The 230686-nt window shown below is 30.1% G+C and carries 239 protein-coding genes, 5 pseudogenes, 3 riboswitches and 1 other annotated feature (2 of these 248 only partly in view); of the genes and pseudogenes, 193 read left to right on the top strand and 51 right to left on the bottom strand.

Annotation, left to right across the window (positions count from 1 at the left end):
- The 11 genes from CDLVIII_RS22035 to CDLVIII_RS21995 all read left to right on the top strand — a co-directional run.
- Nucleotides 1-599, top strand: the 3' end of a protein-coding gene (locus CDLVIII_RS22035) for an NADH-quinone oxidoreductase subunit N (protein WP_009171687.1). It extends 820 nt beyond the left edge of the window; 599 of the gene's 1419 nt are visible here — the last part of the coding sequence; its start codon lies beyond the left edge, outside the window; it ends in the stop codon at nt 597-599.
- Between the two features lie 259 nt (nt 600-858).
- Nucleotides 859-1545 (top strand): response regulator transcription factor, encoded by a 687-nt coding sequence (locus CDLVIII_RS22030; RefSeq protein ID WP_009171686.1) that lies wholly within the window; start codon nt 859-861, stop codon nt 1543-1545.
- Nucleotides 1542-2915, top strand: coding sequence for a HAMP domain-containing sensor histidine kinase (locus CDLVIII_RS22025; protein ID WP_009171685.1), 1374 nt, complete (start codon nt 1542-1544; stop codon nt 2913-2915). Before CDLVIII_RS22030 ends, CDLVIII_RS22025 begins: the two co-directional genes overlap by 4 nt.
- A gap of 308 nt (nt 2916-3223) precedes the next feature.
- Complete coding sequence (locus tag CDLVIII_RS22020) at nt 3224-5053, top strand: sulfite exporter TauE/SafE family protein (protein ID WP_009171684.1); 1830 nt, start codon at nt 3224-3226, stop codon at nt 5051-5053.
- A gap of 156 nt (nt 5054-5209) precedes the next feature.
- Complete coding sequence (locus CDLVIII_RS22015) at nt 5210-5449, top strand: heavy-metal-associated domain-containing protein (protein WP_009171683.1); 240 nt, start codon at nt 5210-5212, stop codon at nt 5447-5449.
- Nucleotides 5450-5468: 19 nt separating this feature from the next.
- On the top strand, nt 5469-5735 hold the full coding sequence (locus CDLVIII_RS22010; RefSeq protein ID WP_009171682.1) for a hypothetical protein: 267 nt from the start codon (nt 5469-5471) through the stop codon (nt 5733-5735).
- A gap of 206 nt (nt 5736-5941) precedes the next feature.
- Nucleotides 5942-6088, top strand: a complete 147-nt coding sequence (locus tag CDLVIII_RS31580; protein ID WP_009171681.1) for a hypothetical protein — start codon at nt 5942-5944, stop codon at nt 6086-6088.
- A 157-nt stretch (nt 6089-6245) separates the two neighbouring features.
- Nucleotides 6246-7958, top strand: coding sequence for a methyl-accepting chemotaxis protein (locus CDLVIII_RS22005; protein ID WP_009171680.1), 1713 nt, complete (start codon nt 6246-6248; stop codon nt 7956-7958).
- A gap of 93 nt (nt 7959-8051) precedes the next feature.
- Complete coding sequence (locus tag CDLVIII_RS22000) at nt 8052-8495, top strand: MarR family transcriptional regulator (protein WP_035302506.1); 444 nt, start codon at nt 8052-8054, stop codon at nt 8493-8495.
- 96 nt (nt 8496-8591) lie between these two features.
- Nucleotides 8592-8732 (top strand): hypothetical protein, encoded by a 141-nt coding sequence (locus tag CDLVIII_RS31575; RefSeq protein ID WP_009171678.1) that lies wholly within the window; start codon nt 8592-8594, stop codon nt 8730-8732.
- A gap of 95 nt (nt 8733-8827) precedes the next feature.
- Nucleotides 8828-9241: a (2Fe-2S)-binding protein gene (locus tag CDLVIII_RS21995; RefSeq protein WP_009171677.1), complete on the top strand. Its 414-nt coding sequence runs from the start codon at nt 8828-8830 to the stop codon at nt 9239-9241.
- Between the two features lie 235 nt (nt 9242-9476).
- On the opposite strand, the gene CDLVIII_RS21990 is transcribed toward CDLVIII_RS21995, so the two are convergent.
- Nucleotides 9477-9797, bottom strand: a complete 321-nt coding sequence (locus tag CDLVIII_RS21990) for a hypothetical protein (RefSeq protein ID WP_009171676.1) — start codon at nt 9795-9797, stop codon at nt 9477-9479.
- A gap of 101 nt (nt 9798-9898) precedes the next feature.
- Complete coding sequence (locus tag CDLVIII_RS21985) at nt 9899-10216, bottom strand: hypothetical protein (protein WP_009171675.1); 318 nt, start codon at nt 10214-10216, stop codon at nt 9899-9901.
- 254 nt (nt 10217-10470) lie between these two features.
- Here CDLVIII_RS21985 and CDLVIII_RS21980 point away from each other — a divergent pair, with 254 nt between their 5' ends.
- Nucleotides 10471-10761 carry a DUF5316 domain-containing protein gene (locus CDLVIII_RS21980; protein ID WP_009171674.1) on the top strand — a complete coding sequence of 97 codons (291 nt, stop codon included), beginning with the start codon at nt 10471-10473 and terminating at the stop codon, nt 10759-10761.
- A gap of 199 nt (nt 10762-10960) precedes the next feature.
- Here CDLVIII_RS21980 and CDLVIII_RS21975 read toward each other — a convergent pair whose 3' ends face one another.
- Nucleotides 10961-11560 (bottom strand): 3D domain-containing protein, encoded by a 600-nt coding sequence (locus CDLVIII_RS21975; RefSeq protein ID WP_009171673.1) that lies wholly within the window; start codon nt 11558-11560, stop codon nt 10961-10963.
- A gap of 277 nt (nt 11561-11837) precedes the next feature.
- Between CDLVIII_RS21975 and CDLVIII_RS21970 the strand changes: the two genes are divergently transcribed.
- The 3 genes from CDLVIII_RS21970 to CDLVIII_RS21960 all read left to right on the top strand — a co-directional run bounded on the left by CDLVIII_RS21970 (nt 11838) and on the right by CDLVIII_RS21960 (nt 13235).
- Entirely contained in the window at nt 11838-12479 is a 642-nt protein-coding gene (locus CDLVIII_RS21970; RefSeq protein WP_009171672.1) for a DUF975 family protein, read from the top strand.
- Between the two features lie 231 nt (nt 12480-12710).
- Complete coding sequence (locus CDLVIII_RS21965; protein WP_009171671.1) at nt 12711-12959, top strand: hypothetical protein; 249 nt, start codon at nt 12711-12713, stop codon at nt 12957-12959.
- A 105-nt stretch (nt 12960-13064) separates the two neighbouring features.
- A complete protein-coding gene (locus CDLVIII_RS21960; protein ID WP_009171670.1) occupies nt 13065-13235 on the top strand; it encodes a diaminopimelate epimerase in 171 nt (56 codons plus the stop codon).
- 108 nt (nt 13236-13343) lie between these two features.
- Here the strand turns inward: CDLVIII_RS21960 and CDLVIII_RS21955 are convergent, their stop codons facing one another.
- The gene (locus CDLVIII_RS21955; protein ID WP_009171669.1) at nt 13344-14270 is read right to left on the bottom strand and encodes an AraC family transcriptional regulator; all 927 of its coding nucleotides are present in this window, start codon (nt 14268-14270) and stop codon (nt 13344-13346) included.
- 154 nt (nt 14271-14424) lie between these two features.
- On the opposite strand from CDLVIII_RS21955, the gene CDLVIII_RS21950 reads away from it, so the two are divergent.
- Nucleotides 14425-15165, top strand: a complete 741-nt coding sequence (locus tag CDLVIII_RS21950) for an SDR family oxidoreductase (protein ID WP_009171668.1) — start codon at nt 14425-14427, stop codon at nt 15163-15165.
- An 86-nt stretch (nt 15166-15251) separates the two neighbouring features.
- Here CDLVIII_RS21950 and CDLVIII_RS21945 read toward each other — a convergent pair whose 3' ends face one another.
- Entirely contained in the window at nt 15252-15824 is a 573-nt protein-coding gene (locus CDLVIII_RS21945) for a class I SAM-dependent methyltransferase (protein WP_009171667.1), read from the bottom strand.
- 262 nt (nt 15825-16086) lie between these two features.
- Between CDLVIII_RS21945 and CDLVIII_RS21940 the strand changes: the two genes are divergently transcribed.
- From CDLVIII_RS21940 to CDLVIII_RS21915, 7 genes and pseudogenes are all read left to right on the top strand, one after another.
- Nucleotides 16087-17220 carry an ROK family protein gene (locus tag CDLVIII_RS21940; RefSeq protein WP_009171666.1) on the top strand — a complete coding sequence of 378 codons (1134 nt, stop codon included), beginning with the start codon at nt 16087-16089 and terminating at the stop codon, nt 17218-17220.
- Nucleotides 17221-17240: 20 nt separating this feature from the next.
- Nucleotides 17241-18011: a prolipoprotein diacylglyceryl transferase gene (gene lgt, locus CDLVIII_RS21935; protein ID WP_009171665.1), complete on the top strand. Its 771-nt coding sequence runs from the start codon at nt 17241-17243 to the stop codon at nt 18009-18011.
- Nucleotides 18012-18131: 120 nt separating this feature from the next.
- Nucleotides 18132-18824, top strand: coding sequence for a YjgB family protein (locus CDLVIII_RS21930; RefSeq protein WP_035302504.1), 693 nt, complete (start codon nt 18132-18134; stop codon nt 18822-18824).
- Nucleotides 18825-19159: 335 nt separating this feature from the next.
- On the top strand, nt 19160-19978 hold the full coding sequence (locus CDLVIII_RS21925) for a sulfite exporter TauE/SafE family protein (RefSeq protein ID WP_035301887.1): 819 nt from the start codon (nt 19160-19162) through the stop codon (nt 19976-19978).
- Nucleotides 19979-19999: 21 nt separating this feature from the next.
- A pseudogene (locus CDLVIII_RS30215) lies at nt 20000-20266 on the top strand (rhodanese-like domain-containing protein); the annotation flags it as partial.
- Between the two features lie 67 nt (nt 20267-20333).
- A complete protein-coding gene (locus tag CDLVIII_RS21920) occupies nt 20334-20747 on the top strand; it encodes a bacteriohemerythrin (RefSeq protein WP_009171662.1) in 414 nt (137 codons plus the stop codon).
- A 233-nt stretch (nt 20748-20980) separates the two neighbouring features.
- Entirely contained in the window at nt 20981-21574 is a 594-nt protein-coding gene (locus CDLVIII_RS21915; protein WP_009171661.1) for a hypothetical protein, read from the top strand.
- Between the two features lie 66 nt (nt 21575-21640).
- Here CDLVIII_RS21915 and CDLVIII_RS21910 read toward each other — a convergent pair whose 3' ends face one another.
- The gene (locus CDLVIII_RS21910) at nt 21641-21997 is read right to left on the bottom strand and encodes a NifB/NifX family molybdenum-iron cluster-binding protein (protein WP_009171660.1); all 357 of its coding nucleotides are present in this window, start codon (nt 21995-21997) and stop codon (nt 21641-21643) included.
- A 354-nt stretch (nt 21998-22351) separates the two neighbouring features.
- Here CDLVIII_RS21910 and CDLVIII_RS21905 point away from each other — a divergent pair, with 354 nt between their 5' ends.
- Nucleotides 22352-23212 (top strand): 4Fe-4S binding protein, encoded by an 861-nt coding sequence (locus CDLVIII_RS21905; RefSeq protein WP_242836030.1) that lies wholly within the window; start codon nt 22352-22354, stop codon nt 23210-23212.
- A 25-nt stretch (nt 23213-23237) separates the two neighbouring features.
- Here CDLVIII_RS21905 and CDLVIII_RS21900 read toward each other — a convergent pair whose 3' ends face one another.
- Nucleotides 23238-24131: a LysR substrate-binding domain-containing protein gene (locus tag CDLVIII_RS21900; protein WP_009171658.1), complete on the bottom strand. Its 894-nt coding sequence runs from the start codon at nt 24129-24131 to the stop codon at nt 23238-23240.
- Between the two features lie 276 nt (nt 24132-24407).
- Here CDLVIII_RS21900 and CDLVIII_RS21895 point away from each other — a divergent pair, with 276 nt between their 5' ends.
- The gene (locus CDLVIII_RS21895; protein ID WP_009171657.1) at nt 24408-25175 is read left to right on the top strand and encodes a hypothetical protein; all 768 of its coding nucleotides are present in this window, start codon (nt 24408-24410) and stop codon (nt 25173-25175) included.
- A 122-nt stretch (nt 25176-25297) separates the two neighbouring features.
- Here CDLVIII_RS21895 and clcA read toward each other — a convergent pair whose 3' ends face one another.
- From clcA to CDLVIII_RS21875, 4 genes are all read right to left on the bottom strand, one after another.
- A complete protein-coding gene (gene clcA / locus CDLVIII_RS21890) occupies nt 25298-26884 on the bottom strand; it encodes a H(+)/Cl(-) exchange transporter ClcA (RefSeq protein WP_009171656.1) in 1587 nt (528 codons plus the stop codon).
- A gap of 216 nt (nt 26885-27100) precedes the next feature.
- The gene (locus tag CDLVIII_RS21885; RefSeq protein ID WP_009171655.1) at nt 27101-27895 is read right to left on the bottom strand and encodes an SDR family NAD(P)-dependent oxidoreductase; all 795 of its coding nucleotides are present in this window, start codon (nt 27893-27895) and stop codon (nt 27101-27103) included.
- Between the two features lie 118 nt (nt 27896-28013).
- Complete coding sequence (ablB, locus tag CDLVIII_RS21880) at nt 28014-28895, bottom strand: putative beta-lysine N-acetyltransferase (protein ID WP_009171654.1); 882 nt, start codon at nt 28893-28895, stop codon at nt 28014-28016.
- An 88-nt stretch (nt 28896-28983) separates the two neighbouring features.
- Nucleotides 28984-29208: a dihydrodipicolinate reductase gene (locus CDLVIII_RS21875; RefSeq protein WP_009171653.1), complete on the bottom strand. Its 225-nt coding sequence runs from the start codon at nt 29206-29208 to the stop codon at nt 28984-28986.
- A gap of 150 nt (nt 29209-29358) precedes the next feature.
- Nucleotides 29359-29492, bottom strand: a riboswitch (cyclic di-AMP (ydaO/yuaA leader).
- Between the two features lie 209 nt (nt 29493-29701).
- Between CDLVIII_RS21875 and CDLVIII_RS21870 the strand changes: the two genes are divergently transcribed.
- Nucleotides 29702-30313 carry a GGDEF domain-containing protein gene (locus CDLVIII_RS21870; protein ID WP_009171652.1) on the top strand — a complete coding sequence of 204 codons (612 nt, stop codon included), beginning with the start codon at nt 29702-29704 and terminating at the stop codon, nt 30311-30313.
- 163 nt (nt 30314-30476) lie between these two features.
- Here the strand turns inward: CDLVIII_RS21870 and CDLVIII_RS21865 are convergent, their stop codons facing one another.
- Nucleotides 30477-30872, bottom strand: a complete 396-nt coding sequence (locus tag CDLVIII_RS21865) for a pyridoxamine 5'-phosphate oxidase family protein (RefSeq protein WP_009171651.1) — start codon at nt 30870-30872, stop codon at nt 30477-30479.
- A 129-nt stretch (nt 30873-31001) separates the two neighbouring features.
- Between CDLVIII_RS21865 and CDLVIII_RS21860 the strand changes: the two genes are divergently transcribed.
- From CDLVIII_RS21860 to CDLVIII_RS21850, 3 genes are all read left to right on the top strand, one after another.
- Nucleotides 31002-31337 (top strand): helix-turn-helix domain-containing protein, encoded by a 336-nt coding sequence (locus CDLVIII_RS21860; RefSeq protein ID WP_009171650.1) that lies wholly within the window; start codon nt 31002-31004, stop codon nt 31335-31337.
- Between the two features lie 231 nt (nt 31338-31568).
- A complete protein-coding gene (locus tag CDLVIII_RS29450; protein ID WP_009171649.1) occupies nt 31569-32669 on the top strand; it encodes an Ig-like domain-containing protein in 1101 nt (366 codons plus the stop codon).
- 589 nt (nt 32670-33258) lie between these two features.
- Nucleotides 33259-34227, top strand: coding sequence for a beta-ketoacyl-ACP synthase III (locus CDLVIII_RS21850; RefSeq protein WP_009171648.1), 969 nt, complete (start codon nt 33259-33261; stop codon nt 34225-34227).
- Between the two features lie 77 nt (nt 34228-34304).
- Here CDLVIII_RS21850 and CDLVIII_RS31570 read toward each other — a convergent pair whose 3' ends face one another.
- Together CDLVIII_RS31570 and CDLVIII_RS21845 are read right to left on the bottom strand one after the other, a co-directional pair.
- The gene (locus CDLVIII_RS31570; RefSeq protein WP_186005520.1) at nt 34305-34475 is read right to left on the bottom strand and encodes a hypothetical protein; all 171 of its coding nucleotides are present in this window, start codon (nt 34473-34475) and stop codon (nt 34305-34307) included.
- Between the two features lie 93 nt (nt 34476-34568).
- Complete coding sequence (locus CDLVIII_RS21845; protein ID WP_050816286.1) at nt 34569-34877, bottom strand: NUDIX domain-containing protein; 309 nt, start codon at nt 34875-34877, stop codon at nt 34569-34571.
- Between the two features lie 665 nt (nt 34878-35542).
- Here CDLVIII_RS21845 and CDLVIII_RS32305 point away from each other — a divergent pair.
- The 8 genes from CDLVIII_RS32305 (at nt 35543) to CDLVIII_RS21815 (ending at nt 40910) form a co-directional block, all read left to right on the top strand.
- Nucleotides 35543-35770, top strand: coding sequence for a hypothetical protein (locus CDLVIII_RS32305; protein WP_050816285.1), 228 nt, complete (start codon nt 35543-35545; stop codon nt 35768-35770).
- 108 nt (nt 35771-35878) lie between these two features.
- Entirely contained in the window at nt 35879-36250 is a 372-nt protein-coding gene (locus tag CDLVIII_RS32300; RefSeq protein ID WP_050816284.1) for a HAMP domain-containing protein, read from the top strand.
- 93 nt (nt 36251-36343) lie between these two features.
- A complete protein-coding gene (locus CDLVIII_RS32795; RefSeq protein WP_347462531.1) occupies nt 36344-36499 on the top strand; it encodes an ATP-binding protein in 156 nt (51 codons plus the stop codon).
- 168 nt (nt 36500-36667) lie between these two features.
- Nucleotides 36668-37393: a polysaccharide deacetylase family protein gene (locus tag CDLVIII_RS21835; RefSeq protein WP_009171647.1), complete on the top strand. Its 726-nt coding sequence runs from the start codon at nt 36668-36670 to the stop codon at nt 37391-37393.
- Nucleotides 37394-37836: 443 nt separating this feature from the next.
- The gene (gene hisS, locus CDLVIII_RS21830; protein WP_009171646.1) at nt 37837-39132 is read left to right on the top strand and encodes a histidine--tRNA ligase; all 1296 of its coding nucleotides are present in this window, start codon (nt 37837-37839) and stop codon (nt 39130-39132) included.
- Between the two features lie 135 nt (nt 39133-39267).
- Entirely contained in the window at nt 39268-39525 is a 258-nt protein-coding gene (locus tag CDLVIII_RS21825; protein WP_009171645.1) for a zinc ribbon domain-containing protein, read from the top strand.
- Nucleotides 39526-39700: 175 nt separating this feature from the next.
- Nucleotides 39701-40288, top strand: coding sequence for a hydrolase (locus CDLVIII_RS21820; protein WP_035301885.1), 588 nt, complete (start codon nt 39701-39703; stop codon nt 40286-40288).
- 28 nt (nt 40289-40316) lie between these two features.
- A complete protein-coding gene (locus CDLVIII_RS21815; protein WP_009171643.1) occupies nt 40317-40910 on the top strand; it encodes a DNA-3-methyladenine glycosylase I in 594 nt (197 codons plus the stop codon).
- A gap of 190 nt (nt 40911-41100) precedes the next feature.
- Here the strand turns inward: CDLVIII_RS21815 and CDLVIII_RS21810 are convergent, their stop codons facing one another.
- Nucleotides 41101-42579, bottom strand: coding sequence for an Lsa family ABC-F type ribosomal protection protein (locus CDLVIII_RS21810; protein WP_009171642.1), 1479 nt, complete (start codon nt 42577-42579; stop codon nt 41101-41103).
- A gap of 658 nt (nt 42580-43237) precedes the next feature.
- On the opposite strand from CDLVIII_RS21810, the gene CDLVIII_RS21805 reads away from it, so the two are divergent.
- Nucleotides 43238-44233, top strand: a complete 996-nt coding sequence (locus CDLVIII_RS21805) for a sugar kinase (protein WP_009171641.1) — start codon at nt 43238-43240, stop codon at nt 44231-44233.
- 62 nt (nt 44234-44295) lie between these two features.
- On the opposite strand, the gene CDLVIII_RS21800 is transcribed toward CDLVIII_RS21805, so the two are convergent.
- On the bottom strand, nt 44296-45093 hold the full coding sequence (locus tag CDLVIII_RS21800; RefSeq protein ID WP_009171640.1) for an SDR family oxidoreductase: 798 nt from the start codon (nt 45091-45093) through the stop codon (nt 44296-44298).
- A gap of 334 nt (nt 45094-45427) precedes the next feature.
- Here CDLVIII_RS21800 and CDLVIII_RS21795 point away from each other — a divergent pair, with 334 nt between their 5' ends.
- The 7 genes from CDLVIII_RS21795 to CDLVIII_RS29435 all read left to right on the top strand — a co-directional run bounded on the left by CDLVIII_RS21795 (nt 45428) and on the right by CDLVIII_RS29435 (nt 51074).
- Nucleotides 45428-45781, top strand: coding sequence for a hypothetical protein (locus CDLVIII_RS21795; RefSeq protein ID WP_009171639.1), 354 nt, complete (start codon nt 45428-45430; stop codon nt 45779-45781).
- A gap of 34 nt (nt 45782-45815) precedes the next feature.
- Nucleotides 45816-46640: a nitroreductase family protein gene (locus CDLVIII_RS21790; RefSeq protein WP_009171638.1), complete on the top strand. Its 825-nt coding sequence runs from the start codon at nt 45816-45818 to the stop codon at nt 46638-46640.
- 376 nt (nt 46641-47016) lie between these two features.
- Nucleotides 47017-47223, top strand: coding sequence for a helix-turn-helix transcriptional regulator (locus tag CDLVIII_RS21785; protein ID WP_009171637.1), 207 nt, complete (start codon nt 47017-47019; stop codon nt 47221-47223).
- 273 nt (nt 47224-47496) lie between these two features.
- Nucleotides 47497-48072: a DJ-1/PfpI family protein gene (locus CDLVIII_RS21780; RefSeq protein ID WP_009171636.1), complete on the top strand. Its 576-nt coding sequence runs from the start codon at nt 47497-47499 to the stop codon at nt 48070-48072.
- A gap of 99 nt (nt 48073-48171) precedes the next feature.
- Entirely contained in the window at nt 48172-48585 is a 414-nt protein-coding gene (locus CDLVIII_RS21775; RefSeq protein ID WP_009171635.1) for a hypothetical protein, read from the top strand.
- A 435-nt stretch (nt 48586-49020) separates the two neighbouring features.
- Complete coding sequence (locus CDLVIII_RS21770; protein WP_009171634.1) at nt 49021-50367, top strand: glycosyl hydrolase family 28 protein; 1347 nt, start codon at nt 49021-49023, stop codon at nt 50365-50367.
- Between the two features lie 2 nt (nt 50368-50369).
- The gene (locus CDLVIII_RS29435; protein WP_009171633.1) at nt 50370-51074 is read left to right on the top strand and encodes a hypothetical protein; all 705 of its coding nucleotides are present in this window, start codon (nt 50370-50372) and stop codon (nt 51072-51074) included.
- A gap of 191 nt (nt 51075-51265) precedes the next feature.
- On the opposite strand, the gene CDLVIII_RS21760 is transcribed toward CDLVIII_RS29435, so the two are convergent.
- Entirely contained in the window at nt 51266-52063 is a 798-nt protein-coding gene (locus CDLVIII_RS21760) for an EFR1 family ferrodoxin (protein ID WP_009171632.1), read from the bottom strand.
- Nucleotides 52064-52228: 165 nt separating this feature from the next.
- Nucleotides 52229-53899: an MFS transporter gene (locus CDLVIII_RS21755; RefSeq protein ID WP_009171631.1), complete on the bottom strand. Its 1671-nt coding sequence runs from the start codon at nt 53897-53899 to the stop codon at nt 52229-52231.
- 151 nt (nt 53900-54050) lie between these two features.
- Here CDLVIII_RS21755 and CDLVIII_RS21750 point away from each other — a divergent pair, with 151 nt between their 5' ends.
- The 4 genes from CDLVIII_RS21750 to CDLVIII_RS21735 all read left to right on the top strand — a co-directional run bounded on the left by CDLVIII_RS21750 (nt 54051) and on the right by CDLVIII_RS21735 (nt 57861).
- The gene (locus CDLVIII_RS21750; RefSeq protein WP_009171630.1) at nt 54051-54695 is read left to right on the top strand and encodes a TetR/AcrR family transcriptional regulator; all 645 of its coding nucleotides are present in this window, start codon (nt 54051-54053) and stop codon (nt 54693-54695) included.
- Between the two features lie 279 nt (nt 54696-54974).
- Nucleotides 54975-55760 (top strand): ABC transporter ATP-binding protein, encoded by a 786-nt coding sequence (locus tag CDLVIII_RS21745; protein ID WP_009171629.1) that lies wholly within the window; start codon nt 54975-54977, stop codon nt 55758-55760.
- A gap of 2 nt (nt 55761-55762) precedes the next feature.
- The gene (locus CDLVIII_RS21740) at nt 55763-57421 is read left to right on the top strand and encodes a hypothetical protein (protein WP_009171628.1); all 1659 of its coding nucleotides are present in this window, start codon (nt 55763-55765) and stop codon (nt 57419-57421) included.
- A gap of 173 nt (nt 57422-57594) precedes the next feature.
- Nucleotides 57595-57861 carry a hypothetical protein gene (locus tag CDLVIII_RS21735; protein WP_009171626.1) on the top strand — a complete coding sequence of 89 codons (267 nt, stop codon included), beginning with the start codon at nt 57595-57597 and terminating at the stop codon, nt 57859-57861.
- Nucleotides 57862-58002: 141 nt separating this feature from the next.
- Here the strand turns inward: CDLVIII_RS21735 and CDLVIII_RS21730 are convergent, their stop codons facing one another.
- Nucleotides 58003-59241 carry an MFS transporter gene (locus CDLVIII_RS21730; protein WP_009171625.1) on the bottom strand — a complete coding sequence of 413 codons (1239 nt, stop codon included), beginning with the start codon at nt 59239-59241 and terminating at the stop codon, nt 58003-58005.
- A 177-nt stretch (nt 59242-59418) separates the two neighbouring features.
- A complete protein-coding gene (locus CDLVIII_RS21725; RefSeq protein WP_009171624.1) occupies nt 59419-60327 on the bottom strand; it encodes an AraC family transcriptional regulator in 909 nt (302 codons plus the stop codon).
- 115 nt (nt 60328-60442) lie between these two features.
- On the opposite strand from CDLVIII_RS21725, the gene CDLVIII_RS21720 reads away from it, so the two are divergent.
- The 4 genes and pseudogenes from CDLVIII_RS21720 to CDLVIII_RS30205 all read left to right on the top strand — a co-directional run.
- Nucleotides 60443-60847: a maltose acetyltransferase domain-containing protein gene (locus CDLVIII_RS21720; RefSeq protein ID WP_009171623.1), complete on the top strand. Its 405-nt coding sequence runs from the start codon at nt 60443-60445 to the stop codon at nt 60845-60847.
- 76 nt (nt 60848-60923) lie between these two features.
- Nucleotides 60924-62153: an IS91 family transposase gene (locus tag CDLVIII_RS21715; RefSeq protein ID WP_009170364.1), complete on the top strand. Its 1230-nt coding sequence runs from the start codon at nt 60924-60926 to the stop codon at nt 62151-62153.
- A 15-nt stretch (nt 62154-62168) separates the two neighbouring features.
- Nucleotides 62169-62363, top strand: coding sequence for a hypothetical protein (locus CDLVIII_RS21710; RefSeq protein WP_009168857.1), 195 nt, complete (start codon nt 62169-62171; stop codon nt 62361-62363).
- A gap of 91 nt (nt 62364-62454) precedes the next feature.
- Nucleotides 62455-62649, top strand: a pseudogene (locus tag CDLVIII_RS30205) (DapH/DapD/GlmU-related protein); the annotation flags it as partial.
- Nucleotides 62650-62920: 271 nt separating this feature from the next.
- Here the strand turns inward: CDLVIII_RS30205 and CDLVIII_RS21705 are convergent.
- Entirely contained in the window at nt 62921-63220 is a 300-nt protein-coding gene (locus CDLVIII_RS21705) for a hypothetical protein (RefSeq protein WP_009171621.1), read from the bottom strand.
- A gap of 170 nt (nt 63221-63390) precedes the next feature.
- Between CDLVIII_RS21705 and CDLVIII_RS21700 the strand changes: the two genes are divergently transcribed.
- The 14 genes from CDLVIII_RS21700 to CDLVIII_RS21640 all read left to right on the top strand — a co-directional run bounded on the left by CDLVIII_RS21700 (nt 63391) and on the right by CDLVIII_RS21640 (nt 79404).
- On the top strand, nt 63391-64434 hold the full coding sequence (locus tag CDLVIII_RS21700; protein ID WP_009171620.1) for an SH3 domain-containing protein: 1044 nt from the start codon (nt 63391-63393) through the stop codon (nt 64432-64434).
- A gap of 378 nt (nt 64435-64812) precedes the next feature.
- Nucleotides 64813-66126: an extracellular solute-binding protein gene (locus tag CDLVIII_RS21695; RefSeq protein ID WP_009171619.1), complete on the top strand. Its 1314-nt coding sequence runs from the start codon at nt 64813-64815 to the stop codon at nt 66124-66126.
- Between the two features lie 139 nt (nt 66127-66265).
- Nucleotides 66266-67168 carry a sugar ABC transporter permease gene (locus CDLVIII_RS21690; protein ID WP_009171618.1) on the top strand — a complete coding sequence of 301 codons (903 nt, stop codon included), beginning with the start codon at nt 66266-66268 and terminating at the stop codon, nt 67166-67168.
- A 5-nt stretch (nt 67169-67173) separates the two neighbouring features.
- The gene (locus CDLVIII_RS21685; RefSeq protein WP_009171617.1) at nt 67174-68016 is read left to right on the top strand and encodes a carbohydrate ABC transporter permease; all 843 of its coding nucleotides are present in this window, start codon (nt 67174-67176) and stop codon (nt 68014-68016) included.
- A gap of 68 nt (nt 68017-68084) precedes the next feature.
- Nucleotides 68085-69860 carry a sensor histidine kinase gene (locus tag CDLVIII_RS21680; protein WP_009171616.1) on the top strand — a complete coding sequence of 592 codons (1776 nt, stop codon included), beginning with the start codon at nt 68085-68087 and terminating at the stop codon, nt 69858-69860.
- The gene (locus tag CDLVIII_RS21675; protein WP_009171615.1) at nt 69860-71419 is read left to right on the top strand and encodes a response regulator; all 1560 of its coding nucleotides are present in this window, start codon (nt 69860-69862) and stop codon (nt 71417-71419) included. The genes CDLVIII_RS21680 and CDLVIII_RS21675 overlap by 1 nt, the downstream gene beginning before the upstream one ends.
- A gap of 1 nt (nt 71420) precedes the next feature.
- On the top strand, nt 71421-72752 hold the full coding sequence (locus tag CDLVIII_RS21670) for a glycoside hydrolase family 30 protein (RefSeq protein WP_009171614.1): 1332 nt from the start codon (nt 71421-71423) through the stop codon (nt 72750-72752).
- Between the two features lie 266 nt (nt 72753-73018).
- Complete coding sequence (locus CDLVIII_RS21665) at nt 73019-73747, top strand: glycosyltransferase family 2 protein (RefSeq protein WP_009171613.1); 729 nt, start codon at nt 73019-73021, stop codon at nt 73745-73747.
- Nucleotides 73744-73893 carry a hypothetical protein gene (locus CDLVIII_RS31565; protein WP_009171612.1) on the top strand — a complete coding sequence of 50 codons (150 nt, stop codon included), beginning with the start codon at nt 73744-73746 and terminating at the stop codon, nt 73891-73893. The genes CDLVIII_RS21665 and CDLVIII_RS31565 overlap by 4 nt, the downstream gene beginning before the upstream one ends.
- Complete coding sequence (locus tag CDLVIII_RS21660) at nt 73890-74237, top strand: EamA family transporter (protein WP_009171611.1); 348 nt, start codon at nt 73890-73892, stop codon at nt 74235-74237. The genes CDLVIII_RS31565 and CDLVIII_RS21660 overlap by 4 nt, the downstream gene beginning before the upstream one ends.
- Nucleotides 74238-74284: 47 nt before the next feature.
- Entirely contained in the window at nt 74285-75571 is a 1287-nt protein-coding gene (locus tag CDLVIII_RS21655) for a glycosyltransferase family 39 protein (RefSeq protein WP_242835791.1), read from the top strand.
- On the top strand, nt 75547-76248 hold the full coding sequence (locus CDLVIII_RS21650) for a response regulator transcription factor (protein WP_009171609.1): 702 nt from the start codon (nt 75547-75549) through the stop codon (nt 76246-76248). The genes CDLVIII_RS21655 and CDLVIII_RS21650 overlap by 25 nt, the downstream gene beginning before the upstream one ends.
- 55 nt (nt 76249-76303) lie before the next feature.
- The gene (locus CDLVIII_RS21645; protein ID WP_242835790.1) at nt 76304-77686 is read left to right on the top strand and encodes a HAMP domain-containing sensor histidine kinase; all 1383 of its coding nucleotides are present in this window, start codon (nt 76304-76306) and stop codon (nt 77684-77686) included.
- 452 nt (nt 77687-78138) lie between these two features.
- Nucleotides 78139-79404, top strand: a complete 1266-nt coding sequence (locus CDLVIII_RS21640) for a cation:dicarboxylase symporter family transporter (RefSeq protein WP_009171607.1) — start codon at nt 78139-78141, stop codon at nt 79402-79404.
- Nucleotides 79405-79590: 186 nt separating this feature from the next.
- Here CDLVIII_RS21640 and CDLVIII_RS21635 read toward each other — a convergent pair whose 3' ends face one another.
- The gene (locus tag CDLVIII_RS21635; protein WP_009171606.1) at nt 79591-80118 is read right to left on the bottom strand and encodes a hypothetical protein; all 528 of its coding nucleotides are present in this window, start codon (nt 80116-80118) and stop codon (nt 79591-79593) included.
- Between the two features lie 471 nt (nt 80119-80589).
- On the opposite strand from CDLVIII_RS21635, the gene CDLVIII_RS21630 reads away from it, so the two are divergent.
- The 15 genes from CDLVIII_RS21630 (at nt 80590) to CDLVIII_RS21560 (ending at nt 98050) form a co-directional block, all read left to right on the top strand.
- A complete protein-coding gene (locus CDLVIII_RS21630) occupies nt 80590-81537 on the top strand; it encodes a histidine kinase (protein ID WP_242835789.1) in 948 nt (315 codons plus the stop codon).
- A gap of 3 nt (nt 81538-81540) precedes the next feature.
- Entirely contained in the window at nt 81541-82194 is a 654-nt protein-coding gene (locus CDLVIII_RS21625; RefSeq protein WP_009171604.1) for a response regulator transcription factor, read from the top strand.
- A gap of 270 nt (nt 82195-82464) precedes the next feature.
- On the top strand, nt 82465-83676 hold the full coding sequence (locus CDLVIII_RS21620) for an MFS transporter (protein ID WP_009171603.1): 1212 nt from the start codon (nt 82465-82467) through the stop codon (nt 83674-83676).
- Between the two features lie 470 nt (nt 83677-84146).
- Entirely contained in the window at nt 84147-86054 is a 1908-nt protein-coding gene (locus CDLVIII_RS30200) for an acyl-CoA dehydrogenase family protein (RefSeq protein WP_009171602.1), read from the top strand.
- Nucleotides 86055-86109: 55 nt separating this feature from the next.
- Nucleotides 86110-87309 carry an FprA family A-type flavoprotein gene (locus CDLVIII_RS21610; RefSeq protein WP_009171601.1) on the top strand — a complete coding sequence of 400 codons (1200 nt, stop codon included), beginning with the start codon at nt 86110-86112 and terminating at the stop codon, nt 87307-87309.
- A gap of 350 nt (nt 87310-87659) precedes the next feature.
- Entirely contained in the window at nt 87660-88025 is a 366-nt protein-coding gene (locus tag CDLVIII_RS21605; RefSeq protein WP_009171600.1) for a metalloregulator ArsR/SmtB family transcription factor, read from the top strand.
- Between the two features lie 28 nt (nt 88026-88053).
- Entirely contained in the window at nt 88054-90486 is a 2433-nt protein-coding gene (locus CDLVIII_RS21600; RefSeq protein ID WP_009171599.1) for a heavy metal translocating P-type ATPase, read from the top strand.
- Nucleotides 90487-90803: 317 nt separating this feature from the next.
- Complete coding sequence (locus CDLVIII_RS21595) at nt 90804-91418, top strand: class I SAM-dependent methyltransferase (protein ID WP_009171598.1); 615 nt, start codon at nt 90804-90806, stop codon at nt 91416-91418.
- A gap of 181 nt (nt 91419-91599) precedes the next feature.
- Nucleotides 91600-92550, top strand: coding sequence for a transglutaminase domain-containing protein (locus CDLVIII_RS21590; protein WP_009171597.1), 951 nt, complete (start codon nt 91600-91602; stop codon nt 92548-92550).
- A 179-nt stretch (nt 92551-92729) separates the two neighbouring features.
- Nucleotides 92730-93197, top strand: a complete 468-nt coding sequence (locus CDLVIII_RS21585) for a hypothetical protein (RefSeq protein ID WP_009171596.1) — start codon at nt 92730-92732, stop codon at nt 93195-93197.
- A 306-nt stretch (nt 93198-93503) separates the two neighbouring features.
- Nucleotides 93504-94400: a zinc ABC transporter substrate-binding protein gene (locus CDLVIII_RS21580; protein ID WP_009171595.1), complete on the top strand. Its 897-nt coding sequence runs from the start codon at nt 93504-93506 to the stop codon at nt 94398-94400.
- 79 nt (nt 94401-94479) lie between these two features.
- Nucleotides 94480-94671, top strand: a riboswitch (cobalamin riboswitch).
- A 480-nt stretch (nt 94672-95151) separates the two neighbouring features.
- Complete coding sequence (gene cbiQ / locus CDLVIII_RS21575) at nt 95152-95967, top strand: cobalt ECF transporter T component CbiQ (RefSeq protein ID WP_009171594.1); 816 nt, start codon at nt 95152-95154, stop codon at nt 95965-95967.
- Between the two features lie 67 nt (nt 95968-96034).
- Nucleotides 96035-96856, top strand: a complete 822-nt coding sequence (locus CDLVIII_RS21570) for an energy-coupling factor ABC transporter ATP-binding protein (RefSeq protein ID WP_009171593.1) — start codon at nt 96035-96037, stop codon at nt 96854-96856.
- A gap of 119 nt (nt 96857-96975) precedes the next feature.
- Nucleotides 96976-97740: an energy-coupling factor ABC transporter permease gene (locus CDLVIII_RS21565; protein ID WP_009171592.1), complete on the top strand. Its 765-nt coding sequence runs from the start codon at nt 96976-96978 to the stop codon at nt 97738-97740.
- Complete coding sequence (locus CDLVIII_RS21560; RefSeq protein WP_009171591.1) at nt 97727-98050, top strand: cobalt transport protein CbiN; 324 nt, start codon at nt 97727-97729, stop codon at nt 98048-98050. Before CDLVIII_RS21565 ends, CDLVIII_RS21560 begins: the two co-directional genes overlap by 14 nt.
- Nucleotides 98051-98182: 132 nt before the next feature.
- On the opposite strand, the gene CDLVIII_RS21555 is transcribed toward CDLVIII_RS21560, so the two are convergent.
- Complete coding sequence (locus CDLVIII_RS21555) at nt 98183-98614, bottom strand: DUF3842 family protein (RefSeq protein WP_009171590.1); 432 nt, start codon at nt 98612-98614, stop codon at nt 98183-98185.
- A gap of 361 nt (nt 98615-98975) precedes the next feature.
- Between CDLVIII_RS21555 and hypB the strand changes: the two genes are divergently transcribed.
- From hypB to CDLVIII_RS21475, 17 genes are all read left to right on the top strand, one after another.
- Nucleotides 98976-99629 carry a hydrogenase nickel incorporation protein HypB gene (hypB, locus tag CDLVIII_RS21550; protein ID WP_009171589.1) on the top strand — a complete coding sequence of 218 codons (654 nt, stop codon included), beginning with the start codon at nt 98976-98978 and terminating at the stop codon, nt 99627-99629.
- Nucleotides 99630-99835: 206 nt separating this feature from the next.
- The gene (gene cbiM, locus CDLVIII_RS21545; RefSeq protein ID WP_009171588.1) at nt 99836-100831 is read left to right on the top strand and encodes a cobalt transporter CbiM; all 996 of its coding nucleotides are present in this window, start codon (nt 99836-99838) and stop codon (nt 100829-100831) included.
- A gap of 25 nt (nt 100832-100856) precedes the next feature.
- On the top strand, nt 100857-101651 hold the full coding sequence (locus CDLVIII_RS21540) for an energy-coupling factor transporter transmembrane component T (RefSeq protein WP_009171587.1): 795 nt from the start codon (nt 100857-100859) through the stop codon (nt 101649-101651).
- A 4-nt stretch (nt 101652-101655) separates the two neighbouring features.
- Nucleotides 101656-102384: an ABC transporter ATP-binding protein gene (locus CDLVIII_RS21535; protein WP_009171586.1), complete on the top strand. Its 729-nt coding sequence runs from the start codon at nt 101656-101658 to the stop codon at nt 102382-102384.
- Between the two features lie 80 nt (nt 102385-102464).
- A complete protein-coding gene (locus CDLVIII_RS21530) occupies nt 102465-102977 on the top strand; it encodes a GNAT family N-acetyltransferase (protein ID WP_009171585.1) in 513 nt (170 codons plus the stop codon).
- 365 nt (nt 102978-103342) lie between these two features.
- On the top strand, nt 103343-108535 hold the full coding sequence (locus CDLVIII_RS29430; protein ID WP_009171584.1) for a discoidin domain-containing protein: 5193 nt from the start codon (nt 103343-103345) through the stop codon (nt 108533-108535).
- 85 nt (nt 108536-108620) lie between these two features.
- Nucleotides 108621-108779, top strand: a complete 159-nt coding sequence (locus CDLVIII_RS31560) for a hypothetical protein (RefSeq protein WP_186005517.1) — start codon at nt 108621-108623, stop codon at nt 108777-108779.
- 166 nt (nt 108780-108945) lie between these two features.
- A complete protein-coding gene (locus CDLVIII_RS21520; protein ID WP_009171583.1) occupies nt 108946-109596 on the top strand; it encodes an ABC transporter permease in 651 nt (216 codons plus the stop codon).
- 117 nt (nt 109597-109713) lie between these two features.
- Nucleotides 109714-110616, top strand: a complete 903-nt coding sequence (locus tag CDLVIII_RS21515; protein WP_009171582.1) for a glycine betaine ABC transporter substrate-binding protein — start codon at nt 109714-109716, stop codon at nt 110614-110616.
- Nucleotides 110617-110637: 21 nt separating this feature from the next.
- Entirely contained in the window at nt 110638-111399 is a 762-nt protein-coding gene (locus CDLVIII_RS21510; protein ID WP_009171581.1) for an ABC transporter ATP-binding protein, read from the top strand.
- 6 nt (nt 111400-111405) lie between these two features.
- The gene (locus tag CDLVIII_RS21505) at nt 111406-112017 is read left to right on the top strand and encodes an ABC transporter permease (RefSeq protein ID WP_009171580.1); all 612 of its coding nucleotides are present in this window, start codon (nt 111406-111408) and stop codon (nt 112015-112017) included.
- A 228-nt stretch (nt 112018-112245) separates the two neighbouring features.
- Nucleotides 112246-112524, top strand: a complete 279-nt coding sequence (locus CDLVIII_RS21500; protein WP_009171579.1) for an autorepressor SdpR family transcription factor — start codon at nt 112246-112248, stop codon at nt 112522-112524.
- The gene (locus CDLVIII_RS21495; RefSeq protein WP_009171578.1) at nt 112511-113143 is read left to right on the top strand and encodes an SdpI family protein; all 633 of its coding nucleotides are present in this window, start codon (nt 112511-112513) and stop codon (nt 113141-113143) included. Before CDLVIII_RS21500 ends, CDLVIII_RS21495 begins: the two co-directional genes overlap by 14 nt.
- A 340-nt stretch (nt 113144-113483) precedes the next feature.
- Nucleotides 113484-113975, top strand: a complete 492-nt coding sequence (locus CDLVIII_RS29425; protein ID WP_009171577.1) for a MarR family transcriptional regulator — start codon at nt 113484-113486, stop codon at nt 113973-113975.
- Nucleotides 113976-114001: 26 nt separating this feature from the next.
- On the top strand, nt 114002-114988 hold the full coding sequence (locus tag CDLVIII_RS21485; protein ID WP_009171576.1) for an efflux RND transporter periplasmic adaptor subunit: 987 nt from the start codon (nt 114002-114004) through the stop codon (nt 114986-114988).
- A 15-nt stretch (nt 114989-115003) separates the two neighbouring features.
- A complete protein-coding gene (locus CDLVIII_RS21480; RefSeq protein WP_009171575.1) occupies nt 115004-115657 on the top strand; it encodes an HlyD family efflux transporter periplasmic adaptor subunit in 654 nt (217 codons plus the stop codon).
- 9 nt (nt 115658-115666) lie between these two features.
- A complete protein-coding gene (locus CDLVIII_RS21475; RefSeq protein ID WP_009171574.1) occupies nt 115667-117205 on the top strand; it encodes a DHA2 family efflux MFS transporter permease subunit in 1539 nt (512 codons plus the stop codon).
- Between the two features lie 191 nt (nt 117206-117396).
- Here the strand turns inward: CDLVIII_RS21475 and CDLVIII_RS21470 are convergent, their stop codons facing one another.
- The 3 genes from CDLVIII_RS21470 to CDLVIII_RS21460 form a co-directional block, all read right to left on the bottom strand.
- Complete coding sequence (locus CDLVIII_RS21470; protein ID WP_009171573.1) at nt 117397-118056, bottom strand: elongation factor G-binding protein; 660 nt, start codon at nt 118054-118056, stop codon at nt 117397-117399.
- Nucleotides 118057-118350: 294 nt separating this feature from the next.
- A complete protein-coding gene (locus tag CDLVIII_RS21465; RefSeq protein WP_009171572.1) occupies nt 118351-118629 on the bottom strand; it encodes a CD3324 family protein in 279 nt (92 codons plus the stop codon).
- A 603-nt stretch (nt 118630-119232) separates the two neighbouring features.
- Nucleotides 119233-119691, bottom strand: a complete 459-nt coding sequence (locus tag CDLVIII_RS21460; RefSeq protein ID WP_009171571.1) for a MarR family transcriptional regulator — start codon at nt 119689-119691, stop codon at nt 119233-119235.
- A 354-nt stretch (nt 119692-120045) separates the two neighbouring features.
- On the opposite strand from CDLVIII_RS21460, the gene CDLVIII_RS21455 reads away from it, so the two are divergent.
- From CDLVIII_RS21455 to CDLVIII_RS21435, 6 genes are all read left to right on the top strand, one after another.
- Nucleotides 120046-120921 carry an SDR family NAD(P)-dependent oxidoreductase gene (locus CDLVIII_RS21455; RefSeq protein ID WP_009171570.1) on the top strand — a complete coding sequence of 292 codons (876 nt, stop codon included), beginning with the start codon at nt 120046-120048 and terminating at the stop codon, nt 120919-120921.
- 597 nt (nt 120922-121518) lie between these two features.
- The gene (locus CDLVIII_RS32290) at nt 121519-121986 is read left to right on the top strand and encodes an SLC13 family permease (RefSeq protein WP_242835788.1); all 468 of its coding nucleotides are present in this window, start codon (nt 121519-121521) and stop codon (nt 121984-121986) included.
- The gene (locus tag CDLVIII_RS32285; protein WP_242835787.1) at nt 121940-122764 is read left to right on the top strand and encodes a hypothetical protein; all 825 of its coding nucleotides are present in this window, start codon (nt 121940-121942) and stop codon (nt 122762-122764) included. The genes CDLVIII_RS32290 and CDLVIII_RS32285 overlap by 47 nt, the downstream gene beginning before the upstream one ends.
- 97 nt (nt 122765-122861) lie before the next feature.
- The gene (locus tag CDLVIII_RS21445) at nt 122862-124994 is read left to right on the top strand and encodes a hydantoinase/oxoprolinase family protein (RefSeq protein ID WP_009171568.1); all 2133 of its coding nucleotides are present in this window, start codon (nt 122862-122864) and stop codon (nt 124992-124994) included.
- A 56-nt stretch (nt 124995-125050) separates the two neighbouring features.
- On the top strand, nt 125051-125722 hold the full coding sequence (locus CDLVIII_RS21440) for a hypothetical protein (RefSeq protein ID WP_009171567.1): 672 nt from the start codon (nt 125051-125053) through the stop codon (nt 125720-125722).
- Between the two features lie 85 nt (nt 125723-125807).
- On the top strand, nt 125808-126428 hold the full coding sequence (locus CDLVIII_RS21435) for a GntR family transcriptional regulator (protein WP_242835786.1): 621 nt from the start codon (nt 125808-125810) through the stop codon (nt 126426-126428).
- Nucleotides 126429-126595: 167 nt separating this feature from the next.
- On the opposite strand, the gene CDLVIII_RS21430 is transcribed toward CDLVIII_RS21435, so the two are convergent.
- A complete protein-coding gene (locus CDLVIII_RS21430; RefSeq protein WP_347461898.1) occupies nt 126596-127660 on the bottom strand; it encodes an NADH:flavin oxidoreductase in 1065 nt (354 codons plus the stop codon).
- A 293-nt stretch (nt 127661-127953) separates the two neighbouring features.
- Here CDLVIII_RS21430 and CDLVIII_RS32280 point away from each other — a divergent pair, with 293 nt between their 5' ends.
- Together CDLVIII_RS32280 and CDLVIII_RS21425 are read left to right on the top strand one after the other, a co-directional pair.
- Nucleotides 127954-128094: a hypothetical protein gene (locus CDLVIII_RS32280; RefSeq protein ID WP_242835785.1), complete on the top strand. Its 141-nt coding sequence runs from the start codon at nt 127954-127956 to the stop codon at nt 128092-128094.
- A 26-nt stretch (nt 128095-128120) separates the two neighbouring features.
- Nucleotides 128121-129158: an IS701 family transposase gene (locus tag CDLVIII_RS21425; RefSeq protein WP_242835784.1), complete on the top strand. Its 1038-nt coding sequence runs from the start codon at nt 128121-128123 to the stop codon at nt 129156-129158.
- A gap of 109 nt (nt 129159-129267) precedes the next feature.
- Here the strand turns inward: CDLVIII_RS21425 and CDLVIII_RS21420 are convergent, their stop codons facing one another.
- The 3 genes from CDLVIII_RS21420 to CDLVIII_RS21410 form a co-directional block, all read right to left on the bottom strand.
- Nucleotides 129268-129837, bottom strand: a complete 570-nt coding sequence (locus CDLVIII_RS21420) for a hypothetical protein (protein ID WP_009171563.1) — start codon at nt 129835-129837, stop codon at nt 129268-129270.
- A 231-nt stretch (nt 129838-130068) separates the two neighbouring features.
- A complete protein-coding gene (locus tag CDLVIII_RS21415; RefSeq protein ID WP_009171562.1) occupies nt 130069-131118 on the bottom strand; it encodes a galactose ABC transporter substrate-binding protein in 1050 nt (349 codons plus the stop codon).
- 178 nt (nt 131119-131296) lie between these two features.
- Entirely contained in the window at nt 131297-131860 is a 564-nt protein-coding gene (locus CDLVIII_RS21410) for a TetR/AcrR family transcriptional regulator (RefSeq protein ID WP_009171561.1), read from the bottom strand.
- A 329-nt stretch (nt 131861-132189) separates the two neighbouring features.
- Here CDLVIII_RS21410 and CDLVIII_RS21405 point away from each other — a divergent pair, with 329 nt between their 5' ends.
- From CDLVIII_RS21405 to CDLVIII_RS21395, 3 genes are all read left to right on the top strand, one after another.
- A complete protein-coding gene (locus tag CDLVIII_RS21405; protein ID WP_009171560.1) occupies nt 132190-133380 on the top strand; it encodes a multidrug efflux MFS transporter in 1191 nt (396 codons plus the stop codon).
- Between the two features lie 41 nt (nt 133381-133421).
- Entirely contained in the window at nt 133422-134006 is a 585-nt protein-coding gene (locus CDLVIII_RS21400; RefSeq protein WP_009171559.1) for an isochorismatase family protein, read from the top strand.
- 290 nt (nt 134007-134296) lie between these two features.
- A complete protein-coding gene (locus CDLVIII_RS21395; RefSeq protein ID WP_009171558.1) occupies nt 134297-134494 on the top strand; it encodes a hypothetical protein in 198 nt (65 codons plus the stop codon).
- A gap of 40 nt (nt 134495-134534) precedes the next feature.
- On the opposite strand, the gene CDLVIII_RS21390 is transcribed toward CDLVIII_RS21395, so the two are convergent.
- A complete protein-coding gene (locus CDLVIII_RS21390; RefSeq protein WP_009171557.1) occupies nt 134535-135581 on the bottom strand; it encodes a substrate-binding domain-containing protein in 1047 nt (348 codons plus the stop codon).
- A 498-nt stretch (nt 135582-136079) separates the two neighbouring features.
- Complete coding sequence (locus CDLVIII_RS21385) at nt 136080-136778, bottom strand: DUF975 family protein (RefSeq protein WP_009171556.1); 699 nt, start codon at nt 136776-136778, stop codon at nt 136080-136082.
- Between the two features lie 121 nt (nt 136779-136899).
- On the opposite strand from CDLVIII_RS21385, the gene CDLVIII_RS21380 reads away from it, so the two are divergent.
- Both CDLVIII_RS21380 and blaOXA read left to right on the top strand, forming a co-directional pair.
- On the top strand, nt 136900-137628 hold the full coding sequence (locus CDLVIII_RS21380) for a tetratricopeptide repeat protein (protein ID WP_009171555.1): 729 nt from the start codon (nt 136900-136902) through the stop codon (nt 137626-137628).
- Nucleotides 137629-137690: 62 nt separating this feature from the next.
- Nucleotides 137691-138542: a class D beta-lactamase gene (blaOXA, locus tag CDLVIII_RS21375; RefSeq protein ID WP_009171554.1), complete on the top strand. Its 852-nt coding sequence runs from the start codon at nt 137691-137693 to the stop codon at nt 138540-138542.
- 71 nt (nt 138543-138613) lie between these two features.
- Here blaOXA and CDLVIII_RS21370 read toward each other — a convergent pair whose 3' ends face one another.
- A complete protein-coding gene (locus CDLVIII_RS21370; protein ID WP_009171553.1) occupies nt 138614-139513 on the bottom strand; it encodes a glycyl-radical enzyme activating protein in 900 nt (299 codons plus the stop codon).
- A 248-nt stretch (nt 139514-139761) separates the two neighbouring features.
- Here CDLVIII_RS21370 and CDLVIII_RS21365 point away from each other — a divergent pair, with 248 nt between their 5' ends.
- Both CDLVIII_RS21365 and CDLVIII_RS21360 read left to right on the top strand, forming a co-directional pair.
- A complete protein-coding gene (locus CDLVIII_RS21365; RefSeq protein ID WP_009171552.1) occupies nt 139762-140514 on the top strand; it encodes a DeoR/GlpR family DNA-binding transcription regulator in 753 nt (250 codons plus the stop codon).
- A gap of 454 nt (nt 140515-140968) precedes the next feature.
- Entirely contained in the window at nt 140969-143374 is a 2406-nt protein-coding gene (locus CDLVIII_RS21360) for a glycyl radical protein (RefSeq protein ID WP_035301882.1), read from the top strand.
- 130 nt (nt 143375-143504) lie between these two features.
- On the opposite strand, the gene CDLVIII_RS21355 is transcribed toward CDLVIII_RS21360, so the two are convergent.
- Complete coding sequence (locus tag CDLVIII_RS21355; RefSeq protein WP_009171550.1) at nt 143505-144209, bottom strand: DedA family protein; 705 nt, start codon at nt 144207-144209, stop codon at nt 143505-143507.
- A gap of 218 nt (nt 144210-144427) precedes the next feature.
- Here CDLVIII_RS21355 and CDLVIII_RS21350 point away from each other — a divergent pair, with 218 nt between their 5' ends.
- Together CDLVIII_RS21350 and CDLVIII_RS21345 are read left to right on the top strand one after the other, a co-directional pair.
- Nucleotides 144428-145198 carry a polysaccharide deacetylase family protein gene (locus tag CDLVIII_RS21350; protein WP_009171549.1) on the top strand — a complete coding sequence of 257 codons (771 nt, stop codon included), beginning with the start codon at nt 144428-144430 and terminating at the stop codon, nt 145196-145198.
- 173 nt (nt 145199-145371) lie between these two features.
- Entirely contained in the window at nt 145372-145728 is a 357-nt protein-coding gene (locus CDLVIII_RS21345) for an SdpI family protein (protein ID WP_009171548.1), read from the top strand.
- Between the two features lie 68 nt (nt 145729-145796).
- Here the strand turns inward: CDLVIII_RS21345 and CDLVIII_RS21340 are convergent, their stop codons facing one another.
- Nucleotides 145797-147524 (bottom strand): methyl-accepting chemotaxis protein, encoded by a 1728-nt coding sequence (locus tag CDLVIII_RS21340; RefSeq protein WP_009171547.1) that lies wholly within the window; start codon nt 147522-147524, stop codon nt 145797-145799.
- 449 nt (nt 147525-147973) lie between these two features.
- Here CDLVIII_RS21340 and CDLVIII_RS21335 point away from each other — a divergent pair, with 449 nt between their 5' ends.
- Nucleotides 147974-149035, top strand: a complete 1062-nt coding sequence (locus CDLVIII_RS21335) for a cell wall-binding protein (RefSeq protein ID WP_009171546.1) — start codon at nt 147974-147976, stop codon at nt 149033-149035.
- A gap of 184 nt (nt 149036-149219) precedes the next feature.
- Here CDLVIII_RS21335 and CDLVIII_RS29420 read toward each other — a convergent pair whose 3' ends face one another.
- Nucleotides 149220-149984 (bottom strand): N-acetylmuramoyl-L-alanine amidase family protein, encoded by a 765-nt coding sequence (locus CDLVIII_RS29420; RefSeq protein WP_009171545.1) that lies wholly within the window; start codon nt 149982-149984, stop codon nt 149220-149222.
- A gap of 203 nt (nt 149985-150187) precedes the next feature.
- Between CDLVIII_RS29420 and CDLVIII_RS21325 the strand changes: the two genes are divergently transcribed.
- The 4 genes from CDLVIII_RS21325 to CDLVIII_RS21310 all read left to right on the top strand — a co-directional run bounded on the left by CDLVIII_RS21325 (nt 150188) and on the right by CDLVIII_RS21310 (nt 155593).
- Nucleotides 150188-150619 carry a MarR family transcriptional regulator gene (locus tag CDLVIII_RS21325; protein WP_009171544.1) on the top strand — a complete coding sequence of 144 codons (432 nt, stop codon included), beginning with the start codon at nt 150188-150190 and terminating at the stop codon, nt 150617-150619.
- A gap of 56 nt (nt 150620-150675) precedes the next feature.
- Nucleotides 150676-152409: an ABC transporter ATP-binding protein gene (locus tag CDLVIII_RS21320; protein ID WP_009171543.1), complete on the top strand. Its 1734-nt coding sequence runs from the start codon at nt 150676-150678 to the stop codon at nt 152407-152409.
- Entirely contained in the window at nt 152402-154336 is a 1935-nt protein-coding gene (locus tag CDLVIII_RS21315) for an ABC transporter ATP-binding protein (RefSeq protein WP_009171542.1), read from the top strand. The genes CDLVIII_RS21320 and CDLVIII_RS21315 overlap by 8 nt, the downstream gene beginning before the upstream one ends.
- Nucleotides 154337-154600: 264 nt before the next feature.
- Entirely contained in the window at nt 154601-155593 is a 993-nt protein-coding gene (locus CDLVIII_RS21310; protein ID WP_009171541.1) for a Gfo/Idh/MocA family oxidoreductase, read from the top strand.
- Nucleotides 155594-155767: 174 nt separating this feature from the next.
- Here CDLVIII_RS21310 and CDLVIII_RS21305 read toward each other — a convergent pair whose 3' ends face one another.
- The 3 genes from CDLVIII_RS21305 to CDLVIII_RS21295 form a co-directional block, all read right to left on the bottom strand.
- On the bottom strand, nt 155768-157480 hold the full coding sequence (locus tag CDLVIII_RS21305; RefSeq protein ID WP_009171540.1) for a methyl-accepting chemotaxis protein: 1713 nt from the start codon (nt 157478-157480) through the stop codon (nt 155768-155770).
- Between the two features lie 803 nt (nt 157481-158283).
- Nucleotides 158284-159474, bottom strand: coding sequence for a PLP-dependent aminotransferase family protein (locus CDLVIII_RS21300; RefSeq protein WP_009171539.1), 1191 nt, complete (start codon nt 159472-159474; stop codon nt 158284-158286).
- A 56-nt stretch (nt 159475-159530) separates the two neighbouring features.
- Nucleotides 159531-159799 (bottom strand) — a binding site (T-box leader).
- A gap of 121 nt (nt 159800-159920) precedes the next feature.
- Nucleotides 159921-160622 (bottom strand): lysoplasmalogenase family protein, encoded by a 702-nt coding sequence (locus tag CDLVIII_RS21295; protein ID WP_009171538.1) that lies wholly within the window; start codon nt 160620-160622, stop codon nt 159921-159923.
- A gap of 235 nt (nt 160623-160857) precedes the next feature.
- Here CDLVIII_RS21295 and CDLVIII_RS21290 point away from each other — a divergent pair, with 235 nt between their 5' ends.
- The 34 genes and pseudogenes from CDLVIII_RS21290 to CDLVIII_RS21135 all read left to right on the top strand — a co-directional run bounded on the left by CDLVIII_RS21290 (nt 160858) and on the right by CDLVIII_RS21135 (nt 184452).
- Nucleotides 160858-161415, top strand: coding sequence for a hypothetical protein (locus CDLVIII_RS21290; RefSeq protein WP_009171537.1), 558 nt, complete (start codon nt 160858-160860; stop codon nt 161413-161415).
- Nucleotides 161402-161788: a GntR family transcriptional regulator gene (locus CDLVIII_RS21285; protein WP_009171536.1), complete on the top strand. Its 387-nt coding sequence runs from the start codon at nt 161402-161404 to the stop codon at nt 161786-161788. Before CDLVIII_RS21290 ends, CDLVIII_RS21285 begins: the two co-directional genes overlap by 14 nt.
- On the top strand, nt 161785-162681 hold the full coding sequence (locus CDLVIII_RS21280; protein WP_009171535.1) for an ABC transporter ATP-binding protein: 897 nt from the start codon (nt 161785-161787) through the stop codon (nt 162679-162681). The genes CDLVIII_RS21285 and CDLVIII_RS21280 overlap by 4 nt, the downstream gene beginning before the upstream one ends.
- Complete coding sequence (locus CDLVIII_RS21275) at nt 162662-163732, top strand: hypothetical protein (RefSeq protein WP_009171534.1); 1071 nt, start codon at nt 162662-162664, stop codon at nt 163730-163732. The genes CDLVIII_RS21280 and CDLVIII_RS21275 overlap by 20 nt, the downstream gene beginning before the upstream one ends.
- Nucleotides 163733-163852: 120 nt before the next feature.
- The gene (locus tag CDLVIII_RS21270) at nt 163853-164269 is read left to right on the top strand and encodes an HD domain-containing protein (RefSeq protein ID WP_009171533.1); all 417 of its coding nucleotides are present in this window, start codon (nt 163853-163855) and stop codon (nt 164267-164269) included.
- A gap of 666 nt (nt 164270-164935) precedes the next feature.
- On the top strand, nt 164936-165382 hold the full coding sequence (locus CDLVIII_RS29415) for an HTH domain-containing protein (RefSeq protein WP_009171532.1): 447 nt from the start codon (nt 164936-164938) through the stop codon (nt 165380-165382).
- A gap of 400 nt (nt 165383-165782) precedes the next feature.
- The gene (locus CDLVIII_RS32790) at nt 165783-165902 is read left to right on the top strand and encodes a DUF6838 family protein (protein WP_009171531.1); all 120 of its coding nucleotides are present in this window, start codon (nt 165783-165785) and stop codon (nt 165900-165902) included.
- Between the two features lie 76 nt (nt 165903-165978).
- Nucleotides 165979-166410, top strand: coding sequence for a transposase zinc-binding domain-containing protein (locus CDLVIII_RS32275; RefSeq protein WP_050816266.1), 432 nt, complete (start codon nt 165979-165981; stop codon nt 166408-166410).
- Between the two features lie 50 nt (nt 166411-166460).
- The gene (locus CDLVIII_RS32665; protein ID WP_278245866.1) at nt 166461-166562 is read left to right on the top strand and encodes a hypothetical protein; all 102 of its coding nucleotides are present in this window, start codon (nt 166461-166463) and stop codon (nt 166560-166562) included.
- A 31-nt stretch (nt 166563-166593) separates the two neighbouring features.
- A pseudogene (locus CDLVIII_RS32270) lies at nt 166594-167205 on the top strand (transposase); the annotation flags it as partial.
- A 15-nt stretch (nt 167206-167220) separates the two neighbouring features.
- On the top strand, nt 167221-167415 hold the full coding sequence (locus CDLVIII_RS21250) for a hypothetical protein (RefSeq protein WP_009168857.1): 195 nt from the start codon (nt 167221-167223) through the stop codon (nt 167413-167415).
- A gap of 49 nt (nt 167416-167464) precedes the next feature.
- Nucleotides 167465-167830, top strand: coding sequence for a DUF6838 family protein (locus CDLVIII_RS21245; protein WP_347462530.1), 366 nt, complete (start codon nt 167465-167467; stop codon nt 167828-167830).
- A 13-nt stretch (nt 167831-167843) separates the two neighbouring features.
- Entirely contained in the window at nt 167844-168965 is a 1122-nt protein-coding gene (locus CDLVIII_RS21240; RefSeq protein ID WP_009171529.1) for a phage tail sheath subtilisin-like domain-containing protein, read from the top strand.
- 12 nt (nt 168966-168977) lie between these two features.
- On the top strand, nt 168978-169415 hold the full coding sequence (locus tag CDLVIII_RS21235; protein WP_009171528.1) for a phage tail tube protein: 438 nt from the start codon (nt 168978-168980) through the stop codon (nt 169413-169415).
- A gap of 168 nt (nt 169416-169583) precedes the next feature.
- Nucleotides 169584-169988, top strand: coding sequence for a hypothetical protein (locus CDLVIII_RS21230; protein WP_009171527.1), 405 nt, complete (start codon nt 169584-169586; stop codon nt 169986-169988).
- A gap of 175 nt (nt 169989-170163) precedes the next feature.
- Nucleotides 170164-172419, top strand: a complete 2256-nt coding sequence (locus tag CDLVIII_RS21225) for a hypothetical protein (RefSeq protein ID WP_009171526.1) — start codon at nt 170164-170166, stop codon at nt 172417-172419.
- Between the two features lie 13 nt (nt 172420-172432).
- Nucleotides 172433-172909, top strand: coding sequence for a phage baseplate protein (locus CDLVIII_RS21220; RefSeq protein ID WP_009171525.1), 477 nt, complete (start codon nt 172433-172435; stop codon nt 172907-172909).
- 62 nt (nt 172910-172971) lie between these two features.
- On the top strand, nt 172972-173976 hold the full coding sequence (locus tag CDLVIII_RS21215) for a hypothetical protein (RefSeq protein ID WP_009171524.1): 1005 nt from the start codon (nt 172972-172974) through the stop codon (nt 173974-173976).
- On the top strand, nt 173976-174299 hold the full coding sequence (locus CDLVIII_RS21210) for a DUF2577 domain-containing protein (protein ID WP_009171523.1): 324 nt from the start codon (nt 173976-173978) through the stop codon (nt 174297-174299). Before CDLVIII_RS21215 ends, CDLVIII_RS21210 begins: the two co-directional genes overlap by 1 nt.
- Complete coding sequence (locus tag CDLVIII_RS21205) at nt 174292-174732, top strand: DUF2634 domain-containing protein (protein WP_009171522.1); 441 nt, start codon at nt 174292-174294, stop codon at nt 174730-174732. Before CDLVIII_RS21210 ends, CDLVIII_RS21205 begins: the two co-directional genes overlap by 8 nt.
- Nucleotides 174725-175813, top strand: a complete 1089-nt coding sequence (locus CDLVIII_RS21200) for a baseplate J/gp47 family protein (protein ID WP_009171521.1) — start codon at nt 174725-174727, stop codon at nt 175811-175813. The genes CDLVIII_RS21205 and CDLVIII_RS21200 overlap by 8 nt, the downstream gene beginning before the upstream one ends.
- Nucleotides 175806-176495: a putative phage tail protein gene (locus tag CDLVIII_RS21195; protein ID WP_009171520.1), complete on the top strand. Its 690-nt coding sequence runs from the start codon at nt 175806-175808 to the stop codon at nt 176493-176495. The genes CDLVIII_RS21200 and CDLVIII_RS21195 overlap by 8 nt, the downstream gene beginning before the upstream one ends.
- A gap of 1 nt (nt 176496) precedes the next feature.
- Nucleotides 176497-177147 carry a phage tail protein gene (locus CDLVIII_RS21190; protein ID WP_035301877.1) on the top strand — a complete coding sequence of 217 codons (651 nt, stop codon included), beginning with the start codon at nt 176497-176499 and terminating at the stop codon, nt 177145-177147.
- 17 nt (nt 177148-177164) lie between these two features.
- Nucleotides 177165-177710 (top strand): hypothetical protein, encoded by a 546-nt coding sequence (locus CDLVIII_RS21185; RefSeq protein ID WP_009171519.1) that lies wholly within the window; start codon nt 177165-177167, stop codon nt 177708-177710.
- A gap of 13 nt (nt 177711-177723) precedes the next feature.
- Nucleotides 177724-178854 (top strand): hypothetical protein, encoded by a 1131-nt coding sequence (locus CDLVIII_RS21180; RefSeq protein WP_009171518.1) that lies wholly within the window; start codon nt 177724-177726, stop codon nt 178852-178854.
- Nucleotides 178855-178867: 13 nt separating this feature from the next.
- Nucleotides 178868-179242, top strand: a complete 375-nt coding sequence (locus CDLVIII_RS21175; RefSeq protein WP_009171517.1) for a hypothetical protein — start codon at nt 178868-178870, stop codon at nt 179240-179242.
- Between the two features lie 12 nt (nt 179243-179254).
- Nucleotides 179255-179401 (top strand): XkdX family protein, encoded by a 147-nt coding sequence (locus CDLVIII_RS30190; RefSeq protein ID WP_009171516.1) that lies wholly within the window; start codon nt 179255-179257, stop codon nt 179399-179401.
- 101 nt (nt 179402-179502) lie between these two features.
- On the top strand, nt 179503-179736 hold the full coding sequence (locus tag CDLVIII_RS21170) for a hemolysin XhlA family protein (protein ID WP_009171515.1): 234 nt from the start codon (nt 179503-179505) through the stop codon (nt 179734-179736).
- 16 nt (nt 179737-179752) lie between these two features.
- Entirely contained in the window at nt 179753-180262 is a 510-nt protein-coding gene (locus CDLVIII_RS30185; RefSeq protein ID WP_009171514.1) for a phage holin, read from the top strand.
- Between the two features lie 11 nt (nt 180263-180273).
- Complete coding sequence (locus tag CDLVIII_RS21160; RefSeq protein WP_009171513.1) at nt 180274-181062, top strand: lysozyme; 789 nt, start codon at nt 180274-180276, stop codon at nt 181060-181062.
- A gap of 212 nt (nt 181063-181274) precedes the next feature.
- Nucleotides 181275-182009: an HAD-IA family hydrolase gene (locus tag CDLVIII_RS21155; protein ID WP_009171512.1), complete on the top strand. Its 735-nt coding sequence runs from the start codon at nt 181275-181277 to the stop codon at nt 182007-182009.
- Nucleotides 182010-182040: 31 nt separating this feature from the next.
- A complete protein-coding gene (locus tag CDLVIII_RS30180; RefSeq protein WP_009171511.1) occupies nt 182041-183222 on the top strand; it encodes a GNAT family N-acetyltransferase in 1182 nt (393 codons plus the stop codon).
- 284 nt (nt 183223-183506) lie between these two features.
- Nucleotides 183507-183755 carry an AbrB/MazE/SpoVT family DNA-binding domain-containing protein gene (locus CDLVIII_RS21140; protein ID WP_009171510.1) on the top strand — a complete coding sequence of 83 codons (249 nt, stop codon included), beginning with the start codon at nt 183507-183509 and terminating at the stop codon, nt 183753-183755.
- Nucleotides 183756-183957: 202 nt separating this feature from the next.
- Nucleotides 183958-184452 carry a prolyl-tRNA synthetase associated domain-containing protein gene (locus tag CDLVIII_RS21135; protein WP_186005602.1) on the top strand — a complete coding sequence of 165 codons (495 nt, stop codon included), beginning with the start codon at nt 183958-183960 and terminating at the stop codon, nt 184450-184452.
- 275 nt (nt 184453-184727) lie between these two features.
- Here the strand turns inward: CDLVIII_RS21135 and CDLVIII_RS21130 are convergent, their stop codons facing one another.
- A complete protein-coding gene (locus CDLVIII_RS21130) occupies nt 184728-185429 on the bottom strand; it encodes an MBL fold metallo-hydrolase (RefSeq protein WP_009171508.1) in 702 nt (233 codons plus the stop codon).
- A 120-nt stretch (nt 185430-185549) separates the two neighbouring features.
- Between CDLVIII_RS21130 and CDLVIII_RS21125 the strand changes: the two genes are divergently transcribed.
- The 13 genes from CDLVIII_RS21125 (at nt 185550) to CDLVIII_RS21065 (ending at nt 199588) form a co-directional block, all read left to right on the top strand.
- Nucleotides 185550-186116, top strand: coding sequence for a GNAT family protein (locus CDLVIII_RS21125; RefSeq protein WP_009171507.1), 567 nt, complete (start codon nt 185550-185552; stop codon nt 186114-186116).
- A 62-nt stretch (nt 186117-186178) separates the two neighbouring features.
- Complete coding sequence (locus tag CDLVIII_RS21120; protein WP_009171506.1) at nt 186179-186556, top strand: hypothetical protein; 378 nt, start codon at nt 186179-186181, stop codon at nt 186554-186556.
- Between the two features lie 339 nt (nt 186557-186895).
- Nucleotides 186896-187222: a PTS lactose/cellobiose transporter subunit IIA gene (locus CDLVIII_RS21115; protein WP_009171505.1), complete on the top strand. Its 327-nt coding sequence runs from the start codon at nt 186896-186898 to the stop codon at nt 187220-187222.
- Between the two features lie 46 nt (nt 187223-187268).
- Nucleotides 187269-187577, top strand: coding sequence for a PTS sugar transporter subunit IIB (locus CDLVIII_RS21110; RefSeq protein WP_009171504.1), 309 nt, complete (start codon nt 187269-187271; stop codon nt 187575-187577).
- Between the two features lie 45 nt (nt 187578-187622).
- Nucleotides 187623-189029 (top strand): GH1 family beta-glucosidase, encoded by a 1407-nt coding sequence (locus CDLVIII_RS21105; protein WP_009171503.1) that lies wholly within the window; start codon nt 187623-187625, stop codon nt 189027-189029.
- Nucleotides 189030-189155: 126 nt separating this feature from the next.
- Nucleotides 189156-190487, top strand: a complete 1332-nt coding sequence (locus CDLVIII_RS21100) for a PTS sugar transporter subunit IIC (protein WP_009171502.1) — start codon at nt 189156-189158, stop codon at nt 190485-190487.
- 311 nt (nt 190488-190798) lie between these two features.
- On the top strand, nt 190799-191506 hold the full coding sequence (locus CDLVIII_RS21095) for a GntR family transcriptional regulator (protein WP_009171501.1): 708 nt from the start codon (nt 190799-190801) through the stop codon (nt 191504-191506).
- 471 nt (nt 191507-191977) lie between these two features.
- A complete protein-coding gene (locus CDLVIII_RS21090) occupies nt 191978-192286 on the top strand; it encodes a PTS sugar transporter subunit IIB (RefSeq protein ID WP_009171500.1) in 309 nt (102 codons plus the stop codon).
- A 369-nt stretch (nt 192287-192655) separates the two neighbouring features.
- Nucleotides 192656-193990: a PTS sugar transporter subunit IIC gene (locus CDLVIII_RS21085; RefSeq protein WP_009171499.1), complete on the top strand. Its 1335-nt coding sequence runs from the start codon at nt 192656-192658 to the stop codon at nt 193988-193990.
- Between the two features lie 280 nt (nt 193991-194270).
- Nucleotides 194271-194810, top strand: coding sequence for a GNAT family protein (locus tag CDLVIII_RS21080; protein WP_009171498.1), 540 nt, complete (start codon nt 194271-194273; stop codon nt 194808-194810).
- A 268-nt stretch (nt 194811-195078) separates the two neighbouring features.
- Nucleotides 195079-195705, top strand: a complete 627-nt coding sequence (locus tag CDLVIII_RS21075) for a CAP domain-containing protein (protein ID WP_009171497.1) — start codon at nt 195079-195081, stop codon at nt 195703-195705.
- Nucleotides 195706-196006: 301 nt separating this feature from the next.
- Complete coding sequence (locus CDLVIII_RS21070) at nt 196007-197728, top strand: ABC transporter ATP-binding protein (protein ID WP_035302490.1); 1722 nt, start codon at nt 196007-196009, stop codon at nt 197726-197728.
- A 6-nt stretch (nt 197729-197734) separates the two neighbouring features.
- Entirely contained in the window at nt 197735-199588 is a 1854-nt protein-coding gene (locus CDLVIII_RS21065; RefSeq protein WP_009171495.1) for an ABC transporter ATP-binding protein, read from the top strand.
- A 44-nt stretch (nt 199589-199632) separates the two neighbouring features.
- Here the strand turns inward: CDLVIII_RS21065 and CDLVIII_RS21060 are convergent.
- Nucleotides 199633-200370, bottom strand: a pseudogene (locus tag CDLVIII_RS21060) (MATE family efflux transporter); the annotation flags it as partial.
- Between the two features lie 96 nt (nt 200371-200466).
- Nucleotides 200467-201231, bottom strand: coding sequence for a DeoR/GlpR family DNA-binding transcription regulator (locus CDLVIII_RS21055; protein ID WP_009171493.1), 765 nt, complete (start codon nt 201229-201231; stop codon nt 200467-200469).
- Between the two features lie 159 nt (nt 201232-201390).
- On the opposite strand from CDLVIII_RS21055, the gene CDLVIII_RS21050 reads away from it, so the two are divergent.
- Nucleotides 201391-202176, top strand: a complete 786-nt coding sequence (locus CDLVIII_RS21050) for a Cof-type HAD-IIB family hydrolase (RefSeq protein WP_035301875.1) — start codon at nt 201391-201393, stop codon at nt 202174-202176.
- A gap of 17 nt (nt 202177-202193) precedes the next feature.
- Here CDLVIII_RS21050 and CDLVIII_RS30495 read toward each other — a convergent pair whose 3' ends face one another.
- Entirely contained in the window at nt 202194-202367 is a 174-nt protein-coding gene (locus tag CDLVIII_RS30495) for a helix-turn-helix domain-containing protein (protein ID WP_144005391.1), read from the bottom strand.
- A gap of 287 nt (nt 202368-202654) precedes the next feature.
- On the opposite strand from CDLVIII_RS30495, the gene CDLVIII_RS21045 reads away from it, so the two are divergent.
- The 4 genes from CDLVIII_RS21045 (at nt 202655) to CDLVIII_RS21030 (ending at nt 206672) form a co-directional block, all read left to right on the top strand.
- Complete coding sequence (locus CDLVIII_RS21045) at nt 202655-203077, top strand: 3D domain-containing protein (protein WP_009171491.1); 423 nt, start codon at nt 202655-202657, stop codon at nt 203075-203077.
- Between the two features lie 607 nt (nt 203078-203684).
- The gene (locus tag CDLVIII_RS21040; protein WP_009171490.1) at nt 203685-204047 is read left to right on the top strand and encodes a VOC family protein; all 363 of its coding nucleotides are present in this window, start codon (nt 203685-203687) and stop codon (nt 204045-204047) included.
- Nucleotides 204048-204311: 264 nt separating this feature from the next.
- Nucleotides 204312-206312 carry a 2-isopropylmalate synthase gene (locus tag CDLVIII_RS21035; protein WP_009171489.1) on the top strand — a complete coding sequence of 667 codons (2001 nt, stop codon included), beginning with the start codon at nt 204312-204314 and terminating at the stop codon, nt 206310-206312.
- 135 nt (nt 206313-206447) lie between these two features.
- Nucleotides 206448-206672: a hypothetical protein gene (locus tag CDLVIII_RS21030; RefSeq protein WP_009171488.1), complete on the top strand. Its 225-nt coding sequence runs from the start codon at nt 206448-206450 to the stop codon at nt 206670-206672.
- A gap of 141 nt (nt 206673-206813) precedes the next feature.
- Here the strand turns inward: CDLVIII_RS21030 and CDLVIII_RS21025 are convergent, their stop codons facing one another.
- The 6 genes from CDLVIII_RS21025 to CDLVIII_RS21000 all read right to left on the bottom strand — a co-directional run bounded on the left by CDLVIII_RS21025 (nt 206814) and on the right by CDLVIII_RS21000 (nt 211459).
- Nucleotides 206814-208190, bottom strand: a complete 1377-nt coding sequence (locus tag CDLVIII_RS21025) for a DUF2334 domain-containing protein (RefSeq protein WP_009171487.1) — start codon at nt 208188-208190, stop codon at nt 206814-206816.
- A gap of 319 nt (nt 208191-208509) precedes the next feature.
- Nucleotides 208510-208863 (bottom strand): stage V sporulation protein AE, encoded by a 354-nt coding sequence (gene spoVAE, locus CDLVIII_RS21020; RefSeq protein WP_009171486.1) that lies wholly within the window; start codon nt 208861-208863, stop codon nt 208510-208512.
- Between the two features lie 22 nt (nt 208864-208885).
- The gene (gene spoVAD / locus CDLVIII_RS21015) at nt 208886-209887 is read right to left on the bottom strand and encodes a stage V sporulation protein AD (RefSeq protein WP_009171485.1); all 1002 of its coding nucleotides are present in this window, start codon (nt 209885-209887) and stop codon (nt 208886-208888) included.
- On the bottom strand, nt 209888-210367 hold the full coding sequence (gene spoVAC, locus CDLVIII_RS21010) for a stage V sporulation protein AC (protein WP_009171484.1): 480 nt from the start codon (nt 210365-210367) through the stop codon (nt 209888-209890).
- Nucleotides 210368-210379: 12 nt separating this feature from the next.
- Nucleotides 210380-211240: a DUF421 domain-containing protein gene (locus tag CDLVIII_RS21005; protein WP_009171483.1), complete on the bottom strand. Its 861-nt coding sequence runs from the start codon at nt 211238-211240 to the stop codon at nt 210380-210382.
- 12 nt (nt 211241-211252) lie between these two features.
- On the bottom strand, nt 211253-211459 hold the full coding sequence (locus tag CDLVIII_RS21000) for a DUF1657 domain-containing protein (RefSeq protein WP_009171482.1): 207 nt from the start codon (nt 211457-211459) through the stop codon (nt 211253-211255).
- Nucleotides 211460-211635: 176 nt separating this feature from the next.
- Between CDLVIII_RS21000 and CDLVIII_RS20995 the strand changes: the two genes are divergently transcribed.
- The 9 genes from CDLVIII_RS20995 (at nt 211636) to CDLVIII_RS20960 (ending at nt 217213) form a co-directional block, all read left to right on the top strand.
- The gene (locus CDLVIII_RS20995) at nt 211636-211839 is read left to right on the top strand and encodes a DUF1657 domain-containing protein (protein WP_009171481.1); all 204 of its coding nucleotides are present in this window, start codon (nt 211636-211638) and stop codon (nt 211837-211839) included.
- Nucleotides 211840-212128: 289 nt separating this feature from the next.
- On the top strand, nt 212129-212464 hold the full coding sequence (locus CDLVIII_RS20990; RefSeq protein WP_009171480.1) for a YnfA family protein: 336 nt from the start codon (nt 212129-212131) through the stop codon (nt 212462-212464).
- A gap of 176 nt (nt 212465-212640) precedes the next feature.
- The gene (locus CDLVIII_RS20985; RefSeq protein ID WP_009171479.1) at nt 212641-212916 is read left to right on the top strand and encodes a hypothetical protein; all 276 of its coding nucleotides are present in this window, start codon (nt 212641-212643) and stop codon (nt 212914-212916) included.
- Nucleotides 212917-213023: 107 nt separating this feature from the next.
- Nucleotides 213024-213617, top strand: coding sequence for a glycerol-3-phosphate 1-O-acyltransferase PlsY (plsY, locus tag CDLVIII_RS20980; RefSeq protein WP_009171478.1), 594 nt, complete (start codon nt 213024-213026; stop codon nt 213615-213617).
- 143 nt (nt 213618-213760) lie between these two features.
- A complete protein-coding gene (locus tag CDLVIII_RS20975) occupies nt 213761-214573 on the top strand; it encodes an alpha/beta hydrolase (RefSeq protein WP_009171477.1) in 813 nt (270 codons plus the stop codon).
- Between the two features lie 324 nt (nt 214574-214897).
- Nucleotides 214898-214980: riboswitch (cyclic di-GMP riboswitch) on the top strand.
- Between the two features lie 119 nt (nt 214981-215099).
- Nucleotides 215100-215408, top strand: a complete 309-nt coding sequence (locus CDLVIII_RS20970) for a hypothetical protein (RefSeq protein ID WP_009171476.1) — start codon at nt 215100-215102, stop codon at nt 215406-215408.
- 199 nt (nt 215409-215607) lie between these two features.
- Nucleotides 215608-216261: an HAD family hydrolase gene (locus CDLVIII_RS20965; RefSeq protein WP_009171475.1), complete on the top strand. Its 654-nt coding sequence runs from the start codon at nt 215608-215610 to the stop codon at nt 216259-216261.
- Nucleotides 216262-216289: 28 nt separating this feature from the next.
- Nucleotides 216290-216415 carry a hypothetical protein gene (locus tag CDLVIII_RS32660; RefSeq protein WP_278245865.1) on the top strand — a complete coding sequence of 42 codons (126 nt, stop codon included), beginning with the start codon at nt 216290-216292 and terminating at the stop codon, nt 216413-216415.
- Nucleotides 216416-216472: 57 nt separating this feature from the next.
- Nucleotides 216473-217213 carry an EFR1 family ferrodoxin gene (locus CDLVIII_RS20960; RefSeq protein WP_009171474.1) on the top strand — a complete coding sequence of 247 codons (741 nt, stop codon included), beginning with the start codon at nt 216473-216475 and terminating at the stop codon, nt 217211-217213.
- Here the strand turns inward: CDLVIII_RS20960 and CDLVIII_RS20955 are convergent.
- A complete protein-coding gene (locus CDLVIII_RS20955) occupies nt 217210-218418 on the bottom strand; it encodes an aminotransferase class III-fold pyridoxal phosphate-dependent enzyme (RefSeq protein ID WP_009171473.1) in 1209 nt (402 codons plus the stop codon). The two genes, CDLVIII_RS20960 and CDLVIII_RS20955, sit on opposite strands and share 4 nt — an antisense overlap.
- Nucleotides 218419-218535: 117 nt before the next feature.
- On the opposite strand from CDLVIII_RS20955, the gene CDLVIII_RS20950 reads away from it, so the two are divergent.
- From CDLVIII_RS20950 to CDLVIII_RS20930, 6 genes and pseudogenes are all read left to right on the top strand, one after another.
- On the top strand, nt 218536-219876 hold the full coding sequence (locus tag CDLVIII_RS20950; RefSeq protein WP_009171472.1) for a PLP-dependent aminotransferase family protein: 1341 nt from the start codon (nt 218536-218538) through the stop codon (nt 219874-219876).
- A gap of 49 nt (nt 219877-219925) precedes the next feature.
- Entirely contained in the window at nt 219926-220480 is a 555-nt protein-coding gene (locus tag CDLVIII_RS20945; RefSeq protein WP_009171471.1) for a sugar O-acetyltransferase, read from the top strand.
- A pseudogene (locus CDLVIII_RS30175) lies at nt 220480-220647 on the top strand (flavin reductase family protein); the annotation flags it as partial. The gene CDLVIII_RS20945 and the pseudogene CDLVIII_RS30175, both read left to right, overlap by 1 nt.
- A gap of 339 nt (nt 220648-220986) precedes the next feature.
- Nucleotides 220987-222072 (top strand): NADH:flavin oxidoreductase, encoded by a 1086-nt coding sequence (locus CDLVIII_RS20940; RefSeq protein ID WP_009171470.1) that lies wholly within the window; start codon nt 220987-220989, stop codon nt 222070-222072.
- A gap of 243 nt (nt 222073-222315) precedes the next feature.
- Nucleotides 222316-222771, top strand: a complete 456-nt coding sequence (locus CDLVIII_RS20935; protein WP_009171469.1) for a MarR family winged helix-turn-helix transcriptional regulator — start codon at nt 222316-222318, stop codon at nt 222769-222771.
- A 562-nt stretch (nt 222772-223333) separates the two neighbouring features.
- Nucleotides 223334-224776 (top strand): MFS transporter, encoded by a 1443-nt coding sequence (locus tag CDLVIII_RS20930; protein WP_009171468.1) that lies wholly within the window; start codon nt 223334-223336, stop codon nt 224774-224776.
- Nucleotides 224777-224863: 87 nt separating this feature from the next.
- Here CDLVIII_RS20930 and CDLVIII_RS20925 read toward each other — a convergent pair whose 3' ends face one another.
- Complete coding sequence (locus tag CDLVIII_RS20925; protein ID WP_009171467.1) at nt 224864-225253, bottom strand: thioesterase family protein; 390 nt, start codon at nt 225251-225253, stop codon at nt 224864-224866.
- A gap of 386 nt (nt 225254-225639) precedes the next feature.
- Here CDLVIII_RS20925 and CDLVIII_RS20920 point away from each other — a divergent pair, with 386 nt between their 5' ends.
- The 5 genes from CDLVIII_RS20920 to CDLVIII_RS20905 form a co-directional block, all read left to right on the top strand.
- On the top strand, nt 225640-226752 hold the full coding sequence (locus CDLVIII_RS20920) for a DUF5050 domain-containing protein (RefSeq protein ID WP_009171466.1): 1113 nt from the start codon (nt 225640-225642) through the stop codon (nt 226750-226752).
- A 152-nt stretch (nt 226753-226904) separates the two neighbouring features.
- Nucleotides 226905-227489, top strand: a complete 585-nt coding sequence (locus tag CDLVIII_RS32655; protein WP_278245864.1) for a transposase zinc-binding domain-containing protein — start codon at nt 226905-226907, stop codon at nt 227487-227489.
- A complete protein-coding gene (locus tag CDLVIII_RS32650) occupies nt 227471-228133 on the top strand; it encodes a transposase (RefSeq protein ID WP_278245863.1) in 663 nt (220 codons plus the stop codon). The genes CDLVIII_RS32655 and CDLVIII_RS32650 overlap by 19 nt, the downstream gene beginning before the upstream one ends.
- Nucleotides 228134-228148: 15 nt before the next feature.
- Entirely contained in the window at nt 228149-228343 is a 195-nt protein-coding gene (locus tag CDLVIII_RS20910) for a hypothetical protein (RefSeq protein WP_009168857.1), read from the top strand.
- Nucleotides 228344-228721: 378 nt separating this feature from the next.
- On the top strand, nt 228722-230686 hold the 5' portion of the coding sequence (locus tag CDLVIII_RS20905; protein ID WP_242835782.1) for an ATP-binding protein. It continues 981 nt past the right edge of the window; only the first 1965 of its 2946 coding nucleotides appear in the window; it begins with the start codon at nt 228722-228724; its stop codon lies beyond the right edge, outside the window.

Here is a 230686-nt window from a genome sequence, read left to right as displayed (position 1 = left end):
TAGTCCTTGGAAATTTAGTTGCTATACCTCAAACCAATATAAAAAGGCTGCTTGCTTACTCAAGCATTTCTCAAGCAGGTTATTTTTTACTTGGGATTATTGCAAATTCAAGTCTTGGTGTAGCATCAATTCTGCTTTATAGTTTGTTTTATTTGTTTGCAAACATGGGCGCCTTTGGGGTTGTAATTGCTGTATCAAAGGCAACAGGCAGCGATGAAATTAAAGATTATGCTTATTTATCAAAAAGATCACCTTTTCTTTCAGCTGTTATGCTTATTTCATTGTTATCTTTAGCAGGAATTCCACCATTAGCCGGATTTATAGGGAAATTCTATCTTTTCCTTTCTATAATAGAAAAAGGAGAGTTATGGTTAGCATTTTTAAGTATTGGAATGAGTGTAGTATCAGTATACTATTATCTTAAAGTTGTTAAAGTAATGTACTTTGGAGAAAGTTCTGATAAACTTGAGCCTATTTCGGTTTCTATAAGTACGAAATTAGCATTAACCATATCAATGATAGCTCTTGTTATATTCGGAATTTATCCAAATCAAATGATAAACATAGTTTTATCAGTATCGAATGCATTCTTATATTAATCTCAGAGTATCTAATATTAAATTTATTTTACATGAATAAACCATGCATATAAGAGATTTACATCTCAATTTATGCATGGTTTTTGGATATAGTTATGAAGTTTTAATTTCTACATATAAAATTCATAACTTTATGCTAAAATACTAAATATATTAATGAGAAATATTTTTTAGATAATTAATGCTATAGGCTTTATATAACTACACGATGTATAGAATTACTTAATTTGTAGTCTTTAAGACAGTATGGGGGTATGTTATGAATAATAATATTTTAATAGTAGAAGACGAAAAGGGTGTATCTGAAATTTTAAAAGCATATTTAGAAAAAGAAGGCTATGGAGTTTACTTAACTGAAAATGGTCTAGATGGAATTGAGGTTTTCAGAAAAGAAAAAATTGATCTTGTAATATTAGATTTAATGCTTCCGGACATTGAAGGAGAGGAAGTTTGCAAAATTTTAAGAAGAATATCTGATGTATATATTTTTATGCTAACTGCCAAAAGCACTTTAAGTGATAAGATAGAAGGCTTAAATATTGGAGCAGATGAGTACTTAACAAAACCATTAAGCCCAAGAGAGCTTACTGCACGGGTAAATGCTTTATTTAGAAGAGTTGGAGAGAAGCATGATAACATTCTTTCTTTTAATAATGATAAGCTAATTATTGATAATGATAAGAGATTAATTAAGGTAAATGGAGAAGAAATCAGTTTAACACCTAACGAATTTGATATATTATGTGTGTTAGCATCAAATAAAGGAAAAGTATTTTCAAGGGAAGCAATAATAGAAAGAGCTTTTGGAATTGATTTTGATGGTTCAGATAGAATTATAGATGTTCATATTAAAAATTTACGTAAAAAAATTGAAGAGGATAGCAAGTCGCCGAGATACATACTTACTGTAACCAAAATTGGTTATAAGTTTGGTGATGACGTATGAAGCAGAGCATTAGAAAACGCCTTAGTTTAATTATAATAGCGTGTTCTGTAGTTGCTGTAATTCTATCAGCTTTATTAGTAAATATGACGATTACTAGTACATTTAATAGTTATATGGAAAATATACAAACTCAAAGAAATACAAGATTAGTAGAGTATTTTCAACAGGTTTATAAAAGTGATGGTAAATGGACTGCAAATTCAGGAGAAGAAATGATGCATGAAGCATATATGAGTAATTACTGCTTAACTCTTTTAGATGAAAATCAAAAAGTAGTTTGGGAAATGAATCATGAGGATATTAAATATAAAAATTATATGACCCTAAATGGTAAGGAAGAAACTGGGGTTTATAATACGAATACTTTTAATATAGATGTAAACGGAAAAACTGTAGGCTATATTATAGTAGGCCAATATTCACCTGTTTTATTTTCTCAAGAAGATATAAGCTTTAAAACACAGATTAATAAGAGCATCGTGTTTAGTGGAATATTAACTTTAGCAATTGTGGCTGTAATAAGCCTCATATTATCAAAACAATTTTCCAAACCTATAAAAGCAGTTTCAAAGACTTCTGTAAGTTTGTCGAAAGGAAATTATGATTCGAGATCAAATGTAAAAAGTGATATTGAAGAAATAAGAAACTTGACAGAGAGTATAAATTCTTTAGGAGACAAACTAAATAGTCAGGATTTACTTAGAAAAAGGCTTATTTCAGATATATCTCATGAAATAAGAACTCCTCTTAATGTATTGCAGAATAATTTAGAAGCAATGATAGATGGAGTAATACCTGTAACAAATGAAAAACTAAATAATTTAAATGATGAAGTAATAAGATTTGGTAAGCTTTTAAATAATTTAAATGCACTAAAGCAAATCGAATCAGATGAAATTGTACTTAAATTAGGATTAGTTGATATAGGAGAGCTTCTTAATAATGTAATTAGCGATTTTTCTATAGCAGCAGATGAAAAAAATGTAAAGTTAATCATAAATAAAGAAGCTGGGATTAATTATACAGTTTTAGGCGATTGTGATAAATTAAAACAGGTATTTATAAATCTGATTTCGAATGGAATTAAATTTACCAATAGTTCTGGAACTGTATGGATTAATATTAGTAGTAATGCTGACTCTGTCATAATTGAAATTAAGGATAATGGTATTGGTATAAAGAAAGAAGATCTGCCTTATGTTTTTGAAAGAATGTACCGCGGAGATAAAAGCAGACATAAAATCGAAGGTAGTGGAATTGGACTTACCCTTGTAAAGAAAATATTAACATTACATTCTGCAACAATAGATGTAGAAAGTAGAGAAAATAAAGGAACAACATTCACAGTATGCATAAACAAAAATAATTAATGAATTTACATAAAAAATTTAGAAAAGGTATAGTTCTAACTAATAAAAAAATTTTAGTATATATGTTGCAATAATAAAATTACATTTGGAATGGCTATAGGCTAAGTAGATATCTAGATGTAAAATGCATAAAATCAATTGCAACATATATATTTAGGAAAAGTATTATTTAAATTTCATAATGAAATATTTGTTTTTTATAAAATCCTCATAAAATCTTCATAACTTTTTACTATAATTGATATGTATAAATTCTGGAAATTATAATTTATTACTGAAGTAACTACAGTAATTTAGTGGAGGGTAATATGAGCATTAAGAGAGAGATTATTAATGTCTATGATATGACATGTACTTCCTGCGAAAACAGGGTAGAAAAAGCTTTGAAAAAAGTTAATGGAGTTAAAAATGCTATGGCAAGCTATAGCGCTCAGCAGGTAGTTGTTGAATATGATAGTGAGCTTTGTAGTCAGAATAAATTAAAGGAAGCCATCAATCAGGCTGGTTATAGCACGAAAAATTCAAGCACTATGAAATTTGCAGGCTTTTTGGTTATTGGAGCAGCGATTTTGCTTCTTGGCAGTTCAACATCAGGTTTTGACATGAGTGATAAGTTAAATAATGCATCTTATGTGGTGCTATTTATTGTTGGTATGCTTACATCTATTCATTGTGTAGGTATGTGCGGCGGAATAATGCTTACGCAAAGTCTATCTAAAAACAGTATTGTAGATGAAAAGCAGAATAAATTAAAGAATTTAATGCCTTCAATTTTATACAATGCAGGTAGAGTGACTTCTTATACTATTATTGGTGGTATTGTAGGTGCTTTAGGTTCTGTATTATCCTTATCCCTTAATGTAAAGGCTGGACTTCAAATTTTTGCAGGAATATTCATGGTGATAATGGGCTTAAATATGACTGGATTTTCTTTATTTAGAAGATTTAATATTAAATTGCCGTGGTCTTCATGTAAAATAAAAAATAAACCTAAAGCGCCTTTTTTGGTCGGAATGTTAAATGGTCTTATGCCTTGTGGACCTCTTCAAACAATGCAGCTTTATGCTTTAGGTACTGGTAGTGCCATAAATGGTGCGATTTCAATGTTCCTATTTTCTTTAGGAACAGTTCCGTTGATGTTACTATTTGGAGCAGTGTCAGGATTATTAAGTAAAGGTTATACAAAGCAGCTCTTAAAGTTTAGTGGAGTTTTAGTAATAATACTTGGAGTTATTATGGGAAACAGAGGTCTTGCGCTTGCAGGTGTTAGTGTGCCTAATGCTAGTAGTTTAGCACAAAGCTTTTCAGGGAGTGAAGCAAGTGCAGCTCAAGCTAATATTGGTAAGGCAACAATTGAAGATGGAGTCCAGGTAATAAGAATGACTGCAGATAATAATGGATATACTCCAAATGCTTTTTATGTACAAAAAGATATACCTGTTAAATGGATTATAACAGGTAGTCAGATAAATTCATGTAATAATGCAGTAGTTATACCGTCATTAAATATACAAAAAACTTTAAAGTCAGGAGAAAACATAATAGAATTCACACCTAAAGATGGAGATATTAATTTTAGCTGCTGGATGGGAATGATAAGAGGTGTAATTAAGGTAACGGATAATCTTGATTCTGTAGACACATCTAAAGCAGATTCATCAATTCCAGTACCAAGCAGTGGAATGAGCTGCTGCACAGGGGGAGCTCCAGGAGCTACTGGTACTGCACCACAAACTCAAAGTATATATGGAAATGATTTAAGCAAGGTATCTACTGATAGATTGATTAAAAAAGCAAATATTTCGGGTGATACTCAAAGCTTAAATATAAAGGGAACTGGATATGAGTTTGAGCCTCTTGTAGTAGTAGTGCAAAAAGGAATAAAAGCTAACCTCTCAATTGATCTTACTTCTTTTAATAATGCAGAGGGTAAATTCTCCATATTAAATGGTGAAAATAATGATGTAGTAACTAATTTTACAGGCAAAAAAGGAGTGGTAAATGTTGAATTTACTATACCTAATAGTGGAACATATCTTATTGTGAAAGATAATTCAATTGCAGCTGCAATTAAAGTTACAGATTCATTACAGACTGCTAATTTAGAAGATATTCGTAAAAAATTAATTAATGACTAAAATATATTAGGAAAATATGAGTTGATATCTCGCTTAGTTAAAAGATATCAACTTTTTTTAATATTAAACTAATTTGAAATTTTGAGATCTTAAATAATAATCTTCATCTTATCTTCACATTGTTTATTTAAAATAGATACATGAGGAGGGGATAACTTGAAAAGACACAATTTAAGTTTCAAGCAGGAAAATATGCTTTGTCACAGATGCTTAATGAATGTAGTAAGAACTCTCAGTTTAGTCAAAGGGCTAGAAGAAATTCATGTTAATCTGGAATCAAAAAAAATAAGAATAACCTATATAGATGAAGAAATATCAAAGGATGATATAAAGAATATTGTAAATAAGTCAATTTTGAGTGGAAAGGTAATTAAACTTACCTCAAAAGCATGTTAATAACAAGGAGGATTTTTATATGAATTGTCATGGAAATAATAAAAATGGAGAAAATAAAAAACATAGTCCAATAAAGCATATGTTAATGATGGTGCTTTGTTGCGGATTGCCTTTTATAATTGTAGCAATACTTCCGTTTATAAATATAGGAACAGGCTTTAAGGTTGTAATAAGTGGAATAGCACCTTTTTTATGTCCACTGTTTATGATTGGCATGATGGGTATGATGTTTAAAGGAATGAAAAAAGAAAATTATGTAAATAAGAAAGAGATAGATAAGGAATAAGCTAATAAAAACAGCGATTTAAGATACTGCAGGTTATGTAATAAAAATTTAAGAAGCTTAGAACGACAGCTTGAATATTCAAAAGGCTTAAGTATTAGAAAGCTTAGGCCTTTTAGATTGCCAATTTATTCTATATAGATGGCTTCTACATAAAATCTTTATAAGTATTTTATATAATACATGATATAAAAGGAGCGATGTATAATATGGAAACTGTAATAACAATATTAATATTTATAGGAGCAATGTTTGTAATGTCTAAATTAGGTTTAGGATGTTGTGGTGGACATTCTAAGAATAACCGCACGAAAAGTTGCTGCAGTTCAAAGAAAGATGAGGTTTCTGAAAAATAGTTTATGTAAATTGATAAAGTAGAAGTAGAGAATAGAATTATAAAATTACGTAAGAAGGAAGCTGTTCTTAGCTTCCTTGTTTTGTAAAACACATGCTTTATCATATTACAATGATTTTGTTGACATTAGAATGAGTATTATAATTTAGGAGGGGCACATGAGAGCATTTAAAGGTTTAAAGCTTTCGCAAAAGCTTATATTATGCTTTTTATTGATTTCACTTATTGTAGGTGGAGTTGGTTTTATAGGAATATCAGAGATGAGGAAGCTTAATGCAAATTCAACTTCTATGTATGAAAATAACTTAATAGATTTGAAGACTGTCGAAGAACTTAAAGGAAACTTTTTGCAGATACATTCTGATTTATTATCTCTTTTGAATACAAGAGATGAAAGTAAAAAACAGAAAATTGAAGGCGAAATTGAAAAATTAACAGATGAAGATATGAAATTTTCTGAGGAATTCATGAAAGCATCTAAAACAAATGATGGAAAGGAGTTAATGTCAGAATTCATGGGGCTTCATGAAGAATATATGATGGAACGTAAAAATTTTTCAGAGTTAATAGATAAAGATAAATATGATGAGGCACAGATGGCTTTTCAAATGGTAACGGAGTCAAGAGATAAAACTATTGACAGTATTAATAAAATTATACAATCAAATTTACAGGAAGCTAAAAATACAAATGACATTAATAATTTAATATTTAAGAAATCTTTTTATTTAATGATTGGAATAGTAGTATTTGGTTTTATTTTTGCTATGTTACTTGGAACCTGGATATCAACAGTAGTATCAAAGCAAATTAAGAAGATTTTATTATTTGCTGATACTTTAGGTAATGGAGATTTGACTCAAAGGATAGATATTTCCTCAAGAGATGAAATGGGGAAAATATCTAATGCTTTAAATAGAGCGGCAGAAAATACTAGAAAACTTATAGCTAAAATAATATCGAATTCTCAAAATATTAGTGATTCAAGTGAAGAAATTTATAAAACAATAGATGGAATTTCAATTAAAATGAATAATATTAATGAAGCAACAAAGGAAATATCTTCTGGTACAGAGGAATTAAGTGCCACAGCGCAGGAAGTGAATGCATCAATTGAAGAAATAACTTCAAATACAACAGAATTATCAAAGAAAGCAAAGGAGGGAGATAGGGCTTCCAATGAAATTCAAATTCGTGCAGCAGAAATTAAAGATAAAGGCTTAAAATCAATAGAGATTACAAAGAAAATATATAAAGAAAAGCAAGTAAATATTTTGAAAGCAATAGAAGAGGGAAAAATCGTTGAAGAAATTAAGATTATGGCTGATTCTATTGCTAATATTGCATCTCAGACAAATCTTTTAGCATTGAATGCAGCTATTGAATCAGCAAGAGCTGGCGAAATGGGAAAAGGATTTGCTGTAGTAGCAGATGAAATACGAAAGCTTGCAGAACAATCATCAGAAAATGTTTCAAACATACAAAATGTTATACTTCAAGTTAATAATGCATTTAATAATCTCTCAGGTAATACTCAAGAAATACTTTCGTTTATTGATAACAACGTGAATCCAGATTATGAGCTATTCGTGCAGACCGCCTTAAAATATGAGGAAGATGCAGAATTTATTAAAGATATGTCAAAAGAGATTTCAAATGGAGCAATTCAAATACTTAATTCAATAGAGCAGACTAATGTTGCAATTGAAACTGTATCTGGTACGGCACAGAAATCAGCAGAAAGTTCAGAGGGAATATTAAATAGTGTTGATGAAACGACTATTGCGACTCAAGAAGTTTCAAGTTTTGCACAAAAACAAGCTGAATTATCAGAAGAGCTTAATAATTTAATACAAAAGTTTAAAATATAATTTAAATCATAATTAAAGAAAAAAATACAACTAAGTGAAGTTTTAAGAAATATGTGCTTGACATTATTACTAATTAGTAATAATATTATCCTTATGAATAAGAAGATTACTTATGGAGAATTAAATGATTTAAATTTAAAAGCAGTTATAGCCTTAAGTCGATGTATTCAAAGTGTTAATAAGAGAGAATACAAAATTATCAAAGAGGGAGGATTAACTTTTTCGCAATTTGGAGTACTTGAAGCACTATATCATAAAGGAGATTTAAGGGTTAGTGAAATATTAGAAAAGACTCTTTCTACTGGTGGAAATATGACTGTTGTTATAGATAATTTAGCTAAAGATGGTTTAGTTAAAAGATGTGTAGATCCAGAGGATAGACGTGCGAGTTTAATAAGCATTACTGAAAAAGGAAGAAAGCTTATCGATGAGATTTTTCCAAAGCATGTGGATAATTTGGGTGAAATTTTTGGTGCTTTAAATATAGAGGAAAAGAAGAGCTTAATAAATTTATTGAAGAAATTATCAGGTGTATAGAGGTACACCTTAATTTTTAACCATATACTACTAATTAGTTATAAACTAATTAGTAGTATATGGTTTTGAATTTGTATATTTGGAGGAAGTTCTAATATGAATTATATAAATAACTTAGAAAACAATATTAGAGAGGTATGCAGTGATTGTGGTCACAAAGGAAAGACCAGAATTTGCGGAATTAATAAAGCAAGAGTATATGTCTATGGAATAACAGTTAAGATAAGGTTAAGTTAATAGATTGAAAAACAGACAAAAAAGGTGAATTAATTATAAGCCTTTTATATAGATTAAAATTAAACAATACAGAAACTGAGGAGGAAACAGAAAATATGATAAAATCAATAATTTCAAAATTAATTGGTTATAAAGGAGAAAACAAAATGGAAGATAATAAAATCGTATGCGGATGTTACAAGGTTACAGAAGAAGATTTGAAAAATGCAGTGAAAAATGGAGCAAAGTCTTTTGAAGAAGTACAATCAGTAACTAAAGTAGGTACTGGCTGTGGAAGATGCGTAGAAAGCACTAAAACATTAGTAAATAAATTAATAATAACTAATAAAATAGAGGAAAATCCTATTGTATGTGGATGTTTTAAAGTTAGGGTACAGGATTTAAATGATGCAATAAAAAACGGTGCTAAATCATTTGAAGAGGTGCAAGCAATAACTAAAGTAGGCACTGGCTGTGGACATTGTGTAGAGAGTAACAGAGAATTAGTTAATCAATTATTGGCCAAATAATATTGAAAGAATAAAGGCTATCAATTATATATAAATAGTATAAAACCACTTATTTGGAGATATAAATGTATTTCTATATGAGTGGTTTTTATTTTTAGGTGCAGTTTTTTCGTACTCCATAAGTGAGGAGTGCATTGTTGCTATATTTATTATTTAGTTAAATTGTTGAAGATTGCATATAGAGATACTAGAAAAGCTTTTAAAAAGCACATAAAAAATAGACACTAAAAAGTGCCTATGATGAAAGAAATACTTCTCCCTTTCCAACTATGGCTATTCTAAAATCAGGTTCAATATCTAATAATGAATATTTTGATGAGTTAGGTTCCATTCTTATAGATTGATACAGTGCATGATTTTTATCAAAAACAAGTACATAAACATTGTCAGTAGTAGAAACATTTTGAACAGTATAATTTTTTGCTGTCATATTGAGATCTGATGGCTTGTAGAAGCCTTCTTTAAAAACGTTGCCTATAACAGCTAAAGATACTGAGGTGATTATGCTAACTGATAGAAACAATAAAATTAACAATGAAACAATAAATTTTTTCATTAAGATTTTCTACCTCCCATTTAAATGTATGTTAGATGTATTTTGCAAATTTTTTAAAAAATAGTAGATTAAAATAAAAATATACTATTTTAAAAATTTATTTAGGAGATATTTACGTCTCCATTACCAACTATTACTATTCTGTAATCTGGTTTGGTGGGAAATAAACTATATGATTGCGATTTGGGTTCTAATTTTAAATATTGCTGTACAACGTTATCTTCATTAAAAACAATCAAATAAACGCTATCATCAGAGGAGGCATTTTGTATTGTATAAGTTTTATCTGGTTCAAGTTTAAGATCAGATGCTTTATATAAACCTTCTTTAATACCGCTTACTTGAGCTAGAGGAGAAATCATAGTTAAATTCAATAATAAGAGTAATATTAACAAAAGTGAGATACTAAATTTTTTCATAGAGATATCCATCCTTTCAGATTTATTTTCTGTAATAAAACTGAAATTATACATATGCAATTTTGATATGTTAATTTATTAAGAAAAGAATATATTAGTTCGTTTTTAGTGATGAAACATCATATAGATATGTTATAATTAATAAAAAAAATATATATATGTATTGTTATGTAAGAATAATAAGAAAGAATAAGTATGAAAATACAGTTGGAGATATGATATAAGTAATATATGTATTTAAGGAGCGTGAATTTTTGAAGTTATCATTTTTTATTGGAGTGTTTGTTGCAATTGTAGCACATACTATTGGAGTTGTTTTAAATGATTATAATATAACACTAAAGATATTCGGAGTTATCTGCATAGGTTCGTTTATTTTAAGCGGTATATTAAACGGAACCTTTATTAGTGGAGATAGATATAGAGCTAATTCTCTTAGTGAAACCAAAGAAGATAAGAATAGAAGAATGAAAATAGTTAATAAGCTAATACTATTATCAATACCTAGTTTAATTGATGCAGTAGCTATAGTGATATTAAAATAATTTAATTATTATTAAAGAGAAGTTTGGTTTCATAAAGAGAGGACAAGTATTTTTTGTCAATGAATTTACTTCCTAATTAGTATTATAAACAAATGTGAATTTTGTAATAATATTCACATTGATTTGAATGTTAAGGATTGCATATTCAGAAATGAATCTGCAATTTTTTTGTTGCGCAACAATAAAATATAAAAAATAATTATTTGATTATATAACCTTTAACTTTTTGAATACCGTAATCATTTACTCTACGGAAATATTGCTTATCATTTTCACCAGGTTCTCTCGGAATGTAGACATCTAATTTATTATCTACATTGAAATACTTATTAGAACCTCTATCATTGACGACAACTTGTCCATAGCCCTCTAGATATATTTTAGTATTTAGAGGGAGTATGTTATTAGCTACACCGCCTGGCGTCAGGGGCTTATTTTCACAAGTGACTGCACCTGCACTACTATTCTCTGATTTTAGTGAGGTGTAAAAAGTCAGGGTGAATTCTTTTGATTCCTGTTCATTTATTTTATCTTTCTGTTCTTTTTTTAATTCTGAACTTTGATTTAATTCACTCATTAACTGATCAATGATCTTTTGGGAAGAGGATTCTTCATCATGTATATCAGTAAGATTTTCATTAGATTCAACTTTATTCTTCTCCTTAAGTTCCATTTTTGTATTATTATCTTTTACAACAGCAGTTGCTAAAGCGTGAAATGGTGTTATTGTGCTTATATTGCAAATGTTAAGCATAAAAATAAAATTTAATAAGCACACTATCCTCTTTACTCTTAGCATTTGTTCACTCTCCTTTGTTAATGAATTTAATTGGATGTACTACCTTTATTTATAAATTATAGCACAAATGTAAAAAAGTTACAGAAAAAAATAAAAAGAATAGTAAATGTTAAATTTTTTTCTAAATAAAATGTTCTTAAATAGTTCAATACACCCTTTTACATAACAACTTAAAAAATATAAAACTAAGCTTAGGAATTAAATGGCAATGCATATGCAATATATGTTATAATTTACATGTAGTAAAAAATTATTTGAAGGGGTTTAATGATTATTTATGGAAGTTAATTGTAAAAGAATAAAAAATGATGCAATAAGCAGCCTAAGAGGAAATTGGACTGTGGCAATAGTAAGTGCTATAGTGTACAATTTTATAAGGGTTATAGGTGATGTGGTTTCTTTACCTGGAGGAAAGCTGCCTATTACAATATTAACAATTATTTCAGATGGAATTTTTATATTTGGATTTACCGCAATTATATTACACATAATAAGGGGAGAGCAAACCGAAGTTTCAGAGATTTTTATTGAAAGTAAAAGATTTTTAAAAGGATTAGGAATGACACTAGCAACTGGTATTTTAACATTTTTATGGTCACTTTTGTTGATAGTTCCAGGTATAATAGCAGCAATCAAATATTCAATGACATTTTATATATGGGTAGATAATCCTAATATTGGTATTAGTGAAGCTATTGATAAAAGTATTGAAATGACAAATGGGCATAGATGGGATGTATTTAAATTATACTTGAGTTTTATTGGTTGGTTTATATTAATATTAATACTAACTTTTATAGTAGAGAAGTTGAATTTTAAGTATTACATGATGATTTCATCTATTGGAATGATTCCTTTAGGTTTATATGTTCAGGTGTCTATGGCAGTGTTCTATGATAAGCTGCTTAAAGATATATAATGAAGCGGATTTAGGTAGATTTTAGACCAATTAAAAATGTTTTTAATTTTTATAGGAAGTTATAGTATTATTTAAGCTTTGGCTGTATAAGTAGTACTGATTAGTGCATTGAAGTTAATTCGATGCACTTAATTTTTTTGTAATCATATCTTAAGAAAGTGGTAATGTTATTGACAAGCAACTGACAAAAACGGATAGTAAGATTTAATACTATATAGAGGTGATAGTATTATGAAAGAATTAGAAGTAGAAAGTACAATTACAGAAAAAGAAAAGCAGATGTTGAAAATAGCATTGGATGGAATAAATGGATTGAGTTTTAAACCAATAACAGTAGTTAAAAAGGGGGAAGAAGATTATTACTTTATATGCGAAGTAAAGACTTTAATAAGAAATCTACAAATGAAGATGGCTAAAGTATATGTAAGAGTTCAAGAAGAAGATAATCCTAAATTGTTATCAATAGAGAAATTATCATAGTTGCTATCTTAAAAAGCCACTACTAAAAGCTTGTCTTATGTTATAATTATAAAATATTATAAAGTATAGATAAATACAGTTTTGATAGCAATAAAGGAGAAAGCAATGAATAATAATTTTTTTGTAAAGACTCATGGCTTGGGGAATGAGTATATTGTTTTAAATGAAGAAAAAATAAATTTTGAAATTACTGAAAATGCAATTAAGAGAATATGTAATGTAAACTTTGGTATAGGTTCTGATGGAATACTTTTAAAGGTTAGATTATTAGTATAACCTTCTACATGATACAGTTCATCTTGTATCATGTAGAAGGTTAATTTGTTATATGGTAATGGTAATATATAAGTTAATAAGCAGATTGATGACTTAAGAAACTATATATTATATGAAATCAATATTTCTATTTTTAAGGCGTTTCATATCATTTATAGGTGGCATACCAAACATTCTGGTATACTCACGACTGAACTGGGAAGGACTTTCATAGCCAACTTGAAATCCAGCTTCAGCAGCTTCAGTTACACCAGAAAGAAGAATGCGACGTGCTTCTTGTAAGCGTATTTGCTTTTGATATTGTAGTGGACTCATGGCTGTAACCTCCTTGAATTGATGATGTAAAGAAGAAGGACTCATATTCAAATTTTTAGCTAAGTCGCTAATACGTAATGGTTTAGAAAAATTATTATTAATTAAATGAATAGCTTTTGCTATTGAATGTGTATTGTTACTACTGCCTATAAATTGATTAACTAGATAACCTTGATTATCCTGAAGAATGTAATAAAGTATTTCATGAATAAATAATGGTGCTAAAACAGGTATATCTTTAGGCCTATTTAAAAGATTTACAAGCCTTATTGCAGCGTCAAGAAGTATAGAATTGGTTTTATTTACTACAACACCTTTTCCTAAATTATCATTTTCACTAAAAACATCCTGAGATTCTTTAAGTATTTGTAAGATTTGATCAGAAGTAAAAGTGAGATTAATGCAAAGATAAGGATGCTTTGGGGTAGCTTCTAATATTTTACAAGTGACAGGCAATTTTACAGAGGCAACCAAATAAGAAGTAGGATCATATTTGTAAGTTTCCGTACCGAGCAATACAACTTTTGAACCTTGGGCAATTATGCATAAGGAAGGCTCGTAAATACTAAACAGCTGTTCATGCTCGTTTGAAGCACGGATTAAATCTAAAGCCGGAATGGCAGTTGAATTAAAGCCGTCTTTAGTAGCAAACTGTTCTATTAAATGAGCTAGTTCTTTCTGTTTAGCTGATATCGTGTTATCTTCATTTATATTATTCATGTTATGTTCCACTTCCTTTACAGATTATACTATATTAATAATTTTAATATTATTTGCAGGATTGGGCAAGGATATTATATTAATGTTCTACTGGTTATATAGTTTTATAACTTATAATTTATATATAAGATCAATTAAAGGAAGGATGATATAAATGAAAAATTTAGAAGGAAAAGTAGCAATAGTAACAGGAGCATCAAGGGGAATAGGAAGTGCAATAGCTAGGCAGTTAGCTGATTCAGGAGCTAAGGTAGTAGTGAATTTTTCAAACAGTGAAGAAAAGGCAGCAGAAGTTGTTAACAGCATAATAAGAAAAGGTGGAGAGGCTGTCGCTATTAAAGCAGATATAAGCAAGGTAGCAGAAGTAGAAAAGTTATTCAAGGAAACAGTTGATAAATTTGGTAAGATAAATATTCTTATAAATAATGCTGGTGTAATGAAAACTGTACCGCTTTTAGATGTAACTGAAGAGGAATTTGACAGGCATTATGAAATAAATGTAAAAGGAACTTTTTTTGCATGTAAAGAAGCTATGAAGCTTATGGAGAATAACGGGAGAATACTCAATTTTTCAACTTCAGTTGCTGGAGCTATGATGCCTGGATATAGTCTTTATGCATCTACAAAAGGAGCTGTTGAGCAAATAACAAGACAACTAGCAAAAGAATTTGGACCAAAACAAATTACAATTAATGCAATTGCTCCAGGTCCAGTTAATACTGAGCTTTTTACAAATGGAAAAACTGAAGAATTAATTGAAGGTATGAAAAACTTAAATGCGTTTAAACGTCTTGGAGAAGTTGAAGATATTGCTAATGTAGTTGAATTTTTGATTAGTGATAAAGCGCAATGGGTAACAGGACAGACTTTGCGTGTTAATGGTGGATTTATGTAGTTAAGACTTGGTTTAAATCATATAGAATATATAATTAAAAATTAATTTTGGTATACGCGTAACTTAATGTTACGCGTTATTACTCGTTATTTTTGGGCTGTTATGCCATAAAAGTTATCACCGATATCTAGAGTTGTTATATTTGAAAATTCATATATATTTAATAATTTTACTAATTCCATTTTGTCCAATCTATGATCAATTGGAGGGCCAAATTCACTATTGACTTTTGCCCATTCAACAATAGCTATCTTTCCGCCAGGAGATATAATTCTTCTTATTTCATTTAAGAAGCCTTCCTTTTCACTAGCTTCGTGAAGTACGTTACTGATAAAAGCAAAAGTTACGCTATTATCTTTTAGCTTTAAATTATTCTCATCTGTTAGAACAGTCTCTATATTTAAAATACTATTTTCTTTAATTTTTTTCTCAACATCTTGAAGCATTTCAGATAATATATCCATGGCAAAAACTTTACCGTCTGGACCTACAATTTTAGAAGCAGGAATAGTAAAATACCCGATTCCACAGCCTATATCAGCGACTATATCTCCTTTTTGTAAATTAAGATTAATAAGAGTTTCCTCTGGTGGTAGGAGTTTTCTTCTTTGTTCGTTATCGAGTTTATGTTTGTTCTTTGCATCAAATTTATGTGTCATTATTTAAAATACACCTCCTAGAATTATAGTTAATTATGGTGAATATAAATTTAAAATATAATATTAAATTTATTATATTACAAAAAAAGAAGATAGCAATGTGATATTGTCACAGAATATTAAATTTTATTCTGATAAATTAAAATGCTTTCATCAAGCATCTTTTAGTAAAATAAAGTTACAATTTTGTTAAATATATTAAAACTTATTTCCGGAATGGTTAAAAGATGATATCATTATATCAAGAAAGGAAGCGAGTTTCTTGAGAGCATATAATGGTTTTGAATCATTAAATGATAGATGTAAATATATATTTAGTATTATACAGAAAAATGGACCTATAACTAAAAATGAATTAATTGATATAACAGACATTAAATTAACTACACTAAACAGAGATCTTAAAATATTACTTAATGAAAAAATCATTGTTGAAAGTGATCTTGGACAATCACTAGGGGGAAGAAAACCAACTTTATATGATGTAAATCAAGGAAAATTTTATATTATTGGAATTGACATTTCGCGAACTTATACTAAAATAGTTATAACAAATTTAAAATTAAAGATAATAAAAGAAAGATTATTAAGTCATGAATATAATATGGAAACTATATCAGAAACCATACCTGATGCTATAAAAGAATTGTGCATGAGATTAGAAATACACAATCCAGATATCGTTGGAATTGGTATAGGAATAGTTGGGGGATTTAATGTTAAGTCATTATGTGATACACTAAAAGAAGAATTAAATACATTAATATGTGTAGATAACGGTGCTAATGCCGCAGTTGTAGGGGAATATAATTTTGGAATTGGAAAAGGCAAAAAAAATATAGCATATATAAACTGTGGAGTAGGAATAAGAACTGGGGTTATATCATCTGGTGTTTTAATTCGTACAATTAACAATTCAGAAGATGCATTTGGACACATGATTGTAGATGTGAATGGGCTGAAATGCGCCTGTGGCAATTATGGATGCATAGAAAATTATGTATCCATATCAAACATAACTCAAAAATTTATTGATGAAATTAGAGGAATGAAGTCACTAAGATTAAATAAAAATTTAAGCAGTATTAATTATAGAGATGTCTGCAGTTTAGCTGAAAGGGAAAATGAAGTTGCTATTAATATTATTAAAAATTCAGCTTTATATTTTGGAATAGGACTTTCGAATTATATAAAACTGTTTAATCCAGAATTAATAATTTTAAGTGGACCATTAGTTCAAAATTCAAAGTTGTTTTATGATTTATCAAAAGAGATAGCTTTGAAAAAATCTCATATAGAAAATAATAATATTGAGTTTAGTAATGGAGGGCATTTTGAAGATACATCTATATCTGTGGGAGCATGTGCTATAGTTATTCAAAAGATATTAAACTAAAAGATGAGGAAGTGAAATTTATGAATCCAGTGGCGTTTTCAATTGGAGGATTTGGTATTAGGTGGTATGGTATATTAATTGCAACAGGAATGATACTTGGGATTTTAATATCAAATTACAACTGTAAATGGAGAGACGTTGATTATGATAATTTATTAAACATTGTATTATTAGCTATTCCAATTGGAATAATAGGTGCTAGGTTGTATTATGTAGTATTTGAGTTTGACAATTATAAGGATAATATTATGGATGCTTTTAATATAAGAAATGGAGGACTTGCGATACATGGAGGACTTATTTTTGCTATAGTAACAGCTTTGATTTATACAACAAGAAAAAAATTAAGCTTTATTAGATTTGCAGATGTAGCAGCTCCTTCTATAATTTTAGCTCAAGCTTTAGGGCGATGGGGAAATTTCTTTAATCAAGAAGCTCATGGAGATGCAGTAAGCTATGAATTTATTAAGCATTTCCCAATGTTTATTCAAAATGGTATGAATATAAATGGAGTATATTATAATCCAACTTTTTTATATGAATCTGTTTGGAATATACTTATTTTTATAATATTAATGATTATGTTAAGAAAAAGCAAAACAAATGGTATAGTATTTTTCTCATACATAGGTCTATATTCTATAGGTCGTTTCGTAATTGAAGGAATGAGAACAGATAGCTTAATGCTTGGAAATATTAGAATGGCTCAATTAGTTAGTTTAGCCGGAGTAGTTATATGGATAATATTTTTGCTTTTCAGTTACCATAGAAAAAGTAAAAGAAGAATATAATTATTATATGAGAATATCCATTTTTTAATTAATAGCCATGTATATTAACTTTGACACAATAAGAAAGGATGGGATGAGTTGGTGAAACAAAATATTATTTTTAAATTCTCTAAAAAACTTATGAAGTTGTTATTTAATAAAAGGCTAACTTTGGCCGCTACAATAGTTCTTTCTTTAACTATAGTGGCTGGCTGCTCGAGTGTAAATAAATCATCAGATGATAAAACAAATAACATTCAAAGCAATGATAAAGTCTCAGACTCATCTAATGCTCAATCTGAATCAGGAGATAATAGCGACACTAATAAAAATAATGAAACAAAAAAATCTGAAGATAATTCAGAGAAAACTATTCTTAATGATATTAAGACAAAAGCACAAGAAGGAAAGATCATTAATTCGGATTATCAAGCAGGAACGTCAAACATACAGGAAGTAGAGGAGAAACTCGGAAAAGAAGATAAGTCAGAATGGGTAGCAGATGCTAAAGGAAATTACTCTACTTATTCCAAAAACAATGTTGTTTTTGGCTCTAACAAAGGTGGCAGAATCTTTGAAATTAGATCCTTTGATCAGCGTTTAAATCAGATTTCTCTTTCAATGGTTGAAGACTTTTTTGGAACACCTCCTCATGATGTAACATCAAGTGGAGAAAAAATTATAGGCTATGTATCAGGAGAAGACTTTAAAATTTTATTTGTGTTTAAGGCACCTAGTGATAGTGATAATGATCCTAAGTTAGACCATTATTCGGTCTTATACCCTAAAGGTACGGTTAACTCTATGGCAAGCGATAATGGTAGAGAGTGGTAATATAATAAAAAAGAAAGTAGCAGGCTTTATATTTCTAAGTATATAAGCCTGCTATTTTTTTACTTAATTAGATTACTATTTGTTTTTAATTGAACTTTAAATTAAAAATGATAAATAAAACTATTAGAAATGATCATAGTCCTCTCAAATGGGTGATAAGGTTACAGATAAGAACAGCGATATTTATAAAATAAAAAACTTATTTCCGAAATGGTTAAAAGATGTTGTATAATATATATTGAAAGCTATTAGATTTAGGAGTTATTTATAAAGCTTAAGGGGCTGTAAAGTTATTTTAATATGTGAATAAATCATTATGAAAGAAGGTTTTTTAATTGATGCAATTTTTGTGGTTAACCCCTTTAGGATTTCTAGTTGGAGCATTTGGAACTTTAATTGGTGCGGGTGGAGGATTTATATTGGTACCTATTTTGTTATTGTTATATCCTGATAAGAGCCCGGATACAATAACTAGTATTTCTTTAGCAGTCGTATTTTTTAATGCATTATCTGGTTCTTTTGCTTATTCTAAAATGAAGCGTATTGATTATAAATCTGGAATTATTTTTGCAATAGCAACACTTCCAGGATCAGTCTTAGGATCAATAATAACAGCGTATGTGCCAAGGCAGCTTTTTAATGGAATATTTGGGGTGATATTAGTTATAGTATCAATAATCTTAATATTAAAAACAAAGAAGGAAGTAATAAATAATAATATAGTAATTAAAAAAGGTTATGTTACACGAACAGTAATAGATATTGAAGGTATAGAACACACCTTCTCATATAATCCTATTGTTGGAATTATTGTAAGTGTTTTTGTAGGTTTTATGTCTAGCTTCTTAGGGATAGGTGGAGGGATAATACATGTTCCGGTACTTGTTAATGCGTTAAATTATCCAGTACATATTGCAACAGCTACATCACATTTTGTTTTAGCAGTAATGTCATTGTCTGGGACTGCAGTTCATATAGTAAATGGAGTGCTTCAGTCTAGCGTGGTTCAAACTGTTGCATTATCTATAGGTGTACTATTTGGAGCACAATTAGGTGCTAGGCTTTCAAAAAAAATTCATGGGGCAGCAATAATTAAAAGCCTTGCAGTTGCATTGGCTATTGTAGGAGTAAGAATATTTTTTATGGCATTTTAAAGTACAAGACAACATATTGCAATTGATACTTATGCACCGCCTTTTTCTACTGCAAAAGATGTTGTCAATTATGCAGGATATGTTGGTTCTAATCTTTTAAATGGTGATTTTAAACAAGTTAATATAGACTTAGTCAGAGGGCTTGTAGAACATGGCACATATATAATAGATGTTAGGGAAAGAGGAGAGTTTTCTAATGGGCATATTAAAAATGCAGTTAATATTCCATTAAGTGAATTAAGACAGAGAATAAATGAAATACCAAAAGATAGGCCTATATATTTGCATTTGCTAAAAAATTATGATAAAATTTATTTATTGATAATGATTATTAACAAATAAGGGGGAAGAAAGAATGTCAGCATTTAAATGGAAAGAAGAATATAATTTAAATATTGAAGAAATTGATAAACAGCATAAAAAATTATTGGAAATAGGAAGAAGGGCTTATGATATTGCGGTCATTGATGACGGGTATGATAGGTATGATGAGATAATGACAATAATTGATGAGCTTCTAGAATATACAAAGTATCATTTTGAATATGAAGAAAACATGCTAAAGAAATATAATTATGAGCATATTCATGATCAGGAGGAGGAACATGGATTTTATGTTTATAAGATAAATGAAGTGGCATCTAGAGAAGATATTGATGATAATCAAAGAAAGGTGACATTAGAAATTATAGATTTTTTATCTGAGTGGATTAGCCAGCATATTAATGTAGCAGATAGAAAATATGCATTATTTTTAAAGACACTCTAATAAAAGATGAGAGTATAGCTATTTTGCTTTTCTCTCATCTTTTTATATTAAATAAAATTCTTTATAATTTACAATAATTTAAAATTAATTATTTGTACTTTAAGGTAAAAATGCAGTAAAATAAAATTAAAGCAGTATATATGTCAAAATTTAGCTAAGAGTTTCTAAAAAATCATGAATTTAATTTACATAAAATAACAATTGAAATAAAAGTGTGAATAGGAGAGGTAATTATGGAAAAAAATGATTTGAATTATATGAATTATCAAGGGAACTTAAATGAAAAATTAGTAGCTGATAAGAGCATTGATTTAACTGCTATTGCATATGCTGCGGCAGAAGCGAAAAAAGTATTAGGGGAAATGCCTGAAAAAGCAATTGTAGAAGTTAGCGGTGATATTATTAAAAATGCTAAAAAAGCTATGGATTCTGGAAAAGATGATTTAAAAAGTATAGAATATGCTATAGCAGCGGGAATTGTAGCAGGGAGGCCTGAAAAGAAGCTGGAGGCAATTTCGGAAGTAACTCAAGAAGAAAAGAAAAAGATTGAAGAATACATAAATGCTCATACAATAGAAGTTAAACAGGCAGAAACGGCTTTTATATTTGACATACAAGTAAATCTAATTTATGAAAAATCATTTACAAAAGTTAGAATAGTGAATAATTACACAAATGTTATTTTAATTGAAAAGAATGATGATATAATTTACATAAAAGAGGCAAGCTTCTCTGATGACAATTTATTAAAAACAGGTGAAAACATAGATTCCTCACATTTTATAGATATTAAAGATATTAAGGACATCATTGGAAAGAAAAAATAATAATATATTTTATAAAAAAGATTAACTAGAAGTAAATGCTGTACTTCTAGTTAATCTTTTTAATTATTAATTATCACATTCATGAACGTGACAAAGCTCACCTGAATCTGCAATAGAACCTTCAAGCCATCTTGAAGCTACTGTTTTTACATCTCCAGAGCATCCTCTTAATACTTGGATTCCAGCGTTATTTAAAACTCTTATAGCACCTTCGCCCATATTGCCTGCAAGCATAACTTTAACGCCTTTATCAGAAAGTGTTGAGGCAATATTAGATTTACAACCACAACCATCGGGTGATTTAAGAATTTCAGTATCTGTTATTTTTTTAGATTGTGTATCAACAGTAAAAAGTGTGTAATATTCACAGTGCCCGAAATGATCGTCGATATTATTATTATGTGATGGTAATGCAATTTTCATAAAATTAACCTCCATAAGATATATTATTGAACATGGAATATGAAAATATTATTAATGTCATATGCCATTAATAATATGATAAACTTATGATGTAAAGATGTCAAGAATAAGTGAAAATAGTTTTTATATTTTTTAATCTATGGGAATTTACAGGATCCGTACTAGAATACAATTTTAGAAAGATAATGAGTGTAGTGGATTTTATCCACATTATAAGATATATTTAATCATTAAATATACTAATGGTTATCATTACATATTTGTATTTTACTTATAGATGTGCCTATATTATACTTAGGTTTATTAAAATTTTATTTTAACTTATGAAGGATGTTTTAAAGGAGATGTATAGTTATTATGGTTAACGCAAAAAGACAAAAGGAAATGAAAGGACTAGGATTTTTATTACAGAATGACAAAGAACATTATGCCGTTAGATTTTTAAGTAAAGCTGGTAATTTTACAGTAGAAGAGTTAAATAATATTAATAAAATTGCAGAAAAATATGGACAGGGCTATTCTGGGATTACAACAAGACTTCAAATTGAAGTTCCTTGGATTAAAGATGGAGATGCTGAAAAAGTAATTCAAGAAGCAAAAGAATTAGGACTACGTCATGGTGGTACAGGTCAGAAGGTAAGGCCTTTAGTTGCTTGTAAAGGAACTGTATGTCTTCATGGAAATATTGATACTCAAGAAATTTGCAGACAATTGGAAAATAAGTATTTTGGTACGGACACGCCACATAAATGTAAAATGGGAGTAGTTGGTTGCGCAAATAATTGTGCTAAAGCTAATATAAATGATATTGGAGTTATGGGTAGAACAATACCAGAATTTAATTTAGATAACTGCGTGGGTTGTGGGTTATGTGTACAAGGCTGTAGACAAAAAGCATTGCAAGTTGAAGATAAGAAAATAGTTTATAATGAAGAGTTATGTGTAAGCTGTGGTGAATGTGTCCGAGTATGTAAAACAAATGCTGCTATTGTAAAAGAAAAAGGAGCAGAAATATTTGTTGGTGGAAGATTTGGACGAGGAATAAGAATTGGAGATTCGCTAGGAAAAATATTTTCTGAAGATGAGATAGTGCCAGTTGTAGATAAGATAATGGAGTACTATAGAGAGGTTGGCACTAAAGGAGAAAGAATCTCTACTGTTATGGATAGAGTGGGAAAAGAAAAGTTCATAGCGGATGTATTAAATAGGATTTAATGCAATAAATAATGAGGAATTATATTTAGTTCCTCATTGTTTTTACGTAATTTTTTAACATATCTATGAAAACCAAAGCTCCCTTTGATGGAGTTATGCCTTTAGGAAGTACATACGAAAACTCTCGGGTATAACCGTTAGGTGTTTCTAAAATAGAAAGTTCCTTATTTTTCAATGAGTTTTCAATAACAAGAGATGAAATAAAAGTAATACCTAAGTTATTTTTAACTGCTTCTTTTATAGAATAATTACTTCCAAAAACAATTATATTTTTGGGATTTATATTATTACTAGTTAAGAAATGATTTAAGTACTCTCTTGTTCCAGAACCTATCTCTCTGCTGATCCATGTTTGATTTTGCAATTCTTGCGCTGAAAATTTTTTATTAATTAAAGGATAATTATAAGGAACAGCAACCTCCATTACATCAGTATAAAAATGATTAACTACAAAGATTGAAGAAGGCACCGTGCCTTCAACGAGAGCTAAATCAACTTGAAAGGTTTTAACTTTGTCACAAATATGCTGGGTATTTTCTATTGTGACTTCAAGTTCCAAATCAGGATAAGCTTTTGCAAATTTTCCCAAGAAAGCAGGTAGTAGATATTCCCCTATTGTAAGGCTTGCACCAATATGTAATTGCCCTTTTAATATGTTATTGCTGTCCAATAAATCATTTCTAGTATCATCTAATAGTTTTATAATTTGTTTTGAACGTTCATAAAGAAGATAGCCTGATTGAGTTATGTTTATATTTTTTTGCTTAACTGAGCGTTGTATCAAAACTGTATCAAAATAATCTTCAAGATGTTTTATATGTAAACTGACACTAGGCTGCGATAAGTTAATAGCTTCTGCAGCCTTAGTGAAATTTTTGTATTCTACAACAGCTATAAACGTCTTAAGTTCATCTATCATGAAATTCATCCTTTCAAATAATAAGAAAAGTTAATGGTTATTATAAAATCTATATATTTCATTTATAATTATACTACATTTTTATTTGCAATATAAAGAATTGAAGGGAAAGATTAGCTATAAATATTGTGGTATAAAGAAAACTTAAATGTCGTTGCAGTGGCACAAGTGAAATGATAATGAAAGAGGTATAGTAGTTGTAATATCAGATTTTATTAACCTAATATTATAATAATTCATATTATAATATTATAGAAATATTGAACTGTGGAAATTATGAAGAAGTATAATTGCAAAAAACATAGGAAAAGCAAAAAATCAAATGACGAGAAGGGAAAATCATGCAATCCAAATCCCTATTCTAAGGCAGTCATACCACCATGTGCAGAATATTTGAAAAATGATAATGTATTGCTAATAAATGATGATCTGCTTTATATAAATAATAACAAGATATATGCATTTATTTCTTCGAATGCTTCCAATCAAGATTCTAAAGGCAATTCAAGTGAATCATTAAATACTAACATTGAAATTAGTATAACAACATTTATAATTGGATTATTTATTAATCAAATCCAAAAGGGAATTATAGAATACGATGAAGATAAGCCAATTCATCAAGATAAAAAGATTGATTCATTAATACATCAATGTCTCAAAGAATCATTAAATAAATCTGGAACAGAGGAAGGAACAGGAGAATCAGAAGAATCTCAATTATCTAAGGAATCACAAAACTCTGACAAACAATCCAATGAATCTAGTATAAACAAGGAATCAAAAGAATCAGGAATATCAGAAGGTATTCAAATAGAATATTCATTGAATTTTATCATATCTAACGGCAATGCAATTGTTAATTTTGTGACATATACTTTAGATATAACTGAACTTAATTATATAATTTTATTTACTATAAATAGATTAGAAGGTGATCCAGGATTATACTTTGCGAATAATGGTTATGCAACGCCTATTCCTGCCAATATATATTTAGCTGGATTGAATATAAGATTTGTAAAAGGTAACGGATTTGTATAAGAAATCCGCTAGTAGATACATCTGTATGAAAAATAAAATGTTGATTTTATTAGTTTAAGTAAAGGGAGACATGTACAATTTTTTATAAAATGTGTATATGTCTCCTCATTAAAAATAAATATTTATTTAAGCATTTCAGAACCTTCGCTCATTAATGTAAGTGTATCATTTATTTTACCAGCCTTATCTTCGTTAGTAAGTACAATTAAATAATCACCAGGAAAAATAATTGTGTCGCCTTTAGGAATTATCTCTTCCTCACCGCGTTTAACAGCTACTAACAAGCAACGAGAGGGCCATTTAATTTCTTTGATTTGTTTTCCGTCTAGTTTTGAACCCATACATACTGGAAATTCTAAAATAGCTTTATTTTTTTTATTTCCAATAGATATTTTATCACCGCTATTTTTAAGTATTCTTTCAAGCAGTGCTTCATAAATTGGTTTGGAACCTAATAGATCTGCTACTATATAAGAAATTATAGCAACAATGGCCAAAGAAAGTAAATGATTAAAGGATCCAGTCATTTCTGTAATTAATATAGTTCCAGTTATAGGGGATTTTACTACAGCAGCAAAGTAACCAGCCATACCAAGTATAATAAAATTACTTGTATACATACTATCAAAATGAGCAAAATGTATAAGTATTACTCCATAGGTATTTCCGATTAGAGCGCCAATTGTAAGTAATGGAAGAAAGATTCCACCTGGAGCTCCAGAACCAAAGCTTGCCATGGTAAACAGAAATTTCATAACAAGAATAATTGCTAAAAGTTTTAAAGAAAAATTTCCTACAGTTAATGAGCTTATAAGATCATGTCCACCTCCTAGAACTTGTGGTAATAAAAGTCCAAAGATAATTGATAGTAGCAAAGGGATAACAATTCGTAATTCTTTTTTTAACCAGGTTTGCTTAACATATAAATCTTGAGTTTTTAGGAGAGTTACATTAAATAACACGCCTAGAACACCTATGATGATACCTAATAAAATTATGTAAAAATAAAATTTAAGTGGAAGTAAAGCAAGATTTCCGAAATTAAATACTGGTTTTAATCCTAAAAAGCCACTAGCTATGAAATCTGCTGATAGGGCAGATGATATAGCGGATAATAAAATTAAAGGTGAAAAATTTTTATGAACTTCTTCTAATGCAAACATTGTCCCAGCTAAAGGTGCATTAAATGCAGCAGCAAGTCCGGCACTAGCTCCACTCGTAATGAGATATTTTTCTTCAATCTTTATTCTTTTAAAGATTTTACTAAAACCTTGTCCAATTGCAGCACCTAATTGGACAGATGGACCTTCTCTTCCTAAGGAAAGTCCAGCACCTATTGAAAGGACTCCTCCAAAGAATTTTCCAATTATTACTCTCCACCATGACATGTCAAGCTTCCTAAGTAAAACTCCTTCAATCTGTGGAATTCCACTGCCACTAATCATAGGCTCATTTTTAACCATTAAGCCTACAATGTATCCTATGATTATTAAAGTTATAATCCATGGCAGGATGAGTATAGGTTTATTGGATATGATTTTGTAAATATCATCTAAAATAATTCCTGCCTTTTCAAGTGCAAGGCGGTATAGCACAATTAATAAACCTGAAGTGATACCGATACCTATTCCTTCAAAAACAAGCTTTAATTTAAAATTATGCCAATGAAACAATGTATTATAAGTATTTTGTTTGTTTTTTGATTCCAATTTTTTGCCTCCATTATTACTGTATCTAAATATAATTAATTTATATCTTTATAGTCTAAAGATACAACATATATATTAGCATATATATATCCATATGTTAATATGTGATAGAAAGTAAACTGTAGCAAGAAAGCAAATAATATCTGCTATTCTGTAATTTAAAAAATAGTAGATTAAAAATAATCATTAATTCAGGATTAATTAATAAAGCAAAGGTTAATTTCTTGCAAAAATGTTCTTTAGTTTAATAAAAACTCCTTGACTATCTGGAGCAATATATTTTTTCTTTGGATGCTTATCTTCTACAGCCTTAATAAATTCATTAATTATTGAATCTATATTAGAGGATTCACTTAATTTGAAATATTTGTATTGTTTTTTCTCCAGTTGTTTGATATAAGGCTTAAAATAAGAATTTATTTTCATCCAATTAAACTGTTTAGATATATTCTTCTGATTAAATCCTGTAGAATAACTACCGGGCTCAATTAATATTACAGGAATATTAACATTTCTTAGTTCCTTCAGTTCCTCGTTCAAAGATGGGGCTATAGCTTCTAATGCAAATTTGGTTGCACAGTAAGGAGAGAGAAAAGGAATTGGATAACGGCCTGCTAAAGATGATAGGAAAATTATTCGTCCTTTTCTTCTGGAAATCATCTGCTTTAAAGCAAGCTGAGTTAATTCAATTGGACAAAATACGTTAGTCTCAAATGTATCTATATATTTATTAATATCTACTTCAGCTACTGAACCAGAATCTCCAATGGCAGCATTATTTATTAAAACATCAATTTTAATATCTGTTATTTTCATCCTATCTTCTTTACATAAAACATCTAGTTTAAAGCTCTCTAGGGGGAGGGCATATTTTTTATTTAATGAATTTAACCTATGGGCCTGATCTTCAGTATGTGTTGTTGCATATACATAGTGCCCTCTTCTGGCTAAAGCAATTGATGCTTCAAGTCCAAGCCCGGAACCACAGCCAGTAATTAATATTCTTTTCATTTCATTACCTCAATCCGTTTAAAATTAAAGAAAAATATATCACACATTTTATGTATATTGTTTCGCGTTTTAATATAAGTATGTATTAAAAAATATAAAAAAATAAGACTCAATTATATTAAAGAGTCTCATTTTTATAATATTGGCTTTTTATATTTTTAACCCAAATATTCATATCTTCAAAGGTACCACATATGTTACAATCATTAACAATTCGGCCTGTAAATGTGTAATTTTGCTTGCTTAATAGATAATTGATACTTGGATTTATGGCTCTGGATAAACTGTATAAGGTTATAAAACCTTTAAATTTAAGATCACATTCTAGAGTGTGAACAATATTTGATAATATTCCATTGCCTTCATAAGCGGGATAAGTAGCACAATCAGTTATTTCTGCATTTAAATTTTCTCTATCCATGTTTGCAGAGGCTATGCTGATGATTTTTCCATCATAAATAGCAACCTTATATAAAACTTTTTTATTCATATTTTCTCTTAAAAATTCTTCATCATAAATAGGATAAGGATATGTGGAAAAAACTGTAGCAAATAATTTTATCATGTCTTTAATATCATTTTTGGTTGCATTTCGTATAATATAATCTAAATTATTATGATTAGGAATAAATGTGTTTTTTACATTTGAACATTTATTAATTAAAGAATTTTTCTCCATAAAATTACTACAGATTTCTCTATCGCTGCTGATAAAGTAGGACATACACAGTGCGTCTTTGCCTTTAAAGTATCCATTAATTTTACCCTCCAATTTAAATCCTGCATTAGTAAAGAAAGTAGAAGTCTCCATATTGCAATAACAAATGACTTTGCCTAGGTGCTGCTTTGAAGCATAGTGTATTATCCTTTTTAGATTTTGAACGGATATATTAGTAGTATCAATTATTTTTATACGTTTACTAGCCAAATCTACATATATTTTAGTACGGTCTATATTAGTGTAATAATTGTTAATAGATTTATAGTTATCTAATTTCATTAAATTTTATCCCTCTTTTCTATTTTTAGCACTTACATTGTTTAATAAGGAGAGATTTTTATAATTTTCTCATAAATTAATCATTTTTTCATAACTTTAGAAGTTGAAAATCAACGACAACATCAGGTCTATATTTTATAAGGAATTCATCTAGTTGGTTAGTACCTTCAATCGTTATATCAATTTCTTGAATGCATAGTACTTGTCCTAAATCCGTGTGTTTTTTTATAGTTCCAGGACCACACCTAGCTAATACAATTTTCATGTATCTTTGTTCAAATATCATTTTGGTTATTTTTTTCGATTTTTCCAATACCAATTAAACATACTTCTAACATAATAAACCTCCTTGTAAATTTTGGTATTAATTAAGCAAAATAATAAGCTGTAGAGAAGTCTCCACAGCTTGTTAAGCAATAAATATTTACAGGCATACTAAAAGAACTATATCATATAGTATACGAACACTTCTCTTCAACGCTTGCGAGATTAGCTGACGGATTCGGATTGAAGATAATTAACCCTACTTATCAGAAATGATAAGATTAACCCCAATAGTTGGTTCTCCCGCTCAAAATGATTCAGCGATATTAATATTATTTTTTATTAACACTTTCATATAAACATAGCATGTTAACATATATATGTCAATATGATATGTTTATATGAAATTTTAGTTAAAATATAGAATAGATTATTAAATATTGACGTATATTTATGTAAATGTTAGTATAATTAAGTTATAGTATATTTATTCAGAAAACATAGTGATTTTACGGATTACTCAACATAGATGGAGGTTGTTTATGGATACCACGCTTAGATCAAAGGAAGAATTAATATCAAAGATGGAAGAGCTAATATCAAAAAATGAAGGTCCTTTTAGTATAGTGGCAGCTGATATTGATGACTTCAAAAATTTAAATAATATACATGGAAAGTCTATTGGGGATGAGGTGATAAAGAAGCTTATTTCAATCTTTAAGAATAATTTGTCGTCCACAGATATGGTTTGCAGATTTGGTGATGAATTTAATATATTGCTCGTAAAAAAAGGAGCTGAAAGAAGCTTTATGGAGCTAGAGGAAATAAGAAGGTATTTATCAGATAACACATTTAACTTGAATGACGATGAAAATATTTATTTTACATTAAGCTTTGGAGTAGCGAGTTATCCAAGAGATGCTAAAAATGTTGTAGAACTTTTTAGAGTAGCTGACAGTGCACTATTTAGAGCAAAGGGACTGGGAAAAAATAGAATATGTCTTTCAGAAGCAGAAAGCATGGTTTTAAAATCAAATTATTTTACGAAAACTCAGCTTGATAGACTATCAAGGCTTTCAAAAGCAACTGATAGAACAGAAGCTTTTCTACTTAGAGAAGCGCTCGATGATTTGTTTAAAAAATACAGTAAATAAATATGAAACTTATTTATGTTACGGCGTGCAAATAGACAATAATAATACATTAAAAGTAATTTAGAAATGACAACTACATATAATTTTTGCAAAAAAGATAATATAATTGAATAATTATATTATCTTTTTTATATATCTGATAATTGAATTTTCTAATTATACATTATAGTGAAAATGTTTCAGTTTCACCGTTGAAAGAATAAATAGAAGCTGTTCCTTTAGTGAAGTATAAAACAGCAAAAATTCCGTCATCAAGACTGTACATGCGTTTTAAGGATGGATATGCTTCTAGTGCAAATTCCTTTACTTCGCGTCTATCATCATTTGCAACTTCTCCAGCAACACGAATCCATTGACCTTTTTTGTTCATAGTAGAGATTTCAACCTTTGGGTTTTGTAACATTTGCTTAAAACAATCTTTTTTGTTGTTAGTAACAATATATAATTTTTCTTCATATTCAAAAACAGCGCCAAATGGTCTTACTCTTGGTTGATCACCATCAGTAGTAGCTAAGTAAAAAGTACCACTCTCTTTTAAAAATTCCAATGCTTTTTTCATAATGATTGCTCCTCCTACATTTGCATGCTAAAATTAATTATACAATAATGATAACATGTATAGTATAAATAACAAGTACGATTTTTATATTGTGTAAGTATCTATTAGGATACTATGGAAGGAGATATGATGGAAGATACTAATGATCTTTTTGGAAAATGTCCATATTTTACAGTTCAAAAAGTGTTCTCGGGGAAATGGTCAATATTAATTATGCATCATTTGAATGATGAAACATTGCGTTATGGAGAATTACAAAGAAGAATAGGGGACATTACACAGGCTACCCTAACAAAGCAATTGAGAATGCTTGAGGATTTCGGACTGATTAATCGATATGTTTATTCGGAGGTCCCTCCAAAGGTAGAATATTCATTAACAGATTTAGGAAAAGCTTTTAGGCCAGTACTGGAACAATTTGAAATTTGGGGAGATAAGTATATTGAATATCTTAAAAATAAATAGAGTATAGTAAATTTACAAAAATAGAATAAATGATAGAAGTGCCACATTATTCAAAAAGTGAATTTGTGGTACTTTTTATTGACGATACCGCATAATACCTATAATAATTTTTTATCTTCATAGTGATGTATGCTAAATTTTACTAAGTGGTATAAATTTTTAAAGTTATATATTAAAAATGTGACAGTGTGATATAATTGAATAAATAACATATAAAGGAAAGTGGGAAGCGTGAATAGAACAAAAATAACAAAGTTAGTATCAGGTTTATTAATAGTAGTGTCAACATTAACACTAAGCCCAATTGAAATATACGCTGCAGAAAGTGTACCAAATGTAGTTAGAGCTAGGGCTACTTATGGAAATAATACTCAATCAGATTGTATAGTTGAGTCAACAACTGGATCCTCAGTAGACTCGATAAGTGTAACAGGCATAAGTTTAAGTGAAAATTTCTTAGAAATTGAAAAAGGAGAGACATCAACTTTAACAGGAAACGTATTACCAAGTACTGCAACTAATCAAAGAGTAACATGGGAATCTAGTGACGCGAATGTAGCTACAGTAAATTCTTGTGGAACAATAACAGGCGTGGCAGAAGGAAGTGCAATAATTACATGTACAGCAAATGATGGAAGTGGAAAATTTAATACATGCAGAGTATCAGTAATTGATTTAGTGACTAATATAACATTAGATAAATTAAGATTAAATGTAGTAAAAGGAAATACATCACGACTAACAGAGACAGTATTTCCAAATACAGCAAAAAATAAATCTGTAATATGGAAATCAAACAATAAAAAGGTGGCTGCAGTAGACTCAAGAGGAATAGTAACAGGTGTGGCTGATGGCAGTGCAATAATTACATGTAAAGCGAGAGATGGAAGCGAAAAAAGTGCAGATTGCTGGGTAACAGTAACTGATTCGCCAATATTATTAGATAAGTTGGAATTAATAAACAATAATAATTATAGAGTGATAGATATTTATAGTGATAATGAAAATGGAAAGATAGTCGCTGAAGATAAAGTAAGGGATGGAGAAACTTATTATGCTGAAACTCTATCGGATAAAATAAGAATTTATATGGAAGGACCAGATAAAGATTATATTAAAGTATTTAAATTCACTTCAGATTCAATTTTAGATAAAGATGCTATTGATAATAGTTTATCATTAGGAAAGGCAGCTATGGTAGATCCTGATAATATTAATTTATCATCAGGAATAACAACTTTTATTATAAGAGTTTACAGTAAAAAACCAGATTTAAGTATGAAGTATGATGATAATGTAGTGAGTGAATACAAAATAAAAGTAAAAAAATGATTATAGAAGATCAGGAGGTGTAAAAAGCCTCTTTTTTTAATGCGAATAAGGAACATCTTGAAATGAAAGATAAAAAAGAAACTAGCGGGTATTCTAGTTTCTTTTATAAATGGGTATATATAAGGGTTAAGAGATATTGAAATTTATAAGGGGTAATTTCAATATGTATAAATAACTCTATAGCATTAATATTGTACGACATATTGTGATAAAATGCAACAGAAAAAAATAATATTTTAAATAAAAAATAATGTAAACGATACATAAAGATTGCTTAACATATAAAAAAAGAAATTTATAATATTTTATAATAGTAAAGTTTAAAAAAATTAAATAATTAGGAAAAATAAACGATCTAATATATGGTGCATATAGTGCTTTGCTATCATTAGTTAATTGAATTTAATCTCTACAGAAATATTATAGGTATTATATATATTAATATTAGGAATAAGAGCGCTAAAAATTTATATTTAAATGTTACCTACAGATATATTTGACAAGTGTGTTATAATTAATGCATTCCAAAAAAATATTAAATAATATATTCGGATATTAAAAGATATACATAAAGTAAGGATGTGAAAGAATGGGAATACAAATAATATCAGCAGGCAGCGCCTTACCTGGATTAGCAGTAACAAATGATGACTTATCTAAATTTCTAGATACTAGTGATGAATGGATTAGTACTCGTACAGGAATTAAACAAAGATATATTGCAACAAATGAAACTACTACAGATTTAGGCGCAAAAGCAGCCAGAGTTGCTCTTGAAAATAGTGGGATATCAAAAGCAGATATAGAATTAGTTGTATGCGCAACAGGAACACCAGATGTATGTGCACCAACAGTAGCAGCAAATATAAAAAAAGAATTGGGAATAGAAAGTGCTCCAGCTTTTGATATGAATACAAATTGTTCAAGCTTTATATATGCAATTACTGTTGCTGAAAGTTTAATGAAGAATTGTAATTATAAAAATGCAATTGTCATTGGTGTTGATGTAAATAGTCAGATTGTAGATTGGCAAGATAGAGGGACTGCGGTGCTTTTTGGAGATGGAGCAGGGGCTGTAGTACTATCAAATACTGAAAATACAGGGATTATATCAACACACTTGGATTGTATTATAGATAAGGATAATTCTCTTGCATGTAATAATAAAATAGAGGCAACTCCGTTTTCTGAAGCAGATTATAATAGGAATGCGAAAGTGACAATGAATGGGAAAAGTATAATGAGGTTTGCAACAAAAGCATTTACGGAAGCAGTGAATGAAGTTGTAGATAAAGCAGATATTTCAGTAAGTGACATCAAACTTATTATCCCTCATCAAGCAAATTTGAGAATTTTAAAGGCAGCTGCTGGCAAGATGAATATAGATGAAGATAAAATTTATGTAAATATAGATAAAGTAGCTAATACACAGGCAGGAACTATTCCGATTGCATTGCATGAAGCTTTAGAGAAAAAACTCATAAATAGAGGCGATATTATTCTGTTCGTAGCTTTTGGAGCAGGACTATCTTCAGGAGCAGTGTTACTTAAATGGTAATAGAGTAATTAAAATGGACATTATTAAAAGTATTTATTAATTTAGAAGAAATTAATTTGGTATTATATTAAACGAAATTATAATAATTTTAGTATATTAAAAACCGCATTTCCAAATTTTTGTTTTTCATATGTCTGCCTAAAAGGGAGCATATTAGGAAGATGCGGTTTTTTTATGTGTATTTTTGCATTTATATCTTCAAAAGTATAAATTAAACATTCTCCAAATTCCTTTTTTAGATTAGGCATAAAGTGTCACATCATTTAGATAATTTTATGGTTAATTATTTTAATTATATCATATTTAATGGTTCTTATATAGTTTGAATTGTGATAAATCTATTATTTATCTGAATTTAAATTATTTAAAAATCTATTAACTTCCATTAAAGCCTTTCTTCTATTTTGATAGGTCAATAAATTAAGCATATTATCGTAGGTGAGCCATTTAAATTCATGAATTTCTTCTTTTGGCGAATTTAGAATTCTATCTGATATTTTCCCTATGAAAAAAATTACTTCTTTTATTCTTCCTTCAGGAAGTTTATATTCTATTCTTGTTTTAAATCCGTCAAGGAAGGTTATATTTAGCCAGGTTTCTTCAAGGACTTCACGCTTGGCAGTTTCTTTTTCATTTTCACCTTTTTCCATCTAGGCTTTAGGAAAACCCCAATATCCATTTGATTTACTTTTGATTGCTATGAATTTAACATCTGAACCATATTTTCTATATATGATAGCGCCATAAGATCTTTTTCTAATCATTTAATTCCTCTTCGTATAATCATCATTTTAAAAGAAATTATTAAAATAGTTTAATTTTATATAAATATTTTAACATAATTACATTTGTTGGAAAAACAAAAAATGAAGATTTATTAAGACTTATAAAATATAGTATTTTATTTAAAAAAATTAGATTATAGCAATATTTATAATGTTATTCTAATGGTATTTTAATCTGATTTTAATGTTACAATGCAATAATGATGGTGCAAAAAGATTTATTATAATAACGAGAGGAAAAATATTTTTTCATCATCAAAATATTTTTCGGGTATTCTTTAATTTCTGGAAGTCGTCACCGGAAATTTATATAAAATCTTTTTGAAATTTTATTCATATTTCTCAAAAGAGTTGTTTTTAAAGCAGCTCTTTTTGAATTTATATTAGGTTATTGCAAAATTATTTGTTTGATAATAAACAACTGATTTGATATTTATAAAAATAATATATGTATATAAATAAAAGAGAAATTGATATATAATATTTTATTATTGAAGACAATGAGATGAGTATAAAATGTAGAAAGTGGCTTGTATAAGGAAGCAGATAGTGATATAGAAGATACTCAGATAATAATACTAAACATGGTTACAGCACAAAATCAGCAATTAGATTTATCAGATAATGAAATCTTTTCAGATATATCTTCAAAAGAGGATATATCAATAAGGATAGCAAAGGAAAGTGGAGAATTAATAAGTACCTCGGAAGATTTTCCGATAAGTGTAAAAGGCCTTGAAAGCAATATTGAATATTGAGATGATAAAGTAGGACACTTAGAAGATGAAGAAAAACATTTTGGATATAAAAGTGTCGAATATAAAAGTCAGAAATATGGGACAATATATTTTCAGATAGTAAAAGATATGCAGAATGAATATGATTTTATGAAAATGGTATTTGTACTTATGACTATCGCTGATTTAATAGGAATTATTGCTTCAATTATAGTAGAATATATAGTAAGTAAGAGGATGATAAAGCCAATTGATTATATAACTAAAACTGCTGAAAATATAAGTATAAACAATTTAAAAGAAAGAATAAACATTATAGGTGCGGATGATGAGTTGAAAAGACTTGCAAATACTTTTAACAATATGATAGATAGGCTTCAGAATTCTTTTTATATGCAAGTACAATTTGTATCAGATGCCTCTCATGAGCTAAGAACCCCAATTGCAGTTGTTCAGGGATATGCTAATCTATTAGATAGATGGGGGGAAAATAAAAATTAATTCAGAAATATGTAAGGAATTTGTAATGATAACTGTTAGCGATAATGGAATAGGAATACCAAAGGATGAGATTAGTACTTTGATAGAGTTTATATTATAGATAAATCACGTTTTAAAGAAAAAGGAGGAGGCACTGGATTAGGATTATCTATAGCGAAATGGATTGTAGATATGCATAAAGGGAGTATAAATGTGGAGAGCGAAGAGGGTAAGGGTACAAAAGTGATTGTTATACTACATTTTAAATAAGTAATTCCTATCAAATTTAATAATTATAATTGGATAAATTATAGAAGAGACATTTTCTATAATCATCAAGTACTTAAAATTACCATAAATATAAACTTTGGAATAAGAAAATAATAAGAAATAAAGACTTTTTTAATTATATAGTAGGTGATACTAGGAGGAAGATAAGTGAAGAATAAATTAAAGCATATTTTATTTATTGTTATAAGTATATTTCTTATTATTTTTATATTCAATCAAAATATAGGTAGTGTTTCTGCAAAATCTAAAGAAGTAGGCGGGAAAAAAGTTTATTTAACCTTTGATGATGGACCTAGTCCTATAGTAACAAATGAAATTCTCGATGTATTAAAAAAGTATAAGGTTAATGCAACATTTTTTCTAATAGGCAATCAGATTAAATGCAATGAAGAGATGGTAAAAAGAATTTATAATGAAGGAAATAATATAGGGCTTCATAGTTATACTCATGATTATAAAGAGATTTATGGCAATGAAGATACATTTATAAAAGAAATGATTCAATGCCGTAACGAGATAAACAGAGTTATTGGTATTTCACCCAATATACTTAGGTTTCCTGGCGGCAGTGCAAAGCATCTTAATAAAAGTTTTTTAAAAAGATTACATGATAATAATTTTAAGGTATATGATTGGAATTTAGATGCGACAGATGGGGTAAACCCAAAACTATCACCTAATAAGATATATAGAAAAGTTAAAAAGGGAAGCGAAAAATTACAAACTATAATACTTCTTATGCATTGCACGGATGCAAATGAGAATACATATAAGGCTCTTCCTAAAATAATAAAGTATTATAAATCGCGAGGATTTGAATTTTCTACTATTAATGAGAATATGCCAGAATTATATTTTCATATAAAAGAGTGAATATAAAACATTTATGTTATATATGTTTCAATAATAAAATTACAGTTAGGATGTCTATCTGCTAAATAAATATCCAGATGGAAAATGTAGAAAAACAATTGCAACATATAAAAAATCCAAAAATAATTTATATTAGAATCTTAAAATAATAATTGAAAAAGGATTTTTTATAATATATAATAATAACAATTAAATCTCAGGAGGAAAAGTTATGAAAGCATTTAATATGAAATTAATAAATTTTATACATCATCATCGGTAAGACTTGGTCTGTTTAAAAGCAGATTCAAGTCTATAAATTATAGGCTTGTATCTGCTGATGGTGATGAATTAAATGTTAGTAGTAATTTATTGAACCATGCAGGAGGATACGCCTGCATGGTTTTTTGTATATTAAAGTAAAAATAAGTTTGTGAAATAAATGTTAGGAGGAGAATAGAATTATGAAAATTAATAAAATACAGCCAAGTATATTACCGGGGTTTATGGAGCTATTGCCTAAGGAACAAAAAATATTTAAGGATATATTAAGAAAAATAACAAAAGTATATGAGGAGAATGGATTTTTAGAAATGGACACACCTATTATTGAAAAATCAGAGGTGTTGCTTGCTAAGAGTGCAGGGGAAACAGAAAAGCAGGTTTACAGATTTACTAAAGGAAATAATGATTTATCTTTGAGATTTGATTTAACAGTGCCTTTTGCTAGATTTGCTGCTCAACATTTTAATGAACTTATATTTCCGTTTAAAAGATATCAGGTTGGAAAAGTCTTTAGAGGAGAAAGAAATCAAAAGGGAAGATATAGAGAGTTTTATCAGTGTGATATTGATATTATAGGAAAAAATGAACTTAGCATTAATAACGATGCCTTAGTAATAAGCTTGGTATCAAAGGGATTTAAAGCTATTGGTCTAAAGAACTATAAATTCCAAATAAATAATAGGAAAATATTAACGGAGATTTTGAAGAGTTTAGAAATAATAAATACAACTGAGGTTATGAGATTAATTGATAAGTACGATAAAATAGGGGCTGAAGAATTTAAGCAATCTTTAGATGAACTGGTTGGAAAAGAAAAAGCCGATGCTGTTAATAAGATCATCAACATTAATGGAAGTAATGAAGAAATAATTGAAAAACTAAAAAAATTAAATATAAATTCAGAGGAATTTGAAAAAGGTATTGAGGAGCTTGTTTCAGTTGAAAAAATGCTAAAGCTTTTTGGAGTAAAAGATAAGGAGCATGTAATAAATTTAAAGATAATAAGAGGACTTGATTATTATACGGGAACAGTATTTGAGACATTCTTAATAGGAAATGAAAACTATGGCTCTATATGTTCAGGGGGGAGATATGATAACTTGGCTCAAAATTACACAGATAGTATCCTGCCTGGAGTTGGAATATCAATTGGTCTCACAAGGTTATTTTTTGTGTTAAAGGAAATAGGGTTTATTGACAATTATAAAGTGGAAAAATCAATAGAGTATTTGATTATTCCAATTGGAAATACCTTAGAATATTGTGGTGAGGTATATAAGAGATTATTGGAAAAACAAAAATATGCAGAGATATATCTTGAAGACGATAAGCTTAAGAAAAAACTTAACTATGCCAATAAATTAGAAATAGCAAATGTAGTGCTTGTTGGAGAAGAGGAGGTTTTAAATAGACAAGTGAAACTTAAAGATATGTCTAGTGGAGAAGAAAAGATAATCAATATTGATGAAATTTAAAAAACTATGAGCATTATGGAAGAAAATTTTAAAGCTATTAATAAATGTGACATGCAGTTGTCAGTTTTGGCTAATTATAATAAGAATGTAAGAATCAAAATTAAGTATTTATTCTAAAATAAGGAGGATATTTTTATGGAAAATTTAATTTGTCAAAGCTGCGGCATGCCTATGGAATCTAAAGAAGTTCTTGGTACAAATAATGATGGAAGTAACAATGAAGAGTATTGTATTTATTGTTATCAGAAAGGAAATTTCACTTCTCCTAATGTAACTATGGAGAAAGAAATTGAAATTTGTGTTCCTTTTATGAAGGAGGCTGGGATGACTGAAGTTGAAGCGAAAAGGCTTTTACAAGAAACACTTCCTAATCTTAAAAGATGGAAGAAATAAGTGGATTGCTTAAAGGATAAGAAGTATCTTTTGGTATTTCTTATTTTTCGATACAAGAAATTACCATATAAATAAGAAAAGGTATTATATAAAGAAATTTTTTGGTAAAATGGATATAATGAGAATAAGTTATTTTAGCGTAAGCATAGAGAAAAATAAAAAGGGAGGAACTATAATGAATAATACAATTACAAGGGAAGAAGCATTTGATTTGCTTAAAAAATATAATAAGGAGCCATTTCATATACTTCATGGTCTTACAGTTGAAGGCGTTATGAAGTGGTACGCAGAGCAGCTTGGTTATGTAGAAGAAGCTGAATATTGGGGGATCGTGGGACTTTTACATGATATTGATTTTGAAATGTGGCCAGAAGAACATTGTATAAAAGCACAAGAATTATTGAAAGAAGCCAATGTAAGTGAAGAGATAATTCATTCAGTATGTAGTCATGGATATGGAATTTGTGTTGAAATTAAACCTGAGCACACTATGGAGAAAGTATTATTTGCAGCGGATGAATTAACAGGCTTAATAGGTGCAGCAGCAAGAATGCGCCCTTCAAAGAGCGTAATGGATATGGAATTATCTAGCTTAAAGAAGAAGTTTAAAGATAAAAAATTTGCTGCAGGATGCTCTAGAGATGTTATTAAGTATGGAGCAGAAATGCTTGGATGGAGTTTAGATGAACTTTTAGAAAAAACAATTTTTGCAATGAGGTCTTGCGAAGAATCTGTGAATGAATCAATGAAAGCCTTTGAATAATTAATTTTAAGGTATGAAAGGATAGAACATGTTAGAGAAAAAAAGATGCAGTTGGTGTTTAGATGAAGGAATAATGCAGGATTATCATGATCGTGAATGGGGAATACCTGTTCATGATGATAGAAAGCAGTTTGAATTTATCACACTAGAGATAATGCAGGCAGGATTAAACTGGAAGTTGATGCTTAAAAAGAGAGAAGTTTTCAGGCAGTGTTTTGATAATTTTGATTTTGATAAAATAGTTGAATATGGAGAAGAGAAAATAGAAAAAATCTTACTGATTGATGGAATGATAAAATCAAGAAGAAAAGTAGAAGCAGTCATCAATAATGCAAAAAAATTTCAAGAAATAATAGAGCAATATGGTTCTTTTGATAAATACATATGGGGCTTTACAGATGGAAAAACAGTGATTTACAAAGAACATCAATCTGGAAATATACCATCTAAAAATGAATTATCTGATGAGATAAGTAAGGAATTAAAGAAACGAGGTTTTAAATTTCTCGGATCTATCACTGTATATTCTCATTTACAGGCCAGTGGTATTATAAATGATCATGTTTGCGACTGTTTTATGTATGAGGACTTAATAAAAAAATATCCTGTTACATATAAATAATGAAAATGGTTAAAGCACTATTCTATAAACTGCTCCTTGTCAAGTAGACAGAGAGCAGTTCAGAATGAGTGCTTTTCTATATAAATTTTATTATCATACTGCTAATTTAAATTATGAGTCTTTACTTAATATATTTAAATGTAATAGCAATTTATAATTGAAATTTATATAGTGTAATTTATATAAATCACTAGAATTCAAAAATTTTTGTTGCAATATTCTTTGAAAATTCACTATCATGTTCCACAAATAAAATGGTTGGTAAGTATGACAGTAATAATTCTTCTATTTGCATACGAGAGATAACATCTATAAAATTAAGAGGTTCATCCCAGATATATAAATGAGCTTTTTCACAAAGGCTTTTGGCAATTAATACTTTTTTCTTCTGTCCACCGCTAAAAGCTGACATATCCTTTTCAAATTGAGTTCTTGAAAAATCAAGTTTTCTTAAAATAGATTTAAAAAGACTTTCATCAATATCATTATCTCTAGCATAATCGGTTAAATTACCATTAAGATTAGATGTATCTTGTGAGACATAGGATATTTTAAGCTGACTTCCTTTTCTAAAAGTGCCTGTATAATCTATATCATTACCATAAATAAGTTTCATAACACTTGATTTTCCACAACCATTTCTACCTATAAGGGCTAATCTATCACCTTGTTCGATAGTAAAGCTTACATCCTTGCAGATAGTAGCATCACCATAAAGTATTGATACATTTTCAAGTTCTACAAGTTTGCCTTTATGATACGGAAGCTGAGAAATTTTTAGGCTTTCAGAGTTTTCAATATTTTTAAGAAGCTTAGATTTTTCATCAATAGCAGCCTGTTGTCTGGTTTCAATTGATTTAGAGCGCTTCATCATTTTAGCAGCTTTATGTCCAATGTAGCCTTTATCCACTTTTGAACCAGAGTTTCGCATTCCGTTTTTTGTTTTCTCTACTTTGTTAGACCAGCTGCCTGTTTGTTTAGCAGCTTCAGATAATCGATTAATATCTTTCTTAAGTTTTTCATTTTCTGCAAGCTCAAAACCATCTTGTCTTTTTTTATTTTCCCACCATGAGGAAAAGTTACCCTTTTGAATTTCGATATTGGTTTTATTGATTGAAAGAATATGATCAACACAGTTATCGAGAAAAGCCCTGTCATGTGATATTAAAATAAAACCTTTTTTAGTATTAAGATAGTTACTAACAAGTTCTCTTGCATTCATATCAAGATGATTTGTTGGCTCATCAATCAATAAAAAGCTATTTTCCTTAAGAAACAAAGCTGCAAGGAGTACTTTTGTCTGCTCTCCATAAGATAATGAATTAAAAGGGCGGTATAAAACATCATCAGAAACTTCAAGTAAAGAAAGCTCACGCATTAATTTCCACTCAAGAAAGTCTGGATAAATCTCTTCAACTACATCAATAGTAAGATAATCTGTATTTTTTACCTTAAAAGGAAAGTATTCAAAGGTTACATTAGAAGAAATACTACCACTATATTCATATTTGCCAAGGAGTAAATTAAGAAATGTCGTTTTGCCTCTTCCATTTCTTCCTGTAAAACCTAGTTTCCAATCAGTATCTATTTGAAAGTTTACTTTTTCAAATATATTATCATAGCTGCCATCATAGGCAAAAGTTAAATTTGTTACGTTTATTAAAGACATGAATTTATCCTCCTGTATAAAAAATTGAGCTGCAAGAAAGTTAATTCTTGCAGCTCAATAAATACAGCAAAATCAAACCATTTTTAGGTGTGATTAAAATATACCGTACGAGTGAAAAGATTAATAACTTTCTTGCATAAGCACAATAAAACAAGCGATGTTTTCGCCTTTATAAGTTTATTATGCTTTAAAATATTAGCAAGAAAAGTTAATCATCTTTCCACCTCCAATCGGTTTGTTAATAAGTACTATAACATAATGCTAAAATAATTTCAACAAGTAAAATATTGTTTATTTAGATAAGTTATATGCTTGTAATAATTGTTGAGCACTATTTTAGATTAAAGTTATGGATATATTATAAAATTTTAAATTAAGAAGAATAAGTATTTAAATTGAAGAATATTATCACAAGATAATTCATGCAAAGTGCTATTGTGGAAAATTATTAAATTTAAGGAATATGCCTATATACGAATGAATGAGCAGTAGTTTTATGTTATTTGACAAAAACAGACTCAACGATACTTTGAAACTTATAACGATTTGGAATATAATTTTATAGAACATATTATTTTTGGAAAACGTGTTCCAAAAGATAAAAATATTCTTTATAAATAGAATAATATTAACTAAAATTATCATAAGAGGTGGAAAAATGGGAAAGATAGTAACAATAGGAGAAATGATGCTTAGACTTTCGCCAGTAGGGTATGACAGATTTTCTCAATCTAAGCAGTTTAATGCATTTTATGGTGGAAGTGAAGCAAATGTATCAGTTTCACTTGCTGTATTTGGAAAGGAAACAAGTTACGTAACTAAACTTCCAGATAACGACATAGCACAATGCGCAATAAATGAATTAAGAAAATATGGAGTTGACACTAAAGACATAGTTAGAGGCGGAGAAAGAATAGGTATTTATTTCAGTGAATACGGAGAATCTCAAAGACCAACTAAGTTTACATTTGACAGAAAAGGCTCTTCAATGGCAACAGCTAAGAGAGAAGACTTTAATTGGGACAAAATTTTTGAAGGAGCAGAATGGTTCCATTTTTCAGGAATAACTCCAGCGCTTTCAGAAGAATGTGCAAAGATTACTTTAGATGCAGTAAAAGCAGCTAAGGAAAAAGGATTAACAATAAGTGTGGATTTAAACTTTAGAGAAACTCTATGGAATAAAGAAGCATTCAGCAAAGCAATAAGAGAACTTCTACCATATTGTGATGTATCTCTTGGAAGTCTTGATGAAGCACAAATGGCATTAGGTGAGCCAATAGATGAAAAAGCAGATTGTAACGAGATACTTAAAAAGTTTGTAGAAAAATTCAATATGAAGTATGCTACAATAATTTTAAGAAATAGATTTACAGCAGAAGATGTAGACTGGACAGCAGTATTATATGATGGAAAAGAATTCTATAATGCTAAGAAGTACGATATACATGTTATAGATAATATAGGTGGAGGAGATGCTTTTGCTGCATCACTTATATATGCAATAACATCAGGATATTCAACTCAAGATATCATTGAGTTTGCAACAGCTGGTTCATGCCTAAAATATAGTATGATGGGTGATGCTAACCTTTCAACAGTAGCTGAAGTTGAAAATCTTATGTATGGTGATGCTACAGGTAAAGAAAAAAGATAATATAAATACGTATATAGCAAAAAAACCTGCATTTAGCAGGTTTTTTTGTGTTTACTCTTGCACTATATAGTTCGAATTATTCCACCATCAATAATATGCTCACTGCCAGTAATGTAAGAAGCCCTGTCTGATACAAGAAAAGCAGCAAGCTCAGCAATTTCTTCAGGTTTTGCAGGACGGCCAAGTGGTATGCCGCCGAGGTTATCCATTAGTTCTTGACGTGCTCCATTATAATCAGTTCCGGAATTTTGTGCCATTCTTTCAATGAGGCGTTCAGCGGCTTTTGTTTCTGTAAAACCAGGAGCAATCGTATTTATTCTTATGCCATCTCCACCAAACTGTGTAGCTAGATTTTTGCTGTAATTGGTTAAAGCTGCCTTAGCAGCAGAGTATGACATAGTCATTATTCCAGGAAGTTTTCGCTGGATAGATGAGATATGAATTATTACACCTTTTTGCTGTTTAATCATAGATGGTAGAAATCCACGATCAAGTCGTACAGCTGAAAAAAGATTTTGATTGAACGTTTGCAGCCAGTCGTCGTCATTTAAGGTTAATGCTCCGGCAGTGGATGATGAGGAACCCCCCACGTTGTTTATTAAAATATCCAAACCACCAAGCCTATCAATGGTTTCACTAATAATTTTTTCAGTGCCCTCTGGTGTGCTTACATTTGCTTGAATGAAGCCAACAGAATTAGGTAAGTCATTAGGTATACTTCGGGCAGTTGTTATTATTGTTGCACCAGCGTTAAGTAAACGATCAACAATTGCTCTCCCAATACCTTTAGTTCCACCTGTTACAAGTACGCGTTTACCATCAAGTTCTTTGTTAATATCAAACGATAAAATATTTTTCATAAATAAAAATACCTCCTAAATAAATTAATTAATTTTAGGCATATTAAAGAAAGTGGATTAGTTATTATTCTGAATGTGCCTTATTTAATTAGTATAACCAGGTAAACTTGACGACATCATGTCAAGTTTACCTGGTTATACTTATTTATTTCATAATACCAGGATATTATACTCTGAATTTGCGTGTAACTATGGTTAATATTTTAGACTAGATTTATTTTTAATTTTGCTATATAACTTGACGTGATGTCGTCAGGTTATATTTGATATATTTAGAAGGGATCAATCATATAAAATAAACATTAAAAAATAGAGTTATAAAGGAGATACACTAATGAATATAAAATTACAAGAACCTATTAAAACTTATTTCAACTCATCAAATAATTCAGATTCTAATAAGTTTATTTCAATTTTTGATAAGAATGCTATTGTAATTGATGAAGGGCAAGAGTACATTGGTTTAGATAAAATCCAAGAGTGGAGTTTAAAGCATCACTTTGCTGTTAAGCTCAAATTAGAAGTTATAAATACTGCTAAAAAGAATTCAATAGATGTAATTACAGCTAAAGTGGATGGTGATTTTGATAAAGCAGGGCTTCCAGATCCTCTTCTATTAGATTTTCATTTCTCTGTAGTAAAAGGAATGGTAACTAAGTTAGAAATTTTGCTTGCTGGAAACAGGTGAATTAAAATGAAACGATGTGAAAGGAAGAGAATGTATGGATGATTTTATTATAGTAAATTCTGAAAAATGTATTAAATGTGGCTTGTGTGTAAAAATCTGTAGAGGAACCTTAGTAATGAGTGATTCAGGACCCAAAGTAGCTAAGGATCTTTGTATTGAATGTGGTCATTGTGTAGCTGTTTGTCCAAATGGTGCCTTAGATAACACAAAAAGCCCACTACAGAAACAAGTTGAAATACGAGAAGATAAATTGATCAATTCCGATACTGCTGCCATTTTTCTTAGATCTAGAAGATCCATTAGATCATTTCAGAAAAAAGAAGTATCTCGTGATACAGTTTATAAACTTCTAGATATAGGTAGATTTGCACCAACAGCCTGCAATTCCCAAGGAATTTCATATCATGTTATTGATAATCGCATTATTCTACAAGAGATTGCTTCAGTTATAGCTGACTGGGCGGAAGAATCTATAAAAAATGGTGCATTGAAGAATTCACCATGGGTGCAAAATACTGCTTCAACTATAAATCAATATCGTGAGGAGAACAAAGATACTATTTTAAGAGAAGCCCCATGTTTAGTGGTTGCAACAGCAAAAAGAGATCAACAAGCACTCGGTCGTGACAATACACATTTCTCATTAACATATGTGCAGTTATATGCTCAAACATTGGGGCTTGGAAGTTGCTGGTCAGGATTATTTGAATATTGTGCTATGACAGAATATGAACCCCTTTTAAGGTTAATGAATATTTCTAAGGAGAGAGTGGTAACAGGCGGATTACTGATAGGATATCCGCTATATAGTTTTAAAAGATTGGTAGATAGAAAGCCTTTAGAGATTACATGGCAGTAAAAAGTTATAATAGAAAGAAAAATATTTTAAATTAATAACAAAAATAAGGGAAATAATAAGGAGTAGATAATCTTATTATTTTCCTTATTTTTATTTTTTTAATAATAGCTTTATTCCAAAGAAAATCTAGATAATAAATACGAAAGTATTAATATATTTATGGAAGAAATTAAAAATACAATCGGTTATACTGATAAAATAATTAGGAAATTTAAGGAAGCGAAAGAAAATGAAAGAAAGAGTAATATAGTTAATAAAATTATAGGTTTTTGCCACAAAGCGAATGTTTGTTCGTATCGGCGCTTATGATAAAATATAACTATGTTGAGACAAGATAGTTATTAAGAGAGATTTTTAAGTGGGAGGAAGAGAAAAAATGAAGCTAACACCAATAAGATTAAGAAGATTAAAATTAGGTATTCAAAGTGAAACGGTAATAGATGCACTTAACATAAGCAAAAGTACATTTTACAAATTGGAACAAGGTTGGGCAAGCCCATCACCAAAAGTAATAAAAAAACTTGCAGAAATTTATGAGTGCACAATTGATGAAATATTTAAGGATTTAAAAATAGCAGAATAATTGGCAATAATTTGAGAGGTGGAAGCTCGAAAGGTTAGTATGTTAAATGTAGTAAAAAAATCTTAGCCTAATAACAATACTGCCAGTTAGGTTTACAGTATAAAAATTATTTTTGTATAAATTAGTAATATAGAAAAATTAAATGAAAGAAAACTTATATATTAATATTAATAAAATTATGATCTTTGAAAATTTAATAATGTGGTATTTAGAAATTATGATATAATATCAATACATTAATTCTATAATATGCCTAAAAAGGAGGAATATGAGATGGATAAGATATTGGTATTTATTTTTGATAATATGACTGACTATGAAATCGCATTTATTCTTCATCTGCTGGCGGCGGATGCCGGTAAAGAAATAGTTACCATTGCATATGATGATAAAATAATAAGAAGCAGGTCAGGAATATTGTACAAGCCAAGCAAACTAGTTTCTGAAGTATTAAATGAGGAAGCAGAAGGCTTAATAATATGTGGAGGTTGGTATGGTGAGGCTAGACCTGAACTAATGCAATTGATTAATAAGCTTAATTTAAAAAAGAAATTACTTGGAGCCATATGTGGAGCTGGAACTTTCTTTTTAGCAAAAGCAGGTGTATTAAAAGAAGTTAAATATACTACACCTATTAATAAGTGGACATCAAAGCATATTGAAGTATTTGGAGAAGAGGATCCTTTCCCAAGAGAAAATTTTGTTTCTGGAAGAGTTGTAAGAGATAAAAATATAATAACAGCTCAAGGAATAGCATTTATCGATTTTGCTATAGAAATATGTGATTGGTTGAGCTTATTTGAAAATCAAGAAGATAAGGACAGTTTTGTGAAAAGTATTAAAGGATAACATTTTTACTAAATTGAGAAATAAAAAATATAATTTTAAATGCCGTATATTCGAAATGAATTTACGGTATTTTTTATGGAGAATAAGGAGAGTGATTATATGAATAGAATTATTGATAAGGTAAGTAGATATAAGGAAATTTTAGCTGATATACAGGATATAGATATAAGAGTTCAGGAACTTGAAGAAGAGATACTTGGAATAAGTGGACAAAAACTCGAAGAAAGAACAGGTAAAACATATAAAATCACCTCAAGTGTAGAGATACAGGCAGAAAAGCTGATGGAAAGGAAAGACAAATTATATAGAGAGCAGGCGGCTAGAAGAAGAGAACTAAAAAAAATAGAAAATGCAATGACAATATTAACAGAAGAAGAAAGGGATATTATACAAATAATTCATATAGAACATAGAAGATATTATGTGGTTCAAGATAAACTTAATTTGTCATATCAAAGAATTAAACAGTTAGAAAAACAAGCCGCACAGAAAATGGAAAGATATATATGTTAATGTGAATTTAATCTATGAATTGAAAGCAATCTAAATGAGAACGTTAGTGAGGCGTTTAAATAAAACAATTAATTTAAAGCTTAGTAATGGTACTACTAGGCTTTTTCTTTATGTGAATAAATTTTACGGAATACAAAAAAATTAGAATTAAAGAAGTGTGTTAATAAATTAGGAAAAATATAAAGTAAAAGTTACGTATTAAAATATAATATTTAAGTTTGCTTATGAATTTTAATTTCCAATTTACAACAAAATAAAAGCAAAACAAAGCATTTTAAGTGTTTATTTATTTTGAATTATGTGAGATAATAAATTATATAATACAAGAAGCCACAACAACACATAAGAAACAAAAAATAAAAAGTTGTGGAATTTTAATGAAAAAATAAATGCCATATCATTAAAAGGAATATTTAATAAAGGGGAAGATAAACGGTGAAAGATTATAATATTTTGAATTATGGAGCTAAACCAGATGGAATAACAAATAACCGTGAGGCTATTCAAAAGACAATTGATGAGTGTACTGCAGGTGGTGGAGGTCGTGTCATTATTCCAAAAGGAAATTTTTTAAGTGGAACATTAATTTTAAAGAGTAACATTGATCTTCATTTAGAAAGCGGAGCCTATTTAAGTTGCAGTATCCACCAAGAAGATTTAATAGATTTTGCTAAAAACTTTGAAGATGATAATAAAGATATTGGTTGGGAAGGGGGCTGTTTTCTATGTGCTTTCCATGAAGAAAATATAAGTATTACAGGTCAAGGCACAATTTATGGCCAAGGTGATAAAATATTCTATGATGATAATGCAGATGGAGGCTTCCATGAATGTCCTCTAAACATAAGGACAGAATTACGTCCTAGAACAACTTTTTTTGAAAATATTAAGAATTTAGTTGTAAAGGATATCACCTTTAAGGATGCTGCATTTTGGACATTACATATGGCAGGTTGTGAACACGTTATCGTAAATGGTATAAAAATTTTAAATGATCAGCGTGGAGCTAATAATGATGGTATAGATCCTGATACCTGCAAAGATGTTGTTATCAGTAACTGCATTATTAAAGCTGGAGATGACGCTATTGTTATAAAGAATTCCGAACCTATGGCAGCTAAATATGGAAGCTGCGAAAATATAGTTATCAACAATTGTATTTTATATTCTCATGATAGTGCGTTAAAAATTGGTACAGAAACCTTTAACGCTATTCGTAATGTCATATTAAGCGATTGTGTATTCCGTGACTGCTCACGGGGAGTAGGAATATGGGTAAGGGATGGTGCAACTATTGAGGATATTCATATCCATCATATATCAGGCAACACTAAACGATATGCAGATTGCCCAGAGCGAAGTTTTGCGCCAAGATGGTGGGGAAAAGGAGAGCCGATATTCATTAGTGCTACATATAGAAATTCACAGCATAAATTTCCAGGGAAAATTCAAAATATTACTTTTGACAATATTTATATGAAATGTGAATCAAGCATATTTATTGCAGGCGAAGAGGATTCACGTATTCGAAATATATCAATTCGAAATATTGATTTGACGATGGAGAAGCAAGGAACACAACCTGCTGATGTTTTTGATGAGCAGCCTTCTGAACGTAATGTTTATTCTCATACAATTCCGGTAGTATATTCTAGATATACAGACAATCTTGAGATAAATGGAAGCGTAAAATATGTGGAACCTTATAATGTAGTAGATAATAGGGTATATGAAATTGAAGAGTGCAGCAAAGTGAATATTTCTATAAAGGAACGTGAATAATTATGAAGACAGTTTTAAGATGTCATTATAGAGCAAATTTAAAGGACGATTCTTATAATGAACTTTTTAAAGAGGCTCTAGAAGAATGTAAGCAAAAAGCTTCAGTGGAAATTAGTAATAATAAAATTTTAACCTGTGCTCTTTTTCACTATAAAAATATGGTATTTCTATATATAGAATATATCATAGAAAAAGAAGAACTTGAAGATGTGAATAATAATGAAATCTACCATCAAATAGCAGAAAAAGTGTTCGAGCCTCTTGAAGCTTTTTTAATGGTTTGGCCGGGTATCGACAGTAATCGAGTATGGGTTCCAATGTTCCATATTTATTGCTTTGCCTATCCTGAAAGTTTAGAAGAATGGAAAAGACCTGTTCATCCAGACAAAATATGTGGACGCATTGCAATATTATATCCTAATAAACTATATTCTTATATTTATCATCATTACGCTATAGTAAAAGAAGGATGCTTTAAAGGAGATAAATATCAATCAATTGCAATACATGAAAATATTGCTTTTTCATATTTTGAGACACCACGAGATCGATACATAACTAGTGTGAAACGGGATGCGATACAAGAATCTATTGAACTTAAGAATTGGAGCGATGTAAATCCAGAAAGTCATTTTATTAATTTACCAGGTTCAAATGGGCAAAACTTTTTAGAAATCCCATGTTACTTTGCAATTTCTAATAGTTAGATTTTTTATATTATAAGTAATAGAAATGCTAAATTTGAAGAAAAACAAGTATTTATTTTTTATTACTTTATGAATAATATCAGGTAGTCTAAATTAAAGTTAAAATTAGACTACCTGTCTTTATGTGTACATATTGGAAATTAAGGTTATAGAAGAGTCTTGCTGTATAAAAATGTATTCTATAAAAATTCTTAATCTATTATTTCATTTAAACTTACAAAGTTATTTTTATATCTTTTTTTGCCTTCAGTATTTTTCATAAATTGTATAGCACTTTTAGGGCAGTAATTTAAACATCTAAAGCACATTTCGCATTTATGAAGCCAAACAGGCTTATCCTCTCTTAGTACAATATTCTTCATAGGGCATATCTTTTCACATAATCCACATGAAGTACAATCAGTGGTTGTCCAAAATCCTTTATCCATTTTATGAATTGCAGTAGAGGCAAATCTATAAATTAATCCTGTTTGTATAAGACAATCTTTTAATGATCCTTTTTCTATTTTCGCGGATTTGTTATTTTTTATTAATGATACTATTTCATCTAATCTTTTTTCCGCAACTGTAAATAGCTTTTGTTGATTGTCAGTAGTATCATCACCGTCTTTAGGAACATAAGGAATATAATTTGAAGGAAGAACCAGTGAAAAGCCTAAGGAAAGCTTAAAACCTTTTGAAGATAGTTCTTTAGACAAGCGCAATAAAGAACCAGCGACTTTACCGCCACAAGTTGCTATAGCAAAAAAATATTTGCCTTTATTATCAGTTTGGATTTTCTTTATAAATTTAGATACTATTTTTGGAATACCCCAAATATATACAGGATAAATAATGCCAATTTTATCAGCGGTGATAGGAACACTATCATTTTTTTTCATTATACTTGTAATAGATACAACATCAGCATTTTCTAATTTGACAGTTAAGTCCTTAGCAATTTTTAATGAATTCCCAGTCCCAGAGAAATAATAAATTGTAGTTTTCATAAAATCAACTCCATTTTTAAGATAGTTTTTACTATAAGTAAGATAATTATCATAGTGAAAAGATAATATTAGTATTTAGTAATAATGATTTTAAACATAAAGATATGCAATCAAAGAGGCATATATGTTTGCAATTATTGATTATACATATATGCCGGAATTTTCTTATGCTAATTCTGGTTTAGCTTTGCTTAATTCAGTTTTATTTTTTGTTTTTTTATTAAAAGGTACTGCTATTAATCCAAAGATTGAAATAATTGCTGTAAATAAAAAGCACTTATTATAAACCTTATTACTTTCATCATTTTTTATGATAGTTATTTCATCTAGAATTTTATAAATCTCTTTTGTTTGAACGTTAAAATTTTCTTTAATTGTTGGTTTCATATTATCAGGAACAGAAGCTAATATTGTATTCTCTTTGTCGTCAATTAATTTATCAACCATGTCCTTTGAGAACGAATTATTTTGACTAGTATCTATATTTTTAATTCTATCGCATATTGTAGATTTTACTTGTTCTTCAAGAATTACATTATTATTAACTAAATCCATTATTCTATTTTTTGAATTATCTATAGCTTGAGTCGTATAATAGCTGCTCAAGGTTGAAACCAAAGCTATAGCTAGACATGCGGTCAATTGTCTAAAGCTATTTAATATTCCTGAGGCAATACCATTTTTATCTTTAGAGATTTCATCAAAAGCAGTTTTATACAAGGGTGAAGTTGCACCAACTCCAAGTCCTACTATTATGAAAGCAATATGAATTAATTTTATATTGTTAGAACTATTCATAAATACAAACATGAAATCACCAATACATACAAAAATTATAGAAAGTAGAGAAATGATTCTAGCTCCAAATTTTGTGGATATAATTCCGAAAATTGGAGATGCACAAAAGGAAACACAACTAACTATACCTAATGTCATTCCTGCATTTAATACTGTATAACCAAGTTGATTTTCTAAATAGAAATTCATCAAATAAGAAATAGGCATATAGGCAAAGAATATTACTCCAACTATTGTTACGGAAGAAGTAAAACTTTTAGTTTTAAAAAGTTTAAATTCTATCATTGGATTCTTAGAGTTAAATTCGTAGATGAGAAAAGAAATAACTGAAATTCCTGAAGTTGCGATTAAAGTAATAATTCTTAAACTTCCCCAGCCATAGGCACTACCTTTAACAAGTAAAAAGGTTAGTGCTCCAATTCCATAAGCTAATAATATAGAACCAATAAAATCTACTTTTTTTTCAATTGTTCTATCATAACACTCTCGAAGATGTTTAGCTCCGAAGATCAGAGAGAGAATGATAAACGGCACATTCACATAGAATATAGCTTTAAAACCGAAGGCTTCATTTAAAATTCCACCTACTACAGGACCAGAAGCTGCAGATATGGAGATTGTCATGCCGACTATAACAGCGAGCTTTGACATGGCATCTTTGCCAAATAACTCAATGCCTAGGGGGATGGCAAGTGGTGCAAGAATCGCGGCACCTATACCTTGTAGAATTCTAAAAATAATGATCATAGAAAGTGAAGTAGAAAGTCCACAAAATATTGAGGAAGAACCAAAAATTATAAGACCAATTAAAAATAACTTCTTTCGTCCATAAATATCTGCAAGTTTTGAAAAGTTTATTAAAAGAGCAGAAAAAGGAATTAAGTAAGCTGTACTTACCCAAGATATTCCTGTTATGTCTGTACTGAAATAATTAGCCATAGATGGTAGTGATACATTTACTATTGTTGAATCTAGTACTGTTAGAAAACAAGCTATTGCTAATGAAATAAACGCTAATACTTTTTGCTTTTTATGCATGATAACCTCCATAAATTATAATTTTAAATATGAAATTAATTTCATATTCATATGATATACTGGTAAAATTTAAAAGTCAATACATGAAATGAATTTCATATTTTGTTGACTTTTATTTTTTTATCTTTTATCATTAAAGCAGGTGATGATAATGGAGAGAAAAACAAGGATACCAACTCAAAAAAGGGCTTTAGAAAAATATGAGAGAATATTAGATGCAGCTTATAAACTATTTAATGAAAAAGGTTATTATAATACTACGACTGCGGATATATCTAAAGAAGCAGATGTTGCAACTGGTTCTGTATATGCCTATTTTGAGGATAAGAAAGAAATTTATATTAAAGTGATTGAAAGATTTAACAAAAAGTTTGATTACCCAACTCATGATTTTTGGGTAGAAAATAAAAATAAGCAACTTAATAATGCTGAAGAAGCAAAAGAGTTGTTTAAAATATTTATAAAAATGATGGTAGATTTTCATGACTTTACAAAAACCTTTCATAATGAAATGGAAGCATTAACACTTTTAGATAAGGATATAGCTGCAGTTAGAACGAAAGAGAATCAAGAAAGAGAAGATAAGATAAGAGAGATTTTTAAAGTGTTGTCTTTACCTTTTAATAGTAAAAAGGAAGAAGAAATATTTTTACATTACTCGCTTTTTCTTATAGATGATGTATGCCATAAAATTGTTTTTGATAATAAAATTGAAGATGTAGACTTATATATTGAAAAATGTGTTAATATGCTGTATTGCTTATTTGAAGATTGTATAAATTATAAGAAGAAATAAAAATTAATACAAAATATCACCATGTACAGAAGATATACTCTATCGGAATAATTAACTCACAAAATTTAAAATTGATTTTGGATTCTTGTGGGTTATTTGAAATTCAAGTAAGAATATTTATATAATTAAAATAATAATTAATCTAACTGTGAGTTGCCTTAATAAGATTTTTTACGTTAATTTACATTTAAATATATATTTGGTATGCTATTAGTATATTTTATGTTAAAAATAGAATATTAAATATACACATTTGGTGCTTTTAGAAGGAGCAAAGTTATGGAAAATTTAGAGAGTATAATATCGATTAAAGATCTGAGAATGAGTTATGGAAATAAGTATGTACTTGATGGTATAAATTTAGAGATCCCAAGAGGGCAGGTAATAGGGTATATAGGAACTAATGGTGCTGGTAAAAGTACAACTATAAAAATAATGCTTGGTATAATAGAAGGCTATGAAGGGAAAGTAGAAATATTAGGGCAGGATATAAGTAATGGAAATGTAGAGTATAAGAAGAAAATAGGATATGTTCCAGAGCTTGCAGATATATATGAAAATTTAACTGCATTTGAGTATATAAGTTTTTTAGGTGGGATATATGAATTAGAACAGGAAAAACTTATTGAAAGAGCAGAGAAGCTTATGAGGTTGTTTTCAGTTCAAGGGGTTATGCATTCTAGAATATCATCTTATTCAAAGGGAATGAAGCAAAAATTACTTATAATATGTAGTTTGATTCATAATCCAGATATACTATTTTTTGATGAACCTTTAAGTGGGCTTGATGCTAATAGCGTTATGATATTTAAAGAAATTATGAGCAATCTTGCTAAAGAAGGAAAAACTATATTTTATTCTTCTCACATAATGGATGTTGTTGAGAAAGTGAGTAATAGGATTGTACTTATTAATAATGGAAAAATAGCAGCAGATGGGAGTTTTGAAGAACTTAAAAATAGTAAAAAGGAAAGTTCTTTAGAGGAAATATTCAATCAATTAACAGGTTTTAATGAACATGGACACATTGCTAAAGAATTTGTTTCTTTAGTTGAAGAGGTATAGCTATGAAAGAATTTAGAATATTAAAGCTATTAGATAAATTTCAAGTTTTATATAAAAAATCTGGCGTTAACTATGATATTATGAGGATGATTTTACAAATAAAATTAACTATGGACGGACGAAGAGTAAGTACTGTTTTAAATAACAATAGGAAATCTGTTGAAAATGAAGATAAAAATAATTATATACGATTACTTTTGTTTAATGGGTTTTTAAGTATTTTTATTGGGCTAATGTTGACAAGTAAGATATCAGCGTTAAGAAATATAAACATTGTTATAGGCGTAAATTTATTTATGATGGTATCTCTTATGATATCAGATTTTTCAGCAGTTTTATTGGACGTACAAGAAAAAAATATACTATTACCAAAGCCAATAGACAGTAAAACTTTTAATGCTGCAAAGCTAACCCATATATGCGTATATCTTATGGGCATATCCTTGTCTTTAAATTTTATTCCTTTAATCTTTGGAACAATAAAATATGGATTTATATTTCCACCAATTTTTATTATAGAAAATATATTATTAACTCTAATAGTTATAGTAATAACGGCATTTTTATATACCATAGTTTTGAAGCTTTTTGATGGAGAAAAACTAAAGGATATTATAAACTATTTTCAGATTTTTGTAGCATTTGTATTTACTTTTGGATATCAGTTATTTAGTAGAATTTTTGCTATTACAGGTATTAAGACTGCTTATGTGCCAAAGCTTTGGCATGCTCTACTTCCGTCCATGTGGTTTGCAGCCCCTTTTGGAATATTAATTGATAGAGATAGAAATAAATTTTTGATGGTCTTATCTGCACTGGCTGTAGTTGGACCAGTTATATTGATTATGTTTTATATTAAAAAAGTAGTACCTTATTTTGAAAAGAATCTTCAAAAGTTAAATGATAATGGAGGAAACATAATTCGTGGAAATAAAAAAGGAAAAGAATTTATAGCGAATTTAGTTTGCAAAGATAAAATTGAAAAAAGTATGTTTATATTTACTAAAAATATGATAGCAACAGAAAGAAATTTTAAGCTTAAGGTATATCCATCTCTTGCAATGGCGGTATTTATACCGGTCGTATTTATGTTTACTGATAGAAGAAAATCGTTTATCGAAAGCATTCAGACAAGCTGTGATGGGAAAGCACAATTGTTAATATATATAAGTGTATTAATGTTATGCTTTTGCACTGCTTATATAAATAATAGTGATAACTATAAAGGCGCATTTATATATAAAACATTGCCAATAAAAGATCCTGGAGTGATATTAAAAGGAGCAGTAAAGGGAACTTTATTCAAATTAATTATACCGATTTATGTATTATTAGCTATAATATTTTTAGTTTTAAAGGGGCCATCGATAATTATGGACTTAATCACAATGTTTTTAGTTTTGTTAATATCAGCCTTGATATATTTTAAAATGTCAAATAAAACGATGCCTTTCAGTGTGAAATTTGCTATAGTTGATAGCGGCAAACTTATAGGCCCAGGAGTGATAACATTAATTTTTATTGGAATATTTGCAGCAATACACATAGCAATTATAAATAATATTATATATGTTGGAATATTTGCATTCATACTTCTTATTATTAATATAATTCTTTGGAGAATAAGCTTTAATATAAGTTGGAAAGACATAGAAAGGTAAAAGATTGCACTATTTTAAATTTATTATTGGAATAATATTGAGTTAAGAGTGGAGTATAATATGGCAAGTTTTTTTGAAAATGTAATTAAAAGTATGGAAATTGAAAGGTATATCAGCAAGGCAAGCGGGAAAAAGATAATAATCTGGGGTGCTGGTGAAGAAGGAGGAGCAATATGATTTTGGTAAATTGTGTATGGAGACAGGAAGATATTATAAAAGCAGTAGAAAGTGTAAAAGTAGATGATAAAAATGTTTTTAGATCTGTAAAGGTTGAAGGTTTTAGAATGTTTTTTGAAACAATAGTTGATGATATGCAAGGTATAAAAATGATTAAAGCAGCTATAAAAGAGATTCCTGGATATGAAGCATTATTTATAGATATTGTGCCAGTTGTTAATGATAATGTATTTGAAGGATATAATAAATTATTGTATAAATAAAAAGTAGAATTACATTGAATAAGCTATATATAATTGAAAAATATTACATATTTATAATGATTATTTAAAATAAATTAAGATACCTAAAATGTTACATAAGTGACATTTTAGGTATCTTAATAAAAGCTGATATTTTATCAATTACTGTTCTGCGGAATCTGTTTCATTTTGAACTGAAACATTAAAAATTAACGATGTCAACAGAGTTCCTATAAGGAAAAGCAATCCTGCTGCAATGTAAAGAACAGTTAATGAAAATTGACTTTTAAGCCAGCCAGTAAGTGACATAGTAATTACCATAAATCCCATAAACATAGGATTTAAGACTCCATTTACTCTTCCTACAAATTCAGCTTTTGTAAGCTGCAAAATCAGTGTGTTAATTCCAATCTGAATGCAAGGCATGAAAAATCCATTAAAGAATTGAAACATGAGTATGACAATCCAGCTTGAGGACAACCCCATACCAACCATTGAAATAGCATTTACTAAAAGTCCTACTGCAAGAAGTTTTTGAGGCATTACCTTTTTGGATATGGTCATAACTAAACCGCCGCCAATAAACATGGCTGCTCCATTTACCATAAGCAGTAGCTGAAGATTCTCTTTAGGAAGGCCTAATCTTTCTACTATTAGAAAAACTCCAAGCGGCTGTATAATTCCAACAGCAAGACCTGCAGTTGCAAATACAGAGCCTAGAATAGTTAAGGCTCTTTCCTGCCAAACATAGTTGAAGCCTTCTTTTAATTCTTCCAAGAAATTATTTGAATTCTCTTTTTTCTCAACTATCTTATCAGGTGGCAATAGCGTTAATACTGAAGCTGATAGAAAGAAAGCTACTCCCATTATTGATATAGAAACATCTATTCCAAACTTTTGAAAAACAATTGTACCGAGCATTGGTCCTATGATCATAAATATAGACAAAAGAGTTTGAAAAATAGCCATTCCTGTCTGCATAAATTCTTCTGGAACATGAATTTTGAATAGCTTCATTGCAGAAGGCTGAGAAAACTGAGATAAAATCGATGAAATAAAGGTTACAAAAAACACAGCCTGCCAGCTTCCAAATATTATTGTAAGGAGAACTGCAAAAACTGAAACAGAACTTAATAAGTCACACCAGACCATTGTACGTTTTGGACGCCATCTATCTGCAAAAGTTCCTCCTATGAATGAAAATATAAATATTGGTGCAAATTCAGCAACTGAAATTAGGGAAACTGCAATTGGATTATTATCTGTCTTATCCATTACAAATAATAATATGGCAAAGTTACGAACCCATATTCCTATTTGTAAGAAAATGGAAGAAATCATAATGACCTGAACAAATCTGTTCCGGAAAAACGAAGACATTGACATTGAAGGTTGTGTCATATAATTGCTCCTTTTAAATTATTCTAACTTGTAGTGAATATATATAATACTATAGCATAGGTTAAAACTCAAGTTAAAGTTTTATAAAGATAAAGAATAATATTTTATAAGAGATTTAAGGAATAAAAATTGATGCTATTTGTAAGTTTAGTAAGGGTTAAATTGAAAAAATAGAACTTATTCATCTGATAAATACTTCTTTTTATATTCTGAAGGTGTAATTCCTAATAATCTATGAAATATCTCTGTAAAATAGCTACTATTAGAAAATCCTATTAAAGCTGCAGTTTCAGTAATATTCAATCCATCATTTAGTAAATAAGGAATGCTCTTCTGAATACGATATTTTAAAAGGTAATTAAAAGGTGTCTCGTGTACGATTTTCTTGAATAATCGGCAGCAGGAACTTTTACTGAGATTTGATGCGTAAGCTATATCATCTAAAGCTATATTTTCTTTATAGTGAGCATGAATGTAGTCTAAGGCAATTTTTATTTGTATAACATTTTTATGATTTTTAAGTGGTTCTTTTGGAAGTTTACAATAAACATCTTTATAAAGATGGAATATTAACTCAAACAACTTACTTTGAATCAATAATTCATAACCATCAAGTTTTTCATTATATACTTTTTCTATTTCTAATAAAGTTGAAATTATATGTTTATTTTCATCGTCCATACAATTAAAATATGCAAAAGGTACTCGTTCACTAGTAATTAATTCAGCTAAATATTTACTTTCAAAAATACTGTTTTTATGTCCTGATAATAAAACTGGAAGAAAGGTCATTCCAAAATATTCACAATTTAAACTTCGGTAAGATGTTCCGGAATGTAGACAGTTTTGATTTACAAACATAGCATCTCCGGCTTTAACAAGGTATTGAGTGTTATTTACTTGATATAACATTGATCCACTTTTTATATATGCAAATTCTAGTTCTGGATGCCAGTGGCATTGAAAAGTAGATCCAACATAATTAGTGATTTCTTCATAGCCAATTCGGAAAGGAAAACTATCATTTCTAGCATATTCCCTGTCTTCTAACTGATTTTCATAGATATTTAATTTTTTAATTCCCATAAATCCTCCATATGATAATATTGTTATAAAATATAACGATATAAATATATAACATCTTAATATATAACATTATACTTATGATTATAATCATAAACAATATATAGGAGGTATACTCATGAGTGAACTAGATAAATGTATGAAAGGTGATGTTTTTAACTGTATTGATAAGGAACTTACTAATATAATCAGTAAGGCTAGATTGCTTACACATCAATATAATTTCATAGCTACTGTAAAAGAGAAGGAAAATATTCTTAATGAATTATTAGAGAAAGTTGGCTCTAACGTGAAGATAGATACACCATTTTATTGTGATTATGGAAGGAATATATCTATAGGAGATAATGTCATTATTAATATTAATTGTACCTTTATAGATTGCAATAAAATAGAGATTGGCAATAATGTTTTAATTGCATCTAATGTTCAAATATATACAGCCACTCATCCGGTAAAGGTAGAAGAACGTTTGTTGAAAGATTGGAAAGAAAGTAGTGGACAAGCATTTTTTATTGTATAGGAAAGTATAAAAATCGCGCTTGCTGAAAGCGCGGTGTAGACTTGCATTAGGAAAATATATGTGGTAAATTGATGAAATGATTAAGAGTAAATTAAGAAGAATATTAGAGGAAAATTGGAATGAATTTTATAAAAGATATAAAAACAGAATTAGACCTAGTGTTATTGCAGAAGTAAAAAAAGTTATGAAATGCAAGGATATAAGTAATGGTTATATTGAATTAAAATGTAAGGAATGTGGCGAAATAAAGAAAGTTGGGTTCACTTGTAAAAGTAGATTTTGTACATCATGTGGAAAGGTTTATGTTGATAATTGGGTTAATGGAATGCTGGGAAAATTAATAAATGTAAAGCATAGACATATGGTATTTACAATACCAGAGGAACTTAGAAATTACTTCGGAAGAGAAAGAGATAGGCTGAAGTTACTTCCGCAATGTGCAGCTAAAGCTGTTACGAGTTGGATGTATAAGCAAAATAAAAAAGAAGAATTTATACCTGGAATTATAGCAGTTATACATACTTTTGGACGAGATTTAAAGTGGAATCCCCACGTCCACATGATGGTTACAGAAGGTGGAAAGGGCAAGCTAACTACCTGGAGAAATTTTAAATATTTTTCGTATGAAGCATTAAGAAAGAGATGGCAAAAAATATTATTAGATGAAATAATAAAAAGAGAAGGAAATAAAGATAGTTTTAAACGATTAAAGAACAAAATATATAAAAATAATAAAGATGGATTTTATGTTCATGCTAAAAATGAAATAAAATCAGCAAAGATAGCTGCAAAATATATTGGAAGATATGTTGGACGACCTGCGATAGCAGAATCAAGAATAATTGCGTATGATGGTGAAAGTGTAACATTTAAATATAAAAGACATGAAGACAATAAAGAAATAATAGAGAAAGTGTCAGTCTTTGAGTTTATAAAAAAAGTTATAATACATATACCAGACAAGAATTTTAAAATGGTGAGATATTTTGGACTGTATTCGAGGAGATGTAAGGATAAAGATCAATTTATCAAGATGATAGATAAGAAAATAATACAAATTAAGAAATCAATAGAAAAGTGGGAATATCGAATTCTTGCGTCTTTTGGGGTAGATCCATGCAAATGTTCTAAATGTGGTGGTAAGATGAGATTTAATGATATAGTGTATCCACGATACGGCTCGATGCGAGAATATTTTAAAGATAAATTTATAAGTGAAGGGAAAGAAAAATTAGAAAACATCCTGGAAATATATGCAATTGCAAAAGGAGTACTATATGGTAAAATAAAGCCGACAACAACATAGTTGGAGGGATGTTAAGTGAAAGATATAATACCATATAAATGTTTAAATTGTGGAATAACAGAAAATATACCTAGGGAGGTTGTAGAATACTTTGATGAGATGGATCAAAGTAATATAGATGAACCGCCTTGTTTTTCATGCGAAAAATGTGGCGGAGTTATGAGACCTAAAGAATACAATGGGGTATATGGCAAAAGTTATAAACTATAAGAAGAAAACCATAGAGGAACAGCAATCTCTATGGTTTTTAATTTAACTAATAATAATTTCTCCGAAGGAGCGTGTCGCAGACACTTTTGTTCGGACTTATGCTCTGTCAGTTAAGATTGAAGATAATGTTTGGGTTGGTGGAGGAGTTATTATTTTACCAGGAGTTACTATTGGAAAAAATAGTGTAATTGGAGCTGGAAGCGTAGTAACAAAGGATATACCTGAGAATTGTGTTGCAGTTGGGAATCCTTGCAGAGTAATTAAAAAACTTAGTGTGGAGGAGTAATAAATGATAAAGGCAATGATATTTGATTTAGATCAACTAAAAAGATTAAAACAAGATAAAATATTTAGAACAATTAAGGAATTTAAAGAGTTCATTTTTATGTGGTTTTAGGTAAATTTTTAAAGAGAGTCTTTTTACTTTTGATGCAACACCCGCGAAAATTCATATTGGACTTTTGCGGGCATTTTTGATTTTTAAGTTATAATATCCATGTTTACGTTTATACATTATAGAATAGAGTTAAGCAAGAAGATTTTATAGTCTTCGTATATTACATGAAATTGCTATCTTCTTCAACGAGTTGTTTACCGTGAGTGGTAAGTATATATTTTTTTTCACTACTTGGTGATTTTGATGTGTTGGTATCCTTAATCAAATTGCATTCTTCAAGATCCTTTATAGAAGCTTTTACTATTTTTAAATGTTTATTAGCAAACTTTGAGAGGATATCCGGTTGATTAAGAGTTTTATCTGGATAGAGTTCATATAAAATTTTCTTTGCATAATGTTTATGACTATCTTTAATTTTTTCATATAGCAATTGATAGAAAGTTAATTGTTTAGCACTCATTTAATACCTCAAATATAATAATTTTATTAAAGTATATGATTGGCTCTATTTATTATATTCATAATAAATAGTAAAGTTAAGTGATTTTTATTTAAAATAGAGAGAAGATGACTTTTCTATAATTGTGTGGTAAAATATAAAATATATGTATATTGGGAGGGGCTGAATAAATGGTAAGAAAGAGAATACTTTTAAGTTTACTAAGTCTACTAATAGCAGCTGGCAGTATTTCATTTGACGGAGTTAATGCAAGTGCAGCGACGGTAGATCAAAGTAAAACTGAAGGTTATATAGTTAATAATAAAGCGTATGTATATAATCCAGAACTTCAAATTGATTTAAAAGTAAGATCAACTCCAGATTTAAATGGAAGTATAGAAGGAAATTTATATAATTATGACAACGTTCAAATTTTAGGTACAGCACAGGGAAGCGGTATTGTATGGGATAAGATTATGTATAATAACAGCATTGGATATGTGAGTGATGCGTACATAAAACATTATACTTCTCCAACAGATAGTGTAATTAATGTTGCAAAAAATGTTAGCAAGCAGTTTGAGATTGGAAATTTAAATCAAGTTGCAAGAAATTTTGATGGACAAGGGTTATCTTTAGGATACCTTCAATGGTGTATAGGTCAAGGGACTTTGCAGCCGCTTCTTAATAGGATGGATAGGGAGTATAATGCTGAAATGAAGAGCATTTTTGGGACAAACTATGATGCTATTCATAACATGATACTTGATACTACAGAAAATCAACTTGCATGGGCAAAGTCTATTAATAATTCAGCAAATGCAATTTCACAGCCTTGGTATTCACAGTTAGTTAATTTATCTAATAATCAGCATTTTATAAACATTGAATTTGATGCTGAAGCATATAAAACTGAGCAGGCAATGATTATATGTGATAAGTATAATTTAAAAACAGTAAGGGGATTTGCTCTTGCTTTTGATATAGCAGTCCAGAATGGAGGTATAAGCCCAGAAGCCGCACAAATTATTGATGCAGCTCGTTCAAAAAATCCTAATATGGCTGAAAAAGATTTACTAAAGGTTATTGCAAATGCAGTGGCAGACACTTCGGTTACTAATAATGAAGATATCCGTTTAAGAAAGATGGCTATAGTTAATGGGTCAGGAACTGTTCATGGATTTATACTTGATTTAGATAAAAATTATGGATTAAGTGATAGTTATTGGAGATAAAAAAGAAGCGGTTATAAATTCAGTGAAAATTGAGGATCTTATTTTTATAAAATTTTACATGATATAAATAAGAAATGCAGAGAACGAAAGTAGCAGTTATCAATTTGTTTTGGAACTGCTACTTTTTTATAATAAAATAGCAAATTTTATTATAATGATGCATAAATATGGAATTGCTTTATGGATATCATTAACTTGGATGCACTATTTTGTATTATGATGTTTTATAAAAAATCAGCTAATAATTGATTTATTTAAATGTTTACACAAACATATAAAATTATAGATAAAAGATGAATTATTCAATTTTTATTTATTGTTATAGATGGTAATATTTAGATGTGCTAATTATATTAATAATTATGGGGGGAAAATTGTATGAATAAGAATTTTAAGAAGATAGCATCAATCATAATGACTGCAGCTATTGCTTCTACACTTATGATTGGCTGTGGAAATACTTCTACTCAGACAAGTGGAAGTGCATCATCAGGAAAGACAAAATTGACCTTATGGCATATTCAAACATCAACAGCAGCAGATGCAATAAAGGCTTCTGTAAAGAGGTTTATGGAAGCAAATCCTCAATATGATGTGGAAGTTGTTGATCAGGTTAATGACTCTTACAAACAAAAACTATCTATGGCAATGAGTTCCAATCAAACTCCAGATGTATTTATTCAATGGGGAGGATCAGGATTAATCGATTATGTTAATTCAGGAAAAATCGCAGATCTGACAGATTTTATGAACAAGGATAACTATAAAGATAAATTTATAGATGCAGGTATTCAGCAATCTTCATATAATGGCAAAATTTATGCTGTTCCTGTTGAAAACGTATCCGTTGCAGGATTTTTCTATAATAAAGATATTTTTGCAAAGTATGGTTTACAAGAACCAAAAACTATTGGAGACTTAGAAGCTGTCTGTGATAAGTTAAAAGCAAACGGAGTAACACCATTTGCATTAGCTAATGCTACAAAATGGACAGGATCAATGTACTTCATGTATTTGGCAACTCGATTTGGTGGTCTTGACCCATTAACAAACGCAGCATCAGGAAAGGGTTCTTTTGAAAATCCCGCATTTGAATATGCAGGAAATAAGATTCAAGACTGGGTTAAAAAAGGATACTTTATAGATGGATTTAATGGTATGGATGATGATAGTGGCCAAGCTAGACAAGCATTATATAAAGGTGATGCAGCTATGGATTTAATGGGATCATGGTTCACAGGTACAGTACTTGGTGAAAATCCAGACTTTATGAGTAAATTAGGATTCTTCCCATTCCCAGCATTAGAAGGTTCAACAGCTGACCAATCACTTTGCGCAGGAACTGTTGGAGATAATTTATATTCAATTTCAGAACAATGCAAAGATAAAGAGGGAGCTTTTAAATTAATTCAATCATTATTAGATGATCAAGCATTACAAGACCGTAAGAAATTAGGTAAAATTATTCCACTTAAATCTTTCAAGCCTGATGATGCTTTGACACAAAAAATCTTAGATACAGTTAATAGTGCCAAGGGAGTTCAATTATGGTATGACCAATACTTGCCAGCAGAAGTTGCAGAAGTACACAAGTCAACTTGCCAAGAGATATTTGGTTTAACTAAGACTCCTCAAGATTCAGATAAAGAATTACAGGCGGCTATGGATGCCTATAAAGCAAAAAATAAATAATTATAGCAACATAAATTAAGATTAAAGCTGTTGTAAAATAATATTTTCATAATATTGATTTTAAATCACAAAGATTAAAAAATATATGATGAATAAATTTTACAGCAGCTAAATTAATTATGAAAAGGAGAGAGACAGTATGCGGACACAAAATAGTAGTTTAGCTAAAAGGCGTGCTGCGTCAACAAGAAATGCAGCAATTATATTTCTTGTACCAGCATTTTTATTCCTAATAGTATATATAGCATATCCAATTGTATATTCTTTCAATTTAAGTTGCTATAACTGGAATGGATTTGCATCGAATAAGGCATTTGTAGGTTTAAATAACTGGAAAGAACTTTTAGGGGATGCAGTATTTAAAAAAGCTTTTTTAAATAATATAATCATTATGGTTTTATCTATAATTGTTCAATTGCCAATAGGTATGGCGCTTGCAACTTTTTTAGATTTTGGTGGAAAGAAGTTAAATGTGTTTAAAGTAATCTGGTTTATACCAATGCTAATGTCATCTGTTGCCATTGGTTATTTATTTAAATATGCCTTAGACGCAAGTTCTGGTATAGTAACTGGAATTTCTAAATTATTTGGAGGACACTCAATAGATTTATTAGGGAACCCTAAGACAGCATTATTAACTATTACTGTAGCAATATGCTGGCAGTTTATACCTTTTTATATGGTGTATTTCTTAGCTGGATATAGCAATATACCTGCAGATTTATATGAAGCAGCAATTATCGATGGTGCTAAAAAGAGTCAGTATTTTTGGAAGATAGCACTTCCACTTATGAAGCCTGCTATTAAGAGTGCAATAGTATTATCAATGGTTGGATCATTAAAGTATTTTGATCTTATATATGTTATGACAGGTGGAGGACCAGGTAATGCATCAGAACTTATGGCAACATATATGTATAAAAATGCCTTTTTATCTCAAAGAATGGGATATGGGTCTACAATTGCCTCAGGAATGTTTATTCTTATAACAATAATATCCTTAGTTACAATTAAGGCATTAAATAGAAAGGAAGAGATGTGATTATTATGAAGCAGGATTTATCAATAAAAAAAATATCTATAAAAGTTATCATTGGAATACTTGCAGTAGTCTGGCTTTTAATTACAATAGTTCCTTTTATATTTATGTTGCTCGCAGGATTTAAGCAGCAATTTGAAATGCTCATGGGAAGTGTATTTGATTTACCAAAAGGTTTGTATTTAAAGAATTTCATTGAAGTATTTAAGGGAAACATATTTATTTATTTAAAAAACAGTATATTAGTACTTATAGTTTCATTGGTAATTTTACTATTCTTAAGTGCATGTGCATCATATCCATTATCTAGGTTCAAATTTAAACTAAATAAACCAATTTATGGTATAATAGTAGCGTGTATGTCAGTACCAGTTCACGTAACACTTCTACCTATATTCCTAATGACTAATAAGATGGGTTTATATGATAGTCCTTGGGCGCTAATAGGTCCGTACGTAGCTTTTAATCTACCGATTTCAGTCTTTATATTAGTTACATTTATGCAGGCTATACCTAAGGAGTTAGAAGAAGCAGCTGAAATAGATGGATGTAGTAAATATAAGATATTCTATAATGTTATGTTGCCACTAGTAAAGCCAGGGCTTGCAACTTTGGCTATTTATAATGGTGTCGCTATATGGAATGAATTTAGTTTTGCTTTGGTTTTAACTCAGACATTGCCTAACAGAACATTACCTCTTGCTATTTGGGAATATCAAGGACAATATACAATGAATGTTCCAATGATCATGTCAGTGCTTACTATTTCTATGTTACCAATGATCATAGCATTTATTTTTGGACAAGATAAATTGATAAAAGGTATGATGGCAGGGGCAGTTAAAGGGTAAAAATATCATAATAAACATAGGAAGTATTATTTCTGATATACAAAATATTTATAAAAAGGAATAACAATATGTATAAAGGGTTAAGAGAAATAATAAATAAACTTTCTAGAATGAAATTTAACCAAAAGATAACTATATTCTTTATTTCAGCAGTTTTAATTACCAATAGCTTTGTAATTTTTGCAGTTTATCAGTTAGCGGGAAAAGAAATTACGGGAAAATCCAGTAGATTAGTGCAGGGACAGTTTGAAACTGTAACAGATATTTTAAATATAACCTTAAAGAACATTATTGGAACATCAAATATAATTACAGGAGATGATCGTGTAAAAGAATTTTTAATGAATAATAGGCTGACTTCAAAAAATTATAATAAGGATACAAGTGATGCTTATTCTTCAATACGATATTCTCTAGATTCAAACCGCTATATAGATTATATTGCATTAGTAAAATTTGATGGGCCAGAATTAATATATGTAGGAGAGACGTGGACAAGTAATGATTTTAGAACTCAGACCTTAAAAGATTATCAGGATGCAGTGGACACTAATTTTGGTAATTTAAAAATAAGCATGAAGAGAAAAGTGTTTTATCCAGATCAGTATGTTCTAAATGTCTATCAACCTATTAATGATAAATACAATTTTAATAAATACACTGGATTTTTAGTTATAGGAATTGGAGAAAAAAATATTAAAGAGTTCTATTCTAATTTAGATAAGGGGTTAAAAATACAAACGTATTTAACAGATAAGGATGGAATTATAATATCAAATGAAGATAAATCCCTAATTGGAACTGAAAGCCTTTATAAGGATGTACTGCATGGAAAGAGTGGACAGCAAAAAATAGGAAATAAGATGATTATCTATGAAAAACTCGATAATTGGGATTGGTATATGGTAGGAGAGATACCGAGGGAATCAATGCTGAAAGATACTAATACGGTGATATTTATAATAATAATATTGGTATTAGGAGCTGGGGTATTAATAAGTATAGCTTGTTATAAACTCAGTAATAATTTATATAAACCTATGGATACTATTGTAAAGAAAATGAGAGAGGTGTCTATGGGAAATCTTGAAGTTAGAATGGAACAAAAATATGAAGGTAAAGATTTTAAACAATTGGCAAACGGCTTTAATATTATGATTGAAGAAATTAATATACTTATGTATAGGATAAAAAAAGAGCAGTCAGAGATTAAGCAGATAGAATTAAACAGATTACAATCTCAGATTAAACCTCATTTTTTATATAATACTTTAGAGTGTATACATTGGCAGGCTTTATTAGATGGAAATAAGAATGTATCAAGAATGGTAAAAGCTTTGGCTAATTTTTATCGATTGTGTTTAAGCAAGGGAAAAGATATTATATCTCTTTCTCAGGAATTAGCTAATGTAGAGAATTATCTGATTATTCAGAATATGAGATATGGCGATATTGCTGAGTGTGAAATAAGTATAGATGATACATTTAAAAACGTATTAATACCTAAACTTACCCTGCAGCCATTAATAGAAAATTCTATTTATCATGGAATACGAGTTAAGGATGGATATAAAGGAAAGATATTTGTGAGTGCAAAGGAAGAAGGAGATAAGATAATAATATCAGTTGCTGATAATGGAGTGGGAATGGAGCAGGAACAAATTGATGAAGTAAATAATTCTATATCAATATTTGATGAGAAGACAGGCTATGGATTGAGAAATGTCCATAAGAGAATAGAAATATTGTTTGGCAGCGGGTATGGTTTATATTATAGAAAAAATGAATATGGTGGAATTACAGTAGATGTTCTATTACCTAAAGGTAAAGGAGAGAATAATTAATGTATAAGGCTATAGTTGTGGATGATGAAGAGATGATTCGAAAAGGGATATGTAACGTTATTCCCTGGGAAAAGCTCAAAATTAATAATGTGAAAATGGCATCCTCTGGATTTGAAGCTTTAAATATTATGGAAAAAGAAACCTTTGATATTATGATTACAGACATATGTATGACTGAGATGAGCGGATTATCTTTAGTTGAAAAAATTAATTTGTTAAATCCAAAACTTAAAGTAATAGTACTAACAGGATATGATAATTTTGAATATGCTCAAAAATGCTGCAGGATGAAGGTTGAGGATTATCTTTTAAAACCAGTAGATGAGATAGAACTTGAAAATGCTATTGAGAGATTAATTGAAAATTTAGAGAATGAAAAAAGAGTAATTCATAAGCAGAAGATAAACAGGAGGATACAAGGAGTAACTGAACAATTAAAGCTTGAGCAGATAATGCAGAATTTACTTTATGATCTAACTAAAACTAATCAGATTAGTACAGTATTAGAAGAGTATTCCTATGATAAAGATGAAATGCTGCAAATTGCATTGTTATGTCCAGTTATAGATGATAATTTAGCATGGAAACAGCACTTTGAATTATTAAATTTATCTATTAAAAACACCTGTATTGAATTGTTTGACTCCCCAAAAGAAGGAATTACGTTTGAGGATAAAAATAAAAATGTAATAATTGCTATATTTGTACGAGAAGAGTTAGAAGAGGTAACTCGGAGAATACAACATTTAATCACGTATTTAAAAAATGAATATGATATCAATCAAAAAGTAATTTTAGGCAGTGTTGTATGTGGATTCAATAAGATAAATATTTCATATAATGATGCGTATGTGTTACTTAATAATAGGAGCTCTTATGATGGAATTATTACAGAAGAGCACATGGAATTACATTTAAGCTTGTTTAACGAGAGGGTACAGGGGCTTCGCAAAAATATGATAGATAATATAGATAATTTAGAAAAGGTGATGGAAATCTATGAGACTTATACAGAAATAATAGAATTTTATAATCTGTCTACTTCATTAGTGAAGAAAACATGTTTTGACATTGGTGGAGGAGTATATTTTGCCTATATGATGGAAAAAGGAGAAGTATCAGCAGATAATAAGTTAAATTCTTTATTAATCTCCCTTCAAAGTTGTAATAGAGATGATGCAGTTAAAATAACTAGAGATTTTATAGTGCAGATGCTCCAAACTGACATTGGAGAAAGCCATGAAATTATAAGAAAAGCAAAGCTGTATATTAAAGAGCATTTAAATGAAGATATTTCAGTTTATAGTATTGCAGAAATGCTTTATTTGACTCCAACTTACTTCTCAAAACTATTTAAGCAAAGCACAGGGGAAGGCTGCAATAACTATATTATTCGTAAGCGAATACAAAAAGCAAAATCATTATTAGAGACCACTAGTATGAAGACTGGGAAAATAGCTACTTTAGTAGGATATAGGGATACAAATTATTTCTCTTTAGCCTTTAAAAAGCAAACAGGAATGTCTCCAACTGAATTTAGGGAAAATGGAGGTAATTAATATGCAGAGTGGAATTTTAATTTCAACGACTCAGCAAGAAAATTTAGTAAGCAGTAAAGTATGTGCAGGAGCTGAAAAATTATATCATGTCTTAAAACTAGATGGACAATCATATCAGACTATGGAAGGGTTTGGTGGATGTTTTAATGAGCTTGGATATATAGCTTTAAATAAAATCTCTACACAAAAGAAGGAAGAAGTGCTAAGAAATTTATTTGGAGTAGAAGAGTGTAATTTTACTTATTGCAGACTACCCATTGGCGCAAATGATTATTCAGCAAACTGGTATAGTCTAAATGAGGCCCAAGGCGATTATGAAATGAGAAATTTTAGTATAGAAAGGGATAAGGAATATTTAATTCCTTATATTAAAGATGCAGAAAAATATAGCGGAAAGCTTAATTTATTTGCATCTCCATGGAGTCCACCAACGTGGATGAAATCTCCTCCTGTATATAACTTTGGAACTTTAATATGGGAAGAAAAAAATTTAAAGGCATATGCTCTTTATTTTAAGAGATTCATTGAGGAATATGAAAAGGAAGGTATTAAAATTAATCAAGTTCATATACAAAATGAACCAATAGCAGATCAAAAATTTCCTTCTTGTGTTTGGTCAGGGAAAGAATTACGTGATTTTGTGAAAAATTACATTGGACCATTATTTGAAAAAAGTAAAATGGATACAGAAATATGGCTTGGAACATTGAATTCACCTTATGATGATTATGGAGACAGTAACTGGCAGTTTGGCCAATATAATAATTTTGCGAATACTGTACTAAGTGATAAGGAAGCTAAAAAATATATAAGTGGTGTTGGATATCAATGGGGGGGAAAGCATGCCTTGCTGCAAACCAAAGTGGCATATCCAGAAATGAAGTTGATACAAACAGAAAGTGAATGTGGAGATGGGAAAAACAGCTTTGAATATGCTGAATATGTATTTAATTTGATATGGACATACTTAATAAATGGAGCGTGTGCGTATACTTATTGGAATATGGTACTTGAAGAAGGAGGAGGCAGTACCTGGGGATGGAATCAGAATTCTTTAATTACAGTGAAGGATAATAAGGAAATTAAATATAATCCAGAATATTACTTAATGAGGCACTTTTCAAAATATATAAAGCAAGGAGCAATTATGAAGGGATTAAAAGGAGACTATGCTGGAAATGCTCTAGCTTTTGAAAATCCAGATGGGAGCATCATATTAGAAATATTAAATCCTTTTGATGATATTCAGGAAGTAACTTTTAATATTAAAGGTATAAATTATAACTTTAATATGAAAGCACATTCGTTCAATACCTTAATAATAGATGGTTGATTTATTTTTGAAGATATAAAGAACAGCAAATTATAAAAATATATTGTTTAGAAATACCTAGAGAAAGTTTAGGTATTTCTTTTTTGTTTTTCAAAAAAGAAAGTAAATACATGTACTGTAAAAAATTCTTGGAGTAATACAATTCATCTATAGTTTTTATATTACAAAAGATAACTTAATAAATTCTTCATAAATTTAGTAAATAGTTCTTAAATTTTTATTATTAAAATTTAATCATACCAACAATGGGAATGAGGAGGGATTTAATGAAGTGTTTGATTATAGTACCAGCTTATAATGAAGAAAAAAATATATATAATGTAGTAGCTTCTATAAAAAACAATAACATGCATGCAGATATTATAGTTATAAATGATGGTTCTAAAGATAATACGTATTTGGAAGCTAAAAAAGCAGGGGCAAAAGTCATAAATTTAAATGAAAATTTAGGAATAGGAGGAGCAGTTCAAACTGGTTATATTTACGCATTAAAAAAAGATTATGATGTGGCTGTGCAAATAGATGGAGATGGACAGCATGATCCTAGAGAATTGAAAAAACTAATTGAACAAATGGAGGAAAATGATTTTGACATGGTTATAGGTTCAAGGTTTGTTGAAAAAACAAATTATATACCAAGTATATTTAGAGCAGTAGGTATAAAGTATTTTTCTAAATTAGTTTCTATATTATGTAAGAATAATTATTATGATACTACTTCAGGTTACAGAATAATAAATCAAAAGGGAATAAGACTTTTTGCGAAATATTATCCAAAGGATTATCCAGAAGTAGAAACTATAGTATATGCATACAAAAATGGGCTCACGATTAAAGAGATTGGTGTAAATATGAGGCAGAGAAATAAAGGAAAATCATCTATAACATTTAATAAGTCAATCTATTACATGATTAAAGTTACAATAGCAACATTAATGGTGGCTCAGAAACAAGTTTATTTGAATAATAATTTTGAAAAGGAGATGAGATCATGAGTTTAGTGGAAATTTTGTTTATAATATTATCCTTTATAACAGCATATTCAATTATGCAAATAGTTGAGATTAAGAAAAAGCTAGTTAGATTAGTTCAAGAAAATGCTGTTATATGGCAATTTATAAAGGAGCATGAATACAAATGATATATATTTTATTGTTCATAAACATTATAATGCTGGTTTGTGGTCAAATATTATGGAAGTTTGGAGTAAATAAAAGCAATTTTGATTTTTCTATACATGAAATTATTAATATAATTTTTAATCTATACATATTGGGTGGAGGAATTGTTTATGTGTTTGCCACAGGAATTTGGATTTATATATTATCAAAAGAAGAACTCAGCAGAATATATCCTTTCCAAAGTTTATGTTATGTAATTGGAATATTAGCTGGAGTTTTAATATTTAAGGAAAGCTTTACACCTAGTAAAGGTTTAGGGGCATTATTTATTATTATGGGAGCATTTATTATTGCTGGTAAATAGTATCAAGCTTAGATAACATCTAATGATTACAGGGTAAAACAATATTAATGAGAAAGGAAGAAATGATGATTCATGTGTTTAAGGAAGACAAAAAGATTAAATTAGGACTTATATTAGTAGAAATATTGTTTATAGTAATAGCATCAATTTCAAGTTTTAAATATGGAAATTCAACACTTCTCGGAAGTTTAGAACAATTTGATAATGATGATGTTAAATATATAAGAAGTGCTTGGAATTTAGTACAAAGTGGGATATTTTCATATGAAAATGTAAGCAAGTCCACAGTATACATAATGCCAGGGCTCACACTTATATTATCACCTTTTGTAATATTATTCGGTAAATTCCAAGCAATTATGGCATTTAGGATATTTCAAATTGTTTTGCAGGCTGGCAGTTTAAATTTAATATTTTTGATAGGAAGAAAGGTTTTTAATAAAAAGGCAGCTTTGGCAGCTTGTATTATCGATTCAATTTATATAGTTGAGATATATGCAGCAAATCTTATACTTATGGAGACTGTATTTAAGTTTATATTTTTACTTCTTGTATATTTGAGCATTGTAGCACTAGAAACTAAGAAAACAAAACATTATGTACAAGCAGGCATAGTTTGGAGTTTTGGGTGTTTGTTTAAACCTACAATAGCAGCTTATCTAATAGTTATATTTATTGTTTGGATTAAAAATAGGTATAAGGTGAAAGAAATGGTTAAGTATGCTAGTATAGTAATATGTATATTTTGTATAATAATGTCATCCTGGTGGATAAGGAACTATAAAGATTTTAATATGTTTATACCATTTACTAAGTCTAGTGGAAACCCTTTTTTGCAAGGAACTTTCATTAATTATGATCAAAGTAACGGATGGGGTGTAGAGTATAGGCACAGTGAAAATTTTATACAAAGCAACGAATACGAAATAGAAGCAGGAATGGAAAGATTAGAGAAATATGGAGTACAAGAACCTCTAAAATTTATTTATTGGTACACCATTGGAAAGACTTTATATTTTTGGTATGAACCATTTTACTGGTACGAAATTTTAGGGATTACCTATAAGTGGGCATTCTTAGAACATTATCTTATATTAATAACAGCTGTTATTAGCATTATTAATACTGTTAGATCACAAAAGTGGAATTTAGGAAAGCAGGTAATTGCATTAAGTATAATAGTGATGAATTTAGTATACTTACCATACTATACATGCAGCAGATATGCATATCCGCTTATGCCTTTAGTGATTATTTTTTCGAGTGATTATGTGTTGAAGTTTGTAAGTTTAAAGGCAGGGAGTAAAAAATGGAAAAGAAGCAATCAATATTAGTGGTAGATGATGAAAAAGATATTAGAGAAGTTATTGAAATTTATTTAGTTAATGAAGGCTTTGAGGTTATTACAGCATGTGATGGATTAGAAGCTTTAGAAAAATTAGAGAATACTAATCTAGATTTGATAATTTTAGATATAATGATGCCTAAATTAGATGGCATTAGGACATGCTTAAAAATAAGAGAAGAAAAGAAGATGCCTATAATAATGCTATCAGCTAAAGGTGAAGATAGTGATAAGATTTTAGGCTTAAATATAGGTGCGGATGATTATGTTGTAAAGCCATTTAATCCTTTAGAGCTCGTGGCTAGGGTGAAATCTCAGATAAGAAGAAACACAAGTTTTAATGAGCCAAGGGAAGAAAACAGCGATGAGATATGTGTAGATGGACTTGTTATAAATAGAGCTACAAGGGAAGTCTTTGTAGATGACAAGTTTGTCAGGTTAACTCCAAGGGAATTTGATATATTAACAGTTTTAGCATTAAATCTTGGGAGGGTTTTAAGTACGGAGCAGATATATGAAAAAGTGTGGGATGAACCTTTTTTTAATTCTGATAATACTGTAGCTGTTCATATAAGAAATATAAGAGAAAAGATAGAGATTAATCCTAAAGAACCTAGATATATAAAATTAGTATGGGGTGTAGGGTATAAGATTGATAAACAATAAAATAAATAGACTAGACATATGTAGGATTTCTTTTAAATATGTTTAAGCAGTAGGAGTGGATCAGTTGAAAAAAAAGATGATAAGAAGTTTACATAGTTTGAATATAAAATTTACATTAATGAATATACTTAGTTTTTTTATAATAGCAGGTGGAATTGGTGGAATTATATATTCGATTTATATAAATAGTCCAGCTGGAGATATTAATGATTTTAACAGTGCTTTTGTTGATACAGAGAAATTTGTAAATCGAAATGATGATTCCAGCGAGGAATATTTGAACAATGTTGCAAGGTTATATAATGTAAATGCTGCTGTTATAGATATTGAAGGAAAAATATTATTAAAATCTAATAATGTCACTGAAGATAGATTTGATATGGATAAATTATACGGGTGGTTTCAAAGAAAATATGAAGATGAAAATTTTTATCAGATTTATGATATTACAATAGATAATAAACCTGAAAAATTGCTTATATATAGAAAGTATAAGCAATGGTATAAAGGATTAGATGATACTGAAATGTTCTGGATTTTATTGGCACCTATTATTGCAGCAATGATTTTAATGTTCTTTTTAATAAATAGAAAAGTAAAGTACATTAAAACAATGGCAAAAGGAGCTGAGGAATTTTCAAGTGGAAACTTAGATTATAGAATAAAGAGAAAAGGCAATGATGAACTAGGATTTCTAGCTCAAAGCATGAATGATATGGCTGAAAAACTTAAGGAAAATATGGAAAAGGAAAGGGCTCAGGAAAAGTTTAAAAGTGAACTGATAACTAATGTTTCTCATGATTTAAGAACTCCATTAACGTCGCTTATAGCCTACTTACAGCTTACGGGAGATGAAAAAACTTCACAGGGAAATAAAGAAAAGTACACTGATATATCCATAGAAAAAGCTTATAAGTTAAAGCAGCTTATTGAGGATTTATTTGAATATTCAAAGTTGGAATCCGGTGGGATATCCTTAAATAAAAGCGAAGTGAATGTAGTTGAGATATTAGAACAAAGCATTGGAGAATTATTTATAGAAGCCCAAAAGAAAAATATGAATTTTAAGAAAGAATTTAAAATGTCTAAAGTGATTTTGAATGTTGATTCTAGTAAATTAGGAAGGGTTTTCGAAAATTTATTATCAAATGCAGTTAAGTATGGAATTGAAGGTACAGATATATATGTAAATTCAATTGATTGTAATGAATACGCAACTATTGCATTTAAAAATGAAATGGCGAGCGAAATTTCTGGAGATATATTAATGATTTTTGATAGATTTTATAGAGGTGATAAATCTAGAAATTCTAAAGTAAGTGGTTCAGGGTTAGGTTTGGCTATTTCAAAGAATATAGTAGAAATGCACAATGGTGAAATTTGGGCAGAGTGTAATAGTAATACGTTTGAGATTTATGTGAAGATTTATAAAAGCTAAAAAGTCGTAAGAAAAAGCACTAAAAACCTTATTTATCATTAATTATTAAACCAGCGAAAATCTAAAGTTTAGGTTTTTGATGGTTATTTTTTATTAATGGCCTATTTGCATTAAAACAACTTAAGTAATAAGAAAAATAAGAAAAAAAATTTAGAATTTTCAAACAAAAGAATAAAATAGCAATATTTTATGCTATAATGTTTGCTGTAAATTTAATTTTTTATATAAAATTTTAAAATAATTATATTGGATTAATAGCTGATTATGAAAAATTACAAAATGTTTGTAAGGTGATATTATTTCTGTACAAGTAAACATTTTAATGAATTTTATATAATTAGAAATTTCAAATTTCTTAATCTAATATAGAAAATTTCATTGATATTCATTCTATTTTTAGGAATGAAAGAGGGAAAATTTTAAATTATAAATTATTGAAAGGGGCTATTATAATGAAAAAAATCGGATTAGCAATTCAAATTCTTATTGGGCTTATACTTGGTATTATAGTAGGAGCTATGTTCTACGGTAATCCAGCTGTAGCATCATATTTACAACCATTTGGGGATATTTTTATCCGCTTAATTAAAATGATTGTAGTTCCAATAGTATTTTCATCGCTTGTTGTTGGTGTAGCAGGCGTTGGGGACATCAAGCAGGTAGGTAAAATAGGAGGAAAAACAATACTCTATTTTGAGTTAGTAACAACTGTTGCTATTATAATAGGTTTAGTGATAGCTAATTTAGCACATCCAGGAACTGGTATAAATATTGAGCAGCTTTCAACAGTAAGTATTGATTCGTATATGAATACGGCAAATGATGCATCTAAGCATAGTTTTATTAGCACTTTTGTAAATATTGTTCCAACTAACATTTTTGATTCACTTGCGAAGGGAGATTTACTTCCAGTTATATTCTTCTCAGTTATGTTTGGTTTGGGTGTTGCTTCAATTGGAGAAAAAGGAAAACCAGTTCTTTCTTTTTTTCAAGGTGTAGCTGATGCGATGTTTTGGGTAACAAATCAGATAATGAAACTTGCTCCACTTGGAGTATTTGGATTAATAGGGGTAACTGTTTCTAAGTTTGGAGTAGCATCTTTGATTCCATTAGGAAAATTAATCATTACTGTTTATGTAGCAATGATTCTTTTTGTATTTATTGTTCTTGGTTCTGTTGCAAAAATATCTGGGACAAGCATTGTAAAACTTATAAGAATTTTAAAGGATGAACTTATTCTTGCCTATACTACAGCAAGTTCTGAAGCAGTTTTACCAAAACTTATGGAGAAGATGGAGAAGTTTGGATGTCCAAAGGCGATTGCATCATTTGTTGTGCCGACAGGATACTCGTTTAACTTGGATGGATCTACATTATATCAGGCTATTGCAGCACTTTTTATAGCACAAATATATGGAATACATTTACCGATAGCTACTCAAATAAACCTAGTACTTGTATTAATGCTTACTTCAAAAGGTATGGCAGGAGTTCCTGGTGCATCCTTTGTAGTATTATTAGCTACTGTTGGTTCGGTAGGAATACCAGTAGAAGGTGTAGCTTTCATTGCAGGAATAGATCGTATTCTTGATATGGCAAGAACTGCCGTTAATGTAATTGGAAACTCATTAGCTGTTGTTGTTATATCTAAATGGGAAAGAAAATATAATAAGAAAGAGGCAGAAGAATATTTTGTATCTATTCAAAAGACAGCATAAATGAAATAGGAAATATTCAGAGTAACCATAATTTAAATAGGTTAAAATAAATTTAATTAACAAGAATTGGGAAATGCATATATAACTTAGCTTGTTGAGTTTATTTTTTAATATTAATGAAAAAGTGAAAACAGGGTATCTATAAATTAAAGTAGATATCCTGTTTGTTTTATATAAAGAATTTTATTATGAAATTTTTTTTCTTCTGTTTTTTCGCTGATCTAGAAAAAGAGACCAAATCATAGGACACCTTATAAATATAGTTAAGCTTCTGCTTATAAGCTGAGAAGAGAACATTATAAGGTAAGAAACACCGGCATTATTAAGTACCACAAATTCAGAAGTAGATATTAGCGAGTGCCTTAGTATATAGCGTATAGGGATTGTGAAGAATAATACTATTGCGGCAGCTATTCCCCCTTGCTGATATAAAATTCCATCTTCTCCAGTAAATATTTTTGTTACCATGCCTGACGCTATTCCAGATATCAATCCTATTGAAGCAAGAAGAAATAAAGGTGCAGCTTCTTTATATATAATATCAGGACTTAGATTAGCCATTGCGTTAAAAGTAAGATATAAAAATATTATAGGTAATATTACATATTTCTTTGGCTTAACAGGTCTTAATATAATTTGCTTGTATATAGTATATGCCAGCAATAAAATAACTACAAATAACTGGGATAAATTTTGTGTTTGTAAATAATTCATATCTTTCACCTACTTAATTTTTTTCTATGGATAAATCTTAATACATAATAAGTTATATTTGTAGTTACTTAAGTTATAAAAAATATATTACTTAAGTCATATATTGCTCAATATATATACAATGATATAATTTGAAAATAAGAGGATATTTAAATTTAATTTTCTTTAAATATTATTTATCAGTGATCTTGTCGAGATTAAAATTGAGCATAATTGAATTTTTTATTCTCTTTAATATATTTAAAATGAGGTCGTAAAAATGTCTTTGTCAAAAAAATACTTAATAGTTTTGAAATACTGTTTATTTATATCTATATTTATTCTTCCTATAGCAATAGAATTTTTCCTATGGTATTATTGCTAAGCTTAGGTATTATACTAACGATAAATGATTATATAAGAACGACGAAGTTAGTTAATAATTTGAATTTTACATACTATTTATCATTATTTTTGACTATTTGTGGAGTTATGTTAATAGCATATTTCATAAATGGAATAGGTATTAGTATCTATGTATTTTTTTCATTAGTAGAGCTTTTGGGAATAAAAGCAAAAAAAATAAAAATTTTAATTCTAGTGCATATGTTGTTATTTCTGACAATATTAATTCTTCAATTAGGGGTACCTAATACTGTGGATAAGTTATCAAAGTTAGGTATTAGTCTTCTAAATTATTTTGCAGTAGCCAGCATAGCATATTCTATAAAAGCTGTCAGAAGAGAAAAAGAAGAAGTAAATAAATTAAATGAGGAATTGAAACATACAAACATAAGACTTCACCAATATATATTAGAAGTAGAAGAATTAACAGCTTCAAAAGAGAGAAACATGATGGCCCAGGAACTTCATGATTCAGTAGGTCATTCACTAATGGCTTTAACTATGCACCTAGAGTTTGCAAGAAAGATTTGTGATGCACAGCCTGATAAGGTGAAAGAGGTATTAATTAAATCTGAAGAAATCGCAAAATCAAGTATTTCAAACTTAAGAAAAGCAGTGAGCCTACTTAAGAAAGAACGAGAAATTACGCATTTCAATGATTCAATTAAAGAAATAATTAATAATTTTCATATGCTTAATAATATAAAAATAAATTTTAAAACTATTGAGAATATAGATAAGTTAAGTTCGGCTACTAAGAACTCCATGTATTTAACGGTTAAAGAATTCATAACTAATAGTATAAAACATGGAAAAGCAACGGAAATCAATATCAACATTATAAAAGAAACTAAAAATATAAAGCTTGTTTTAAGTAATAATGGAATGAGATGCAAGGAAATCAGAAAATCAAATGGCTTAATAGGAATTGAAAATAGAATAGCTTCATTGAATGGATTAGTAGAATATTTTAGTGATGAAATCACAGGCTTTGGTATAAATATAAGCATCCCAATTTTTATGGAGGAAATATAATATATGATTAATGTTATATTAGTAGATGATCAGGAAATAGTACGACAAGGTTTAAAGATGATTTTAAGTTTATATGAGGAAATAAACTTAATTGGAGAAGCGGAAAATGGAGAACAATTAATTAAACTGTTGGAAAAGTTAAATGCAGAGGTTATTCTTATGGATGTGAGAATGCCAATAATGGATGGAGTGGAAGCAGTTAAAACTGTTAAAGAAAAGTATGAAAATATAAAAGTTATAATTCTTACAACTTTTAATGAGGATGAATATATATTTAAGGCTATTGAAAATGGAGCTGACGGCTACCTTTTAAAAGATGCAGGCTCTGAAGATATAATTAAAGCTATAAAGGCAGTTTATAATGGAGATATGCTCTTTGATCCAGGGGTAACAGTAAAAATAGTTAAGGCTTTTAATTCGATTAACAATGAAAAGCAAGACAAAGTTGAGAAGAATAATGATAAATTAGAGTTACTTACAGCAAGAGAGAAGGAAGTTGCAAAATTAATTGCAACTGGTAAAAGCAATAAAGAGATTTGTAATCTTCTTTTTTTAACAGAAGGAACTGTAAAAAATTATGTCACAAGAATACTTGAAAAAATAGAATTAAATAGTAGAACTGAATTAGCTGTGTTCATAAGCAAAGGAGATGTATAGAAGAAAGTATATAGACAACTAATCATACTCAAAATAGTTGTTAATAAAATATAAGTTTTTCAGATATAAGCTAGCTTAGATTAATATTAAGCTAGTTTTTATTTACTTAATATAAAATTATCAGGTAGCAATATAGGAGAATATTATCAATGTCAGCTATGCTTTAAGATGAAAAGTGAATAATAAGCAGTTTATTGTGAAAAAGTATTTCTATGTCATAAAAAATCTAATTACGCTATTGAAATTAGAAATACATAGGGAGACTATAAGATGAAAGCTTTAAAAGAAAACAGAAACTTATTAATTTTAGGAATTCTATTCTTAGGGTGGACTTTCGGAAACCTTGATAAAACAGCGATTAATGTGGCAGCAACATCTATTTCTGAAGAGTTTGGATTAAATACCAGTCAAATAGGATTTATGATGAGTAGTTCATTTATTAGCTACTCTTTTATGAGTCTTATTGGAGGATACCTTGCAGATAAGTTTGGATCAAAGAAAATAGTTACTACTATTATGGTATTGTGGTCAGTGTTTACGTGTTTTACTGGAGCAGCTTGGTCATTTACTTCACTTGTTGCAATTCGCTTTATATTTGGAGCTTGTGAAGGTGGATTTCCTTCCGCAAGTTCAGTGACTATTGCAGAACTTTTTCCTAAAGAAAAACGTGCTAGAGCTAAATCTTTTTTAATATCAGCATGGGCTATTGGATGTGCATTTGGAACATTTGTTGTCTCTGAGTTAACAGCTAGCAGAGGATGGAGGAGTTCATTTTATTTGTTTGGTATATGTGGCTTAATAATTTCAGCAGCATTTTTTATAGTATTCAGAAACAATAATCATGAAGGTGAAAAAACTACAAAAGAAATTGCAAAAAAAGCACCTTTAAAAGAAGTTATGAAGATTCAGCTTGTTTGGAAACTTGCCATGATGCAGTTTAGTATTGGTGTTTTTATGTGGGGAATGACTTCTTGGATGCCTTCGTACTGGATAAATGTTAGGCAGCTAGATGTAGTTACTATGGGAAAACTTTCAGCTATACCGTGGCTTATAACTTTTTTGTTCATGAATTTTAGCGGCTGGCTTCTAGATAAATTAATGTCAGGTAGAGAGAGAGTATTTTTATGTATAGCATTTGCAATAATAGGAGGTTTTACTTATCTTATGTATACTGCAGGTACCGTTCTCTTAGCTCTTTTTTATTTAACTATAACGACAGTAGCTGTAGGGATATCCTCTACAGCAATCTTCGTTATACCACTAAAATATATGGAGCAGGAATTCATAGGAACAGCAACAGGTATCTTTGATTTTGGACAGCAATTAGCAGGAATTATCTCACCATCAATTATGGGCTATATGATAACAAAGTTTAATGGATCTTATAATGGAGTTTTTTTATTTGTAATTTTTACAGTGTCTATATCGTTTATTATATCATTATCAATTAGAACTAATAAATATGCTGAGAGAAAAGAATAAAACAATGAGAACAATACATAAAAGAAGTAATATTAAAAACCATGGAGAACAGCAAAGCTCTGTGGTTTTAATTATTTGTTATCTCTATGTGACGATTTTATTTATATAAATGAGAGTAATGTGATATTATATTAAAAAAATTCTGGTATTTTCAAGTAAATAAACGATTTCAATAGATAATCAGAGCAAAAGTGACGAAAGTTTAAAAATATAACTACATACACCATCATATGGATTATTATGACAGAAAAAGGAGCGGTTTGAACTTGAAAAGTATACCAATGAAGTATACAATTAAACTATACGGTTTAGGTATACAATTTAGATGAATGATTCAATATATGGAATATAAAGCAAAAAAATAATTGGTAAGCTAGATTGCTTTGAAGAATTTTGCTCATATAATGAGAGTATTTTGGATATTTATAATATGTAATAAAAAAACCGTATTATTAAAGGGAGGTGCATTTATGTTTTTTAAGACTACTGAACAACATGAGAATTTGAGAACAAAAATTAGAGAATTTGCTGAAGAGGAAATTAAACCTATTGCATTTATGTTGGATCAAGAAAACAAATTCCCTTCAGAAATAGTTCAAAAGTTAGCACAAATGGGTGTGATGGGAATTCCGTATTCTAAAGAGTACGGCGGAGCAGGTTTAGATGTATTAAGTTATGCAATTGCAGTGGAGGAGTTATCAAGAGTTGATGGTGGAACAGGAGTAGTTCTTTCAGCTCATACGTCTTTAGGAACATATCCAATTGCTGCATATGGAACTGAGGAGCAGAAGCAAAAGTATTTAGTTCCTCTTGCAAAGGGAGAAAAGCTTGGGGCATTTGGTCTTACAGAAGAAAATGCGGGCAGTGATGCTGGAGGAACAGAAACCACTGCAGTTTTGGAGGGAGATCATTACATTTTAAATGGTGAAAAAATTTTTATAACAAATGGTGGTGAAGCAGATATTTATGTTGTATTTGCAGTTACAACACCGAATATTGGTACTCGAGGTATAAGTGCCTTTATTGTTGAAAAAGGTTCAGAAGGTTTTAGCTTTGGTAAACATTACGATAAGATGGGAATTCGTTCATCGGCAACAGCAGAGCTCATTTTCAATGACGTAAAAGTTCCTAAGGAAAATTTATTAGGTAAAGAAGGAGATGGCTTTAAAATTGCCATGTCCACATTGGATGGGGGACGTATTGGTATAGCATCTCAAGCACTTGGAATTGCTCAAGGTGCTTATGAAAATGCCTTAGAGTATTCGAAGGAAAGAATTCAATTTGGGAAACCAATATGCCAGCAGCAAATTATATCTTTTAAATTAGCAGATATGGCAACAAAGCTTAGAGCAGCTAGATTACTAATTTATAGTGCCGCAGAGTTAAAAGAAAATCATGAAGCTTATAGCATGGAATCAGCTATGGCAAAACAATATGCTTCAGATGTATGTCTTGAGATTGTTAATGATGCCCTTCAAATATTTGGAGGAAGCGGATACCTTAAAGGCATGGAAGTTGAACGTGCTTACAGGGATGCGAAAATTTGTACAATATATGAAGGAACTAATGAAATTCAACGTGTTGTTATAGCAGCTCATATCATAGGAAAGATGCCAAAGAATGAGCAGGTAACTAAAACTTCACAAAGTGGACCTATAACAGGTTATCGTAAAAAGGTAATCTTTAAAGATGGAACTTTGAAGGAAAAAGTTAATGCGCTTGTGGAAGCTCTTAAAGCAGATGGCTATGATTTTACTGTTGGAATTCCTATGAATACTCCTATCAGTAAAGCAGACAGAGTAGTAAGTGCAGGACAAGGTATTGGGGAAAAGAAAAATATGAGGCTTATAGAAGACTTAGCAGCTCAGGCTGGTGCCACTGTAGGATCATCTCGTCCAGTAGCTGAAACTCTTAAATATGTTCCGCTAAATAGATATGTTGGTATGTCTGGTCAAAAGTTTAATGGAAATCTTTATATTGCCTGCGGTATTTCAGGTGCAGGACAACATTTGAAAGGTATAAAGGATGCAACAACAATAGTCGCTATAAATATTAATCCAAATGCAAAAATTTTCAAAAATGCGGATTATGGTATTGTTGGGGATTTAATGGAAGTCTTACCTCTACTCACTTCTGCTTTAGATAATGGAGAACCAAAGAAAGAAGCTCCGCCAATGAAGAAGATGAAGAGAGCAGTTCCAAAGAAAGTAGTTCCTACATGGAAGCACTATGTATGTAATGGCTGTGGTTATGAATATGATCCTGGTATAGGAGACCCAGAAGGTGAAATAGTTCCTGGAACTCTTTTTGAAAATATTCCAGAAGAATGGACTTGCCCTGCTTGTGGTGAAGAAAAAGACATGTTTATTGAAGTCTGATTTCTATAAGAAGTAAAACTGAAAATTTGTTTTAGCGTAAAGGAGGAATAAATTCATGTATTGTGTTAGAAATATAACTGAGGATCTTTATTGGGTTGGCGGTAATGACAGGCGCCTTGCTCTTTTTGAAAATGTACATCCAATTCCAAGAGGTGTTTCTTACAATTCGTATTTGCTTTTAGATGAAAAAACTGTGCTATTTGATACAGTGGATTGGTCAATCTGTCGTCAATTTCTTGAGAATATTAAAGGTATTTTAGAAAATAGAGACTTAGACTATATGGTAATCAACCATATGGAACCTGATCATGCAGCATGCATTGAAGAAATTGTTCTTAGATATCCAAACGTAAAAATTGTATGTACTGAAAAAGCTTTTATGTTTATGCATCAGTTTGGTTTTAATATAGATGATAATATAATAAAAGTTAAAGAGGGAGATACAATGTCCTTCGGAAAACACACTGTTGCCTTTGTATCAGCTCCAATGGTTCATTGGCCAGAAGCAATGGTAACATATGATACTACTAATGGTGTATTGTTTTCTGCTGATGCCTTTGGTTCTTTTGGAGCCTTAGACGGCAAAATGTTTAATGATGAAGTAAATTTTGATCGTGATTGGATTGATGATGCAAGAAGATACTATACAAATATAGTAGGAAAATATGGCCCACATGTTCAAGCACTTTTAAAAAAGGCTGGTACTATAGAAATAAAGACTATCTGCCCATTGCATGGACCAGTATGGCGTAATGATTTTGGATATTTTTTAGATAAGTATGATAAATGGAGCCGCTATGAACCAGAAGAAAAGGGAGTAATGATAGTTTATGGAACAATGTATGGAGGAACAGAAGCAGCTGCTAACGATTTAGCAACAAGATTAGTTAAAAAAGGAATGACAAATGTAGTTATGTATGATGCTTCAAAAACTCATGTTTCTTATTTAATTTCTGAAACTTTTAAATACAGCCATGTGGTTTTAGCTTCTGTAACTTATAATTTAAAAATTTATCCACCAATACTAAATTATATAATGGACATGAAGGCTTTGAATCTTCAAAAACGTACCTTTGCACTTATAGAAAATGGCTCATGGGCGCCTCAATCTGCAAAATTAATGAGTGAACTTCTAGACGAAATGAAGAATATGACTATTTTAGATAATCAAATGACAATAAGTTCAGCAATGAAAGAAGATGAAGCAGACTCAATGGATGCTTTAGCTGATAGTATTATTGAATCTATGAAGTAATTTAAATAAACAACAGTGTAAAATTTTAGAGTAATATAAATATAAGCTCATAATCTCAAAATTATAAAATATGAATTAAAACCAGCTAATAGAGGAATCTATTAGCTGGTTTTAATTATATAATGAAATTCTCTATGCTTTGAATAAAAATCAAATAATAGAGACATTAATACATAGAGTAGCATTTGAAAATGCAGAAATATTGAATATATAAAGGTTAAAATTACACATAAACTAAATAAAATATTTCATCAGAAAATATTTCCTATTCTATTGACATATTTTTAGTCTTTGAATATAATGAACATATGAACAAGTATTCATATGTTCATACGAGGGGGATTAGTGTTTTGGAAGATAGAAACATTGAAGTTTGTAATTGTACTATAATTCATGAAGATATAGTTAATAAAGTTAAGGAAATTATCCCAAAGGAAGAAACACTTTATGATTTAGCAGATTTATTTAAAGTTCTTGGAGATTCCACGAGAATAAGAGTATTGTGTGCATTGTTTGAAGATGAAATGTGTGTTTGTGACATAGCAGCCTTACTTGGAATGACACAATCAGCTATTTCGCACCAACTAAGAGTTTTAAAGCAGGCAAGATTAGTTAAATATAAAAGAGAAGGTAAAGTAGTTTATTATTCGTTAGAAGATGAACATGTTAAGAGGATTTTTGATCAGGGATTAGCCCATATATCAGAGAAAAAGTAGATTTATTTAAGCAAGAGGAGGCGTAACCATGGCAAGCAATATAAAAATAGTTAATGGCAATGTTAAGAAAGCTAAATTATCTAATAAAGACAGCATAAAAAAAATAAGAAAAGAATTTATATTAGAGGGACTTGGATGCGCAAATTGTGCAGCTAAAATGGAGAAAAGAATAAGTGAATTAGATGAAGTTAATTCTGCAAGCGTAAATTTTCTTACTAAAACTTTAATATTAGAAATAAAAGAGGCTAGTAGAGTAGAAGAAATAGTAGAAATGATAACTAATATTGTAACAAGTATTGAATCTCATGTTAAAGTTAGAGAAAAAGTCAATGAGAAAGTTTTTAAAAAGGAAATTTTACTAGAGGGATTATGCTGTGGTAACTGTGCTGCAAAAATAGAAAGAGAATCTAATAATTTAGATGGCGTGAAGTCTGCAGTTGTAGATTTCGTATCCACAAAGCTTACTATAGAAATAGAAGATTCATCGAAGCAAAATGATATTTTTGATGATATTAAAAAAATAGTTAAAAGAATCGAACCAGATGTAAAAGTGATTTTGATTGATAGTACAGATAAATTGTCAAAAAGCAAAAATGAAAAAATTGATGAGGAAAATAATAAGGGTGAGATTATTAGACTTGCTATTGGTGCTATAATATTTGGAATAGCAACTGCTATGAAATTTCCTAATTCAGTGGAGCTTATTTTATATCTGGTAAGTTATGTGCTTGTAGGAGGAGAAGTTGTTCTAGGTGCATGTAGGAATATAATCAAGGGCCAAGTTTTTGATGAAAATTTTTTAATGACTATTGCAACTATTGGTGCTTTTGCTATAGGTGAATATCCTGAAGGTGTAGCAGTTATGCTTTTTTACCAAATAGGAGAAATGTTTCAGGATATGGCGGTTAATCGTTCAAGAAAGTCTATATCAGCGCTTATGGATATCAGACCAGATTTTGCTAACTTAAAGATAAATGATGATATTAAAAAAGTGGAACCAGAAGAAGTGAGAACAGGAGATGTAGTAGTAGTAAAACCAGGAGAGAAAGTTCCTTTAGATGGGAAAGTAATTGAAGGTAATTCTATGATAGATACGGCTGCATTAACAGGTGAAAGTGTTCCTAGGGAAGTAGGAGTCGGAGATAGCATCTTAAGTGGAGTTATTAACAAAAATGGTCTTTTAACAATAAAAGTTGAGAAGGAATTTGGGGATTCTACTGTTTCTAAAATATTGGATTTAGTTCAAAATGCAAGCAGCAAAAAGGCTCCAACAGAAAATTTTATAACAAAATTTGCAAGGTTTTATACTCCGGCAGTTGTATTTGCAGCATTGGCATTAGCGGTAATACCACCACTTGTCATAGAAGGAGCAACATTTTCACAGTGGATTTATAGAGCATTAGCATTTTTAGTAGTTTCTTGTCCTTGTGCTTTAGTTGTATCTATACCTCTTGGCTTCTTTGGAGGAATAGGTGGAGCATCAAAAAATGGAATATTAGTTAAAGGTGGAAATTATCTTGAAGCATTAAATTCTGTTGAAATGGTTGTGTTTGACAAAACAGGAACACTCACAAAGGGGATATTTAAGGTAACAGAAATAAAACCGGAAAATGATATTTCAAAAGAGGAACTTATGAATTTAGCAGCCTATGCAGAAAATTACTCTAACCATCCAATAGCAGCATCTATATTAAAGGCGTATGATAAAGAAATAAGTAAAGATAAAATAAAAGATTATAAAGAAATATCAGGTCATGGTGTTAAGGTTCTCCTTGATGAAAAAGAGGTACTTGCTGGTAATTATAAGTTAATGAATGAAGAAAATATACCTTATAAGCAAGTTGAGACTATAGGAACTGTAGTTCATATTGCTGTAGATAAAAAATATGCAGGATATATAGTTATATCAGATGAGGTAAAAGAGGATTCAGCAAAAGCTATAAAAGCATTAAAAAATATTGGGATTAAGAAAAGTATTATGCTCACAGGAGATAATAAAACTGTTGGAATTAAGATTGCTGAAGAATTAGGATTAGATGAAGTTCATGCTGAATTATTGCCAGATCAAAAAGTTGAAAAGCTGGAAGCATTATTTAAAGAGAAATCTAATAAAGGTAAAATTGTGTTTGTTGGAGATGGAATAAATGATGCTCCAGTATTGGCTAGAGCTGATATCGGTATAGCAATGGGCGGTGTTGGCTCAGATGCAGCAATTGAAGCTGCTGATGTAGTTATAATGACAGATGAGCCTTCAAAAATCGCTACAGCTATAAAGATAGCAAAGAAAACAAGAAGTATAGTAATGCAAAATATAGTTTTTGCATTAGGAGTTAAACTAGTAATATTAGTATTAGTAGCAGCAGGTCTGGGAACTATGTGGGAAGCAGTATTTGGAGATGTTGGAGTAGCACTTATTGCTGTTTTAAATGCAATGAGAGCAATGAAAACAGAAAATATATAATAATATTAAAAAATGAAAGCCAATTGTTTGACGCAATTGGCTTTCATTTTTTAATAATTATAAAGTTTATTTACTCGATTAGTTTTTGAATTGTGTAACAGGCATAGTTATTAATCTATAGTCTTAATTACATAATCACAATTTTTATTTCTATTTATCGATAATATCATACATGATGTTTATAATTGGGTTACCTTAGTAAGATTTTTATTGTAGATATGGATACTCTTGCTATAAATTAGGAGCACGAGTATTATTATTCTTAAGAGAATTGTTGGAATTCTTTAAGTTATTTTTTAAGCTTATGGAGGATTTTTATGAAATTAGTATTTAGACAAACACAGCTATATAAATTTTTAAATTATTGTAATAATAATGAGATTACTTTAGAAAAAAGTGTCTTGGATTGTGGGGCAGGAGGAAATTGTCCACCACTTGCACTTTTTTCAGAATATGGATATAAGACATATGGAATTGAATTTAGTGACTCTCAAATTGAAAAAGCTAAAAAATTTTCTGAAGAACATAATGTTGAGCTTAATATTACTAAGGGAGATATAAGAAAACTTCCTTTTGAAGATGAGACAATTAGCTATATCTATTCTTATAATACAATTTTTCATATGAAGAAAGATGAAATAGTAAAAGCTGTAAGAGAGATAAAAAGAGTTTTGAAACCAGGAGGAATTTGTTTTATAAATTTTCTTACCATAAATGATGAAAGTTTTGGACGAGGAGAAAAGGTTGGTAAGGGGGAATTTTTGCAGGTCGAGGATGGAGAAAAAATTGTTCATGCTTATTACGGTATTGAAGAAGCCGAAGAATACTTTAAGGATATGAAAATAATCTTTAAAGAAAATAGAGTTTTAGAAAGAATATTTGAGGGTGAAAACATAAAGCAAGGATATGTGGATTATATAGTGCAGAAATAGAAGTGAGTTTATGGTTTGTTTATCCTAATATGGAAGAAAGCAACGGTGAAGAGAAAACTAATAGGTATCGATAATAATTTTGTAACTGCTTATTTATAAAATCTTATAAAATTTTATATTAAATAGCATCAATAATTGGTATAAAATTACAATATACAAATATATGAGAGGAGGCAAACAGATGAAGAAATTAAAGTTAACAAAATTGATATCGAGTGCATTAATAGCAGTTTCAGTGGTAGCGCTTAATCCAATTGGAGCAAATGCAGAATGGAAAAGTAGCAGTAATGGATGGTGGTATACTGAGGGTTCAGGCTGGGCTACAGGATGGAGATTAATAGATAAAAATTGGTATTATTTTTATTCAAATGGCTATATGGCACATGATACATCTATTGATGGATATTACTTAAATAGCAGTGGAGCTTGGACAAATTCAGCCAGTGATATAATAAGCCAAGAAATATTGAAAAATGTCAGTGTTGAAAATCCAACCTTTAATATACAATGCTCAAGCAGTGATATAAAGATGGATAGTGTAAAAAGTGTTATAGAATCCGTGATAAATAAGCTGAAAATTACAAATCCATATGAAATGTACAATGTATCAGATTATAAAGTAGACATGTCTAGTTATGGTTCTGGTCCAATTAACATGCAAATTACTTGTACTTATAAGATGACAGCAGAAATGGCGGCTGATTTAGATGGAAGAGTAAAAGAAATACTTGCAGCTATTGCTCCAGATAGTATGAGTCAGTCTGAAAAGGAACGTGCTATACATGATTGGATAATTAACAATACTAGTTATGATCAATCTTACTCTATATTTGATCCATACAATACATTAATTAAGCATACAGGAGTTTGTGAGGGATATGCTCTCCTTGCACAAAAAATGTTTACTACAGCTGGCATTAAATCGATGGTTGTTGCAGGAACAGCCGGTGGAGAAGATCATGCATGGAATTTGGTATATATAGATGGCAAGTGGCGTCATGTAGACTGTACTTGGGATGATCCGGTATCTTCATATGAGAATGTTTTACGATATGATTATTATAATTTAACTGATGATGAAATGAGTGCAGATCATTCATGGGATATTAGTGCCTACCCACATGCTGATTAAGCAAACTTAATATATGTAATTTTTGTCCATTAATGTTTTCAAAGCACTTAGTAAGAGCTTACCAGAAAACATAATGGGCTTTTATTATAAATGAACCAATTAACTGCGGAATGAATAAGATAGTATGTAAGATGTTTACTAAAGACTATAAAGAGATTATCATGAAGCAGGTGTTTTTAATGACAAGTGTATTTAATCAAATTATGTTAAATATACAAAAAGGATATTATAGATATATTGGTTCTGGTTCCTGCAGGAATGTATTTGATTTAGGTAATGGTTATGTAATTAAAATAGCAAAAAATAAAGCTGGTATTGAACAAAATAAAAATGAGTACAAAATTTCGTGTTGTGACAAATCGGATTTATTTGCAAAGGTCATACAAGTATCAGAGGATTTTAGCTATTTAATAATGGAAAAAGCAAAGCGAGTAAATAATATTTTAGATATATGTAATTATTTTAAAGTTTCGAATAAAAATGAACTAAGAAACTTAGATAAAATGCAAAATATACGAAAAAGTTATGATTTGCTGCTAGGTGACTTCGAGCGAAAAAATAATTGGGGAATAATAAAAGGAAAACCTGTTATTATTGATTATGGTTTTACAAGTGAAGTTAGATCAAAATATTATCATTCTAAGTAAATATAAAGCAGGATATTATAATTTATATCCTGCTAAAATTTATAAAATAAGCATATAAAAGCAGTCCATTTTCTTTCAAATCTATATGCATTTTAATTTTTTTATATCACATTTGTATTTCACATCAGGAATATCATCACTTCATTTTGCAATTTTGTAGAATATATAAAACTACATCTCTAAAATTCTGAAAAAGCAAGAAGTAAATAGGTTATGTTTAATTGGTATTGACATATTTGCCTTGGAATAGTAATTTTATTAAATGTAAAATGCAAATGCAAATCATATGCATGTGGAGGTGCAAGTGTGAAAAAGAAAATTATTTCAGGAGTTTTAGCTAGCTTAATTGGTATTACATTAATAGGATGTGGAGCTGATACAAAAACTACAGCGCAAAAGGCAGAAGACGGTAAGTTAAGTATTGTGGTTTCTATATATCCCCTAAAGGAATTTGCAGAAGAGATTGCAGGAGACAAAGTGGATATTACGTGTTTAGTTCCAGATAATGTAGAGCCGCATGATTATGAGCCTAAAACTAAGGATTTTGAGGAATTAACTAAAGGAAAGGCCTTTATTTATAATGGCTTAGGCATGGAGACGTGGGTGGATAAAGTCAATGATACTATTAAGGATAAAGATATACTTATTGTAGATTCAAGTGAAGGAGTACAAGCTAGGAAAGAAGATAATGCTATTGATCCTCACAGTTGGCTTAGTTTAAAGAATGCAGAAATACAATCTGAAAATATAAAAAATACTTTAGTTAAATTAGATGAAAAGAATAAAGATTATTACGAAGAAAATTATAATAAATTTAAAGGCGAATTAGAGGATTTATATAATGAATATCAACCTAAATTTGATAAATTAAGTAAAAAAGATTTTGTAACAGGACATGCTGCCTTTGGATATCTATGCAGAGATTTTGGATTAACTCAGAAATCAGTAGAAAATTTATTTGCTGAAGGGGAACCCACTCCTAAACAATTGGAGGATTTGGTTAATTTCTGCAGAGAAAATAATATAAGTACTGTTTTTTCTGAGGAACTTGCTAGCCCAAAAGTTTCAGAAACTTTGGCTAATGAGGTTGGAGCTGTTGTTGTGCCAATATTGACGTTAGAATCAAAAGAAGATGACAAGGATTATATAGAAGCTATGAGATATAATTTAGATCAAATATATCAATGCTTAGAAAAAGAATAAAATCTATATAATAAAAAACTTTCATTGGTTACCATAAACAATTTATGATATAATATAAAAACATAGTTGAGAAAGTAAAATTTAATAAGAAAATATAGGTTTGATTAAAATAAATTTTAGTTGATTAAAAGGGAATTAGGTGAGAATCCTAAACTATCCCGTAGCTGTATTGGAGGAGTTTGAATACATATTATGTCACTTAGAAATAGGGAAGGCGTATTCGAATGATAATTCTTAAGTCAGAAGACCTGCCTATATTTGGCACCGTAAGGCACATGGAAAATATAATGGTATATTGCCTTGTTATTTTTTTATGTGACTAAACTCTACGAGTGATAGGGGGAGCGTTTTAATAACAGTTTATTTGTGCATTTTATATGAGTGAACAGGTTTTATTATGTCTTTTTAACCCTTTTGTTAGAAGGACTTTTTATTTTGCATAAAATTCAGATATGCAACATATGAACCAGACTTATAACGTATACTTTTTTATAAGTTAAGGTAATAACAAAAGCGGTGACAATCTTAATGAGTTAAGAGTTATAAGTTATGAGTTAAGAAAGAAAAGCCTATACGCTTTTCAAAAAGTATATTTGGGAAATCTTTCTAAAGAGAGATTTCATCCTTAACTTGTTACTTATAATTATATATGGTTTCTTTATTAGTTCACTCAATCTAAAAATTACAAGTAATAAATCAAGTTCTTGATTTGTTTATCTGTATAATGACCAAAATACAAGGGAGATGTGAGATGGGAAAGACTATCAATAACCATAAAATTGGACATAAACATGGAGAAGGATATTCAATTGATTTTTATGCTTATGCTTCAAAAATTAGAAAGTGGAACGCTGTATTTAAAGTATATCTATCAATTTTAACACTAATTCTTTGCATTGCATTTGATAATCCATATGTATCTATTGCAGTAATAATTACAATGGCATATGTTACAGTTATTAAAGGTGAGATCCCATTAACTGAATACTTGCCAATACTGGCAATTCCAATTACTTTTATTTTACTTAGTACTTTTACTATTGCCATTGATTTTTCAAAACAGCCAATAGGACAGTATAACTTATATCTTGGATTTGGTTATGTATTTACTTCAATTATTCAGCTTAAGAAAATGACATTTTTAATTTTAAAAATTTTTGCAGCTATTAGTGCTCTACAGATGATGACATTATCAACTCCAACTTTTGAGATTATTTCTGTGCTTAGAAACGCGCATGTGCCAAAGATTATTGTGGAATTGATGAGCCTTATTTATCGCTACATATTTATTTTAATGGACGTCTCCGCTAAAATGAAAAATTCTGCAAAGTCGCGCCAAGGTTATTGTGATTTTAGAACTTCTTGCTATACCTTTGGAAGTATAGCAAGTAACATGCTTATTATTTCACTTAAGAAAGCAAATGCTTATTATGATGCTATGGAAGCTAGATGTTATGATGGAGAACTTGTATTTTTAGAAGAAGATAAAAAAATAGAAATAATACAAATTGTTTTTGCAATATTATTTATAATTTTTTTGATTTTGCTTTGGAGCTTTACAAGATAAAAAACATTCCAAAATAGCAAGTGCATTTGCTGGTTATTTATTTTCATACGCTTAGAAAGGAAAAATCATGAAGAAGTTAATACTAAAAATTGAAGATTTATATTATACCTATGGAAATGGAAAATCTGCCGTAGATGGAGTAAGTGTGGATATTTATGAGGGTGACAAAATTGCTGTCATTGGCTCAAACGGTTCGGGAAAGTCTACCTTTTTCTTAAACGTAGATGGTGTACTTACACCTGAGCAGGGGAAAATTATTTACAGGGATATGGTTATTAATAAAAAAAATTTAAATGAACTTAGAAAGAATATAGGAATTGTATTTCAAGATGCTGACAATCAAATTATCGCATCTACAGTTAAGGCTGAAGTTGGCTTTGGACCTATGAATTTAAAACTTCCAAAAGAAGAAGTATTAAAACGAGTTGATGAAGCTCTGGAATATATGAATATTTGTAATTTAAAAGATCGCCCGCCTCATTATTTAAGTGGCGGTGAAAAGAAACGTGTTAGTATTGCTGATATTATTGCAATGAAATCAGAAATTGTAATTTTTGATGAACCAACAGCGGCTTTGGATCCATTAAATGCAATGATGTTAGAAGAAGTCTTGCTAAAGCTTGGAGCTGAAGGAAAGACAATGCTTATTTCTACACATGATGTGGATTTTGCATATAGATGGGCTGAAAGAGTCCTAGTGTTTAGTGAAGGAAAAATTATTGCAGATGGATCACCACTTGAGATATTTCAAAATATGGGAATTTTAAAAGCGGCAAATTTAAAACAGCCAACCCTAATTGAGGTTTATGAATCTCTTGTAGAAAAACAGATTTTAAAAGATATAAAAGCCTATCCTAAAAGCATACAGGAATTTAAAGACATACTATGAGAATATGGATTATAAATAAAATTTTTAAGATGGAGTTCTATACTTCAGCTGAATTTATATGATTTTATTATTTAGCTTTTGGTTATATAAATATCAGAAGCTTTTGGAGGGGGAGAAAAATGAATAAAAAAGAAAAGAGAATTGTTGCTTTAGCAGCAGCATTTGCTTTAGTGTTTGGAGTGGCTCCAGCAGCTAATGCCATGCACATTATGGAAGGATATCTTCCACCACAATTTTGCATTATATGGGGTGTTGTATGTGTTCCATTTTTAGTGACCGGCTATTTATCAATTAAGAAAACAGTGTCTGAGCATCGTAGATCAATCACAATTTTGGCCATGGCTGGAGCATTTGTATTTGTACTTTCATCTTTAAAGATTCCATCAGTAACAGGAAGCTGCTCACATATGACTGGTACTGGACTTGGTGCAATATTGTTTGGACCAGCCGCAGTTAGTATTTTAGGAATCATTGTACTTATTTTCCAGGCGATTTTGCTTGCTCATGGAGGAATAACTACTCTTGGTGCTAATACATTTTCTATGGCTATTGCAGGCCCATTTGTTTCTTACGGAATATATAAATTATGTCAAATACTCAAAATCAATAAATATGTAGGGATTTTCCTAGCGGCATCAATTGGTGATGTATTTACTTATTGTATAACAAGTTTTCAGCTTGCACTAGCATATCCATCAGAAAATGGTGGTGTTATGGCATCAGCAGCTAAATTCCTTGCAGTATTTGCGCCAACACAAGTTCCACTTGCAATTATCGAAGGAATTCTAACAGTAGTTATTATAATAGGCCTTGAAACATATGCAAAATCTGAATTGGCAGGCCTCGGATTAGTGAAGGGAGGGAAAAATAGTGTCGAAGACTAAAAAGACAGTTATAAGTCTATTAACAATTGCTGCGATTATAGCAGTTATCCCTTTATTTACATTAAAAGGAGCAGAATTTGGTGGATCTGATGATGCAGGAAGCAAAGTAGTTTCGGAGATTACAGGTACTGAGTATAAGCCATGGTTTAAGCCAGTTATGGAAACTTGGATTGGTGGGGAATTGCCAGGAGAGGTAGAGAGCTTGCTTTTCTGTGTACAGACAGGTATTGGAGTTGGAGTAATTGCCTTTTTAATGGGCAGATTAGTGGAAAGAAATAAAATAGAAAAGGAGAAGAATAAAACTAAATAATACCTAGATGAGAGATAAAGGGCAAAATCGCGAACATAAGCTATATATGTGTAACAATAACATAAAAAGTGGAGCAACTAGAAATATAAAAGTAAAGAAAAAGTTTAATTGAGAGCTGACGATAGAGTCAGCTTAATTCTTATTTATATCTGTTAAGCGATTCTTAATATCAAAGATAATCTCTTCAACTATATCTCTGATTTGTAGATTTCTTGTTCCAGGAATATAAATGTCATGCTTTTGTAGTGGAAGAATATATTTAGTACAATCCATATTAAATATTGCATTGGAAATCATAGAGGTAATTTCTCCGTTTATGCCTCCACTACAAATCATTCCGATTGGTCCTATTATGCTATCTATTTTAGCTGTCTTACAAAATGAACTGATTGCTCTTTCTCCGCTTATACCAACATTTGCACCTGCTTGTACCATTTTTGATGTGGCAAAGGAGTTTGTACCAAGTGCAATAATATAAACATCATTGTCTATTTCTCTACGAATTCTCTTTATGATGTTTTGGCCAAGACCTGCGCCTTGCGCGTCTATTACAGCAATTTTCATATTAATGATCATTCCTTTCGCTATGATTAAGGCACAGAATTTAATGAAAGTGATTAATCTATAGATTAAATACTGATAAACTATAAACAACATTTTTTTTGTTTTCTTGTGCATGATATCATTTTATACCTTTAAGTTAACTCTAAGTCAAGTGTTTTTATGGATGTGGATAGATGTGCTGCCTACAAAACTCTTCACAATTATAATAGTGAGAATTGATGAAAAATATCCATGGTAACTTTGGACTTGTCATTTATTTTCATGTGCCTTATTATAAAGTAAAGAAAAAGTACTCTATATATTTATTAGAAAGATAAGGTGAGTATGTTATTAGAAAATTTCAGATACGAGAGGTGAATGAATGAAAATTAAAGTTCTAAAGCAGGTTGCAGAAAATAATGAAGATTGCAGTAAAGAAATTAAAGAGATTTTGAAAAGTAAAAATGTATATTTAGTAAATGTCATGGGCTCACCTGGGACGGGGAAGACGAGCTTGATTATAGAATTAATAAAAAAGTTAAAAGATAAATATAATATTGCTGTGGTAGAAGGAGATATTGCGGGACAATTAGATGCAGAAAAAATTGATTCACTTGGAATTCCTGTTATTCAGCTAAATACTGAGGGAGCGTGCCATATAGAAGCAGTATCCATTAAGAATATATTAGAATATTTTGATTTAGAAGAAATTGATATAATCTTTATTGAGAATGTAGGGAATCTTGTTTGCCCTGCTGAATTTGATATTGGAGAAGATTTTAAGATTGCTATTTTAAGTATTCCAGAAGGTGATGATAAAGTTGAAAAATATCCACTATTGTTTTCAACAGCGGATGTAGTTATATTGAATAAGTATGACATGATGGAGTATTTTGATTTTGATGTGGATAAAACAGAACAAAATGTTAAGCTTTTAAATGAATCAGCTAACGTTTTTAGGATATCTTCAAGAACAGGAGAAGGATTAAATTCATTTGCTAAATATATTGAGGAGAAAGTAAAAAACAAAGGCTAGAAATCAAGTTGATATTTACAAAGTGCACAGATTGTAGTAATATATTATGTGTGTCACGAGGGCATACGTAAATTTAGGAATTAAAATTTAATAAATATAAAATATTAGTTTGAATTATAACCACGAAGGTTGATTACTTTTAAGTTTAATTAGTGATCGCTTTTTGTGGTTTTGTTTTTTTATTGAAGTTAGAGGAGGATTAAAGAATGCATATTCCAGATAATTATTTAAGTCCGGCTACCTGTGCGGTTATAGGAGCTGTAATGATTCCAGTTTGGGCAAAATCAATAAAGACAGTAAAAAAAGAAATAACAAAAAAGAAAATGCCGCTTATGGGGATAGGCGCCTCTCTTTCATTTTTAACAATGATGTTTAATGTGCCATTACCAGGAGGAACAACAGGACATGCTGTAGGTGGAACTTTGCTAGCTATTCTTTTAGGCCCTGAGGCAGCATGCATTTCTATAACGGTGGCACTTTTGATTCAAGCGTTACTATTTGGAGATGGCGGAGTTTTGGCATTTGGAGCAAATTCATTTAATATGGCTTTTATTATTCCATTTGTAGGATATTATATTTACAAGTTTTTAAAGGAAAGAATTAAATCAGAGAGAGGGGAATATATTGGAGCTTTAATCGGTTCGTATGTTGGTATTAATGCTGGTGCATTGTTTGCTTCAATAGAGCTTGGTATACAGCCATTACTTTTTAAGGATGCAGCAGGTATGCCTTTATATTGCCCATATCCGTTATCAATTTCTATACCGGCAATGCTTATTCCGCATCTTGCAGTTGCAGGAATTTTAGAAGCAATTATAACTATTGGAGTGTTGAGTTTTATAAGAAAAGTTTCACCTGACATCGTATATGACGGTTCAGCTAAAAAAACTAAACCAATATATGCTTTAATAATAGCACTTATATGTTTATCACCTTTAGGTTTATTAGCAACTGGTACGGCTTGGGGTGAATGGGGGACTGATGAAATAAATTCTGTAGTTGTAGGCGGTAAAGCCTTAGGATTTGTACCAAAAGGAATGGAAAATGGATTTAATTTTAGTGCATTGATGCGGGATTATTCTGTCCAAGGCATGCCAGATAGTTTTGGATATATTTTATCAGCAATCGCTGGAGTTGCAATATTTTTAATAGTATTCAGGATAATAGCCAGTATGAGAAAAGATAATGGTATTAATGGTTAAATTTTAGTGAGAGAGGAAGTTATAGATGCCAGAATGGCTTTTGAAGAAAGATGATTATATGCCCAAAAAAGATAAGGATGCTTTTATAAATAAAAGCATTCTTTCTATATTAAGTGTGCTTACTAGATTTAGAAGGCAAACTGAATATAAGTCAAGTAAACTTGAGTTTAATGCTTTGCTTAAGCTCATGTCAACATTTATACTAATAATATTTGTTTCAATGACAAAAAGTTTTACTTTTGTTTTGATATCTAATGTATTGATGCTTGTAATAATTAATTTTTTAAGTATTAATGAAATAAAATATATTTTAAGGGTAAGTTTTGGAGTGGCAATTTTTACTTTTATAATTCTGTTACCCTCACTTTTTTTAGGTTATGGCAATAATGCTTTAATGATTTCATTAAAGATTTTAGTTTCTGTTGCTTCGGTTAATGTATTAGCCTTTACTACACAATGGAATGATCTTACCGGCTCTTTAAAGCTTCTTAGGGTGCCAGATATGTTTATATTCGTACTTGATACTACAATAAAATATATATTAGTTTTAGGTGAGTTTTCATTAAATATGGTTTATGCACTTAAGTTAAGGTCTGTTGGCAGGAGCAGTAATAAGAGTACTTCACTTTCTGGTATTGTTGGAACTATGTTTATAATATCTAAAGAAATGTCAGAAGAAATGTATGGTGCAATGGAATGTAGAGGTTTTACAGGAACATACAAGGTATATAAGAATTTTAAATTTAAGTTATTAGATTATATTTGTATTATTTGCAATATTATTTTTATACTAGCATATTTTTACTTTGATAGGTTGTGATTTAATGATTGATATTAATAATGTTTCTTATTCATATGAAAATAAAGTTTTCGCACTTAAAAATATAAATCTTCATATTGAGGAAGGAGAAGCAGCTGCCTTAATAGGAGTCAATGGAAGTGGAAAGTCCACATTAATGAAGCTAATTAATGGATTAATAACACCAGATAGCGGAAGCTATTTATTTGCAGGAGAAGAAATAAATGATAAGAAACTGCAAAACGAACAATTTTCAAAATCTTTCCATAAAAAAATAGGTTTTGTGTTTCAAAACTCTGATGTACAGCTTTTTTGCTCAAATGTTTATGATGAAATTGCATTTGGACCAAGGCAGATGGGAATGGATGAAGAGGAAGTAAAAAAAAGAGTTGAGGACACTTTAAAGTTGCTTAATATTGAGGAATTAAGAAATAGGCAGCCGTATCATTTAAGCGGAGGCGAAAAGAAAAAGGTATCTATAGCTTCTGTAGTAGTGCTGAATCCAGATGTATACATATTTGATGAACCAATGAATGGACTTGATCCTAAAACAAAGAGATTTTTAAAAGAATTTATGATAAATATAAATAGGGCAGGAAAGACAATTTTATGTTCAACCCATGACTTTGAATATGTAAAAGGAGTATTTAAAAGAGCAGTTGTTTTTTCAAATGAACATACAATTATAAGAGATGGAGTCTATGATGAAATAATGAATGATAGCAATTTCTTATATAATAATAATATCATATAAATGATAAAAAAGAATTTTGCTTATTGTATGGAAAATGCTAAAATGTAGAAAGATTAATTTATATGAGAAGGGATAAAAAAATGATAAGAGAAGCAACTGAAAAAGATTTAAAAGACATTTTGGAAATTTATAATGATGCCATACTGAATACAACAGCAATCTATACTTATAAGACGCATACTCTTGAGAGTAGAAGAAAGTGGTATGAGGAGAAGAAACAAGATGGACATCCTTTATTAGTAGTTGAGAAAGATGGTAAAGCTGTTGCTTTTGCTACATATGGTTCATTTAGAACTTATCCAGCTTTTAAATATACAATAGAGCATTCTGTATATGTTCATAAGGATTATAGAAATTTAGGATTTGGTAAGCTTTTATTAAAGGAGCTTATAGATATAGCTAATAAACAAGAGTATGCAACTATGGTAGCTTGTATTGACAGCCTGAATGAAAATAGTATAAAAATTCATGAGAAATTTGGATTTAAGTATTCAGGTACAATAACAAAAGCAGGATATAAATTTAATAAGTGGCTGGACTTAGTTTTTTACCAACTAGATTTAACAGGACCTGAAAAGCCAACAGAAGAATAAATGAATAATTGAAAGAAAGATTTATAAGTTAATAGTGCCTTTTTAATCTAGATAAATTGCGATTTAATCCAGATTAGTTCCTATATATGATACAAGTATAAAGAAATTTATACTTGTATCGATAATTCTATGAATATAAAGACATACTGTTTAGGTATGAATTTATATTCATAGAATTTTTTTTGTGAAGGGAGAGAAAAATACGCAAACATCAAATGATAAAAATACTGTTAATAATATTACGAACTATTATTAAGTGTATATAAAGGATACTAAGGAACAATTTGCAGTAAACAAATGACTTTTGAATAGAAATTAATTTAGAGATAAATTGCTACCAAATACTATAGAAGAGGAGTAAAGTAATGCTTAAAACAAAAAATGTTCAAGTAGGGAAGTTAAAAAAGCCGTTTGCTATTTTCACTATTTTTTTTATGCTTATTAGTATAATGCAGTTTCCTATGGCAAACACGGCTAAGGCAGATACGACAACGCCATATCTGCTTTCACAAAACAGAACAACATATGCATCATCTAATAATGGGGGAAATACTTCAGATAAAGTAGTGGATGGAGATAATACATCACGTTGGGAATCTGAATGGAAAAAAGATGATGAATGGTTATATGTTGATTTAGGTGCATCAGCATCAATAACTGAGGTAAAAATCAATTGGGAAAATGCTTATGCTAAAGACTATACAATAGAGGTTTCTGATGATGAAGTAACATGGAGTGGTCCGATATATACAGAAACCGATGGAAAAGGTGGAAATGAAGATATTACTGTATCTGGAAAAGGAAGATATGTTCGTTTACATTTTAGTAAAAGATCTCAAGAAGCTTATGGATATTCAATTTATGAATTACAAGTATACGGAACAGGCGGAATAAATCCTCCTCCTTCAGCGCCACTTGGAGAGAATATAGCTTTAAACAAAACTGCAACAGCATCGTCTGTAGATCAAGAGTGGTATATTACTCCTGGACAAGCAGATGCAAAGAATGCCTTTGATGGAGACGTGAATACACATTGGGGTTCAACACCTGAAGATAATCAATGGATCTATGTTGATTTGGGAAGCCAGCATACGATAGGAAGGGTTATCTTAGATTGGGATTCTCCAGCAAGAAGTTATGATCTCGAAGTATCAGATGATGCTCAAAATTGGACTAAGGTTTATAGACAATTAAACTGTAGAGGTGGAGAAGAAAATATTCCGATATATGTTACAGGAAGATATGTAAGAATGAATGGAATGACTAGAGTTAATACTGGTGAATTTGGAATAAAGGAATTCAAAGTATATGATTACGTTGAAGGTGATCAAAAACCTGTATATACAATACCAGAGATACCTTCATCAACTGTTACTAAGGCAGGAGAAGGAAGTTATGTAAGTGATATGTCTTTATTCCCACAACCAAGAGAACCTTTTGAGAAGACTGATAATCTTAAGTCGCCAATTCCATCAAATGACTGGTGGCAGTCATTGCTTATAAAAAATATGGGAGATACATTAATAACTTTACCATTAAAGGCCAAGTATCAGCAGCAAGGTTTAGGATTATTAACACCAAGTGCTGGCTGGCTTCAAGATAGAAGTGTTGAAACAGAAAAAAATATTGATTTGTTTTTGATGGCAAATAATATTAATACTTCAGAAATGGACAGTAAAATTGATGGTTATGGAGATTACTCTGCAAATGTTGTGTTAAGCGACGATGATACTCAAAAAATGAAGACTACTTTTATAAAGGGTTCACCATACGTATTTACAGAGTTTAGTGATCCTAATTCCCCTGAAATATATTCTACAGCTGTTACAAGAATATTTGATGATAATGGCAATGATATACTAGCTAATAATGGAGACTCTATATCAGCAGATCATATAGGTATAGAAACAGTTAATTCTAATGGTGCACCTGATCCTAGCAACGTAACTAGATATTATGGAGTATTTGCACCTAAAGGAACTACATTTATAAAAGCCGGAAGCAAGATTAAAATGCAGCTTGGAAATGGAGAAGGTTATTTATCAGTAGCAACTATGCCATCTGATAGTGATTTAAATTATTTCTATAAGCATGCTTATGCTTTTGTTACAGATACTAAAGCAGATTATACTTACGATGATAAAACGTCTGATGTTACCACTACTTTCAAGCAAAGTATATCTTTAAAACGTAATGATCTTGCAGATACAACTTTAATGTGTATGTTACCTGCTCAATGGAAAGTCAGCTCAGATTCAACAAGCGATATGATTTATCCATCTGTAAGAGGAACACTTAAAGTCCATGAAGGCAATTCATTTAGTACAGTAGATAAATTTAATGGAATGGTTCCGCAATTTACAGAACCATTAAATCCTGAATATTCTAGAAGTAATTTACTTGAATATCTTGATATACTTGATAAATCTACTGATTCGAATTATATGAGCGGGGATGCTTATTGGCAGGGAAAGGTGCTGCATCCATTGGCGATGGGAGTACTTATAGCTGATCAAGTAGGGGCAGAAGATTATAAAAAGAAATTTTTAGATAGACTAAAAACAATTTTAACAGATTGGTATACATATAAACCTGGTGAAACTGAAGGATACTATTTTGATTATAATCCAGAATGGGGAACATTAATATATAAAAATAGCGAATTTGGTGCGAATACAGGTATTACTGATCACCATTTTACGTATGGTTACTTTACATTTGCGTCTGCAGTACTAGCAAGTTATGATAGTGACTTCTTAAAAAACTATGGACCTATGGTAGATACTTTAATAAGGGATTACGTAAATCCATCAAGAACAGATGAGAAGTTCCCTCAATTTAGAAACTTTGATCCATATGAAGGTCATTCATGGGCTGGTGGTTATGCAGATAACTTCGATGGAAACAATCAAGAAGCAGCTGGAGAATCATTATTTGGCTGGGTTGGAGAATACATGTGGGGATCAGTATCAGGAAATAATAAATACAGAGATGCTGGAATATATGGATTCACTACTGAATTAAGATCTATAGAACAATACTGGTTTAACTATGACGGTGATAACTGGATATCAGATTACAATCATAAGACAGTTGGACAAGTATATGGAAGTGCAAACTTCTTTGGTACATTTTTCAATGGAGATTCGGTATATGTTTATGGAATACACTGGCTTCCAACAGGAGAATATTTAACAAACTATGGTGTTGATAAAGAAAAAGCAGCTGGTTTATATGAAGGTATGAAGGAAGACATTATAAAGGATTATAATAAGAGTACTGATCCTAAAAAGGGAGCTCCACCAGATCCTAATGATGTTGAGCCGGATTGGCGTCATATAACATGGCCAATTGAATCCTTAAGTGATCCTCAGGCAGTATTAGGTAAATGGGATCAAGATACATCTAAATTACAACAAAATGAAATGTACGATACTTATTGGTTTGTAAATAATATGGCAACACTTGGGAAGCGTACAAGAGATATATGGGCAGAAAATGGGGTAACAGCAAGTGTATATAAAAATGGAGATAAATATACAGCACTAGCCTGGAATCCTACAGATAATCCTGTAACTGTTCAATTCTGCAGTAATGATGGTGAATTAGGATATACTGTGGTTGCACCAAAAGCTTTGGTTGCAGTAGATCCTACAGTAAAAGGAGCTATAAGCAAAAATGCATTACAGGCAGAAATAAATGTTGCAAATAAATTAGTACAAACTGATTATACTGAAGAAAGCTGGGCAGTGTTTAGTACAGCACTAACTGAAGCAGTAACAGTTAATAATAATACAGCTGCAACTAGTGATCAAGTTGATACAGCCCTTAAAAATTTAAGAGCTGCAGAAGCAGCCTTAGTAAAAACAACTGCAATTCCTGGCGCTGATGTTAATTTAGCACTTAATAAGACAGCAGTATCATCATCAAATGAAGCAGATGGCTTAGGACCACAAAATACTACAGATACTAATTTGGATAGCCGATGGAGCTCAAACTGGGCAGCAAATAAGGATAATCATCCAGAATATGTTTATGTAGATTTAGGCCAACCTTATTTTATAGGAGACGTAAAAGTTAATTGGTCAGATGCTTATGCTAAGTGGTATAAAGTGCAGGCATGTGTTTCAAATCCAGATGATGAGAGCAGCTGGCAGACGGTTTCAACTGTTGAAGATGGAACTGGTGGACTTCAGGATTCAACCTTTACAAGTGCAGCTGCAAGATATGTAAGAATATATTGTACAAATCCAGCAACTCAATTTGGATATTCAATAAAAAATATTGAAGTATACGGTGCTAAGGTTGATAAAACAGCACTTAAGGCAGAAATTGATAAGGCAAGTCAATTAAATGAGAGTGACTATACCCAGGAAAGTTTCGAAAACTTTAGTAATGTATTAGAAGAAGCTGAAAGTGTTAATTCAAATGATTCAGCAACTCAAGATAAAGTAGAGGAAGCACTTAAGAATCTACAGGCAGCAGAGAGTCAATTGGTAAGAGTTAATGTGACTACTGGTTCAGCTGTTAATTTAGCACTTGATAAATCAGCAGTATCATCATCAAATGAAGCAGATGGTTTAGGTGCACAAAATACTACAGATGAAAACACTGATAGCAGATGGAGTTCAAATTGGGGAGCAAACACAGATAATCATCCAGAATATGTTTACGTAGACTTAGGTAATATTTCCGATATTAGTAATGTAAAAATATTATGGGATACAGCTTATGCTATAGGTTATAAAATACAAGTAAGTACTTCAGATCCAGATGATGAAGATGGTTGGAAGACTGTAGCAAAAGTTGATGATGGTGCAGGTGGAATTGCAGACGTAGTTTTTCCTAGTACTTCAGCTAAATATGTAAGAATTTATTGTGAAAAGCCAGTAACTCAATTTGGATATTCTTTAAGAAACATAGAGGTTTATACAGGTAAATCAGCATTAGATAATGAAATAGCACAAGGGGATTCCCTACAAGAAGATAATTATACAGAAGATACCTGGAAAGATTTCAGTGAAGCTTTAGATGAAGCGAAAGATGTTCGAAATAATGAATCAGCATCTACAGAAGACATAGATGGTGCTCTTAAAAATCTAAATAAAGTAATTGCTAAACTGATAGAACATAAGAAGACTAATAATTTTAACTTAGCGTTAAATAGACCAGCAGAATCTTCTTCTAATGAAGCAGCAGGATTAGATGGTCAGCATGTTACAGATAAAGATATAGATAGCAGATGGAACTCAAATTGGGCAGCAAACACAGATAATCATCCAGAATATGTTTATGTGGATTTAGGTAAATCTTATGACATAAGTGATGTAAAAGTATTATGGGATAATGCTTATGCTAAGGGATATAAAGTACAAACATGTACATCTGACCCAAAAGATGATGACAGCTGGGAAACAGCAGCAACCGTTAATGATTCAGAAGGTGGACTTCAAGATTCCTTCTTTGATGGTACAAAAGCAAGATACGTAAGAATATATTGTACAGATCCATTAAATCAATTTGGATATTCTATAAAAAACATTGAAATATATTCTTAAGTAGAGAAATTGAGAGATGGCATTAAATAATAAATGCTAAATAAGTAAAATTTCCTCATAGCTATGGAGATAATAATCTATAGTTATGAGGATTTTTTTATTTAAAAAAGAATATATGTTCCCAGAACATAAGTTTGCTATAAGCAATAATATATGCTATAATTATTGGAATAATAGAAGAAGAGTACCATATAAAAAGGAAATAATTAGAGATAAATGGATAATTATAAAGATTGCTAAATAATTTCAATAATAATTTTGATAATGGAGTATATACTTACAAAGACAGGATTTTTATTTAAGTTTCTTTTGTTTACTATTAATAATAGAAACTTTTATATTATTTTGTATATCAAGTGCTGATACTTTAACAATGTAATGATTATGTGATTAAAAAAGGAAGTGAAAACATGTGGCAAAATATTTTAGAATATTTTCAAAAAAATATGGATACTTATTTGCAGGCAATAGGCCAGCATTTAGAGATAAGTTTATTATCTTTACTGGTAGCGGCGATTATTGGAATTCCTTTTGGAATATTATCTACAAAAAATAAAGTATGGTATCAATGGGTGACAACATGGTTTAATACACTTAGAATTGTGCCCAGCTTAGCTGTATTAATTATGCTGATTCCTATTGTAGGAACAGGGATTAAACCAGCAGTAATTGCTCTAGTTTTGCTTGGAATACCACCAATACTTTTAAATACTGCACTTGCCTTTAATACGATTCCTGAATTTATGATAGAGACTTCAATGGCAATGGGGATGTCAAAAGCACAGAGTTTTTGGAAAGTAAGAGTACCACTAGCAGCCCCTCTTATACTAACTGGACTGAAAACAGCGATGGTTGAGATCATTGCTAGTGCAACACTTGCTGCTTATATTGGTGGTGGGGGAGTTGGTAACATTATTTTTACGGGACTTGGACTTAATAGAGCGGATTTACTGATTATAGGAGGAGTTACTGTAGCAATTCTTTCAATGCTTGCCAATATAATTATGCTAAGCCTAGAAAAATATTTGATTAGATATAAATATATTAATTTAAATACGTAATTTAAAAATAATTGGAATCATTAGATGCTCACGCATTTAATCTATGAAATGAGTGAGATGACTTATAATATAGCAAAATGTTATATATAAAATAAATATAAATCGGGGAGTGATAATATGAATAAAAAAATTAAGAGAATTATAGGAACGTTATTAATTTCAGTTGTATTAGGGAGTCTTGCAGCTTGTGGAAACAGTAAAGGTTCAAATGGAGATAAAGATACAATTCGTATAGGATCAAAAGATTTTACAGAGAATTCAATTGTAGGTGAAATTTATGCACTAGCTCTTGAAGATAAAGGATATAAGGTAGAAAGGGTACCTAATATTGCAAGCTCAGTTATTCACACATCACTTGTGAATGGTGAGATTGATTTATATCCAGAGTATACTGGTACAGGTTTATTGGCAGTTTTAAAAAAGGATTTAATTACTGACCCTCAAAAGGTTTATGATACAGTAAAATCAGAGTATGAGAAACAATTTAATTTAGAATGGCTTAATTATTCAGCTGCAAATGATGGACAAGGTTTAGTAATCCGTACTGATGTGGCAAATAAGCTTGGAATTAAAACTATTTCTGATTTACAGGTTCATGCAAGCGAAATTAGATTTGCATCACAAGGTGAATTTGATCAAAGAGAGGATGGTATTCCAGGTTTAGAAAAGGTATATGGAAAATTCAACTTTAAGTCTTCAAAGGTATATGATAATGGTTTAAAATATCAGGTATTAGAGAATAATGAAGCTGATCTTGCACCAGCATCTACTACAGAAGGACAATTAACAAAACCGGAATTTACTTTGTTAGAGGATGATAAACATGTATGGCCGCCATATAACTTAGCTCCAGTAGTTAAAAAATCATTATTAGATGCGCATCCAGATATTGCTGATATTTTAAATAAAGTTAGTGCAACCTTAGATACAAAAACAGTAACAAAGTTAAATGCAGAGGTGGATGTAGATAAGAAAGAATATGAAGAAGTAGCAAAGGCGTATTACGATTCTATTAAATAATAAGGTAGAAGGAGATACACAATGAGTACAGCAATAGAATTTAAAAATGTTAATAAAAAATTTAAAGGATCAGCGTATAGTGCAGTTGATGACGTAAGTCTGACAATAGAACATGGAGAATTTATTACGATTCTAGGTTCTTCAGGCTGTGGAAAGACAACTTTGCTTAAGATGATTAATAGATTGTATGATCCAGCTAGAGGAAGTATTGAATTTTTTGGTGAGGATATTAGCAAGAAAGATCCAGTAGAGTTTCGTAGAAAAATAGGTTATGTAATTCAACAGGTAGGATTATTTCCTCATATGACTATAGCAGGTAATATTGCAACTGTTCCTAAAATACTCAAATGGTCCAAGGAAAAAATAGATGATAGAGTGGATGAACTTCTTAAACTTGTAGGATTAGAGCCAAATGAGTTCAAAAATAGATATCCTTCGCAGCTATCAGGAGGTCAACAGCAACGTGTGGGACTTGCAAGGGCATTGGCAGTTAATCCCGATGTAATGTTACTCGATGAGCCTTTTGGTGCCATTGATGCAATAAATAGAATTAATCTTCAAGATGAATTATTAAAGATTTATAATACTTCGAAAAAAACATATTTATTTGTAACCCATGATATAAATGAAGCATTTAAACTTGGTACCAGAGTGTTAATAATGGATAAAGGGAAGATACAACAATTTGATACGCCAAGAAATATTGTTAGAAATCCAGCAAATGATTTTGTTAGGTCCTTGATTAATTCCGCAAAAGGACAGGAAATATTTTTGGAGGATTAAAAGCTTATGATTAATTATTTATTAAAATATCCTGATAAGTTATTAAATGCTTTGGCAGGGCATGTAGAGATTGTTTTAATTACTCTAATAATCTCTATTGTATTGGCAGCTTTATTGGCAACTTTGGCAGTATATTCAAAAATAGCATCCAAGCTTTTGATTAATATATTTGCAATGGTATATTCAATACCTAGTTTGGCATTATTTGCAATTTTAGTACCATTAACAGGGCTTGGAAAAGTTACTGCAATCATAGTTTTAGTACTTTATAATCAGTACATATTACTGAGAAACATATTAGATGGATTAAATAATATAGATTCGGCTATTATTGAAGCGGCAACTGGAATGGGAATGAGTAAAAGTCAAATATTAGTTCGAGTTAAATTACCGCTAATTACTAAACCAATTTTTACGGGAATTCATCTTGCAGTAGTGTCTACAATAGGTATTGCAACAATTGCAGCATCTATTAATGCTGGTGGAATTGGAAGTATTCTATTAGATGGACTTAGAACAGTAAATACAGCAAAAATACTGTGGGGAACTTTGATGTCAGCAGGTTTGGCAATAGTTGTAAATACAATACTTAATGCTATTGAGAAGAAAATTAGTTAGAATTAAAAATATACATGATATAAAATATAAAAAGCAGTCGAGCTTATTGATTATAATTGTCAATATGCTTGGCTGTTTTCTATGTTCAGGGTGTTTTAGGAGTTTGGATAAATATTTTAACAGATATCTATTTAGAAAGAAATCTAAATAGATATTGACTTTTTATAGAAAACTTGATACATTCTATTTAGAGATATTTCTAAATAGAATGTAAAAGGAGATGACAAATTGGGATTTCCAGAAACCTTTAAAGCACTATCAGATCCAGTCAGACGAGAAATCTTAGTAATGCTCAAAGGCGGGAAAAAATCAGCAGGTGAGATTTCAAAGGAATTCGATATGACAGGAGCAACAATTTCATATCACCTATCTCAATTGAAAAAGGCTGGACTTATTTTAGAAACAAAGTATAAAAATTTTATATATTACGAAATCAATGTATCTGTATTTGAAGAAATGATGCTTTGGTTTTCACAATTTGGAGGCAGTAAAGATGAAAAAAGATAAACTTTTATGGACTACAACTATTATTTGTTTTCTACCTTTGATTCTTTCAGTTATGTTATATAATAAATTACATGAATTAGTTCCTATTCATTTTAATTATAATGGAGTTCCTAATAATTATGCGCCTAAAGCAGTTGGAGCATTTGGGTTGCCAGTTTTAATGGCAGTAATTAATATTTTTACGCATTTTAAACTTAATAATGATCCGAAAAAAATAAATTCGCCAGAAATCTTGAAATATTTAGGAAAATGGTCTGCTCCCATTCTTTCAGTTATATTAGTACCTGTAACCTTGTTTATTGCGCTTGGATATAAAATTCCTATTCAAATTATTTCTTTAGGAATTGTAGGGGTCATTCTTGTAGCAACAGGAAACTATTTACCAAAGTGCAGGCAAAATTACACTGTAGGGATTAGATTGCCATGGACATTAAATAGTGAAGTGAATTGGAATAAAACACATCATATGGCAGGATACCTTTGGATATTAGGTGGAATTTTTATGATAATTGGAGGCTGTATACAGGTAAAGGGGATTCCATTGACTTTGCTTATTATACTAATTATTGTGATAGTGCCTTGCGGCTATTCATATTGGTTATATAAAAGAGGAATATAGCATAAAACAAGGTTATAGCTTCAAATTATTATAATTTTAATAGTTTATCTAAATTAATAAGAGGAACCCAATATAGATTAAAGAAGATTGGGTTTCTTTTATTTTTTTATAATTACTGTTGTTAAAGCTACTTGTATATATTTATGTGAAATATGTTTATAAAAAATAATAAAATTATTTATTTAGTGGAAATTCATTAACTAGTTCAGCTTGATCAAAACCATATTATTTTAAAAATACTTGATTATGGAAAAAAACTATGATATTATTCAATTAGTCAATCAGTTGACTATCCAACGGTTTAATATCAGATGTTTAACTTAACAGAAGGAGATTTATTATGATAAACGAAGAGATAGAAAATTTAATGAGAGATACAGCTCATACAGCTCATAATTTTAAGGATATTTTATATGGCAAGATGGATAAACTTTTAAAAGAAGGTGAAGAAGGATTGGTTAGATCTCACATATTGATTCTTCACGGATTAATGGGAGGAGAACTATCAATGAGTGAGCTGGGAAATAAACTACAGGTTACAAAGCAGAATATTACTGTTTTAGTAGATAAGCTTGAAAGACTTGGATTTGTAGAACGTGTAAGCTCAGAAAAAGATAGAAGAGTTTTTTTAATCAAGCTAAATGAAAAAGGTAGGGAATACGTAAAAGTTAACATAGAAAAATATAAGAATTCATTTAGCGATACTTTTAGCAAATTAAATCCAGATGATTTAGAAGCATTTAAAAATGCGATAGTAACTTTAAATGAAATATTACCTAAGCTTAAAGATGAAAATTCTAAATTGGAAGTAAAAAATAATGATTTTTTGTAAATAAATAATTAAAGGAGTAAGTGATTATGAAAAAATATATCCTATTAATTATATTACCAGTATTTATAGGAACATCTACCCTCACTAGCTGCTCTTCAAACAATAATAAGAATGAAAATATTGTTCAAGTTGAAAATGTAAGTAAGCAAGATTCTGTATACCTTATGGCTGGAAGGATTGAAACTGATGATGAGGTCAATGTGGCTTCAAAAATTTCAGCTAGAGTTTCAGATATATCAGTTAATGTTGGATCAATTGTGAATAAAGGCGATATTATCATTAAATTAGATACTCAAGATTTACAAGCTCAGGTAAATCAAGCACAAGCAGCAGTAGATACTGCAAATGCTAATTTAACTAATGCAATGAATAGCACACGACCTGAACAGATAGAACAAGCACAAGCATCACTAGATAGTGCAACGGAATCATATAATGTTGCCAAAAAGAATTATGATCGTACAAAGGCCTTAGTTGATTCAGGTGCAGGAACAAATCAGCAGCTAGATTCAGCACAGCAACAACTTACATCTGCAGATTCAGCACAAAAATCAGCACAGGATCAGTTAAATATGCTTAAAAATGGAGCTACAGAAACAAGTATAGATGTTTATAAAGCACAGGTTAAACAAGCTGAAGCAGCCTTAAATACCGCGCAGGTAGCACTAAATAATGAAAATATTACGGCACCAATTTCAGGAAAAATTACTGAGAAAAGTATAAATTCAGGAGAAATGGCATCACCAGGTACAGCTCTTGTTTCAATATCTAATCCTGATGCTTTATGTGTAAATGCATATGTACCATTAAATATTACAAAAAATTTAAAAGAAGGACAAACTGTAACTATTAAAGTATCAGAAGTAGATGATTTAGAATTTGACGGAACAATATCAGTAATAAATTCGAAGTTAAATTCTCAAAGTAATACTGTTTTAGTAAAAATAACTTTATCAGATCCAAACTCACAATTAGAGCCTGGCATGTTTGCAGAAGTTGGTGTAAGAGGTTAGGAGAGGATGATAGCAATGAAAGGAAAACGTAAAATAATAATTTTGTGCATATTTGCTGCTATGTTAATAACACTTAGCGGAGTTGGACTTTATTATTGGTATGAAAATGAATACTTTGTTTCAACCGAAGATGCGCAGGTAGCTGGTGATTTTATAGATATAACGCCGCAAGTTTCAGGGAACCTTTTGGAATTTAATGCAGAAGAAGGAGATACTTTAACTAAAGATCAAATTGTTGGCCGCATGGATGACGATGGAATAACTGATGCAAATGTTAACAAATCTTTGCTTAGAGCACCAATCAGTGGTTTGGTCATAAAAAAAGAAGCAGAGAGCGGTGAATTTACTTCTGCTGGATCTACACTAGCAGTGATGGTTGATCCACAAAAACTTTATATTACAGCAAATATTGAAGAAACAGAGGTAAAAAAATTAAAGCCAGGGCAAAATGTAGATATAAAAATAGATGAATTTGATGGGCAGGCATTTCAAGGGAAAGTAGAATCTATAGGAAAAGCTTCAAACTCGGCATTTTCACTTCTCCCATCTTCTTCAAGCGGAACTTTCACAAAAGTAGTTCAAAAAGTACCCGTAAAAATTGAACTTGAAAATATAAATGAGAGTATTCTGCCGGGTACAAATGCATATATAAAAATTCATGTTAAGTAGGTGAAGAGTATGGAAAATAAAGAAGAAGGCTCATCTAAATGGCTTATAATGAGTGCAGTAGTTATGGCAGTATTTATGTCAAGTTTGAATACAAGCGTTGTTAATCTCTCTATTACAAAAATGATGCAGACCTTCAATGTATCCATTGACCAAATACAATGGGTTATTAGTTCATATACTCTCACATTAGGAGTTATTATTCCTTCAACAGGGTATTTTGGTGATAAATTTGGTATGAAAAAAGTATTTGTTACTTCATTGATACTATTTACCTTAGGTTCATTAATGTGTGGAATTTCGTGGAATGAAACTAGTATAATAGTTGCAAGGATAGTTCAGGGGATTGGGGGAGCCTTTATTATATCTCTTGGTATGACAATATTAATAACAACTTTTGATAAAAGTGAAATAGGAATTGTCATAGGGCTTATGGGTATGTGTGTAATGGCAGCTCCAGCCTTAGGACCAACATTAGGGGGATATATTATTCAAAATTTTAATTGGAGAGTTGTTTTCTTTATAAATATTCCAATTGGAGTAATCGCTACAATAATGGCTATCTTAATATTTAAGGAATCAGGGAATAAGTCTACAAAGAAATTTGATATTATTGGATTTTTGACATCAAGTATAGGAATGTCATGTGTTCTTTACGTACTTGGACAAAGCGACATAGACTGGAGCGATATTAAAAATATTATGCTTATGATTATTGGATGTTATAGTCTTATAATGTTTATAGTGAATGAATTGCTAATTGAAGAACCTATGCTTGATTTAAGGCTTTTGAAAAATTATACTTTTTGCATGAGTAATATTATTATGAACGTTGCAATATTAGCCCTTTATGGCGGTGTGTTTTTAATGCCTATATTTCTTCAACAAATTAAAGGACTTGATTCATTGAGTGCAGGGCTTATATTATTCCCTGAAGCCATAGCAACTGCTATTTCAATGAATGTTTATGGTAAGTTTGGAAATAAAATTGATATAAGAATATTTGCTGTAGCTGCATTAATTTTAATAGGTTTTAATAGTTATAGCATGTCAAAAATAACCCTAGATACTTCAAATTCAACTATTACGATTTTATTAATGATTAGAGGTTTTGGAGTAGGATTTCTTATGGCACCAGTTCAAGCCATAGGTTTTAGCGGATTACCTAAAGCGGCAATGGCAGATGCTTCAGCTTTAATGAATACGGTAAAACAAATAGGAACATCTATAGGCATTACAGTTATTACAAGCATTATGCAACATAGAAATGTAATTGATTATTCTAACTTAGCAGCACAAGTAACTTCGTTTAATGAAAATAGTATGAAGCTATATAAAATGATTCAGGGTGTTCTTATTAAAAGCGGGATATCTGTTAGTAATGCAAAGGGGATAGCTTTAACAAAGATTTTTGGAGAGGTTGCAGTTAAGGCAGAACTTCAAGCTCTTAATGATACCATGTTTGTTATTTCAATAATTACTGCTATAGTAATTATTCCAACACTTTTGTTAAAGCAAGGGAAGCAAGAAGAAAAGCCTGAAGCAGAATAATTAAAAGTTAAGTATTCTCCTTTAGGTCTACTAAGGCATCTGAAAGTAGAAATGTAATTCTATAATAAAATAAATGAGCAAGCTAATAGGTACAAGTTTAAAGAACATTATATAATTCTTTAGACTTGCACCTATTAATTTTATTATTACTACAATTTTTTGTTTAGGGAAACTGAAAATCCAGGGTGTTATTACTTCATGTTATTAACTTCTTTTAGAATTTTTTCGAGTTTTTCAATAGATGAAATTCGGTCATTACATTTTTTGCTATCTAAACATATATCAAAACCTATTGATTTATAGGCTCCTTCTCCGGAATTGGATGTTTTACAGACAGCTGAAACAAAGGCAACATCATTTTCACGTCCTATATTATTGCAAAGAACACACATGTGAGAATTATTAGAAGCTGAATTTGTGATTTTACAAGTCATACCTATGAGTTTTTCGTTCATATTATAAGCAACAAATAACTTTTGTGTAGATTCATCAATCCAGCCTAAGTATACATTTTTGGAATCTTGTACATCAATGTTTGGTAATTTTAGCTTCTTTTCCTTTTTAAACAGTTTATTAATATGAGCATTTGGAACTTTTGGCATTCCATAGACATACTCATCAAGTTTAGCTAAATATTCATCAATATATAGGGGATTGTTTATTTTTGTAATATCAAGTAAAGTCTTTTCTTCTTCAGATAAATCTTTAAATATATTTAATATTTTTTCATTAATATATAATTTAGTAGCTTGAATAATATTATCATCTACAGAACTATTATAAGCGTTATTTAAATCATATAAACACTTTTTTATATAATTATATTTATGTTTTTTTATAAAAGCTTTCATTAAATCGAGCACCTCTTTTCTAATAAAATATATCATTTTTATTATTCATATAAGTAAATGTAACTTTGCTCTAAATATTATTTTGCAATTAGATAATTAAAAAGATGATTATTGTTACTCCAATTGAAAGTAACAATAATCATCTAAATTTAAAACATATTATAATATTCACAGCCATTTCATTCTTGAATTTTGTTTTAAACAATCAATGATAGAACTTACATTGGATTTCCACAATGAAATCATAACATGGTTTAAAACAAGCATTCAATCTAATATATAATTCTGTAATGATTATGAGCCTATGAGTTTCTCCTGACTTATTATCCTTCTTATACTTTTTTCGGATAGGTAATATTTTTGAGTTAGTTCATTAATAGTAGTTCCATCAGTGTACTTTTTGTAAATCTCATTATTTCTTACCTTAAGATTATTTTTTATACCACTCTTCTCTCCCCAGGCCTTATGATTTTCCTCTTTTCTGGGTACATAAAGATATTTTCCATCTACATATTTCTGTATTATTTCAATAATTTCTTCTGGTAACACATCTTGTGCTTTAGCATACTTCATTTCCTTACTCCTCCATTTTTTTATCATGGCATTAAAGCAAAGAATACAAAAAGCTATGTGTTACAGAGCCTAAAACATGTACGCATTTCAGCTAACTAAATAAATAATAAGCTTAGGCTCCAAACAAAGCATAGCTGAGTTTGTTGTAGTCTTCGCAAGGAGCAAGCTAATTTAAAGTTGAACGTATCACAGACCTTCATAAAAAAACACCCCCAATTCGTCATGGTTATTATATCATAGTCGGTAGGAAATGAATATATGTTCAAAGAGACTTATTTTAGTAAGATAAAATGTCAGCTTTACCGATGATGGAAAAACCGTTGACAGGAAATCTAATTACGGATGAAAACTTGTTAAAATCAGTATTTTCACCGAAAGCAGAATTACAGTTAACGGAAAAACCGATAACAGATTTACCGCTAGCGGTAAATCGAATACTTAATAATACTAAATATAAATAATACTAAATAATATATAGTTCCTACAGAAGAAATAATACGTACTAAATAAAGAGAAAAGCATCAAGAGAACTTATTGAATGTAAAATTAAAACTAGAATTATAAAAATAATAAAACTTAGTTTAAATGTATATGTCTCATGTTTTAGTCATAACCGTTAAAATCTTTAAGCATTTTAACAAATTTTTCAAGCTTGTAATCGTCCCATTTGGAAATACGGTCATAAAAAGCAGATTCCTTTTCTTTTAAAGCACCTATAGTTTTTTGTTTACCAAGTTCTGTTAATGATAAAAGTACACCACGACGATCATTAGGAGAAGGTTCACTTTTTACATAGTTTAATTGTTTCAATTGGCTTAAAAGACGACTAACAGAACTGCGATCCATAGCTGTTGATTCTGCTAAAACTGTGGCACTTGCTGGTCCAAATGAAAAAAGCCAACGGACAATTAGGAAAGAAGCGGGTTGTAATGTGGAATCAAAACTTTCTGCAGTTCTGACGTTGAGAGCATGGGCAGCACTAATCAACGCATTTAGCTGTTCACCCAATTGTTGTTCTAATATAATTCGTTCATTATTTTCACAATTATTATAATCTTTCATAGTTCACCTCGAGTTTAAATATTTTAAAATTACTTGACATATATCAAATAAGTAAATATAATTGACATATATCAAGTATATTTATTGGAATCGAGGATGTCAAGGTTAATATAAAGAATAGTAGTAATTAGAAATGGGAACTTTATGTTCAAGTGTTAACTAATGAAAGTATATAAGGCACATGAAAGAAAATAATAGACCAAAGATGCGACGCATATTTTGCGTCAGGCAAGGAAGTAAATTCTGCTCATAGTGGGTCTATTAGTAAAATTTGCTGACACAGTATGACACAAAATAGGCAAGCATACTGGTCTGTTATTTTTTTGATTGTGCCTAAGTAGGAGGAAAAATAATATGAATACACAGCAAATTATCGTTATTACTGGCGCTACTAGTGGACTTGGAAAATTGGTTGCAATTGAATTAGCAAAGCGAGGTTCACATTTAGTATTAACGGCGAGAAACAAGGAACGAGCTGAGATAACTAGAAAAATGTTAGAAGATATAAATCCTAAAGCTAAAATTGACTTTTTCTTTGGAGATTTATCAATTATGAAAGATGTAAGAAGAATTGGGCAGGAAATTAGAGCAGCATATCCCAAGATTGATGTATTGATAAATAATGCAGGATTACATGCATTTGAGCAGCGTGTAACCTCAGAAGGTTTTTCAGAAATGATAGCAGTTAATTATTTAGCTCCATGGCTGCTTACTAATATATTGCAGGATTCTTTAATAAAGTTAGGAAATGCACGAATTGTAAATGTTGCTTCTGAGGCATCACGTAATCATGGTGAGCTTAAGCTGCCGGAAGATTTAATAGATACATCTAATTTTACGAATAGAGGTTCATCTTTGATTTATGGGAAAACCAAATTGTTAAATATTATGTTCAATGAGAAATTAGCACGACAACTTTCAGGAACAGGGGTTACAGTTAATGCACTTAATCCAGGTTTTAATGTTACCGGCTTAGGGAGAGAACTTTGGTTTGCTACTGTGCTTGAACGGATATTGAAATTATTACACATTGGAGATCCGCATAAAGGTGCAGAGATTATTCTTCGTTTAGCTATAGATCACCAATATAATGGTGTAACTGGTGGATATTTTAATGTTGGAACAGGTAAAGCTATTGTTCCTATATATCCTGGTAATGATGAGCTCATGCAAAACAAATTGTGGAATGAAACTAAGGTATTATTGCAACAAAAAGGCTTTATAGAATAAATTCATAAACATAAATCTGATCAAGAGTTGCCGTTGTGGCAGCTCCTTTTTTGGATAGATAAAATAAGTATTAACTTACTGTTAAGGTAAATTACAGCTGCTAACTATATTGGAAGAGTTTAGATTAGAGATTTTCAGGAAGTTTTTAAACTAGTCGGTAAGCTTAATGCTAAAGAAAATCCTTATTTAGGCTCAGTTGTTTATCAAAATTGACTTCATAAGTATCATAGCGTCATTAATGGAAAACTTGAATGCTTCTAAGAATATGATAAAATTTGCTTTAATCATATCAAGGCTTATGAATATTTTTTTATGAGGGATTAAAAGATAATTTTAATAGAAATTTAATCAAGAACACATAGAGGAAATTTTATACAAAATATGAAAATATAGATTGACAGCGTTTAACTAACATGTTAGTATGTAAATGTATTTGACTAACATGTTAGTTAAACGTATTTTTTAAACTATTTTATTAAAGGAGGGTCCTTTATGGATGCTATAAATGTTGTTTTAGGTGTCATTTTAGTTTTAACGTTCTTTGGAATGGTATGGTATTGTGTAAAAGGGTACAACCTAATGGTGGGGTTCTTCATCATGTCTGTGCTCTGGGTGGCACTCGCACTTATTGGAAACGTTATCTCGGAAAACCCTGCGATGAAGGGACAAACGTTTATCGATGTTCTTACGAATGTCTTTCAAACAGGTCCTGAAAATTACGGTAAATCAATTCTCGTTAACATATTCTTCGGTGCTTTCTTTGGAAGAGTGTTAATTGATACAGGAATTGCATCAACTTTAATTCGTAAAGTAGTTGAACTTGGTGGTGATAAACCAAGAATAACTATGGCACTTTTGTGCATTGTTACTTCGATTATTTTCACATCTATGACAGGAATTGGACCAGTTATTTCTATTGCTGTAATCGTATTACCTATTATGCTATCACTAGGTATTCCATCACCTATAGCTCTGTTTTCGTTTGTAGGGTCTATTATGGCTGGTATTTTTGCTAATATTGTTAACTTTAAACAAATATCAAGCTATATTTGCTGCTGCAAATAAGGATTATGCAAGCTATGATTATAATACGTACTTTAAATTTGGTATAATTGCAATGATTGTTGCTTTGATTGTTGTAATAGTTGTAGCTAATGTTTCAATGAGTAAAAAGAAGCTATCTCATGCATGGGCAGCTACAGCTGATTCTGGAAATACAACAAATGCACCAGCAATTTCATGGATATCTGTTATTCTCCCAGTAGTAGGAGTAGTCGCTTTTAATATTCCAATTATTTTTGGATTTATTATTTCTGGTTTATACGCATTATTAACTTGTGGAAAATTAAAAGGCGGCTTTTCTAATGTATGTGCAATGCTTGCAAAGCAGTTTGCTGACGGAGCAATTGATGTAGCACCAATGATCGGTTTCTTGTTAGCTTTGGCTATGTTTAATAATGCAGCAGCTTTTGTTGCTCCTTATTTTAAAGCTTTGTTTGGAGGTGTAATTCCTCAAAGCGCATTAATATTATGTGTCGTATTTGCAATACTAACACCACTTGGATTTTTCCGTGGACCTATGAATTTGGTTGGATGTGGCGCTGCACTTCTTGCAGTAGTTGTATCAATAGCAGCTTGGCCAGTTCAATTTTTATATCCACTATTTGCAGTTACAACTATTGCCCCTCAACATTTAGATGTTACTCAGTCATGGGTTGCGTGGGGATTCGGATATACAAAGGTATCTACAAAAGAATACATGAGAATGTCAATACCAACTGGATGGATTGTAGGAATAATTCTTTGCATTATTGTATTTATTTTATATGGTAATTTAGTTTAAAAATAATTATATAATAAGGCCGGCTGTTAGGGAGTATGATAGCCGGTTATTCAGACTAATTTAGGTAGAATCAGATTAAGATTGGATGGTGAAAGATATGGGAAGAAAAGTTAGAATGGGTATTGATGTAGGGGGAACTCACACAAAGGCTGTTGCTATTGATAATGAAACCCATGATATTATAGGAAAATCATCGGTGAAAACCACTCATGATGACAGAAGAGGAGTAGCAGCGGGGGTTGTAAAATGTTTCGAAAACTGCTTAACTGAAAATGATATAAAACCAGAAGATGTTATATTTGTTGCTCATAGTACAACACAGGCAACCAATGCACTTATTGAAGGAGATGTTGCCAAGGTAGGTATTGTCGGTATGGCAAAAGGTGGTTTTGAAGGCTTCTTAGCAAAAAAGCAAACAAAATTAAATAATATAGATTTAGGAAATGGAAAAGAAATTAAAATCATTAACAGTTTTATGAAAACAAAAGGGCTTAACGAAGAATCTGTGAAGCAAGTAATTGATGATATTACAAATCAGGGAGCGCAGGTAGTGGTTTCTTCCATGGCTTTTGGCGTAGACGATGGAAGACCTGAAAAAATAGTTTATGAAGTAGCAGATAAAAAGGGAATTCCGACTACCATGGCTTCAGATATTACAAAGCTTTATGGATTAACAAGAAGAACAAGAACAGCCGCAATTAATGCAAGTATTCTTCCCAAAATGTTAGATACAGCTAATTCAACAGAAAGTTCAGTAAGAGAAGCAGGTGTTAACGTTCCTCTGATGATAATGAGAGGGGATGGAGGTGTTATGGAAATTACTGAAATGAAAAAACGTCCTGTCCTAACTATGCTTTCTGGGCCAGCAGCCTCTGTTATGGGATCTTTAATGTATCTAAGAGCTTCAAATGGTGTATATTTCGAAGTAGGTGGGACAACTACTAATATAGGAGTTATTAAAAATGGACGACCTGCTATTGATTATTCTGTCGTAGGAGGACATTCTACTTATATTAGTTCTTTAGATGTACAAGTTCTTGGTGTGGCTGGAGGTTCTATGGTTCGTGCAGATAAAAACGGAATCATAGATGTTGGACCAAGATCGGCTCATATAGCAGGATTGGACTATTCAGTATTTACAGATCCAGAGAAAATTAATGGACCACAGGTAGAATTCTTCTCTCCAAAGTCTGGAGATCCATCAGATTATGTAGCAATAAAGCTAGAAAATGGGGAGAGAGTTACCATAACAAATTCTTGTGCAGCTAATGTTCTTGGAATAGTTAAGCCTGAACATTTTTCGTATGGTAAAGTGGAGGCTGCTAAGAAAGCCATGCAGGCATTGGCTGATTATTGCGGAACAACTACTGAAGATATTGCAAAGCAGATAATGGAAAAATCTTATGCAAAAATTGAGCCAGTAATTTTATCTCTTGCAGAAAAGTATAAATTAGAGAAAGATCAAATTTCCTTAGTTGGTGTTGGGGGAGGTGCAGCATCTTTAATTATATATTTTGCAGAAAAAATGGGAGTGAAGTATAGTATTCCTGAAAATGCAGAAGTTATTTCTTCAATTGGTGTAGCATTAGCCATGGTAAGAGACGTGGTAGAGCGTATTATTCCTTCACCTTCGAAAGATGATATTCGTGCAATTAAGATGGAGGCCATGAATAAAGCAATAGAAAGTGGAGCTACAGCAGAAAGTGTGGAAATACATATTGATATTGATGCACAGACCAACAAAGTAACAGCTATAGCAACTGGTTCGACAGAAGTAAAAACAACAGATCTATTAAAAGAATGTGATGAAGAGGAAGCTCTGGAGCTTGCCGCAAATGATATGCGTATTTCAATAGACCAAGTACAACTTTTAGAGAAGACTAAATATTTTTATGTCTATGGGGAGAAAACTTCAAGTTCTGAAAATCCAGGAGCTATACGTATTTTAGATACTAAGGGCTTTATTAAGGTTCAAAGAAGCCGCGCCTTAGCAATAAAAACGACAGCAGAAGAATATATAAATGCTGTTAAGAAATTATGGGAAGATATGGCTGTATATAAGACAGAACTTATTGCAAGACCAGATTTTTATCTATGTATAGGTGCTCGTGTAATGGACTTTACTGCAAATGATTATGAACAGCTAGAGTTATTAATGGATATAGAAGTGTCTACTCTTGAGCCGGATGAAGAACTTATTGTAGTAGCTGCAAATATTAATCAGAAATAACGAGAAAAGTTTATATTATAAAACGTATATGATGATACTTAAAAAATGGAGGAAATATGCAGAAACAATTCATATTGGAGGAAATGATTCGAAATTTATTAAAGGTAGACGATGTGACTTGGGGATTGTATGCATTTTCGAGAGATGTTTTAAAAGAGCGTATACCTGTAAACAAGAGATTAGAGATGATTAAAAAAGCTGTGACCTGTGGAAGAGAATATGCGGAGTATGTGATACATGAATACGGAACTTCAGATGTAAGCGTAATAGCTGAAAAATTAAAGTTGAAGGTCAGAATGCAAGATGAAAGGATAACTGGAAAACGCATATTATTTGCCTGCTATACACCTCCAGATAAGATAGAAATCATGACAGAACCTATAGAAAAAGCAGCTAATCAGGTTTTAGAGGCTGAACCTGCACTTGTTGAATATTTTGAAAAAAATAGTATAATGAATACTATATTGGGTCATGAGATTTTTCATTATATAGAAGATAAGTTTGAACAAGAAATATATACACGGACGGAAAAAATATTGTTGTGGAATTTTCTTGGCTTAAAAAATTTTTCTACCATACGTGCTTTAGGTGAAATTGGAGCAATGGCATTTACAAGGGAACTGAATGGACTTAAGTATTCACCTTTTATCCTAGATATTCTCTTATATTATGCCTATGATTCTTTTAGTGCCGAGAAAATTTATCATGATGTTTTAGAAATGAGTTGAGGAAGGTGTAGATGAATACTTGATGGTTGTTAATAATAGTAATTCATTGAATGATGTAACTTACAACAGAATAAGAAAAGATATTATGAATATGACACTGGAACCAGGAATGAACGTTAGTGTGCAGAAACTTTCAGAGCGCTATGGTGTTAGTAGAACTCCAGTACGTGAGGCTATAGTTCGTCTTCAACAGTCAGGTTTGGTGGAAATATATCCACAGCGAAAAACTGTTGTATCAAAGATTGATTTGGAAAGAGTTTACGAAGAGTGGTTTATTAGAACTTCGCTGGAGTCTGCTGTAGTGGATGCATTTATTCGTCGTTGCAGTGAACTTGTGGCAGATACAATGCAGGAGCTTATAAGTAATCAGAAAAAATATTTAGATAAGGAATATTTTGGAGAGTTTTATTCAAAAGATAACCGCTTTCATCAGCTTATCTTTGAAACAGCAGGGCAGGCATTATCTTGGAAGACTATTGAAAATGTAGCTTCTCATTATAATCGTATCCGCCTATTGCATGGTAAGATTAATGGTGTAGGATCTATTATTGATGAACACCAAAGAATGGTTACAGCAGCTCGTAAGCGTGAAACTGAAGCAATGCGAAAAGCTATTATGGAATATTCAAACAATTTTTTAGAGCAGGTAAAAAGCATGTCAAAACAGTATCCAAATTTTTTTTCTAATTACTTTGAGCAACCATAAGTGATAAATAAAAGTACTATAGAGCTTAAGAAAACTTTTAATGTGTATAATTTCATGATATAAGATGAGAAATAAGATACTAAATTGAAAAAGTATAAAAAGAAAAGGTGGTATTTTTTGAAATACCGCCTTTTCTTTTAAATAAGTTAGATGAAATTATATTATTCTTATTTATTATTCTTCTCTAATAAAGCTTTTCCACCACATATGTCAGATTGACCAAACCACATGCATTTTGAGCAGTTTAAGCATTTACCAGTGTCTTTACCAGCTTTCGCGTCATTTGCCCAATTAGGATTTATAAGAGTTCCTCTAGCAATATCTACAAGATCTACATTAGTTTCATTTAATATCTCTTCAGCAAGTTCTGGCGAATTGATTCCGTAAACTGCAAATACAGGAATTGAAACTTCGGCTTTTATTTTTTCAGCAGCATAAACAGGAGCAGAATATTTATAGTCATTACTTATATTAACTTCCTGTTCATTAAAAAATCCATATGAAACATCAAGGAAATCTACATCATTTTTCTCCAGTACTTTAGCATAATGTAATCCATCTTCGATTGTAGGCTCAAATCCACCTAAACGTATTCCAACAACGAATTCCTTTGGAGTTACTTTTCTAATACCTTCTATTATTTCTATTACAAACTTTTCAGGAGAGCTGCCATACTCATCAGTTCTCTTATTTACGTTTTTATTTAAGAATTGGCTAATCAAATATCCGTGACAACCATGAAGCTCAATACCATCATATCCAGCTTCATAAGCTCTTCTTGCAGCTTCGATGAAGTCGCTTTGAATAGATTTAATTTCTTCTGTAGTCATTTCGTGTCCAATAACACTTCCAGCGGAGGTTTTATATTCATAGGCGCTTGGACATAGTGGGCTTTCTGATATTCCAGTAACGCCTGCATGATGAATTTGAACAAATATCGCACAATCTTCTTTATGAACTGTATCAACTATGCTTTTTAAACCATCAATTTGTTCATCGCTCCATATTCCAATCTGCTTTTCTGCTAATAATCCATTTTTGTTAACACAGGTAGCTTCTTGGATTATAAGTCCAGTCCCACCTTGTGCTAATTGTTTATAACGCTCGATATTTTCAGGGGTTACAAATCCATCGCTAGCAAATGGAACCACCATTGGAGGAACACAAATACGATTTTTAATTTGTACATTTTTAATACTGAATTCTGAGAATAACTTTTTCAAAATATCCACACTCCCATTATATTATTTACATGAAACCAATAATTCGATATGTTATTAGTATATCTATACGGATATAAAATATCAAGTAAGCACATTTTTGTGCCTCAAATCTGGTGAGATTATTAATGAAAGATATATTGGAAGAAGCAAAACATACTTCTTTAAAAGAGTGTCCATGTAAATAAATACTATAAACGAGCGTTTTTACATCCAATAACTTACCAATAATAAAAATAGAACATTTATAAAATCATTTGTTATAATTAAGTTCTCACACAAAAAATAACAAGGAGATAACATAAATGTTCATAGGCTCAATTATAACAAATTCATCATCTATAATCAAATTCTTAAAAGAATCAAGATTTGCAATTTATTTTACTAAGCCGCAGCTTCATATTATAGCTCTTATTATGAGTGCTATGATAAAAAAGGATTTGTAGGTAAAGTTACTGACGTAGCCGACCTTATGCCTTTCAGGCATAGGACGAATGTAGGAAAATTCTTATCTAAAAGTCCTTGGAATGAAGACTTTGTTGAAAGAGCACTCCGTAATTTGGTTATAAAAAAGATTTGGGAAATTTCTAAAGCAACTGGAAAACCAATCTATGTCGCTATAGATGATACTATCTCGGAAAGGACTGTGCCCTCGTCAAAGGCAGTAAAACCTATTGAAAAGTGTAGTTTTCATAATTCTCATTTAAAACATAAAACTGTTTACGGACATCAATTAGTAACTGTTATGCTTATTTGTGATGATGTTGTTATGCCATACTCAATATCTATTTACGACAAAAAGATTAAGAGTAAAATTCAAATGGCTATTGAGCTTATAAATTCCTTACCATCTCCAAAAAATGAAGGATATGTTTTGTGTGATAGCTGGTATAGTTGTAAAAAGATTTTTAATGCTTCTAAAAAAGCTGGTTTCAAATATGTAGGTGGATTACGTACTAACAGAGTAATTTATCCTACTAATCATGAAAGACTTGGTATTAAGCTTAACGCTTTCGGGAAAACACTAACTAAAGAGGATGTCGACCTAGTTAAAGTTGGCAACTCAGAGTATTATGTATATTCCTATAAAGGAAAGTTAAATGATTTAAAAGAAGCCTTAATAATTCTAAGTTGGCCTAAAGAAGCTCTTTTTAAAGATGGCTGTTTAAGAGCTTTTATAAGTCCTGATTCTAATATGTCATTATTGGAATTGCTAAACCACTACAAACATAGGTGGCCGATCGAAATTTTCTTTAGAGAATCTAAGAAAAAACTAGGATTAGATGATTATCAAATTCGCAGTGAAAAAAGTATAAAAAGATATCTGCTTATTATGATGATTACATATGTTTATTGTGGATTAGAAGTATCCGAAGATACTTTAAAATTTAGTGATGGATTAAAAAATGCTAGAGTTCAATTAGAGGCCGAAAAAATAACTTTCATTTATGAAAAAACTCAAGCTGGAGAGCCTATTGATACCATTTTAGAGCTTTTCAATGTTGCATAAGTATCTTTTTAGTTATTCAATTGGAAATATTTGTTTGCAATTTCGCTCGTTTATAGTAAATAATATTAAAAGCCATAAAATAACATATGAATTATTTTATGACTCATAATTAAAAGATAATAATTTCGCCTTCTTCATCTACTCTCTTAATTGCACCAATTGTTTTTAATATATTGCCTATAGCGGAATATGATAAACCAACAGTTCCTAGTACATTAGGAAGGAGGGTAAAGTTAGTAGTACCAGATTGAATGTTGTTATATATTTCAATTAATCTGATGAATGAAATTCTAACATAAATAAGAATTGTGAATACACCTAGACAGCTTGCAAAGGTTGCTATTTCACTTGGAGTTGGATGCTGCACATCATTTTGGTTTCGCCCATTAGACTGATTCTGTTCATTAGATTGATTTTGTTGTTTCTTATGGTTAGAATTTCGTCTTTTATGATGTTTTTTGTGTTTATTTTGCTGTTGGTCTTGTTCCTTGTTTTGGTTTTGGTTCTGTTTTGACTCCATTGCTCTTTGTAATATAAGTTCTTGAGCTTGCTGTGATGCAATAAGACTAAGTATGCTTGAAAATATATCAATGTATGTGGCTGATATTTCTATTTGTAATAATTCTAAATCTAATTCATCATTACCAGTTAGATTTACGGTAGCATTATTAAATTCCATTTTATCACCTAAAAAGAGACGGTATATTATAATATATTAAGCTGCAATTCTAATGTTCTAATTTTATTAGTTGATTACATAATAAGAAGAATCTATAATTTATTGAATTTGGTAATTACTCAGTTGTCTTATAAAGTATAATGTTTTTTTATTTAAAAAGAAATTTTATAGCAAATTAAGCAGGATACTATTTAATATACTGCTTAATTTGCTATAAAGTGTTGTCATATTTTATTGCTTAAACATTGGCCCAGTAACCTCTTTAAAAGGAATTTTTATAGCAACTCCAGTATCATCTAATTTGTAAGGAATGCCATCAGTGGGATTTTTTCCATCAATTAAATTCAATCCTACAGTGTAAATAGTATTAGCCATATTATCAGGATCTTGAAAAGCGGTACCTAACATGAAACCTTTTGAAATAAGGTCCTGAGCCTCAGGGACTCCATCTACCCCAACAACTGCAATAACTTTTGCTTTATCTCCGCTATTATAACCATATTGCTGCAATGCCTGAACAGCACCAATGGCCATAGAATCGTCGTTTGAAATTATGGCCTCTATATTATTGCCATATTTTAAAAACAAAGCACCTACTGTATCTTTTGCATTTTCTGTGCTCCAATTTAAAATCTTTGATGCGAGCTCCTGTGTTTTAATACCAGATTCTTGGATAGTTGAGATAGAGAAAGTTGATCTATCCATAGATGCTTTATTAAATCTTTCACCAACTAGCATAACATATTGTAATATGTCATCATTATTTTTATCCATAGATTTTTTATAATTTTTCCAAGCATCTGCAATCATTTTTCCTTGCAAAATACCGGCTTGCTTTGAATCTGTTCCTATATATAGAGATTTTTTATAGGTTTTAAGAGGATCTAAATTAAGCGGTTCTCTATTAAAAAATATTACTGGAATATCATATTTTGCAATTTTCTTTACGAATTCATCTACTTGGTTTACATCAACCATATCTAAAAGAACAAGGTCAATTCCTTCTTTCAGAGTATTTTCAAGATTTAAATTTTGTGTTTCTGGATTAAATTTGGCATCGTAAAAAGTAAAGATAACTTTTTCTGGATTTCTTTTTTGAATTTCTTCAAAACTCTTACGAAGAAGTATAAGATAATCATCATTTAAATCTTTTGAAAAAACACCAATTCTAACAGGAGATCTTGTGTCAGTAGCAAAAACATTGTTAAAATTATTTACTAGTATTATACTACACATAATTATGATTGCGGTCATAGCTAGGATTTTCTTAAGTGTTTTCATTTGAAACCTCCGAGCATAATTGTTCTTATAGCACTATTATTTGAAAAAAATATATATTAATACGTGAAAAACTTGAATTTTAATTAAAATAAAAATAACTTACCGTATAAAAATAATTCGGTAAGTTTAATTTTATATAATGAAAAATTAAAAGGAATGCAAGTTCTATATAACTTTTTTATTTAGTAACTATTGATAAAATAAAATCATCTATCATTAATTGAAAACTCTCGTCTAAATTAGCTATATCATTGTGAAAATATCCAAAGGAATATAAAGAAACAAAGCCATGTAAAAGACTTCTTAGATTTCTACTTTTATGAACTAAAAGTACTTCATCTTTAATGTAAAAGCTTAGAAGTTTACGTATGATGTTGTTAGTTTCTCTTGCCAAAAGTTTTACTTCATTATCTTCTGTGCTTGGAGTACTTACATAAAGCATATAGGCAGTTTTGTTTTCGAAGGCGTAATCCCTGTAAACATAAGCCAATTCTCTTATAGCATCTTCACCACTCTTGCCAATTAATTTCTGCATGAGTTTCAAATTCAATTCTTTTAATGTATATATTGTCATCTCTATTTTTAGATTATTCATATTAGTAAAATGGTTATATAAAGAAGGGTATTTTATATTAAGTTTCTCAGCAATTTTCGGAAAAGTAAGCTGATTAAAACCAATTTCATCAGCCAATGAAAAGGCTACTTGAATAATTTTTTCTTTAGTTAAATTTCTCTTTTGCATTTTGTGTCACCCCCAGTGATTTCGTCTTGTAAAAATAGTTTAACATTTGAAAGAATATTTATCAACTTATAAAGTATAGTTTACAAACTATAAAAAATAGTTTAATATTATGTTGAAAAGTATGGTTGGTGTATCATATAGATAGCAAACTTTGAACTTAGATATATGTAAGTTCTGATATATGTATACAAAAAATTAACCAATATAGGTGACTATTCTATATATAAGTTCAATTTATAAATTAGATATCTATATCAATTAAAAAATGAAATAGGATTCTTGAAGAATTTTATATAATTACTTTAAAAGAAATGGGATGAAATATACTTATGAAGATGTGGAAAAGAAATTTAATATTTTGTTGGTTTGGAATGTTTGTAACGGGTATAGGCATGAGCCAGATTGCTCCGGTGTTACCTTTATACATACAACAACTTGGTGTTAGAGATACTGCCTTGATTTCACAAATATCTGGGATTGCCTTTGGAATTACATTTATTATTTCAGCAATTTTTTCTCCAATTTGGGGACAGGCTGCAGACAAATTTGGACGAAAGCCAATGTTACTTAGAGCAAGCCTTGGGATGTCAATAGTAATTGGATGCATGGGATTTGCACCAAATGTATACATACTTATAGGATTAAGATTGCTGCAAGGTGTAATAACAGGTTACAGCACAGCATGTACTACGCTAATTGCAACACAAACTGATAATGAACATGCTGGATATGCTTTAGGTACACTTTCTACAGCAAATATTGCAGGCTCTTTGCTTGGGCCAACATTTGGGGGCTTCATGGAAGAAGCAGTAGGTTTGCAAAGTGTATTTTTCATAACAAGTGCATTAATGTTTATTGCATTCCTCACAACTGCTTTATTTGTAAAGGAATCATTTAAGCGTGAAGATAAAAAAGTATCTACATTTAAAGAAGTGTGGAGAACTGTTCCAGAGAAGAACTTGACGATTACAATGTTTGTGACCTTCTTCATATTAAGTGTAGCATTATACACTGTAGAGCCTATTGTAACAATATATGTTGATCAGTTATCTAAAAATAGCACTCATGTTGCATTATTAGCTGGAATAACATTTTCAGCTTCGGGTTTAGCAAATATACTAGCGGCTCCGAGACTTGGCAAACTTTCAGATAAGATAGGAGCACATAAAGTTATATTAATAGCTCTTGTGGTTGCTGGAATTATTTTTATACCTCAGGCATTTGTAAAAAATCCTTGGGAGTTAATGTTTCTCCGTTTTGTATTAGGATTAGCGGCAGGAGGGCTTAGTCCATCTGTTAATATCTTAGTAAAAAAAATAACACCAGATGCTATAACTGGCAGAATTTTTGGCTTTAGCATGGCAGCGGGATATCTAGGAGTATTTGGAGGTTCAGTTCTGGGTGGACAGGTAGCAGCATACTTAGGAATAAGATATGTATTTTTTATTACGAGCGCATTGCTGCTAATAAATGCAGCATGGGTTTACTTTAATGTGTATAAAAAACTTAGTTTAAATTAATAATTATCATATAAAAAATAAAAATGAGTAGGAGAGAAAAAATGAATAAGTTACCAGAAAATGAATTATTAAAAGCAGATAAAACAGCTCTTGTACTAATAGATTTACAAAATGGAATTGTAAACAGAGAACTTGCACCATATAGTGGTGGGAAGGTAGTTGAAAATGCCAGTAAATTAATTAATGCATTTAGTGAAAAGGGTGCATTTGTAGTTCTTGTAAGAGTTTCTACTACAGATGGAAAAGATATGGTTAAACCAAAGACAGATTTAGAAGTTAATGCAATGAAATATCCAGAAGGCTGGGATATTCTAGTGCCTAAAATAGCAAATACTAAGAATGCTCATATTATTACAAAAAGACAATGGGGAGCTTTTTATGGTACAGACCTAGACTTGCAATTAAGACGCCGAGGAATTGATACTATAGTATTAGGTGGTATTTCCACTGGAATCGGAGTAGATACTACAGCAAGAGAAGCATACCAACATGGGTATAATCAAATTTTTGTAGAAGATGCAATGGCAGCAATGTCAAAGGAAGAACATGATTATGTTTGTAAGCACATCTTTCCTAGGATGGGTAAGATTAGAACAAGCGAAGAAGCAGCATTAATGTTAAAATAAAATGCTCTATTACAGAAAGTGTTGTTAGCTAGAAATATGGCTATCAACGCTTTTTTATAAATAAATTAATAAAATAGTAAATTTTGAAGTATATTAAGATGAAAAGACTTTGTTTGATAATTAACAATCAATTATATACGTTTTCGTAAAAGGTTTCAATACGAAAAATAAATTGTTAACAACTTATTAACAATTTATTAATAAAATTAAACGATTTCTGTAAATAAATTCCTTTTATTATGTGTAAAAAAAGGGTATTATAAGAACATAAAATTTAAGGAGATGATTTAATGATTAAATTTATTAAAGAGGTATTTAATTTAAAGGCTTTTAAAAAGGCAGTTTTATTAGCAGGAGTAGTTTCAGAGGCAAATGCAGGTTCAGCTGACTATATGAATTTAATTAAATATATTACAAGAGTTGAAGAAAATACTTCTAGTAATGAAAGCACTGTTAACAAGGAAATGGAATTGAAAAAAGCTTCATAAGCTTTATATTAAAAGCTTATGAAGCTTTTTTTATTAATAATTAATTTAAATTTTCAACTACACCTCCATATGGTATAGTTAATAGTTTCTGTGTATAATCAATTGTGCAATTTGTATTTTCAATAAGATTTCTATTATAAATTAAATTCATTCCGATAAAATAAACATCTTTAGCCCAATCATATGGATTTACAAGCACAGTGCCTGTCATTACACCTTTTTGTATTAGATCCTGAGCTTCTTTCCGTCCATCAAATCCTACAACAAGCACATTTTGCCTATTAATATTATAGCCATTTCTTTGCAAAGCCGTAATGGCACCTATAGCCATGGTATCATCATTAGAGATAATTGCTTCAATTCTATTATCATATTTTAAGAGTAGTGAATTAACAGTGTTCATGGCTTCTTCCTCTTTCCAATCACAGATCTTTGTAGATATGTCTTCGGTTTTTATATTATTTTCATTAATTGTTTGAATAGAATATTTTGAACGTGCAACTGCGTACATATTATTTAGGGAGCCTTCTAGCATAACATATTGTAGTATATTATCATTATTTTTATCAATATATGATTTATTTTTATTCCATGCATCAACAAGAATTTGCCCTTGTAAAACACCACCTTCTGATGGATTTATAATTACTAAACAAGATTTAGTGTAAGACATAACAGGGGTTAATTCACCATTACCAAAAAACATCACAGGAATATTACTTTCTTTAATTCTGTCAATAACATATTTAGTAGAATTTATATTTACCATATCTATTATTAAAATGTCAGCCTCTTTTGATCTGAGAATAGAATTTACTTGTTTATTTTGTATATCTTGACTTCCTTTGCAATCAAAAAAAGTATAATGAATTGTCTCAGGATTTTCTAACTCAACCTTTTTCATATTATCTACTATAAGTGAAGTTATATAAATATTGAAGTCGCTTATTAGCACGCTGGCTCTTATAGGCGGATCTATATTATTTATTGATGAAATGCTATTAAAATTTATAGGACGTATTTGCTGTAATATGGATGTAATAAACAAAAATGCAAGAAATAGAGAAATTTTTTTTAATAGTTTCATTGTACTCTCCTTATTTTAAAATAAAAGTTTAGACCCAAGAAATTAGTGTTTATTATTTTAATTAAATAGCATTATTAATTAAAGTGCACAGAATTAGTTTAAGTTGAAATTTTAGAATTATACAAAATAAAATTTGTATAAGTAAATAGGATATGTTATAATTAATTCATGTTGAAATAAAAGTAATGATTTCATTATTATGGAATTTGGCTTTGAGCAATATACACTCCTTATGAAATAAAGATATAGCTAAGACAAAAGGCAATGAACATTAAATAATAATTGTTCATTGCCTTTTATCTTAACGTCATATCATGATCACTAAAATATTGAATTCTTAAAGCGTGTTACAATACTGTCATAATTCCACTGCAATATATAAGTATCAGATAATTAAAAAATATTTATCCATTATTAAATGATTACTAACCGGTATTTAGAATAATTTATTACACTCTAGTAAACCATTCTTTTTCTCTTTAAATATAAAATAGATATTTAGTTTTCTCTAGCGTCATAGTAATATCTTTTTACACTTAGATAAAAAATAGCAAAAGTTACATTTAGATATGGAAGAAATAATGATAATCCTATCAATAATAGTAAAATATACACTAAAAGAAAGTAAATTGGTAATGGGAATAATATTAATATGAATAATGGCAGTATAATTAATGCAATCCATCCAAGAAAACTTACTGAAAGCATAAAAAATTCCAACTTATGCCCCTTCATCATATTTGCACTTTCCTTTAAACAGTCAATAATTGATTTGCTCTTATCATCCATTAAAATGTATAATGACTGAGAAAATATTAATGCTATTATAATACCTGGTATTATTAATAAAATAAGACCTATAGCTATACATATGGTTATTATAATATAAATTATTAATGCCTTAAAAAAAACACTAAAGCCTGAAAATATGTCATCTAATAAAGGTATATTTTCAATTTTTGCATAGTTTAATGAAAGGTTTAAGGTTCCTATAAATAGGATAATATTAATAGATAGTGTAATTATATTAACAATTGCTTTTATAAATAAAGAACTGCTAGTATCAGCAAAAAAATTAATTGCAGCTAAAATTGCTGGGAAGAAAATAATAGAAATAAAGAACCCACCAATAGCTAGTCCCCATCTATTTCGTAATTGATTTTTAGCTTGCTTTTTTAACTCAGAAGCGGTATTCATTAAAATTTCCTCCTTAAAACTAAAGAATTTTTATAATCTAATAATTTTAGAATTATATCATAATCGGAGTATTTATACAATATATAGGAGAATTAATATAAATAAAAGGAGTTAGCAAATTGTGAACATTTTTAAAAGATTAATAATAAGTATTCTTGAAACAAAAGCAAATGCATTATTAACAGATGGAAAAGTTCAACAAGCTATAAGAATATACGACAAAATTAATAAAATAGATGATACAAAAGCAAAGATTTATTGGAATAAGATGATTGGACATATTACTTTAAAAGAATTTGAACAGGCATTAGAATGTATAGATAGATTAATATATTTACAACCTGATAATGAAGATTTTTATTGTGAAAAGGCATCAATACTTAGTTCAATTAATCCTAAAAGATTTGAGGAAGCAATAGATTGCTGTAATTTAGCTATAGAAATAGAAAATAATTGTGCAGAGGCATATTTTAGAAAAGGTTTTGCATTAGCTGAACTACATCAATATGATGAAGCAGAAATCTGCTACAATAAGGTTATTGAGTTATCAATGGAAAGTCATAGAGTGTATTTAAACAAAGCAATAATTTTTCTGAAAAAGAAAATGTATCACGAGGCATTAGAATTATGTGATAAATCAGTAAAATTAAGTTGTGAGGATAAATCAAACTTAAGTCTAGCTTATTTTACTAAAAGCAGAATATATGCGAGCTTGAACTTGAAAAATGAGTGCATAGAATATTTGGATAAAGCGATTAAAATAAGTAATGAATGCAAAAATTTTGTGGCCAAATGTGAAGAATTTGAGTTTATAAAAAATGAAAAGGATTTTATAAATATTATGTCTTAGGAGGAAGAGATTAATTTATAGTAGATAAATTTGAAGTATTTTGAAAGAAATAGGGGAAGACAATGTTTAAAAAGTTAGTTTTTTTAGGAATTATTTTTTTACCATTAATTTTATGGATTGTTTGGAGTAATACAAATAAAAATAGTTCTAATTCATCTATGATATATGTGGAGAAAAATGATGAAAATAGTGAAAAAGTTTTAAATGAAGATTTAAGTAAATATTTCTCTGGATATGATGGATGTTTTGTTTTATATGATAAAAATCAAAATAAGTATTTAATTTACAATGAGGCAAAAAGTGAAAAGGAAATATCACCATGTTCTACCTTTAAGATTGTTAATGCATTAATTGGTCTTGATACTAATGTTTTGCAGGACGAAAATACTATTTTTAAATGGAATGGGACAAAGTATGCTATAGAGGAATGGAATAAAGATCAAACTCTATCAAGTGCAGTTGCTAATTCTGTTGTGTGGTATTTTCAAGAAGTAGCATCAAAAGTTGGAGAAGAAAGGATGCAGGAATATCTTTCTAAAATTGATTATGGAAATAAAGATATATCTGGTGGCCTAACAAAATTTTGGCTGCAGTCTTCTTTGAAGATTTCACCAAGGAAGCAAGTTGAACTTTTGAGAAATATGTATGATTATAAATTACCATTTTCACGGAAAAATATAGATATTGTTAAGAAAGTTTTAAAGATTTCGGAGCAAAATGGAATAGTGCTTTCAGGTAAGACAGGTTCGGGTACGGATGGAAATAAAAGCATAAATGGGTGGTTTATTGGTTATGTTGAAAGAGATAATGATGTTTTCTTTTTTGCTGTTAATATTGAAGGAAAGGATAATGCAACTGGTGTATTGGCAGAACAGATAGCCAAGAATATATTAAAGGATAAAAATATTTTATAATATAGTTAAAGACTAAAAACCGAAGGATACAAAATTTTTATAAATATCAAGGGCTTATTGAAGATTGGATTTTATATTAGTACAAATCCATTTTCAATGAATATATTTTTATATTCAAATAAATCTTCTTCATGAAGCTGCTTTATATTACTGAAAGCATAAGGCTTATTTAAAAGTGTGTATTTTTTTTGGCCAAATTGATGAAACGGAAGCAGGTTTATTTTTTCAGCGTTAATAGATTTAAGTAGTTTACAAAATCCTTCAGCATCTTCTAAACTATAATTTATATTTGGAATAACAGGAATACGTATGATAACATCTTTCCTACTTTTTATTGCATACTTTAAATTTTCTATGATTATATCATTGTAAACATTTGTAGCTTTAAAATGTTTATCTCTGTCATAATGCTTTACGTCAAATAACAATAAATCAACATTGTTTATAAATTGCGAGAATACTTTGTTTGAAATATATCCAGTGGTTTCAATTGCTGTGTGTATATTTTTCTCTTTTAAAAGTTTTAAAAGCTTAGATGCAACTTCATGCTGCATAAATACTTCACCGCCAGACAATGTAACACCACCATTGGATTCTTCATAAAATACCTCGTCTTTCATAACTTCTTTCATAATTTGGTCAAGAGTTAGGAGTTCACCTTCTACTGAAAGAGCTTTATTATGGCAAGAATTTACACATTTTAAACAATCATCACATTTCTTCGAACGAACTTCTATATTATTATCAGATAAAGAGATAATTTTTTGAGGACAAATATCTATGCAATGAAGACATTTTATACACTTGCTTTTATCCCAGATAATTTGTATTTTAGAATCTTGAGATTCTGGATTTGAGCACCATGAACACCTTAATGGGCAGCCTTTAAAAAATACTACGGTTCTAATTCCAGGGCCGTCATGTATACTATACTTCTGAATGTTAAAAATGCAAGCTTTTAAATCCTTCATATTAATCATCTCCATTTATTAATACATTTTATGAATTAATGTTAACACGAAAAATTTTAAGTGTAAAGATAAAGTTACGTTTGAAATAAGATTTTATTTCGAACAAATCATAATTGCTATAATAAAGCCATTTAGATGATTAGATAAACATTAATAGAATAAGGCTACTTTTATTCGAAATATGATTAGTTTATTTTGTAAATAGTTTGTGTTATAATTCCATTAGATTTAATAGATAGGAGGTTGCTATGATAAATAGATACACAAAGCTTCTTGAAATTGTGAATGAAAATAAACGTATAGAAGTCAGTAAGTTAGCAGAACTTTTAAAGGTGTCTCAAGTTACGATAAGAAAAGATCTTGGAGCATTAGAAGAAAAAGGATTGCTAAAACGTGAGCACGGATATGCTGTCATGACCTCAAGTGATGATATAAACAGCAGACTAGCTTTTAATTATGATATAAAAAGGAAAATAGCACATTTAGCAAGTGAACTTGTAAGCGATGGGGAAACAATTATGATTGAATCTGGTTCATCGTGTGCCTTACTTGCAGAAGAACTTGCATATAATAAAAAAGATATAACCATTATTACTAATTCTACTTTTATAGCCTCATATATTAGAGAAGGAAATGCAAAAGTAGTATTATTGGGAGGAGATTATCAACCAGAATCTCAGGTTGTGGTGGGACCTCTTACTAGAAAATCAGTAAAAGATTTTTTTGTAGATAAATTATTTGTTGGAACCGATGGCTATAATTCTAAAATAGGGTTTACAGGAAAAAATTTAATGCGTACAGAAACTGTAAAAGCTATGGCTGAAAGTGCTGATAAAATTGTAATATTAACAGTATCTTCAAAGTTTTCCGAACGAGGAGTAGTATCTCAGTTTAGAACAGATGAAGTAGATTATGTCCTAACTGATACTAATATTCCAGAAGATGTTTTGGAAAGTTTAAGGAAAGAAAAAGTACAGGTCCAAATGGTAAGTATAGAATAATACAATAAATGAATTTTAGTGTACATATTAAAAAAGAAATTCAATGTATGTTGAAGGAGGAGATATTTAATGATTTATAAATCCTGCAAATAAACATATATTGAATTTTTTCTATTTACACATATAAATATAGCTGATTATATTTGCTTTAATTAGATTATGTTTTTGAATAACAATCATAATAAAAATCAATTTGATTTATACTCCCTTAAAGTACGCAATGCTATGTATTAATATCAACATAACAGTTATATCTTTTATTTTTAAGAAATATGATTATATATGTGAATTTCAAAAGGAAAATATATAAGTTTCAAATGAAATATATTTATTGACAAAATGTAACTATAGTATATAATTGAAGTGCATGTGAAAACAAAATTATTTCAAATGAAATAAAAATATGAGCACTAGGTGTTTGAGTATTAAGTTATTCAATGAAAGGGGAATGTTTATGAATCATTTTGGAGAATTAACAATAAGAATGCATAATTTCCGTGAGGAATTATTAAATGCAAAGCCTATGGTGTGTGTAGAAAGGGCTAAGTTTACCACAGAAAGTTACAAAGAACATGGTGATAAACCAATGGTGCTGCGTAGAGCATTGTGCTTAGAAAATATATTAAAAAATATGACTATATTCATTGAAGATGATACAGTAATTGCAGGTAATCAAGCTTCATCTAACCGCTCGGCGCCTATTTTTCCTGAATATGCTATGGATTGGGTTATTGATGAATTAGATGAATTTGAAAAACGTGATGGGGATATATTCTATATTACGGAAGATGCTAAAAAGGTTTTAAAAGTAATTGCACCATTTTGGCAACATAAAACATTAAAAGATAGAGGGCTTGCAGGAATGCCTGCTGAAAGCAGAATTTTTTATGACCTTGGAATTATAAAAGCAGAGGGAAATATTACTTCAGGAGATGCTCATATCGCAGTTAATTATGATAAAGTATTAAAGCTTGGATTAGTAAATTACAAAGAGAGAGCAGAAAGAAAGTTAAAAGAATTAGACCTTACGGATTATAGAAACTTAAATAAATCTTATTTTTATAGAGCAATTTTAATTGTAATTGATGCAGTAGCAGCTTTTGCAAAGCGTTATGCAGATTTAGCTTTGGAAATGTCAAAAACGGAAAATAATGATACTAGAAAAACAGAATTATTGGAAATGTCTAGAATACTAAATAAGGTTCCGTATTATCCAGCAGATACCTTTCATGAGGCAATACAATCACTTTGGATGATTCATTTGGTTTTACAAATTGAGTCAAATGGGCATTCACTTTCATACGGAAGAATGGATCAATACTTAAATCCTTATTATGAAAATGACTTAAAAAATAAAATTATTACTGAATACAGTGCTAATGAATTATTGACAAACTTATGGCTTAAGACATTTACAATAAATAAAATAAGAAGCTGGTCACATACAAGATTTAGTGCAGGGAGTCCATTATATCAAAATGTTACAGTTGGTGGACAAACCTCTGATAAGAAAGATGCAGTTAATCCATTAAGTTATTTAATTCTAAAAAGTGTTGCTCAGGCAAAATTGCCACAACCTAACTTAACAGTGCGTTACCACAAGGGATTGTCTGATGATTTTATGAAAGAATGTATTGAAGTTGTGAGATTAGGATTTGGGATGCCAGCTTTTAATAGTGACGAGGTTATTATTCCTTCTTTTATAGAAAAGGGAGTAGCAGAGGAAGATGCCTACAATTATAGTGCAATTGGATGTGTTGAAGTTGCAGTTCCAGGAAAATGGGGCTATAGATGTACTGGAATGAGTTTCTTAAATTTTCCTAAATCATTATTAATTGCATTAAATAATGGAATAGATCCTGAATCAGGGACAAAGCTTTGTGAGGGCATAGGTCACTTTAAGAATATGACATCTTTTGATGAGGTTATGAAAGCTTGGAATAAAATTATTCGTGAATTCACAAGGCATAGTGTAATAATAGACAGCTGTGCAGATATGGCTATAGAAGAGGTTACAGCAGATGTGTTATGCTCTGCGTTAACAGATGATTGCATTGAAAGAGGACTAAATCTAAAAGAAGGCGGAGCAGTATATGATTTTATCAGTGATTTACAGGTAGGTATTGCGAACCTTGGAGATTCTCTTGCAGCTATTAAAAAATGTGTATTTGAGGATAAGAGTTTTACTCCAGCACAATTATGGGATGCACTAAGTAATAATTATGAGGGAGAGGAAGGTAGAAGGATTCAGGAAATTTTAATTAATAATGCACCTAAGTATGGAAATGATGATGATTATGTAGACTTATTATTAAGAGATGCCTATGAAATTTATATTGATGAAATAAAGAAATATAAAAATACTAGGTATGGAAGGGGTCCAATTGGAGGAGGCTATTATGCGGGAACATCATCAATATCTGCTAATGTACCGCAAGGGGGTGGAACCTTAGCAACTCCAGATGGAAGAAAAGCAGGAGAACCTTTAGCGGAAGGATGTTCACCATCTCACGCGATGGATAAAAATGGACCTACAGCAGTATTCAAATCAGTTTCAAAATTGCCGACACATGATATTACTGGAGGTGTATTATTAAATCAGAAAGTTACACCTCAAATGTTATCCAAGGAAGAAGATAGAATGAAATTAATTTTATTAATTAGAGCGTTCTTCAATCGATTAGAAGGTTTTCATGTTCAGTATAATGTAGTTTCTAGAGATACCTTAATTGATGCACAAAAGAATCCAGAAAAACATAGAGATTTAATTGTCAGAGTTGCAGGTTATAGTGCCTTCTTTAATGTATTATCTAAGCAGACACAAGATGATATTATTGAGAGAACAGAACAAATTTTATAATTAAAAATAGAAAACGAAAATATTTAATAATGTAGTTTATATTAAAAAAGTGTTATATCAGTTTAATTGATACAACACTTTTTGTGATTTGAAGTGTATGAAAGTAAATGGAGTTACATAAAAAGTATCTTTAAGTAAAGTTATAAAAAGCAAAGAAACCTAAAAGCATAGCCACAATTGAAAAGAGTGCAAGTTTTATCTTTCCAATTGAATTAAGCAAGTTCATAGTTTTATAAGGCGATTTTAGTACAGAAATTTGCGATTTCTTGTAGATATAGAGAATTAATAAAATTGAAGCGGCAAGTGAAATTATTACAATTGTAAGTTCTTTTGAATAGTAATGAAACTTATACCAATTTAATCCAAGAAAATTACCCAATAAGATAAAAGTGGAAGTCCATACAAGGGCACCTAAATATGCATTTAAAGCAAATTTTTTATAAGAAAGTTTCGTTATGCCTGAAAAATAACCAGTAAGGTGCCTGATTCCTGGGATATAATAAGCTAAGAAAATTAATTTAGTACCATATGTATCAAACCATGATGAAACCTTTTTTAAACGATTAGGTCCAAGGTGAAAATGTGAGCCATATTTTTGAAAAAAACGCTCGCCTAATGTACTACCAGTTATATAGGATATTGTTATTCCAAGTGTCACACCAGCAGTGGCTGTTAGTATGCTTGGAAGTAAGTCCATGTTACCTTTATAAATAAGAAAACCACAATAAGTCATCATTAGCTCACCAGGTAATGGAAGTAAAATCAATTCAAGAGCTAAAGCAAAAAACAAAATTATATATCCATAATTATTAATTAATTCAATTATAGTCTGCAAAATTTATCACTCCTATTTTTCTAATAATATAGCTTATAAAATTAAATTAAATATAGAGTAAATAACCAAAATGTAAAATAAGTTTATTATTTATTATAAAAATGTTTAACACTATTATAAATCTGAAATTACCATAAATAAAGGCCTGAAAATAGCAAATAATAAAAAAGAAAAATAATCTAATGAAAAATAAAGAAGGTTGCATTGGAGGAGATAAGATGAAAAATAAATTAAGATATATTTTAACTTTTGTTTTTAGTGCATTTCTTATTATTTCTATGTTTCAGGAAACTGTTAGAGCTGTTACAGCAGCTGATTCCTTAAGTGTAAATACTGAAAGTAAAGCGGAAAATGGAAAGATTTCTAAACATAAGAAAAAGATCATTTACTTAACGTTTGATGATGGACCTAGTTATAAAGTTACAAATAATGTTTTAGATATATTGAAAGCAAATGAAGTTAAAGCAACATTCTTTCTTATTGGAAATCAAATTGAAGGTAGAGAGGACATAGTAAAAAGGATTTATGAAGAGGGAAATAGCATAGGACTTCATACATATACACATAATTTTAAAAGAATTTATTGTAATGAAGATAAATTCATACAGGAGATGATTGAGTGTCGTGCCGAAATAAAGAAGGTTGTTGGAGTAGAACCAAATATAATCAGATTTCCAGGTGGCAGCTATAAACATTTAAGCAAAAGTTATTTAAAAAAATTACATGATAATAATTTTAGAATTTATGATTGGAACATAGATAATTGTGATGGATTAAACCCAAGAACTTCACCATATAAATTGTATTCAAGAGCTATAAAGGGCAGCGATAAAAAGGATAGGGTAATGTTACTTTTACACTGCACTGATATGAATAAGAATACCTGCAAAGCGCTTCCACAGATAATAGAATATTATAAAGCTCATGGATTTGAATTTGGACTTATTACGGATGATACAGCAGAATTATATTTTCCAATAAAAAGATGAGAATATATTCTATATTTTTAGTATAGAAAAAATTACAAGTTGTGTTATAATAGCTATGTGCTTATATTATTTATAAAATTATTAGTTCTAAAAATAAGTGGGTTATGATTTTGGTATAAGGGAAATATGGTTAGAAGTAACAATGACTAAGATGTAATTTGGAGGCAAAACTTATGGGATTAATACGGAACGCATTACCAAGTATTATATTTATAATATGTGGGGTAGCACTTAAACTTTGGGCACCAGAAGAAGTAAATGGAATTTTTGGCTATAGAACTTTTTTTTCTATGAAGAATAAGGAAACTTGGAAGGAAGGTAATGAGTTTAGTGCTATGATGATGATAGTAAGTGGTATCATATGTTTATTGCTGTCCTTAACAATCACATTTTTTTATAAAGATTATCCAAGTATAAGCAGAAAAATATCAGGAATAGTGACTGTAATACTTGTTTTAGGGTCTATATTTTATACTGAAATTCATTTGCGAAAAGTTTTTGATAAAGATGGAAATAGAAAAGTATTATAATATTATTAATATAAAAAGAGATTGATGCAAAAATATTAATATTCTTGCATCAATCTCTAATTTTTTATTTAAAATTCAATGTCGATTTTAAAATTTCTTACCAGTAGGGTTAATCCTTGAGCAAGCTCCGCTTGAGTTTGAGTAGAGTCAGCGGCTTGAGCTGAAGCTTTAGTAACTTCATTTATACTGGCTAATACTTCTTCTGAACTAGCAGCTGATTCTTCTGCAAGTTCGGAAATACCCTCAAATACTTGATTTACTTGAGTTATTGTTTCACTCATCTGTTTCGCAGCTGTGGCTATATTAGTAGCCATACTGCTGACAAAGTTTGCATCTTTTTCATATTGTATACCTGTATTTAAAAGTAAAGTATAGCTTGACTTTACGTTATTTGCCATATAATCAAGAATATCTTGACCACTTGAAGATAATGCATCGAAAGCGTTTCGTACTTGAGTTACCATATTTTGAATTTGTATTACTGCTTCAGATGATTGCTCAGCTAAGGTTCTAACCTCTTCAGCTACTACTGCAAAGCCTTTTCCGTGTTCTCCAGCTCTTGCGGCTTCTATGGCAGCGTTTAGAGCAAGGAGATTAGTTTGTTCTGCTATACTTCCAATAGATTCTGCCATCAGCTTAACTTCCTCAACGACCTTACCATCTTCAATTGCTTTTATAATATTGAGCCTTTTCTCTTCATATATCTTATTATTTTGTTTTATGTTCTCAGTAGCTTTTCCCTTTATTTCAATAGCTCTCTTATTTATTTCACCACCGGAAATCCTTGATTCTTCTGCTTTATCAGCTAAGTTAGATGTATTTATAGCTATTTCATCCATTGAAGCATGTAACTTCTCAGTAGTAGCACTTAAATCTTGAGCTCCTTGAGCAATTGTTTCTGTAGCTTCACTTGAAGAATGCATCATTGATGAGATTTCTTCAGTAGTAGTAGATAAATCTCCACTGGATAGATCCATCATTTCAGCGCTACTAGCTATTTTTATTATAAGTTCCTGTATATTTTCAACGGCTTTATTTAATGCTTGAGAAACTCTACCGATTTCATCATTATTATTTAATTCTATTTTTTGAGTGAAATCACCTTCGCCAATTGCTTCCGCAAGATTTAGGAGTTTTCGCAACTGCTTGCTTATGCTTGTTGCTATAAGTAATCCAGTTGCTATAGCCAATACTAAACCTAAAACTATTATAGATATTGAGAAGAATAACGAGGAATTGAATGTGCTTTCACTTTGAGAATATGCATTAAATGCTTTATCATTATTAGCTCTAATTAAATCATCAAAGTCTTTAAATAAATCAGTTTGAACTATGGTAATTTCTGAAAGTTTAGTTTTGGACGATTCGAAATCCTTTACATCTGCGAGCTTTATTACATTAGCGTAGATGTTTCTAAACTCATTCAAATCATTTTTTAATTTTTGGAAGGAATCTTTTTCATCTTCAGTTAAAAAGTTTTTTTCATAATCACCAAGAATAGCGTCTGTTTCAGCTGCATAAGTAAAAATCTCTTTTTCTAAGTTAGGATTTTGATTATCTTTGTTCTCAAGGTTTGATATTTCTGATAGATCATATTTTATTTCTAAAGTATCCTGTTTGACTTTATTTAATTTCTGAATAGAAGTAAGATTTTGTTCGTACATATTTTTTGCATTTTTACTTAGAGTTTGCATGTTTTTTATTCCGACGGTTCCAACCAAAGCTATAAATAAAGCTATAGTAATAAATGCTGGTATTAGTTTTTTTGACATATTTAAGTTGTTAAACCATTTCATAATGACTCCCCCTGAAGTTTTATAGTATTTTCAGTATAAATAATTGAAAAATATACCAAAAAATTTGATCCATTTATAATATACGATAATTTTTCAAAGTATTGCAAGACAAAATTTTATATAAAAGTTAAAAAAAGTAAAAATATAATAAAACTTGAATTGGGGGTTTTTATATAAAGTTAACCTTTACGTAATAAAAATATTAAATTTTCAAAAATAGGATGAAAAATATGGCAAAAAATAAAATAATGTTAATGGAGAACGTGTGCAAGTAGTTTTCAATTTTTTTGCTAAAATCTTATTAAATTGTACCTAAACAATTACATACAAAAAGAAAATTAAATGGTATTATTATTATATAATTGAATAATTATATAGATACGGAATTATTTTTATATATAAAATAACTTGTAATAAATGGAGAGTTATGAAAAGGCGGTAATAAAAATATGATTAAAAAATTAATTTGCAGTCTTCTTATTTTAATATCAACAATTACACTAATGCCTATAGGAGTTTCAGCAGAATGGAAAGAAGATAGCTCTGGATGGTGGTATACAGAAGGAAATTCTTATTGTACAGGTTGGAAAAAAATAGATGGATTGTGGTATTATTTTGGAACTAATGGATACATGGAAAAGGGATGGATTAAAGATGGAGCATGGTGGTATTACTTACAGGATAACGGAGTAATGGCTACTGGTAAATTGACAATAAAAGATAAAATATATGAATTTGATAATAATGGAAGATGGCTGAATAATAGTCTTCCAGCAAAAATTGAGTCAAATAGTATTGATACAAAGCAACCTTCAGAAGAAAAGATGATGTCAACTTCAAATTTCAGTTGGTTTAATGAAAATGGAAATACGTATTTCAAAGTTTCTGATGTTATTTTTGCAAGCGGTGGATGGAATATAGATGGAGATATATATGTATTTAATGATGATGGGGCACTTCAAAGAGGTGAATATGTTGGACAAGATGGCTCGAAGTATCTTTTGGGAAATGATGGCGAATTTATAAAAGGTATAACTAATGAAAGTGATGAATTATGGGCAGAAGGCGCACTTACAACTAAGTCCACTACAGATAATTATAAAGTTAATTTAGATGATAGTAAAATGATGAATTTAGCTTATGTAAATTCAGAAGAACAAACCTTCAAAGGAAAGTTAATTCAAAATGAAAGCGGAGATAAGTTAGATAATGCAAAGCAAAAAGCAACAGTTGAAGGTAAGACATTATACTGCAAAACTAATCAGTCTATATATTTAGGAGCAATTAAGATAGAAAGCACAGATTATAAAAGTACATCATTTCCTAATCTAATAGCAATATGCAGCAGTAGCGATGAAAAAACTGTATATCCGGGAATTGATCTGGGTCTAGAGGATGGATTCTATAGAAATATTAATCCAAAAATTGTAGCACATAAGCCAGGAAAAGTTACTATTACAATAGATGTTAACGGAACAAAAACTTCCTTTGATGTAGTTGTAACTGAATAGAATTTAGTGATATGTTGAAATAGAAATGTACATTTAATAATCAAATAAGATTAACTGGAGGTTAATACATTTAATGCTTATTTCAGTGAATATTATAAGGCGCAAAAAATGTATGTACCTCCTAATTGCTGTTTTAATGAGATCCTTTTAAAACTGAAGAAAATAAATTTATGGGAAATTTATTTTATCGTCCAATCCAAGCACCATCAGAACCTAATCTGAATCCATCAATAATTTGATTATAATCCATGGCGCCACTATTACTTAAATGATAGTATTTGCCATTATTAATTATCCAGCCAGTTAACATAGTTCCATTATTATCGAAAAAGTACCAGCGCCCATTATTATCCTTAAACCAGCCGGTCAACATCTCGCCTCCATAATTTAAGTAATACCAGTTGTCGTTTAAATATTGCCAGCCTGTTAACATGATACCATTTTCATCCAAATAGTACCAATGCGAATTATAAGAAAGCCAGCCTGTATGCATGTATCCATTACCATTTAAAAAATGATATTTTTTAATATTACTATCCCAAAACCAAGTATTTTTTAATGGATTTCCTGAAGCATCAATATACTGCATATGTCCATCTAAAGATACCCATTGATTTATCTTATTTGATGTATTAGAAAGATTTGCTTCATCTTTTAGCTTAGTTCTAATTTTTGTGTTATCAACTGATGAGAAAGCAGTTACATAGTAAGAAGTATTATCTTTATTAAAAGACATATATCCATCACTTAAATAAAGATCATTTAAATAAGTATCATCATTTGATAAAAAGTCAATATGACCATGATTTAAATCAATGTCTTTCAATTTAGTATCATGTGTAGATGATGCATATGCTTTTGTCGTAAGTAGATTGGTTACAGGCGAAATAGTACATAAGGCACTGATTATGAGTGTACATGTAATCATTTTTCTTATTTTTTTGTTCATGGTTAAATCCCCCCTAATATATCTATATACAAGTATTAACGATTTTATAAGTCTTTTAATGTTGAAATTTTATTTGACTGAATAAATACAATGTGTGATTCGTTTACATGTAAAAGGTTGATAATAACTATATTGACAAAGGTTTTAGTAACAATTATAATTAAATAATGTTAGAAGCCTAACAAAATGATAGGAGTATGAGTATGGATAAAGAGGTACATATAGGAAAAAAGATAAATATACTAGCTAAGAGAATTCATAGAAAAATAGACAAAGAGGCATCACAATATGGGATAACGGGTGTTCAGGGAAGAATTCTTGGTTTTATTTATTTTAAATCCAAAGAAAGAGATATATTTCAAAAGGATATTGAGGAAGAACTTGATATTAGGCGTTCTTCTGTAACTAGTGTACTTCAGCTTATGGAGAAAAATGGATTTGTTGACAGAGTAAGTGTTTCTGAAGATGCAAGGCTTAAGAAGATAATACTTACAGAAAAAGGCTTAGAAGCTCAAAGTAATATATATGATTTTATCCTTAAATTTGAGAAATCATTAAGAGATGAATTAAGTGAGGCAGAAATGAATATATTAATTTCTTTAATTGATAGATTATCTGAAAAAATTGCTGATTAACTGCAATTTTTTTTTGAGAAACTATTAGTTAGAAACCTAACAAAGGGAGGAAGGTCATGATAAAAAGATTAGCAGGCTATATAGCTGAATTTAAAAAAGACACAATTATAACTCCGTTATATGTTGGATTAGAAGCAGTAATGGAAACAATTATTCCATTATTAATGGCAGGAATCATTGATAATGGAGTAAACAAAGGAAATTTGAAATATGTATACACTTATGGAGTAATAATGATTTGTGTATCATTTATCTCTCTTGCCTGTGGTTCCTTATCAGGAAAATACGCAGCAAGTGCATCTACGGGTTTTGCTAGAAATTTAAGAAGAGCAATGTATTATAACATTCAGGAATATTCTTTTTCAAATATAGATAAGTATTCTACAGCTGGACTTATAACTAGATTAACAACAGATGTAACGAATGTACAAAATGCTTTTCAAATGATGATAAGAATGTTCGTTAGAGCACCTTTTATGCTTGTTTTTGCAATGGCTATGAGTTTTTATATTAATGCAAAATTAGCCTTAGTATTTTTGGGAGCAATAATTTTTCTAGGGTTTGCATTGTACTTTATAATGACAAAGGCACATCCATATTTCCAAGAAGTTTTTAAAAAATATGATAATTTAAATGCTAGTGTACAAGAAAATTTAACAGCTATAAGAACTGTAAAGGCTTATGTAAGAGAAGAACATGAAACAAATAAATTCTATAAGGCTTCTGAAACCTTGTATAAATATTTTATAAGAGCTGAAAAATTAATAATAATTAATGGACCAGCTATGCAATTTGCAGTTTATACTTGTATTTTGCTTTTATCCTGGCTTGGAGCAAGGATGATTGTTGGCGGAAGTATGACAACAGGTGAACTAATGAGCATGTTTGCTTATACAACCAATATAATGATCAGTCTTATGATGATGTCTTTTGTGTTTGTAATGGTAATTATGTCAAAATCATCAGCAGAAAGAATTATAGAAGTATTGGATGAAAAGAGTGATTTATCAAATCCAGAGAATCCAATTTATGAAGTTAAAGATGGAGCTATTTCCTTTAATGATGTTAGTTTCTCTTATAGTAATGATAAAGATAAATGTGTATTGGAAAACATAAATATTACGATTAATTCAGGTGAAACTATTGGTATTATAGGTGGAACCGGCAGCTCTAAATCTACATTAGTTCAACTTATTCCAAGATTATATGATACAATGGGCGGGACTATTGAAGTTGGTGGAGTTGACGTTAAAAATTATGATATAGAGACACTTAGAGATGAAGTCTCTATGGTATTACAAAAAAATGTATTATTTTCCGGAACAATAAAAGAAAATTTAAGATGGGGAAAAAAGGATGCAACTGATGAGGAAATAATTGAAGCTTGTAGACAAGCTCAGGCAGAAGAATTTATAGAAAATTTCCCTGATAAATATGATACTTATATTGAACAAGGCGGAAGTAATGTATCTGGAGGACAAAAACAAAGATTATGTATTGCAAGAGCCCTTCTTAAGAAACCTAAAATATTGATATTAGATGATTCAACAAGTGCTGTAGATACAAAAACTGATGCTTTAATTAGAAAGGCATTTAAAGAAACAATACCAGATACTACAAAGATTATAATTGCACAACGTATTTCGTCAGTAGAAGATGCAGATAGAATAATAGTATTAAATGATGGAAAAATAGATGGTTTTGGAACTCATGATGAATTATTAAGAAGCAATGACATATATCGTGAAGTATATGAATCTCAAGTGAAAGGAGCTGATGATAATGAGTGAAAATAATGCTAAACCAAGAGCAATACGTGGCCCAGGCGGACGTGGTGGACGTGGACATGTTAAAATGAGTAAAAACTCATTAAAGACATTAAAAAGATTAATGGTTTATATATTAAAAGAATATAAAATTTTATTTAGCATGGTAATAATAACCATAATCATAAGTTCTCTAGCAAATGTGTATGGTACATCATTTATAAAAAGCTTAATAGATGATTATATAACACCATTATTAGGTAAAACTTCTCCGAATTTTGGGCCCTTACTACAAATGATAACTATGATGGCATTGGTTTATTATGTTGGTGTTATTGCAACGTATGCATTTAGCCGTATGATGATTTATATTTCTCAAGGATCTCTTAAAAAAATAAGAGATAATATGTTTTCGCACATGGAGACATTGCCAGTTAAATTTTTTGATACACATGCTCATGGAGATATAATGAGCCTTTATACAAATGATACTGATGCATTAAGACAAATGATAAGTCAAGGTATACCGCAACTATTATCAGCAATTATTACAGTTATTGGTGTACTTATTGCTATGATGCGTCTAAGTCTGCCATTAATAGTAGTTGAAGCGTTAATTATATTATTGATGCTTAAAGTAACTAAATTTATTGGTGCTAAAAGTGGAAAATACTTTGGACTTCAACAAAAAGATTTAGGTGCAATTAATGGTTATATAGAAGAAATGATGGAAGGGCAAAAAGTTGTAAAAGTCTTTTGTCATGAAGAGGAAGCAAAAATTAATTTTGATAAATTAAATGATATGCTTTGTAATAGTGCAAATAATGCAAATAAATATGCAAATGTTCTAATGCCTATCATGGGTAACATAGGATATATAAATTATGTTTCTGTTGCTATTGTTGGTTCGATTTTTGCGATAAATGGTTTTGGAGGATTTACTTTAGGAGCTCTTGCAACGTTCTTACAATTAACAAGAACCTTCAGCCAAACAGTAAATCAAATGTCGCAACAATTTAATTTCGTTATAATGGCCTTAGCTGGAGCAGAACGTATTTTCACACTTCTTGATGAAAAAAAGGAAATGGATGAAGGATATGTAACTTTAGTTAACGCAAATGAAGATGAAAATGGAAAATTAATTGAATCTAAAAAACGTACTGGAATTTGGGCATGGAAGCATCCTCACGAAGATGGGACAACAACTTATACAAAACTTAATGGTGAAGTAGTATTTGATGATGTGGATTTTGGTTATAATGATGAAAAAATCATACTTCATAATATAAAACTTTATGCAAAGCCTGGGCAAAAGATAGCATTCGTAGGAGCTACAGGTGCAGGAAAGACTACAATCACAAATTTAATTAACCGTTTCTATGATATCCAAGATGGAAAGATTAGATATGATGGAATAAATATTAATAAAATCAAAAAAGATGATTTAAGAAGTTCTCTTGGAATAGTACTTCAAGATGCACATCTCTTTACAGGAACAGTTGCTGATAACATAAGGTATGGTAAATTAGGTGCTACAGATGAAGAAGTCCGCACAGCAGCAAAGCTTGCCAATGCAGATCAATTTATAAAACATCTTCCAAAGGGGTATGATACAGTTCTTACTGGCGATGGAGGCAGTCTTTCGCAAGGACAAAGACAGCTACTAACAATTGCAAGAGCTGCAATAGCTGATCCTCCAGTTTTGATACTTGATGAAGCAACATCTAGTATTGATACAAGGACAGAAAAGATTGTTCAAGATGGCATGGATAAGCTAATGAAAGGAAGAACAGTTTTTGTAATTGCCCATAGACTTTCTACAATTAAAAATTCTGATGTAATTATGGTTTTAGACCAAGGACAAATTATTGAAAGAGGAAATCATGATGATTTAATTGAACAAAAGGGTAAGTATTATCAATTATATACTGGAGCGTTTGAATTATCGTAATATTTTAGAAAATTATATAGGATAGACCACTGGAAAAGATATTTTTATTAATGAAACTTCAATTTTAAGTTGTATATTTTAAGATTGAGACTTTTATAAAAGAACGCTATTTCAGTGGTCTTTTATTATAAAGCTTATTAAATATTAATATGAGGTACATAATTTGTTATGTATATTTAAAACTAAAGGTTTACAAAACTAAAGGCTTTATTATAAAATTAGTAATAACTTATAATTACGTTATGATAAAAAGGAGGAAAAAACATGAGATTAGGAATTATGGGTTCAGGAATGATTGTAAAGGACTTTTTATCAATTAATCCACCTTTAGAAAATTTAGAGTTAACAGCCATTTGTGGAAGAAAAAGTAGTGAAGGGATAATAACCGAACTCAAGAATAAATATAATATTAAAGAAATATTTTATGATTATGATGAACTATTAAAGTGTGATTTAGATGCAATTTATATTGCATTACCTAATAATCTGCATTTTGAATTTGCTAAAAAAGCGCTTGAAGCTAATAAAAATGTTATTGTAGAGAAGCCTTTTACATCAACATATAAAGAAGCATTAATTCTAAGTGATTTAGCTAAGGAAAAAAAATTATTTGTATTTGAAGCAATAACTAATCAATACCTTCCTAACTATAAAAAGATAAAAGAATTACTTCCTACACTAGGTAATATTAAAATTGTTCAATGTAATTATTCTCAATATTCAAGCAGATATGATAAGTTTAAAGTAGGAAATGTATTGCCAGCTTTTGATCCGAAATTTTCAGGAGGTGCATTAATGGATTTAAATATTTATAATATCCATTATGCAGTAGGCCTATTTGGAAAACCCAAAAATGTTGAATATCATGCAAATGTTGAAAGAGGCATAGATACATCTGGAGTATTATTATTGGATTATGGTAATTTTAAATGTGTCTGCATTGGAGCAAAGGATTGCAGAGCACCAATTGCAAATAATATCCAAGGTGATGAAGGCTGTATTTATCAGGACACTCCTGCAAATGTATGTGAAAGATTTGAATTAATAAAGAACGATGGAACTAGTACAGTAATAAATGAAAATAATTATGAGCATCGTATGGCTAATGAATTTATTGAATTTGCAGATATGATAGAAAATAATGATTTAGAAGGCTGCTATAGAATGTTAGAACACAGTCTAATAGTTAGTGAAGTTCAAACAATAGCAAGAAAAAAAGGTGGAATTGTATTTCCGGCAGATGATGATATAAGTTAATAACACTATAATAAAGGCTGCTTTAAAGCTTTACTTGTTTCATTGGAATATGAAATGAATTAAGCAATAGCAGCCTTTTAATTTATGCTACTTAGTAAAAATTTTAGGCATAGTGAAAAATTATATTTAAAGTTATTATATTAATTAAGGATAATAAATCAAATATTATTTAATTTAAAGCTTAAACTTTTGAATTATAAAAGTTAGTTTTTGAGCAAGCTCTGCCTGATTCTGAGCCACTAGGGCCACTTGCTCAATAGCTTGAGTAGTTTCATCTATGCTCTCTTTTATTGTTTCAGTATGTTCGCTGGAACTTTGAGCCGTTTCAGCTAAGGACTGCACAGCCTCACTAACTTGTCCAACAGTAGCAGTAACTTCTTCGGACATGGCGGCAATTTCTTCAGACATATTACTTACGAAATCTGAATCATCATAATATTGGTCACCTGTGTTTTCATATTCAATAAATTGGTCATGTACATCTTTATTGATAAAATTTAATATATCATTTCCAGTATCAATACTGTTTTTAAAGGCTGCCTGTACTTCAATTATAGTTGTTTGAATATTTTGCACTGCTTCTGAGGATTGCTCTGCAAGCTGTCTAACTTCTTCAGCAACAACAGCAAAGCCTTTTCCTTGTTCACCAGCTCTAGCGGCTTCTATTGCTGCATTAAGTGCAAGTAAATTAGTTTCTTCAGCTATATTTGCTATAGTATCCGCCATAACTTTTATATTATCAACTATCTTTCCATCTTCAATAACTTTTCTCATATTTTTTTCTTTTTCGCTATAAATTTCTCTGGATTTTTCAATGGCTGTTTTACTATTAGATTTAACGAGTGTAGCCCTATTCTTAGCACCATTAGCATTATTACTTCCGTCCATTGCTTTTTGTGAAAGTATGTTAATGCTTGAATTAACCTCTTGAATAGATGCACTTATTTCTTCAGTACCAGAACTCGATTCTTGCATGCTGCCAGCGATGGTATTTACAGCTTCATCTATATTTGCAGCTTTTGAAGATATTTCTTCAACAGTTGCTGAAAGTTCTTCGGAAGAAGCACTCATGCTTTGGGAATTTTCAATAATTGTTTTTATAAGCTCCTTAATATTATCTTGAGCCTTGAATAAGGAGGCACCAGTTTGGCCAAATTCGTCACCACGTGTAACTTTAAAGTCATATGAAAGATCATAATTTGCAAGTTTTTCACCAAAGAGTTGTATTATTTTTAGAGGTGTATGTATATCTTTTGCAAGTATAAATCCTATTATGATTGATAATATAAGACCAATAATACTAATTAAGATCATGGTAGTATTAGCTTTAGTATTCAATGAAGCATTGATATCATTTGAATCTTTAGCTTCATTTAAATTAAGTCCTATCAATTGATCTAAATTGTTAATTATTGCATCAGAAGTTTGAAGTGTGTCTTTATATTGTTTTATAGCTTCTTCATAATTTCCAGCGTCTATTAGTTTAATTACATTATCCCGTACAGTTCTATATTGATGTACATTATTATTAAAATCATTGTATACATTTTTTTGCTTTTCATCCGTAATCAGTTGATCGCATTCTTTCATGTATTCATTATCTTGAGTAGTATTGTCAGTAATATTTTTTTCTAATTTATCCTTTTCGGAGGGATCTTGTATATACAGTAATTCAAGGATGGCACTTTTAATTTCTGTTAAGTTTTGCTGCATATCTGTAAGAATATAAACAGCTCTGAGATTATTGGTATACATTTTTTCAGAGTTTTTTTCAGCAGCTTTGAGGGATATAACTCCAATTCCACCTACAATTCCAATTAATAATGCAACAATTATAAATGCTCCGATTAATTTTGGTTTTACTTTGACATTTTTTAATAAATTCATGATTATCCTCTTCTTTCTGGTTAGTTATATTGATTTAAGCTCTCTAGAGATAATTGAAATAAAGAAATAATTTCAATATTGATTTAAATACTAGAGAGTTTATGAAACTATAATTGTATAAATAATTTAATAAAGTGGTACTTTTATATCAACATGTAAATAATTTGACATAATTCTTTGTATTACTAATTTCATAGATATAAATTAGAGGAGTATTTCAACTATAAATTTACACAATTATTAGAATGATTATATAAAAATAAATATAATGTGAATGGATTTCCCTTTAAATTGCAATTTTAAGTATTATTAGTATCAATATAGAACATTATAAATATATTGTTTTGTTATATATTAAACATATTTAATTAAATTTAATAAATACATAATAACTATTGGAAAAGAGAGAGTTTTTTCGCATGATATTACAAAATAACTCCCATTAAATGCATTATTTTATCAAAAGCTGGAATATATGTTGGAAGCATGATATAATAAATAATACAATATATTTATAATGTACTATTATTTTGCGCATAATGAAAAAATGAGGTTAATATTGAAAGCTCTTCTTTAATTTAATAATAGAAGTTTTTTTTATTCGCGGTAATCAGGTGTGGTATGATTTGTTAAATGGAATGAAATTTAAGTATTAAGAGAAATTAGAATTAATTAAATATTTTTAAAAATATAGAAATTTATAACTGGTATTCATTAGAGGTAAAAACATGAATTAATGCCTATATTATAAAGAGGATGCTGAATTCATTATTAAATGAAGTTAGCATCCTCTTTAATTTTAATTAGCTATTTAGATATTCTTTTAAAACCTCAGCAATACATTTGATTCCATCAATAATTCTGTTATTAGGCATGTTTGAAAAATTTATTCTAAAAGTATTTTCATGACCTCCATTAGGAAAGAAGGAGCCACCAGGAACAAAGGCAACATTTCTTTCAAGGCATTTTTTAAGAACGTCTCGTGCATTTATATCTTCAGGAAGTTCAATCCACATAAACAAACCACCTTGAGGTTTTGTATACTTAATTCCTTTAGGAAATTCTTTATCCATAATTTCTAATGCTAAATCACGTCTTTCTTTATAAACTTTTCGGATTTTTTCTATATGTTTATTAATGTCATAAAGTTCAAGATATTTTGCAATGTCTCTTTGGGCTATTGTATTACATTGAAGGTCAGTACCTTGTTTTACTAGTACATATTTTTGGATTATATCCTTGTGCCCTGCAATCCATCCAATTCTATATCCAGGACAGAATATTTTTGAGAAGGTGCCACAGCAAAGTACATGACCACTTTTATCAAAGGATTTTACAGATGGAAGAGCTTCACCTTCAAATCTAAGTTCTCCATAAGGATTATCTTCAATAACAATTACATTATATTTTTCGGCCATTTTAGCAAGAAATCTTCTTCTTTCAATGCTCCAGGTCCGTCCGGTTGGATTTTGAAATTCGGAAACCACATAAATTACTTTGATCTTTTCTATGGTACTTAAAATATTTTCTAATTCACTTGGAATCATACCTTCATCATCGGTTGGTACTTCAATAAAATTGCATTCATATGCCTTAAAAGCACTAATTGCAGCGAGATAAGTAGGACTTTCACATAAGACAAAATCTCCCTTGTTTAAAAATACTTTTCCGGTTAAATCAAGGGCTTGCTGTGAGCCATTTGTAAGCAATATATTTTCATAATCAAAATTTGTGCCTAATCTTTCGTTCATCCTTTGTGCACACCACTTTCTTAAAGGATCATATCCTTCGGTTGTAGTGTATTGAAGAGCATTTTGCCCATCTTCTTCGAGAACAATCCTATTTACCTCTTTTATTGCCTCAATAGGAAATAATTCTGGTGCAGGAAGCCCACCTGCAAAGGATATAACTTCTGGTCTTTGAGTAACCTTTAAGATTTCTCTGATTTCTGATGCCTTTAAATTAGACATCCTTTCTGCATAATTAAAATTCATAATTTTGCCCCCTCTATATTTTGAATATTAAAAAAATCCTGTCCTTTGATTACTATTCAAAGGACAGGATTTATTCCTGCGGTACCACCCTAATTGGCTTAAAAGCCCACTCATTAAAAATGCAAATACATTCTGGATTTGTAACGTAATCCTAACGTCATGAACTACTTATGATTTATAATACAAGAATAAAATCAAGTATATAAACCTTGTTCACCCATGCTCTCAAAGGCTACTTTTACTATAATGCGTTCTGTCAATATTTCAGCATCATTGACTCTCTGCAAGTGCACTTATAGTTTTATCTCCTTATCAACGATTTAGTTTATTGTTTAATAATTTAACACTATATGTTTTATTTGTCAAATATTTTTTCGTTATTATATATTTGGATTCTGATTGATTTATGATAATATTTTTTGTTACGATGCATTTGCCTTTGTATTTTATAGTAGTAAAATATTATCAGCAATAACAACTACTAAAAGAGTCCAGCCAGGAATATATGCGGCCCATATTATATTTTGAAGCCAGGGCATAAAGGACTTAGAGTAAATTGGATAGAACCTAGAAAATGCAACTCCCATATCGCAGATAAACATTAGAATACTTGAAATTGCTATTAATTTAGATACTTTTCTTGTGAAATAGCCTCTAAAGAGTGTGCAGATTCCAGTCCAAGTCATATAAGACAGCACTAAAGAAAATATTACGCTGCCTGCTAAAATAGCTCCGTGTATATATGGGCTTAAAGAAAAAAATATATATAATAAAATAGCTAGCATTAAGATTCCAGCGATTATTTCTTTAATACCAATTTTAAAGTTTTTTTGATAAGCAATAATTAGACATATATAAGCACAAAGAAAGCCAGCAGCACCAATAGGAGAAAGATCTATTTTAAAATCTAAGGTGTAGTAAAATACCAAGAAGAAATCGCCGATTACTAGAAAAAATAAAGACAGAGCCATAATTTTTTGTTCAAGAAATTTTTTGCTAACAATAACTGAAGATAAAAAAAGAGTTATCATGATGGCATATTTAAGACGCAGAACCATTTTGGCATCTGGATATATATGATCTAAAGCGAGAATTAAAATTGTTAAAGGTAAATAAATAATCAATAGACGTTTTTGAATGGAATTCATTTTAATAGCTCCTTAAAATTAAATTTCTAGTCTATATTTTTTGAATGAATTTTTTTATAACATTTATTGTATTATAGTATTATTTATTTAGAATGTAAAAATATATTTTATAGTAAAAATGGACACATTTTTTTAACTAAGGAAAATTAATATTGACTATTTAGGAAATATATAGATATAATAATAGTGTACTACACAAAGTAGTACACGCAATACAGTTAGGAGGATTTTTAAAATGAAAAAATCGATTATTGCAGTTGGAGCTGGAGCTTTTATTGTGATTACATCATTGCTATGCATGGATCCGGATGGAAAAATGTATCAGAAGCAAAAACATTTCGATACTGTAAATGATGTTCTTATGCAATTAGAAAATAATAAGCTTGAAGTAGTTGATAAAAATGGGCAATTACACATGACAAATGAATTTGAGGAATGTCTCTCAAAGAGAAAAAGATTAACATTTTCAGAAATTGATTTTGGGAAAATAGAGGTTGAAAAAATAGAAGAGCTAAACGATAAGGAAAAAAATTCGATAACTGATGATTATAATAATCTTCAAGAGAGATTAGCTTTACCGTATAAAGCAGAGAAAATTGAACCTGTAAGATTAGATATTAAAGGAAGTCGACCTAAGTATGATGATTATGTTCCAGAACCAATTGAATATTCAATCGACTTGGTAATGGTTGATGAAGGAGAAGGACTGGTAATTGATTATTATGTTGAGCATGATAATAAAAGTGGAAAAGCGAGGAAAGAAGGAAAGGGATTAGCAAATGCTGAAGATTGATCCTAGGAGTAGCACTCCTATTTATGAACAAATACAGCTAGGGATTAAGGAACTTATATTAAAGGGAGCTTTGCAGGGAGGAGATAAGATACCTTCGGTCAGAGAAATGGCAGCACTTCTTACAATAAATCCAAATACTATAAGTAAAGCCTACGGAGAACTTGAAAGAGAAGGAATAATAGAAACTTTAAGAGGTAAGGGAACCTATGTAGTAGACAATTTTAAAAGAAAGGCAGATGAAAATAAAATGCAGCATATTTCAGAAGAACTAAAAAAGATTATTTTAGAAGCAAATTACAGTGGTATAGATAAGGATTCATTTTTAGAACTTGTATCTGAGATATTTTCTGAATTAGGGGTGGATAATAAATGATTGAAGTGAATAATTTATCCTTAGATATAGAAGGAAAGAAAATTCTAAAGGATATTAATTTAAAGATAAAGGAAGGCACAATTTTCGGTATAATTGGACCGAATGGTGTTGGTAAAAGTACTCTTCTTAGGTGCTTAACAGGAATATATAAGTCAACCAGTGGAAGCATAAACTATGATGGAAGAGAAGTTTATGACAATGTTGAAGTTAAAGGACAAATAGGTTATGTTGCAGATGAAAATATAATGCAGACAAAATTTAAGGTTAAAGAAATATTAAAATATTATAAATATTCCTATAATACCTTTGATGAGAATAAATTTAATAAGCTAAATGAAGTTTTTCAAATACCAGTAAACAAATATATATTTCAATTGTCAAAAGGTATGAAAATGAGGCTTTCTATAATGCTTGCACTTTCAATTAAAGCTAAATATTTAATATTAGATGAACCAACCTCAGGGTTAGATGCAATACTTAAAAATAAATTATTAAAAATATTTTTAGATGAAGTGGTTGAAAATAATACAACTATAGTTATAAGTTCACATCACTTGGGTGAATTAGAAAGAATATGTGATGATGTGGCAATTTTAGATGAAGGTGTTGTATCTTATGAAAATTCAATTGAGAATATGAAAAACAAAATTAAAAAAATTCAAGTTGCATTTGATAGGCCAATTTATGAAGAAGATTTAAAGTTCAAAGGAACGTTTAAAATATCCAAGGTTGGAAGAGTATTTACAATTGTAACAGATGAATATGATGAAGAATTAGTGAAAAGTCTTGAAGAACTAAAGCCTTTATTTATAGAGGAAATAGATCTAAGTTTAGAAGATATATTCATTTATAAGGTGGACAAGGAGGAGAATTATGAAGAAATATTTAAATAAAGGCTTGCTTTATGAATGGTTTAATGCAGCAAAGTTTCCTATATTAATAGGACTTATAACATGGGGATTTTTTGCACATAGCATTTTAGAAGAAAGTGTAATGAGAATAAAAAATATGATTGGAACAGCACAGTCAAATAATTTTAGTTCTGTAGATCTAAGGAAATATTTTATATTAGGAGTTATATTTTTAGCTATATATATTTTTGCAAATGGAAATAATAAGCGAAATACAACAATGTTTTTATGTAGTGGTCCACATACTAAAAAGCAGATAAAGTTCAATGAATTAATATGTCTATTGATAACTTTAGGATTATATACATTAATGTATATATATATGGCGGCTACCATATATATAAGGAATAATGAACTCATGTCAATTGTAAATGGGTTCTTTCCAGTGACTTTATTGGAAGTTATTAGATTGCTTCTATTTGGAACGCTAGGAATATTATTAATGATTGAAATAGATTTATTATTCTCTAATTCAATAATTGCTTATTTTGGTATGATAGCCTTAGGCATGTCAACAATATTCATCTTGTCTAAATTTAGAGTTATTATATCTTACTTTGGAAGCTACGGTTCATTAATGGATAGTATTTTTGGAAACATAGTATATGGACACGGATATACAGATGGAAATTTTAAAAGGTTAAGTATATTATTTTGTCAAGGTCCATTTTACGTGGCTGACATAGATGTAATATTTAAGGGAATATTATTTTTAATGGTATTTATAGGAGTTATGTTTTTCATATTTAATGTATTAGAGAGAAGAGCTAAATTGGAAACAGTAAGTAAGATATTTTCATCTAAAGCTAATGAAAATATTATAGTAATATATTTATCTTTAGGAGTAGGTGCATTTATAAATATGATATTATTAGAGATAATATTTAGGGATTGGAGACATATGGTTATACAAGGTCAAGAATATCTAACTTCAAATTCAATTAAAATGTTAAGTATAGATTTAATTATATTAGCTTTAACAACATTTGTTTCATATAAAGTTTTAAAGAAAATTTTAAGTACAATAGGTTAAGAGGGATCTTGAAGCAAAGATTATATGGTAGAATAAAACTGATAATAGCAAGTAGCCTGTAAGAGAGAAAATTGATATATTAAAAAAGAGTTGAAAGCACGCTTTTATGGAGGTGACAAAATGCTTGAAGAGGCTATAATAATTGCTGCTAGTGCTCATCAAGGTCAAGTGGATAAGGGAGGGAATCCATATATTCTGCATCCACTTGCAGTAATGTTATCACTAGAGGATGAAACAGAGAGAATATGTGCAGTTCTTCATGATGTAATAGAAGATACGGATATTACATTAGAGTATTTAAAGAAGGCTGGATTTTCAAATGAAGTGTTAATAGCATTAGATGCATTAAGCAGGCGGAAAGATGAAAGTTATGATGAATTTATAGATAGAATCATTAAAAATAAGATGGCTTGCCATGTAAAGTTAGCTGATTTAAAACATAATATGGATTTATCAAGAATTAAGCAGCCTTCAAAAAAAGATTACGACAGGATAAAAAAATATCAAAAAGCAGTTAAGGCATTATCAAAAGAATAACAAGTTGATAAGCCTGCCTAAAATAATACAGAGTGTTATAGGAGAGTAGAAATTTTATATTTAATGAAATTTTTACGCTCCTATATTTTTACAATTAATTAAGAAATTAAAAATATTTCGAATTTATTATTACACCGCTCAAACCCGCATGTTTCCTATAAATATTTATATATTTTTATAGGAAAATATTTTTCTTTGTACATATATTTCTATATAAATATGTTTCTATAAAACAATTTATATAGAAACATTCAAACATATTTTCAAATATTCATAGCTTTATATGAATATTTGAAAATATGAAAAAAGTTTAATTTGTTCATAGTTAAGTATTTATATATTTTTATATTTACTTACCAGATAAACTTTTCAAGTGTAATTTTATTATTGAAAGTATATATTGAAGGATTCTGTATAGGTGTTATAACATATGATGTTTTAAAATTGGGGAATAATTAAAATTATTACAGTTTACATATAAATAGTGGAATATAATGAAAAATATATAAATAATAATTTATATAGAAGATTTAATTTTTGTAATTGTTTGCAAAATTGGTTATAGGATGAATAAAAAATGGGTAAGTATAACAAAATAAACTAGTATTAGAGAAATCTAATTAAATTAATTTTTTATTACATAGCAGAAAGGAGCTAGGAATAGGTTTGAGAATTAAAGATGATGATAAATACAATTTAAAGGTAAGTCCTAAAATAGAGGAAATGCTTGACGATTTAATCAATAAATTTGGAATGAATACAAAGATTTTATCTAAAGCACTAAGAGTAGAATCTTCTATAATCGATAATTATTCTAAATATGAAGATACAATGTCAATGGGTAAATATGGGCCTTTTAAAGGGCTGTTAGCCACATTATATTCGATTCCTGAAATAAATCCAGATGAAAGAAATAAGGCAGTAATCAGTTATTTGACTAAAATTCATCACATTGATATAGCAACAATTGCAAATTTTGCGCATGTAAAAATAAAGGATATTTATGATTTTATGAAAGACAGCAATTCGGTTTCATTTGAGGTTAAATATAAGATTTCATCTGTAAGTATGTTTCTTCATTTTCTTTTTAAGCCTGAAGAGGATGCTCAGTAGATAATTAAAGCAAACTTTTTACTGTAATAAACAAATGAAAACGCACTTTGCAAAGAAATTATAAAAAAATTGTAGGAAAATTAGAGAATGACTATAAGAAATGAATAATAATAAGCCTTATAATAGTAAGTGGGAACAGAAGATAGTTCCCTCTCACAAATATTCTTAATACTCTTTTTCTTAGAAAGTATCTAGCTAGATTTATGGCTAGGTACTTTTTGTATATAAATTTATTTGATAGTGCCTTAAGGAGGTGGAGCTTTTGCACGAGAGTTTTAATTAAAAAATGGTAAAGCATATAATCTAAGAAAAATTTGTGATTTTTATAAAGTCATAATGAAATGTAGATAATTGTGCAATAACTAAGAATAAAAAATATAGGGATTACAGGAGGAGGTTCATGATTAATGAATTAATTAACTCAATTAATGAAATGTTAGCTGTGAAATTCCCAGACACAAAAGTATATTTATCAAAGTCAGAGAAGGATTTTTCAAGACCTTCTTTTTTTATTGTATAGGAAAGTATAAAAATCGCGCTTGCTGAAAGCGCGGTGTAGACTTGCATTAGGAAAATATATGTGGTAAATTGATGAAATGATTAAGAGTAAATTAAGAAGAATATTAGAGGAAAATTGGAATGAATTTTATAAAAGATATAAAAACAGAATTAGACCTAGTGTTATTGCAGAAGTAAAAAAAGTTATGAAATGCAAGGATATAAGTAATGGTTATATTGAATTAAAATGTAAGGAATGTGGCGAAATAAAGAAAGTTGGGTTCACTTGTAAAAGTAGATTTTGTACATCATGTGGAAAGGTTTATGTTGATAATTGGGTTAATGGAATGCTGGGAAAATTAATAAATGTAAAGCATAGACATATGGTATTTACAATACCAGAGGAACTTAGAAATTACTTCGGAAGAGAAAGAGATAGGCTGAAGTTACTTCCGCAATGTGCAGCTAAAGCTGTTACGAGTTGGATGTATAAGCAAAATAAAAAGAAGAATTTATACCTGGAATTATAGCAGTTATACATACTTTTGGACGAGATTTAAAGTGGAATCCCCACGTCCACATGATGGTTACAGAAGGTGGAAAGGGCAAGCTAACTACCTGGAGAAATTTTAAATATTTTTCGTATGAAGCATTAAGAAAGAGATGGCAAAAATATTATTAGATGAAATAATAAAAGAGAAGGAAATAAAGATAGTTTTAAACGATTAAAGAACAAAATATATAAAAATAATAAAGATGGATTTTATGTTCATGCTAAAAATGAAATAAAATCAGCAAAGATAGCTGCAAAATATATTGGAAGATATGTTGGACGACCTGCGATAGCAGAATCAAGAATAATTGCGTATGATGGTGAAAGTGTAACATTTAAATATAAAAGACATGAAGACAATAAAGAAATAATAGAGAAAGTGTCAGTCTTTGAGTTTATAAAAAAAGTTATAATACATATACCAGACAAGAATTTTAAAATGGTGAGATATTTTGGACTGTATTCGAGGAGATGTAAGGATAAAGATCAATTTATCAAGATGATAGATAAGAAAATAATACAAATTAAGAAATCAATAGAAAAGTGGGAATATCGAATTCTTGCGTCTTTTGGGGTAGATCCATGCAAATGTTCTAAATGTGGTGGTAAGATGAGATTTAATGATATAGTGTATCCACGATACGGCTCGATGCGAGAATATTTTAAAGATAAATTTATAAGTGAAGGGAAAGAAAAATTAGAAAACATCCTGGAAATATATGCAATTGCAAAAGGAGTACTATATGGTAAAATAAAGCCGACAACAACATAGTTGGAGGGATGTTAAGTGAAAGATATAATACCATATAAATGTTTAAATTGTGGAATAACAGAAAATATACCTAGGGAGGTTGTAGAATACTTTGATGAGATGGATCAAAGTAATATAGATGAACCGCCTTGTTTTTCATGCGAAAAATGTGGCGGAGTTATGAGACCTAAAGAATACAATGGGGTATATGGCAAAAGTTATAAACTATAAGAAGAAAACCATAGAGGAACAGCAATCTCTATGGTTTTTAATTTAACTAATAATAATTTCTCCGAAGGAGCGTGTCGCAGACACTTTTGTTCTTCGTTATGTTACCAGCAGGCAGAAAGATTTTAATAGAAATAGTTATTTAAATGTAATAACTATGAAAATAATTTATTTCCCTGAACTGGATGAATTTATGAATGCTGATTTGATAGCTCAAAACGAAGTATGGGATACTATGCGAGAAATTTTTAGCATTGGATATATAAAGGTTTTGGATAGAGCTGCAAAGATAAGAAAGTCAAGAGGAAGAGCAAAGAATACAGAGATACACTTAAAACTCAAAATAGATTATATACAAGACAAAATTTTTAATACACCTCAAAGCCCTAAAGCAGAAAAAGTTAATTTCAAATTTTAAGGAGGAATGAAAAATGGGAGAACCATCCATTCAAATCATGTTTAAACAAGCAGGGATTACTGCAATTCAAAGAGGAAAAAGAGGCATAGTGGCACTTATATTAAAAGATACTATGCCATCAAACTATAGCAATCCAATAATAATGGAAACTATAGATGAAATTCCAGAAGGATTATCAGATTTTAGTAAGGAGCAGATAAAGCTTGCCATGATAGGATATCAAAATCCACCAAAGCAAGTTATGACTTATGTAGAAGCAGTAGATGCAGCTGACTATTTAGAAGCTCAAAATTATCTAGAGACAATTAAATGGGATTATGCTGTAATTCCGGGGATCGGGTTAACTTCAGATGGTAAAGCTGATACAGAGGCGAATATTACTTCAAGAGCAACCGATTTTGCTACCTGGATTAAACAGCTAAGAGATACTAAAGATATAAAAGTTAAAGCTGTACTTCCACATTGTCCAGCAGATAGTGAAGGAATAATTAATTTTTGCACTGATAATATAAAAACAGCAGATAAGACTTATACTGCAGCAGAATATTGTTCAAGAATTGCAGGAATGCTGGCAGGAACTCCACTAACAATAAGTGCTACTTTTGCTCCACTTGCAGAAGTAATCGATGTTCCACATTTAAAGAAAGAAGAAAGAGATGCAGCAGTTGATGCAGGGCAGCTCATTTTATTTAATGATGGGAAAAAAGTTAAAATTGATAGGGCAGTAAACAGCTTTGTAACAACAATTGAAAATAAAGGTGATGATTTTAAGAAAATCAAAATTGTAGACATAATGGATTTAGTACATGATGATGTTAAGGGAGCAGCTGAAGATAATTATATTGGTAAATATCCAAATGATTATGATCACAAATGTTTACTTATTACTGCAATCAACGGATATTTTGACAGCTTAGTTTTAGATGGATTACTAGATGGAAGCATTGAAGATCAAAATAGAGCTGAGATTGATTTAGATGAACAGAAGAATTATTTAAAGAGTCAAGGGATTGATATTTCAACAATGAAGGATCAAGAAATAAAAGAAAGCAACACAGGTTCTCAAGTATTTCTTAGAGGACAAGTTGTTATCTTAGATGCAATTGAAGACATTAAATTTCAAATATATATATAGGAGGCGGTTATAATGCCAGAAGCAAAAAACGTTATAAATGGAACTTGGGGAGAAGTATGGATTAATGGAGAATATGTATCAGAGGTATCAGCTCTTCAAGCAAAGGTTACTTTAACAAAGGTAGATGTTAATTTTACAAGAGACTTATGGAAGAGAAGCAAGGTAACAGGAATAGAAGGAAAAGGAACCTTGAAATTACATCATGTAACTTCAAGAATGAGCATTTTAATGAAGGATAATATAAAGCAAGGAAAGCAGACAGTATGTACAATTATATCAAAATTAGCAGATCCAGATGCACTTGGAGCTGAAAGAGTGGTGCTTAAGGATGTTACTTTTGATGAACTTACAGTAGCAGACTGGGAAGTTAAGAAGAATGTTGAAGAATCACTTCCGTTCACTTTTTCAGGCTATGATTTCTTAGATTTAATAGAACCACAAGATAACTAAATGTAGTCATGGTTAAATCATATAGAAGAAATGGGTATAAGTTCAAATGTGGACATACTTCGAGTTAAAATTAAAACAAAATAATGAAAATAAACAAATGAAAGATCTCACTCAAATAATTAGTGAGGTCTTTCTATTTTATTAAATTTGAAAATGGAGATGAAAGTTATGAATTTAGTTGAACAATTATTAAAGATAGATGCAGGTAAGGTTGAGGTACCATCAAAAGAAGTAAAGATTAAACTTGCTAAGTTAGGAAATACTGAAATTACATTTACATGTAATGCTATTTCTATGGAAAGATACAATGAAATTCAGGAACGTGTATTACAAGTAGATAAGAAAGGGAATATTCAAGGATTTGCTACAGCTCAGGCAAAGATAGAAACAGTACTTGCAGGTGTTCCAGAGCTTAGATCAGAAGAGCTCATGAAACATTTTAAGGCACCAACTCCAAAGGAACTCATGAATAAAATATTCTTGCCTGGAGAAGTTGATACTTTGGCAGATACTGTAACTGAAATTTCAGGAGTAGAATCTACTAACAAAAAAGAAGATATAAAAAACTCATAAGCACTGATGAAACTGTAAATCTCTTATATTACTGCTGGAAGCTTCATGATAAGTGGCCATCAGAAACGATTAATAGAGGTTTTGGAGAAAAGATTATCATCAGTGCTTTTATTGAACAAGAAATTGAAGAGAAAATGAAACAAATGGAAGCCTTGTATTCAGGAGGTGATGATTAATGGAGTTTGAACTAGATTCAGCATTATTAAAAGTTGTTGATGGAGCTCAAAAAGCTCAAAAGGCAATTGATAGTTTATCACCTGTAGCTTCAAAAGCATCAGAAAGTGTGCAAGCAATATCTAAAGCAGCTGAATCAGTAGATAAACTTGAAAGTAGTGTTAAAAATACAAGAGATGCAATAGGAAATACAACCTCAGCTGTTTCTAATTTTATACAAGCATGTACGGATAATACTGGAGAAAGATCTTTTGAAAATATTGGAGAGAAAGCTAGTGATGTAGTTAAATCAATATCTAATGTATCCAAAACAGTTAAAGACATGAAAGCTAATTTTAATAATACAAAGGCTGAGATTGAAAATGTAAAAAACACTGCAGCAAATTTGTATAAGACTTTTGCAAGTACTGATTTGGGTAAAAAATCTATTGGTTTTGTAGGAAAACAGGCGTCCAAGATATCTCAAAAGTTTCCCAAATCAAATGGCGGTAAAGGCTCAGGAGTCTTGAATAAAGGAGGACAAACAATAGGAAAGGCTGTTGACGGAGTTCAGAAAACTAAAAAGGCAATAGAAAGTCTAGCACCCGTTGCTTCAAAAGCAACAGAAAGCGTGCAAGCAATATCTAAAGCATCAGAATCAGTAGGTAAAGTTAAAAGCAGCTTTAATGATACAAAAGATGCAGTAGGAAATGTAGGTACATCTGCTTCTAATTTAATACAAGTACTTACAAATAACACTGGGGAAAGATCTCTTGAAAATATTGGACAGAAAGCTAGAGAGGTAGTTAAATCCATATCTAATGCATCAAAAAATGTTGAAGATTTGGCAACTAATTTTATAAATGCAAAAGATGAGATTATGAATGTAAAAGGCACTATATCAGATCTATTTAAAACTTTTAAAGACAATGATTTGGTTAAAAAAGCTACTGGCGGTATAGGAAAACAAGCTTCAAAAGTAGTTCAAAAAATTACTAAACCAAATAGCACTAAAGCGCCCAAAATTGCAAGATCAGCTGGAACTCAAAGCAAAGTGTCTAATGTCATGAATGTAGCTAAACAATCAATGGGAAAAGCTGGTGCATTAATGCCTTCTGTATCAGGAACATTACAGGGGCTAGCTGGAAGCTTTGAAAAAATTAAAGGTGTAGCTTCAAAGAGTTTTTCATCTTTATTTGGAATCTTTACTAAATTGCCATTACCTCTTCAAATAGTAATGGGAGTAGTTGCATTACTCGCAGTTGCATTTGCTACAAATTTTGGTGGGATAAGAGATAAAGTTATGTCGGTGGTAACATTTATTCAAGCTCATATGCCACAGATAAAGAATATAATTCAAAATGTATTTAAAGGAATTCAATCAGTTTGGAATTCTATATTAAAACCAGTGCTAACTTTTGCAATTCAAATCTTTGGAAAAGTAATAAACTTTATAAGAAGTAATTGGCCGCTTATAAAGAATACTATTACAACAGTTATGACCGCAATAAAAAATGTTATAACTACAGTTTTAAATTTTGTTAAATCATTTTGGACTGCACATGGACATACAATAATGACAGTTGTAACTGCGGCTTTCAATATAATAAAGACAATAATTTCAACTGTCTTAAATGTTATAATGGGAGTCATTAAGACTGTAATGCAAATTATAACTGGAAACTGGTCAGGAGCTTGGAATACCATAAAAAGTACCGTATCAACTGTGTTTAATGGAGCAATTGACATTATTAAAAATATATTAAGTGCAATAGGTACTGTATTTAAAGATGTTGGTAAAACAGCTCTTGGCTGGGGAAAAGATATGATAATGGGGTTAGTAAATGGAATAACTGGAGCTGTTGGCTACGTTGAAGATGCAATTTCAGGTGTAGCAGATAAAATAAAGTCTTTCCTTCACTTCTCTGTACCCGATAAAGGTCCTCTTACAGATTATGAGACCTGGATGCCAGATTTCATGAAAGGTATGGGAAATGGCATTAAGGTTAATACTCGTTTGGTAACTGATCCGGTTAAAGACCTTTCAGTTGGAATAAAAACTAATATGAATGGTACCTTATCTGGTGGAGGCAAATCCGGCAGTTTAGGTCTTAAAGGAAGTACAAATACAACCAAGAATGATAGTACGCAAAATGGTTTAGCAATAACTATAGCAAAACTTGCTGATTCAATAGTGATCAGAGAAGAAGGGGATATAGACAAAATTGCAACAGCTCTTGCAAATAAATTAACTCAAACAGCACTTGGAATGGGTTAGGAGGTAGTTAAAGATGATAGAATTTTGGTTTAATCAAGATAATACCTGGCTGCAGCTGCCTGTACCACCAGATAACTATTCAATTAAGCTCGGCAATAATAATACAGTAATTAATGTTGAATCAGTTGGAGAATTAAATATACTTGGAGAATCAAAGCTTTCAGAAATATCTTTTGAAAGCTTTTTTCCAGCCCAGGAATATGAATTTTGTGTATATTCTGATATTCCTACTCCTTTTGAATGTGTAGCTAAAATAGAAGCCTGGAAAAAGAGTAAGAAACCCATAAGGGTAGTTTTAACTGATACAGATATTAATGATTTGTTTTCAATTGAAAATTTTGAATATGGAGAAAAGGATGGAACAGGAGATATATATTTTACTTTGGATTTAAAACAATATATAGTTTTAAAATTGAATGAAAAAATAGTAGGACAGTGGGGTTCAAGCTTCAGCATAACAAATTCAAACAATATCCTTGGAGGAAATTAATGATTGGAAGATTGGTTAAAGATATGAAAGCTAAATATAACCTCAAAAGGTAGGTGAAAAACATGATTAAAATATATAGCCTATATGATGGCTGGAATTTAACAGAAATAACACCAGTGTGTAAAAGTGTTGAATTATCAGCATCATTAGATCAGCCGGCAAGAAAATGTGCATTTACCATGGCTTATTCGACAACAGATCTTAATCAGCCAAGAGTCCAAATAGGACCAGGAAGTTTAATTAGTATCGTTGAGGAGAATTATGGAGAAATCTTTAGAGGAGAAGTTATAGATAGGACTTTAGATACCTCAAATCAAGAAGAGACTTTCACTTGCTACGATTATATGAGATTTATTATGAATTCCTCAACAAGCATGAATATAAAAGATATCACTCCAGAGGAGGTCACCATTAAAGCGTGTCAGGAAGTTAATATAATGCCAGGGGATATAATATCAACTGGTATGTCTATTAAAAGGCTTTGCCCAGATAAAAGTTATTATGACATAATAATGGAATGTTATACGGAAGCAAGCAAACAAAATGGTAAGCAGTATATTCTGATAATGAAATCTGATAAATTAAATGTAATTGAAAAGGGGCAGGTCATTTCAGATTATGTACTTCAATCAGATAAGAAGGATATTTATAATAATAATTTAATGGATATGAGTTATAAAGATTCTATAGAAAATATGGTAAATAGAGTTAAGATCTTTGATTCTGATGCCAATTACGTTGATGAAGTGGAAAATTTAGATTATGTAAGAAGCTATGGTGTGTATCAAACAACTTATACAGTAGAAGATGATAAAGATCCTTATACAGTAGCGCAAAATAAACTTCATGGTTTTGAAGAAGATATTGAAATTGAAGCGTTAGGCAATTACAGCTGCATAACAGGCTATGGAGTTAAAACTAAGATATGGTATTTAGACATCTTAAGTGATGCAACAGTATATATAAATACTGATACTCATACTTGGGATTGTGGCACAGGACAGTATACCATGAAGCTTACAGTAAGTTTTAGTAACACAATGGATTTACAGGGGGAGGATAGCTAATGGACCCATATATAAAAATGCTCAATCTAATGAAAAAGAAAGGTGCAGAAAGTAATCCACCATCAATAAGTATAGGCAAAGTAATAGCTCCTCCACCAGAAATAATAGTTCAAACAAATAATTTACAGCTATATAAGGATGATCTTTATATAGCTGATTATTTATTATCGGGTTATTCAAGGCAGATTTCAATAACAAATTCTTCTGGAACAGCTATAAATATGTTAGATACAATCAAAGTTGGAGATGAACTTGCAATTTTGCCTACAGAGGATAATCAAACCTGGATAATACTTTGTAAGGTGGTGAAATGTAATGGCTGATGTATTACCATCTGCTAATTCAAATTTAGCAGCTGCAATTGCTTCTTTTCCAACACAAGAAACAGAAGTAAGTATACCTAAAGAATATGCATGGGACTTTGAAAAAAATGATTTTCAGCTAAAGGATGGTAAATTTCAAATTGTAGAGGGAATAGAAGCATTAAAAATATGGATATGGAAAGCACTTAAAACAAGCAAATACACATATCTAATCTATAGTGATGATTATGGACAGGAACTTGATAAGTTAATAGGCAAAGGTTTAAGTAAAAGTTTAGCTGAAAGTGAAGCAAAAAGGTTAACTTTAGAATGCTTAAAGGATAATGAACATATTTTAAGCATAAGAAATTTTAGTGTGGATAAAAGTAATGATGTTTTAAGCATTACTTTCACAGCAATAACCGATTGTGGGGAGGTGACAATTGATGTATGAAAATAATACTGAAGAAGTTTTAAGGGAGCAGATGCTTGAGGATATTGATTCTGGAATATCTAAAAGTGAAGGATATTTCGTATATGATGCTATTGCCCCAGCAGCCAAGAAAATAGCACTATATTATGGAGCTTTAGATACAATATTAAAGCTAGTATTTGGTGAGGCTGCACCAGAAGTTCCAAAAGAAGATTATGATAAGTTTATAGATCAGGATGCAGTAAGACACGGTTTAGAGAGAAAACAAGGTTTATATTCAGTAGGTGAAGTTACATTTACAGGCCTGGACGGTTCAGTAATTTATATAAATAGTATTGTGCAAACCGTTGAAGGTTTAAGATATAAGGTGAATTCTCAAGGAAAAATTAGTAATGGAGAATGCACATTACCTATTCAGGCAATGGAGCTTGGAGCCAAATATAATGTGCCATCAAATTCTATAGTACAAATTCCAATTAAAATAAATGGAATAACAGGTGTAAGTAATGCAAATCCAACTACTAGTGGAACGAATACTGAAACCAGTGAAAATCTGTTAGAAAGAATTATAGCCAAGGAAAGAGAAGAAAGCAGCAGTGGAAATGCATATGATTATGAAAAGTGGGCACTTCAAGTATCAGGAGTTGAATATGTAAAAATAAGTCCTCTTTGGAATGGTAATGGAACTGTCAAAATAATAGTTGCAGGAAAGAATGGGGCTCAATTAGATGACACAATTGTACAAAACGTAAAGGATTATATTGCTCCGGAGGATGGAAAGGGAAGTGCAAAAGCTCCAATAGGAGCTACAGTTACAGTAGTATCAGTTAATCCATTAGAAATAGATGTAAGTATTGCAGGGCTTATTATACAAAATGGTTTTAACAGTGATGACGTTAAAAATAATATAAAAGCGAACTTACAGGAGTACTTTCAAGGGATCCCAGTAGGTGGAGTTGTAAAAATTAATACAGTTGAAGCTACGGTGGTAATGACTACGGGAGTAAATGACATAACATCAATTAAGATAAATGGAGATACTAAAAATATAATCACTTCTGATGAAGATAAAGCATCTTTAGGGGGAATAGCTTATGAGTAATTCTTCAGATTCAACTTTAGCAAGCAGCATCATAGGAGAAATAGGAATACTTACAGCTGAAAACTCAGAAGAGCTAAAAAGTTATGTACTTGATGAAATAAGAAACAGTAGTATTTTTAACGAAATATTTAATGAACATGGACAGGTACTTGATAAGATTGGTTTAGATATTTCAGATTTATTTTTGCAGGTTTTGCCTCAAACGGCAACTGAGTGGGGATTAACCCTTTGGGAAAAGCGTGTAGGAATTACAACGAATACTTCAAAGTCCATAGAAGAAAGAAGAGCAAAAATATTAGCAAAGCTAAATACAAAAGGAACAACAACAGTTGAAGTAATAAGGCAGATTTGCAAAAGCTTTGTCTCAAGCGTTGAAATAATCCAGAATAACTCAGATTACTATTTTGAAGTGAATTTATTAACAACTACAGGTTTTCCATATGCTTTAGACAGTTTATATGATTCAGTAGAAATAGCCAAACAGGCGCATCTTGGAGTTGAATACAAATTAATTGCAACAACTCAATCAGAAATATACTATGGATTATTAGCTATGACAGGAGAATGTCTGACAGTCTATCCACGGATTGATAAGAAGATTGAAACAAGTGGAAAGATAGAAGCTGGCATTAGCCAGAATGTAGGTTCAGGAAGTATAACACAAAGTAAGGAGGTGATTTAATTTGGCAGAAAATTTTTATACAATACTAACTATAGCAGGAAAAAATAAATTATCCAGTTCACCTATTTCGGGAAATAAAGTAAATTTTAAGACCCTGAAAGTAGGAGATGGAAAAGGAGCTTATTATGAACCTTCAGAAAATCAAATTTCCCTTGTAAATAAGGTATGGGAAGGAAATATAAGTTCAATTTCAATAGACGAAAATAATTCAAACTGGATAGTAGTAGAAACAGTAATACCAGCATCTGATGGAGGCTTCTTCATCAGAGAGGCTGGTATTTTTGATGAAGACGGAGACATGATTGCCATAAGTAAACTTGCAGAAACCTACAAACCAGTAGTAGCAGAAGGAAGTACAAAAGATTTAGTTATTAGAATTGTACTAGAAGTACTCAATGTAGGTAATGTAACTATAAAAATAGATCCTAATGTGGTAGCTGCAACTAAGAATGATGTACAGGTGTTAGAAGGAAAACTTCAAAATGTTAGTGATCAATTGTTAGAAAAGATGGAGTTATACATTGGACAAACATTACCAGCTATAGCAGATAGACAAGAAAAAACTTTATATTTTAAAATAACTGATACAATTTCAAATGGTGGAACAAATTCGATTCAAGTTAGTCCTAATATGGGAATAAAAATAGTTTAAAGGAAGGGGATAATATAATGGCAATTTTAAACAAAGTAAGAGTTCAATTGTTAGATGAAAGTACAGGTGCTGTATTACAGGAGGTTGATGTATTAACAAGTGCAGATGCAGTAACATTCTCGGATGGAGAAACATTTCAAGAAAAGTTAGATGCTGGATTATTAAAAGGTGCTAAAGGCGATACTGGTGCAACTGGTTCACAAGGAGCTACTGGAGCAACCGGTGCTACAGGAACAGCTGGAATAAGAGGTTCACAATGGTTTACTGGAACATTAGTTACGGGAACAAGTACAACTGCAACAATATTTAGTGGTAGTGGAATAACATCTGCTTTAGTTGGAGATCAATATCTTAACACTAGCACTGGAAATGTATATAATTGTACAGTTGCAGGAAATGCAGCTACAGCAAAATGGGTGTATTCAATATGCTTAAAAGGTGCAACAGGAGCGGCTGGTGCACAAGGAATACAAGGTCCGGCTGGCGCAGATGGAGCGTCGGTTAAATATGGAACTGATTATACAAGTGGAACACAAGTAAAATTATTTTTAAAGACTATGTAAAGGAGGCTCAAATATGTCTATAAATAATGTAGAAATACAAGATAGTAATGGAAATGTTTATTATCCGCATACGGATGCAAGTGTAGTTAAATTCGGAAATTCTGATGTTGGCACAGCATTGTTACAATTGTCGAAGGATAATACTAGAACAACTACAGCAAAAGATATCACAGGAGCTATAAATGAACTAAATAGTGAAAAGTCATCATTAGTGTCGCCGACATTTACGGGTACACCATCAGCTCCAACGGCAGTAGTTGGAACAAATACGACGCAGCTTGCGACAACTGCATTTGTTACAAATTCAATAAATAATAAAACAAGCATAACTGGGAATGCTGCAACTGCAACAATGTTAGCAACTGCTAGGACAATTTCATTAACTGGAGACGTCACAGGATCCGTTAACTTTGACGGATCCACAAATGCGGATATAATAGCTACCGTTGGGGATGATAGTCACGCACACACAATTGGATATATTAGCGGGTTACAAGCTGCATTGGACAATAGATTTTTATCACATGCGAGCAGAATTTCTAATAATACGGACATTTTTACATTACAAGCGGGGCACTATGATGTTGAAGGAGCAATCAGCACCGTGCAAAATTATCCATTTACTAGTGGTTGGGAACATGGAACGTTAATAATAAACGGGTGGAGAATGGATGACGGAACAAATCAAGGATATAGGACAATATTTTTTCTAACTGCAAGCGGGTATTTCTATTATACAACGCAGCATTGGGATTCTACTGGATGGAATATATGGAAAAGGGTTGACGACGGTACGGATTCTGGCTGGATTACATTTTTAGTTAATTCTACACAATTTCAGGTAAGAAGTGATAACCCGGATTGGTTTAAATTGAGATGTCGAAAAATTGGAAATAGGGTTTTTCTTAGCGGACACGTTCAAGCGATTTCAACTTTACAAGTAGATACAACTTATAAAATCGGAACAATTCCGGCTGGCTTTTGTCCGACTTCATATGAATATAATTATAGTTTTGTTTGCACTGGTAACAGTATTGTTAATGGTTGGATTGGTTCTGATGGTGTTATTTGGTGTGTGCCAAGACAACCCGTTGAAACAAGTGACGCAATACCAATAAGTATGATAACATATTTAATAGATTAGGAGGAGTAAGAACATGGATTCAAAAATTTATGAGCCACAATATGAACAAAAATCTATCGCAGATAAGGACGGTAACTTAGTTGCTAGATGTGTATTATTTGCAGACGGTAAGCCACAGTATTTTGAAGTTAATTCAGATGATCAGGTTGTTGAATTAATTAATGATTCGCAAATTATTAACGGACATAATATAACATATTTGAAGCCGTTTTGGGATGGTGAAAAATGGATTGAAACCGCTACAACCTCAGAATTAGACGCAAAATATCCATCAATAAAAATTGAATTGACCGAAACTCAAAAACAAGTCAATTTAATTAACCAATTAATATTGGATAATTTAAACATGCAAATACAAATAGATAATTTAATACAAAGCAGATTATAGGAGGGAGTTATCATGTATGAAAGATTATTATACTTATATCAACAAGGGAAATTAGACGAAACACAACTAAGCGCGGCAGTAAGTAAAACATGGATTACAGAGGATGAGAAGGCAGAAATAATTGCTGGTATTTCTACTGCGACAGCTGCTTCATCATAGAAAAATATAGTGCAGAGGATAAAAAAGAAATAAGGCAATAAAGATTAAAAAAAATTATTTATATTACTTATTTCATTAATTCAACAAAGGCAGGTGACAAAATGGACAGAAACCTAGTACAAGAAAAACTCGAAGAACACGATAAAAGATTAAATAAGCATGATAATAAAATTGAAACACTAGAGAAAAATGATGCTATAAGCAAGACGAGAATAGATAGTTTATGTAAAAGCCTGGATGATTTAACTTCTACTTTGAAGTGGTTATCTGGGTTTTTATTATCTTCAACGGGATTATTGATTGTTTATTTTATAGAACAGTTATTGACTAAATAGAAAGGTGGAAAGAAATATGTTAAATATCGATTTAAAAGCAAGATTAAAAAATAAAACTTTTTGGGTATCAATTATAGGAGCAATATTGCTATTATCACAACAGTTAGGAGTTAATGCTAGCAAATTTATTCCTAGTAATTATGTTGATATCATAAATACAGTTTTTACAATTTTAACAATTGTAGGAATTACTGTGGATACATCAACAGAAGGAATAAGTGATAAAATTGTTTCAAATACAATTGCACAGGTTAGTGATGAAGCAACCAATAATAAAGTTAAGGCAGAAATTGAGTCAGCAGCTGTAGACAATGCAGTTAAAGAAGATAATCAAAGTAATTTTGATAATGTTTCTATAAATGTAGCTGATAAAGAAAGTGAAACAAATGAAAATGTTGAAGTTTCAACAAATGTACAAGCTAATTCAGAAAGTTCGGCTAGTTCAAAAATAGTGGTAGACAATCCTGATAATATTCAGCAAATTGGAGCAACTGTTAATTCAAACAGTGCAGCGATGCCAAATTAGGAGGCAGAACAATGAGTAAATGGGCATGGTGTTTAGTTAATGATAACAATACCTTAGCTACAGGCTGGAATCAAATAGGTGACTATTGGTATTATTTTTATTCAAATGGGCAGATGGCCTGTGATGAATGGCTGAAATTAAATGATGTTTGGTATAGAGTAAATGACAAAGGTCAGATGCTTACAGGATGGTGGCAAGATTCGAGCACTAGTAAGTGGTATTACTTAGAGTCTTCAAGCAATGGTTCAAAAGGTGCTATGTATAAAAATGGCACTTTTAGTATTAATGGAAAAAGCTATACCTTTAAGGAGGATGGAAGTTTTATTGATAATTCCTTGATATCTGATAAACTAATTGATTTTGTTAAGTCTTTTGAAGGCTTTTCAGCTACTCCTTACTTTGATGAAGTTGGAGTGAAAACATTAGGCTATGGTATGACTGGTAATGAGATAGAAGGTTTAGAAAGTGTTACAGAAGAAGAAGCAACTCAAATGTTAAAAGATTTAATTAATGATAAGTATGCTCCTGAAATAAAGTCTGGATTAGAGAATAAAGGTGCAAACCTTACACAAAATGAATTTGATGCTTTAATATCAATGAGCTATAATGTTGGCACAGCTGGAGTATTAGGATCTACGTTGTTTAAAAACGTATGTGCAGGTGTTAGAGATGGTAATATAATTACCTTGGATTTTCAAGCTTGGAGTAAAGCAGAAGGACAAACACTTGCAGGATTATATAAAAGAAGAACAAAAGAAGCTAACATGTTTTTAAAGGCTGATTATACAGGAAATATATAGTATATGTGAGTGATTTTCATATATCATGAGTAAAGGTAAATTGAGTAGAAATGCTTAATTTACCTTTATTTTTTTGCTTAAATTTAATAAGGCACAATCAAAAAAATAACAGAATTAAAAGCGTTTTATTCCAATATTGTTATTACAAAATGTGCTATAATAACCATATATTTAAATAAGATTGATAAAATTTTATGAGGAGGTGTAAATAAGTGTCTAGTTTAGCAGAGTATAAAAATATAAAAGCAATTTTATTTGATTCAGGCAAAGTTTTAAATGGACCAAGATCAGGGAAGTGGTTTATTTCTCCAAAGTTTTTTGAATATATTAATCCACAAGAGTATAAAGAAATAAGTTCTTCTGATAGAAATAATGCATTTGAAAAAGCAGGGAAATACATAGATGAACAAAAATTAATCACTACGGAAGAAGAAGAGTATAAGCACTTCCTAGAATTTTTCAATATATTTTCTATGGAATTACCACAATTACAGTTAAGCTCAGAAAAGATACAACTGCTAGCTAAGGATTTGGTATTCAATTATGATAAATATGAATTTTATAGTGATGTTTTTGAGGTGATACCAAGACTGAGTAAGAAATATAAACTGGCAGTAGTATCAGATGCATGGCCATCTTTAGAAAATGTGTTTAGGCAAGTTAAACTGCGAGATTATTTTTCTTCATTTGTCATTTCTTCCGTGAAAGGAGTAACTAAGCCTCATGAACTAATGTATAAAAGTGCGCTTTCTGAATTAAATGTAAAATCAGAAGAAGCTTTGTTTATAGATGATAATCCTAAGAATTGTAAGGGAGCGTGTAAATTAGGTATTAAGGCTATTTTACTTAATAGAAATAAATTATTATTATTCAAAAATAAAATAACCAGTAAGAATAGATATAAAGTGCTTTCTAATTTATATGAGTTAGAAAAAGAAATTAATTAAGGAAAAATAACAGAGCATGGGAGAGTTAGGGATGGAAATTATCAATGTAGATAAAAGTAACATAGAAGTATTTTCTAAAGTGTTAACAGAAGCAGAAAAATGGCTTGAATCAATAGGACAGACTATGTGGAAAATAGAAAATTTAACACCTTACGAGCTGCTAAAAAAATATGACATCAATGAAATGAAATTATGTTATGATAATGGAAATTTAATTGGAGCATACGTTCTTCAGTGGTATGATCCACTTTTCTGGAAGGAAATTAAAAAGTATGAATGTGGCATCTTACATAAGTTGGCTATTAGAAGAGAATATAGCAAAATGGGATATGGGGGAAAGATAATTGAATTGGCAGAAGAACTATGCAAAAAACAAGGAGTAAATTCTTTAAGACTTAATTGTGGAACTTTCAGGCCAAGGCTTCGAAAGTTTTATGAAGGCGCTGGATTTAAGATGGTTGATAGGGTATTTATAGATAATAGAGATCAAGTCAGATATGCAAAAACTTTAGATGAAGATTACAAATTAAATTTAAGAAAAGAAATTAAGCATTTTATAGTAAACTACACAGAAGAGGACAAACCATGTATAGAGAAGGTTTCAGAGGTGCTTGAAGATAATTATAATAGAATTACAACTAATTTAAATCAGCAAATTGATGAAAAAGTTATTATTGAGATTTATCATGATATAAAGGGACTTCATAGTGCTTTAGGGCTTTCGGATGCACCTGATTGGATAAGGGGAGGGCTTGGAAAAGGTAAGATTATAATAGCATCACCATTAAATCCACCACCAGGATCAGATTTTAACAATGTTTTAAATACAGCGGTTCATGAATTTGTTCATATTATAGTAAATAAAATAAATAATAATATTCCACGATGGTTAAATGAAGGAATAGCTTGCTATGAAGCCAAGGACAATGATGAAAATTGGATAAGGAGAACAGTTAAGAAGGGATTAATGGATAATACACTTCCTGTATTCAAAGAATTAGATACTGGAGAGGATTTTGATATGTTTTTTAAACGAGATGGCTATCAATATGCATACACTATAGCAGAATTTATAATTAAAGAGTATGGTTATAATAAGCTATATAATTTAATAAAAGCTCCAGATGATTTCACAGGTATTTTTGGTATAAAAGAGAAACAAATAGAAAACAGATGGATTGAATATATAAGAAAAAATTATAAGTGGTTTTGAATCATAAAATTATATAGACTTAGTATCGTAAAATTCAATAAATTGAATTTTACGATATTTTTTTATTTGGAAATTATAGAATTAGTTGGAAAAATATGCTACAATAAAGCATATTTGTGATATTAACAGAAGAGTTTGGAATTTATTTCGCATTTTATTACAATATATTAGAAAAATTTTAATCTATGGTTTGGAAATGATTTCATATATTGAAAATGTAATTAAGAAGATTATCTTTCAACAATAATATTGCAAAAACATAATAAATTTAGGAGGAAGTGGACATGAAGTCAGCTGGAATTGTGAGAAAAATTGATGAACTTGGAAGAGTGGTAATCCCAAAAGAAACAAGAGAATTACTATTTATTGCTGAAGGTGATTCATTAGAAATTTTTAAGGATGAAAAAGAAATAGTATTAAAAAAGTATTCACCAGGATGCACTTTTTGTGGGAATATGGCTAATATCACTAAATTTAAAGGATTAGATGTTTGTGGAGATTGTAAGAATGATTTAATTGCGTTAAAATTATGACGATTTATTATTGCTTTGTAAAGGTATAGAATTATATAATGTATTACATAAACTCTTCCTTAAAGCTGCAAGGGAGAGTTTTTATGATATATGTTGCAATTAAAAATTTAAAATGTGCAATTGACTTAAGCATTTAGTGTTAACAATTAATTAGAACATATATAATCAATAGCTTATTATAATTGGGGAGGTAGTACATATGATTAATCCGATAGAACAAAAATTATATGGCATATTAGATTCATTAGAAATAAAATATACAAGATATGAACATGAAGCAATATATACCGTTCAAGAGGCAAATAGATTAGAAATTTCAATTCCGGGAGCTCATTGTAAAAATCTTTTTATAAGAAACAGAAAAGGCGATATTCATTATCTTGTACTTTTAGATGATAGTAAAAGGGCTGACTTAAAGTTATTAGAGAAACAGATAGAAAGCACTAAATTGTCATTTGCATCAGAAGAAAGGTTATTTAAATATTTAGGTCTTAAGCCGGGAGCTGTTACTCCCTTTGGTTTGATAAATGATATTAATAGTGAAGTTATTGTTTTAGTTGATAGGGATTTAATAGATGCGAGTATTGTAAATTTCCATCCTAATGTAAATACAGCAACAATAGGAGTTTCATATAATGATTTAGAAAAATTTATTAAGTGGCACAATAACGAATTCTATTATGTTGATATAAATTAATTTTGAAGTTTCATATTTAAGGAAGGGATATGCTTCGGAAGTTTTAATATTATTTACAGCATATCTCTTCTACCTAAAACCAATATATAGACTGGATATATTGGTTTGGGCTGGGAATGTATCAAGTATAAAAGTGTTGCTATGTCTATGACGGCACAATGAGACAAAGTCCTTTTACCAGTGATAAATATTATGATATACATTTTCTTCCGCTTTAAGGGAAGAATGTCAAGCATTAAGTGCTTTAATAAAAAATCTGTAATCACGATATAATGTTAAATTATATCCACCACATTAAATCCTTCTGCTACAGCTTTTTCTATAAAACTTTCACCATCAATATGGATACAGTAGACTTGTTTTCTATATTCATAAGGAATTTTCTCACTTAAAACCCGCAGTGATGTATGAACATTACCTTCACAGTCATTTAAACATGTATCGTGGTATATTAGATTTCTTGCTTTTAAAAAAGGAATAATATCTAAATTAGTTTCACAAGTATCTCCGCTGTAGAAAATATCATTTCCGAAATCGAATTTTAATATGTAAGAATATGCATTAACTGCCTTTGTATGTTTAGTTGGTAAAGCACTAATGATTAAGTTTAACTCATCAATCCTTGTATTATTTATATCATGTAAAGTAAAACTTTCATTTTCAACAGCACCTGTGAGCTTTAAAAATTCCCCTATTTTCTCTTTTTCAGAAAAATAAATATTTACTTTGATTTTTGATTTCCAGTAGCAGTAGCCTACAAAACTACCTAAAGAACCTATATGATCTGAATGCATATGGGTAATTAGAACATGTACATTTTTTATACCATTGATTAAATCTTTAGTTACAATTTTTTCAAAAACAGATTCGCCACAATCAATTAATAGTAATGCATCAGCTTTCTTAAAAAAAGCGGAAGTATTGCTTTCTGCGACATTATATCCTGAACCTCTGCCTAAAAATTCTAATTTATTCATAAAGTACTCTCCTTACTAAAAATATAATTGATGGATGAGATTAACAATATTATAATATTATATGGTAAGGTAAGCAATAATAGGGTTAACTTAATAAAAATAACAGAGGAGGATTTTATAATGGTGAATATAATCACAGACAGATTGCTTATAAGAGATCATGTTAACGAGGACCTTGCTCAAATGCATAAGCTGCTTTCAAATAATGACGCAATGCATTACATGCCAGAAATAAGGACAAGTACTTTAGAGGAATCAAAAGAAAATCTTTATGAAGCTATCAAGGAATCTAAATTAGAAAATAGAACTAAATATTTCTTTGCAATAATAATCAGAGAAACTAATGAATATGTTGGTGACATTGGATATACTGTAACAGCAGACTGTGTTGAAGGGAGAATAGTAAACTTAGGATATTTTACATCTCAAGTTTATTGGGGGAATGGCTTTGTAACAGAGGCAGTAAAAGCAGTAATTAATTATGCTTTCACTCAAGATAGGGCCATTAAAATTGAAACAGGATGCATAAAAGAAAATGTTGGCTCTGAACAAGTGATGAAAAAAGCTGGAATGATAAAAGAGGCCGAGCTAAAAAAGCATGTTTTATTAAATTTTAAATTATATGATAGAGTAGAATATAGATTATTAAAGGAAGAGTGGAAAGAACAAAATATGCTGTATAAGTAAAATGTGTTATAATATGGATAATGATTAAAATACTTATGAATATAAGGGAAGAGGTAATTAATATGAAATTAAAACATTATGTAGTAACAATTATGCTTGTTACAGCAGTTAGCTTGATTTCATTAACATCAGTAAATTTATATAATAAGGCTCAAAAGGATAACAAGGAAACTACTAAGTCAATTTACAAAGCTTATGTGCCGAATATAAAAGGAAAAGATAGTAATATACAAATTGGTACAATACCTAAAAGTGATGATTCAGCAAGAGAAGTTTCGCCTGATGCAGATGATAATTCTAAGGATAAGACAGCAAAAGATAAAGAACAACCAAAAGTATTACAGCCATTACCTGTACCAGATGTAAATTCAGGAGGAGAAGTGATAGATTTGCCTACTCCTAGTAGCAGTTCAAACGTAACAGTAGAACCACTTTGTTAATATATTATATATGTTTTTTGATGCTAAATTGAAAGGTGCCATGTTTTTATAAAATCTGGTGCCTTTTAATTTTATAAAAAAATTATATGTATAAGAGGATTTATAATCAATGATGGATGTAGCTTTTAAATTTAAATAGAAAATTAAGTATAAAAAAATATGACTATATGTGTCGTACTAGATTGATGTAAAAATTAATTTAGTATGGCACATTTATTTTTTATAAATATATTATAAGAAATCATTTACAATAGAAATTTGTTGGTATATAATAAATTCATACCAATGAATTTAAAACATAATAATAAATTTCAATATATATGAAATGAGGGATTTAATATGGACGAATTGGAAATGGCAATTATGAATATTATAATCAATGCGGGAGATTGTAAAAATCATTCTTATATGGCTCTTAACAATGTAAACGAAGGAAAATATGATGAAGCAGATGCAGAATTACAATTAGCAAATGATGCTTTGACAAAAGCTCATGAGGGACAAACAATGTTTCTTCAAAAAGAAGCTGGTGGAGATAAAATAGAATTATCAGTTTTATTTGTACATGCTCAAGATCATTTAATGACAGCAATAACAGAAAAAAATTTAATAGAGCAGATAATTGAACTTAGAAAAGTTGTAAATACATTAATTAACAAAAACTAAAATTTCATTATAAAAGATTATTGTGTATTTTAAGGAGGAATAAATTATGATAAAAATTAGATTATTTTGTGCAGCAGGAATGTCAACAAGTCTTTTAGTTAGTAAAATGAAAGAAGCAGCAAAGTCAAAGGGAGTAGAAGCAGATATTGAGGCCTTTCCAGAAAGTCAAATGGATAAAAATTTAGATGGTGTAAATGTTGCATTGCTTGGACCACAAGTTGCTTATACATTGCCAAAAGCAAAAAAAATATGTGAATCAAAAGGAGTTCCAATTGACGTAATACCAATGGTTGATTACGGAATGATGAATGGTGGAAAAGTGTTAGACTTCGCATTAAAAGTGGCGGGAAAATAGCAAACTTGACGTAGAGTTAATTACACATAAGGAGGAATTTAAGGTATGAAATTTCCTAAAGACTTTTTCTTTGGAGCAGCGTCGGCAGCCTATCAAGTAGAAGGTGCATGGAATATTGATGGAAAAGGAGTTTCTAATTGGGATGTATTTTCTAAAATTGAAGGAAAGACTTTTGAAGGGACGAATGGAGATATAGCGGTAGATCATTATCATAGATATAAGGAAGATGTAAAACTTATGGCTGAAATTGGATTGGAATCATATAGATTTTCAATCTCTTGGGCAAGAATTATTCCAGATGGAGATGGAGAAGTAAATCAAAAAGGATTAGATTTTTATAATAATCTAATAGATGAATGTTTAAAGTATGGGATTGTGCCATTTGTTACATTATACCATTGGGACATGCCTCAGAAATTAGAAGAGCAAGGAGGTTGGATTAACAAGAAAACTGTAGATGCTTTTGTTAAGTATGCAAATGTATGTTTTAAAGCTTTTGGAGATAGAGTGAAGCATTGGGTTACATTCAATGAAACCGTTGTGTTTACTGCACATGGCTATTTGAAAGGTACTCACCCACCTGGCATTAAAGATGATCCTAAAAAATATTTTGAGGCAATTCATAATGTATTTGTTGCTCATGCGGGATCTGTTGTAGCTTATAAAAAGTTAAGACAATTTGGAGAAATCGGTATCACTCACGTATTTTCACCTGCTTTTAGTATTGATCAAAAGGAAGAAAATGTACAAGCTGCATATCATGCAAACCAATATGACATTCATTGGTTCTATGATCCTATATTGAAAGGAAAATATCCTGAATATGTAATTAAGCAATTAGAAGAAAAAGGATATATTCCAAATTGGACAGAAGAGGAACTTGATTTAATTAAGGAGTCAGCACCTCAAAATGACTTTATAGGGTTAAATTATTACCAACCTCAAAGGGTTATGAAAAATGATTCTTTTGAGGAAGTAGAAATGACAAGAGAAGCAGCTACTGGAGCACCCGGAAATCCATCTTTTGATAAAGTCTATAAGACAGTAAGGATGAAAGATAAGACGTATACTAAATGGGGCTGGGAAATAGCGCCAGATGCATTTTTAGAGGGATTAGAAATTTTGAAGAAAAATTATGGCGATATTAAAATATACATTACTGAAAATGGTTTAGGAGATGAAGATCCTATCATTGAGGATGAAATAGTGGATATTCCAAGAATTAAATATATTGAAGCTCATTTAAAAGCATTAAAAAAAGCAATTAAGAAAAATATAAATGTAAAAGGTTATTATGCATGGTCTGCTATGGACTTATTAAGCTGGCTAAATGGATATAAAAAACAATACGGATTTATATATGTAGACCATAAAAATAATTTAAATAGGAAAATAAAATTATCAGGGTACTGGTACAAACAAGTGATAGAAGAAAGAGGAGAAAAGTTATAAACTACGACTTATTAGTTATTAAATCTCCATATAATTTATAACTTTTAGGTTAAATATGTATGGAGGTTTGAAACTTTAAGTAATATACAAATATTTTATTTAATTTATAAACAAGGGGGAATTATTATGTCATTAGGTAACACGCTTAACGAAAAAGTCGTACCGGCGGTTATGAAATTTGTCAATCTTAAAGGTATTCAAGCATTAAAAGATGGTATATTGTTTTGTCTTCCATTGAACATTATAGGTTCAATATTCTTACTGGTAGCTTGTTTCCCTTCAGTAACAGTTACTAACCTTTTTGCTTCTATGTTCGGAGCTGATTGGACTGAGCCGTTGTTTAAAGTTCAAGGTGCAACAATGAATATTATGGCAGTAGTTTCGGTTATTGGTATAGCATATACATATGCCAAAAATGAGGGACATGAACCTTTGTCTGCAGGTATAACTGCATTAGTTGTATTTATAATTACAACTCCAAACTGGACTATGTTTGCGGCATCAAAAGATGTTGATCCAGTCAAAGTAGGAAACGTACTTCCAATAGACTGGACTGGTGGTAAAGGAATGATTGCAGCTATAGTAATTGGTATAGTAGTTGGAGCAATTTATTCATGGTTTATGAAAAAAGATATCAGAATTAAGATGCCAGAAGGTGTTCCAACAGGCGTTGTTAATGCTTTCTCAGCTATTATTCCAGCGGCAGTAATGTTTATAGGTGCTGATGTTATCTATATAATATTTAAAGTTAGTGGTACAACAATGATTGAATGGGTATACAAAGTTATTCAAACACCATTACAAGGCTTATCAGACTCTCCACTTGGAGTTATAGGAATTGCTTTCTTTATACCTTTCTTATGGTTCTTTGGTGTGCATGGTGCAAATGTTGTAAGTGGTATTATGACTGGTATATTGACAGCAAATACTATGGATAATGCAACGCTTCAAGCAGCAGGAAAGCTTTCATTAGCAAATGGAGCACATATAGTAACTCAACAATTTGTTGATAATTTTATTAGTATGACAGGTTCAGGTGAAACTATAGGATTAGTTATTTGTATGTTGTTTATTGCAAAATCTGCACAATATAAACAATTGGGTAAATTATCATTATTACCAGGATTATTTAATATAAATGAACCAATTTTATTTGGTACTCCAATAGTAATGAATCCAATTATGGCAGTACCATTCATATTTGTACCAGTAATAAATGGATTGTTATTCTATGGAGCAATAGCTTCAGGTATACTTGCTCCAATGGGTGGACTTATGCCACCATGGACAACACCACCTATAATTTCAGGATTCTTAATTGGTGGGTTTAAATATTCAATAATGCAAATCGTTATGTTAGTAATAGCAACATTTATATATCTTCCATTCTTTAAGAAGGCAGATGCTATGGCTTATGCAGGTGAAAGTGCAGGTCATGACGGTGGTATACAAGCTTAGTTTATAGATGTTAGGTGGCTCATATATCAACCTGGTAAGTATAGCTTAAATGAATTAAAACGCCCCAAAATTAACAATTTTCAATATATAATTAAATATTTTAAGTGAAGGGTCCAAACGTTTATAAGAAATTTTAAGCGTTTGGATCTTTTGATAAATAGAATTTGTTGAAATATTAGATAGTTATAAGGAGGAAAGAAGGCTTTTATTTTTATGGTAATGGTTCAGTAGAGGATTATACTTTGATAAAACTATAAAAATTTGTTATATTAATAGATAAGTAGTTAATTTTTTGGAGAGGTAGCTGTAAAATGCAAAAAAAATATGAAACAATTGTGAATATATTAGAAAAAGAAATTTTAGAGGGGAAATATGATTCTAATAAGAAGCTTCCTACGGAGGAAGAACTTATTGCAAGGTTAAATGTAAGCAAAAATACTGTAAGAAAAGCAATAGATATTTTAGTTACTAAAGGATATATATATAGAGTTCAAGGCAGCGGAATATTTTTAAGAGATTTTTCTAGAGAAGGCTGCATGGATATTAGGGAAATGAATGGGTTAACCAAAACTTATTCAAATAATAAGTTAAAGAGTAGAGTATTAGAATTATCTTTAATTGATGCAGATGAAGAACTTGCAAGTAAAATGAGATGTAATGTTAATACTAAGTTATATTATGTTAAGCGTGTAAGATATTTAAATGGTGAACCAATGGAGATAGAAGAATCGTATTATAATAAGGAGATAATTCCATATTTAAACGAAGAAATATGTAGTAAATCTATATTTAGCTATGTTATAAATGACTTGAAGTTAAAAATTGGATTTGCAGATAGAGTTATAAGCTGTGAAAAGTTAAATGAAGAAGAAGCAGAACTTTTAAATTTAAAGAAAGATGATCCAACCTTAATAATAAATAATACAGTATTTTTAAGTAGCGGAATAGTATTTGATGTATCTTTAGAAAAATATAATTATAGTAAGATGAAAATAATAAGCCTAACAAGCAATCACTAGGAATTAATTTATTCATAATTTAGTTTGCATAAAAACTGATACCTTACATAAAAGTTGCAGTTTAATGAATAAGAGTATGATAAAAATGGAATATTTGTTTAAGAAATAGCAAGACTTCATGATGTATAGTTTCATGAAGTCTTTTTATAGGGGGAAAATTAATGAATATAAGGAATAATTAATAGAATTCTTCATTATTTATAATTAATAAGTAATGAAGAATTTTATTGCTATTAAATGAAAGAAGTACATTTAATACATGATGTATTAGTTCATAAATTAACTCAATGTATTATGTTTAAAATCTGTGGAAATATATTACAAGAAATCCTTTACAAGAATAATTTATTGGTATATAATAAATTCATACCAATGAATTTAAAGAGAGGATTTAAAAATATAAAATGCTGATTTAATAAGAATGAAATTTTAGCATAAAGATTATTATTTATTTTTAGGGAGGAATAAGTTATGGTAAAAATTAGATTATTTTGTGCAGCAGGAATGTCAACAAGTCTTTTGGTTAGTAAAATGAAAGAGGCAGCAAAGACTAAGGGAATAGAAGCTGATATTGAAGCTTTTCCAGAAAATCAAATGGACAAGCATTTGGATAATGTAGATGTTGCATTGCTTGGGCCACAAGTTGCTTATACATTACAGAAAGCAAAAAAAGTATGTGAACCAAAAGGGGTTCCAGTTGATGTAATACCAATGGTTGATTATGGAATGATGAATGGCGGAAAAGTATTAGATTTCGCGTTAAAAGTAGCTGGAAAATAAAAAAATTATATCATGGTTAGTTACACAAATGGGGCAATTTGAATTATGAAGCTTTACGAAAAATCTTTATTTGAAAAACCTAGGCAGCATATTAAGTAGAAGATGTATGGAATGAGAATAGAAAAGGAATTTTCAATTGATATGTATTTTCTAAAATTAAAGGAAAGACTTTTGAAGGAACTAATGATGGTATATCTGTAGATATCTATTGAGGAAAGGGGTGAGCGCCTTTAGAAGAAATTATTTCTGGTAACAAATCTCCATATAAACTTAAAAACGCCAAATATTAAGTTATATGAAGATTTGAAAATTTATTATTACATTTAAATTATAGCTAACGTATAATTTTTTGTCTAGGGAGGAATTATTATGTCATCATTAAAAGAAACTATGAATGAAAAAGTAATACCTATTATTATGAAGTTTGTTAATTTAAAAGGTGTTATTGCGTTAAAAGACGGTATTTTATACACATTGCCATTAACAATGATAGGTTCCTTAATGCTATTACTTGCTCAGCTGCCTTATCAGCCTTTAAATGATGCAATTGCAAGTGTATTTGGCGCAGATTGGACTGCTCCATTATTTAAAGCAAATTCAGCAACTTTTAATGTGATTGCAATAGTTGCTGGAATAGGAATAGCATATGTTTACGCTAGAAATGAAGGTCACGAGCCTTTATCAGCAGGGGTTATTTCATTTGTAGTATTTTGTTTAACTACACCTAACACTGTAACAACTAAGGGTGGAGAAGTTGTTGGAGGAGTTTTACCAGTAGACACATGGTGTGGTGGAAAAGGTATGGTTTCAGCAATTATTATTGGATTAATTGTAGGGGCATCATACTCGTGGTTTATGAAGAGAAATATTACAATTAAAATGCCAGACGGTGTGCCACAAGGTGTTGCAAATTCATTCGCAGCCTTAATACCAGCAGCAGTTATTGTTGTTTGTACAACTGTAATTTGGGCAATATTTAACTTTGGATTAAAGACATCTGTAATTGAGTTTATATATAAAGTACTCCAAACACCATTACAAGGCATGACAGATTCTTTGGGTGGGGTAATCTTTATGGGATTATCAATTCCATTCTTCTGGTGGTTTGGTGTTCATGGTGCAACAATTGTAAGTGGAGTTATGTCAGGAATATTACAATCAAATGGATTAGAAAATCAAGCTATAGTTAATAGTGGAAAAGCACTTACAATAGCAAATGGAGCTCATGTAGTAACACAATCATTTTTAGATCAACTTATGACAGTAACTGGTTCAGGTATGACAATAGGACTTGTTTTATGTTACTTATTCTTAGCAAAATCAGCTCAATACAAGCAATTAGGCAAATTAGGTATAGTGCCAGGAATATTTAATATAAATGAACCAATTACATTTGGTACACCAATAGTAATGAATCCATTTATGGCAGTACCTTTTATAATTACACCAACAATATCAGGTATAATTTCTTATTTTGCAATTTTATCAGGACTTGTTCCACCATTTAGTGCAATTCAAGTTCCATGGACAACACCAGCACCAATTTCAGGATTTTTAACTGGTGGATTTAGAACAGGTTTATTACAATTAGTTGTATTAGCAATATCATTCTTTATATATCTTCCATTCTTCAAGAGACAAGATGCTTTAGCATATAAGAGTGAGCAAGAAGTAGCTCAAGGTGGAACAAGCATAGATATGTAAATAAATGAATCATAAACTTGATCTATTACTTGTAAATTGCCAATTGCTCACAGGATACCCCTAAATGGTATGAACTATAAAATGGTTAAGTTTTTTTGCTCAACCGATAAAATACCAGTTGTAAGTTATAAGTCCAATTAAAAATCCTCTCTAATCCATTAAGTTTTAATTAGAAATAAGCTTTTGGATTAGAGGGGATTATTTATTATTTTAATAATTGACTCTTACCTAAGGTAATGATGTATAGTAATATCAGAAAGAATAGAAATGGGGCATTGATATGATAAAATTAAATTTATTAGAAAAAGAAGATCTAAATAAAATCGTAGAATGGAATTTAGATAAAACTGCAGATTTTTTGTTACAGTGGGCTGGACCTAAGTATAATTACCCTTTAACAACTATGCAAATTGAAAGCTATTTATTAAATGAAGTTAAAAATAGTAATAGTAATATCCGAGTTTATAAAATACAAATGGTCAGCACAAATGATGTTATTGGAACTATTGAATTAAGGGAAGTTGATAAAGATAATAAAGTCGGTAGAATATGCAGATTTTTAATAGGTGAAGAAGTTAATAGGGGAAAAGGCATAGGAAATAACGTACTAAAAGAAATACTACGAATTGCATTTGAGGAGATGAAATTTGAAAAGGTAACACTTGGAGTATTTGATTTTAATGAAAATGCAATTAAATGTTATGAGGGGTCAGGGTTTAAAAAAGAAAAATTAATAGAAAATGTAAAAAAATGTGCTGAAGGAGATTGGAATTTATATGAAATGGCGATTTCAAAAATTGATTGGCTGACACAAATATAAATATTTTATAATAAAAAATTAAGGGGTTTAGCCGTTGTAGTTTATGAGACCTAACAACATCATTAAGCATAAAGGAACATAAAAGAACATACTCAAGAGATTCTAAGCTAATATCGATTAAATAAAGTTAGAAACGAAATTTCATGTTGAATAATGTCGAAAAGATGTTAGTATAGAGACATGACCTCTCTTGAAAACAGAAAACATTTAAATAATATCTAATGAGTAATCAAGAAGGCAAATAAAACATATAGAAGGAGAAAAACTAATGAAGAAAAATATATTAAGAAAAATAGTAACCGCAGTTATTGCAGGTACCACAGTGAGTAGTTTCTCATCATTAGGAGTATCTGCAGCAACAATTGATTCAAATACTAATTATAATACAATTGCAAATAATCTTTTGAATTCAAATAATGGACAAGCTCAAGGCACAAATAATACTTCTACAAGTACAGATTCAGCAGATGTACAGGGGTTACCTAAGCTACCAGCAAATTATTCAATAAATGTACAAGCTGCTGCTGAACAAAAGATTCTTGAATTAATGAATCAAAAAAGAAGTGAAGCAGGGATTAAACCTTTAACTATAGATAACACTTTAGTACAGGTAGCAAGATACAAAAGTAATGATATGATACAAAATAACTTTTTTGACCACACAAATCCAGATGGAACTAAATGGACAAACTGGTTACAAACTATAGGATATAAATACACAACTAGTGGAGAAAATATTGCATATAATACCAGTGATGCAGCTCAATTATTTGATCAATGGTGGAACTCTGAGGGTCATAGAGAAAACATGATGAATCCTTCATACACAAAAGTTGGTATAGGAGTAATCTATGGAAATGGTAAGTATATGGGGACACAAGAATTCTCAAATTAGTGAGTGAATAATATTTAATATACTAGCAAGAGAATTCTATTTAAACTGCTACAGAATGATTTTTTGAAAGCATTCTGTAGCAGTTTTTTATTTTTTAAGAAATATAACAAAAAATTTATAAAAATATAATTCTGTCTAATTCGTAATTTTACTAGAACTATTCAAGGTGTAATAAAAATTAAATAAGCTATTAATTATTGTCTGTAAATACATGGAAACTATATTTTATAGCTTTTCATAATGGAAAAGATTATAATACTATATGAAATTAGGCTATGAAGGAAAGAAAGGACAACAAATTATGAAATTATATAGTAAGTACTTTGAAAAATATAAATTCCCGTTTTTAATAGCTGTTTTTTGTGTTACATCTGAAGCAGTTTGTGATTTGCTAAGTCCTACGCTTATGTCAAATATAATTAATACAGGAATCGAACAAGGATCACTTTCCAAAGTGTATTACTGGGGAATGCTTATGCTTGTGGTTACAGGTATTGGAGCATGCTTTGCCGTCACAAGAAATATTTTAGCAAGCAAAGTATCACAGCGTATGGGAGCCGATTTACGTTATGATTTGTTTGAGAAAATCATGCATTTCTCAGAAGTAAGCGCAGATAAAATAGAAAGTGGTTCACTTATTACGAGGATGACAAATGATACATCTCAGGTTGTTCTCTTTGTTAATGGAATTATGAGGATTTTCTTAAAAGCACCGATTACATGTATAGGCAGTATTGTACTTGCTACATTGCTCAACTTTAGATTGAGTATAATTATTTACGGTGTTGTTGCAATAGTTGCGATTTTAATTATGGTCAGTATGAAATTAAGTTATCCACGTTTTTATGAATTGCAAAAAGCTATGGATAAGGTAAATTCTGTTGTTCAGGAATATCTTATTGGAGTGCGTTTAGTAAAGGCTTTTGGAACTTATGATAAAGAAACTAATAAGTTTGAAAATGCAAACTCTAATTTAATGGAGAAGGGAGTATCTTCACAGATGATTATCACTCTTGTATCGCCTCTTATGACACTTGCTGTTGGAATTGGTACAGTGATCGTAATTTTCATTGGAAGTAAGATGTTCTCCTTAAATCTCGCAAGCCCTGGAGATATTTCAGCATTTACAATTTATATGGCTCAAATTCTAACATCTTTAATAATGATAACCAATATATTTAATACTTTCGTAAGAACAAAGGCGTCGACTGCACGTGTTAAAGAGGTATTAGATTCTGATGAAGATTTCATTCATAATGATGAAACTAAAGAGTTAAATGGTGATATTGAGTTTAGGAATGTTACATTTGCATACCCTAACGGTAGTGGTGTACCTGCATTAAAAGATTTATCTTTTTCTATTGATAATGGACAAAGTTTAGCAATCATTGGTCCTACAGGAAGCGGTAAGTCAACAATTGCTTGGCTGCTTTTAAGATTCTATGATGTGAACAGTGGAGAAATTTTGGTTAATGGTTCTAATATTAAAGAATTAAGTATTAATTCAGTTAGAAATAATACTGCAATTGTGCCTCAAAAACCAATGCTTTTCTCAGGATCTGTTGCTGAAAATATCAGGTGGGGAAATAAAAAGGCCACAGATGAAATGATTGACGAGGCAGCAAGTAATGCACAAGCTGATTTTATAAAGAAAATGCAGGATGGATATGAAAGTCTCTTAGGAAGTGCGGGAGTAAATGTATCGGGAGGGCAAAAACAGCGTATTTCGATAGCACGCGGAATGCTTAAGAGTAATTCTTCTATACTTATTTTAGACGATGCAACAAGTGCACTTGACGCAGTGACTGAAGCAAAGGTTCGTGAAAATTTAAACTCTAAAAAAAGAAATCAAACAATAATTACAATTACTCAAAGATGTGGAACAGCTATGTTTGCTGATAAGATTTTAGTAATGGATAATGGAGTTAAAGTTGGATATGGTACTCATGATGAGCTTATGAAAAGCTGCGAAATATATCAAGATATCTATAAAACGCAAATAGAAAGCAGCAAGGAGGCATAAAAAAATATGGGGGAACATTTTTCTAAAGCTCAGCCTAAAATACCTGCTATTGGAAGCAGACCAGTTGGAAGAGGGGGCAATAGGTTTGCACCAACTGCAAAACCTAAAAATACTAAAGGAACATTATTGCGTATCGTAAAACTCTATATGCGCTTTGCAAAAACAATCTTTGCAGCTATGGTGCTTACAATTTTTTCGTCAGTAATTTCTGTGGCTATTCCTTATTTTATAGGAAAAACTTTTAATACTTTTAAATTTGAAACTAAGACAATAGACGCAAAAATGCTCACAGGGCTTTTACTAATAATTATTACATTACATATTATAAATTGGATTATATCATGCGTTAATGGAGTTATTATGCTTAAGGTATCACAAAAGCTTGTACTTGTAATACGTACTGAATTTTTTCAAAAGATGCAGAAGCTTCCGCTTAAATTTTACGATACTCGTTCACATGGTGATACTATGAGTAGAATTACAAATGATGTGGACAATATTAGTTCTACTATAGCGCAGACAACAACCCAGCTAATATCGAGCATTTTAACATTAATAGGTTCTTTTGCAGTTATGATAGCATTAAATGTGCCCCTTACAATTGTGGTATTATTATGTATTCCTCTTGTGACAATGCTTACAAAAATGATTGCTTCTCATAGCCGTGCTTACTTTTTAGATCAGCAGAGAAGTCTTGGATCTCTTAATGGAGTAATTGAGGAAAACATACTTGGATTAAAAATGGTAAAGGCTTTTGATAAGCAGCAGGACATTTTAAAGCAGTTTTCAGATATTAACGAAAAACTTTATGTAAGCAGTACTAAGGCTCAAATATGGTCTGGATATATGATGCCTCTTATGAATGTTATCAATAATTTTATTTTTGCAGTTGTGGCAATTGTAGGTGGAGTATTATCAGTTGGATATGGTCTTTCAGTTGGTACCGTAGTTAGTTTTATGAGTTATTCAAAACAATTCTCACAGCCTCTTAATTCTGTTGCAGGCATGTTTAATACAATTCAGTCTGCACTTGCTGGAGCAGAACGTGTTTTTGAAATCTTAGACAGTGAAGAAGAAAGTGCAGATATTGAAAATGCCATTGACATTGAAACACCAAATGGAGAGGTTGTTTTTGAAGATGTTTGCTTTTCATATAATAAGTCAACTCCTATATTAAAGGATATAAGTTTTAGGGTAAAGGCAGGAGAAACAGTGGCTTTAGTAGGGGAGACTGGTGCTGGAAAAACTACTATTGTAAATCTATTAACACGTTTTTATGATGCGGATAGTGGGAATATCTTAATTGATAATGAACCAATTACTAAATTAAAGAGAAGCAGCCTTAGAAAATGTTTTTCAGTAGTATTGCAAGATACTTGTCTTTTTACTGGCACAATCATGGATAATATCCGTTATTCTCAAAAGGATGCAACTGATGAACAGGTAATAAAAGCTGCTAAGATAGCTCATGCACATGATTTTATCGACAAATTACCAAAAGGGTATCAAACAATGGTTTCTGGAGCTACAGATAATCTAAGTCAAGGACAACGTCAACTCATATCAATTGCCAGAGCGGTTTTATGTGATAGTCCTATTTTAATTTTGGATGAAGCTACCAGCAGTGTTGATACAAAAACTGAGAAAGATATTCAGCACGCACTGGTAAAGTTAATGAAGAACCGAACAAGCTTTTTAATAGCTCATCGTCTATCTACTATTAGAGACGCCGATGATATTATGGTAATTGGAAGTGGAAAAATATTGGAAAGCGGAAATCATAAAAGTCTTATGGATAAAAAAGGACAATATTATGAGATGGTCATGAGTCAAATGGGAAAATTAAATACTCAAATTTAATATCATAACATAATAAAAGCCTTGGAATACTGCAGGCTGCAGTGCTTCAAGGCTGTTACAGAACCATGAGCCAGAGTCTGTTTTAAAAAGTGCATATCTAATCTTATATCGTTTTTAGTCAATCTTAATAGTGGAACTTTCCTATAGATATAAATTATGCAGAAAATTGCGGAACAGGCTTCAGCAATATCTGTAGCTAGCCCTGCTCCAAGTACACCCATATTAAAACCACCTATAAAAACAAAGTCAAGGCATCCATTTAGAATAGAAGCAATTGCTAAAAATCTTATAGGTGTTTTTGAATCGCCAACGCTTCTCATAGCTGCTGATACAGCATTATACAAGTATGTAAAAGGCATTGCAAGAAAAATAATTCTTAAGTAAAGTGTTGCAGAATCAAGAATTTCATTTGGCACTTGGAGAAGACTTAATAGTTCTCTTGAAAAAATTAAGCCCAATATTACAACTAATAATGAAAAAAAACATCCGAATATTAATGTGGTTGATATTTCTTTTTTTAAATCTTCATATCTGCCAGCACCAAAAAATTCGCTCATTAGGACTGATGCACCGATACAAATACCTGTTATTCCTAAAATCATAATATTCATTACCGGATCAGCTGTTCCAACTGCAGCTAAGGCATCTGTTCCTGAAAATCTTCCAACGATAATAGAATCTACTGCATTATAAGTAAGCTGAAGAAGGTTTCCTAGGATTAGTGGTACAGAAAAGCTTATTAGGTGCTTTGGAATATTACCTTTTGTCATATCTTTAATCATAAATTTCACATCCTTAGTATTCTTTCATTAGCATATTATACTAAAGGTGTCATGACATCTCAATGAATCAATTTTAAAAGTCATTTCATTTTGAAACTATTTTAAGATTATATTATATTGCTCAAGTAAAGTCATTATAGTATCGTTTGGCATAGCTTCTGTAATAATGCAGTTAAAATCTTCTATGTTTGAAAAGTTAAAGATTCCATCCAAGTTAAATCGTTCATTTGGTGCCATTAAATATGACTCTTTAGAGATATTCATAATTGCTTTTTTAGTACCTGCATCTTCAGATTCACCAGTGCTTATACTTCCATCTTTAAGGTCTATGCCGCTACAGCCAATGAATGCTTTATTACAGCGATAAAGTTTAATTTGTTCAATTGAGAGGGAACCGATATTTCCACCTACGAATGCATTATAATCACCACCTATAAAAATGACATGTACCTTTGAATCTAAGGGAATCATTGATGCTATTTCAACCATATTTGTTATCAAAGTAATGTTTTTATTATTTCCTACAAGCAGTTTTGTGAGAAAATGAGAAATACTTGAAGCATCTAAGAAAACCGTATCTCCTTCAACTATCTCTTCATATGCCTTTTTTGCGATGATTTCCTTTAAATAAGTGTCTTTTTCAACTCTTTTAAAGAGACTTTCACCGCTGACTAGAGTACGCTTTAGATTAATAGCACCACCATAAGTACGTTGAAGCAGATTATTTTTTTCTAAGACTTGAAGATCTTTTCTAATCATACTTTCACTCACATCAAATTGTGAGCTTAAATCTTTAACTAAAACTTTTCCGTCTCGATCTAATATATCTAAAATATGTTTGTGTCTTTCTTCGATAAACATAATGACCTCCTATTTATTCTCATTTATTTTTATTTTAGCAATCATAGTAATAGAATGCAATTAAATTAATTGACATGTGCGAATAAATAAAATAAAATGGTATTAAACAGTAATGAATTGTATAAAACGAGAATAAATTATTATAAAGGGGATGAATCTATGAAAAAAGCGGTGTTTTTTGATATAGACGGAACTTTAATGGATTGTATGAATGGAATAACAGATATTACTCCAAGAGTAAAGAAGGCTATACGAGAATTGCAGGAAAATGGAGATTATGTTTTTATTGCAACAGGCAGACCATATGCTTTTTTAAATGATGTATTACTTAATTTTGGATTTGATGGTTTTGTGCTTACTAATGGTTCGTATGTAAAGCTAAGAGAAAAATGCATACATAAAGAATGCATTAATAAAAATTTCATAAAAGAATTAATAAATAATTTTGAACAGCGTAATATTCAATATATATTGCAAGGAGAAAAATACTCATATATTAAAGATGAATATGAGAAACTTCACTCATATTATGAGTCTTTTGATATATCAAAAAAATATTTACAAGGGAATTATAAATTTAATGAAATAGATACTTATAAGATAGAGATGCTATGTGATGATAAAGAAGGGATGGAATACTGCTTATCTCTAGAGAATGAAGATTATGATTCTATTTATAATATAAATGAAGGAGCATTTGAATTATATTCAAGACTTAATACAAAAGCTTCTGGAATACTAAAAGTACTGGACTATTTAAATATTCCAATAGAAAACAGCTATGCTTTTGGTGATGGAAAGAATGATATAGAGATGCTGTCGACAGTAGGCTGCGGAATTGCAATGGGAAATGCAGATGACAGCATTAAAAGTTTTGCAAAAAAAATCACAGATACAGTGCAAAATGATGGAGTGGCTTTAGGAATAGAAAAGTATATTTTATAAATTTGGTTATTGTAAAATTATTTCAATTTTCGCCATAAGGTGCCATGGCCGATTTTTAATCTTTTTTCAACCTTTACTTGATTCATTCTTTCTTCTGACATTACATGATTTATAATACGAGTTTCAATTTCTTTTAAGCTTCCACTGAGATCAATAGGTATTAGGGAAGCTTTATTATGCTCTTTTTCCATTTTTATAGCAGCTTTAACTTCATAATTTTGTCTCCATGTAACTTATGATTTTATGGAATATCTTCTATCAGCGCAAAGTGTTAGTTATATTATATCAATTTATTAATATTTAAAAAAGGAGTTATATTCTGGAGTTGTGGCTCTTAGTAAGGTGTATGTTGAAGAAAAATTTGTGAAAATATCAATAAATAAAAAAAATAAATAAAAATACATAATTTGGATACGCTTACATTAAAAATTGTGTTATAATATAAAAGATGGTTTGCGAATTGAAAAGGAGAGATTCAATGTCGAAAAATTATAAATGGACAAACGTTATGAAAAAATCAGTGGTTTTTGTAATGGCGTTAAGCATTTATTTAGGTGCAGAGATTACTTTTTCAAGTAACGCAGCTAAAGCAATGACACCAAATAAAGAACTGGTTTGTTCAGCAACAGCGTATACATCAGCAGCTGGAAGTAAAACTGCAAGTGGAAGAGTAGTAGAAAGAAACCCAAATGGTTTAAGTACAGTTTCAGTTGACCCAAATGTGTTCCCACTTGGAACAATTTTTTATATTGAAGGCTATGGATATGCAATAGCGTCAGATACTGGAAGTGCAATAAAAGGAAATGAAATTGATGTATATTTTGACAGCTCTAGTGAGTGCGATAATTGGGGGAATAGAGATGTTAAAGTAACAGTGTTAGGGGATTCTTCAAGCTCATAATAAATACAATGGATGTAAAAGCAGTTTGGTTCAAAGAATTTTAGATAATAAATATTTAGAAGCAAATTAAATAATGATAAGAAGCTTATATAATAGTTTTCAGTTATAGTTGCAGCTTGTAGTTACAATTGAATGTATGAAAAAAAGTAAAACACTCGTAATATACGGAAAGTTATGTTAAAAGCAGAAAACCGTTAGGAATGTTCAAAATTAAACAGCATAAATTGTCAAACAAAAAGCGTAACCATCAATAAAATTATTACTATAAATTTAATGTAGTAATAATTAATTATAATTTTGACAATGTTTAGATTAATAACTTTCTATTTAAATAAACTTAGAGAAGTTTACTTAAAGAAATAATTATGCTTGACTACTATACAAAAGAAGTGTTTCTAATGTGGAAATGCTTCTTTTATAAATTTCAAAGATACAAAATTAAAGCAATACATGTTATAAATTAAGATTAACATGCATTGCTTTTTTATAGCAAACATAATACTAATTTAGTATCTTTGTTTTTTTATATCCTTTTAACAGTATAAAAAGTTGGATATAATAAAAGGGTAAAATAATTAAAATCATATAATAAGGAGAGATATAGATTATGAAGTTTTGCTGGAGTACATTAATGGTTAAAAATTTAGAGGAATCCTTGAAGTTTTATCAAGAAATTGTTGGTCTTAATATAAACAAGAGATTAAATGCAGGCCCTGGAGTGGAAATCGCATTTGTAGGAGAGGGAGAAACAAAAATTGAACTTATATGTAATGAAACTTTGAAAGAAGTAAATTATGGAGAACACATTTCTCTTGGATTTGAAGTAAAATCAGTAGATGAAATGATGAATTTTGTTAAAGAAAAAGGGATAGCTATTCATAGTGGACCAATACAACCAAATCCTCACACAAGATTTTTTTATGTGTTAGATCCTAATGGATTAAGAATTCAGTTTGTAGAAAATATTTAAAGTATTGAAGAAAATTAATAGATAAAAAGTTATTTTGTTATTGCAATATATATCGTAAAAAGAAAAAATTTAGAATAGATTAATTTATAAGCTTATTTGAGTGAATAACTTGAATAAGCTTATAATATGTTAAAATAGATCAATAAAAATGATTAAATATGTCACTAGGACTTAACTTTAAAATATGATATGCTAAATTACATGAAATACGAAAAGGAATAATTAATTATAATTTGACAATATTACAATTGGGGAGTGATAAAAATGGAGAATTACGAAAAGTATAAAAGATCATATTTTATGCCGCCAGTAGTGACATACGATTGGGTAAAAAAAGATCATATAGATAAGGTGCCTAAATGGTGTAGCGTTGATTTAAGGGATGGAAACCAAGCGTTAATTGAGCCTATGAGTTTAGAAGAAAAATTAGAATTTTTTAATATGTTGGTAAAAATAGGTTTTAAGGAAATTGAAGTTGGATTTCCGGCTGCTTCCGAGACAGAATTTCAATTTATACGAACTTTAATTGAGAAAAATATGATTCCAGAGGATGTTTCAATTCAAGTGCTAACTCAGGCAAGAAAACATATTATTAAAAGAACCTTTGACGCAGTTAAAGGAGCACCACATGCAATTATTCATTTATACAATTCAACATCTGTTGCTCAAAGAGAGCAGGTTTTTAAAAAATCCAAAGAAGAAATCAAAAAACTTGCTGTGGATGGAGCGAAGCTTTTAAAAAAGATAGCAGAAGAAGAAAAGGGGAATTATTCATTCCAATATAGTCCAGAAAGCTTTCCAGGAACAGAAGTAGATTATGCATTAGAAGTGTGTAATGCAGTTCTAGATGTTTGGGAACCAACAAAGGAAAAGAAGGCAATTATTAATATACCAACTACTGTTGAAAATGCAATGCCTCATGTATTTGCCTGCCAGGTTGAGTATATTCATAAAAACTTGAAATATAGGGATGCTGTAGTACTATGTCTACATCCACATAATGATAGAGGCAGTGGCGTGAGTGATGCGGAATTTGGTATACTTGCAGGAGCTGACAGAATAGAAGGGACTCTATTTGGTAATGGTGAGAGAACAGGTAATTTGGATATTATTACAGTGGCTATGAATCTTTATTCTCATGGAGTAGATCCTAAGTTGAATTTTAGAAATATGTCTGAAATATGTGAAACCTATGAAAGATTGACTAGAATGCAGGTTGGCATGCGTCAGCCTTATGCTGGCGAGTTAGTTTTTACAGCTTTTTCAGGCTCTCATCAGGATGCTATCTCAAAAGGAATGAACTGGCGTGAAGAGAAAGACTGTAGGTATTGGGACGTTCCATATTTACCTATTGATCCAGCTGACGTTGGACGCCAATATGATTCGGATGTTATCCGGATTAATAGTCAATCTGGTAAAGGCGGTGTTGATTATATATTGCATAAGAGTTTTGGAATATCACTTCCAAAACAGATGAGAGAGGATTTCGGGTATACAGTTAAGGATGTATCCGATAAAGCCCATAAGGAATTAACTCCTGAGAATATTTATAAAATTTTGGAAGAAAAGTATATACGCAACTCTCATGTATTTCAAATTCCAGAATGTCATTTTAGACAAGGTGATAAAATGACAGCTGATACTACAATCTGTCATGGTGGAAAAACAGAATGTGTGGCAGCGCAGGGAAATGGAAGGCTAGATGCAGTTAGTAATGCAATAAAAGAATATTTTAAAATAGATTATGAATTAGACATATATGAAGAGCATTCATTATCTAGTGGATCTACTTCAAAAGCAGTCACTTATGTGGGAATAAAATCTTATGACAAACATTATTGGGGAGTTGGAGTAGAAGATGATATTATTAATTCATCTATTGCAGCTTTAGCAGTAGCGGTAAATCAGTTAGAAGAAATTAAAAAATTAAAAAGATCAGACGAAAGAATGACAGAGATTCTAAGTTATGTTAGATCACATTATAAGACTATTACCTTGGAAAAACTATCGGAAAAATTCTTTTTATCTAAGCCATATTTATCAAAATACATTAAAGAAAGCACTAACAGTACCTTTGGAGATATAGTGAAACAAATTAGAATGGATAAAGCAAAGAACTTATTAAAAGGAAGCGGAATGAGAGTGGAAAACGTTGCTGAGCAGGTAGGATATGAGAATGTAGAACATTTTATAAGACTATTTAAGAAAGCTTATGGAATAACACCAGTGGAATTTCGTAATAATATATCAAAATCTCAAAATTAAAAAATTTAATTCAATAAATTTTAAGGAGAAAAGGATAATCTTTAAATTATTTAGGTTTAAAGATTACTCTTTTTTGTTTTATAAGAATAAAATAAAGCAATTATTATATAATATGTATATGAGAGGTGTATAGGTATGGGGAATAATATAGAAATTATATTGGAAAAGATAAAAACATTGCCAGTAATAAAGTCAGGAAAACAATCCATAATATCATTGTCTAGTAGTAATGTAAATCTAAGTGCTGAGGATTTTAATGATGCCATAGAGTATATATGGGAGAAAGCTTTGATAAAAATATTAAAGGTAGAGCGCGAATACAAGTATATAATAAAAATATATGCAGATGTTACTAAATAGTTTCAAAGAACATAAGAATGAATAAGGTATAATAGGTTTTGAAATTATCTAAATTGATTATTAAGTAAATACAGTGTTTTAGGCACATATTTGTAATATGTGCCTAAAATTTTTACTGACTTTGCAGTGGTTTTCTTATGTTTATCTTTCCATAAGTTCATCAATGTGAATAGTTGTATAATCATGAGATTTAAGTGCACCTACTATTTTTTGTAATGGTGAATTTTTATCATAATTAATATTAAGATTGTTATTACTAGTATTAAAATCTATATATTTTAATTCAATAAATGGATGAATATAAAAACTATGAAGCGTATCAGGTGTTTCATCATTAAGTCCATCAATTATGGATGTAGGATCTGAATCATGCACATATCCAAGTGGTGTTGGGACAAACAAGTGATGGTCATCTAAGTTGTATATATTCGTAGTTGTGCTATCGAAAGGTTCATAGATAAACTGAAAGTAATTTTCAATAACACTTCTTTGAAGGTCAGTTTCCCTATAATGAGGGCTTTCATAATAGGAAATAGGTATATTTAAGGCACTTGCAGTATCAATCCCATTCTCAATTATGGCTTGAGTATCAGAAATTGTATCATTTATATCTTTAGCCATTTCTTCACCAGTTCCACTTTTTTCATCGGCATGTTGATGGGTATAACCATGAAGTCCTATTTCTGCACCCTTATTAATCAAATAATCTAAAAGGTTAACAAATCCTACATTGGTTATATTATCATTAGTTAATAGATCATTATCAATATTGTCTGCAGGAGATTTGTATCTAGGAATCCAGCTTATATGAAACTTTATTCTTTGTGAATAAAAAAGATTAGCTATGCTTTTTACTTTTGTTTGGTTTTGGTCTATGGCGTAGTTGCCTCCGCAACCAAAATCCTCTAATCTAATTAAAGCAACTTTATTGTTATAAGAAACAGAAGAATCTTCAGGTGCTTTTGTAGTGTTATCAAATAAACTAATATTATTATTTTTAAAGTCAAAAACAGCAATTAAATTAAAAATCTCTTCTATATCTGAGATTGAAATATAATTAAGTCCATTATTATTAATTAAGTTTCCACGAAGAAAGCGTGTCTTAGAATTTTTAGTGTAAGAATTCTCAGTTAGAGAAATCTCATTATTATTGTTAGTTAATAGAATCTTATTATCAGAAGTATCAACACTGTAGTTAAGTCTATTACAAATAAGGCTCAGAGGTATATAATATCTTTGAGCTTTAAGCAGCATAGGAGTATTAATAATACTGTTTTGGTTTAAAATGTTTAAACTTACTCCAGTAACTTTTGTTATAGGTCTGCTGTCAAATTTAATTTTAGGAGTATATGAACTCTTGAAATTATTTTCGGGAAGAGAACTGGCATATATAATATTATGTATAACAGTTGGATTTTTACCAAAAAACTTATAATAAAAAAATGGATGAAAAAATATGAAGATAGATAAAAGTATTGACGTTATTAAAATAAGATATAGCTTTTTTCTCTTTTGCATTATTCCCTCGCCTCTTTATATTTAAAATAATTCCAATTAAGCATTATTTATAGTTTCGCGACAAGTATTTGTCATAAATATTTTACTTCAAATTTTAATATATAACAATTTTTATTCTATAAATATTATAAAAAAATAATTATAGAATAAGTTTTTTAGTTATAAGTAACTTAATATATAAAATTTAATGAAAAAAGCCTCAAGCTGAGGCTTGAAAAAATAATTTGCTTTAAGTTATGAAAATATTTATATCCATACAGAAATATTTGGAAATAAATCTCATATTAAATTCAATATGAGGACTTCTTTTAATAAAACATCATCCCTTTGGTTTAAAAATCATGGCAGAGAGAAAACCAAAAACTATTGCGGCAGAAACTCCAACACTTACTGTCTTCAAAACACCTGTAAAAATGCCTATATAACCAGTTTGCTCAGCTTCATTTATAGCAGCTGTCACAAGGGTATTACCGAAGCTGCTTATAGGCACAAATGCACCTGCACCTGCAAATTTTACTAAAGGGTCGTATAGGCCAAGACCTCCAAGGATCGCCCCTATTACAACTAATGTGCAGGTTGTATGTGCTGGAGTGATTTTTAGTGTATCCATAATAAGCTGACCAATAACACAAATTAAACCGCCTATTATAAATGCAAAAACAAGTTTTTCCATAATCTTATTTACACCTTCCTTTTTACATTTCTATAGAAACAGCATGAGCAATGCAAGGTATGCTTTCCTTTTGCTGAAATGAAATAGGAGACATTAAAGCTCCAGTGGCTACAATTAACATTTTATTCAATTCGCCTTTTCGCATGCGATTAAGTAAATGCCCATAAGTTACAGAGGCAGAACAACCACATCCGCTACCGCCAGAAAAGGCATTTTGCTCAGTTTTATATATTAAAAGTCCACAATCTGTAAAGATATCTTTGGGCATATTTATACGATGCCTTTCGAATAAAGCATTGGCAAGTTCATGACCGACTTTTCCTAAATCACCAGTAGCGATAAGATCATAATGAGAAGCATCTATATTTAAATCCCTAAAATGAGCTTCGATTGTATCCACAGCAGCTGGTGCCATGGCAGCTCCAAGATTATAAGGGTCTGAAACGCCCATATCTATGACTCTTCCAATAGTAGCGGAAGTTACTTTAGGTCCATCTCCACTTGGACCAAGGACTGCAGCTCCGGCTGCAGTTACTGTCCATTGGGCAGTAGGAGGCCTTTGCACACCATAATCAGTAGGATACCTAAATGTCTTTTCAGCGGCTGCATTATGACTGCATGCAGCTGCTACTGCATATTTGGCAGCTTTGCTGTCTATCAATTGAGCTGCTAATGATAAACCTTCCATAGAACTGGAGCAGGCACCAAAGATACCTAAATAAGGAATGCTCAAAGTTCTTGCAGCAAAACTGCTGGAGATGAGTTGGTTCATTAAATCCCCACTTAAGAAAAAATTAATATCTTCTTTTTGTATTTTTGATTTTTGTATAGCTCTTTCGCAAGCATGCTCTAAGAGAGCTTTTTCAGCTTTTTCATAGCTATCTTGACCAAGCCATAAATCTTCATAAAGTATATCAAAATCATCTGCTAAAGCTCCATTGCTTTCGAAAGGACCACCAACAGCTGCTGAAGCTAATATTGTAGGTTTAGAATCAAAAATCCAGGATTGATGTCCTTTAAGCATTTACATCGCCCCCAGCCATATTATTGTCATTCGTATAGTGGCAACTACAAAGGCAGCAAATACACCATAAACAATAATTGCCCCTGCAAGTTGAAACATATTACCTGCTACTCCAAGAACAAAGCCTTCACTTTTGTGTTCAATTGAAGCAGAGGCTATGGAATTAGCAAAGCCTGTTATAGGAACAGCAGTCCCAGACCCAGCCCATTGACTAAGATGATCATAAACTCCAAGGCCAGTAAATAAAGCTGCTAAAAATATTAAGATTAGATAAGTAGGACCTACAGATGTTTTTTCATCAAAATTAAAATAATTAATAAAAACCAACTGTAGTATTTGGCCAATTGTGCATATAGCTCCTCCTACAAGGAAAGCTCTTATGCAATTTTTCAGAATAGGTCTTTTAGGCTCTATACTGCTTATTAATTCATCATATTGCTGCTCAGTTGTAGTCATTCTTTTCTTTTTCATATTTGACATTTCTTTCACCTTCTAACGTAATAAATATGGTTCTAATTTTTTCATGATTTCTTCTAATTTATCAGCATTTTGCAAGTACATGTTTTTGGCATTTTCATTGTCGCTATCTAAAGAAAATGCCATAAGATCAGATTGACTCTTTTCAATACTTGCATATAGCATCTCTTTAATTTCTGTTTTAGGAACTTGTATCATATCATCAAAAAGATCAACATATAAATCACCGGAAGAATCTACCTGACCAAGAAAAATATTTTCAAGGGAAACTCCTTTGATTTCTAACTGGGTTGTAAGCCAGCCGCGATTTAAGCCAGCATTTGTGAGGCCTTCATTTAATATATTTCCATCCAGAATAACTGTTTGAGGCTCAGCTTTAGATCCGATCTGTTTTCCAAGATCAGAAGCAGTAACTGGTTTCTTATCAGCTTTCAGACTAACGTTTATATCACCGGTGGTTTCCATGACAGCAAATTCAACATCAGCTAAGTTAAATGCTTTTTTAGAGCGGAGTTCCTGCAAAAATTCCTGTCCGGTGATTCGTTCCTTAGATAGATTATCTTCCATTACTTTGCCATTTTTAATCAAAACTCTTTCCTTACCGTGTATTGCGTTATAAATCCATTTACTTCTCATAGAAGCATAATCTAATGCGAGAGGCATTAGTACCCACACTGCAAGTGAGGTTAACCCAAAATAAATATTATCAATCATATTTAAAGAAATTAAAGCAATTATAATAGCTATCACGGCATAAGAAATAAAGTCAAAAGGAGTAGCGTGGGATAAAGTCTTCTTTTTTAAATATCTTGATATAACTAATGATAGAAAAAATAGAATTATTGAATTAAATAATAGTATTGACCAAGTATTCATATTCCACCTCGTTTAGTTGCCTTTGTATTGGGGTTCTTCAAACTCCATGGTTCCTACTCTCTTTTCTAAATCTATCTTAACTTTACTTATTTCTTCAAGTGCTGTATAAAAAGCAGTTTTGGCATCTTCATCACTTTCTTGTAACGAATATGTTCTTAAAGTAGCTTCAGCGCCTTTCAATGTAGCTAACGTTTGTTTCACTTTTGCAATTGCAGTCATATAAAAATCTCCTTTAACTATTAGATTATTTTCTAATTTACTTTAACCAATAAGTTTGATTTTAATTCATTTTTATAATTTGAAAAGGAATATATTTCATCGTAAATAGACTGAATATTTAAATTGATTATGAACAAAATATAGTGGTCGATAAAAATCATAAAGGAGGAATTTTTATGCCAACAGGAAATAAACTTGAGACAGCATTAGCTAGTGCTAAAGGATTAGCTGCAGATATGAAGACATTTTCTTTAGATACAGATAATCAGGAAGCAAAACAAATGTTTAATCAACTTGCAAATACAATGGAAAATGTATCACAAACTATTCAATCAAGACTCGATTTTGTAAAGCAGGAAGAACCACAATATAATAAATAATTGATATACTCTCATATCTAGTTAAATTTATATTTTACAGATGTGGGAGTATATTATTTTCTATATGTAATAAAGATAATTCAGTTAGAAGTTATGAATTAGAGGATGAAATCCTTATAGGAATTTCTAAAAGTATTATTCATGGAAAGTAGTCGATTTATCGTTTTTATTATAAGGAGCTCGCAGGATAAATTACTAAATGTAAGCTGATTAAAATATGTTATAATTCCTATGTACTTATAAATTATGTATAGCAATAGTGCAGATTAGATTAACATAGGAGGGGCACATGGAAATCATAAAATCCATATTTTATTTTATATTAGCAGGAATATTTGAAATTGGCGGGGGGTATCTTGTATGGTTGTGGCTGCGTGATGGAAAAAGTTTTTGGTACGGGATTGCAGGAGCAGTAGTATTAATTCTATATGGAATAGTTCCTACATTGCAGCCTTCAAATGTCAGCTTTGGGAAGGTATATGCAGCTTATGGAGGAATATTTATTGCCTTATCAATTTTGTGGGGATGGAAGATTGATAATATAACACCTGATAAATTTGATTTAATTGGTGGAGCCATAGCGTTAATCGGCGTTATCATAATTATGTATGCACCTAGAGGATAGGATATTGTCACAGAATAAATTGATTAATTTAATATTAAAAACATAATGGGAGATACCGTAGAATTTATTAATTGAATTTACGGTATTTTTTAATAATTTTTAGATGTGATGTTTAGCAATTATTCAATAAGGTAAATATAATAGTTGGGGAACATAAAATAAATAGGGGGGATACTATGGATAGTACTATAGTCTTACTCATATTAGCATTGGTAATAGCTGGGACAGTATATTTTAGTATAGAGTATTTTGAAGATGCTTTGCAAAGGTCTATAATGAGAAATGTGATTTTATTATTACTATTTATTCTAATAGAATTGTGTGGCTTGATGTATATGTCGGGATATTATAATTGTGAGGAGTTAATAAGCATCGTATTTATCTCCGAAATAGATTTGTGTTTAATGATTTTTTCTTTGGTTGAGACTATATATAGAAAATTTAAATTATAGTAAAAGAGTTATTCTAGTTGATATAGAGTGCTTGAATTGTTAACTTTATTATTATGAAAATTAATAATAAGCGTAAATATCATATATAAGAGAGCTAGGTGAAATAAATGATTATTATATTAACAATTATTGTCTCTTTTTTGTGTGGATCAATACCAACAGGATATTTAATAATTAAAAAATTATATGGTATAGATATAAGAACAAAAGGTAGTGGAAATATAGGCTCAACAAATGTTAAAAGAGTAGCTGGAACCCAAATATCTATTATAACTCAGATGATAGATATTTTAAAAGGGATAATTCCAATGAGTTTAGGAATTTGGCTAACAAGGTATGTAGAATTGCCAGTATCAATAGATATTTATTTTTCTATTATTGCATTAGCAGTAATCTTAGGACATGATTATACTCCGTTTTTAAAATTTAATGGAGGGAAAGGAGCCAATACAACTATAGGGGCATTTGTTTTAATTGCACCAATTCCAACTATAACTGGATTCGTAGTTTATTTAATATTACGAGTATTTACAAAAATAGTTTCCATTAGGACTCTTGCAGGAGGAATAACCATACCTACTATGAGTATTGTTTTAAATTTACCAATCTCAATAATAGTAGCTGCTACATTAGCTTGGATTCTTATGGTCATAAGGCACAAAGAAAATTTAATAAGAATTGCACACAAAAAAGAAATTTAATAGGACAAGCTATGGCTAAAAGCTTAATTAATTGAAATTAAACTATAAGTATTAAGAATTTTTAGAATGAATTGATTCATTCACAAATTTATGTTCAGTGAATAATCTAATACTATAATTATAGTTTCTAATGGAGGATATAAATGGGCTATTATATTAGAGTAGAGCCTAATGTGAAAATTTATGTAGAAGATCTTAATGAAAAATGCGACAAAACAATTTTGTTTTTACATGGCTGGCCTGGAAGCCATAAGTTATTTGAATATCAATTTGATCAGCTTCCAAAGATGGGATATAGATGCATTGGAATAGATACAAGAGGATTTGGAGATTCAGATAAACCTTATAGTGGTTATGATTATAACACGCTGGCCGACGATGTAAGAAGCGTAATTGATGCACTAAAGTTATCAAATATTACTCTTGCAGGACATTCAACTGGAGGGGCGATAGCAATTCGATACATGGCCCGTCATAAAGGTAATGGAGTATCAAAATTGGCTCTTTTTGCAGCAGCAGCACCAAGCCTTATTAAACGGCCTAATTTTCCTTATGGATTAAAGGAAGAAACTGTTTTGGAAATTATTAAAGGAACATATATGGATAGACCTAATATGCTTCAAGGGTTTGGTAATATATTTTTCTATCAGCATATAACTAAAGCCTTTTCAGAGTGGTTCCTTAATCTTGGATTTCAAGCAGCTGGATGGGCAACAGCAGAAATTGCGAAGACTTGGATAAAAGAAGTGTTGTTTTCTGACTTGGATAAAATAAATGTTCCTACTTTAATTATCCATGGAATTCATGATAAAGTTGTGCCTTTTGAGCTAGGCGAAGTACAAGAAAAATGTATTAGAAATTCAAAGCTTATTCCATTTAAGTATAGTGGACATGCATCATTTTATGATCAGTATGAAAAGTTTAACAAGGAATTAGTGAAATTCATTGAAGAATGAAGTTATTGTCAATGAATGGCCACAAGATACTAAAAAATATCTTGTGGTCTTACTTATTTGATGCAAATATAGGAGACAAACCACATTGTTATAGGAATGTAGCTAATGAGTATCAGTTTTTCAACACATAATATATTATTTTAAATAAAAAGTTTTGGAATTAAATGTTGAGCATGTTTATGCGAATAAAAAATTGATAATAAATAATAAAATAAAATGTCCCATTAATAAAGTTTAACAATGACTATTGATTTTTATATATTATTCTGATAATATTCATGTATTATAAGATTTACTAAGTATATAATAAATTGTATTAATTTAATAAAACTTGGAAGCTGTGAAGAATTCTTTTATGTGGGCACTTTAGGAATTTGGAGCTAGTTGTGCAACCGGCCAATTTAAACTATTTAATTGTTCAGCAATTGAGTAGTTTAAGTTGGCTTTTTTTATAATAATTTACAAAGAAATAAAAACATAAAATATTTGCAATATACTGATTTCATGTAAATTAGGAGGAGAGAAGATGTTGAAAACACCAATAAATATCGAAGAATATGGAAATTACACTAATAAGCAGCTTTTGGAATGTCATAAGTATTCATTTAATCGCTTGAAAAAAATTAATACTATGATTCCTAAGGAATACCGTGAGATATTAATGAATGTTCCTAGGGAAAATATAGAATATATAGAATCAGTTTTAAAGAGCAGAAAAATAGCTATTCCGAATTACAATAGCACAATACGAAAAATAATGGATAAAAAACATATTACAGGGATTAGTGTTATAATACTTTTATTGTTTATAATTCATATGCTGATTTTAAGATAATTAGGAACTACAATTAGCTTTACAAAATTTATGTAAGGAATAGAGACGAGCTAACGCAAACATACCAAATAGATGTGATGAGTTGTGTACTTTAAAAATTTAATAATGTGATATTTAGGAGACATGTTATAATACCATTAGGTCATATGACCTGGGGTAATATATAATGGTGATATATTCATATGAGGAGGTATGTATTATGGGAAAGTATGATACAGTCATATTTGATTTGGATGGGACATTACTTAATACAATTGAAGACCTTACAGATAGCGTTAATTTTGCATTAGGACTATATGGTTTTCCGCATAAAAGCTTGGAGGAAATCAGAAGTTTTGTTGGTAATGGTGCAGCACGCTTAATAGAACTTGCTATACCAGATGGAACTAGTAATCCTATGTATGAAAAATGTTTTATTGATTTTCGCAACCATTATTCTATAAATATGAGAAATAAGACTGATGCATATGAAGGAATTATGGAACTTTTAAGGCAGCTATTAGAAAAGAAGTATAAAATGGCAATTGTATCAAACAAATTTGATACAGCAGTAAAAGAACTTAATAAAATTTATTTTGAAAAATACATAAAAGTGGCAATTGGAGAATCAGAGAAGGTTTCTAAAAAGCCAGCTCCAGATACTGTTTTTAAGGCACTTGAAGAATTAGGTTCAGTTACTGATAAGTCAGTATATGTTGGTGATTCTGAAGTAGATGTTAAAACAGCGAAAAATGCTGGAGTTATATGTGTAGGGGTAACGTGGGGATTTAGAAGCAGAAAAGTTTTGGAGCAAAATGGTGCAGATTATATTATAGATACTCCACAGGAATTATTAAAAATAATAACCGTATAAGAATTAAATAAAGTTGTTGGTGAGATATATGCATAGTATAGAAGCATATATCTTATCAGCAGCTTTATTTTATATATTTATTTTAGTCATCGTGAACAATTTAGCCTGTTTTGTAACAGTAGCTGTTAATGCTATTGCAATATTTAGTGCATGATATTATACTGTATTCAATAAAACGTTACATCTGTAACGGTTAATTATGGAGGTAATAATGAAGATATTATATTTTACAGCAACAGGAAATAATTTATATATAGCAAAGAGATTAGGGGGAGAGCTTTATTCTATCCCAAAGTTAATAAAAGAAGGCAAATATGAATTTGAAGATGAGAAAATCGGGATAATATTTCCAGCTTATGGATGGAGTGTTCCTAAAATGGTTGAAGAGTTCTTAAATAAAGTTAAATTGAAAAGTAATTATATTTTTGGGATAGTATCTTATGGGGCTCTATCAGGAGGGACTACTAGTCATCTTTTAGAAATTGGAAAAAGGAATAATATTCAATTTTCTTATATCAATGACTTACTCATGATTGATAACTATTTACCAGGCTTTGATATGGATAAGCAAAAAGAAAAGGAATCAAAGAAAAATATTGAAGAGAATCTTGCACAAATTATTAAAGATATTGAAGTTGAAAGGAAATACATTAAAGAACATCCAATAGTAAGAGCAATTTCAAAGAATTTAATGCCAAAATACAAAGGTGATTTTGCAAAGAAATTTAGTGTAGATGATAAATGCAATGGCTGTAAAACCTGCGAAAAGGTCTGCCCAGTAAATAACATAAAAGTAGAGAAGAAACCTACATTTGGTGATAATTGCCAGAGCTGTTTAGCCTGCATTCATCATTGTCCACAAAAATCAATAAGTATAAAAAATGAAAAGAGTAAGGCAAGATTTATAAATCAAAATGTTACCTTGAAAGAAATAATAGATTCAAACAACTAATTATTTAAGAGAATATCTTTAAGTGAAAAACAAAAATTATCGATTTCTGAATAGTTAAGGATTAATGGGGGATATAAGCGTATAATGTTGTACATTTCTGAATATCCAGTGAAAAAACCTTTCTTTAGAAGCTTAAGAAATATTTCTTTAGCTTTGAGATTTTTATCTAGGGCTATAGCAATCATCATGCCTCTGCCCAGAATTTCGCTTATTTCCCCTGTAATTTCTGCGAGTTCATGTAATTTGCATTGTAAATATTCTCCGGCTTTATTTCCGCGTTCTACGAGGTTATTTTCTAGCATTATTTCAATAACCTTTCTTGAAACAATACATCCAAGAGGATCATCTATATGCGATTGGACATATTTAAATTTAGAATCTTCTATAGCTTCAGCTAATTTTGATTTTACAAGTATTCCGCTTATAGGGTAACCATTTCCAAGACCTTTTCCCATAGAAATAAAATCAGGACTATGTTCTTCAGAATTAAAACATTCATAATGCTGAAAGCCAAACCATTTGCCAGTCCTACCAAAGCCAGTTGTAACTTCATTTGCTATGATAAGGCCTCCTGCATTCCTAACTTTCTCACATAAAAACTCAATAAGTTTTTCAGGAGGGCAAAGAACTAGTCCTCCTGAATTACCGGGTTCAAAAACAAAGGCAGCTATATTTTTAAAATTTATTTCGTTAAATTTTCCGCATTCTCTACAATCACATTTCTTTTTGCAGCTTAAACATTTATTTATAGGTAAATCAATCCATACTTTTTGATCTCTTGGCATCCTAAGTTCTGGTGATGAACCAAGAGAAGAAATTGATAAACATAGTTTTTGACTTTTTTTTGTAAGTAGTTCTGATAAAGTAACTGCAAGAGAAACAGCATCACTGCCCGAAGAGATAAAAGTTCCTCTGTAGCTATATCTAAGTTTTGCAGCAGAAGATATTTCACTAACTAAAGCTGCAGGGTGTTCTGTAGTGAACCACTCGTGGGTATGAAACAAAAGTTGTGCATTTATACTTAGAGTTTCAGCTATTTCTTTTCTACAATGTCCAAGGACAGCGGCCCAACAGCCAGCTTGCAAATCAATTAATTCACCATATTCTTCTGTATAAATTTTTGTACCTTGTGCTCGTTTAACTGTTATGGAAATTCCAGGACTATTAAACATTCTTAAATTCTTAGTTTTAATTAATTCCGCCATTTTATAACCTCCAATAAATTGAAATCTTTTGATTAAAGGATATAATAATAGGAAGGATAGTTCAATTATGGAAAAAATATTCTGTACTACTACAGAATAAATTTTGGGGGGGATTTTATGAGGGAAATAAGTAAAACTGAATTAGTAAAAAAGTATATTTTAAAAGAAGTTAAAGAGGGAAGAATTACTAGTGGGAAGCGTCTTCCAAGCTGTAGGAAAATGGCAGCTCTTTTTGAGGTAAATAAAATAACTGTAAATAAAGCCTATGAACAACTTGAAAAAGAGCATAGAGTTTTTAGTATACCACGTGGAGGATTTTATTTGGTTGACTCGGAGAATAGGCAAGCGATTGCAAGCAAAGAAGTGGATTTTAGTACAGTAAGGCCTGATGATAAATTAATCCCATATAGAGAATTTACTCATGTTATAAATAAAGCAGTAGATTTATATAAAAATAACTTATTTGATTATGAATCTAATGTTGGGTTATTAACTTTGAGAGAAACATTAAAAGCTGAGTTTGAGAAAGATGGAATTTACACGAATATGGATAATATTCTTGTAACAAATGGAGCACAGCAGGGGATAGACCTAGCTTTTCAAGCTATTTTTTCTAATAGTAATGGAAAATTATTAGTTGAAGTGCCTACATATAATCTTGCTATAAAATTAGGGGCGCATCTAGGTATTAATATGGTTGGGATTGAAAGAAAAATTGATGGCTACGATTATAAAAGAATGGAGGAAATATTAAAAAAAGGCGAGATTACAGCCTTTTATATTATACCAAGACATCATAATCCTACAGGATATTCTTTACTTGAAAAAGATAAGAAAAAAGTTGTGGAGCTATGTACTAAATATAATGTAATCATTATTGAAGATGATTACATTGCAGATTTGGCTGGGAAAAAAGGAGCAATGCCACTTCACTATTACGATGTGGATAAAAAAACAATATACATCAGAAGTTTCTCAAAGGCTTTTATGCCAGGAATAAGATTAGGTGCTGTTATAGCTCCAAAATCTATGCTTGGAAAAATAGCAGCTATTAAGCAGCTTATGGACTTAAACACATCGAGGCTGCCTCAAGGCGCATTAGAGTTATTTATCAAATCTGGTATGTATGAAAAGCAGCTTAAGAAAATAAGAAAATCTTATGAAGCAAAACTCAGAAAAATAAAAGAAATTTTCATATCGCTTCAACCTAAAGATCTTATTTGGAATGTTCCTGAAAACGGAATATTTATATGGATTAAGTTACCAGAATATATTGATGGATATGAACTGCAAGAGAAATTAAAAAGTCAGGGAATTTTAATAAAACAAGCAGGAGATTGCTTTTTAGAAAAAGAAATAAAGATAGAGAAGTTTAATTATATAAGATTATGCATATCTGGAGTTTCAGAGGAAAATATAAGCGCTGTAGCAACTATTATTTCATATATTCGAAAATGATTTCTAATCCGATTATATTGAGGATTTGATACAAATGGGGGAGTTTAAAATGAAAAGTGAAAAAGAAAAAATGATTTCAGGAGAAGTTTATAATGTCCTAGACAATGAAATAAAACAAGGTCAGATGAGAGCAAGGAAACTTACAAAAGATTATAACCTAACGGAAGCAGATGAAGGTGAAAAAAGAATAAAAATATTGAAGGAATTACTTGGGACTTGCAATGATAATGTATTCATTGAACCAACTTTTAAATGTGATTTTGGATATAATATTCATATAGAGGGATTCTTCGTGGGGAATTTCGATTGTTTGATGCTTGATACCTGTGAAATCAGAATAGGTGAAAATTGCTTTATGGGACCAAGAACCTGCATTTATACAGCATGCCATTCATTAAAACCGGAGGAGAGAAATACACCAGCCTGCTTTGGAAAGCCAGTTAAGATTGGTAATAATGTGTGGTTTGGTGGGAATTGCGTTGTACTTCCAGGAGTTACAATTGGAGATAATGTGGTAGTTGGAGCGGGTTCTGTTGTTACAAAAGATATACCAGATAATGCTGTGGTAGGTGGAAATCCTGCAAAAATTATAAAACAAGTATAACAATGTTTATCGGTGAAATTGTTGCTGTATATGCAAATGAAGAGTGTTTAGAAAATGGAAGACCAAATGCATTAAAGGTTAAACCAACAATATTAATGGATACAGGATATTTTGATTTAAATAATAGAGTAGGATCGATCTTTAAAGTTTGTAATGGAAATAGGTAAAGAATAGATTAATATATTAAACCTCCAGCTTATCGGAGGTTTTGATATTCATTGAAATAGATTAATCTTATTATAATAAATGAATGTATATAAGTTTTTTTGTTAGGGATGTATTGGGGTTAATTTAAGTTCACTTTAGCTTAAGGTTTAAGTAAAGTGAAACTTAGAAAAGTATGAGGATATAGCTAAATCATAATTTCTAATATTGACAGATAAACTTTAAAAATGATAGTATATGCATATACATATATTATCTGTTAGTGAATTTATATGATTAGAAATTAAAAAGTTTTCACCATTGTACATGTATATGCATATAAAATGAAGGGTGGTATATAAATGAAATCATTATTTGATCAAACACAGTTAGGAGCACTCAAGTTAAAAAATAGATTTTTTAGATCTGCAACATATGAAGGTATGGCAGATGAAAATGGTCATATAACAGAGGAGTTATTTAAGGTTTATGAAGCATTAGCTAGTGGAGGAGTAGGGACTATAATTACAGGTATTACGGCTGTAACTGATTTAGAAGAATTTATTCCAGGTCAAACAGGAATCTATGAAGATTCGTTTATTGAAGAATATAAAAGAATAACTGAAATAGCACATAAATATGATGCTAAGATAATACTTCAAGCAGGTGCAGCAGGTACACAAACAGTTAAAAATGAGGATGGAAAAAAAGTTGTATGGGGTCCTAGTAATGTGGAGGATTTAGGATATAAGAATACTCCAAATGAAATGACATTAGATGAGATATTTTTAGTTCAAGAGGCTTTTGCAAATGCAGCCATAAGAGCTAAAAAAGCTGGCTTTGATGGAATTCAGCTACATTCAGCTCATGGATATTTGTTAAGTAAGTTTTTAACTCCTTATTACAATCGTAGGAATGATGAATATGGAGGCAGTATTGAGAATAGAGCAAGAATGCTTCTAGAGACATACAAAAAAATGCGTGATCAAGTCGGTTCTGAGTACCCAATTTTAGTTAAAACTAATAGTGAAGATTTCATGGAGCAAGGTATTACTTTTGAAGAGTGTAAATATGTATGCAAAAAGCTTGAAGAGGCGGGAATAGATGCTATTGAAATTAGTGGAGGCAGTTTATCTTCACGTCCAAATGAAAGCTATTCAAGAAAAATAGCAAAAGGACAATCTCCATATTTTATGCCATATGCAGAAAAGATAAAGCACGAAGTAAAAATTCCAGTTATTTCTGTAGGGGGAATTAGAGATTTTACTGAATTAACAGAAATTCTAAGTGAAACTTCAATTGATTATTTCGCATTGAGTAGACCACTGATACGTGAAAGTGATTTAATCAACAGGTGGCAGACAGGTGATATAGAACCAGCAAAATGCATATCTTGCGGTAAATGCTCTGGATTCGGCAGGACAGTGTGCATTTTTAATAAAAAATAGTAATAAACTAAACTATATTTAAAATTCAGTATTTATAAAGTATGATTTGCAATTGCGGCAAAATTTCTATAAGTTTTTGAAATTTATGATATAAAGTTATTATTAAGCATATAAATCGAAAAAATTATTAACAATATATTATAGCTTACAATGTGTAGTAAGTGATTTATGAACGACTTGACAATAGGAATTGCTATAGATTACTATATGTATATTCATAGATTTGACGGAGGTATATTATTTATGACTAATTTAGAACATTTAAAACCATTAAAAAAATGTGCTTGTAGAAATCTGCGCATGACAACGAGAGTTACTACTCAGTATTTTGATCAAATCTTTCAGATGGTAGGACTCACAGCTCCACAATTTTCATTATTAGCAGAGGTAGCTGCACATGAAAATACAGCAGTAAGTGAACTAGCAGATATAATGTTAATGGATCAAACTACTGTAACTCGCAACATTGAAATTTTAAGAAAAAAAGGATATGTTAATGTAAGAACAGATGATAATGATTCAAGAAGGAAATGTATATCAATAAGTGAAGGTGGAGAAGAAAAGTTAAATGAAGCCATTCCAGTATGGAATAATGTTCACACATTGATGGAGCAGGAGATTGGTGCTGAAAAATTTGAAGAATTTTTAAAAACCTTAGGGCAAATACAAAACTTTATTAGTAAGTATTCTAACAAATAAAATTTAACAATGTTATTACACATAGATATAGTGAAGTTTGATAAAATTTATAAGTCTATATTATAGTTAGCGTAATCTGCTATTAAAGAATACTTAGTGTTTGTTATCAAATATAGAAAGAACGCTATTTTACTTAAAAACATGTATATACATGTTCTTGCAAAAAGCAATAATCTATAGAAGGAAATGTTAAATAAATTCATTAGTATTATAAATGCCAGCAAGGATAGATTATTAACAGTATAAGTTTTCCTAAGTTACAAGATAGTGATTAATTAAAAGGAATCTGTGGAGCCTGTATTAAAAGATGTCTTGTCCATGCTCTTTCTGAGAACGGACATGATAAGCTAAAATGTTATCATCGTGCTTATGTTGAGGCTCCAGATAAATTTGGTGTTTCACAGTGCAGTTTATGTCAGACGAATGTACCTTGTGAATATAGAAGTCCAATTGAATAGATTCTGTATATTATATATAAGATAATTATTTTATATCTCTGTTATAAGTTGTTCCCTGAAATACAATATAATTAATAATAAATGAAAGGATATGATTTTTAATTGTGGATATAGAGAATAAAAATGAATACAAAAATAGATGGATTATATTAGCAGTAGTAGTGCTGCTACCGTTTATGGCTACCTTAGACAGCACCATAGTAAATGTTGTTCTGCCAGTAATGGTAAATATATTTTCTGTAACCATGTCTTCTATCCAATTAATAATAATCTGCTATCTAATTACAATAGTCAGCACAATTTTATTTTTTGGAAGATTAGGTGATATTAAAGGGAAATCTATAATATTTAATTTAGGATTATTAGTGTTTACTATTGGATCTTTGTTTTGCGGTTTATCAAGTGATTTTTGGTCTCTAGTATTTTTTAGAATAATTCAGGCTATAGGTGCCTCTGCTGCTATGGCAAACAATCAGGGAATTATCACTCAAGTGTTTCCTGCAAATGAAAGAGGGAAAGCACTTGGAATATCAGCGACTTTTTTAGCCCTCGGAACAATGATTGGTCCTCCGTTAGGAGGCTTTATAGTTTCATATTTAAATTGGAATTATATATTTTTTATTAATATTCCTATTGGAGTAATTGCTACTATAGTTGGCTTTAAGATGCTGCCAGGTAAGCTGAGTGAAAAAAAGGAACATATTGATTTTATTGGAGCTATAATTTTTGGGATAAGCGTTATATTTCTATTTTATTCTCTTATAGCGGGAGAAACAATCGGATATGCTAATGTCAAAATAATGCTAGGGTTTCTTGCTGCAGCTTTATTGTTTGTTATATTTATAATAATAGAAAAGAGACAAAAATATCCCCTTATAGATTTTTCATTATTTAAAAATTCACTTTTTTCTGTAGGTATATTGTGCACATTTATATGCTATATGTCATTTAATAGCAATAATATTATTCAACCTTTTTATCTTGAGAATGTATTAAAGATGACGCCTGATTACGCAGGGATAATAATGATGATTTCTCCAGTAATAATTACAGTAATAGCACCTTTTAGTGGACATTTATCTGATAAAATTGGTTCGGAATATTTGACGTTTATTGGTTTGATGGTTATGGGGATAGGAATGAGTTTAATGGCGACTTTAAATGAAAATTCATCTATTCGAGGATTAACCATATATATAGCCTTAATAGCTATTGGAAATGGATTGTTTTTATCACCTAATAATTCACTTGTTATGTCTTCAGCTCCAGGTGATAAATTAGGTATTGCAGGAAGTATAAATGCGTTTGTAAGAAATTTAGGACAATCTTCCGGGGTTGCTATGGCTACTGTACTTTTATATTCTTTTATGAGCATTAAAATGGGAAAAAAAGTGCTTGGATATGTAGAAGGCAGAAATGATGTCTTTATATTTGGAATGAAATATGTATATATTAGTGCGGCACTTATTTGTTTTGCTGGAGTTGCAATAACAATTCTAAGATTAAAAAAGAAAAAAATAGCAAGTTCTAATAATAGTAAATATTGAATTTAGAAATAAACAGACTTTTAGTGTGATATTTTATGCTAAAAGTCTGTCTTATTATTTAAGGGCTAATTCACTTATAGAAAGGAATTAATTATCTTTTGTTCTTGCCATAAAGTCCTTAGAATTTACTATATATCTTATGTGGAAACCTTTCCCTATAGTGCCATGGTCATCACTTGCTTCAACATCAAAAAATAATTTTTTATTTTCTACTTTGGTAAGTATAGCTTTACATTCTATATTTGCTCCAACAGGGGATGACTTAATATGTTTAACATTCATTTCAATTCCGACTGTAGTGAAACCAGCTGGAAGCTCAGGAGATGCTATATCTTTAGCTGCATTTTCCATAAGTGCAATCATAGCTGGTGTTGCATAAACTTCTAAATCTCCTGATCCCATTTTAATAGCTGTTTCGTTCTCAGTAACCTTTAAATTCTTAATAATTGAAGTTCCTTCTTTTAAATTTAATTCCATATATATTATTTCTCCTCTCAATAAATATTATTGTAGTACATATTTGGTTGAAAAGTGTACTTATAGTCAATTAGAATGCTAGTATATGTTACTCATGTAATAATTTCATAGTACTAGAGATTATGTTATCTTTCAAGATGAAATAATTAAATATGTTATGTTTATATTAACAAATTTTTTTAGTATAAGTGTTTTATAATTTGAAATTGAGAAAAATATAATTATTTTATATAATGTAAACTTATATTTTTTATGCTAGAATGTAGTCATATTGTATTTTTTAGGAGATATTCAGGCACAATATAAATGCTAAGATATGCTGACAGACGGACTTATTATTTTTGATTGTGCCTAACTAGATAAAAAATGGAAGGTTGGAAAGTTAAATGGATGGTAGCAATGCTGGCGAAAAGAGTAAAGAAGAGAAAACTGTTAGAAGAAAGATAAATCCAAAAGTATTTTTTGGAATAATTATTTTAATTATCATTTGTGGGACAGCAGGTAGATTCTTGTTTAATCAATATAGTCATAGAATAGACAGAAATAGAGGAAACACTACTGGAAATATCAATGAATATGGTTTTAGTGCAGCTAAAGATGGTTGGATTTATTATTCGGAATTTAAAGATAATAATAGTGTAATATATAAAACTAATGGAAGCGAAAAGAGCCAATTGCTATATGAAAATCAGGCAAATATACTTTTCTTAAATGTAGTGGATGGTTGGATTTATTATGACAAAGGTGATTTATCTAAAAGAGATTCAAAAGGATATCCTGTGCAAAGTATTATATGCAGGATGAAGACAGATGGTAGTGAGAAAACAGAAATAGCTACTACAGGAACATTAAATCATTTAAGTGTAGTAGATGGTTGGATTTATTATTCATATATTGATAGTGGTAAATATATAATAAGCAGAATGAAAACAGATGGCAGTGAAAAGACAGATGTATTAAGCGTAGATAAACTTATACTTGATTTTAATGTAGTGAATAAGTATATGTATTATTTGGAAGTTGATAACTCTACACAAGCAATCTCAATATATAAACAGGAAATAGGCAGCAACGATAAAACAGAATTAGTGAAAGAAGACAAATTAGATATATTAGATTTAAATGTAGTTGGGGATTATATTTATTATGAAAAAGCTGATAAGCAGACAAAGGCAGCTACAATATATAGAATGAAGACAGATGGAAGCAGTGAAAAAGAAATATCTAAAGAAGATGCTTGTGCATGGAGCATATTAAATGTAACTGATGATTGGATTTATTACATGATAGATAACCAAACAGGGTCAACCACTTATAATAGTAAAATATATAAGATGAAATCAGATGGAAGCAAAAGGACTAAAACATCTGACAAAGATATATGTATTTCTGCAATGAATATAGTGGGTGATTGGATCTATTATACTAAAATTGATCAGAACACTGGTACTGAAATACGCAAGATGAAACTAGATGGAAGTGACGATAGTATAGCGTAAATATAATTACTTGTAGATAAAATATATTATTTTAAAGAGAGCTTAACCTATAATAAGCTCTTTTTTTATTGTATAGGAAAGTATAAAAATCGCGCTTGCTGAAAGCGCGGTGTAGACTTGCATTAGGAAAATATATGTGGTAAATTGATGAAATGATTAAGAGTAAATTAAGAAGAATATTAGAGGAAAATTGGAATGAATTTTATAAAAGATATAAAAACAGAATTAGACCTAGTGTTATTGCAGAAGTAAAAAAAGTTATGAAATGCAAGGATATAAGTAATGGTTATATTGAATTAAAATGTAAGGAATGTGGCGAAATAAAGAAAGTTGGGTTCACTTGTAAAAGTAGATTTTGTACATCATGTGGAAAGGTTTATGTTGATAATTGGGTTAATGGAATGCTGGGAAAATTAATAAATGTAAAGCATAGACATATGGTATTTACAATACCAGAGGAACTTAGAAATTACTTCGGAAGAGAAAGAGATAGGCTGAAGTTACTTCCGCAATGTGCAGCTAAAGCTGTTACGAGTTGGATGTATAAGCAAAATAAAAAAGAAGAATTTATACCTGGAATTATAGCAGTTATACATACTTTTGGACGAGATTTAAAGTGGAATCCCCACGTCCACATGATGGTTACAGAAGGTGGAAAGGGCAAGCTAACTACCTGGAGAAATTTTAAATATTTTTCGTATGAAGCATTAAGAAAGAGATGGCAAAAATATTATTAGATGAAATAATAAAAAGAGAAGGAAATAAAGATAGTTTTAAACGATTAAAGAACAAAATATATAAAAATAATAAAGATGGATTTTATGTTCATGCTAAAAATGAAATAAAATCAGCAAAGATAGCTGCAAAATATATTGGAAGATATGTTGGACGACCTGCGATAGCAGAATCAAGAATAATTGCGTATGATGGTGAAAGTGTAACATTTAAATATAAAAGACATGAAGACAATAAAGAAATAATAGAGAAAGTGTCAGTCTTTGAGTTTATAAAAAAAGTTATAATACATATACCAGACAAGAATTTTAAAATGGTGAGATATTTTGGACTGTATTCGAGGAGATGTAAGGATAAAGATCAATTTATCAAGATGATAGATAAGAAAATAATACAAATTAAGAAATCAATAGAAAAGTGGGAATATCGAATTCTTGCGTCTTTTGGGGTAGATCCATGCAAATGTTCTAAATGTGGTGGTAAGATGAGATTTAATGATATAGTGTATCCACGATACGGCTCGATGCGAGAATATTTTAAAGATAAATTTATAAGTGAAGGGAAAGAAAAATTAGAAAACATCCTGGAAATATATGCAATTGCAAAAGGAGTACTATATGGTAAAATAAAGCCGACAACAACATAGTTGGAGGGATGTTAAGTGAAAGATATAATACCATATAAATGTTTAAATTGTGGAATAACAGAAAATATACCTAGGGAGGTTGTAGAATACTTTGATGAGATGGATCAAAGTAATATAGATGAACCGCCTTGTTTTTCATGCGAAAAATGTGGCGGAGTTATGAGACCTAAAGAATACAATGGGGTATATGGCAAAAGTTATAAACTATAAGAAGAAAACCATAGAGGAACAGCAATCTCTATGGTTTTTAATTTAACTAATAATAATTTCTCCGAAGGAGCGTGTCGCAGACACTTTTGTTCTAGATTATTAAGCTTTATATAAATGGAATGTCTTAATGTTATAAATAGGTTTATATTAAAAATTTTAGTATTAAAACAGTAGAAATAATGAATAGAATCTTACATTACATCATATTGAGCTTATAATAAAATTATGGTAAAATTACATATAAATTAATAAAACGACAAAAAATATAATAAATTCCTATAGAAAATAAATTCAAAATACAAAAAATATTACATAATTTAAAATGCGCAATAAATACAAAACACAATATGGTTTACTGATATTCTGAAAATAGTGAAGGTGGTGAAAAGGATATTTAATAAGATAAGTATTAAAAATATTATATCATCAGGAAGGAAGAGTTCTCTAAGATTATTAATCAGTACATTATTTATTGCTCTTATGACTATGACTTTAGGAATTATCACTTATATTGTTTTTAATAATTGGATAATTTCCGCAAATAATGCAATTGTAAAAATAGAAAATAACGCCAATAAGGAGATATTTAGTGAAATACAAGCGCTATTTGCTGTGCCGTTATATAATAATGAAATTAATCATAGTTTAATTGAAAATGGAATTATAGACATACATGATAAGGATAAAAGAGATATATTTTTTTCAAGTATAATTAAATCAAGCAATGATGAAATTTATAGTTTTAGTTATGGAACAGAAAATGGGGAATATTATGGAGCGCGGAAAAATGAAAAAAATGAAATAGAAATATATAGGAGCAATGGTGAGACGGGTGGCCATTCCATGTATTATAGTGTAAACGAAAATTTGACTGAAGGAAGTTTTGTTAAGGATTATGGCAAATTTGATCCTAGAACAAGGGATTGGTATAAAAGAGCTAAGGAAAAAGGATCACCAGCATTTTCAGATGTTTATAAGCATTTTGTAAAAGATGACTTGGCTCTCTCAGCAGCATATCCAATTTATAATAAAGAAGGCATACTTCAAGGCGTAATGGGAACTCATATAGTTTTTTCAAAGCTTAATCAATCCTTAAAGAAAATTGGAGAGGAGAATTATGCTACAGCTTATATAGTTGAAAAAAATTCAGGATATTTAGTAGCTAATTCTATTGATAAACCTAACTTTGAGGCACTAGCAGATGGTAATATAAGAAGAATATCAGTCGGAGAAATTAGCAATAAGTCAATCAGTGAGGCGTACGAAAATTATAAAAATACTAATAATACTGATTTTATTTCAAAAATAGGAAATCAAAAATATCATGCCAGAATTTTTGAATATAAAGAAGAGGGGCTAGACTGGCTTGTAATAACATCAATTCCTGATAGCATGTTTACAAAAGAAATAGATAAAAATATTAACACTACAATAGTGTTGGCCATAATAGCACTTTTATTAGCAATCATAATACATATAAGAGGTACTAAATTCATATTAAAACCAATTAACAATTTAATATTAACTGCAGATAATTTCTCGAAAGGTGATTTATCCTCTAGAGCTAAGATTTTTAGAAATGATGAAATTGGAAATTTATCTAAAGCATTTAATAAAATGGCTGATGAAATTTATTTTTTTATAGGTAATCTTGAGGAAAAGGTTAAAGAAAGAACAGAGGAATTAATTGAAGCCAAAGAAGCTGCTGAAGAGGCTAATAAGGCAAAGAGTTTATTTTTAGCGAATATGAGCCATGAAATAAGAACTCCTATGAATGGAATTATTGGATTTTTAAGTCTTTTAGAGAAAAGTGAATTAGATATTTATCAAAAAGATTATATTCAAACAATTAAGGGTTCTTCTTATACATTAATATCAATTATTAATGATATTCTTGATATTTCTAAGATTGAAGCGGGAAAAATAGAAATGGAGGTCATTTCGTTTGACCTTATTTCTACCATTGAAAGTGCAATAGGCCTTTATAAGGCAAAAGCAATGGAAAAAGGACTAAAGCTCAACAGCTATATAAGTTCAGATATTCCGAGAGTGGTAATGGGAGATCCGATAAAATTAAGACAAATTATAAACAATCTTATTAGTAATGCAGTTAAATTTACTGATAATGGAGAAGTAGCTGTAGAGGTTGCATTAACGCATGAATCCCATAAAGATATTGAGCTTTTTATGGAAATCAGAGATAGTGGAATAGGCATGAATGAGAAGGAAATAAATGAAGTTTTTAAGCCATTTGTTCAGGCCGATTCAAATTTTACTAGACAATATGGAGGGACTGGTTTAGGACTTGCAATATGTAGGAGTTTAGTTGAAATGATGGGAGGT

The organism is Clostridium sp. DL-VIII, assembly GCF_000230835.1.
GTDB lineage: Bacteria > Bacillota > Clostridia > Clostridiales > Clostridiaceae > Clostridium.
Note: the sequence above shows the minus strand (reverse complement) of the source record. Positions and strands in the feature narration are given on the sequence as shown.

What these genes read in the sequence shown, in the direction of transcription:
- CDLVIII_RS22030 (WP_009171686.1), top strand. Translation starts at nt 859, where the DNA reads ATGAATAATAATATTTTAATAGTAGAAGACGAAAAGGGTGTATCTGAA.
- CDLVIII_RS22025 (WP_009171685.1), top strand. Translation starts at nt 1,542, where the DNA reads ATGAAGCAGAGCATTAGAAAACGCCTTAGTTTAATTATAATAGCGTGT.
- CDLVIII_RS22020 (WP_009171684.1), top strand. Translation starts at nt 3,224, where the DNA reads ATGAGCATTAAGAGAGAGATTATTAATGTCTATGATATGACATGTACT.
- CDLVIII_RS22010 (WP_009171682.1), top strand. Translation starts at nt 5,469, where the DNA reads ATGAATTGTCATGGAAATAATAAAAATGGAGAAAATAAAAAACATAGT.
- CDLVIII_RS31580 (WP_009171681.1), top strand. Translation starts at nt 5,942, where the DNA reads ATGGAAACTGTAATAACAATATTAATATTTATAGGAGCAATGTTTGTA.
- CDLVIII_RS22005 (WP_009171680.1), top strand. Translation starts at nt 6,246, where the DNA reads ATGAGAGCATTTAAAGGTTTAAAGCTTTCGCAAAAGCTTATATTATGC.
- CDLVIII_RS22000 (WP_035302506.1), top strand. Translation starts at nt 8,052, where the DNA reads ATGAATAAGAAGATTACTTATGGAGAATTAAATGATTTAAATTTAAAA.
- CDLVIII_RS31575 (WP_009171678.1), top strand. Translation starts at nt 8,592, where the DNA reads ATGAATTATATAAATAACTTAGAAAACAATATTAGAGAGGTATGCAGT.
- CDLVIII_RS21995 (WP_009171677.1), top strand. Translation starts at nt 8,828, where the DNA reads ATGATAAAATCAATAATTTCAAAATTAATTGGTTATAAAGGAGAAAAC.
- CDLVIII_RS21990 (WP_009171676.1), bottom strand. Translation starts at nt 9,797, where the DNA reads ATGAAAAAATTTATTGTTTCATTGTTAATTTTATTGTTTCTATCAGTT.
- CDLVIII_RS21985 (WP_009171675.1), bottom strand. Translation starts at nt 10,216, where the DNA reads ATGAAAAAATTTAGTATCTCACTTTTGTTAATATTACTCTTATTATTG.
- CDLVIII_RS21975 (WP_009171673.1), bottom strand. Translation starts at nt 11,560, where the DNA reads ATGCTAAGAGTAAAGAGGATAGTGTGCTTATTAAATTTTATTTTTATG.
- CDLVIII_RS21970 (WP_009171672.1), top strand. Translation starts at nt 11,838, where the DNA reads ATGGAAGTTAATTGTAAAAGAATAAAAAATGATGCAATAAGCAGCCTA.
- CDLVIII_RS21965 (WP_009171671.1), top strand. Translation starts at nt 12,711, where the DNA reads ATGAAAGAATTAGAAGTAGAAAGTACAATTACAGAAAAAGAAAAGCAG.
- CDLVIII_RS21960 (WP_009171670.1), top strand. Translation starts at nt 13,065, where the DNA reads ATGAATAATAATTTTTTTGTAAAGACTCATGGCTTGGGGAATGAGTAT.
- CDLVIII_RS21955 (WP_009171669.1), bottom strand. Translation starts at nt 14,270, where the DNA reads ATGAATAATATAAATGAAGATAACACGATATCAGCTAAACAGAAAGAA.
- CDLVIII_RS21950 (WP_009171668.1), top strand. Translation starts at nt 14,425, where the DNA reads ATGAAAAATTTAGAAGGAAAAGTAGCAATAGTAACAGGAGCATCAAGG.
- CDLVIII_RS21945 (WP_009171667.1), bottom strand. Translation starts at nt 15,824, where the DNA reads ATGACACATAAATTTGATGCAAAGAACAAACATAAACTCGATAACGAA.
- lgt (WP_009171665.1), top strand. Translation starts at nt 17,241, where the DNA reads ATGAATCCAGTGGCGTTTTCAATTGGAGGATTTGGTATTAGGTGGTAT.
- CDLVIII_RS21930 (WP_035302504.1), top strand. Translation starts at nt 18,132, where the DNA reads ATGAAGTTGTTATTTAATAAAAGGCTAACTTTGGCCGCTACAATAGTT.
- CDLVIII_RS21920 (WP_009171662.1), top strand. Translation starts at nt 20,334, where the DNA reads ATGTCAGCATTTAAATGGAAAGAAGAATATAATTTAAATATTGAAGAA.
- CDLVIII_RS21915 (WP_009171661.1), top strand. Translation starts at nt 20,981, where the DNA reads ATGGAAAAAAATGATTTGAATTATATGAATTATCAAGGGAACTTAAAT.
- CDLVIII_RS21910 (WP_009171660.1), bottom strand. Translation starts at nt 21,997, where the DNA reads ATGAAAATTGCATTACCATCACATAATAATAATATCGACGATCATTTC.
- CDLVIII_RS21900 (WP_009171658.1), bottom strand. Translation starts at nt 24,131, where the DNA reads ATGATAGATGAACTTAAGACGTTTATAGCTGTTGTAGAATACAAAAAT.
- CDLVIII_RS21895 (WP_009171657.1), top strand. Translation starts at nt 24,408, where the DNA reads ATGAAGAAGTATAATTGCAAAAAACATAGGAAAAGCAAAAAATCAAAT.
- CDLVIII_RS21885 (WP_009171655.1), bottom strand. Translation starts at nt 27,895, where the DNA reads ATGAAAAGAATATTAATTACTGGCTGTGGTTCCGGGCTTGGACTTGAA.
- ablB (WP_009171654.1), bottom strand. Translation starts at nt 28,895, where the DNA reads ATGAAATTAGATAACTATAAATCTATTAACAATTATTACACTAATATA.
- CDLVIII_RS21870 (WP_009171652.1), top strand. Translation starts at nt 29,702, where the DNA reads ATGGATACCACGCTTAGATCAAAGGAAGAATTAATATCAAAGATGGAA.
- CDLVIII_RS21865 (WP_009171651.1), bottom strand. Translation starts at nt 30,872, where the DNA reads ATGAAAAAAGCATTGGAATTTTTAAAAGAGAGTGGTACTTTTTACTTA.
- CDLVIII_RS21860 (WP_009171650.1), top strand. Translation starts at nt 31,002, where the DNA reads ATGGAAGATACTAATGATCTTTTTGGAAAATGTCCATATTTTACAGTT.
- CDLVIII_RS21850 (WP_009171648.1), top strand. Translation starts at nt 33,259, where the DNA reads ATGGGAATACAAATAATATCAGCAGGCAGCGCCTTACCTGGATTAGCA.
- CDLVIII_RS31570 (WP_186005520.1), bottom strand. Translation starts at nt 34,475, where the DNA reads ATGCCTAATCTAAAAAAGGAATTTGGAGAATGTTTAATTTATACTTTT.
- CDLVIII_RS21845 (WP_050816286.1), bottom strand. Translation starts at nt 34,877, where the DNA reads ATGGAAAAAGGTGAAAATGAAAAAGAAACTGCCAAGCGTGAAGTCCTT.
- CDLVIII_RS32300 (WP_050816284.1), top strand. Translation starts at nt 35,879, where the DNA reads ATGCAGAATGAATATGATTTTATGAAAATGGTATTTGTACTTATGACT.
- hisS (WP_009171646.1), top strand. Translation starts at nt 37,837, where the DNA reads ATGAAAATTAATAAAATACAGCCAAGTATATTACCGGGGTTTATGGAG.
- CDLVIII_RS21825 (WP_009171645.1), top strand. Translation starts at nt 39,268, where the DNA reads ATGGAAAATTTAATTTGTCAAAGCTGCGGCATGCCTATGGAATCTAAA.
- CDLVIII_RS21820 (WP_035301885.1), top strand. Translation starts at nt 39,701, where the DNA reads ATGAATAATACAATTACAAGGGAAGAAGCATTTGATTTGCTTAAAAAA.
- CDLVIII_RS21815 (WP_009171643.1), top strand. Translation starts at nt 40,317, where the DNA reads ATGTTAGAGAAAAAAAGATGCAGTTGGTGTTTAGATGAAGGAATAATG.
- CDLVIII_RS21810 (WP_009171642.1), bottom strand. Translation starts at nt 42,579, where the DNA reads ATGTCTTTAATAAACGTAACAAATTTAACTTTTGCCTATGATGGCAGC.
- CDLVIII_RS21805 (WP_009171641.1), top strand. Translation starts at nt 43,238, where the DNA reads ATGGGAAAGATAGTAACAATAGGAGAAATGATGCTTAGACTTTCGCCA.
- CDLVIII_RS21800 (WP_009171640.1), bottom strand. Translation starts at nt 45,093, where the DNA reads ATGAAAAATATTTTATCGTTTGATATTAACAAAGAACTTGATGGTAAA.
- CDLVIII_RS21795 (WP_009171639.1), top strand. Translation starts at nt 45,428, where the DNA reads ATGAATATAAAATTACAAGAACCTATTAAAACTTATTTCAACTCATCA.
- CDLVIII_RS21790 (WP_009171638.1), top strand. Translation starts at nt 45,816, where the DNA reads ATGGATGATTTTATTATAGTAAATTCTGAAAAATGTATTAAATGTGGC.
- CDLVIII_RS21785 (WP_009171637.1), top strand. Translation starts at nt 47,017, where the DNA reads ATGAAGCTAACACCAATAAGATTAAGAAGATTAAAATTAGGTATTCAA.
- CDLVIII_RS21780 (WP_009171636.1), top strand. Translation starts at nt 47,497, where the DNA reads ATGGATAAGATATTGGTATTTATTTTTGATAATATGACTGACTATGAA.
- CDLVIII_RS21775 (WP_009171635.1), top strand. Translation starts at nt 48,172, where the DNA reads ATGAATAGAATTATTGATAAGGTAAGTAGATATAAGGAAATTTTAGCT.
- CDLVIII_RS29435 (WP_009171633.1), top strand. Translation starts at nt 50,370, where the DNA reads ATGAAGACAGTTTTAAGATGTCATTATAGAGCAAATTTAAAGGACGAT.
- CDLVIII_RS21760 (WP_009171632.1), bottom strand. Translation starts at nt 52,063, where the DNA reads ATGAAAACTACAATTTATTATTTCTCTGGGACTGGGAATTCATTAAAA.
- CDLVIII_RS21755 (WP_009171631.1), bottom strand. Translation starts at nt 53,899, where the DNA reads ATGCATAAAAAGCAAAAAGTATTAGCGTTTATTTCATTAGCAATAGCT.
- CDLVIII_RS21750 (WP_009171630.1), top strand. Translation starts at nt 54,051, where the DNA reads ATGGAGAGAAAAACAAGGATACCAACTCAAAAAAGGGCTTTAGAAAAA.
- CDLVIII_RS21745 (WP_009171629.1), top strand. Translation starts at nt 54,975, where the DNA reads ATGGAAAATTTAGAGAGTATAATATCGATTAAAGATCTGAGAATGAGT.
- CDLVIII_RS21740 (WP_009171628.1), top strand. Translation starts at nt 55,763, where the DNA reads ATGAAAGAATTTAGAATATTAAAGCTATTAGATAAATTTCAAGTTTTA.
- CDLVIII_RS21735 (WP_009171626.1), top strand. Translation starts at nt 57,595, where the DNA reads ATGATTTTGGTAAATTGTGTATGGAGACAGGAAGATATTATAAAAGCA.
- CDLVIII_RS21730 (WP_009171625.1), bottom strand. Translation starts at nt 59,241, where the DNA reads ATGACACAACCTTCAATGTCAATGTCTTCGTTTTTCCGGAACAGATTT.
- CDLVIII_RS21725 (WP_009171624.1), bottom strand. Translation starts at nt 60,327, where the DNA reads ATGGGAATTAAAAAATTAAATATCTATGAAAATCAGTTAGAAGACAGG.
- CDLVIII_RS21720 (WP_009171623.1), top strand. Translation starts at nt 60,443, where the DNA reads ATGAGTGAACTAGATAAATGTATGAAAGGTGATGTTTTTAACTGTATT.
- CDLVIII_RS21715 (WP_009170364.1), top strand. Translation starts at nt 60,924, where the DNA reads ATGATTAAGAGTAAATTAAGAAGAATATTAGAGGAAAATTGGAATGAA.
- CDLVIII_RS21705 (WP_009171621.1), bottom strand. Translation starts at nt 63,220, where the DNA reads ATGAGTGCTAAACAATTAACTTTCTATCAATTGCTATATGAAAAAATT.
- CDLVIII_RS21700 (WP_009171620.1), top strand. Translation starts at nt 63,391, where the DNA reads ATGGTAAGAAAGAGAATACTTTTAAGTTTACTAAGTCTACTAATAGCA.
- CDLVIII_RS21695 (WP_009171619.1), top strand. Translation starts at nt 64,813, where the DNA reads ATGAATAAGAATTTTAAGAAGATAGCATCAATCATAATGACTGCAGCT.
- CDLVIII_RS21690 (WP_009171618.1), top strand. Translation starts at nt 66,266, where the DNA reads ATGCGGACACAAAATAGTAGTTTAGCTAAAAGGCGTGCTGCGTCAACA.
- CDLVIII_RS21685 (WP_009171617.1), top strand. Translation starts at nt 67,174, where the DNA reads ATGAAGCAGGATTTATCAATAAAAAAAATATCTATAAAAGTTATCATT.
- CDLVIII_RS21680 (WP_009171616.1), top strand. Translation starts at nt 68,085, where the DNA reads ATGTATAAAGGGTTAAGAGAAATAATAAATAAACTTTCTAGAATGAAA.
- CDLVIII_RS21675 (WP_009171615.1), top strand. Translation starts at nt 69,860, where the DNA reads ATGTATAAGGCTATAGTTGTGGATGATGAAGAGATGATTCGAAAAGGG.
- CDLVIII_RS21670 (WP_009171614.1), top strand. Translation starts at nt 71,421, where the DNA reads ATGCAGAGTGGAATTTTAATTTCAACGACTCAGCAAGAAAATTTAGTA.
- CDLVIII_RS21665 (WP_009171613.1), top strand. Translation starts at nt 73,019, where the DNA reads ATGAAGTGTTTGATTATAGTACCAGCTTATAATGAAGAAAAAAATATA.
- CDLVIII_RS31565 (WP_009171612.1), top strand. Translation starts at nt 73,744, where the DNA reads ATGAGTTTAGTGGAAATTTTGTTTATAATATTATCCTTTATAACAGCA.
- CDLVIII_RS21660 (WP_009171611.1), top strand. Translation starts at nt 73,890, where the DNA reads ATGATATATATTTTATTGTTCATAAACATTATAATGCTGGTTTGTGGT.
- CDLVIII_RS21655 (WP_242835791.1), top strand. Translation starts at nt 74,285, where the DNA reads ATGAGAAAGGAAGAAATGATGATTCATGTGTTTAAGGAAGACAAAAAG.
- CDLVIII_RS21650 (WP_009171609.1), top strand. Translation starts at nt 75,547, where the DNA reads ATGGAAAAGAAGCAATCAATATTAGTGGTAGATGATGAAAAAGATATT.
- CDLVIII_RS21640 (WP_009171607.1), top strand. Translation starts at nt 78,139, where the DNA reads ATGAAAAAAATCGGATTAGCAATTCAAATTCTTATTGGGCTTATACTT.
- CDLVIII_RS21635 (WP_009171606.1), bottom strand. Translation starts at nt 80,118, where the DNA reads ATGAATTATTTACAAACACAAAATTTATCCCAGTTATTTGTAGTTATT.
- CDLVIII_RS21630 (WP_242835789.1), top strand. Translation starts at nt 80,590, where the DNA reads ATGTTAATAGCATATTTCATAAATGGAATAGGTATTAGTATCTATGTA.
- CDLVIII_RS21625 (WP_009171604.1), top strand. Translation starts at nt 81,541, where the DNA reads ATGATTAATGTTATATTAGTAGATGATCAGGAAATAGTACGACAAGGT.
- CDLVIII_RS21620 (WP_009171603.1), top strand. Translation starts at nt 82,465, where the DNA reads ATGAAAGCTTTAAAAGAAAACAGAAACTTATTAATTTTAGGAATTCTA.
- CDLVIII_RS30200 (WP_009171602.1), top strand. Translation starts at nt 84,147, where the DNA reads ATGTTTTTTAAGACTACTGAACAACATGAGAATTTGAGAACAAAAATT.
- CDLVIII_RS21610 (WP_009171601.1), top strand. Translation starts at nt 86,110, where the DNA reads ATGTATTGTGTTAGAAATATAACTGAGGATCTTTATTGGGTTGGCGGT.
- CDLVIII_RS21600 (WP_009171599.1), top strand. Translation starts at nt 88,054, where the DNA reads ATGGCAAGCAATATAAAAATAGTTAATGGCAATGTTAAGAAAGCTAAA.
- CDLVIII_RS21595 (WP_009171598.1), top strand. Translation starts at nt 90,804, where the DNA reads ATGAAATTAGTATTTAGACAAACACAGCTATATAAATTTTTAAATTAT.
- CDLVIII_RS21590 (WP_009171597.1), top strand. Translation starts at nt 91,600, where the DNA reads ATGAAGAAATTAAAGTTAACAAAATTGATATCGAGTGCATTAATAGCA.
- CDLVIII_RS21585 (WP_009171596.1), top strand. Translation starts at nt 92,730, where the DNA reads ATGACAAGTGTATTTAATCAAATTATGTTAAATATACAAAAAGGATAT.
- cbiQ (WP_009171594.1), top strand. Translation starts at nt 95,152, where the DNA reads ATGGGAAAGACTATCAATAACCATAAAATTGGACATAAACATGGAGAA.
- CDLVIII_RS21570 (WP_009171593.1), top strand. Translation starts at nt 96,035, where the DNA reads ATGAAGAAGTTAATACTAAAAATTGAAGATTTATATTATACCTATGGA.
- CDLVIII_RS21565 (WP_009171592.1), top strand. Translation starts at nt 96,976, where the DNA reads ATGAATAAAAAAGAAAAGAGAATTGTTGCTTTAGCAGCAGCATTTGCT.
- CDLVIII_RS21555 (WP_009171590.1), bottom strand. Translation starts at nt 98,614, where the DNA reads ATGAAAATTGCTGTAATAGACGCGCAAGGCGCAGGTCTTGGCCAAAAC.
- hypB (WP_009171589.1), top strand. Translation starts at nt 98,976, where the DNA reads ATGAAAATTAAAGTTCTAAAGCAGGTTGCAGAAAATAATGAAGATTGC.
- cbiM (WP_009171588.1), top strand. Translation starts at nt 99,836, where the DNA reads ATGCATATTCCAGATAATTATTTAAGTCCGGCTACCTGTGCGGTTATA.
- CDLVIII_RS21540 (WP_009171587.1), top strand. Translation starts at nt 100,857, where the DNA reads ATGCCAGAATGGCTTTTGAAGAAAGATGATTATATGCCCAAAAAAGAT.
- CDLVIII_RS21535 (WP_009171586.1), top strand. Translation starts at nt 101,656, where the DNA reads ATGATTGATATTAATAATGTTTCTTATTCATATGAAAATAAAGTTTTC.
- CDLVIII_RS21530 (WP_009171585.1), top strand. Translation starts at nt 102,465, where the DNA reads ATGATAAGAGAAGCAACTGAAAAAGATTTAAAAGACATTTTGGAAATT.
- CDLVIII_RS29430 (WP_009171584.1), top strand. Translation starts at nt 103,343, where the DNA reads ATGCTTAAAACAAAAAATGTTCAAGTAGGGAAGTTAAAAAAGCCGTTT.
- CDLVIII_RS31560 (WP_186005517.1), top strand. Translation starts at nt 108,621, where the DNA reads ATGAGGATTTTTTTATTTAAAAAAGAATATATGTTCCCAGAACATAAG.
- CDLVIII_RS21520 (WP_009171583.1), top strand. Translation starts at nt 108,946, where the DNA reads ATGTGGCAAAATATTTTAGAATATTTTCAAAAAAATATGGATACTTAT.
- CDLVIII_RS21515 (WP_009171582.1), top strand. Translation starts at nt 109,714, where the DNA reads ATGAATAAAAAAATTAAGAGAATTATAGGAACGTTATTAATTTCAGTT.
- CDLVIII_RS21510 (WP_009171581.1), top strand. Translation starts at nt 110,638, where the DNA reads ATGAGTACAGCAATAGAATTTAAAAATGTTAATAAAAAATTTAAAGGA.
- CDLVIII_RS21505 (WP_009171580.1), top strand. Translation starts at nt 111,406, where the DNA reads ATGATTAATTATTTATTAAAATATCCTGATAAGTTATTAAATGCTTTG.
- CDLVIII_RS21495 (WP_009171578.1), top strand. Translation starts at nt 112,511, where the DNA reads ATGAAAAAAGATAAACTTTTATGGACTACAACTATTATTTGTTTTCTA.
- CDLVIII_RS29425 (WP_009171577.1), top strand. Translation starts at nt 113,484, where the DNA reads ATGATAAACGAAGAGATAGAAAATTTAATGAGAGATACAGCTCATACA.
- CDLVIII_RS21485 (WP_009171576.1), top strand. Translation starts at nt 114,002, where the DNA reads ATGAAAAAATATATCCTATTAATTATATTACCAGTATTTATAGGAACA.
- CDLVIII_RS21480 (WP_009171575.1), top strand. Translation starts at nt 115,004, where the DNA reads ATGAAAGGAAAACGTAAAATAATAATTTTGTGCATATTTGCTGCTATG.
- CDLVIII_RS21475 (WP_009171574.1), top strand. Translation starts at nt 115,667, where the DNA reads ATGGAAAATAAAGAAGAAGGCTCATCTAAATGGCTTATAATGAGTGCA.
- CDLVIII_RS21470 (WP_009171573.1), bottom strand. Translation starts at nt 118,056, where the DNA reads ATGAAAGCTTTTATAAAAAAACATAAATATAATTATATAAAAAAGTGT.
- CDLVIII_RS21465 (WP_009171572.1), bottom strand. Translation starts at nt 118,629, where the DNA reads ATGAAGTATGCTAAAGCACAAGATGTGTTACCAGAAGAAATTATTGAA.
- CDLVIII_RS21460 (WP_009171571.1), bottom strand. Translation starts at nt 119,691, where the DNA reads ATGAAAGATTATAATAATTGTGAAAATAATGAACGAATTATATTAGAA.
- CDLVIII_RS21455 (WP_009171570.1), top strand. Translation starts at nt 120,046, where the DNA reads ATGAATACACAGCAAATTATCGTTATTACTGGCGCTACTAGTGGACTT.
- CDLVIII_RS32290 (WP_242835788.1), top strand. Translation starts at nt 121,519, where the DNA reads ATGTCTGTGCTCTGGGTGGCACTCGCACTTATTGGAAACGTTATCTCG.
- CDLVIII_RS21445 (WP_009171568.1), top strand. Translation starts at nt 122,862, where the DNA reads ATGGGAAGAAAAGTTAGAATGGGTATTGATGTAGGGGGAACTCACACA.
- CDLVIII_RS21440 (WP_009171567.1), top strand. Translation starts at nt 125,051, where the DNA reads ATGCAGAAACAATTCATATTGGAGGAAATGATTCGAAATTTATTAAAG.
- CDLVIII_RS21435 (WP_242835786.1), top strand. Translation starts at nt 125,808, where the DNA reads ATGAATATGACACTGGAACCAGGAATGAACGTTAGTGTGCAGAAACTT.
- CDLVIII_RS32280 (WP_242835785.1), top strand. Translation starts at nt 127,954, where the DNA reads ATGTTCATAGGCTCAATTATAACAAATTCATCATCTATAATCAAATTC.
- CDLVIII_RS21425 (WP_242835784.1), top strand. Translation starts at nt 128,121, where the DNA reads ATGCCTTTCAGGCATAGGACGAATGTAGGAAAATTCTTATCTAAAAGT.
- CDLVIII_RS21420 (WP_009171563.1), bottom strand. Translation starts at nt 129,837, where the DNA reads ATGGAATTTAATAATGCTACCGTAAATCTAACTGGTAATGATGAATTA.
- CDLVIII_RS21415 (WP_009171562.1), bottom strand. Translation starts at nt 131,118, where the DNA reads ATGAAAACACTTAAGAAAATCCTAGCTATGACCGCAATCATAATTATG.
- CDLVIII_RS21410 (WP_009171561.1), bottom strand. Translation starts at nt 131,860, where the DNA reads ATGCAAAAGAGAAATTTAACTAAAGAAAAAATTATTCAAGTAGCCTTT.
- CDLVIII_RS21405 (WP_009171560.1), top strand. Translation starts at nt 132,190, where the DNA reads ATGAAGATGTGGAAAAGAAATTTAATATTTTGTTGGTTTGGAATGTTT.
- CDLVIII_RS21400 (WP_009171559.1), top strand. Translation starts at nt 133,422, where the DNA reads ATGAATAAGTTACCAGAAAATGAATTATTAAAAGCAGATAAAACAGCT.
- CDLVIII_RS21395 (WP_009171558.1), top strand. Translation starts at nt 134,297, where the DNA reads ATGATTAAATTTATTAAAGAGGTATTTAATTTAAAGGCTTTTAAAAAG.
- CDLVIII_RS21390 (WP_009171557.1), bottom strand. Translation starts at nt 135,581, where the DNA reads ATGAAACTATTAAAAAAAATTTCTCTATTTCTTGCATTTTTGTTTATT.
- CDLVIII_RS21385 (WP_009171556.1), bottom strand. Translation starts at nt 136,778, where the DNA reads ATGAATACCGCTTCTGAGTTAAAAAAGCAAGCTAAAAATCAATTACGA.
- blaOXA (WP_009171554.1), top strand. Translation starts at nt 137,691, where the DNA reads ATGTTTAAAAAGTTAGTTTTTTTAGGAATTATTTTTTTACCATTAATT.
- CDLVIII_RS21370 (WP_009171553.1), bottom strand. Translation starts at nt 139,513, where the DNA reads ATGAAGGATTTAAAAGCTTGCATTTTTAACATTCAGAAGTATAGTATA.
- CDLVIII_RS21365 (WP_009171552.1), top strand. Translation starts at nt 139,762, where the DNA reads ATGATAAATAGATACACAAAGCTTCTTGAAATTGTGAATGAAAATAAA.
- CDLVIII_RS21360 (WP_035301882.1), top strand. Translation starts at nt 140,969, where the DNA reads ATGAATCATTTTGGAGAATTAACAATAAGAATGCATAATTTCCGTGAG.
- CDLVIII_RS21350 (WP_009171549.1), top strand. Translation starts at nt 144,428, where the DNA reads ATGAAAAATAAATTAAGATATATTTTAACTTTTGTTTTTAGTGCATTT.
- CDLVIII_RS21345 (WP_009171548.1), top strand. Translation starts at nt 145,372, where the DNA reads ATGGGATTAATACGGAACGCATTACCAAGTATTATATTTATAATATGT.
- CDLVIII_RS21340 (WP_009171547.1), bottom strand. Translation starts at nt 147,524, where the DNA reads ATGAAATGGTTTAACAACTTAAATATGTCAAAAAAACTAATACCAGCA.
- CDLVIII_RS21335 (WP_009171546.1), top strand. Translation starts at nt 147,974, where the DNA reads ATGATTAAAAAATTAATTTGCAGTCTTCTTATTTTAATATCAACAATT.
- CDLVIII_RS29420 (WP_009171545.1), bottom strand. Translation starts at nt 149,984, where the DNA reads ATGAACAAAAAAATAAGAAAAATGATTACATGTACACTCATAATCAGT.
- CDLVIII_RS21325 (WP_009171544.1), top strand. Translation starts at nt 150,188, where the DNA reads ATGGATAAAGAGGTACATATAGGAAAAAAGATAAATATACTAGCTAAG.
- CDLVIII_RS21320 (WP_009171543.1), top strand. Translation starts at nt 150,676, where the DNA reads ATGATAAAAAGATTAGCAGGCTATATAGCTGAATTTAAAAAAGACACA.
- CDLVIII_RS21315 (WP_009171542.1), top strand. Translation starts at nt 152,402, where the DNA reads ATGAGTGAAAATAATGCTAAACCAAGAGCAATACGTGGCCCAGGCGGA.
- CDLVIII_RS21310 (WP_009171541.1), top strand. Translation starts at nt 154,601, where the DNA reads ATGAGATTAGGAATTATGGGTTCAGGAATGATTGTAAAGGACTTTTTA.
- CDLVIII_RS21305 (WP_009171540.1), bottom strand. Translation starts at nt 157,480, where the DNA reads ATGAATTTATTAAAAAATGTCAAAGTAAAACCAAAATTAATCGGAGCA.
- CDLVIII_RS21300 (WP_009171539.1), bottom strand. Translation starts at nt 159,474, where the DNA reads ATGAATTTTAATTATGCAGAAAGGATGTCTAATTTAAAGGCATCAGAA.
- CDLVIII_RS21295 (WP_009171538.1), bottom strand. Translation starts at nt 160,622, where the DNA reads ATGAATTCCATTCAAAAACGTCTATTGATTATTTATTTACCTTTAACA.
- CDLVIII_RS21290 (WP_009171537.1), top strand. Translation starts at nt 160,858, where the DNA reads ATGAAAAAATCGATTATTGCAGTTGGAGCTGGAGCTTTTATTGTGATT.
- CDLVIII_RS21285 (WP_009171536.1), top strand. Translation starts at nt 161,402, where the DNA reads ATGCTGAAGATTGATCCTAGGAGTAGCACTCCTATTTATGAACAAATA.
- CDLVIII_RS21280 (WP_009171535.1), top strand. Translation starts at nt 161,785, where the DNA reads ATGATTGAAGTGAATAATTTATCCTTAGATATAGAAGGAAAGAAAATT.
- CDLVIII_RS21275 (WP_009171534.1), top strand. Translation starts at nt 162,662, where the DNA reads ATGAAGAAATATTTAAATAAAGGCTTGCTTTATGAATGGTTTAATGCA.
- CDLVIII_RS21270 (WP_009171533.1), top strand. Translation starts at nt 163,853, where the DNA reads ATGCTTGAAGAGGCTATAATAATTGCTGCTAGTGCTCATCAAGGTCAA.
- CDLVIII_RS32790 (WP_009171531.1), top strand. Translation starts at nt 165,783, where the DNA reads ATGATTAATGAATTAATTAACTCAATTAATGAAATGTTAGCTGTGAAA.
- CDLVIII_RS32275 (WP_050816266.1), top strand. Translation starts at nt 165,979, where the DNA reads ATGATTAAGAGTAAATTAAGAAGAATATTAGAGGAAAATTGGAATGAA.
- CDLVIII_RS32665 (WP_278245866.1), top strand. Translation starts at nt 166,461, where the DNA reads ATGATGGTTACAGAAGGTGGAAAGGGCAAGCTAACTACCTGGAGAAAT.
- CDLVIII_RS21240 (WP_009171529.1), top strand. Translation starts at nt 167,844, where the DNA reads ATGGGAGAACCATCCATTCAAATCATGTTTAAACAAGCAGGGATTACT.
- CDLVIII_RS21235 (WP_009171528.1), top strand. Translation starts at nt 168,978, where the DNA reads ATGCCAGAAGCAAAAAACGTTATAAATGGAACTTGGGGAGAAGTATGG.
- CDLVIII_RS21230 (WP_009171527.1), top strand. Translation starts at nt 169,584, where the DNA reads ATGAATTTAGTTGAACAATTATTAAAGATAGATGCAGGTAAGGTTGAG.
- CDLVIII_RS21225 (WP_009171526.1), top strand. Translation starts at nt 170,164, where the DNA reads ATGGAGTTTGAACTAGATTCAGCATTATTAAAAGTTGTTGATGGAGCT.
- CDLVIII_RS21220 (WP_009171525.1), top strand. Translation starts at nt 172,433, where the DNA reads ATGATAGAATTTTGGTTTAATCAAGATAATACCTGGCTGCAGCTGCCT.
- CDLVIII_RS21215 (WP_009171524.1), top strand. Translation starts at nt 172,972, where the DNA reads ATGATTAAAATATATAGCCTATATGATGGCTGGAATTTAACAGAAATA.
- CDLVIII_RS21210 (WP_009171523.1), top strand. Translation starts at nt 173,976, where the DNA reads ATGGACCCATATATAAAAATGCTCAATCTAATGAAAAAGAAAGGTGCA.
- CDLVIII_RS21205 (WP_009171522.1), top strand. Translation starts at nt 174,292, where the DNA reads ATGGCTGATGTATTACCATCTGCTAATTCAAATTTAGCAGCTGCAATT.
- CDLVIII_RS21200 (WP_009171521.1), top strand. Translation starts at nt 174,725, where the DNA reads ATGTATGAAAATAATACTGAAGAAGTTTTAAGGGAGCAGATGCTTGAG.
- CDLVIII_RS21195 (WP_009171520.1), top strand. Translation starts at nt 175,806, where the DNA reads ATGAGTAATTCTTCAGATTCAACTTTAGCAAGCAGCATCATAGGAGAA.
- CDLVIII_RS21185 (WP_009171519.1), top strand. Translation starts at nt 177,165, where the DNA reads ATGGCAATTTTAAACAAAGTAAGAGTTCAATTGTTAGATGAAAGTACA.
- CDLVIII_RS21180 (WP_009171518.1), top strand. Translation starts at nt 177,724, where the DNA reads ATGTCTATAAATAATGTAGAAATACAAGATAGTAATGGAAATGTTTAT.
- CDLVIII_RS21175 (WP_009171517.1), top strand. Translation starts at nt 178,868, where the DNA reads ATGGATTCAAAAATTTATGAGCCACAATATGAACAAAAATCTATCGCA.
- CDLVIII_RS30190 (WP_009171516.1), top strand. Translation starts at nt 179,255, where the DNA reads ATGTATGAAAGATTATTATACTTATATCAACAAGGGAAATTAGACGAA.
- CDLVIII_RS21170 (WP_009171515.1), top strand. Translation starts at nt 179,503, where the DNA reads ATGGACAGAAACCTAGTACAAGAAAAACTCGAAGAACACGATAAAAGA.
- CDLVIII_RS30185 (WP_009171514.1), top strand. Translation starts at nt 179,753, where the DNA reads ATGTTAAATATCGATTTAAAAGCAAGATTAAAAAATAAAACTTTTTGG.
- CDLVIII_RS21160 (WP_009171513.1), top strand. Translation starts at nt 180,274, where the DNA reads ATGAGTAAATGGGCATGGTGTTTAGTTAATGATAACAATACCTTAGCT.
- CDLVIII_RS30180 (WP_009171511.1), top strand. Translation starts at nt 182,041, where the DNA reads ATGGAAATTATCAATGTAGATAAAAGTAACATAGAAGTATTTTCTAAA.
- CDLVIII_RS21140 (WP_009171510.1), top strand. Translation starts at nt 183,507, where the DNA reads ATGAAGTCAGCTGGAATTGTGAGAAAAATTGATGAACTTGGAAGAGTG.
- CDLVIII_RS21130 (WP_009171508.1), bottom strand. Translation starts at nt 185,429, where the DNA reads ATGAATAAATTAGAATTTTTAGGCAGAGGTTCAGGATATAATGTCGCA.
- CDLVIII_RS21125 (WP_009171507.1), top strand. Translation starts at nt 185,550, where the DNA reads ATGGTGAATATAATCACAGACAGATTGCTTATAAGAGATCATGTTAAC.
- CDLVIII_RS21120 (WP_009171506.1), top strand. Translation starts at nt 186,179, where the DNA reads ATGAAATTAAAACATTATGTAGTAACAATTATGCTTGTTACAGCAGTT.
- CDLVIII_RS21115 (WP_009171505.1), top strand. Translation starts at nt 186,896, where the DNA reads ATGGACGAATTGGAAATGGCAATTATGAATATTATAATCAATGCGGGA.
- CDLVIII_RS21110 (WP_009171504.1), top strand. Translation starts at nt 187,269, where the DNA reads ATGATAAAAATTAGATTATTTTGTGCAGCAGGAATGTCAACAAGTCTT.
- CDLVIII_RS21105 (WP_009171503.1), top strand. Translation starts at nt 187,623, where the DNA reads ATGAAATTTCCTAAAGACTTTTTCTTTGGAGCAGCGTCGGCAGCCTAT.
- CDLVIII_RS21100 (WP_009171502.1), top strand. Translation starts at nt 189,156, where the DNA reads ATGTCATTAGGTAACACGCTTAACGAAAAAGTCGTACCGGCGGTTATG.
- CDLVIII_RS21095 (WP_009171501.1), top strand. Translation starts at nt 190,799, where the DNA reads ATGCAAAAAAAATATGAAACAATTGTGAATATATTAGAAAAAGAAATT.
- CDLVIII_RS21090 (WP_009171500.1), top strand. Translation starts at nt 191,978, where the DNA reads ATGGTAAAAATTAGATTATTTTGTGCAGCAGGAATGTCAACAAGTCTT.
- CDLVIII_RS21085 (WP_009171499.1), top strand. Translation starts at nt 192,656, where the DNA reads ATGTCATCATTAAAAGAAACTATGAATGAAAAAGTAATACCTATTATT.
- CDLVIII_RS21080 (WP_009171498.1), top strand. Translation starts at nt 194,271, where the DNA reads ATGATAAAATTAAATTTATTAGAAAAAGAAGATCTAAATAAAATCGTA.
- CDLVIII_RS21075 (WP_009171497.1), top strand. Translation starts at nt 195,079, where the DNA reads ATGAAGAAAAATATATTAAGAAAAATAGTAACCGCAGTTATTGCAGGT.
- CDLVIII_RS21070 (WP_035302490.1), top strand. Translation starts at nt 196,007, where the DNA reads ATGAAATTATATAGTAAGTACTTTGAAAAATATAAATTCCCGTTTTTA.
- CDLVIII_RS21065 (WP_009171495.1), top strand. Translation starts at nt 197,735, where the DNA reads ATGGGGGAACATTTTTCTAAAGCTCAGCCTAAAATACCTGCTATTGGA.
- CDLVIII_RS21055 (WP_009171493.1), bottom strand. Translation starts at nt 201,231, where the DNA reads ATGTTTATCGAAGAAAGACACAAACATATTTTAGATATATTAGATCGA.
- CDLVIII_RS21050 (WP_035301875.1), top strand. Translation starts at nt 201,391, where the DNA reads ATGAAAAAAGCGGTGTTTTTTGATATAGACGGAACTTTAATGGATTGT.
- CDLVIII_RS30495 (WP_144005391.1), bottom strand. Translation starts at nt 202,367, where the DNA reads ATGGAAAAAGAGCATAATAAAGCTTCCCTAATACCTATTGATCTCAGT.
- CDLVIII_RS21045 (WP_009171491.1), top strand. Translation starts at nt 202,655, where the DNA reads ATGTCGAAAAATTATAAATGGACAAACGTTATGAAAAAATCAGTGGTT.
- CDLVIII_RS21040 (WP_009171490.1), top strand. Translation starts at nt 203,685, where the DNA reads ATGAAGTTTTGCTGGAGTACATTAATGGTTAAAAATTTAGAGGAATCC.
- CDLVIII_RS21035 (WP_009171489.1), top strand. Translation starts at nt 204,312, where the DNA reads ATGGAGAATTACGAAAAGTATAAAAGATCATATTTTATGCCGCCAGTA.
- CDLVIII_RS21030 (WP_009171488.1), top strand. Translation starts at nt 206,448, where the DNA reads ATGGGGAATAATATAGAAATTATATTGGAAAAGATAAAAACATTGCCA.
- CDLVIII_RS21025 (WP_009171487.1), bottom strand. Translation starts at nt 208,190, where the DNA reads ATGCAAAAGAGAAAAAAGCTATATCTTATTTTAATAACGTCAATACTT.
- spoVAE (WP_009171486.1), bottom strand. Translation starts at nt 208,863, where the DNA reads ATGGAAAAACTTGTTTTTGCATTTATAATAGGCGGTTTAATTTGTGTT.
- spoVAD (WP_009171485.1), bottom strand. Translation starts at nt 209,887, where the DNA reads ATGCTTAAAGGACATCAATCCTGGATTTTTGATTCTAAACCTACAATA.
- spoVAC (WP_009171484.1), bottom strand. Translation starts at nt 210,367, where the DNA reads ATGTCAAATATGAAAAAGAAAAGAATGACTACAACTGAGCAGCAATAT.
- CDLVIII_RS21005 (WP_009171483.1), bottom strand. Translation starts at nt 211,240, where the DNA reads ATGAATACTTGGTCAATACTATTATTTAATTCAATAATTCTATTTTTT.
- CDLVIII_RS21000 (WP_009171482.1), bottom strand. Translation starts at nt 211,459, where the DNA reads ATGACTGCAATTGCAAAAGTGAAACAAACGTTAGCTACATTGAAAGGC.
- CDLVIII_RS20995 (WP_009171481.1), top strand. Translation starts at nt 211,636, where the DNA reads ATGCCAACAGGAAATAAACTTGAGACAGCATTAGCTAGTGCTAAAGGA.
- CDLVIII_RS20990 (WP_009171480.1), top strand. Translation starts at nt 212,129, where the DNA reads ATGGAAATCATAAAATCCATATTTTATTTTATATTAGCAGGAATATTT.
- CDLVIII_RS20985 (WP_009171479.1), top strand. Translation starts at nt 212,641, where the DNA reads ATGGATAGTACTATAGTCTTACTCATATTAGCATTGGTAATAGCTGGG.
- plsY (WP_009171478.1), top strand. Translation starts at nt 213,024, where the DNA reads ATGATTATTATATTAACAATTATTGTCTCTTTTTTGTGTGGATCAATA.
- CDLVIII_RS20975 (WP_009171477.1), top strand. Translation starts at nt 213,761, where the DNA reads ATGGGCTATTATATTAGAGTAGAGCCTAATGTGAAAATTTATGTAGAA.
- CDLVIII_RS20970 (WP_009171476.1), top strand. Translation starts at nt 215,100, where the DNA reads ATGTTGAAAACACCAATAAATATCGAAGAATATGGAAATTACACTAAT.
- CDLVIII_RS20965 (WP_009171475.1), top strand. Translation starts at nt 215,608, where the DNA reads ATGGGAAAGTATGATACAGTCATATTTGATTTGGATGGGACATTACTT.
- CDLVIII_RS32660 (WP_278245865.1), top strand. Translation starts at nt 216,290, where the DNA reads ATGCATAGTATAGAAGCATATATCTTATCAGCAGCTTTATTTTATATA.
- CDLVIII_RS20960 (WP_009171474.1), top strand. Translation starts at nt 216,473, where the DNA reads ATGAAGATATTATATTTTACAGCAACAGGAAATAATTTATATATAGCA.
- CDLVIII_RS20955 (WP_009171473.1), bottom strand. Translation starts at nt 218,418, where the DNA reads ATGGCGGAATTAATTAAAACTAAGAATTTAAGAATGTTTAATAGTCCT.
- CDLVIII_RS20950 (WP_009171472.1), top strand. Translation starts at nt 218,536, where the DNA reads ATGAGGGAAATAAGTAAAACTGAATTAGTAAAAAAGTATATTTTAAAA.
- CDLVIII_RS20945 (WP_009171471.1), top strand. Translation starts at nt 219,926, where the DNA reads ATGAAAAGTGAAAAAGAAAAAATGATTTCAGGAGAAGTTTATAATGTC.
- CDLVIII_RS20940 (WP_009171470.1), top strand. Translation starts at nt 220,987, where the DNA reads ATGAAATCATTATTTGATCAAACACAGTTAGGAGCACTCAAGTTAAAA.
- CDLVIII_RS20935 (WP_009171469.1), top strand. Translation starts at nt 222,316, where the DNA reads ATGACTAATTTAGAACATTTAAAACCATTAAAAAAATGTGCTTGTAGA.
- CDLVIII_RS20925 (WP_009171467.1), bottom strand. Translation starts at nt 225,253, where the DNA reads ATGGAATTAAATTTAAAAGAAGGAACTTCAATTATTAAGAATTTAAAG.
- CDLVIII_RS20920 (WP_009171466.1), top strand. Translation starts at nt 225,640, where the DNA reads ATGGATGGTAGCAATGCTGGCGAAAAGAGTAAAGAAGAGAAAACTGTT.
- CDLVIII_RS32655 (WP_278245864.1), top strand. Translation starts at nt 226,905, where the DNA reads ATGATTAAGAGTAAATTAAGAAGAATATTAGAGGAAAATTGGAATGAA.
- CDLVIII_RS32650 (WP_278245863.1), top strand. Translation starts at nt 227,471, where the DNA reads ATGGCAAAAATATTATTAGATGAAATAATAAAAAGAGAAGGAAATAAA.